This window comes from Spiroplasma endosymbiont of Halictus nicosiae (assembly GCF_978018445.1).
In genome coordinates this window covers 2,076,173-2,306,858 of record NZ_OZ389573.1, presented here as the reverse complement: position 1 = coordinate 2,306,858, position 230,686 = coordinate 2,076,173, and the positions used below count along the sequence as shown (strand labels likewise).

General features: G+C 25.3%; 267 protein-coding genes, 1 tRNA gene, 2 other RNA genes, 10 pseudogenes, 2 riboswitches and 1 other annotated feature (2 of these 283 cut by a window edge). Of the genes and pseudogenes, 155 read left to right on the top strand and 125 right to left on the bottom strand.

The features are described from left to right. From ACZ91P_RS15540 to dnaA, 19 genes are all read right to left on the bottom strand, one after another. Nucleotides 1-100, bottom strand: partial view of a hypothetical protein gene (locus ACZ91P_RS15540; RefSeq protein ID WP_465157222.1) — the 5' portion only. The gene continues 53 nt to the left of window position 1, outside the view; only the first 100 of its 153 coding nucleotides appear in the window; it begins with the start codon at nt 98-100; its stop codon lies beyond the left edge, outside the window. 140 nt (nt 101-240) lie between these two features. Then, nucleotides 241-828: a tRNA dihydrouridine synthase gene (locus ACZ91P_RS15535; RefSeq protein ID WP_465159025.1), complete on the bottom strand. Its 588-nt coding sequence runs from the start codon at nt 826-828 to the stop codon at nt 241-243. Then, entirely contained in the window at nt 767-895 is a 129-nt protein-coding gene (locus ACZ91P_RS15530; protein ID WP_465157221.1) for a tRNA-dihydrouridine synthase, read from the bottom strand. Before ACZ91P_RS15530 ends, ACZ91P_RS15535 begins: the two co-directional genes overlap by 62 nt. Before the next feature lie 506 nt (nt 896-1,401). Next, a complete protein-coding gene (locus ACZ91P_RS15525; RefSeq protein ID WP_465157220.1) occupies nt 1,402-2,343 on the bottom strand; it encodes an ABC transporter ATP-binding protein in 942 nt (313 codons plus the stop codon). Between the two features lie 115 nt (nt 2,344-2,458). Continuing rightward, a complete protein-coding gene (locus ACZ91P_RS15520) occupies nt 2,459-3,208 on the bottom strand; it encodes an Hsp33 family molecular chaperone HslO (protein WP_465157219.1) in 750 nt (249 codons plus the stop codon). A gap of 87 nt (nt 3,209-3,295) precedes the next feature. Continuing rightward, the gene (gene ftsH, locus ACZ91P_RS15515; RefSeq protein WP_465157218.1) at nt 3,296-5,314 is read right to left on the bottom strand and encodes an ATP-dependent zinc metalloprotease FtsH; all 2,019 of its coding nucleotides are present in this window, start codon (nt 5,312-5,314) and stop codon (nt 3,296-3,298) included. A 73-nt stretch (nt 5,315-5,387) separates the two neighbouring features. Further along, nucleotides 5,388-6,704, bottom strand: a complete 1,317-nt coding sequence (gene tilS / locus ACZ91P_RS15510; protein WP_465157217.1) for a tRNA lysidine(34) synthetase TilS — start codon at nt 6,702-6,704, stop codon at nt 5,388-5,390. Beyond that, nucleotides 6,705-7,427 (bottom strand): tRNA1(Val) (adenine(37)-N6)-methyltransferase, encoded by a 723-nt coding sequence (locus tag ACZ91P_RS15505; RefSeq protein WP_465157216.1) that lies wholly within the window; start codon nt 7,425-7,427, stop codon nt 6,705-6,707. Nucleotide 7,428: 1 nt separating this feature from the next. After that, on the bottom strand, nt 7,429-8,265 hold the full coding sequence (locus ACZ91P_RS15500; protein ID WP_465157215.1) for a DNA polymerase III subunit delta': 837 nt from the start codon (nt 8,263-8,265) through the stop codon (nt 7,429-7,431). Then, nucleotides 8,258-8,902 carry a dTMP kinase gene (tmk, locus tag ACZ91P_RS15495; RefSeq protein ID WP_422397501.1) on the bottom strand — a complete coding sequence of 215 codons (645 nt, stop codon included), beginning with the start codon at nt 8,900-8,902 and terminating at the stop codon, nt 8,258-8,260. Before tmk ends, ACZ91P_RS15500 begins: the two co-directional genes overlap by 8 nt. A gap of 17 nt (nt 8,903-8,919) precedes the next feature. Further along, on the bottom strand, nt 8,920-9,501 hold the full coding sequence (gene recR, locus ACZ91P_RS15490; RefSeq protein WP_465157214.1) for a recombination mediator RecR: 582 nt from the start codon (nt 9,499-9,501) through the stop codon (nt 8,920-8,922). Nucleotides 9,502-9,518: 17 nt separating this feature from the next. Then, nucleotides 9,519-11,561 carry a DNA polymerase III subunit gamma/tau gene (gene dnaX, locus ACZ91P_RS15485; RefSeq protein WP_465157213.1) on the bottom strand — a complete coding sequence of 681 codons (2,043 nt, stop codon included), beginning with the start codon at nt 11,559-11,561 and terminating at the stop codon, nt 9,519-9,521. A gap of 66 nt (nt 11,562-11,627) precedes the next feature. Continuing rightward, nucleotides 11,628-12,071 carry a deaminase gene (locus ACZ91P_RS15480; RefSeq protein WP_465157212.1) on the bottom strand — a complete coding sequence of 148 codons (444 nt, stop codon included), beginning with the start codon at nt 12,069-12,071 and terminating at the stop codon, nt 11,628-11,630. Between the two features lie 16 nt (nt 12,072-12,087). Continuing rightward, nucleotides 12,088-12,178, bottom strand: an RNA gene (ffs, locus tag ACZ91P_RS15475) — signal recognition particle sRNA small type. Nucleotides 12,179-12,248: 70 nt separating this feature from the next. Continuing rightward, on the bottom strand, nt 12,249-13,520 hold the full coding sequence (serS, locus tag ACZ91P_RS15470) for a serine--tRNA ligase (protein ID WP_465157211.1): 1,272 nt from the start codon (nt 13,518-13,520) through the stop codon (nt 12,249-12,251). Between the two features lie 14 nt (nt 13,521-13,534). After that, a complete protein-coding gene (gene gyrA, locus ACZ91P_RS15465; protein ID WP_465157210.1) occupies nt 13,535-15,994 on the bottom strand; it encodes a DNA gyrase subunit A in 2,460 nt (819 codons plus the stop codon). Nucleotides 15,995-16,006: 12 nt separating this feature from the next. Next, nucleotides 16,007-17,926 carry a DNA topoisomerase (ATP-hydrolyzing) subunit B gene (gene gyrB, locus ACZ91P_RS15460; protein WP_465157209.1) on the bottom strand — a complete coding sequence of 640 codons (1,920 nt, stop codon included), beginning with the start codon at nt 17,924-17,926 and terminating at the stop codon, nt 16,007-16,009. Between the two features lie 168 nt (nt 17,927-18,094). After that, entirely contained in the window at nt 18,095-19,216 is a 1,122-nt protein-coding gene (gene dnaN / locus ACZ91P_RS15455) for a DNA polymerase III subunit beta (RefSeq protein ID WP_465157208.1), read from the bottom strand. 168 nt (nt 19,217-19,384) lie between these two features. Continuing rightward, complete coding sequence (gene dnaA, locus ACZ91P_RS15450; RefSeq protein ID WP_465157207.1) at nt 19,385-20,737, bottom strand: chromosomal replication initiator protein DnaA; 1,353 nt, start codon at nt 20,735-20,737, stop codon at nt 19,385-19,387. A 556-nt stretch (nt 20,738-21,293) separates the two neighbouring features. Between dnaA and ACZ91P_RS15445 the strand changes: the two genes are divergently transcribed. The 15 genes from ACZ91P_RS15445 (at nt 21,294) to ACZ91P_RS15375 (ending at nt 30,431) form a co-directional block, all read left to right on the top strand. Then, nucleotides 21,294-21,611: a hypothetical protein gene (locus ACZ91P_RS15445; RefSeq protein ID WP_465157206.1), complete on the top strand. Its 318-nt coding sequence runs from the start codon at nt 21,294-21,296 to the stop codon at nt 21,609-21,611. Nucleotides 21,612-22,206: 595 nt separating this feature from the next. Continuing rightward, nucleotides 22,207-22,629, top strand: coding sequence for a hypothetical protein (locus tag ACZ91P_RS15440; protein ID WP_465157205.1), 423 nt, complete (start codon nt 22,207-22,209; stop codon nt 22,627-22,629). A 297-nt stretch (nt 22,630-22,926) separates the two neighbouring features. Beyond that, nucleotides 22,927-23,024, top strand: a riboswitch (purine riboswitch). An 86-nt stretch (nt 23,025-23,110) separates the two neighbouring features. Beyond that, nucleotides 23,111-24,556, top strand: a complete 1,446-nt coding sequence (gene guaB / locus ACZ91P_RS15435; protein WP_465157204.1) for an IMP dehydrogenase — start codon at nt 23,111-23,113, stop codon at nt 24,554-24,556. Nucleotides 24,557-24,710: 154 nt separating this feature from the next. Continuing rightward, entirely contained in the window at nt 24,711-24,845 is a 135-nt protein-coding gene (gene rpmH / locus ACZ91P_RS15430; RefSeq protein WP_465157203.1) for a 50S ribosomal protein L34, read from the top strand. Nucleotides 24,846-24,875: 30 nt separating this feature from the next. Further along, a complete protein-coding gene (gene rnpA / locus ACZ91P_RS15425; protein ID WP_465157202.1) occupies nt 24,876-25,202 on the top strand; it encodes a ribonuclease P protein component in 327 nt (108 codons plus the stop codon). Between the two features lie 147 nt (nt 25,203-25,349). Beyond that, the gene (gene yidC / locus ACZ91P_RS15420) at nt 25,350-26,318 is read left to right on the top strand and encodes a membrane protein insertase YidC (protein WP_465157201.1); all 969 of its coding nucleotides are present in this window, start codon (nt 25,350-25,352) and stop codon (nt 26,316-26,318) included. Between the two features lie 379 nt (nt 26,319-26,697). Next, nucleotides 26,698-26,970: a hypothetical protein gene (locus tag ACZ91P_RS15415; RefSeq protein WP_465157200.1), complete on the top strand. Its 273-nt coding sequence runs from the start codon at nt 26,698-26,700 to the stop codon at nt 26,968-26,970. Further along, nucleotides 26,963-27,085: a R3H domain-containing nucleic acid-binding protein gene (locus ACZ91P_RS15410; RefSeq protein WP_465157199.1), complete on the top strand. Its 123-nt coding sequence runs from the start codon at nt 26,963-26,965 to the stop codon at nt 27,083-27,085. The genes ACZ91P_RS15415 and ACZ91P_RS15410 overlap by 8 nt, the downstream gene beginning before the upstream one ends. Before the next feature lie 614 nt (nt 27,086-27,699). Next, nucleotides 27,700-27,855, top strand: a complete 156-nt coding sequence (locus ACZ91P_RS15405) for a hypothetical protein (protein WP_465157198.1) — start codon at nt 27,700-27,702, stop codon at nt 27,853-27,855. Nucleotides 27,856-28,037: 182 nt separating this feature from the next. Next, nucleotides 28,038-28,316, top strand: coding sequence for a hypothetical protein (locus ACZ91P_RS15400; RefSeq protein WP_465157197.1), 279 nt, complete (start codon nt 28,038-28,040; stop codon nt 28,314-28,316). Nucleotides 28,317-28,478: 162 nt separating this feature from the next. After that, complete coding sequence (locus tag ACZ91P_RS15395; RefSeq protein WP_465157196.1) at nt 28,479-29,003, top strand: hypothetical protein; 525 nt, start codon at nt 28,479-28,481, stop codon at nt 29,001-29,003. After that, a complete protein-coding gene (locus ACZ91P_RS15390; RefSeq protein WP_465157195.1) occupies nt 28,897-29,541 on the top strand; it encodes a hypothetical protein in 645 nt (214 codons plus the stop codon). The genes ACZ91P_RS15395 and ACZ91P_RS15390 overlap by 107 nt, the downstream gene beginning before the upstream one ends. Before the next feature lie 95 nt (nt 29,542-29,636). After that, entirely contained in the window at nt 29,637-29,810 is a 174-nt protein-coding gene (locus ACZ91P_RS15385) for a hypothetical protein (RefSeq protein WP_465157194.1), read from the top strand. Nucleotides 29,811-29,973: 163 nt separating this feature from the next. Continuing rightward, nucleotides 29,974-30,123: a hypothetical protein gene (locus ACZ91P_RS15380; RefSeq protein WP_465157193.1), complete on the top strand. Its 150-nt coding sequence runs from the start codon at nt 29,974-29,976 to the stop codon at nt 30,121-30,123. Between the two features lie 65 nt (nt 30,124-30,188). Next, entirely contained in the window at nt 30,189-30,431 is a 243-nt protein-coding gene (locus tag ACZ91P_RS15375; RefSeq protein WP_465157192.1) for a hypothetical protein, read from the top strand. Between the two features lie 452 nt (nt 30,432-30,883). Here ACZ91P_RS15375 and ACZ91P_RS15370 read toward each other — a convergent pair whose 3' ends face one another. The 8 genes from ACZ91P_RS15370 to ACZ91P_RS15335 all read right to left on the bottom strand — a co-directional run bounded on the left by ACZ91P_RS15370 (nt 30,884) and on the right by ACZ91P_RS15335 (nt 35,916). Next, a complete protein-coding gene (locus ACZ91P_RS15370; RefSeq protein WP_465157191.1) occupies nt 30,884-31,147 on the bottom strand; it encodes a hypothetical protein in 264 nt (87 codons plus the stop codon). Beyond that, nucleotides 31,131-31,337, bottom strand: coding sequence for a UPF0236 family transposase-like protein (locus ACZ91P_RS15365; RefSeq protein ID WP_465159023.1), 207 nt, complete (start codon nt 31,335-31,337; stop codon nt 31,131-31,133). Before ACZ91P_RS15365 ends, ACZ91P_RS15370 begins: the two co-directional genes overlap by 17 nt. Nucleotides 31,338-31,743: 406 nt before the next feature. Next, nucleotides 31,744-32,040 carry a hypothetical protein gene (locus ACZ91P_RS15360; RefSeq protein ID WP_465157190.1) on the bottom strand — a complete coding sequence of 99 codons (297 nt, stop codon included), beginning with the start codon at nt 32,038-32,040 and terminating at the stop codon, nt 31,744-31,746. 23 nt (nt 32,041-32,063) lie between these two features. After that, complete coding sequence (locus ACZ91P_RS15355) at nt 32,064-32,585, bottom strand: hypothetical protein (RefSeq protein ID WP_465157189.1); 522 nt, start codon at nt 32,583-32,585, stop codon at nt 32,064-32,066. 586 nt (nt 32,586-33,171) lie between these two features. Continuing rightward, nucleotides 33,172-33,552, bottom strand: coding sequence for a hypothetical protein (locus tag ACZ91P_RS15350; RefSeq protein WP_465157188.1), 381 nt, complete (start codon nt 33,550-33,552; stop codon nt 33,172-33,174). Further along, entirely contained in the window at nt 33,542-34,480 is a 939-nt protein-coding gene (locus tag ACZ91P_RS15345) for a hypothetical protein (RefSeq protein ID WP_465157187.1), read from the bottom strand. The genes ACZ91P_RS15350 and ACZ91P_RS15345 overlap by 11 nt, the downstream gene beginning before the upstream one ends. Nucleotides 34,481-34,618: 138 nt before the next feature. After that, nucleotides 34,619-35,377 carry a hypothetical protein gene (locus tag ACZ91P_RS15340; RefSeq protein ID WP_465157186.1) on the bottom strand — a complete coding sequence of 253 codons (759 nt, stop codon included), beginning with the start codon at nt 35,375-35,377 and terminating at the stop codon, nt 34,619-34,621. Between the two features lie 17 nt (nt 35,378-35,394). Beyond that, nucleotides 35,395-35,916, bottom strand: a complete 522-nt coding sequence (locus ACZ91P_RS15335; protein WP_465157185.1) for a hypothetical protein — start codon at nt 35,914-35,916, stop codon at nt 35,395-35,397. Between the two features lie 313 nt (nt 35,917-36,229). On the opposite strand from ACZ91P_RS15335, the gene ACZ91P_RS15330 reads away from it, so the two are divergent. Together ACZ91P_RS15330 and ACZ91P_RS15325 are read left to right on the top strand one after the other, a co-directional pair. Beyond that, nucleotides 36,230-37,147 carry a hypothetical protein gene (locus ACZ91P_RS15330; RefSeq protein WP_465157184.1) on the top strand — a complete coding sequence of 306 codons (918 nt, stop codon included), beginning with the start codon at nt 36,230-36,232 and terminating at the stop codon, nt 37,145-37,147. A gap of 12 nt (nt 37,148-37,159) precedes the next feature. Then, nucleotides 37,160-37,663: a lipoprotein gene (locus ACZ91P_RS15325; protein WP_465157183.1), complete on the top strand. Its 504-nt coding sequence runs from the start codon at nt 37,160-37,162 to the stop codon at nt 37,661-37,663. Between the two features lie 11 nt (nt 37,664-37,674). Here the strand turns inward: ACZ91P_RS15325 and ACZ91P_RS15320 are convergent, their stop codons facing one another. The 5 genes from ACZ91P_RS15320 to ACZ91P_RS15300 form a co-directional block, all read right to left on the bottom strand. Next, on the bottom strand, nt 37,675-38,499 hold the full coding sequence (locus ACZ91P_RS15320) for a hypothetical protein (RefSeq protein ID WP_465157182.1): 825 nt from the start codon (nt 38,497-38,499) through the stop codon (nt 37,675-37,677). 174 nt (nt 38,500-38,673) lie between these two features. Beyond that, nucleotides 38,674-38,979, bottom strand: a complete 306-nt coding sequence (locus ACZ91P_RS15315; RefSeq protein WP_465157181.1) for a hypothetical protein — start codon at nt 38,977-38,979, stop codon at nt 38,674-38,676. Beyond that, nucleotides 38,961-40,064 carry a PBSX family phage terminase large subunit gene (locus tag ACZ91P_RS15310; RefSeq protein WP_465159021.1) on the bottom strand — a complete coding sequence of 368 codons (1,104 nt, stop codon included), beginning with the start codon at nt 40,062-40,064 and terminating at the stop codon, nt 38,961-38,963. Before ACZ91P_RS15310 ends, ACZ91P_RS15315 begins: the two co-directional genes overlap by 19 nt. A gap of 12 nt (nt 40,065-40,076) precedes the next feature. Next, nucleotides 40,077-40,421: a hypothetical protein gene (locus ACZ91P_RS15305; protein WP_465157180.1), complete on the bottom strand. Its 345-nt coding sequence runs from the start codon at nt 40,419-40,421 to the stop codon at nt 40,077-40,079. Next, nucleotides 40,405-40,731, bottom strand: a complete 327-nt coding sequence (locus ACZ91P_RS15300; protein WP_465157179.1) for a hypothetical protein — start codon at nt 40,729-40,731, stop codon at nt 40,405-40,407. Before ACZ91P_RS15300 ends, ACZ91P_RS15305 begins: the two co-directional genes overlap by 17 nt. A 280-nt stretch (nt 40,732-41,011) precedes the next feature. Between ACZ91P_RS15300 and ACZ91P_RS15295 the strand changes: the two are divergent. After that, nucleotides 41,012-43,779, top strand: a pseudogene (locus ACZ91P_RS15295) (Mbov_0399 family ICE element protein). A 162-nt stretch (nt 43,780-43,941) separates the two neighbouring features. On the opposite strand, the pseudogene ACZ91P_RS15290 reads toward ACZ91P_RS15295, so the two are convergent. After that, nucleotides 43,942-44,920 (bottom strand): annotated as a pseudogene (locus ACZ91P_RS15290) (IS30 family transposase). A 400-nt stretch (nt 44,921-45,320) separates the two neighbouring features. Here ACZ91P_RS15290 and ACZ91P_RS15285 point away from each other — a divergent pair. Beyond that, nucleotides 45,321-45,716, top strand: coding sequence for a hypothetical protein (locus tag ACZ91P_RS15285; protein ID WP_465157178.1), 396 nt, complete (start codon nt 45,321-45,323; stop codon nt 45,714-45,716). A 380-nt stretch (nt 45,717-46,096) separates the two neighbouring features. After that, nucleotides 46,097-46,576, top strand: coding sequence for a lipoprotein (locus ACZ91P_RS15280; protein WP_465157177.1), 480 nt, complete (start codon nt 46,097-46,099; stop codon nt 46,574-46,576). Nucleotides 46,577-46,866: 290 nt separating this feature from the next. Here ACZ91P_RS15280 and ACZ91P_RS15275 read toward each other — a convergent pair whose 3' ends face one another. The 10 genes from ACZ91P_RS15275 to ACZ91P_RS15230 form a co-directional block, all read right to left on the bottom strand. Then, the gene (locus ACZ91P_RS15275; protein WP_465157176.1) at nt 46,867-47,865 is read right to left on the bottom strand and encodes a hypothetical protein; all 999 of its coding nucleotides are present in this window, start codon (nt 47,863-47,865) and stop codon (nt 46,867-46,869) included. A gap of 270 nt (nt 47,866-48,135) precedes the next feature. Beyond that, complete coding sequence (locus ACZ91P_RS15270) at nt 48,136-48,996, bottom strand: hypothetical protein (RefSeq protein WP_465157175.1); 861 nt, start codon at nt 48,994-48,996, stop codon at nt 48,136-48,138. Then, nucleotides 48,996-50,003, bottom strand: coding sequence for a hypothetical protein (locus ACZ91P_RS15265; RefSeq protein ID WP_465157174.1), 1,008 nt, complete (start codon nt 50,001-50,003; stop codon nt 48,996-48,998). Before ACZ91P_RS15265 ends, ACZ91P_RS15270 begins: the two co-directional genes overlap by 1 nt. A gap of 257 nt (nt 50,004-50,260) precedes the next feature. Then, complete coding sequence (locus ACZ91P_RS15260; RefSeq protein ID WP_126821249.1) at nt 50,261-50,530, bottom strand: hypothetical protein; 270 nt, start codon at nt 50,528-50,530, stop codon at nt 50,261-50,263. A gap of 309 nt (nt 50,531-50,839) precedes the next feature. Beyond that, complete coding sequence (locus ACZ91P_RS15255; protein WP_465157173.1) at nt 50,840-51,610, bottom strand: hypothetical protein; 771 nt, start codon at nt 51,608-51,610, stop codon at nt 50,840-50,842. 3 nt (nt 51,611-51,613) lie between these two features. Next, a complete protein-coding gene (locus ACZ91P_RS15250; protein WP_158613966.1) occupies nt 51,614-51,766 on the bottom strand; it encodes a hypothetical protein in 153 nt (50 codons plus the stop codon). Nucleotides 51,767-51,778: 12 nt separating this feature from the next. Then, nucleotides 51,779-52,615: a hypothetical protein gene (locus tag ACZ91P_RS15245; RefSeq protein ID WP_465157172.1), complete on the bottom strand. Its 837-nt coding sequence runs from the start codon at nt 52,613-52,615 to the stop codon at nt 51,779-51,781. A gap of 4 nt (nt 52,616-52,619) precedes the next feature. Further along, nucleotides 52,620-53,054 (bottom strand): hypothetical protein, encoded by a 435-nt coding sequence (locus ACZ91P_RS15240; protein WP_465157171.1) that lies wholly within the window; start codon nt 53,052-53,054, stop codon nt 52,620-52,622. A 382-nt stretch (nt 53,055-53,436) separates the two neighbouring features. Beyond that, a complete protein-coding gene (locus ACZ91P_RS15235; protein WP_465157170.1) occupies nt 53,437-53,928 on the bottom strand; it encodes a hypothetical protein in 492 nt (163 codons plus the stop codon). Further along, nucleotides 53,883-54,167 carry a hypothetical protein gene (locus ACZ91P_RS15230; RefSeq protein ID WP_465157169.1) on the bottom strand — a complete coding sequence of 95 codons (285 nt, stop codon included), beginning with the start codon at nt 54,165-54,167 and terminating at the stop codon, nt 53,883-53,885. The genes ACZ91P_RS15235 and ACZ91P_RS15230 overlap by 46 nt, the downstream gene beginning before the upstream one ends. Nucleotides 54,168-55,246: 1,079 nt before the next feature. Here ACZ91P_RS15230 and mnmE point away from each other — a divergent pair. After that, nucleotides 55,247-56,596, top strand: coding sequence for a tRNA uridine-5-carboxymethylaminomethyl(34) synthesis GTPase MnmE (mnmE, locus tag ACZ91P_RS15225; RefSeq protein WP_465157168.1), 1,350 nt, complete (start codon nt 55,247-55,249; stop codon nt 56,594-56,596). 9 nt (nt 56,597-56,605) lie between these two features. Beyond that, nucleotides 56,606-57,376, top strand: a complete 771-nt coding sequence (locus tag ACZ91P_RS15220) for a TatD family hydrolase (protein WP_465157167.1) — start codon at nt 56,606-56,608, stop codon at nt 57,374-57,376. Between the two features lie 70 nt (nt 57,377-57,446). Here ACZ91P_RS15220 and mreB (ACZ91P_RS15215) read toward each other — a convergent pair whose 3' ends face one another. The 6 genes from mreB (ACZ91P_RS15215) to ACZ91P_RS15190 form a co-directional block, all read right to left on the bottom strand. Continuing rightward, nucleotides 57,447-58,502 (bottom strand): rod shape-determining protein, encoded by a 1,056-nt coding sequence (gene mreB / locus ACZ91P_RS15215; protein WP_338990676.1) that lies wholly within the window; start codon nt 58,500-58,502, stop codon nt 57,447-57,449. Nucleotides 58,503-58,559: 57 nt separating this feature from the next. Then, nucleotides 58,560-59,603, bottom strand: a complete 1,044-nt coding sequence (gene mreB, locus ACZ91P_RS15210) for a rod shape-determining protein MreB (RefSeq protein WP_465157166.1) — start codon at nt 59,601-59,603, stop codon at nt 58,560-58,562. A gap of 471 nt (nt 59,604-60,074) precedes the next feature. Further along, nucleotides 60,075-60,644, bottom strand: a complete 570-nt coding sequence (locus ACZ91P_RS15205) for a UPF0236 family transposase-like protein (protein WP_465157165.1) — start codon at nt 60,642-60,644, stop codon at nt 60,075-60,077. A gap of 311 nt (nt 60,645-60,955) precedes the next feature. Further along, nucleotides 60,956-61,192, bottom strand: coding sequence for a hypothetical protein (locus tag ACZ91P_RS15200; RefSeq protein ID WP_465157164.1), 237 nt, complete (start codon nt 61,190-61,192; stop codon nt 60,956-60,958). Between the two features lie 17 nt (nt 61,193-61,209). Further along, a complete protein-coding gene (locus ACZ91P_RS15195; protein WP_465157163.1) occupies nt 61,210-61,650 on the bottom strand; it encodes a hypothetical protein in 441 nt (146 codons plus the stop codon). Next, nucleotides 61,616-62,281 carry a hypothetical protein gene (locus ACZ91P_RS15190; RefSeq protein ID WP_465157162.1) on the bottom strand — a complete coding sequence of 222 codons (666 nt, stop codon included), beginning with the start codon at nt 62,279-62,281 and terminating at the stop codon, nt 61,616-61,618. The genes ACZ91P_RS15195 and ACZ91P_RS15190 overlap by 35 nt, the downstream gene beginning before the upstream one ends. Before the next feature lie 918 nt (nt 62,282-63,199). Between ACZ91P_RS15190 and ACZ91P_RS15185 the strand changes: the two genes are divergently transcribed. The 11 genes from ACZ91P_RS15185 (at nt 63,200) to ACZ91P_RS15135 (ending at nt 70,920) form a co-directional block, all read left to right on the top strand. Further along, nucleotides 63,200-63,484: a hypothetical protein gene (locus tag ACZ91P_RS15185; RefSeq protein ID WP_465157161.1), complete on the top strand. Its 285-nt coding sequence runs from the start codon at nt 63,200-63,202 to the stop codon at nt 63,482-63,484. Next, nucleotides 63,439-63,936 carry a hypothetical protein gene (locus tag ACZ91P_RS15180; protein ID WP_465157160.1) on the top strand — a complete coding sequence of 166 codons (498 nt, stop codon included), beginning with the start codon at nt 63,439-63,441 and terminating at the stop codon, nt 63,934-63,936. The genes ACZ91P_RS15185 and ACZ91P_RS15180 overlap by 46 nt, the downstream gene beginning before the upstream one ends. Next, entirely contained in the window at nt 63,914-64,072 is a 159-nt protein-coding gene (locus tag ACZ91P_RS15175; RefSeq protein WP_465157159.1) for a hypothetical protein, read from the top strand. The genes ACZ91P_RS15180 and ACZ91P_RS15175 overlap by 23 nt, the downstream gene beginning before the upstream one ends. Before the next feature lie 99 nt (nt 64,073-64,171). Beyond that, nucleotides 64,172-64,624 (top strand): hypothetical protein, encoded by a 453-nt coding sequence (locus tag ACZ91P_RS15170; RefSeq protein WP_465157158.1) that lies wholly within the window; start codon nt 64,172-64,174, stop codon nt 64,622-64,624. A gap of 395 nt (nt 64,625-65,019) precedes the next feature. After that, nucleotides 65,020-65,538, top strand: a complete 519-nt coding sequence (locus tag ACZ91P_RS15165; RefSeq protein WP_465157157.1) for a hypothetical protein — start codon at nt 65,020-65,022, stop codon at nt 65,536-65,538. A 10-nt stretch (nt 65,539-65,548) separates the two neighbouring features. Continuing rightward, nucleotides 65,549-65,860 carry a hypothetical protein gene (locus ACZ91P_RS15160; RefSeq protein WP_465157156.1) on the top strand — a complete coding sequence of 104 codons (312 nt, stop codon included), beginning with the start codon at nt 65,549-65,551 and terminating at the stop codon, nt 65,858-65,860. A gap of 12 nt (nt 65,861-65,872) precedes the next feature. Beyond that, a complete protein-coding gene (locus tag ACZ91P_RS15155; RefSeq protein WP_465157155.1) occupies nt 65,873-66,895 on the top strand; it encodes a hypothetical protein in 1,023 nt (340 codons plus the stop codon). 183 nt (nt 66,896-67,078) lie between these two features. After that, complete coding sequence (locus ACZ91P_RS15150) at nt 67,079-67,348, top strand: hypothetical protein (RefSeq protein WP_465157154.1); 270 nt, start codon at nt 67,079-67,081, stop codon at nt 67,346-67,348. Nucleotides 67,349-67,361: 13 nt separating this feature from the next. Beyond that, entirely contained in the window at nt 67,362-68,615 is a 1,254-nt protein-coding gene (locus tag ACZ91P_RS15145; RefSeq protein WP_465157153.1) for a hypothetical protein, read from the top strand. After that, nucleotides 68,615-69,298, top strand: a complete 684-nt coding sequence (locus ACZ91P_RS15140; protein WP_465157152.1) for a hypothetical protein — start codon at nt 68,615-68,617, stop codon at nt 69,296-69,298. The genes ACZ91P_RS15145 and ACZ91P_RS15140 overlap by 1 nt, the downstream gene beginning before the upstream one ends. Next, entirely contained in the window at nt 69,280-70,920 is a 1,641-nt protein-coding gene (locus ACZ91P_RS15135; RefSeq protein ID WP_465157151.1) for a hypothetical protein, read from the top strand. The genes ACZ91P_RS15140 and ACZ91P_RS15135 overlap by 19 nt, the downstream gene beginning before the upstream one ends. Nucleotides 70,921-71,257: 337 nt before the next feature. Here ACZ91P_RS15135 and ACZ91P_RS15130 read toward each other — a convergent pair whose 3' ends face one another. After that, the gene (locus ACZ91P_RS15130) at nt 71,258-71,575 is read right to left on the bottom strand and encodes a lipoprotein (protein WP_465157150.1); all 318 of its coding nucleotides are present in this window, start codon (nt 71,573-71,575) and stop codon (nt 71,258-71,260) included. 367 nt (nt 71,576-71,942) lie between these two features. Between ACZ91P_RS15130 and ACZ91P_RS15125 the strand changes: the two genes are divergently transcribed. Continuing rightward, nucleotides 71,943-72,086 (top strand): hypothetical protein, encoded by a 144-nt coding sequence (locus ACZ91P_RS15125; RefSeq protein WP_465159020.1) that lies wholly within the window; start codon nt 71,943-71,945, stop codon nt 72,084-72,086. 188 nt (nt 72,087-72,274) lie between these two features. Here ACZ91P_RS15125 and ACZ91P_RS15120 read toward each other — a convergent pair whose 3' ends face one another. From ACZ91P_RS15120 to ACZ91P_RS15110, 3 genes are all read right to left on the bottom strand, one after another. Beyond that, nucleotides 72,275-72,499, bottom strand: coding sequence for a hypothetical protein (locus ACZ91P_RS15120; protein ID WP_465157149.1), 225 nt, complete (start codon nt 72,497-72,499; stop codon nt 72,275-72,277). A gap of 33 nt (nt 72,500-72,532) precedes the next feature. Then, a complete protein-coding gene (locus tag ACZ91P_RS15115; protein WP_465157148.1) occupies nt 72,533-72,754 on the bottom strand; it encodes a hypothetical protein in 222 nt (73 codons plus the stop codon). Nucleotides 72,755-72,908: 154 nt separating this feature from the next. Then, nucleotides 72,909-73,553 carry a hypothetical protein gene (locus ACZ91P_RS15110; RefSeq protein ID WP_465157147.1) on the bottom strand — a complete coding sequence of 215 codons (645 nt, stop codon included), beginning with the start codon at nt 73,551-73,553 and terminating at the stop codon, nt 72,909-72,911. A gap of 91 nt (nt 73,554-73,644) precedes the next feature. Here ACZ91P_RS15110 and ACZ91P_RS15105 point away from each other — a divergent pair, with 91 nt between their 5' ends. The 3 genes from ACZ91P_RS15105 (at nt 73,645) to ACZ91P_RS15095 (ending at nt 74,971) form a co-directional block, all read left to right on the top strand. Next, nucleotides 73,645-73,890 carry a hypothetical protein gene (locus ACZ91P_RS15105; protein ID WP_465157146.1) on the top strand — a complete coding sequence of 82 codons (246 nt, stop codon included), beginning with the start codon at nt 73,645-73,647 and terminating at the stop codon, nt 73,888-73,890. A 129-nt stretch (nt 73,891-74,019) separates the two neighbouring features. Beyond that, nucleotides 74,020-74,202: a hypothetical protein gene (locus tag ACZ91P_RS15100; protein ID WP_465157145.1), complete on the top strand. Its 183-nt coding sequence runs from the start codon at nt 74,020-74,022 to the stop codon at nt 74,200-74,202. 91 nt (nt 74,203-74,293) lie between these two features. Beyond that, nucleotides 74,294-74,971 carry a hypothetical protein gene (locus ACZ91P_RS15095; RefSeq protein ID WP_465157144.1) on the top strand — a complete coding sequence of 226 codons (678 nt, stop codon included), beginning with the start codon at nt 74,294-74,296 and terminating at the stop codon, nt 74,969-74,971. 247 nt (nt 74,972-75,218) lie between these two features. Here ACZ91P_RS15095 and ACZ91P_RS15090 read toward each other — a convergent pair whose 3' ends face one another. From ACZ91P_RS15090 to mreB (ACZ91P_RS15060), 7 genes and pseudogenes are all read right to left on the bottom strand, one after another. Next, nucleotides 75,219-75,353, bottom strand: a complete 135-nt coding sequence (locus ACZ91P_RS15090) for a hypothetical protein (protein WP_465157143.1) — start codon at nt 75,351-75,353, stop codon at nt 75,219-75,221. Continuing rightward, nucleotides 75,343-75,564 carry a hypothetical protein gene (locus ACZ91P_RS15085; RefSeq protein WP_465157142.1) on the bottom strand — a complete coding sequence of 74 codons (222 nt, stop codon included), beginning with the start codon at nt 75,562-75,564 and terminating at the stop codon, nt 75,343-75,345. The genes ACZ91P_RS15090 and ACZ91P_RS15085 overlap by 11 nt, the downstream gene beginning before the upstream one ends. After that, complete coding sequence (locus ACZ91P_RS15080; protein WP_465157141.1) at nt 75,555-75,734, bottom strand: hypothetical protein; 180 nt, start codon at nt 75,732-75,734, stop codon at nt 75,555-75,557. The genes ACZ91P_RS15085 and ACZ91P_RS15080 overlap by 10 nt, the downstream gene beginning before the upstream one ends. Nucleotides 75,735-76,326: 592 nt before the next feature. Then, nucleotides 76,327-76,560 carry a hypothetical protein gene (locus ACZ91P_RS15075; RefSeq protein ID WP_465157140.1) on the bottom strand — a complete coding sequence of 78 codons (234 nt, stop codon included), beginning with the start codon at nt 76,558-76,560 and terminating at the stop codon, nt 76,327-76,329. A gap of 275 nt (nt 76,561-76,835) precedes the next feature. Further along, nucleotides 76,836-77,123 carry a rod shape-determining protein gene (locus ACZ91P_RS15070; RefSeq protein WP_465157139.1) on the bottom strand — a complete coding sequence of 96 codons (288 nt, stop codon included), beginning with the start codon at nt 77,121-77,123 and terminating at the stop codon, nt 76,836-76,838. Between the two features lie 5 nt (nt 77,124-77,128). Then, nucleotides 77,129-77,872, bottom strand: a pseudogene (locus ACZ91P_RS15065) (rod shape-determining protein). A 186-nt stretch (nt 77,873-78,058) separates the two neighbouring features. After that, entirely contained in the window at nt 78,059-79,108 is a 1,050-nt protein-coding gene (gene mreB / locus ACZ91P_RS15060; protein ID WP_465157138.1) for a rod shape-determining protein MreB, read from the bottom strand. A 128-nt stretch (nt 79,109-79,236) separates the two neighbouring features. On the opposite strand from mreB (ACZ91P_RS15060), the gene rnmV reads away from it, so the two are divergent. From rnmV to trmB, 29 genes and pseudogenes are all read left to right on the top strand, one after another. After that, entirely contained in the window at nt 79,237-79,755 is a 519-nt protein-coding gene (gene rnmV, locus ACZ91P_RS15055) for a ribonuclease M5 (protein ID WP_465157137.1), read from the top strand. After that, nucleotides 79,755-80,603, top strand: a complete 849-nt coding sequence (gene rsmA, locus ACZ91P_RS15050; protein ID WP_465157136.1) for a 16S rRNA (adenine(1518)-N(6)/adenine(1519)-N(6))-dimethyltransferase RsmA — start codon at nt 79,755-79,757, stop codon at nt 80,601-80,603. Before rnmV ends, rsmA begins: the two co-directional genes overlap by 1 nt. Nucleotides 80,604-80,605: 2 nt before the next feature. Beyond that, nucleotides 80,606-81,211 carry a GHMP family kinase ATP-binding protein gene (locus ACZ91P_RS15045; protein WP_465157135.1) on the top strand — a complete coding sequence of 202 codons (606 nt, stop codon included), beginning with the start codon at nt 80,606-80,608 and terminating at the stop codon, nt 81,209-81,211. A 207-nt stretch (nt 81,212-81,418) separates the two neighbouring features. After that, on the top strand, nt 81,419-84,028 hold the full coding sequence (polA, locus tag ACZ91P_RS15040; RefSeq protein WP_465157134.1) for a DNA polymerase I: 2,610 nt from the start codon (nt 81,419-81,421) through the stop codon (nt 84,026-84,028). 105 nt (nt 84,029-84,133) lie between these two features. Then, nucleotides 84,134-84,964, top strand: a complete 831-nt coding sequence (mutM, locus tag ACZ91P_RS15035) for a DNA-formamidopyrimidine glycosylase (protein ID WP_465157132.1) — start codon at nt 84,134-84,136, stop codon at nt 84,962-84,964. A gap of 326 nt (nt 84,965-85,290) precedes the next feature. Further along, nucleotides 85,291-86,181 carry a class II fructose-1,6-bisphosphate aldolase gene (gene fba, locus ACZ91P_RS15030; RefSeq protein ID WP_465157131.1) on the top strand — a complete coding sequence of 297 codons (891 nt, stop codon included), beginning with the start codon at nt 85,291-85,293 and terminating at the stop codon, nt 86,179-86,181. A 105-nt stretch (nt 86,182-86,286) separates the two neighbouring features. Further along, nucleotides 86,287-87,011, top strand: a pseudogene (budA, locus tag ACZ91P_RS15025) (acetolactate decarboxylase). 184 nt (nt 87,012-87,195) lie between these two features. Then, entirely contained in the window at nt 87,196-87,558 is a 363-nt protein-coding gene (locus ACZ91P_RS15020; RefSeq protein WP_338990734.1) for a cation-transporting P-type ATPase, read from the top strand. A gap of 32 nt (nt 87,559-87,590) precedes the next feature. Further along, a pseudogene (locus ACZ91P_RS15015) lies at nt 87,591-87,674 on the top strand (P-type ATPase actuator domain-containing protein); the annotation flags it as partial. A 118-nt stretch (nt 87,675-87,792) separates the two neighbouring features. Continuing rightward, entirely contained in the window at nt 87,793-89,430 is a 1,638-nt protein-coding gene (locus ACZ91P_RS15010) for a cation-translocating P-type ATPase (RefSeq protein WP_465157130.1), read from the top strand. A gap of 14 nt (nt 89,431-89,444) precedes the next feature. Continuing rightward, the gene (locus ACZ91P_RS15005) at nt 89,445-89,714 is read left to right on the top strand and encodes a hypothetical protein (RefSeq protein ID WP_465157129.1); all 270 of its coding nucleotides are present in this window, start codon (nt 89,445-89,447) and stop codon (nt 89,712-89,714) included. A gap of 319 nt (nt 89,715-90,033) precedes the next feature. Then, a complete protein-coding gene (locus tag ACZ91P_RS15000; protein WP_465157128.1) occupies nt 90,034-93,498 on the top strand; it encodes an ABC transporter permease in 3,465 nt (1,154 codons plus the stop codon). 165 nt (nt 93,499-93,663) lie between these two features. Next, complete coding sequence (locus ACZ91P_RS14995; RefSeq protein ID WP_465157127.1) at nt 93,664-93,966, top strand: hypothetical protein; 303 nt, start codon at nt 93,664-93,666, stop codon at nt 93,964-93,966. After that, entirely contained in the window at nt 93,950-94,513 is a 564-nt protein-coding gene (locus ACZ91P_RS14990; RefSeq protein WP_465157126.1) for a hypothetical protein, read from the top strand. The genes ACZ91P_RS14995 and ACZ91P_RS14990 overlap by 17 nt, the downstream gene beginning before the upstream one ends. Then, nucleotides 94,501-94,797: a hypothetical protein gene (locus ACZ91P_RS14985; RefSeq protein WP_465157125.1), complete on the top strand. Its 297-nt coding sequence runs from the start codon at nt 94,501-94,503 to the stop codon at nt 94,795-94,797. The genes ACZ91P_RS14990 and ACZ91P_RS14985 overlap by 13 nt, the downstream gene beginning before the upstream one ends. Nucleotides 94,798-94,880: 83 nt before the next feature. Next, nucleotides 94,881-94,988 (top strand) — a sequence feature (ribosomal protein L10 leader region). A gap of 73 nt (nt 94,989-95,061) precedes the next feature. Next, a complete protein-coding gene (gene rplJ / locus ACZ91P_RS14980; protein WP_465157124.1) occupies nt 95,062-95,553 on the top strand; it encodes a 50S ribosomal protein L10 in 492 nt (163 codons plus the stop codon). Between the two features lie 55 nt (nt 95,554-95,608). After that, nucleotides 95,609-95,974, top strand: a complete 366-nt coding sequence (gene rplL, locus ACZ91P_RS14975; RefSeq protein WP_465157123.1) for a 50S ribosomal protein L7/L12 — start codon at nt 95,609-95,611, stop codon at nt 95,972-95,974. Between the two features lie 92 nt (nt 95,975-96,066). Next, nucleotides 96,067-96,915, top strand: coding sequence for a hypothetical protein (locus ACZ91P_RS14970; protein ID WP_465157122.1), 849 nt, complete (start codon nt 96,067-96,069; stop codon nt 96,913-96,915). Between the two features lie 68 nt (nt 96,916-96,983). Next, nucleotides 96,984-99,308 (top strand): hypothetical protein, encoded by a 2,325-nt coding sequence (locus ACZ91P_RS14965; RefSeq protein WP_465157121.1) that lies wholly within the window; start codon nt 96,984-96,986, stop codon nt 99,306-99,308. A 30-nt stretch (nt 99,309-99,338) separates the two neighbouring features. Then, a complete protein-coding gene (locus ACZ91P_RS14960) occupies nt 99,339-103,586 on the top strand; it encodes an ABC transporter permease (RefSeq protein ID WP_465157120.1) in 4,248 nt (1,415 codons plus the stop codon). Between the two features lie 153 nt (nt 103,587-103,739). After that, nucleotides 103,740-104,888 carry a hypothetical protein gene (locus tag ACZ91P_RS14955; RefSeq protein WP_465157119.1) on the top strand — a complete coding sequence of 383 codons (1,149 nt, stop codon included), beginning with the start codon at nt 103,740-103,742 and terminating at the stop codon, nt 104,886-104,888. Nucleotides 104,889-104,903: 15 nt separating this feature from the next. Then, entirely contained in the window at nt 104,904-107,108 is a 2,205-nt protein-coding gene (locus ACZ91P_RS14950; RefSeq protein ID WP_465157118.1) for a DUF4091 domain-containing protein, read from the top strand. 9 nt (nt 107,109-107,117) lie between these two features. Next, nucleotides 107,118-108,302: a hypothetical protein gene (locus tag ACZ91P_RS14945; protein ID WP_465157116.1), complete on the top strand. Its 1,185-nt coding sequence runs from the start codon at nt 107,118-107,120 to the stop codon at nt 108,300-108,302. Nucleotides 108,303-108,316: 14 nt separating this feature from the next. Further along, a complete protein-coding gene (locus ACZ91P_RS14940; RefSeq protein ID WP_465157115.1) occupies nt 108,317-109,588 on the top strand; it encodes a hypothetical protein in 1,272 nt (423 codons plus the stop codon). 43 nt (nt 109,589-109,631) lie between these two features. Next, nucleotides 109,632-110,055: a transfer-messenger RNA gene (ssrA, locus tag ACZ91P_RS14935) on the top strand. 180 nt (nt 110,056-110,235) lie between these two features. Then, the gene (locus tag ACZ91P_RS14930; RefSeq protein WP_465157114.1) at nt 110,236-110,481 is read left to right on the top strand and encodes a hypothetical protein; all 246 of its coding nucleotides are present in this window, start codon (nt 110,236-110,238) and stop codon (nt 110,479-110,481) included. A gap of 291 nt (nt 110,482-110,772) precedes the next feature. Next, on the top strand, nt 110,773-111,096 hold the full coding sequence (locus ACZ91P_RS14925) for a hypothetical protein (protein WP_465157113.1): 324 nt from the start codon (nt 110,773-110,775) through the stop codon (nt 111,094-111,096). A 135-nt stretch (nt 111,097-111,231) separates the two neighbouring features. Beyond that, entirely contained in the window at nt 111,232-112,272 is a 1,041-nt protein-coding gene (locus ACZ91P_RS14920; RefSeq protein WP_465157112.1) for an EAL domain-containing protein, read from the top strand. A gap of 150 nt (nt 112,273-112,422) precedes the next feature. Then, complete coding sequence (trmB, locus tag ACZ91P_RS14915; protein WP_465159018.1) at nt 112,423-112,818, top strand: tRNA (guanosine(46)-N7)-methyltransferase TrmB; 396 nt, start codon at nt 112,423-112,425, stop codon at nt 112,816-112,818. Between the two features lie 148 nt (nt 112,819-112,966). Here trmB and ACZ91P_RS14910 read toward each other — a convergent pair whose 3' ends face one another. Continuing rightward, nucleotides 112,967-113,497 carry a hypothetical protein gene (locus ACZ91P_RS14910; RefSeq protein WP_465157111.1) on the bottom strand — a complete coding sequence of 177 codons (531 nt, stop codon included), beginning with the start codon at nt 113,495-113,497 and terminating at the stop codon, nt 112,967-112,969. Between the two features lie 173 nt (nt 113,498-113,670). After that, a complete protein-coding gene (locus ACZ91P_RS14905; protein ID WP_465157110.1) occupies nt 113,671-114,204 on the bottom strand; it encodes a UPF0236 family transposase-like protein in 534 nt (177 codons plus the stop codon). A 288-nt stretch (nt 114,205-114,492) separates the two neighbouring features. On the opposite strand from ACZ91P_RS14905, the gene ACZ91P_RS14900 reads away from it, so the two are divergent. From ACZ91P_RS14900 to ACZ91P_RS14870, 7 genes are all read left to right on the top strand, one after another. Continuing rightward, nucleotides 114,493-114,891 carry a hypothetical protein gene (locus ACZ91P_RS14900; protein ID WP_465157109.1) on the top strand — a complete coding sequence of 133 codons (399 nt, stop codon included), beginning with the start codon at nt 114,493-114,495 and terminating at the stop codon, nt 114,889-114,891. Then, the gene (locus tag ACZ91P_RS14895) at nt 114,884-115,813 is read left to right on the top strand and encodes a PBSX family phage terminase large subunit (protein ID WP_465157108.1); all 930 of its coding nucleotides are present in this window, start codon (nt 114,884-114,886) and stop codon (nt 115,811-115,813) included. The genes ACZ91P_RS14900 and ACZ91P_RS14895 overlap by 8 nt, the downstream gene beginning before the upstream one ends. A 228-nt stretch (nt 115,814-116,041) precedes the next feature. Next, a complete protein-coding gene (locus ACZ91P_RS14890) occupies nt 116,042-116,344 on the top strand; it encodes a hypothetical protein (protein ID WP_465157095.1) in 303 nt (100 codons plus the stop codon). Nucleotides 116,345-116,402: 58 nt separating this feature from the next. After that, a complete protein-coding gene (locus tag ACZ91P_RS14885) occupies nt 116,403-116,621 on the top strand; it encodes a hypothetical protein (protein ID WP_465157096.1) in 219 nt (72 codons plus the stop codon). Nucleotides 116,622-116,724: 103 nt separating this feature from the next. Next, nucleotides 116,725-117,834: a hypothetical protein gene (locus ACZ91P_RS14880; RefSeq protein WP_465157107.1), complete on the top strand. Its 1,110-nt coding sequence runs from the start codon at nt 116,725-116,727 to the stop codon at nt 117,832-117,834. 289 nt (nt 117,835-118,123) lie between these two features. Beyond that, the gene (locus ACZ91P_RS14875) at nt 118,124-118,954 is read left to right on the top strand and encodes a hypothetical protein (protein ID WP_465157106.1); all 831 of its coding nucleotides are present in this window, start codon (nt 118,124-118,126) and stop codon (nt 118,952-118,954) included. Then, on the top strand, nt 118,882-120,333 hold the full coding sequence (locus ACZ91P_RS14870) for a hypothetical protein (RefSeq protein WP_465157105.1): 1,452 nt from the start codon (nt 118,882-118,884) through the stop codon (nt 120,331-120,333). Before ACZ91P_RS14875 ends, ACZ91P_RS14870 begins: the two co-directional genes overlap by 73 nt. 28 nt (nt 120,334-120,361) lie before the next feature. On the opposite strand, the gene ACZ91P_RS14865 is transcribed toward ACZ91P_RS14870, so the two are convergent. Next, nucleotides 120,362-120,853, bottom strand: a complete 492-nt coding sequence (locus tag ACZ91P_RS14865; protein WP_465157101.1) for a lipoprotein — start codon at nt 120,851-120,853, stop codon at nt 120,362-120,364. A 4-nt stretch (nt 120,854-120,857) separates the two neighbouring features. Beyond that, nucleotides 120,858-121,442 carry a hypothetical protein gene (locus tag ACZ91P_RS14860; RefSeq protein ID WP_465157102.1) on the bottom strand — a complete coding sequence of 195 codons (585 nt, stop codon included), beginning with the start codon at nt 121,440-121,442 and terminating at the stop codon, nt 120,858-120,860. Between the two features lie 749 nt (nt 121,443-122,191). Between ACZ91P_RS14860 and ACZ91P_RS14855 the strand changes: the two genes are divergently transcribed. The 4 genes from ACZ91P_RS14855 to ACZ91P_RS14840 all read left to right on the top strand — a co-directional run bounded on the left by ACZ91P_RS14855 (nt 122,192) and on the right by ACZ91P_RS14840 (nt 123,877). Then, entirely contained in the window at nt 122,192-122,422 is a 231-nt protein-coding gene (locus ACZ91P_RS14855) for a hypothetical protein (protein ID WP_465157104.1), read from the top strand. Between the two features lie 12 nt (nt 122,423-122,434). Beyond that, nucleotides 122,435-122,671: an integrase core domain-containing protein gene (locus ACZ91P_RS14850; RefSeq protein ID WP_465157103.1), complete on the top strand. Its 237-nt coding sequence runs from the start codon at nt 122,435-122,437 to the stop codon at nt 122,669-122,671. A 125-nt stretch (nt 122,672-122,796) separates the two neighbouring features. Next, the gene (locus ACZ91P_RS14845) at nt 122,797-123,381 is read left to right on the top strand and encodes a hypothetical protein (RefSeq protein WP_465157102.1); all 585 of its coding nucleotides are present in this window, start codon (nt 122,797-122,799) and stop codon (nt 123,379-123,381) included. Nucleotides 123,382-123,385: 4 nt separating this feature from the next. Beyond that, nucleotides 123,386-123,877 carry a lipoprotein gene (locus ACZ91P_RS14840; protein ID WP_465157101.1) on the top strand — a complete coding sequence of 164 codons (492 nt, stop codon included), beginning with the start codon at nt 123,386-123,388 and terminating at the stop codon, nt 123,875-123,877. Between the two features lie 28 nt (nt 123,878-123,905). On the opposite strand, the gene ACZ91P_RS14835 is transcribed toward ACZ91P_RS14840, so the two are convergent. The 19 genes from ACZ91P_RS14835 to ACZ91P_RS14745 all read right to left on the bottom strand — a co-directional run bounded on the left by ACZ91P_RS14835 (nt 123,906) and on the right by ACZ91P_RS14745 (nt 138,058). Beyond that, nucleotides 123,906-125,357: a hypothetical protein gene (locus tag ACZ91P_RS14835; RefSeq protein ID WP_465157100.1), complete on the bottom strand. Its 1,452-nt coding sequence runs from the start codon at nt 125,355-125,357 to the stop codon at nt 123,906-123,908. Further along, the gene (locus tag ACZ91P_RS14830; RefSeq protein ID WP_465157099.1) at nt 125,285-125,638 is read right to left on the bottom strand and encodes a hypothetical protein; all 354 of its coding nucleotides are present in this window, start codon (nt 125,636-125,638) and stop codon (nt 125,285-125,287) included. Before ACZ91P_RS14830 ends, ACZ91P_RS14835 begins: the two co-directional genes overlap by 73 nt. Beyond that, nucleotides 125,595-126,116 carry a hypothetical protein gene (locus ACZ91P_RS14825; protein WP_465157098.1) on the bottom strand — a complete coding sequence of 174 codons (522 nt, stop codon included), beginning with the start codon at nt 126,114-126,116 and terminating at the stop codon, nt 125,595-125,597. The genes ACZ91P_RS14830 and ACZ91P_RS14825 overlap by 44 nt, the downstream gene beginning before the upstream one ends. Nucleotides 126,117-126,405: 289 nt before the next feature. After that, a complete protein-coding gene (locus ACZ91P_RS14820; protein ID WP_465157097.1) occupies nt 126,406-127,626 on the bottom strand; it encodes a hypothetical protein in 1,221 nt (406 codons plus the stop codon). Beyond that, nucleotides 127,619-127,837 carry a hypothetical protein gene (locus tag ACZ91P_RS14815; RefSeq protein WP_465157096.1) on the bottom strand — a complete coding sequence of 73 codons (219 nt, stop codon included), beginning with the start codon at nt 127,835-127,837 and terminating at the stop codon, nt 127,619-127,621. Before ACZ91P_RS14815 ends, ACZ91P_RS14820 begins: the two co-directional genes overlap by 8 nt. Before the next feature lie 58 nt (nt 127,838-127,895). Continuing rightward, a complete protein-coding gene (locus ACZ91P_RS14810; protein ID WP_465157095.1) occupies nt 127,896-128,198 on the bottom strand; it encodes a hypothetical protein in 303 nt (100 codons plus the stop codon). Between the two features lie 228 nt (nt 128,199-128,426). Then, nucleotides 128,427-129,827: a PBSX family phage terminase large subunit gene (locus ACZ91P_RS14805; protein ID WP_465157094.1), complete on the bottom strand. Its 1,401-nt coding sequence runs from the start codon at nt 129,825-129,827 to the stop codon at nt 128,427-128,429. A gap of 60 nt (nt 129,828-129,887) precedes the next feature. Beyond that, the gene (locus ACZ91P_RS14800; RefSeq protein ID WP_465157093.1) at nt 129,888-130,100 is read right to left on the bottom strand and encodes a hypothetical protein; all 213 of its coding nucleotides are present in this window, start codon (nt 130,098-130,100) and stop codon (nt 129,888-129,890) included. Nucleotides 130,101-130,202: 102 nt separating this feature from the next. Next, complete coding sequence (locus tag ACZ91P_RS14795; RefSeq protein WP_465157092.1) at nt 130,203-130,346, bottom strand: hypothetical protein; 144 nt, start codon at nt 130,344-130,346, stop codon at nt 130,203-130,205. 164 nt (nt 130,347-130,510) lie between these two features. Then, a complete protein-coding gene (locus ACZ91P_RS14790) occupies nt 130,511-131,188 on the bottom strand; it encodes a hypothetical protein (RefSeq protein WP_465157091.1) in 678 nt (225 codons plus the stop codon). A gap of 153 nt (nt 131,189-131,341) precedes the next feature. After that, entirely contained in the window at nt 131,342-131,827 is a 486-nt protein-coding gene (locus tag ACZ91P_RS14785; RefSeq protein WP_465157090.1) for a hypothetical protein, read from the bottom strand. Between the two features lie 453 nt (nt 131,828-132,280). Continuing rightward, on the bottom strand, nt 132,281-132,916 hold the full coding sequence (locus ACZ91P_RS14780) for an AAA domain-containing protein (RefSeq protein ID WP_465157089.1): 636 nt from the start codon (nt 132,914-132,916) through the stop codon (nt 132,281-132,283). A 287-nt stretch (nt 132,917-133,203) separates the two neighbouring features. Then, on the bottom strand, nt 133,204-133,656 hold the full coding sequence (locus tag ACZ91P_RS14775) for a hypothetical protein (protein ID WP_465157088.1): 453 nt from the start codon (nt 133,654-133,656) through the stop codon (nt 133,204-133,206). 158 nt (nt 133,657-133,814) lie between these two features. Beyond that, the gene (locus ACZ91P_RS14770; RefSeq protein ID WP_465157087.1) at nt 133,815-133,961 is read right to left on the bottom strand and encodes a hypothetical protein; all 147 of its coding nucleotides are present in this window, start codon (nt 133,959-133,961) and stop codon (nt 133,815-133,817) included. A gap of 111 nt (nt 133,962-134,072) precedes the next feature. Then, the gene (rpsI, locus tag ACZ91P_RS14765) at nt 134,073-134,474 is read right to left on the bottom strand and encodes a 30S ribosomal protein S9 (RefSeq protein ID WP_465157086.1); all 402 of its coding nucleotides are present in this window, start codon (nt 134,472-134,474) and stop codon (nt 134,073-134,075) included. An 11-nt stretch (nt 134,475-134,485) separates the two neighbouring features. Further along, nucleotides 134,486-134,926, bottom strand: coding sequence for a 50S ribosomal protein L13 (gene rplM / locus ACZ91P_RS14760; RefSeq protein ID WP_465157085.1), 441 nt, complete (start codon nt 134,924-134,926; stop codon nt 134,486-134,488). A 111-nt stretch (nt 134,927-135,037) separates the two neighbouring features. Then, the gene (locus ACZ91P_RS14755) at nt 135,038-136,279 is read right to left on the bottom strand and encodes a serine hydroxymethyltransferase (RefSeq protein ID WP_465157084.1); all 1,242 of its coding nucleotides are present in this window, start codon (nt 136,277-136,279) and stop codon (nt 135,038-135,040) included. An 86-nt stretch (nt 136,280-136,365) separates the two neighbouring features. Further along, nucleotides 136,366-137,322: a hypothetical protein gene (locus tag ACZ91P_RS14750; RefSeq protein ID WP_465157083.1), complete on the bottom strand. Its 957-nt coding sequence runs from the start codon at nt 137,320-137,322 to the stop codon at nt 136,366-136,368. A 73-nt stretch (nt 137,323-137,395) separates the two neighbouring features. Next, on the bottom strand, nt 137,396-138,058 hold the full coding sequence (locus tag ACZ91P_RS14745; RefSeq protein ID WP_465157082.1) for a uracil-DNA glycosylase: 663 nt from the start codon (nt 138,056-138,058) through the stop codon (nt 137,396-137,398). 132 nt (nt 138,059-138,190) lie between these two features. On the opposite strand from ACZ91P_RS14745, the gene ACZ91P_RS14740 reads away from it, so the two are divergent. The 11 genes from ACZ91P_RS14740 to ACZ91P_RS14690 all read left to right on the top strand — a co-directional run bounded on the left by ACZ91P_RS14740 (nt 138,191) and on the right by ACZ91P_RS14690 (nt 143,538). Then, a complete protein-coding gene (locus tag ACZ91P_RS14740; protein ID WP_465157081.1) occupies nt 138,191-138,907 on the top strand; it encodes an IMPACT family protein in 717 nt (238 codons plus the stop codon). Nucleotides 138,908-139,511: 604 nt separating this feature from the next. Next, nucleotides 139,512-139,751, top strand: a complete 240-nt coding sequence (locus tag ACZ91P_RS14735) for a hypothetical protein (protein ID WP_338988931.1) — start codon at nt 139,512-139,514, stop codon at nt 139,749-139,751. A gap of 519 nt (nt 139,752-140,270) precedes the next feature. Next, nucleotides 140,271-140,555, top strand: coding sequence for a hypothetical protein (locus ACZ91P_RS14730; protein ID WP_338991147.1), 285 nt, complete (start codon nt 140,271-140,273; stop codon nt 140,553-140,555). Between the two features lie 9 nt (nt 140,556-140,564). Continuing rightward, nucleotides 140,565-140,723 carry a hypothetical protein gene (locus tag ACZ91P_RS14725; RefSeq protein ID WP_465155746.1) on the top strand — a complete coding sequence of 53 codons (159 nt, stop codon included), beginning with the start codon at nt 140,565-140,567 and terminating at the stop codon, nt 140,721-140,723. Between the two features lie 13 nt (nt 140,724-140,736). Continuing rightward, nucleotides 140,737-140,991 carry a hypothetical protein gene (locus ACZ91P_RS14720; protein WP_465155631.1) on the top strand — a complete coding sequence of 85 codons (255 nt, stop codon included), beginning with the start codon at nt 140,737-140,739 and terminating at the stop codon, nt 140,989-140,991. Continuing rightward, nucleotides 140,984-141,148, top strand: a complete 165-nt coding sequence (locus tag ACZ91P_RS14715) for a hypothetical protein (RefSeq protein WP_465155633.1) — start codon at nt 140,984-140,986, stop codon at nt 141,146-141,148. The genes ACZ91P_RS14720 and ACZ91P_RS14715 overlap by 8 nt, the downstream gene beginning before the upstream one ends. A 2-nt stretch (nt 141,149-141,150) precedes the next feature. Next, nucleotides 141,151-141,288: a hypothetical protein gene (locus tag ACZ91P_RS14710; RefSeq protein ID WP_465155635.1), complete on the top strand. Its 138-nt coding sequence runs from the start codon at nt 141,151-141,153 to the stop codon at nt 141,286-141,288. Nucleotides 141,289-141,290: 2 nt separating this feature from the next. Further along, a complete protein-coding gene (locus ACZ91P_RS14705) occupies nt 141,291-141,992 on the top strand; it encodes a hypothetical protein (protein WP_465155637.1) in 702 nt (233 codons plus the stop codon). Between the two features lies 1 nt (nt 141,993). Then, nucleotides 141,994-142,902, top strand: a complete 909-nt coding sequence (locus tag ACZ91P_RS14700; protein ID WP_465155639.1) for a recombinase RecT — start codon at nt 141,994-141,996, stop codon at nt 142,900-142,902. Next, nucleotides 142,887-143,357 (top strand): hypothetical protein, encoded by a 471-nt coding sequence (locus tag ACZ91P_RS14695; protein WP_465155641.1) that lies wholly within the window; start codon nt 142,887-142,889, stop codon nt 143,355-143,357. The genes ACZ91P_RS14700 and ACZ91P_RS14695 overlap by 16 nt, the downstream gene beginning before the upstream one ends. Before the next feature lie 4 nt (nt 143,358-143,361). Further along, nucleotides 143,362-143,538 (top strand): hypothetical protein, encoded by a 177-nt coding sequence (locus tag ACZ91P_RS14690; RefSeq protein ID WP_465155643.1) that lies wholly within the window; start codon nt 143,362-143,364, stop codon nt 143,536-143,538. A gap of 24 nt (nt 143,539-143,562) precedes the next feature. Here the strand turns inward: ACZ91P_RS14690 and ACZ91P_RS14685 are convergent, their stop codons facing one another. From ACZ91P_RS14685 to ACZ91P_RS14655, 7 genes are read right to left on the bottom strand one after another with little or no spacing between them, the layout of a single operon-like run. After that, the gene (locus ACZ91P_RS14685; protein ID WP_465155645.1) at nt 143,563-143,961 is read right to left on the bottom strand and encodes a hypothetical protein; all 399 of its coding nucleotides are present in this window, start codon (nt 143,959-143,961) and stop codon (nt 143,563-143,565) included. A gap of 44 nt (nt 143,962-144,005) precedes the next feature. Continuing rightward, nucleotides 144,006-144,557, bottom strand: coding sequence for a hypothetical protein (locus tag ACZ91P_RS14680; protein ID WP_465156843.1), 552 nt, complete (start codon nt 144,555-144,557; stop codon nt 144,006-144,008). A 23-nt stretch (nt 144,558-144,580) separates the two neighbouring features. After that, entirely contained in the window at nt 144,581-144,808 is a 228-nt protein-coding gene (locus ACZ91P_RS14675) for a hypothetical protein (RefSeq protein ID WP_465156845.1), read from the bottom strand. A gap of 23 nt (nt 144,809-144,831) precedes the next feature. Continuing rightward, complete coding sequence (locus ACZ91P_RS14670; RefSeq protein ID WP_465157080.1) at nt 144,832-146,199, bottom strand: hypothetical protein; 1,368 nt, start codon at nt 146,197-146,199, stop codon at nt 144,832-144,834. After that, complete coding sequence (locus ACZ91P_RS14665) at nt 146,189-147,127, bottom strand: hypothetical protein (protein WP_465155651.1); 939 nt, start codon at nt 147,125-147,127, stop codon at nt 146,189-146,191. The genes ACZ91P_RS14670 and ACZ91P_RS14665 overlap by 11 nt, the downstream gene beginning before the upstream one ends. A 6-nt stretch (nt 147,128-147,133) precedes the next feature. Continuing rightward, nucleotides 147,134-148,234, bottom strand: a complete 1,101-nt coding sequence (locus tag ACZ91P_RS14660; protein WP_465156865.1) for a hypothetical protein — start codon at nt 148,232-148,234, stop codon at nt 147,134-147,136. A gap of 17 nt (nt 148,235-148,251) precedes the next feature. Beyond that, complete coding sequence (locus ACZ91P_RS14655; protein WP_465155655.1) at nt 148,252-148,713, bottom strand: hypothetical protein; 462 nt, start codon at nt 148,711-148,713, stop codon at nt 148,252-148,254. Between the two features lie 229 nt (nt 148,714-148,942). Between ACZ91P_RS14655 and ACZ91P_RS14650 the strand changes: the two genes are divergently transcribed. After that, complete coding sequence (locus ACZ91P_RS14650; RefSeq protein WP_465157079.1) at nt 148,943-149,416, top strand: hypothetical protein; 474 nt, start codon at nt 148,943-148,945, stop codon at nt 149,414-149,416. 35 nt (nt 149,417-149,451) lie between these two features. Next, the gene (locus ACZ91P_RS14645; RefSeq protein WP_465157078.1) at nt 149,452-149,976 is read left to right on the top strand and encodes a lipoprotein; all 525 of its coding nucleotides are present in this window, start codon (nt 149,452-149,454) and stop codon (nt 149,974-149,976) included. Nucleotides 149,977-150,005: 29 nt separating this feature from the next. Here the strand turns inward: ACZ91P_RS14645 and ACZ91P_RS14640 are convergent, their stop codons facing one another. Genes ACZ91P_RS14640 through ACZ91P_RS14620 form a run of 5 tightly spaced genes read right to left on the bottom strand, consistent with a single transcriptional unit; the run spans nt 150,006 to nt 156,709 of the window. Beyond that, the gene (locus tag ACZ91P_RS14640; protein ID WP_465157077.1) at nt 150,006-153,191 is read right to left on the bottom strand and encodes a hypothetical protein; all 3,186 of its coding nucleotides are present in this window, start codon (nt 153,189-153,191) and stop codon (nt 150,006-150,008) included. Nucleotides 153,192-153,195: 4 nt separating this feature from the next. After that, nucleotides 153,196-154,587, bottom strand: coding sequence for a hypothetical protein (locus tag ACZ91P_RS14635; RefSeq protein ID WP_465155663.1), 1,392 nt, complete (start codon nt 154,585-154,587; stop codon nt 153,196-153,198). A gap of 13 nt (nt 154,588-154,600) precedes the next feature. After that, the gene (locus tag ACZ91P_RS14630) at nt 154,601-154,885 is read right to left on the bottom strand and encodes a hypothetical protein (RefSeq protein WP_465157076.1); all 285 of its coding nucleotides are present in this window, start codon (nt 154,883-154,885) and stop codon (nt 154,601-154,603) included. Further along, the gene (locus tag ACZ91P_RS14625) at nt 154,858-156,318 is read right to left on the bottom strand and encodes a PBSX family phage terminase large subunit (protein WP_465155762.1); all 1,461 of its coding nucleotides are present in this window, start codon (nt 156,316-156,318) and stop codon (nt 154,858-154,860) included. Before ACZ91P_RS14625 ends, ACZ91P_RS14630 begins: the two co-directional genes overlap by 28 nt. Next, a complete protein-coding gene (locus ACZ91P_RS14620; protein ID WP_465157075.1) occupies nt 156,311-156,709 on the bottom strand; it encodes a hypothetical protein in 399 nt (132 codons plus the stop codon). Before ACZ91P_RS14620 ends, ACZ91P_RS14625 begins: the two co-directional genes overlap by 8 nt. Before the next feature lie 252 nt (nt 156,710-156,961). On the opposite strand from ACZ91P_RS14620, the gene ACZ91P_RS14615 reads away from it, so the two are divergent. Further along, nucleotides 156,962-158,368, top strand: a complete 1,407-nt coding sequence (locus ACZ91P_RS14615) for an Mbov_0401 family ICE element transposase-like protein (RefSeq protein WP_465157074.1) — start codon at nt 156,962-156,964, stop codon at nt 158,366-158,368. Nucleotides 158,369-158,396: 28 nt separating this feature from the next. Here ACZ91P_RS14615 and ACZ91P_RS14610 read toward each other — a convergent pair whose 3' ends face one another. From ACZ91P_RS14610 to ACZ91P_RS14600, 3 genes are all read right to left on the bottom strand, one after another. Next, nucleotides 158,397-158,813 carry an HIT family protein gene (locus tag ACZ91P_RS14610; protein ID WP_465157073.1) on the bottom strand — a complete coding sequence of 139 codons (417 nt, stop codon included), beginning with the start codon at nt 158,811-158,813 and terminating at the stop codon, nt 158,397-158,399. 92 nt (nt 158,814-158,905) lie between these two features. Then, nucleotides 158,906-160,627: a lipoprotein gene (locus tag ACZ91P_RS14605; protein WP_465157072.1), complete on the bottom strand. Its 1,722-nt coding sequence runs from the start codon at nt 160,625-160,627 to the stop codon at nt 158,906-158,908. Beyond that, entirely contained in the window at nt 160,627-162,873 is a 2,247-nt protein-coding gene (locus ACZ91P_RS14600; RefSeq protein WP_465157071.1) for a hypothetical protein, read from the bottom strand. The genes ACZ91P_RS14605 and ACZ91P_RS14600 overlap by 1 nt, the downstream gene beginning before the upstream one ends. Before the next feature lie 212 nt (nt 162,874-163,085). Between ACZ91P_RS14600 and sufC the strand changes: the two are divergent. The 11 genes and pseudogenes from sufC to ACZ91P_RS14545 all read left to right on the top strand — a co-directional run bounded on the left by sufC (nt 163,086) and on the right by ACZ91P_RS14545 (nt 170,280). After that, a pseudogene (gene sufC, locus ACZ91P_RS14595) lies at nt 163,086-163,857 on the top strand (Fe-S cluster assembly ATPase SufC). Between the two features lie 14 nt (nt 163,858-163,871). Continuing rightward, on the top strand, nt 163,872-164,027 hold the full coding sequence (locus tag ACZ91P_RS14590) for a hypothetical protein (RefSeq protein ID WP_338990909.1): 156 nt from the start codon (nt 163,872-163,874) through the stop codon (nt 164,025-164,027). Then, nucleotides 164,024-164,701, top strand: a complete 678-nt coding sequence (locus ACZ91P_RS14585) for a SufD family Fe-S cluster assembly protein (RefSeq protein ID WP_465159016.1) — start codon at nt 164,024-164,026, stop codon at nt 164,699-164,701. The genes ACZ91P_RS14590 and ACZ91P_RS14585 overlap by 4 nt, the downstream gene beginning before the upstream one ends. Before the next feature lie 2 nt (nt 164,702-164,703). Then, a complete protein-coding gene (locus tag ACZ91P_RS14580) occupies nt 164,704-165,933 on the top strand; it encodes an aminotransferase class V-fold PLP-dependent enzyme (RefSeq protein ID WP_465157070.1) in 1,230 nt (409 codons plus the stop codon). Further along, entirely contained in the window at nt 165,934-166,386 is a 453-nt protein-coding gene (sufU, locus tag ACZ91P_RS14575; protein ID WP_114565503.1) for a Fe-S cluster assembly sulfur transfer protein SufU, read from the top strand. 20 nt (nt 166,387-166,406) lie between these two features. Further along, nucleotides 166,407-167,683 (top strand): annotated as a pseudogene (sufB, locus tag ACZ91P_RS14570) (Fe-S cluster assembly protein SufB). Next, nucleotides 167,683-168,234: a 5-formyltetrahydrofolate cyclo-ligase gene (locus ACZ91P_RS14565; protein ID WP_465157069.1), complete on the top strand. Its 552-nt coding sequence runs from the start codon at nt 167,683-167,685 to the stop codon at nt 168,232-168,234. The pseudogene sufB and the gene ACZ91P_RS14565 overlap by 1 nt, the downstream one beginning before the upstream one ends. A 16-nt stretch (nt 168,235-168,250) precedes the next feature. After that, on the top strand, nt 168,251-168,451 hold the full coding sequence (locus ACZ91P_RS14560) for a hypothetical protein (protein WP_465157068.1): 201 nt from the start codon (nt 168,251-168,253) through the stop codon (nt 168,449-168,451). Nucleotides 168,452-168,495: 44 nt separating this feature from the next. Then, nucleotides 168,496-168,660 carry a hypothetical protein gene (locus ACZ91P_RS14555; protein WP_465157067.1) on the top strand — a complete coding sequence of 55 codons (165 nt, stop codon included), beginning with the start codon at nt 168,496-168,498 and terminating at the stop codon, nt 168,658-168,660. Between the two features lie 322 nt (nt 168,661-168,982). Continuing rightward, nucleotides 168,983-169,172, top strand: a riboswitch (cobalamin riboswitch). 152 nt (nt 169,173-169,324) lie between these two features. Beyond that, on the top strand, nt 169,325-169,822 hold the full coding sequence (locus ACZ91P_RS14550; RefSeq protein ID WP_465157066.1) for a hypothetical protein: 498 nt from the start codon (nt 169,325-169,327) through the stop codon (nt 169,820-169,822). A gap of 170 nt (nt 169,823-169,992) precedes the next feature. Next, nucleotides 169,993-170,280: a hypothetical protein gene (locus tag ACZ91P_RS14545; protein ID WP_465157065.1), complete on the top strand. Its 288-nt coding sequence runs from the start codon at nt 169,993-169,995 to the stop codon at nt 170,278-170,280. A 531-nt stretch (nt 170,281-170,811) separates the two neighbouring features. On the opposite strand, the gene ACZ91P_RS14540 is transcribed toward ACZ91P_RS14545, so the two are convergent. Both ACZ91P_RS14540 and ACZ91P_RS14535 read right to left on the bottom strand, forming a co-directional pair. After that, nucleotides 170,812-171,153 carry a hypothetical protein gene (locus ACZ91P_RS14540; protein ID WP_465157064.1) on the bottom strand — a complete coding sequence of 114 codons (342 nt, stop codon included), beginning with the start codon at nt 171,151-171,153 and terminating at the stop codon, nt 170,812-170,814. Nucleotides 171,154-171,406: 253 nt separating this feature from the next. After that, complete coding sequence (locus ACZ91P_RS14535) at nt 171,407-171,622, bottom strand: hypothetical protein (protein WP_465157063.1); 216 nt, start codon at nt 171,620-171,622, stop codon at nt 171,407-171,409. Between the two features lie 387 nt (nt 171,623-172,009). Here ACZ91P_RS14535 and ACZ91P_RS14530 point away from each other — a divergent pair, with 387 nt between their 5' ends. From ACZ91P_RS14530 to rplA, 9 genes are all read left to right on the top strand, one after another. Further along, entirely contained in the window at nt 172,010-172,690 is a 681-nt protein-coding gene (locus ACZ91P_RS14530; protein ID WP_465157062.1) for a hypothetical protein, read from the top strand. Nucleotides 172,691-172,764: 74 nt separating this feature from the next. After that, nucleotides 172,765-172,932: a hypothetical protein gene (locus ACZ91P_RS14525; RefSeq protein WP_465157061.1), complete on the top strand. Its 168-nt coding sequence runs from the start codon at nt 172,765-172,767 to the stop codon at nt 172,930-172,932. 641 nt (nt 172,933-173,573) lie between these two features. Beyond that, on the top strand, nt 173,574-173,777 hold the full coding sequence (locus ACZ91P_RS14520) for a hypothetical protein (protein ID WP_465157060.1): 204 nt from the start codon (nt 173,574-173,576) through the stop codon (nt 173,775-173,777). Nucleotides 173,778-173,935: 158 nt separating this feature from the next. Further along, nucleotides 173,936-174,376: a hypothetical protein gene (locus ACZ91P_RS14515; protein WP_465157058.1), complete on the top strand. Its 441-nt coding sequence runs from the start codon at nt 173,936-173,938 to the stop codon at nt 174,374-174,376. Nucleotides 174,377-174,393: 17 nt separating this feature from the next. Beyond that, a complete protein-coding gene (locus ACZ91P_RS14510) occupies nt 174,394-174,774 on the top strand; it encodes a hypothetical protein (RefSeq protein ID WP_465157057.1) in 381 nt (126 codons plus the stop codon). A 17-nt stretch (nt 174,775-174,791) separates the two neighbouring features. Further along, nucleotides 174,792-175,031, top strand: coding sequence for a hypothetical protein (locus ACZ91P_RS14505; protein ID WP_465157056.1), 240 nt, complete (start codon nt 174,792-174,794; stop codon nt 175,029-175,031). Nucleotides 175,032-175,046: 15 nt separating this feature from the next. After that, the gene (locus tag ACZ91P_RS14500) at nt 175,047-175,754 is read left to right on the top strand and encodes a UPF0236 family transposase-like protein (protein WP_465159014.1); all 708 of its coding nucleotides are present in this window, start codon (nt 175,047-175,049) and stop codon (nt 175,752-175,754) included. Nucleotides 175,755-176,000: 246 nt separating this feature from the next. Then, nucleotides 176,001-176,492, top strand: a complete 492-nt coding sequence (rplK, locus tag ACZ91P_RS14495; RefSeq protein WP_465157055.1) for a 50S ribosomal protein L11 — start codon at nt 176,001-176,003, stop codon at nt 176,490-176,492. A 2-nt stretch (nt 176,493-176,494) separates the two neighbouring features. Then, nucleotides 176,495-177,181 carry a 50S ribosomal protein L1 gene (gene rplA / locus ACZ91P_RS14490; RefSeq protein ID WP_465157054.1) on the top strand — a complete coding sequence of 229 codons (687 nt, stop codon included), beginning with the start codon at nt 176,495-176,497 and terminating at the stop codon, nt 177,179-177,181. 590 nt (nt 177,182-177,771) lie between these two features. Here rplA and ACZ91P_RS14485 read toward each other — a convergent pair. From ACZ91P_RS14485 to ACZ91P_RS14475, 3 genes are all read right to left on the bottom strand, one after another. Next, entirely contained in the window at nt 177,772-177,909 is a 138-nt protein-coding gene (locus tag ACZ91P_RS14485) for a hypothetical protein (protein WP_465157053.1), read from the bottom strand. Nucleotides 177,910-178,542: 633 nt separating this feature from the next. Next, nucleotides 178,543-178,773 carry a hypothetical protein gene (locus tag ACZ91P_RS14480; RefSeq protein WP_465157052.1) on the bottom strand — a complete coding sequence of 77 codons (231 nt, stop codon included), beginning with the start codon at nt 178,771-178,773 and terminating at the stop codon, nt 178,543-178,545. 74 nt (nt 178,774-178,847) lie between these two features. Continuing rightward, entirely contained in the window at nt 178,848-179,093 is a 246-nt protein-coding gene (locus tag ACZ91P_RS14475; RefSeq protein ID WP_465157051.1) for a hypothetical protein, read from the bottom strand. A 90-nt stretch (nt 179,094-179,183) separates the two neighbouring features. Here ACZ91P_RS14475 and ACZ91P_RS14470 point away from each other — a divergent pair, with 90 nt between their 5' ends. Then, nucleotides 179,184-180,200: a hypothetical protein gene (locus ACZ91P_RS14470; protein ID WP_465157050.1), complete on the top strand. Its 1,017-nt coding sequence runs from the start codon at nt 179,184-179,186 to the stop codon at nt 180,198-180,200. On the opposite strand, the gene ACZ91P_RS14465 is transcribed toward ACZ91P_RS14470, so the two are convergent. From ACZ91P_RS14465 to ACZ91P_RS14380, 18 genes are all read right to left on the bottom strand, one after another. Next, the gene (locus ACZ91P_RS14465) at nt 180,165-180,761 is read right to left on the bottom strand and encodes a hypothetical protein (protein ID WP_465157049.1); all 597 of its coding nucleotides are present in this window, start codon (nt 180,759-180,761) and stop codon (nt 180,165-180,167) included. The two genes, ACZ91P_RS14470 and ACZ91P_RS14465, sit on opposite strands and share 36 nt — an antisense overlap. 143 nt (nt 180,762-180,904) lie before the next feature. Continuing rightward, on the bottom strand, nt 180,905-181,114 hold the full coding sequence (locus ACZ91P_RS14460) for a hypothetical protein (RefSeq protein WP_465157048.1): 210 nt from the start codon (nt 181,112-181,114) through the stop codon (nt 180,905-180,907). Next, nucleotides 181,114-181,257, bottom strand: coding sequence for a hypothetical protein (locus ACZ91P_RS14455; RefSeq protein WP_465157047.1), 144 nt, complete (start codon nt 181,255-181,257; stop codon nt 181,114-181,116). Before ACZ91P_RS14455 ends, ACZ91P_RS14460 begins: the two co-directional genes overlap by 1 nt. A gap of 55 nt (nt 181,258-181,312) precedes the next feature. Then, nucleotides 181,313-181,987 (bottom strand): hypothetical protein, encoded by a 675-nt coding sequence (locus ACZ91P_RS14450; RefSeq protein WP_465157046.1) that lies wholly within the window; start codon nt 181,985-181,987, stop codon nt 181,313-181,315. Continuing rightward, nucleotides 181,903-182,388 carry a hypothetical protein gene (locus tag ACZ91P_RS14445; protein WP_465157045.1) on the bottom strand — a complete coding sequence of 162 codons (486 nt, stop codon included), beginning with the start codon at nt 182,386-182,388 and terminating at the stop codon, nt 181,903-181,905. The genes ACZ91P_RS14450 and ACZ91P_RS14445 overlap by 85 nt, the downstream gene beginning before the upstream one ends. 13 nt (nt 182,389-182,401) lie before the next feature. Then, entirely contained in the window at nt 182,402-182,671 is a 270-nt protein-coding gene (locus ACZ91P_RS14440) for a hypothetical protein (RefSeq protein WP_465157044.1), read from the bottom strand. Nucleotides 182,672-182,860: 189 nt separating this feature from the next. Next, nucleotides 182,861-183,160 (bottom strand): hypothetical protein, encoded by a 300-nt coding sequence (locus tag ACZ91P_RS14435; protein ID WP_465157043.1) that lies wholly within the window; start codon nt 183,158-183,160, stop codon nt 182,861-182,863. A 21-nt stretch (nt 183,161-183,181) separates the two neighbouring features. Beyond that, complete coding sequence (locus ACZ91P_RS14430) at nt 183,182-183,622, bottom strand: hypothetical protein (protein ID WP_465157042.1); 441 nt, start codon at nt 183,620-183,622, stop codon at nt 183,182-183,184. A 12-nt stretch (nt 183,623-183,634) separates the two neighbouring features. Beyond that, entirely contained in the window at nt 183,635-184,051 is a 417-nt protein-coding gene (locus tag ACZ91P_RS14425; protein ID WP_465157041.1) for a hypothetical protein, read from the bottom strand. Nucleotides 184,052-184,132: 81 nt separating this feature from the next. After that, a complete protein-coding gene (locus ACZ91P_RS14420; RefSeq protein WP_465157040.1) occupies nt 184,133-184,567 on the bottom strand; it encodes a hypothetical protein in 435 nt (144 codons plus the stop codon). A 78-nt stretch (nt 184,568-184,645) separates the two neighbouring features. Beyond that, a complete protein-coding gene (locus tag ACZ91P_RS14415; RefSeq protein ID WP_465157039.1) occupies nt 184,646-185,170 on the bottom strand; it encodes a hypothetical protein in 525 nt (174 codons plus the stop codon). Nucleotides 185,171-185,527: 357 nt separating this feature from the next. Beyond that, nucleotides 185,528-185,962 carry a hypothetical protein gene (locus tag ACZ91P_RS14410; protein WP_465157038.1) on the bottom strand — a complete coding sequence of 145 codons (435 nt, stop codon included), beginning with the start codon at nt 185,960-185,962 and terminating at the stop codon, nt 185,528-185,530. Beyond that, complete coding sequence (locus tag ACZ91P_RS14405; RefSeq protein WP_465157037.1) at nt 185,923-186,330, bottom strand: hypothetical protein; 408 nt, start codon at nt 186,328-186,330, stop codon at nt 185,923-185,925. The genes ACZ91P_RS14410 and ACZ91P_RS14405 overlap by 40 nt, the downstream gene beginning before the upstream one ends. Before the next feature lie 18 nt (nt 186,331-186,348). Further along, nucleotides 186,349-186,807 carry a hypothetical protein gene (locus ACZ91P_RS14400; RefSeq protein ID WP_465157036.1) on the bottom strand — a complete coding sequence of 153 codons (459 nt, stop codon included), beginning with the start codon at nt 186,805-186,807 and terminating at the stop codon, nt 186,349-186,351. Between the two features lie 17 nt (nt 186,808-186,824). Then, nucleotides 186,825-186,977: a hypothetical protein gene (locus ACZ91P_RS14395; RefSeq protein ID WP_465157035.1), complete on the bottom strand. Its 153-nt coding sequence runs from the start codon at nt 186,975-186,977 to the stop codon at nt 186,825-186,827. Nucleotides 186,978-187,258: 281 nt separating this feature from the next. Next, on the bottom strand, nt 187,259-187,603 hold the full coding sequence (locus ACZ91P_RS14390; RefSeq protein ID WP_465157034.1) for a hypothetical protein: 345 nt from the start codon (nt 187,601-187,603) through the stop codon (nt 187,259-187,261). Beyond that, nucleotides 187,558-187,842: a hypothetical protein gene (locus tag ACZ91P_RS14385; RefSeq protein ID WP_465157033.1), complete on the bottom strand. Its 285-nt coding sequence runs from the start codon at nt 187,840-187,842 to the stop codon at nt 187,558-187,560. The genes ACZ91P_RS14390 and ACZ91P_RS14385 overlap by 46 nt, the downstream gene beginning before the upstream one ends. 742 nt (nt 187,843-188,584) lie before the next feature. After that, nucleotides 188,585-188,854, bottom strand: coding sequence for a hypothetical protein (locus ACZ91P_RS14380; RefSeq protein ID WP_465157032.1), 270 nt, complete (start codon nt 188,852-188,854; stop codon nt 188,585-188,587). Nucleotides 188,855-189,313: 459 nt separating this feature from the next. On the opposite strand from ACZ91P_RS14380, the gene ACZ91P_RS14375 reads away from it, so the two are divergent. The 12 genes and pseudogenes from ACZ91P_RS14375 (at nt 189,314) to gatB (ending at nt 201,684) form a co-directional block, all read left to right on the top strand. Further along, complete coding sequence (locus ACZ91P_RS14375) at nt 189,314-190,426, top strand: AEC family transporter (RefSeq protein WP_465159012.1); 1,113 nt, start codon at nt 189,314-189,316, stop codon at nt 190,424-190,426. A 12-nt stretch (nt 190,427-190,438) separates the two neighbouring features. Then, complete coding sequence (locus ACZ91P_RS14370) at nt 190,439-190,831, top strand: Rossmann-fold NAD(P)-binding domain-containing protein (protein ID WP_465157031.1); 393 nt, start codon at nt 190,439-190,441, stop codon at nt 190,829-190,831. 34 nt (nt 190,832-190,865) lie between these two features. Then, nucleotides 190,866-191,330 (top strand): NAD(P)-dependent oxidoreductase, encoded by a 465-nt coding sequence (locus ACZ91P_RS14365; RefSeq protein WP_465157030.1) that lies wholly within the window; start codon nt 190,866-190,868, stop codon nt 191,328-191,330. Between the two features lie 406 nt (nt 191,331-191,736). After that, complete coding sequence (locus ACZ91P_RS14360) at nt 191,737-191,961, top strand: hypothetical protein (RefSeq protein ID WP_465157029.1); 225 nt, start codon at nt 191,737-191,739, stop codon at nt 191,959-191,961. 173 nt (nt 191,962-192,134) lie between these two features. Next, nucleotides 192,135-193,865, top strand: a complete 1,731-nt coding sequence (ptsP, locus tag ACZ91P_RS14355) for a phosphoenolpyruvate--protein phosphotransferase (RefSeq protein WP_465157028.1) — start codon at nt 192,135-192,137, stop codon at nt 193,863-193,865. A 25-nt stretch (nt 193,866-193,890) separates the two neighbouring features. Beyond that, complete coding sequence (locus ACZ91P_RS14350) at nt 193,891-194,094, top strand: hypothetical protein (protein WP_465157027.1); 204 nt, start codon at nt 193,891-193,893, stop codon at nt 194,092-194,094. 168 nt (nt 194,095-194,262) lie between these two features. Next, nucleotides 194,263-194,723: pseudogene (locus ACZ91P_RS14345) on the top strand (PTS sugar transporter subunit IIA). Nucleotides 194,724-194,836: 113 nt separating this feature from the next. Beyond that, complete coding sequence (locus tag ACZ91P_RS14340) at nt 194,837-196,462, top strand: hypothetical protein (protein WP_465157026.1); 1,626 nt, start codon at nt 194,837-194,839, stop codon at nt 196,460-196,462. Between the two features lie 11 nt (nt 196,463-196,473). Next, a complete protein-coding gene (gene ligA / locus ACZ91P_RS14335; RefSeq protein ID WP_465157025.1) occupies nt 196,474-198,477 on the top strand; it encodes an NAD-dependent DNA ligase LigA in 2,004 nt (667 codons plus the stop codon). Nucleotide 198,478: 1 nt separating this feature from the next. Continuing rightward, nucleotides 198,479-198,772, top strand: coding sequence for an Asp-tRNA(Asn)/Glu-tRNA(Gln) amidotransferase subunit GatC (gene gatC, locus ACZ91P_RS14330; protein WP_465157023.1), 294 nt, complete (start codon nt 198,479-198,481; stop codon nt 198,770-198,772). Between the two features lies 1 nt (nt 198,773). Continuing rightward, nucleotides 198,774-200,249, top strand: coding sequence for an amidase family protein (locus tag ACZ91P_RS14325; protein WP_465157022.1), 1,476 nt, complete (start codon nt 198,774-198,776; stop codon nt 200,247-200,249). Beyond that, complete coding sequence (gene gatB, locus ACZ91P_RS14320) at nt 200,242-201,684, top strand: Asp-tRNA(Asn)/Glu-tRNA(Gln) amidotransferase subunit GatB (RefSeq protein WP_465157021.1); 1,443 nt, start codon at nt 200,242-200,244, stop codon at nt 201,682-201,684. Before ACZ91P_RS14325 ends, gatB begins: the two co-directional genes overlap by 8 nt. A gap of 9 nt (nt 201,685-201,693) precedes the next feature. Here the strand turns inward: gatB and ACZ91P_RS14315 are convergent, their stop codons facing one another. Next, nucleotides 201,694-202,395 carry a potassium channel family protein gene (locus ACZ91P_RS14315; protein WP_465157020.1) on the bottom strand — a complete coding sequence of 234 codons (702 nt, stop codon included), beginning with the start codon at nt 202,393-202,395 and terminating at the stop codon, nt 201,694-201,696. Between the two features lie 103 nt (nt 202,396-202,498). On the opposite strand from ACZ91P_RS14315, the gene ACZ91P_RS14310 reads away from it, so the two are divergent. From ACZ91P_RS14310 to ACZ91P_RS14230, 17 genes are all read left to right on the top strand, one after another. Next, nucleotides 202,499-204,091, top strand: coding sequence for a TrkH family potassium uptake protein (locus ACZ91P_RS14310; RefSeq protein ID WP_465157019.1), 1,593 nt, complete (start codon nt 202,499-202,501; stop codon nt 204,089-204,091). A 69-nt stretch (nt 204,092-204,160) separates the two neighbouring features. Next, nucleotides 204,161-204,251, top strand: a tRNA-Ser gene (locus tag ACZ91P_RS14305). 327 nt (nt 204,252-204,578) lie between these two features. After that, complete coding sequence (gene cls / locus ACZ91P_RS14300) at nt 204,579-205,907, top strand: cardiolipin synthase (protein ID WP_465157018.1); 1,329 nt, start codon at nt 204,579-204,581, stop codon at nt 205,905-205,907. Between the two features lie 59 nt (nt 205,908-205,966). Next, nucleotides 205,967-206,653: an acetyltransferase gene (locus ACZ91P_RS14295; RefSeq protein WP_465157017.1), complete on the top strand. Its 687-nt coding sequence runs from the start codon at nt 205,967-205,969 to the stop codon at nt 206,651-206,653. A gap of 3 nt (nt 206,654-206,656) precedes the next feature. Further along, on the top strand, nt 206,657-208,081 hold the full coding sequence (gene proS, locus ACZ91P_RS14290; RefSeq protein ID WP_465157016.1) for a proline--tRNA ligase: 1,425 nt from the start codon (nt 206,657-206,659) through the stop codon (nt 208,079-208,081). A 56-nt stretch (nt 208,082-208,137) separates the two neighbouring features. Beyond that, a complete protein-coding gene (locus ACZ91P_RS14285; RefSeq protein WP_465157015.1) occupies nt 208,138-208,437 on the top strand; it encodes a hypothetical protein in 300 nt (99 codons plus the stop codon). Between the two features lie 149 nt (nt 208,438-208,586). Further along, nucleotides 208,587-208,913 (top strand): hypothetical protein, encoded by a 327-nt coding sequence (locus ACZ91P_RS14280; RefSeq protein ID WP_465157014.1) that lies wholly within the window; start codon nt 208,587-208,589, stop codon nt 208,911-208,913. A gap of 15 nt (nt 208,914-208,928) precedes the next feature. Beyond that, nucleotides 208,929-209,372, top strand: a complete 444-nt coding sequence (locus tag ACZ91P_RS14275) for a hypothetical protein (RefSeq protein WP_465157013.1) — start codon at nt 208,929-208,931, stop codon at nt 209,370-209,372. Between the two features lie 186 nt (nt 209,373-209,558). Further along, entirely contained in the window at nt 209,559-209,840 is a 282-nt protein-coding gene (locus tag ACZ91P_RS14270; RefSeq protein WP_465157012.1) for a hypothetical protein, read from the top strand. 144 nt (nt 209,841-209,984) lie between these two features. Next, nucleotides 209,985-210,161: a hypothetical protein gene (locus tag ACZ91P_RS14265; RefSeq protein ID WP_465157011.1), complete on the top strand. Its 177-nt coding sequence runs from the start codon at nt 209,985-209,987 to the stop codon at nt 210,159-210,161. Beyond that, on the top strand, nt 210,149-210,460 hold the full coding sequence (locus ACZ91P_RS14260; RefSeq protein ID WP_465157010.1) for a hypothetical protein: 312 nt from the start codon (nt 210,149-210,151) through the stop codon (nt 210,458-210,460). The genes ACZ91P_RS14265 and ACZ91P_RS14260 overlap by 13 nt, the downstream gene beginning before the upstream one ends. Before the next feature lie 12 nt (nt 210,461-210,472). After that, the gene (locus ACZ91P_RS14255; protein ID WP_465157009.1) at nt 210,473-210,913 is read left to right on the top strand and encodes a hypothetical protein; all 441 of its coding nucleotides are present in this window, start codon (nt 210,473-210,475) and stop codon (nt 210,911-210,913) included. Nucleotides 210,914-210,934: 21 nt separating this feature from the next. Beyond that, entirely contained in the window at nt 210,935-211,441 is a 507-nt protein-coding gene (locus tag ACZ91P_RS14250; RefSeq protein WP_465157008.1) for a hypothetical protein, read from the top strand. Between the two features lie 374 nt (nt 211,442-211,815). Beyond that, complete coding sequence (locus ACZ91P_RS14245; RefSeq protein ID WP_338990836.1) at nt 211,816-212,085, top strand: hypothetical protein; 270 nt, start codon at nt 211,816-211,818, stop codon at nt 212,083-212,085. Nucleotides 212,086-212,098: 13 nt separating this feature from the next. Next, nucleotides 212,099-213,352 carry a hypothetical protein gene (locus tag ACZ91P_RS14240; RefSeq protein WP_465157007.1) on the top strand — a complete coding sequence of 418 codons (1,254 nt, stop codon included), beginning with the start codon at nt 212,099-212,101 and terminating at the stop codon, nt 213,350-213,352. Then, entirely contained in the window at nt 213,352-215,175 is a 1,824-nt protein-coding gene (locus tag ACZ91P_RS14235) for a hypothetical protein (RefSeq protein WP_465157006.1), read from the top strand. The genes ACZ91P_RS14240 and ACZ91P_RS14235 overlap by 1 nt, the downstream gene beginning before the upstream one ends. Before the next feature lie 99 nt (nt 215,176-215,274). Then, nucleotides 215,275-215,571: a hypothetical protein gene (locus ACZ91P_RS14230; protein WP_465157005.1), complete on the top strand. Its 297-nt coding sequence runs from the start codon at nt 215,275-215,277 to the stop codon at nt 215,569-215,571. Between the two features lie 584 nt (nt 215,572-216,155). Here the strand turns inward: ACZ91P_RS14230 and ACZ91P_RS14225 are convergent. The 3 genes from ACZ91P_RS14225 to ACZ91P_RS14215 form a co-directional block, all read right to left on the bottom strand. Then, nucleotides 216,156-216,329, bottom strand: coding sequence for a hypothetical protein (locus ACZ91P_RS14225; protein WP_465157004.1), 174 nt, complete (start codon nt 216,327-216,329; stop codon nt 216,156-216,158). A 67-nt stretch (nt 216,330-216,396) separates the two neighbouring features. Then, nucleotides 216,397-216,753 (bottom strand): ETX/MTX2 family pore-forming toxin, encoded by a 357-nt coding sequence (locus ACZ91P_RS14220; protein WP_465157003.1) that lies wholly within the window; start codon nt 216,751-216,753, stop codon nt 216,397-216,399. A gap of 224 nt (nt 216,754-216,977) precedes the next feature. Then, the gene (locus tag ACZ91P_RS14215; protein ID WP_465157002.1) at nt 216,978-217,589 is read right to left on the bottom strand and encodes a Kelch repeat-containing protein; all 612 of its coding nucleotides are present in this window, start codon (nt 217,587-217,589) and stop codon (nt 216,978-216,980) included. Between the two features lie 432 nt (nt 217,590-218,021). On the opposite strand from ACZ91P_RS14215, the pseudogene ACZ91P_RS14210 reads away from it, so the two are divergent. The 14 genes and pseudogenes from ACZ91P_RS14210 to ACZ91P_RS14145 all read left to right on the top strand — a co-directional run. Then, a pseudogene (locus tag ACZ91P_RS14210) lies at nt 218,022-218,426 on the top strand (transposase); the annotation flags it as partial. 5 nt (nt 218,427-218,431) lie between these two features. Continuing rightward, nucleotides 218,432-220,030 (top strand): dicarboxylate/amino acid:cation symporter, encoded by a 1,599-nt coding sequence (locus tag ACZ91P_RS14205; protein ID WP_465157001.1) that lies wholly within the window; start codon nt 218,432-218,434, stop codon nt 220,028-220,030. A 74-nt stretch (nt 220,031-220,104) separates the two neighbouring features. After that, nucleotides 220,105-221,445 carry an FAD-dependent oxidoreductase gene (locus ACZ91P_RS14200; protein WP_465157000.1) on the top strand — a complete coding sequence of 447 codons (1,341 nt, stop codon included), beginning with the start codon at nt 220,105-220,107 and terminating at the stop codon, nt 221,443-221,445. Between the two features lie 82 nt (nt 221,446-221,527). Further along, nucleotides 221,528-222,001 (top strand): annotated as a pseudogene (locus tag ACZ91P_RS14195) (nitroreductase family protein); the annotation flags it as partial. Between the two features lie 200 nt (nt 222,002-222,201). Further along, nucleotides 222,202-222,507 carry a 50S ribosomal protein L31 gene (gene rpmE / locus ACZ91P_RS14190; protein WP_465156999.1) on the top strand — a complete coding sequence of 102 codons (306 nt, stop codon included), beginning with the start codon at nt 222,202-222,204 and terminating at the stop codon, nt 222,505-222,507. 178 nt (nt 222,508-222,685) lie between these two features. Continuing rightward, nucleotides 222,686-224,611 (top strand): hypothetical protein, encoded by a 1,926-nt coding sequence (locus ACZ91P_RS14185; RefSeq protein WP_465156998.1) that lies wholly within the window; start codon nt 222,686-222,688, stop codon nt 224,609-224,611. 12 nt (nt 224,612-224,623) lie between these two features. Continuing rightward, on the top strand, nt 224,624-225,586 hold the full coding sequence (locus tag ACZ91P_RS14180) for a DHH family phosphoesterase (protein WP_465156996.1): 963 nt from the start codon (nt 224,624-224,626) through the stop codon (nt 225,584-225,586). Between the two features lie 2 nt (nt 225,587-225,588). Next, complete coding sequence (locus ACZ91P_RS14175) at nt 225,589-226,173, top strand: thymidine kinase (protein ID WP_465156995.1); 585 nt, start codon at nt 225,589-225,591, stop codon at nt 226,171-226,173. Between the two features lie 14 nt (nt 226,174-226,187). Continuing rightward, nucleotides 226,188-226,496 (top strand): hypothetical protein, encoded by a 309-nt coding sequence (locus ACZ91P_RS14170; RefSeq protein WP_465156994.1) that lies wholly within the window; start codon nt 226,188-226,190, stop codon nt 226,494-226,496. A 104-nt stretch (nt 226,497-226,600) separates the two neighbouring features. Further along, a complete protein-coding gene (gene prfA, locus ACZ91P_RS14165) occupies nt 226,601-227,677 on the top strand; it encodes a peptide chain release factor 1 (RefSeq protein ID WP_465156993.1) in 1,077 nt (358 codons plus the stop codon). Then, on the top strand, nt 227,677-228,441 hold the full coding sequence (gene prmC, locus ACZ91P_RS14160) for a peptide chain release factor N(5)-glutamine methyltransferase (RefSeq protein ID WP_465156992.1): 765 nt from the start codon (nt 227,677-227,679) through the stop codon (nt 228,439-228,441). Before prfA ends, prmC begins: the two co-directional genes overlap by 1 nt. 130 nt (nt 228,442-228,571) lie before the next feature. Further along, nucleotides 228,572-229,996: a polypeptide chain release factor methylase gene (locus ACZ91P_RS14155; RefSeq protein ID WP_465156991.1), complete on the top strand. Its 1,425-nt coding sequence runs from the start codon at nt 228,572-228,574 to the stop codon at nt 229,994-229,996. 19 nt (nt 229,997-230,015) lie between these two features. Beyond that, a complete protein-coding gene (locus tag ACZ91P_RS14150) occupies nt 230,016-230,555 on the top strand; it encodes an L-threonylcarbamoyladenylate synthase (RefSeq protein WP_465156990.1) in 540 nt (179 codons plus the stop codon). 85 nt (nt 230,556-230,640) lie between these two features. Further along, nucleotides 230,641-230,686: the start of a hypothetical protein gene (locus ACZ91P_RS14145; RefSeq protein ID WP_465156989.1), read on the top strand. 239 nt of this gene lie beyond the right edge of the window; only the first 46 of its 285 coding nucleotides appear in the window; the start codon lies at nt 230,641-230,643; its stop codon lies beyond the right edge, outside the window.

Genomic DNA, 230,686 nt, shown 5'->3' with positions numbered 1-230,686 from the left:
GCATTTTTAACTCAAATATTGTATTTATTTGCGTTGCCTCAATTTTATAATTAGTAGCTTCTGGCTTTCCTTTAAAATAAAAGGCTAAATTTTTCCGCATTTCACTCGCTGCAATTCGTTCTCCCTTTAAATTTGATAATAATTCTGCATGGAGGAAAATAATATTCCGCCATTCATCTAATGGCGGTTGCTCAATTTTTTCACACCAGTATCTAAAAAATGTTGAATCTGTTTAAATACTTATGGATTGCCTTGTGCCCTTTGTGCTAACATAATTGCATCACAACCAGTCTCTTTTAACATTAGTTTTGCATCTTCACAAGTAAAAAGATCACCATTCCCAATTACTGGAATTGCAACATTTTCTTTTACTTTCCTAATTCAATTTCAAACAGCTTTTCCAGAATAAAATTGATTTCGTGTTCAAGCATGAACTGCAATTGCTTGTGATCCTGCTTGTTCACAATATTTTGCAATTTCAACACAATTAATATTCTCTTCATCTCAGCCAATTCGAATTTTAACAGTTACTGGTTTAGTAACATTTTTAACCACTGCCTTAACAACTTCATAAACGCGTTGAGGATGTTTTAATAAATATGACCCTGCTTGTGACTTAATTGCAATTTTTGGTGCAGGACAAGCCATATTAATATCAATAATATCACAATCACTATGTTGATTAACATATTTTGCTACTGCAACAAAAGTTTCCATATCTGTTCCAAAAATTTGCATTGAAATTGGATGTTCTAATTTATTTACCTTAATCATTTGTAAAGTTCGTTCATTTTTTTTGTAAAATTGCTTTATCACTAACCATTTCAGCATAAACCAATCCTGCTCCTAATTCATGATAAATAATTCGGAATGCTTCATTCATAATTTCGGCCATTGGTGCTAAAAAACTTGCCCTTTGATTTCAATATTTCCAATTCTCATTTTTTAATTCCTTCTTTAATTAACAGTCATTAGATAAATCTAAATCAAAAATAACAATAAATTCAATAAAAAAATTATTTTTAAGGCTAATTATTCCTTATTATAGTTCATATATGATATTACAAAAAAGTTTCTCAAAAATGAGAAACAAAATATTATTTTCGGCCATGTGGTTTGTTGCAATCACATTCAAAAAATTTATGGTCACTGTTTGTACCTGAACATGAACATTGACAAGCATGGCAAGATAACCTACAATCTGTCATCTGAATTTCCTCCTTACAAAAATATTGCTTAATAAATATTACTTGTAAGTAAATAGTTAAACGATAGCTTCTTTTTAATTGTAACAAATTTCAATAATTCATTAAAGATATTCTAAAATTATTTTATTATTTTAAAAAATATTTTTAATAATATTAATAAATAAATGTAAAACACATAATAGCGTTTTACAAATTAAGATCAATCAATTTCACTTGGTTTCTTTGGATGTGTATTTTTCTTAATTTGGTCAATTAATCCATTACGAACATGAATAACTGTATTAGCAATATCAGCAATATTTGGGTTATGCGTAACAATAATAACTGTTGTTTTATATTTTTTATTAACATCAACTAAAATTTCAAGTACTTTTCGACCCATTTCTTCATCTAAAGCTCCTGTTGGTTCATCACCAAATAAGATATCTGGATTTTTTGCTAATGCTCTAGCAATTGAAACCCGTTGTTGTTGTCCCCCTGACATTTGGTGAGGATATTTGTTCATTTGTTCTTCCATTCCAATTGTCTCAAAAATATCTTTAATTGTCATATCCTTATTTTTGTTTTTACTTAAATTTTCCCCAACTTCAGCATTTTCTTTGGCAGTTAAATTAGTTAATAAATTATATTGTTGGAAAATAAAACCAACATTATCTCGTCTAAATTTTGTTAAATCAATATCTTTTAATAACGATAAGTTATAGCCAATAACAAAAACATCACCACTTGAAACTTTATCTAAACCTGAAATAATGTTTAGTAATGTTGTTTTTCCTGATCCAGAAGGACCTAAAATAACAATAAAGTCTCCTTTTTCTAATTTTAAATTAATTCCTTTTAAAACTGGTGTTTCAACTTCCCCAGTAATATATGATTTTTTCACATTAACTAGTTCAATTACATATTTACTTGTATCTGGTTTACTATTTGTTGTTGAAATAATTTCCCCTTTTAGAATTCGTTTTGAATATAACTTTGTTTGTTTCTTTTGCTCTTTTAACTTTTGTTTTAATTCTTTAACGGCAGTATAATCAACTTTTTCTTTTGGTTCCTTGTCATTTGGTTTTTTTGCTTTAACTTCTTTCCCATGTGGTTTTGTTTGGACTGTACTAGGTACATCTTTAATTTCAGCCATCTTGTGTTGTGCCTCCCCTTTAAATACTAAAATACATTTTACAATTATTTTTTATCATAATAATATCATAACAAAATTATTATAATTTTATCAACTTATTTAAGATATCTTGCCCTTATTCTTTAAGTAAACTTTTTAAATCACTTGCTCTAATATGATATTTTTTGCGGCAAAAATCACATGCAATTTCAATTTCACCATTATTTATTAAAATTTCATTAAGTTGCTCATCACCTAATAATTTTGCTGATTCTAAAGCTTTTTCGTATGAGCAACTACATTCAAATTTAACTTCATCAACTTCTAACACTTTGGCTTTTTGATCAATGAGTTTAAAAATATTAATTAAATTATCTTCAGCAATTAATTTATGACTAATGTTTTCTAGATTTTCAATTTTTTCTTCTAAATAGTCAATATCTTCTTCTTTATGTTCTAATAACAACTGTGCGAAAAAACCAACTGCTTTTGCAATTGTATTATCTTCATTCATTTTAATTGAACATGCAATAACTGATTTAATTTGTTCACTTTGTGCTAAATAATAAGTAAAATCTAAATTAATTTCTGGTGAAATTAATTGAATTTGACCTGAGAAACTTTCTTTCATTCCTAAATCTTTCATTACGCGTAAATAACCATTTGTGCCAACTACTTGGGAAATAACATTATGTTCACGATCAATTTCATCAACATCAAATTGTGGATTAGCACAAAATCCTCGTACTTTATGACCAGTATATTCTGCCATAATCGTTCCAATTGGACCATTTCTATTAATAATACTTGTCATTTTATCAGTTGCATCTACAACTGTCATTTTAACATTATGAACATTACTAATTGCTTTCGTTACTTTGTCCATTCCTTTAAACTCCTTTATAAATTTCTTTCCTTTGCAATTATAGTATAATCATCGTTAAAAGTAAAACAAAAAATAGACTTAATTAGTCTACTTCTTATTTGGATCATTATTTTTATCATCTTCTGGGTGATCTTTTTTTCGTTCTTTTGGTTTAACTTCTAAAATTTCACCTTTTGCTTCTTTTTCTTTATACTTTGTTGCACGTTCTTTTTCTTGAATTACTTCATCAGGTAATTTATGATATTTATCAATATATTCAATTTGTTCTGCCGTAATTGTTTCTAATATTTTTAAACTTTCAGCAATTAAATCTAATAAACTACGATTTTCAGAAATTAATGCTTTTGCTGTTACATAACAATCATCTAAAATTTTACGAACTTCAGTATCAATTTTAGCCGCAATATCTTCTGAATAACGTTTTCTTGTTCCAGTATATTCATCTTTTGGTGATTCAAATTGAACTAATCCTAAAGAACTCATTCCATATTCAGTAACCATATGACGTGCAATATTAGTTGCTTTTTCTAAATCATCATGTGCTCCTGTTGTTATTTTTGTTTTTCCAAAAATAATCTCTTCTGATGCACGCCCACCTAAATAACCAGTAATTGTCGCATATAAGTTCTCTTTACTATGAAACATTGTTTCTTCTTTTGGTGTCATAATTGTATAACCACCTGCTTGTCCACGCGGAATAATAGTAACTTTTTGAACTTTGCTAGCTGCTTCTAAACGTAAACCAATTAGAGCATGACCAGCTTCATGATAAGAAACAATATCTTTATCCATTACTGAATATTTACGTGATTCTTTTGCTGGTCCCCCAACAACACGATCAATCGCTTCATCAATAATATTAACAGTAATAATTTTTAAATTCTTACGAACACATAAAATTGCTGCTTCATTTAAAACATTCTCTAATTGAGCTCCAGAAAATCCTGGCGTTCTTTCCGCGATTCGTCTAAAAACAACCTCTGTAGAAACTGCTTTATTTCGAGCATGTAATTTTAAAATTGCTTCTCGTTCATTAATATCTGGTAATGAAATTTGAATTTGGCGGTCAAAACGCCCCGGTCTTAATAATGCAGAGTCTAATACATCAACTCGGTTTGTTGCTGCCATAACAATAACTCCCGTATTAGTTCCAAAACCATCCATTTCAACTAATAACTGATTCAATGTTTGTTCATTAGCACCACTCCCAATTGAAACAGTTCTTTTTCGACCAACAGCATCAATTTCATCAATAAAAATGATACATGGTGCAGCTTTTTTAGCTGCAATAAACATTTCACGAATTCTTGAAGCACCAACTCCAACAAACATTTCTTCAAATTCAGAACCTGAAATTGAAAAAAATGGAACACCAGCTTCTCCAGCAACAGCTTTTGCTAATAAAGTTTTTCCTGTACCTGGTGGTCCTTCCATTAAAACTCCTTTTGGAGCACGAGCACCCATACTTGAATATTTCTGTGGATTCTTTAAATAATCAACTAACTCAACTAACTCTGTTTTTTCTTCATTAATTCCTGCAACATCAGAAAATTTAACAGTGGATTGAATTTGACGTGCTTTATTTTTTCCCATTGAAAAGGGATTAGCACCTGACATCCCACCAGACATTTTTGATAAACGAGCAATCATAAAGACAGCGATTCCCATTATTAATAATCATGGTACTAATTGTATTAACATCGCTTGTCACATTGGAACAAACTCACGGTCAACTGAAACAAGACCACCTTTTAATTTATTTTTAAAATTTTGATCTCATGTATTTGTCGATATTTCGTCCTTGTAAGTATAAGCTCTAAAACCTTCACGGTTTCATTCCGAACTATAGCGAACAGTTTTGATAACACCACCCTCAGAATATCGAATTACTCCTTCCATAACTACAGTATTTTTGCCAACATTAGCCTTAATAGTAATTTCATCAATATTTTGATTGTTATACTTTTGAGTATTACCAATTTTTTGCATATCTCCTTCACTAATTTTGGTAATATCTGATTTTGTTCATAATACAATTGTTAAAATAATCAAACCAATAAAAATTAACGAACTTATAATTGCAAATCACATTCTTTTTTTATTCATAATTATTTCCTCTCTATTAAGACTTTTAAAATTAATTTTTTTCGGTCATTTGAAACAATTACACAATTCTAGACTATTTTATCATAAAAAAAAATAAATTGTATTTTTCCGCTAAAGTATTATTAATAAATTTATTAATTTTTAAATCAACTAAATTATTCACATAAATAAGGTTATTATCCTTATCTAATACAAAATAACTTTTTCGTGCTAAAAGCGATATTTTATTTTTGATAAATCAACGATTTAAACGCATCTTATTAATCATTGCATTTCTTAGCAAAGATAAATCGTTGGTAATTTTTATTGGTCATTGTGCTGCTGCTATCATAAAATCATACTTATTTTTAGTTCCCCAATTAATAATATTTTCTTTTCATTTTATTGGTAATCCAGTTGTTGGTGTTATTTGAATTGTTGTTAATTCTAAAAGTTCATTATTAACAATTTCAACATTATCATATGATTTAATTAAAGAATATCTTGAATTAATTTTAAGAATAATATTTGGTTTTAAACTTTTTAATTCCTTAATTATTTCATCTAAAAACTTTCTTTTTTTATTCCTAATTAAATAAACAACCTTATTAATTTTAAAATAATTAAAAATAATAATTTTTTGCAACTGAATATTATTAAGAGCATTAAAATTAGTAACATTAATTTGCCCAAAATTTTCAATCAAATAATTTTTCGCAACTAACTTTAATTGTTCATTTTCCTTATTTTTTTCCTCAATTTCTAATAACATATCTTGTAAATTAATATCCTGAATTTCATTACGAATAATATTTCGATTATAAATCGCTAAGATATTAGTTGAATCAATTGCATAATTAATTTGCTGATGAAATAAATATTCAATAATTTCTTCTCTTGATATTTCTAACATAATCCGCAATATTTTTAGTTTTTTGTTAAACAATTGAGAATAATAATAACTAGTTTTATTTAGACCATAATATTCAACAATCCCATTTCGTTGTTTTTGCAAAATATATGTTTCAATATGATCAGTCAAATTATGGGCAATTAAAACACCCTGGCAACAATATTTTTCACTAATTTGTAAAAAAAAATCATATCGTATGCTACGAGCAACTGCTTGAAAATTATGAGAATTAGTCTGATACTGTTCATAGTCTTTCACTATCACTTTTTTTACATAGACCTTAATATTTCGTTTTTGGCAATATTCAACAACAATTTGTTCATCATAGTCACTATCTTTTCGCTTCTGGTAATTTACTAAACATACAATGAAATTATTAATATCTAACTCTGAATTATTATAAATATTATCAAGTAAAAACATACTATCCGGACCACCAGACACCCCGATAACATATTTTTCATTCTGTTTTAAAAGTTTAGTTTCTATTTCTATCACCTATTTTCGAAATAATTTTAAAACTTGTTCTGTATAATGATAATTCTTATTATGAACAATGATTGGTTTTTCAACAATAAGGCCTGCCCCACTTTGAAAACGAGCTTCAATTAAAACATTATTTGCTTCACTTTCTACAAAAGGATGAATAAATTTTAGTCGCTTAATATTAAAACCATACTTAATTAATAATGCAGTAATTTCTAATAATCTTGTTGTACGATGAATAATCGCAAAATACCCTCGATTTTCAACTAATTTCTTAGCAGCAAAAATAATCTCTTCTAATGTGACATCTGTTTCATGGCGTGCTGGAATTAATAATTTATTTTTTTCATTTAATTTTGCTCCATCAACTTTAAAAAACGGCGGATTGCAGACAATTAAATCATATTTAACATTAGTATTAATTTTAACATATTCATTAATATCATTATGAATAATTTTAATCTGTTCAATTTTATGATTTAATGCAACATTTTCCTCTGCTAATTGTACAGCTTCTTTTTGCAATTCAATGCCAGTAATTGGTGCTGAAGTTAAAGTTGATAAAATTAACGGAATTGTCGCATTATTAGTACCAATATCTAAAATATTTTTTATTTTTGTATTTAATGTTGCAAAACGAGCCAGTAGGACTGTATCCAATGAAAAATTAAACATATCAGTTCGTTGGTTAATTTTAATTCCCTCATAATCTAATAAATCATTTAAAACTTTCACTTTACACCTCGTTATATCAATCAATCAATCCCTTTTCTAAAATTAATTCTTTATTTAAATTTTCCAATAATAAATTGGCAATAGTATAACAAATTTCAATTAACTTGCTATTTTTATGATTTAATTTTTGAATTAAATCTTGATTTGTAATTTGATATTTTTCTCATTCTTTCTTTTTTAAAACATTAGCAATTGCTAAAAAAAAATGGCGGCATTCAACACTATCATAATTATTTAACTGGCGAATATGAATAAAGTTATTTGTCGAGTTACTTGCAAAATTGTTTAAAAAGGTAGAAATAAATTCATTTTTAAAATCATCAACTTCTAATAAATCAGTTGTATTTTCTAAAATAATATTTAAACAACGTGATTTAATAGTATCAATAACATTTGTTTTATTAGTTGTTAACAAAAAAGCGTATGTATTTTTACTAGGCTCTTCTAAAAATTTTAATAATGAATTAGCCGCTTCTAATGTTAATAAATCAATACCATTAATAACATATACTTTTATTCCTGTTTGTTCTAACGCAGAATAATTAAAGGTTTGAATAATTTCTTGAATTGCTTCTTTTTTGATTGTTGTTTCAAAATCACTTTTAATTTTTAAATCATAATAAGTTTTATTATTAATACGGTTACAAATATCACATTCACAATCTGCTCCTTGTTTTTTTAAACACAATAAAAATTTAATAACTTCTGTTGTAAATTTTTCTAATTTAACTTTATTATTGCAAGAAATCAAAAGTTGATTTGATAAATTATTTTTTAAAATTAAATTTTTAAATAGTGTCATTTTTTCAACATCATTTTTTGTAAATAAATTATCCATTTTCTTTGTCCTTTATTTTTTGAATAATTTCATCAACATAATAATATACTTGTTCTAATACTTCATTCACTGGTTTACTAGCATCAATAACTTTAATGCGATCTGCATTTTCACTAATTAAAACTTGATATCCTTCATATACCTTCTTATGAAACGAATTTTTTTCTAAATCAAGACGGTTCATTTCAACCTCATTTCGAACTTTCATTCTTTCACTTGCCATTGTTGGTTCAATATCAAAAAAAAGAGTTAAATCTGGCTTTGTTGTGCCCAAAACAATGGATTGTACTTCATCTAATGTTCGAATTCCTAATCCACGAGCATATCCTTGATATGCTGAAGTAGAATCCATAAAACGATCACAAATTACAATTTCTTCTCGTTTTAACGCCGGCAAAATATCTTCAACAACATGTTGCCTACGAGCAGCAATATATAATAAAGCTTCTGTTCATGGGTCCATTCCTAAATTATGTTTACTTAAAATAACATTTCTAATTTGCTCAGCAATTTCATTGCCCCCTGGTTCTCGTGTTAAAACAACTTGATATCCTTCTGACCGTAATTTTTCTTTTAATAATTTTGAAATCGTTGTTTTCCCAGAACCATCAATTCCTTCTAATGTTATAAATAGCATCATTACACTCCCTGTTCTTAAACATCTTTACGCCCCTCTAAAGCTTGTTTTAATGTTACTTCATCAATATAATCTAAGGAACCACCAATTGGTATCCCTTGGGCTAAACGTGATATTTTTATATTAAAAGGTTGCAAAAATGTTTTTAAGTATTGAGCTGTTACTTCTCCTTCAAAAGTAGCACCAACAGCAATAATCACTTCTTTTATAATTTTATCATTCATTCGGGATTCTAACGCAGAAAAAGTCAATTTATCTGGTGTAATGCCATTTTTTACATTAATTTCACCATTTAAAACATGATAAACTCCATTAAAAACTTTTGTTGCTTCAATTTTTATAATATCAAAAAAATTGCTAACAACACAAAGCTTTGTTTGTTCACGTAAATTATTATGGCAAAATAAACAAACATTATTTTGCATTAATGTTAAACAAATTGAGCATTGATAATAATTATTTTTGATTTCATTAAAAACATGCTCTAATGATTCCAATAATGATGGTTTAATAATTAATTTATTAAAAATCCTTTCCGCAGTCTTTTTACCAACACCTAAAATAGTTTTTAATTCCATAATTAATTCTTCATAGTTCATTTCAAATCTCCAATCAATTATTCTACTATCTTAATATTATCAAAAATTTGTTTACCAGTTTCAAGAACATCTTTATGTTCTTCATAGTTATCAATTTGTTTAACTAATAAATTTTGGTAAAACTCTTCAACATCAATTAATGTTGGTTTTGGTAATTTATTTGCTTGTCTAATTTTAACATAATCATTGCGAATACTAGTTCACTCAGTTTCACTTAAGGCAATAATAATAAAATCAAAATCAAATGCTTGGAAAATCTTATTGCGAAATTCTCAATCACACATTTCAAAACTAATTCAATTTGCTTCTGGTTTTGTATTAGTTACAATAATCAGTCCTTGTTCTGATGCAGCCGCATATTTAACATCATAGAAACTAATTAATTTATCTAATTGAACTATTTTACCTTTTTCGTTAATTAATTCCATAAATTTATTTTTAAATTTTTCTCGCTCTTCTTTACTAGCTTTAATTAAAATATTAAAAATTTGATTATTAGAATAATTAATATTAGAAAATTCATAGATATTAACTTTATTTTTCATATCGTCACAATATTTTTGTAAGTCAGTTATGCCTTCTAATTCTTTTCCATAAGAAATTTGCTCTGATCCAATTGACTGAAAACTTTCTTTTTCCTTTGTTTGTTCAAAATTAGTTTGAAGATCATTTTTATCTACTATTATTTTATCTTGTTGTGGTTCTATGTTACTAAAAGAACTATCATTAGGTTCTTCATCATTAAATAATGAAAAATTATGAAATAATGGTTGGTTATTAGGTAATTTCGGTTCTTTTAAATGAATTATTTCATCATTGTTTTTTAATGGTATCACTTGATCTTTTTCATAATTATTTTCTATTATTTCTATATTTTTAGAAATTTGTTCTATTTTATCATGATTAATTTTTCTTTCCTCTGTATGCTCTAAAATCACTAAATCACTTAATTTTAAATTCTGTAAATTCTTAGTATTATTTTCAAAGATTGCTAAAGCTTTTAATAAAATTAATTCAAAATACATTTCTTGTGTTTTACTATTTCGCATTTTGCTTGCTGCTTCAGTAAACAAATCAAGTAACATAATTAATTCTTTTGAACTTAATTGTTCAGCAAATTCTTTTGCTTGTTCTTCTGATAATAAATTTAAAAAAATTGAATTATTCGTTTGTTTAAACTCAAAAATTTCTTTTAAAATATCTAATAAATTTAATGTTAAAATTTCAAAATCAGAACCTGCTTGATAAATTTTTTTACTAGCCATTAAAACTTCTGTTGTTTTATATTCTAAAATATCTTTTAATAATTTTAATTTAATAGTTTTAGAAACTGTTGCAAAAATAATATTTACATTTTCTAAGGTAACATTTCGATCAGAAAACATAATTACTTGTTCTAAAATACTTAATGAATCGCGAGCACTACCATCAGCCAAAAGAACAATTTCTTTAATTGCAGCCAAATCATATTTAATTTCCTCTTTTTGTAAAATATTAATAATATTATTTTCTAATTCAACTTTTGAGATCTTACGAAAATTATATTGTTGACAACGTGAAATAATTGTTGCAGGAATCTTATGACTTTCAGTTGTTGCTAAAATAAAAACAACATGTTGTGGCGGTTCTTCTAATGTTTTTAATAATGCATTAAAAGCTGAATTAGTTAACATATGAATTTCATCAATAATATAAACTTTATATTTTGTCATTGTAGGAAGTAACTGAACGTTATTTCTAATTTCTCGAATTTCATCAACACCATTATTTGAAGCAGCATCAATTTCAAATACATCAACTGCTCCAGCACGGTTTATTTCCTGACAACTGGCACATTCATTACAAGGATTCCCTTTATCTAAATTAATACAATTAATTGCTTTTGCAAATATTTTTGCAATCGAAGTTTTCCCTGTACCACGTGGTCCTGAAAATAAATATGCATGCGAAAATGTATTATTTATAATTGCATTTTTTAAAGCTTTTCTAATTTCAATTTGTCCAACAATTTTATCAAAATTATTTGGTCGATATTTACGATATAAAGAAATATAATCCATTTTTTATGCTCCCGTCCAATATTATTGTTATAATAATTTTATTTTACTCCTTTAATTACAAATATTCTATCTTAATTTTTCAAAAAATTTCTTAATTAAATCTTTTAAAATCATATTTTCCTCATGTTTTCTAACATGTTGAACTTTTAATTTTGAAACATCAAAAGTATGATTAGACTTTAAAAAACCATATTTTTCATTTGATAAATAATAATTAATAACTTTAATTCCTGAATTAATTATTGCTCCTAGGCACATCATACATGGTTCAACAGTAACTCATATTGAACAATCACTAATTTTATTTGTTCGTTTTTTTCGACATGCTTGATTTAAAGCATAAATCTCAGCGTGTGTTGTTACTGAATTTTTTGTTGTTTTATTATATCCAATGGCAATAATTTTACCATTTTGGTCAACAACTAATGCAGAAATTGGAACATGTTTTTTTTTATATGCTCGTTGTGATAACTTATATAATTTATTGAAAATTAATGTAGTATCTGTCATAAATTCACCCTTATCATAAAAAATGTCATTACACATAGTCCTTAGTCTTATGGCTGCTACCTTCCGGTCCTGACCAATTTCAAATGTAACTATTGTAATGACATAAATAATTATAGCATATAATTTTATTTTCCGTATCCTTTTTATTAAAAACCGCAATGTTTCACGTGAAACATTTTAAACAATAACAGTTTGACCTTGAAAATAAGGTTGCAATTTTTTGGGAATTATAATAGTCCCATCTTCATTTTGATAATTTTCTAAAATGGCAGCAATTAAACGATCAATTGCTAAACCTGATCCATTTAAAGTATGAACATATTTTATTTCATTATTATCATCACGATAACGTAATTTCATCCGACGTGCTTGAAAATCAAGACAATTTGAACAAGACGAAATTTCCCGATATTTATTCTGACCAGGCATTCATACTTCTACATCATATGTTTTTGTTGAAGAAAATCCCATATCACCTGAACACAACAAGATTACACGGTATGGAATTTCCAATAATCGAAGAATATTTTCTGCATCTAATACCATTTTTTCTAATTCTTCAAATGAAGCTTCTTCGGTAGTAAATTTAACCATTTCAACCTTTTTAAACTGGTGTAAACGAATAATTCCTTTTGTATCACGCCCAGCAGAACCAGCTTCCTGACGAAAACATGGTGTATAAGCAGTATGATAAATTGGTAACTGATCTTCCCCCAAAATTTCTTCACGGTATAAATTAGTTACTGGTACTTCTGCAGTTGGAATTAAATATAAATTATCTTTTTCAATATAATATAAATCCTCTTTAAATTTTGGCAAGTTTCCTGTCCCATACATAATTTGTGGTTGTACTAAAATTGGTGGTTCAATTTCAATATAACCTCGTTTTGCATGTTCATCTAACATAAAGTTCATTAAAGCACGTTCTAATTTAGCTCCCATTCCTTTATATACTACAAAACGTGAACCTGATATTTTAGTTCCCCGATCAAAATCAATTAAGTCTAATACTGTCGCTACTTCTCAATGTTCTTTTACTTTCTTATGATTTGAAATTTTACCTCATTTACGAATTTCCACATTATCGTTTTCATCTTTCCCACTAGGAACTGAATCATCTGGAACGTTAGGCGTAACTTCTAAAATTGCTTTAATTTTTTCTTCAACTTTATTTAGTTGTTCATCAATTACTTCCATTTCTTGTTTAATAGTATTAATTAATTCTTTAATTGTTTGTACTTCTTGGTCTTTTTTTTCTACTATTAAAGTTCCAACTTTTTTTGATTCAAGATTTCGTTTTTCTTTTAATTTTTCTGATTTAACAATTAATTCGCGACGTTGAACTAATAATTTTTTAATATCTTGTAAATATGAAAAATCATCATGACGGCGATTTAATTTCTTCATTATTTCGTCAAAATTTTCAAAATTTTTTTTCTGATCTAACATTTTTATTTTTCTCCTTAAATGTTAATTTTCTTTTTTAAAATTTCAATAACTTCTAATTTATCATCCTGTTCTAATCGCATAATTTTAACACCCGATGTTGTTCGGCCAAATAATGGAATTTGTTTTAGCGAAACACGAATAATATTTCCTTTTTTTGTTCCTACTAAAATATCTTCATCACCACTTACAGCTTGAACAAATTTTAAATATCCTGTTTTATCTGTTAAGTTCATTGACTTAACACCCTTAGTATTTCGTCCTATCAAACGATAATCTTCAATTGCTGTTTTTTTCGCATAACCATTTTCAGTTACTGATAAAACATATTTCGCATACCGTCACCGTCCTGAACTCACCCCAATGGTTTCTCCAACAGCATCGTTAGCAATTCCTTTAACCCCTACTGATTGTCGTGTCATTGGTCTAATTTCTTCTTCATTAAATCGAATTACTTTTCCAATATTATTTCCAATAATAACATCATCATGTCCTTTTGTAATAATCACGCTTACTAATTCATCATTATCTTTTAACTCAATTGCTACTTTTCCTGTTTGACGAATTTGATTAAATTCACTTATCTTTGTTTTTTTAATAAGACCTTTTTTTGTCACAAAAAATAAATTATCCTCTGTTGAAATTGACTCATCTATAGCAATAATTGTTTGAATGCTTTCTGTTTTATCAATTGCGATTAAATTAATAATTGGTAACCCCCGTGCATGTCGTGAATATGTTTCAATTTGATAAGCTCGTAATTTATACACTTTTCCAAAATTTGAAAAAATTAATAATGAGTCAATACTATTAGCACTAATAATTTTCTTTAAACTATCTTCAATATTTGCTAAACCAATAATCCCTTTTCCACCACGATTTTGTAATTTAAAAGTATCATCAGCTACTCGTTTAACATAACCATCTTGTGTTAACATAATTAAAATGTCTTCCCGGCGAATTAATTCTTCTGGATCAATTTCTGTTAACTCTTCCTTAATAATGTGACTACGCCGCTCATCACCATATTTTTTCTTGATTTCTGTTAATTTCGTAATCATAATGTCAATTTGTTTTTCACTATTATTAATAATCTCTTCTAATTCAGTTATTGCTACTTTAATATCTTTAATTTCATTAATAATTTTTTCAATTTCTAATCCAGTTAATCTTTGTAAGCGCATTTCTAAAATTGCTCGTGCTTGTTCAACTACCAAATTAAATTTATTAATTAAAGCATTTGATGCAATCTGTGTTGTTTGTGATTGTTTAATAATTGTAATTACTTCATCAATATTATCAAGCGCAATTTTTAATCCTTCTAAAATGATTAAACGATTACGATTTTTCTTTAATTCAAACTGACTACGTTTAATAATAATATCAATTTGATGTTCAATAAAATATTTTAAAATTTGTTTTAAACCCATTACTCTTGGTTGGTTTTTGTATAATGCTAAAATATTTAACGAAAAATTAGTTTGAAGTGGTGTTAATTTATATAACTTATTTAAAATAACATTTTCTTGAGCATCACGTTTTAATTCTAAAACAATACGAACCCCCTCCATGTTTGATTCATCACGAAGATCACTAATTCCATTAATAATTTTGTCGCGAATTAATTCTGCAATTCGTTCCAACAATTTTGCTTTATTAATTTGATATGGAATCTCTGACACAATAATTCGTCTTTTATTATTATTTTCTTCAATATCAATTTTTGAACGAATTGTAATTGCTCCATTTCCTGTTTCATAAGCTTTAATTAAGCCGTTTCCAGCCGTAATTAATGCTCCCGTTGGAAAATCAGGTCCTTTAATAATTTTCATTAATTCAACAGTTGTTATTTCAGAATTTTTTGTTACCGCAATAACACCATCAATTACTTCATTCAAATTATGAGGTGGAATATTAGTTGCCATTCCAACAGCAATTCCACTAGCTCCATTAACTAATAAATTTGGAAAATATCCTGGTAAAAAAGTCGGTTCTTCTTCACTGCCATCATAATTGTCAATAAAAATTGTTGTTTCTTTTTCAATATCTTTGATTAGTTCACCAGCAATTTTACTCATTTTTGCTTCCGTATATCGCATTGCCGCTGGAGCATCACCATCCATTGAACCAAAATTTCCATGCCCATCAATTAAAGGATAACGATAAGAAAAATCTTGTGCCATCCGAACCATTGCTTCATAAACAGCAGTATCACCATGGGGATGATATTTCCCGATTACTTCACCAACAATTCGAGCTGATTTCTTATGTTGTTTATCGTAAGTCATTTTTAAATCTCACATTGCATAAATAATACGGCGATGAACTGGTTTTAATCCGTCACGAACATCAGGAATTGCACGTGAAATAATAACTGACATTGCATAATCTAAAAAGCCATTTTTCATTTCATCAGCAATATCAATATCACGAATTTTACCATCATAATCATATCCATCATTTTCTGATTTCATCATTATATCTCCCTTCTAGACATCTAAATTTTTAACATATTTTGCATTTTCACGAATAAATTTTTTTCGTGGTTCAACATTTTCACCCATTAATTCATTACAAATTAAATTTGCTTCAAATGCATTATTAACAGAAACTTTCAATAATAAACGCCGTTCTGGATCCATTGTTGTTTCTCATAATTGTTCTGGATTCATTTCTCCTAATCCTTTATAACGTTGAATTGTATAATTTTTATTTTGTTTTAATAATTCTTCTTTATAAAGTTCTAATTCATTATCACTATAAGCATATTGAATCTGATTACCATTTTGAATTTTGTATAGTGGTGGTTGAGCAATATAAATATTGCCATTTTCAATCAAATCTTTCATATAACGATAAAAAAATGTCAATAATAAAATTCGAATATGTGCACCATCAACATCAGCATCAGTCATAATAATTACCTTTTGATAACGTAATTTTTTATCATTAAAATTATCTTTAATACCTGCTCCTAATGCGGTAATAATTGAATTAATTTCATTATTTTCAAATATTTTAATTTGTTTTGCTTTTTCAACATTTAAAATTTTTCCTCGTAATGGTAAAATTGCTTGAAATTTTCGATTTCGACCAGATTTAGCACTGCCACCAGCAGAATCCCCTTCAACAATATAAAGTTCAGCTATTTTAGCATCTTTTGTTTCACAATCTGCTAATTTACCTGGTAATGAAAAACTATCCATTACGGTCTTACGACGTGTTGTTTCTTTTGCACGTTGTGCAGCAATTCTTGCTTTTAATGATAAACTTATTTTTTCAATAATTTTTTTTGCATCTTCTGGATTTTCTAACAAATAACTACTTAATCCTTTTCCAACAATATTAGAAACATTTTTTTTAACTTCACTATTTCCTAACTTTGTTTTAGTTTGACCTTCATATTGCGGATCCGGATGACGAATAGAAATTATTGTTGTCATTCCTTCTTTAATGTCATCTCAAGTAAATTTATCTTCATTACCTTTATTATTTTTATTAATATTTTTAAAATAATTATTTATTTCACGAACAATGGCTAATTTAATACCTTCTTCGTGGGTTCCACCCTCATGGGTATTAATGTTATTACAAAAAGAAAAAATATTTTCTGAATAATTGTTATTATATTGTAACCCAAATTCAACAACAATATTATCTTCTATTCCTTCAACATAAAAAACATCGTTTAATGGCGTACCAATTGTTTTATTTAATTCTAAAACATAATTTTTAATTCCATTATTAAATTGATAAACAACCATTTTTTCTTCATCATCTTCTCGTAAATCAACTAATGATATTTCTAATCCTTTATTTAAAAAAGCTAATTGTTTAATTCGATTTTGAATTGTTGAAAAACTAAAAATTGTTATTTCTTTAAAAATCTTTTCATCTGGTAAAAAAGTTACTGTTGTTCCAGTTTCTGAAGTTGAACCAACTTCTTTAATTGGTGTTAAAATTTGACCACCATTATGAAACTCCATTACATATTTTTTATTATTTTTTTTAACTTCAACTTTTAAATATTTACTTAAAGCATTAACAACACTAGCTCCTACTCCATGTAAGCCACCAGAAATTTTATATGTATTTGAATCAAATTTTCCTCCTGCATGTAAAATAGTAAAAACAGTTTCTAATGTTGAAACTTTTGTTTTTGGGTGAATTTCAATTGGAATTCCACGGCCATTGTCAACAACTGTAATTGATTCATCTTTATTAATGATAATTTTAATTTTATTAGCAAAATTAGCTAAAACTTCATCAATTGAGTTATCAACAATTTCTCAAACTAAATGATGTAAGCCTCTAGCATTTGTCGCCCCAATATACATTCCTGGTCGTTTTCGAACTGATTCTAAACCTTCTAAAATTTGAATTGATTCTGAATTATAATTATCACCCATAAATAATTCTCTCCTTTTCTGCTTTCTTTTATTTTACCATTACTACCTAATTTTAGGGCTAAATTATCAAATATATTTTTAAATATTCTAAAAAATATTTTTATATTTTTAGTGTCTAATTTAACCCTATAAAAAAGTTATAAAATAAAAAAACTCAATAATGAGTTTTTAATATGATCGAATTGGCAAAACTAATTGTTGTAATGTTGGATCATCATTAGCAGTAATAATTAATGGTTTTGTTTCATCAATCATTTTAATTGTAATTTCTTTTGTTTTAAAGGCTTTTAAAGCATCCAAAATATACTTTGAATTAAAAGCAATTGTTTGGTCTGCTCCTTCAACTTTAAAATCTTTAATTTCTTCTTCTGTGTTACCAATTTCTTGCGTAAATGAAATAACTAAAACTTTTTGTTCTTTTATTTTTAATGTAACAATTGTTGTCATCGCCTCATTTGACAAAACACTAGCTCGCTCAATAATTTTAATTAGTTCACGATTATTGATTGTTAATGAAGTATTAAAGGAAGTTGGAATAACTTTACTTGTATCAGGATATTTTCCTTCAATAATTTTTGTTTGAACAATTGTATTATTATTAATAATAATACTAACTGACTTATCAGTAATTTTCATTTTAATTTCTTGGCCATTTTCTGAAATTAAACGGCCAATTTCATTAATAAATTTTCCAGGAATAATAACATCAAAATTATAATTATTACTATAAGCAATCTTTTTACATGATAATCGAAATGAATCAGTGGCAGTAATTATTAATTCTTTATTATTTTGATCTGTTTTAATATTTAAACCATTAAAAACTATTCTTTTTTCTTTTTCTCCAATTGCAAAACTTGTTTGTGAAATAATTTCTTTTAATACTATACTTGTAAAATTTATTTCTTTACCCTCTGTTTCAAATGATAAATGTGGATAATCTGCTGAGTTTAATGTATTTAAAACTGAATCAAAATTACTTGCTTTGATTTTAATTAAATTACCCTCAACTACTTCCAAGGTAATAAATTCATCTTCAATTTTACGAATAACTTCAACAATAAATTTATTTTTAATTAAGACACTTCCAATTCGAGTAATACTTAAATCATTGCTCATAATTTCTGATTTAATTGATGTATAACCATCAGAAGTAGTGAAAGTAATTTTGTCTTTTTTAACTTCAATTAAAATTCCTAGTAGTGAAGGAATTAAAGTCTTTTGAGAAATTATTCGACTTACTTTCAATAATTCATCTAATATTTTATCTCTTTTAATCTTTACAATCATTTTGTTACTCCTTACTTTAGTATATTCTGTAATATATAAATAATTATATACTATTGTTAAAACATTGTTTTTTATTTATTAGTATTATAATGTAGAAAATGTGGAAAAATTGATAAAGTTTTAAATATTATTATTTTTTATTTAAAAACAAGTGTGGAAAACATTGTGCTATTTTCCTTCAATTTTTCTACGAATTGCATTTACTAAATGTTTAAATTCTTTGTTTGTGCTAATATGTGCTTCAACTTTTTTAACACTATTCATAACAGTTGTGTGGTCTTTACCACCAAACTCAGTTCCAATTCTTGTAAATGGTTCATCTAATAATGTTCGACAAAAATACATTGCTAATTGTCGTGCTTGCATTACATTGCTAACTCGTGATTTACTCATCATTGCTTTGAAAGTAATATTATAATTATCAGCAACAATTTGTTTAATTTTTTTAGGGGTAATTTTTTCATTGTTTTGCAGAGGAGCATTTTTAAATGCTTTTTCAACATCAGCTAATGTAATAATTTCATTTGGTTTTTTGTTCATAACAGCTAAAAATAATAATCGCTTAATTGCTCCTTCTAACTTTCTAACATCACTGTTAAAATTTAAAGCAATAAATTCTAGTGATTCTTCTGAAAATAATCCTAAGTTATTTTGATGTTTTAGTTTTTGTTCTAATATTTTAAGAGCTGTTTCAAAATCTGGTGAATCTAAACCAATACTTAAACCATATGAAAAACGAGAAATAATTCTAGATTCAAAACCACCTAGATCATCAGGATATTTATCAGAAGTAATTACAATTTGTTTATTTTTTTCAATATATGAGTTAAAAATATGAAAAAATAATTCATTTGTTTTATTACGTTTTGCTAATAATTGTATGTCATCAATTAATAAACAGTCGTAAATATCATAAGATGTTTTAAAAGCTTCAATAATTTCATGTCCTTGATTTAAAATATCCATAGCAATTTTCCCAAACTCATCAGCTTTTAAATATTTTACTCGGTTATTTGTTTTATAAATTTCATTTACCTTATTTTCAATTGCATGTAATAAATGTGTTTTTCCTAGTCCAGAGTCTCCATATATGAATAATGGATTTCATTTTTTCCCAAGATCTAGAGCAACTGCTAAAGCTGCTTGCATTGCTTCATGATTAGAATCTCCACGAACAAAATTTTCAAAAGTATAATTTTCATAATAAACAATGTTATTGTTTTCTGTTAATGTATCAATTTTACTAATTACAGATGCTTGCTTATTAATATTTTTTTCTAATTCAAAAGAAATATTATATTGGATTCCAGTCAGTTTTTTTAAGATATTTTTAATTTTTTCATTTAATCCTGCTTCAAAAACACCAATTGCAATTTCTGATTTTGTTGTAATTAAGCAGTTATTATCAGATACAGTATATAAGTTTGTGTCACTAATATAGTAGTTGTAAATTTCTGGGGAAACTGATTCATCACGAGATAATATTTCTTTAACTTCAATCCATAATTCTTTTGTGTTCATTAATTTCATCTCCGATAGTTTTTATCGTTATTAATTATAAATAAAAAATGTGGAAAAGTATTTAAAAATGATCAAAATTAATAAAAATTAATAGTTTTCCACATTAAATATTTTTTATATTATCTTTAAAAGCATTGTTTTTATTGATTATTTTTATTGTTTTCCACATTATTAACATTTTATGGTGTAAATTGTTTTTTATTGTGGAAAGTGATAAAGTTTTACAATAATATTTATTAATGAAGCATTCCGAACAAGATTTATCCAATTATTTGGTGAAGAAAATTTAAATAATTTATCATATGTTCAAAATTTATTTAGTAAATTTAAATTAACAAATCATGGTAGTGGGCATAATTTATATAATAACAGGATAACTATTCATTTAGTAGAAACTGTTTTTTGTAATCGTGTTGTTGATTGCATAAATTCTAACTTATATAGATTTCGTGGTGAAAATCGTGCAACATTTAGTAGCACAATTTTAGCTGAAGTAAGAGTATTAGGATTAGATAATTTATCAGAGGAATAATTAATTGAAAATTATTTGAATAATATGAGGCTAATAGGTACTTGGACAGGATCTATTGAAATTGAAGCAATAACTAATATGTTAAACACTAATATTATGAGGAATAACGAACTTTTTTATTTAGAAAATCAAAATCAAAATGAAATTAATCATATATATATTTACTATATTAACTATAATCATTATAATTTTGTTTTAGCAAGAGAGACTAATCAAGAGGAAAATAAAATGGATATTGATGAGTCAGAGCAAGTTTCAACACCAATTCCTTTTTCAAGTGTTAGTACTAACACTTATTTAGGACAGTTATCGGATAATACTCCCGAAATTATTATTATATAGAATATCACAACTAAATCCTAGATTTGACTTCAATCAAATTTATGTAACTGATATTCAAGAAAATAATGCAGTAGTTTTACCATTTGTTCCTCCTTTATGAAAAGGGAAAATTCCAACAGTAGTTCATTTTTCTTTATTTCAGGATAGAAAAAAACAACCCATTATTCAATATAAAAATGTTCATCAAGATGATTGAAAAACAAAAGAAATTGATTTTAAAAAAACAACAATGCCTACACCAATAAATTCTCAAATACATTCTAGTTTTTGTACTTTAGCAGTATTAGAGAATCTATTAATTAATAATATTGCAAAAAATCCTAATGTTTCTTTATCACAAAGTGAACTTTTTAATTTTTTAAGAAAAGTATAAAATCAATGATATTACTAAAAATGGATTAAACATTTATGCTATTTATAAATTTTTAAAAGATGATCCTGAAGTTAGTAAAAGTTTAGTAGGTAGATATTCTTATTTTTTCTTTCATAATTTTTTCTTTCATAATTTATTTAATGATAAAAAAAAAAAAAAAAAAGAATGATATTATTTCAAATGTTAGTATGAACTTCGCTTTATTTTAGTACTCCTGTTATAATGGGAACATTTAATAGTAAAGGAATGGGACATTGTATTTCAATTTCAGGAATTAGACCAAATGAAAATCCATTTAAAACTGAATATATAATTAGAGACCCCGATATATGAGAAAATAATGTAAGAATCGGGCAAGAATTAAGTATAAATGGGAATGATTTATATAGTTCTTTGTTTAAAAAAGAAGGTATATTTGGTGCTTTTTTAATAAGCACTTATGTTTTTGGTTCTATATTTATTCCAAGTTTTATAAATATGATGCGTGAAAATATGCCATTTTTTCAAAGTGCTTTGGGAACTATTGACCGTATTCCTACTCCGTTAATAAGTGAAGATAGCATTGCTACTGAAGATTATATTTTAAATTCAAATTATTTATTTGATAATGAACTTTTAAACATATTGTTTAAGAATTTTATGTAGTTAATATGCAGTACTAATTGATAAATTTAAATGATTTTAGGAAATGTTTATATAATTTAAAATATAGTTTTAGTAACTTTAATTTTGTTTAAAAAGTGGATTTGTACATTAATTGATATAATAATGAACGAATTTTTGTAAAATATCAAATGTCTCCTATAAATGCACGAAGTTTATGAGAAAATAAGATAAACTTTAAAAAAGTGAACTTATATGGGTAGATACATAGGTATAGTTTTTACAATTTAAATGTAAATTTTATTGGTCTATTTTACTTTTTTTGTTATAATTAATACAATTTAATACTTACAATAATACTATATATACTAGAAATATGGTCTAGTGTCTCTACAGTTAACCTTAAATTAAATACTATAGGTCTTAATTTATTTTTAATTTGTTAAGACTGTTTGTTAATTGGTTTTAATGGTCATGTTTTTTTTATTAAATTTTTTGTATTAAATATTTTGGAGGAACAAACATGCAAATTAAAAAATCTTATACCTTTAATGATCTACTATTAGTTCCACAAAAATCAGATATTTTACCATATCAGATTGACTTAAGAACTAAACTAACAAAAAATATTGAATTAAATATTCCTTTTATATCTTCAGCAATGGATACTGTTACTGAATCAAAATTGGCAATCGCAATTGCTCGTGAGGGTGGAATTGGAATTATTCATAAAAATTTATCAATTGATAAACAAGCAGCAGAAGTTGAAAAAGTTAAACGTAACGAATCAGGTTTTATTATTAATCCGATAACATTAAAACCAACAATGACAGTTCAGGATGCTGAAAATATTATGGCTCAGTATCGTATTTCTGGTTTACCAATTGTTGATGAAGAAAATAGATTATTGGGAATAATTACAAATCGGGATATTAGAGCATGTCATGATTTAACTGCTTCTGTGGATAAATTTATGACTGTAAAAAACTTAATTATAACTCATGAAAATATTGATTTAGAACAAGCAAAAGATATTTTGTTAAATAATCGTATTGAAAAATTACCAATCGTTAATGAAAAAAATGTGTTAATTGGGTTAATTACCATTAAAGATATTAATAATCGTGACGAATATCCTAATGCTTGTAAAGATGAACAAGGACGATTACGAGTAGGTGCAGCCGTTGGAATTGAAGAAAATACATTATTACGTGTTGAAAAACTTGTTGTCGTTGGGGTTGATGTAATTGTTGTTGACTCAGCGCATGGTCATAGTCAAGGTATTATTAATATGGTTAAAAAAATTAAAAAAGCTTTTCCGACGATTAATTTAATTGCTGGGAATGTTGTTACTGCTCAAGGAGCTTTAGATTTAATTGCAGCTGGTGCTAATGCAATTAAAGTTGGTGTCGGACCAGGAAGTATTTGTACAACAAGAGTTGTTGCTGGAGTTGGAGTTCCTCAAATGACAGCCATTAATGATGTTTATGAGGTTTGTAAAGGAAAAGAAATTCCGGTCATTGCTGATGGTGGAATTAAATATTCTGGGGATGTTGTTAAAGCACTTGCAGCTGGTGCTAATGCAGTAATGATGGGTTCAGTTTTTGCATCAACATTTGAAGCACCTGGTGAAGAAATGATTGTTGAAGGTAAAAAATATAAAACATATATGGGAATGGGTTCATTAGCTGCTATGAAAAAAGGTAGTGCTGATCGTTATTTTCAAAATAAAAATCGTAAATTAGTTTCAGAAGGAGTTGAAGGACGAGTTTTATTAAAGGGTAAATTAAGTGATATTTTATTTCAATTTATTGGTGGTGTACGGAGCGGTTTTGGTTATTGTGGTGCAAAAAATATTCTAATGTTGCAAAAAACAGCTCAGTTTGTGGAAATTTCAAATAATGGTTTAAAAGAATCACATCCACATGATATTGCAATTACCAAAGAACCACCAAATTACACAAAATAATATTATTATAAGCAAAAAGATAAATGGAGATGAGAAAGCATATCAATCTCCATTTTTATTTTTAAAAAAATATTATTTTAATTGATATTTTTTATTAATTAAGATACTATTTATATGATGTCTTAATAATTTATATCATAAGGAGGTGCTAGTAATGAAAAGAACGTGACAACCAAGTAAAATTAAACATAAAAGAACACATGGTTTTCGAGTAAGAATGGAATCAGCTTCAGGCCGTAAAGTTTTAAGTAAAAGAAGAGCGAAAGGAAGAAAAGTATTATCAGCTTAAAATACTGGTAAAATACTTTATTTTCTATTTGTGTCGAAATGTGAAAAAAAATTTATTGTTAAAAAAAATTATGAATTTCAAAAAATAATAAATCATCGTTCTTTTATTAAAACTAACCCTTATTTTATTTATTTTAAAAGAAATGATCTTAATTATCATCGTTTTGGAATATCTGTTGGTAAAAAATTAGGAAATGCCGTTGTTAGAAATAAAGTAAAAAGACAAATTCGAAGTATGTTAAATTTTGATTTTTCAGCAACAGAAGGTTATGATCAAATCATTATTGTTCGAAAATCATATTTTAACAATAGTTATTTAATTAATAAAGAAATTTTATTAAATCAAATCAAAATGTAAAAAGGAGGCGAAATAGTGAACTATCGTGATTATATTTTCTCCGATGGGAAAAGAACACGAAAACCTTGATATTCAATTGCCTGGAAATGAACAAAATTAGTCCTGTATATTTTTTTAATTATATCAATGTTATGAGGTTGTGGGCAAATGATGGTTCCAAAATATGGGACTGCCCAAATTTTAGATGTTTCTGGTCAGAAAGTATATAAACCAGGAGTTTTCTTTGAAATTATTTTAGGATACGCTAATGTTGGGAAAGAACATTTTTTTCATTTTGAAAATGGACAACTATATGAATATCCATATTTAGCAATTAGAACATGATCTGATGCTTTTGTTAAAACATCTTCACCATTTTATGGCTGTTTTGTGTTTCCTGTTGCTTGAATTTTAGTTAATTTAATTTATGGTTTTGGTGGATTAGATAATGGTGCAGGAATTATTGGCGCATTATTCTTAACTTCATTAATTGTGCGTTTAATTACTTTAATGTTTAGTTGAAAAGCACAACGAAATCAAGACAAAATGCAATTAATGCAAATTAAACAAGCAGAAATTCAGGCCAAATATAAGGGTTCAAAAGATCCAGCGGCAAAACAAAAGCAACAAATGGAAATGATGCAGTTGTATCGCAAAGAAGGAGTTTCACCATTATCCACAATTGGTTCGTCTTTTTTATCAATTCCGTTTTTAATTGCGATGTATACTGTTGTTAGAGCAACACGAGAATTAAAAATGGCGACAATTGGGCAAATTTCTTTAATTGAAAAGCCATGAGATATGATTACTAGTGGAAATTATGTTTATTTAGCTTTATTATTTGTATATTTGCCTATTCAAATTCTTTCAATGATTTTACCAACTATTTTAAATCTTCGTAAAACAAGAGTTATTACAAAGGAACAGAAAAAAGCACGTAAACGGCAATTTATTATGCAAGGAGTAATGATTGTTGTCTTCTTTGTAGTTACAATTTCAATTGCATCTGGGGTTGCTATTTATTGAATTTTCTCAGCCTTTATTCAAATTTTACAAACATTAGGATTTAATTTCTTACGAGTTAAGAAACGAAGAAAAAAAAAAAAAAAAAAAAGAATTGTTTGGACAAAGAATTAAACATTTATTTGTTAGAAAACAACATTTAAAAACAACTAATAATATTGAAAATGTTGAAATTACAAAAACAAAACAAGTAAAAACAAATAATGCCGATAAAATTTCTTATAATCGGGTTAAATCAAAACCTAAAAAATCTAAATTTTCTTTACATAGTAAGAAAAAAAAAAAAAAAAAGATTAATGATTTTCATAAAAAAATTTAAGTCGCAAAAAAAATTAGAGAATTTTTAAATAATTCAAATAAAAACTTCTTTTATAAAACTGAATTATCAACAAAATGATTTTTTCAGCGACTAGAAGTAACCTTTTTTGAAATTAATGATATTATTTCTTTTTGTAAAGAACATTTAGGTAGTATTATTAAAGATATCTTATTAATGAAAGATTATGAGATGTCTTTTTCATATTCTAATAAACAATTTTTAATTACATTAAATATTAGAGGTTTTAAAATAAATATTAATATTTTTGATTTTGTTTTTATTCTAGAAACATTATTACATACATATATTAGTCGTAAATTTCAAAATGATTTTAAATTTATTATTATTTTTAATTATGATAAATTAATGTTATTAGAAGCTGTACAAAGTGTTGTTAATAGAGTTTTATCATCAAAAAAAGATCAATTATTGCCCTGTTATGAATAAAGAGCAACGAAAATTAGTTCATAGTAATGTTCTAAAATTTCCAGAAGTAATTTCAAAGTCAATTGGCTCGGAAAATACTCGCCAAATTGTTCTTAAGTATAATTATAAAAAATAATTATTTTTAAATAATAAACAAATTTTTGTAAAATATCAAATGTTTCCTACAAATGTAGGAAGTTTATGAGAAAAAAAGATAGATTTTAGAAAACTGAACTTATGTGGATAGGTACACAGTCTAAAATATTAGTCAAGTTTATAAAAAATTGGGCGAGTAAAAAAGATACGGGTTTTTCCAAAAAGGGAAAATCCGTTTTTATTTGTTAAAAACAAGTTTGTTTATTAAACTTTTAATTAAATTTGTTAAATTAACAAAAAAGTTAACAAATGTTTTTTTTAGTATGCTTTTTTCTACTAACACCAACATGTTAATAAACAAGTTAATAAACAAGTTAAATAATTAGTTAAATAATGTGTTCAATAACATGTTATCTAACATGTTTAAAAACACTTTATTAACAACAGACTGGAGGTTTTTAAAATTAAATATAGACAAAAACTTGTATATGTTTATATGAATAAAAATTATATACAAGATGTAAAATTTGATACTTTTAATTGTAGAAACTGCGTTTCGCCAAAATTTATGGTGCGAGCTGATTACAGCCAAAAAAATTAATTTGACCAGGTAAATTTCCTAATCAGGTAAGATTAGGTATTTATTCAAATCAATTGTATGAAGAGTTTATTTTTAAAAATAATAAAAAAATTATTACTTGTCATATTTTAGGTTCTGAATTAAAAGAACTTATTCAAAAACAAGCAAGAGGTAATCAGTCGGCATATTCACGGCAAATAAATGACCTAGAAAAAGAGTCTAATATGTAAGATTTATTAAATAAAATTAAAATGAAAGTTAAAACTATTCAAGCTACTTTAATACAACTTAATGAATATCAAATTCATCATGAGTAAATTAATATTATTCGTAAAGAAATGCATTTTTATAATTATATTTTAGAAAAAATAGAGCAACAAAAAGAAAGTAATATTGCAAAAATAGTAACGTCATGAGAAAAGAAAAAATAATATTTAATTATATAATTGTTATTGATCCTGCTGGAATTGGTAAAACTGGCGTTATAGTTTATGATGTTAAACAAAAATATATTTATCAACATATTACTATTGAATCAAAGTTAGATGAAAACGCAGTTGAAAATATTTATAATTGAATTAATAAAATTTTAGAATTAAAAAATGTATTAGTTATAATTGAAAATTTCCAAATTCGGCCAATTTTAAAATTAAAAATGTTTTATCAACTCCGCTATGTATTGGCGGTTTAAAAGCTCTTTTAAAATATAAATTTAATTGACCTATTATTCTACAAGAACCAAATGTTACAGGTACAATAAAATTAAATTATAAAGGAAATATAAAAATATCAGAACATGAATTAGATGCTTGAAAACATTTACAATATTTTCTAAAAAAGGAGTCAAATAAAAATGCCAAGAGTTCAAAGCAATTTAGTTAATAAAAAAAATAAACCAGTGACTAAAAAGAAAACAACTATTACAAAAAATGCTGTTAGCTCTACGATTAAAAAGAATGTGACAAAAAAAGAAATTGTAGAGAAAAAACGAGAATGAATAAATAAAATAATAATTGATATTAAAATTCATTCTGATCCTATAAAAACTATGATTGTAGCCAAAACAGCTGGTGGTGTAGAAATTGATGCGGGTTCTGCAGGATGTAGTTGATCCGGAATGAATTATACTACTTTATCAATATATGAACCGAATTTATTATCAACTTTTTTAAAATTAAGAAAAGACGACGAAATTAGAGTAACTGGTAGTATTTGAAATACTTTAAATAAGGTAACAAAAAAATATTTTTATTGTATTAGAGTTGAAAAATTTGAAATTATTAAAAAAGTACCGAGAACTCGCTCCAAATACAACTATTCAAGGGCAAAAAGCAGATGATACAAATGCATTACAAATCCACGATGAAATTATGGATAAAATATATGAAAATGGTTTTACCCCATCAGAAAAAGTTGTATTGGGTTCGGCTGATTTTATTCGTGGAATTCGTAATAAATTACAGTTACAACTTGGAGCAAACGACCAAATAAATAGCGTAATTGCAACAAGTGGAGCAATGAAAACTGCAGAAGGAACAACATATTATATGGTTTCTAAAAAATTACCAATTATTAATAAAGATGGTTCAGAAGGAACAATTGAATTATTACCAAATGGAGTTAATGCAATTGACTTTAAATTTAGCAAAAAATATGACCCGCTTATTTTACAAGCAGACTCAACAAAAGCAACACCAGAACAGTTAAAACCACAATTTAAAAATGTTGTTTTAAAAGCAGAAAAAACAGTAGATAGTTCTTTAACTGAAAGTGATTTTGATTACTTTATTGAAAGTAAAGGTGAAAACTGACCAATTAATATTACAAATGATAAAACTGTTGAAGTTCAAATTCAAGGTAAAAACAACGCTACTGGACAAACAAAACCAATTGATATTAAAATTAAAAATTTTTAATAGTACTAAAAATAGTACTATTTTGTTTGATAGATATGCCAATTGGAACATAAAAAACAGCCCTTATTTATGCTGTTAAAAAAATTCCAACTAGATTGTCAATCCAACAACAAGAAAAAAGTTTTGGTTTACAATTATTAGAATTTTTAGGAATTCAAGTTTTAGCCCTTGGTTTATCAGTTTTAACTGGTGGTTTGGCATCTGCTATTGGATTGGATTGGGGGCAGGATTATCTAATTTTGCTGCAACATTTATCTCATTTGGCGTAGAAACAGCAACTGATTTTGCTGTAAATCAAATATACGATAAATTAACCTCAGAAATTACAGCAGAGCCCAAAATATAATTAATTCTTACTTAAACTATCCATTTTCAAAACTAAAATTTGAAACATTTAAAGACCCATTATTAAAGAAAATTTGTATTAATATTGTGTTTATTACGATTGAACATTGAACATTTAACCGTATTCCAATTGAGTTTTTTACTTCAGCAAATATGAGTGTTGGTGATATTAATTATTCTTCACAAAATGACCCTATGGCAACATGACAAGGTCTATTGCCTACCTATGCAAAATAATTGGCTAATTTAACAACTTTAAAAAAATGTTTCGTACTTTTCAAGAAGAAGGTATTGATTAAACAATGATAGATTTAGAAGCATACTATACTCAATTAGAAGTTGATGCTTTAATAGAGAAAGAAAAAACTAAGATTGACAATAAAACTATTGTTAAAAATAACAATAATAAAATAAATGTTCCCTTTGATAATGATACTATTTTTTATGATAAAACTAATAAAGTTTGAAAATCTAATAATTATATGAGAACAAGACAAATTAAAATTAAATTAATGCCTACTCAAACAAAAAAACAGGTGAATTAGAAATTTGAGACTCTTCATTTAAAAATAATGATATAACTGCTAACTTTGAAATTATTAAAAAAGCACAACATCAGAATTAAAAATAACTGATGACACATTACCAACTACAAAATATATTAATGAACATTATCAAATTAAAAGTAGTGATTGAGAAATTATAGATATTACTGATTGAACTCCTAATGTTAGTGAATATCAAATAAAAGATGGCTGTATGTATTATTTAAGGGTTTTAATTAATATTTTAGAAATTGTGGAATAAAAATACCACTTATTTATCTAAATTATATTACTTTTAATTTTATTGTCAATAATATTTTAACATTTTTTAAATTTTTCCACGACAAAAATACATGTTTATTAAAGTTATTTAATTTATTAGATAAAATTAATAAAAATATAAGTTTGGTTGTAAATTATTATTTACAAAATTATTAACTGAATAATTAATTCTATTTTCTTACCATAAATTCAATATTGTCATTAATATCATAATAACTTGTAATTAATGTAAGTAATTTACTAACAAAATTAATTAATTTACTATTTTTTTTAATATATTCTGGAATATTATCTAGTTCTATAACTCCTAATTTATTTGCAATTACAGGTCTTTTTTTAGTTGATTTTGTTTTATCAAAACCAGTATGAACAGTTGAAAATATACTATGTTTTTTTTTTTTTTTTTCTTTCCCCTTTTTATTTTCATTTCACATTAACAGAACTATCTATTCTTTGTCATTTTTTAATTCCTAAAAGTTTATCCAAAGGAAAAATATATTCTTCTTTACCTGTTTCTTGATTAATTTTATAATATTTTCTTCTTTTAAAAGTTATTTTCCCATTTAAAATAGTTAATTTTCTTGGTTTTATTTCTTTTACTTTATAATTTTTAAATTCTTTTAAAGTTTCATCAATTTTATAATTTTTAAAAATTCATTCATCACAATCTTCTAAACTTTGTTGAATAATTTCAATACTTTGTATATTTAATAAATTAATAAAATTCTTTTAAAAATTGTTATCAACATTTATCATTTTTATACCCTCTTTTCTATAGTTTAGGACTTTAGCACAAAAATAATGAAAATGCAAAAAAAGATATTATTTTTTACTTATTGTGTCATAATTAAAGTGTTAATTATTAGCAAATTAATTTAACTGGAAAAAGTAAAATAATTTACTTTTTTTATTTTGATGTAAAATATAGGTAACAAAAAAAGAACCAAGTTGGTTCTTTTGTTATATTTTCAGGATTAATTACTCTTTTATTTAATGATATTGTTGGTTTACTATTAGCAACAAATATACCCTAAATTCCATGAGTAAATAAAGGTGTTAATAATATAGCAATTCCATTACCTCAATATTGACCATAATTATATCAATTAATTTCATCTTTAATGCCATTAATCATCCCATATTCTAACCAACCATTAATTAATAAAAATAATATTGTATAAAAACCAACAACTCAACTACGAATTTTATATTTTCTTTCTCATTCTCTAATATCTTTATGAGTTCAATTATAAGACGGAATAGCGTCTTTTTTAAATCAATTTCAAGGTAAGGCACCCTTTAATCAAGTTTTTTTATCTTGTTTCATAATTATTTACCTCATTTAATTTTTTATTCATTTTTATTTAATTTTAATCATTTTTTATTGAATAGTTTTTTAATATCATTTCTTTTATTTAAAATAATTCTTCATATTGGATGTTTTTCAAGTAAATTTAATTCATTAATAGTTGTTGCACTATTTATTTTTCTTATCAATATATCATAAGAATCCGATGTTTCTTTTGGTAAATGAATATCCATATCACGATTATAAATAGAATGTGGTTCATCTGACATTAATTCGCTATTATTTATTAATTTTCTTTTAATTGTTAAATCTTTAATAACAATATTATTTGTTTCATTTTTAATTGATCCATCTTGCTTGATTGTTATGCTTTCATAAGAATTAGCTGTTAAAAATGAAAAAATTGATTTTTGTGATATTGTTTCAAAATAATGTGTTACAAATTTATTAGCAGATGAATAATCTGTTATTGAAATTGATATTTTATAGTAATATTTTGTTAAATCATAATCTGGAATTTTAAATGTTAATTTTTCGTTTGCTTCTGGATAATTAATTCTCAATCATTGCCACTACTAATAGATATATCACCACTACCTAATAATGAATTACCATTAATAGTTTTAATATTTGTTCCACTTATTAATTTATCTTGTTTATTTCCTAAAAATTATCAACTGCATTTTTATTATAATAATTACTTTTTAAATCTTGTGATGTTTTTACAATATATTTACCATCAACTTTTTTAATATAATCTTTATTTAAATCACTATCTTTAATAACATCTGATGGAATTTCACCACTTTGTTTTGCTTTTCAAACATTATTTTCATAATAAATAGTATCATTATCAAACGGAACAATAATTTTAATATATTCGTTATAATCAATTTTAGAAAAATAATTAACAGTTGGATAAAAAATATTTATTGAATTATCTGTTTGTAATCGTTCTTTTAATCAAAATAATAATGTTGGATAAAAAGTTTTTTTACTAATATGCTTATATTCTTCTTCTCATGTATGAGCATAATTATCTAAACTATAATTATATGGTCTAGATACTGTTTTACTAGATATAATATCAATTATTTCACCGGCTAATTTTAAAGCATTTTTAACATCTCTGGTAATATTTTCATTTGCTTAAGGGTCATTAGTTTGTGAATAAGCAACTCCACCTTGTGAAAATGAAGCACTACCAGTTAAATCATTAACTCTTTTTGGTAAATATCAATTTATAACTGCTAATAAACAAGCAGATTGAATATAACTTAATCATTTATCATATTCAATTAAACCAGTATTATCTTTTTTTACTCATGGAAATAAATCTTTTTTATTAATTTTATCGGAAATTGTCCCACCTGATAATCTATCCATTCATAAACTAGTTTTTAAAATAGCATTATAAATTAAATTATCATTATAAGCATATTGTTTTCTATCATTAATAGGTTGTCAAAGTTTACTTTCTTTAACATCTTCAACTGTTATAAAAAACAAATTACTTAAATTATTTTCCATATAAAACACCTCTTAATTGATTACGATATTTATTTTTTAAATTACTTGGCTTATAACTATTAACTCTTATTTTTGTTTTCTTAATTGTTTTAATAGTTTGATTAGTTTTGTAAAACATATTTTTAACTGGTCTTTTATATAAATTCTTAATATTTTTAACATTACTTCGGCGTTCACGATACCATTTTTTATTATTAATTTCACCAGCAAAATTAAAATTAAAATGTCCAATCTTTAAATTATTAATAAACTTTTTAATTTGATTTAATTTTTGAACTGTTGGTAATGTTAATTTAGTAGTTCCTTTGGGATATTTTTCTTTTAATGCTTGTGGTAATCGTTTTTTAATATAATTTCTTAAATGACTAGGTAATCATTTTCTTAATCAATAACGCCAAAATAAAGTTCCTGCATTAGATACAGCATTACTTGATAATTTTCAAATTTTAACTGGAACACTAGAATAAACATATGGACCATAAAATTTCCGATGTTTTGCTGTTTTTGTATATATTAAAATAGTTAAATTACCTGTTAAAGTTAACTTATTTGTAATATTAAACATACCACTATCAAGTCAACTACTATTTAAAGGTTGTCAATTAGTATTTAAATAATTTTCATTTTTAAATTGTTCTTTATTTTTAATATTATTATCTTTTTCTAATTGACTTAATATTTGTTGTATTTCTTTTTTATGACCTTTTTTAATTAAATCTAAATAAGTAAATGGATTTAATCACTGATAAATATCTTCAACTTTATTTGTAATTTTATTATATTTATCACTAATATAATTAATTGGCTTTAATATTTTATTTTTAACTTGATTAACTCTATTAATTAAATTTACAAATTTACTTATTAAAGGTTTATTTTCTAAATTAGATACTAATAAAGTTAAAACGCGTAATATTAGTAAATTCATTTTATATTAACCTTGATTATTGAATAGTATCCATATTAATTGGATATGCTCATACTTGTTTATTAATAATTAAACCATTTACATTAGTAAAATTATAACCTTTATCACGATTAACTTGTCCTTTTGTATATGTTTTTTCTAAATAAAAGCTTTTTGATACTGGAATACCCCCATTGCTGTATTTTCATATAATTGACCATTAACCATTGCTTTTAGTTGGGCTTGTGAACCAATTACTTTTAAATAAGCAGGTGTTAATCCTAAATAGGCTCTTCGCCCTAAGACCAAAAACATTTTATCGGTAGGCAAACCAAAATATAAATTACTAATTTGATTTGTTAATTCAATCAAAGTTTCATTTAATCTAAAGAATGCTCTGTTTGCATCATCAGCATTATCTGCTGTATAACTACGAAATAGAATTACCTCATATTGACCATCTGCTAAACAATAATCATAAATAGCCTGAATTAATTCACATTCTAAATTAACAAATTTATTCTGTACAACACTAGAAATAGCATCAGCAATAACACCATTTTTAATATTTTGTTCTATTAATGCTAAATCAAAAGCCTCATTCATTAATTTTAAATTAAATCTTTTATCAATAGGAACTGGAATTCTTCTTAATCCCATTGTTTGAGTTGTCCCACCATTTGCTAATGAATAATCATCTTGTCATACGACACGATGAGTCAAATTATATAGTGCTTGTCCTGCATTAGGTAATCAAGCAACTTGTTCAGCGGTTGCTGTTGCATATTGCATAATACTTGCATATTCATTATATAAAGGTCCACACAATAAAGCATTAACCATATCAACATATGCTTTTTGATCTGTTGTATTACCTTGTAATATAAAAGGTACTTGTGGCAAATTAATTGTTGCCATAATATTTCACCCCCTTATTATCTAAGGTTTTTAAGTGTATAATCAGTTATTTTTTTAATTTTATTAGGAGTATATGCTCCTTTTTCTTTAATAGTTTCAATTTCATCATTTTTATTTTCAACCGATTTTTCAATCATATCTTTAATAAAATTAGTTGGTGAAACTGATGGTTGCTCTTCAACAAACAAATCAGGTTTTAATTCTTTTAAAGTTTGAATTTTTTCAGATAAAGAACTACCACTAACTTTTTCTAAATTAGTTTTAATATCTTCAATTTTAGTAGATGGACCATCTTTAAATTCTTTTAATTCATCTAATTCATTAGCAACTTTAAAATAATCTTCTTTTGAAATAGTATCTTTTCGTTTTTGTATTCCCTCAATAATTTGTTTTGTTTCATTATGAAATTCATTTAAAATATTATCTGCTATTTTTTCACTTAAACCTTGTTCTTTTGTAAGTGCCATTTTATAAACCTCTCTTTTTTTATTTTTGTTCGAATAACAAGTCAGCATAAGTCTTTTTAAGGCGGAAATCATAAACCGTAAATTACTTTTTTGTTAAAGAGATAAATCATTATAAATATTTTACACTAATAGTTCACAAATGCAACACTTTATATTTTATATATTTATATATAAATAATATTATTATTTATTATATATATATTATTTCTAAACTTAATATCTTTGGTTGCTAATTTAGACCTTAAAACGCGTGATAATGGTTATTTAACAAGAAAAAATTATTAAAATAATTTCTAATTTTGCTTGTATATATATATATATATATATATAATTCAGGTAGAACTTGATAAAAAGCTTCAAGATTAAGAAAAGGAGAAAAACAAGTATGAAAAAATTACTTAGTTTATTAAGTGTATTAACAATTAGTGGAACTGCTGTACCAACAACAATTGCCGCTAGTCCTTATCAAAAAGAAGAAACTAAATTAGAAAATAATGAAATTAGTTATTTACAAACAAATAATTTAAAAAATTTAAATAGAGTTAAAAGACAAGAAATAACATATCCAATATTAGAAGATGTGTTAATTGATTTAAGAAAAACTAGCATGAAAAAACCAATGGAATTTCAAATAACTAATTCATGATGTGTTATTGCAGTTTTAAAAAATATATTTGATAATAATATGTTTAATAATAAAGATCTTAAAGAAATGAAACAAGAAGAAATTGCAAGTTTTTTTCCAGAAAATGCAAATAAGGGTGTTAAAATATCAGAAATAATTAAACTATTAAACTCAAACTCGATAATTAAAGAAAATTTGGGATTTAATTTAAAGAATATTAATTTAAATCGATTATTTTGAAATAGATTAAATGAAATAGAAAAAGCAATGTGGATAAGACATTTAATATGAGAATCTCTTTCTAGACAAGCTCCTGTTATGTTTGCTGGTTTATTTGATGAAAAATATGATGGTGAAAGTGATAACCACCATATACACGCTGCATTAATTGTTGGAATCAAACCAAAAAAAGAAAATATACTTGAAGATATTTATTATGTTAGAGATCCTTGAAAAGACAGTGAAGATGAATTTATTCTAGATGATCAAACTACAGAAGTTTCAATGACAGGGGAACAAATTTTTAATATTTTATTTAATCAAACAAAAAACGGTAGAGTATTAGGTAAAGTATTAATACACGAAGATGTTTTTCAATTATTTTGTGAAAAAGCTATTAGTATTTTTTCATCAATTTGAGAAATGGCAGAACCAGAATTAATAGCAGCTATAGTATAGTGGAATTAAAATATGAAAAAAATATTAAGTATCATAGGAGCAATCACTTTAATTGGGACAAGTACAACCAGTTTAGTTGCTTGTAATACAAATATAGCACTACAATACACCGAAGAACAATTAAAAGAACTAAAAGAAAAGAATAAAATAAATACAAAAGATGGTATTTTAGAATGAATAGCAACACAAGAAAAACCATTTAATGAAGTGGATAATAAATGATATTATGTAGTATGAAAAGGTGAAAATAAATATCATTTAAACAAATTTAAAAATATTATGCATAAAGATGAACTAATAATTAATGACGGTACTAACCACTTTTATTTAAGATTAGACGTTGATTTGAATTTGTTATATATATATGAAACTTATCAAGGAAAAGAAACTAAGTTTCATTATTGAAAAAATAAAAATGATGATTATTTTAAATCAGTTTATTGTTGAAATTTAGATACTAAGGAACCTAATTTAATTATTGATGATAAAGGCAATATAATAAAAGTTAATGTATAAAAAAGAGATAATTAAATCTCTTTTTTATTTTGCCTTGGTTTAATTGTTATTTTAACAGGGTTATTGCTATTATTTCTAATTCCCAAAACATTTGGATTATTTATATTAAATTTTATACTTCCATCTGAAATAGGTGTTTTATATTCAGTTGTACCTCAATATCAAATATCTCCATATCCCTCAACCCCCAATAATTTAGGAATCATACTTTTTGATATTTTAATTTTTAATTTCATATTATTAGTATAATATACTTGAAGTTTAGTTTCTTTAATTTTCTCGTTATCATTATTATATAATTTTGTTATTTGCAAGAATAAATAAATAAACGATTCACCTAACTTAGTTTTATATTTAGTTCTATATTCTTTATTTATTAATCCATTAGTATAACCAGTAGCAACTGTTTGAATATCATTTATTATTATATTATCAGTATATAAAATAATTGTATTTTCAAAATTAACTTTATCAATTTGTTCCATTCCTTGTGTTTCTATTTTTACACCATCCAAATTACCTAAATAATCTAAACATCCTGTTCTACCAACTAAAATTTCAACATTTCTATTAGGAATAAAATTTTCTATATTTGGTGGTTCACATTCAACTTGTAAATTACTTAGATTACTTATTTCAATTGTTTTATAAGAACTAATAAATTTATCAATACTTTGAATTGTTGGGTCAATTTTTTTTAAGTCAAGTTCTATTTCAGAATATCCAAAATATTCTGTATTTTCATCAAAAAAATTATTATGTGCAATATTATACGGTGGTGTTGTTTTTTTACATTGTCCTGATTGAATTGCATTAAATAATAAGTTTCATATCATCAATTTAATTTTTCTAAAATGTCTTTACGATGAGACTTAAATAAAATATCTTTACCATTTACTAATCGTATTTGATGGCGAGCAATAATATTGGCTAAATTAATTGTTCAATCATAATTATAAAATTTTAAAACACTATTAATATCATTTAAGTTTGGCAAACTAGGGAAAGTATTATTCATTGTTATTTTGCTCCTTTAAATTTAAGATAAGTGCATAATTAATTATATTTACTGTTAATAAATTTGGTTCATTTGATAAAACTTGTACACATACTTTAACTTTTTGATATTTCTTAATATATTCGTTATATAAATTTAAATTACATATTGCGATATTATCTTTTTTTAATTCTTGACAAAGTCTTTTTTTAACTTGTCCACAAACAGACATATAAGGTCTTTTTGCATTTATTATACGCTCATCATGTATTACATAAATATCTTTTTTCATTAAGTTAATTACTCCCTTTGTTGTCATAATTTATAATCTGCTGAACTATTATGTTTAACCATTGGTACTAATTCAAAGTATAAAGCATAAAAATCACTATCAAATGTATCATCGTATAAGTCCAACATTCGTTCTTCTCTGGCATCTGGTTTATCTTCTCATTGAATTAATTCATATTGAGTTTTACTTACAGGACATTTTTCTCATAATCATTTTAATTGATTAGTATTTATTAATATTATGAATGCTTCAATACGATGCTTTATTTTAAATTTCTGCTTTTGTGCTGGTTTTAAATGCATATATTGACCAAAAGAATAATTATATTTTTCTCGGTTTAAACTTTCTAATGTTGCATAAGTACTATCATCAACATTGATTGATATACCTTGCTGTATTAAATTAAAATATTGATTTAATTGATTGTTGTAAAACTCTAAAATATCTTTTACTTGTTCTAATGGTCCTTTAAATTGTTGTGTAGCATTTGAGTGTGTATATTCTGCTACTTTATATGCTTTTTTATCAAATGAATTATATATTCAAAAACTCGCTGCTGTTGTATGTCTCTTAGGACTAGTAGAGTTTGCTAAATCAACACCACCTAATAATTTAGTTGGTTGAATAATATCTGTTGCTTGCATAATATCAATATATCTTGCAAATATTGCCCCACTAGTATTGCCTGGTAAACCTCAACTCCATACTCTTGCTCTTTCAATATCTAACTGTTCTAATCTTAATTGTTCATTAACTTTATCTTGTGGTAATTCATAATTTAATCTTCAACTAGAATAATGAATAATAATTTTCATATTTCATATTTTAATATACTTAATTTGCTCATATTTACTACGCATTATTTCTTCATCAAAAGGCATTAATTCATTACAATAACCAACAATATATCTTTTTAAACTTTCAGGATTACATATATTAATTGTTATTTTATTTTGATAACCACGAATAGCAAATTCTAAATCACTTAAATCTTTTTGTTGAAATTGATCACATTCTTCTCTTCAATCAATAACTAATTTATATTTATTCAAATCAGCAAAAGCTTTTAATTTTTCTTTCCGACTTGGTCAATGTAAACCTTTACAATATATTTTGCTACCATTTTATAAAGTAAAAGTAAAATTTGATAAATTAATAGTATAAGGTATATTATTTTGATCTAACATATTTCATATATTTTGAAATACACTATCTTTTAAATCTTTACTCCAATACATACTAGCAATAATACAAATTGGTTCTTTAATTAATAAACTAATTTTTAATAATTCATCAAACATTTTTATATTTGAAATAGTCTTACCACTATATCGTGTCCCAATTTGATTAATTTCATTAACTAACTCATATTTTTTAGCAAATGGATATTTATTACCAATACTACTATTTTGTAATAACCAATAAGGAATTTCTAACAAATAAGTAAAATAATTAAGAATTATTATCACTTTCTTTTTTAATATCTCTAATATCCGTTTGTAAATTAACAATTATTGGTTGTTGATTATTTAAGTTTAATTCTTTTTCAAGTTCTTTTTCTTGTAGTGAATATTTATAATTAAATGCTCGTTGTCAATATAATTTAGCACCATCTGGTGATTTCATCATAAAGTTAATTATTTCACTTTCAATTTTATCAACTTGTTTTTCAAACAAAGGAACTATCTTTTCGCTCGCATAAATATCATATCTTCACTTGCGAGAAAGGTTGAATTCATTGGATAAATCATTCAAAGTATAAAATTGATGTAATAGCAAATATTAAGAATTTTTATACTTTTAAATAATTAAAATAAGGTAAATTTAAAAATTTATTTCTTTTTGGTCGTCTTATTTAAATAATGTGTTAATATAAATTTAACAAATAAAGAGGGGTTGTTTTATTTAGGAACAATAATTAATACTTAAAAGAAAAAACCCGTATTTAATTTACTCACCCAAAAATTTGACTTATTACTTAAGTTATTATATTATTATTAGTATAGTGTATGACTTTTATGTAGTAGATACTAGCATTAAAAATTAGGAATAATTAAAAATGAAGACTTGAATAAATATATTGTTATCAATTTTAGGCTCAACTGTTTTTTCATCAAAGGCAATAAATTTAACCAAAAATTATTTAAATAATATTTCTAATAGTCAATATAATATCGACCCAACATATCCAACTTTTAAAGATAAACAAACTTGGTCCAATTCACAACCAGTTTGTTGAGATGGAGGAACCTGTGATCCGCATTCTAAGTCCAGAACAATTTCATTTAATTGAAAACAATATGCTGATAATTGAAATACATTTGAAAAAAATTATTCTAGTTTTACGATTGAAATACAAGGATTAGCTAATTCAAGATATAATTCGGGTACTTTAAACGATAGAACATTTAATACATCAGCAATTTCATCAAATAAAATGGATAATGGTATTGGTAGTCATAATTATAATAAGTTTTTGTCAAATGCCAAGGCTCATTATTCAAATTTTGGTAGTAACTCAGCTTATGCTGGTTATTATTTGTCACATGATTCAACCAATATATATGTTTTTTTATCTTTAGTTGCACAAACACAAAAGGGAGGTATTGGTGAAACACGGGGGCTGAAGCCTCAATTAATTATAAAGGAATTACGTTCCATTCATCATTTTCTTTATAAAGTGTTAAAAATAATTTAAATAATGCTTTAAATAAAGAAATTAATTTAACATCTGATTATTCAGGTAGTTTGGAAGATAAAAATAATATAAATGATCCAACTGGAAAAGGAAAAGATTTAACAACATTATTAACTACAACTATAAAAAATGTATTAGGAAATGAATATTCAAAATGAGAACGATATATTCAACCATTTTCATTTAATAATAGTACACGTAAAGCAACAACTGTTTTTAAATTTAAAAATTCTAATACTGGCAATCAAGAAATATGAACTTTTGAAACACCGATTAATATAAAATTATCAGAAAATTATTGAGGTAAGTCACTAAGTGCTAGATTAAATTTTTTTCCGGGACAAATTGTTAATCCAAATGATTCTACTCAAGGGATGGTTTCTGATAAACCAATCCAATTAGAACCTTATAAAGTAAGTGATACTTATGGTGGGACATTAGAATTTCATACAACTGTGCATTTACAATTTGATGGATTTAATGACTCATCTGAATGAATGATAGTAAATGGTCAACCTGTTGAAGTTATTAATAACAAATTTGTGTGTTACGGAAGGCAAAGATGGCACAAATATTTATGATATTGTTGTTAGTCATGATGATGGAAAAAATAAATCAAAATATCAAATAAAATATAAAATTTCTAATTTAGTACCAACTTTATTATCTAAATGATATGCGTGAGATCCAGCTAAAAATTCTAATAAAAATGATTTGATTGTACCATTAATTGATGGTAAACCTAATCCAAAGTATTATCCCGAAGTTAATCCAGAAACTGGTACAAAAACCCAAATATTATGAGTAAAGAAAAAATCTCAATATCCTTTTCCATTAGATCCTTTAAATAAATATGGTGAAGTTATTGACCCTAAAAGAAATCCACAAGATTATGATTTAGGTTTTTTAGCAGAAGACTCAGTTGTTGGAATGGGAGTTCAGCAATTATTTAATCCAGCAGAAGTTAATGAGGTTTGGCGAGAAGGAGTTAACAGTAATTTAGATAGTCCTGCTAATCCAACAGAAGGTGAGCGATTAACTAAAATAGAACCGGATTCAGTTAATAGGTATTGGTCTTGAGAAGGCTTTTGGCATTATATTACAAGAACTAATGATAGTTTAGCATATGAAAAATATGTATTAATTGGCGCAAAATATAAAGATAAATACCCCCGTTTTTTAGATCTTTTAGGTAATAATAACATTGCAGTTGATTTTTGAACAACTATTCATGGCATTCATCTAAAAATTATTTAGTTGATTATAAAAAACTTGATGTAACTAAAATTAAAAAATTAAATTTTGAACAAGTTTCTAGTTATTGAAAAGAATATACTTCGGATATAATTGCACAGCGTATTCCTCCAGATCCAAATCCGTCTAATTTTATTGATATTTCTGGTAATTTTCCAGCAATTAAAATGAATGAAATTGATACGAATAAAATTCGTTCCTTAGTTTTAGCTTATGCTCAAAATTATATTAACCAAAAAGCAAGTGGGGCAAAATTAGGTATTGATTATTATGTCGTAACAAAAGAGGGTATTGATATTAGTAGTAATGTTGATGCTTTAAAACCATTGTTAGATAATGCGACGAAACCAAAATATCTTAATATTATAATTAAAACAAAACAATTTTCCTCTATATTAATTGATGAAGCTAATGGAAGTATTAAGAATTCACGAAATTATGATCCAGAAAAAGTAAAAGACTTATCAAAAATTAAATTTAATGATCAAAAATTTATCTTTGGTGATTTTTCAATTGAAGAAATAAAAAATTGAATTATAAAATATATTAATTTAGGATTAAAAAAATCTGATTATTTAGAAAATTCTAAAAAAATAACTATTATAGTATATGCTAATGATGCAAGTGATTTAGCTGAAGGAAAAACCGAATTTGTTCTTGAAAATTATATTGATGGTAATAAACCTAATCCTGATCCAACGGATCCGACTAACCCTGTTGATCCAATTGACCCAAACCCTAATCCAATTTATCCGATAAATCCAGAAATGCCAACGTCAGGAGATAAAAAATATTTAGGATGATTGTTACCAGTTATTATTATTTCAATTATTATTCCAATAATTGGAATAGTTTGATTTTATTTTCGTTTGTAAATTGTACTATGAAGTCTAGTACCCTACTTAATTTCATTATAACACCAATAAAATAAATGTTCAATATAATTTATTTTAAAAAAATTTAGTATTTTTGTTTTAAATTTATGAATTTTGGCACACTGAAAAATAAAATGATTAAAATTTTTATAGGTAATTATATTAAAAATTAAACATTTGTATAAAAACTTCTTTTGAAGATAGTCAATGTAAAGATTTTTTAAGTTTAGAGTTTATTATATTAGCAACTTCTTGATAATAATTTCTTGAATAAATACTTAAATCAATTTCTTTGGAAAATCAATGTCTAAAATCACGAATTGCTCTTTCAACTTTGGGTTTTTGAGTTGGAGTTCCAGCATCACAAAAATATACTTTAGCATTTGTTATTTTTTCAATTTTTTTCTCAATCAGCAAATTCTTTGCCTTGATCTGTTATTGTTCCTTTGCATCTATCTTTTAAAAATCTGTTAGAAAAAATTCGTTTTAATGCGTTTGTAACTTCTTTTGTTGTTTTTTCTTTTAATGGTTCAATAATTTTAAATTGGGTTAATTCTTCGATTAAAACTAAACAAACACTATTATTTTTACCAACCATAGTATCCATTTCAAATCAACTAAATTCATTTTTATCATGTTTTGCTTCTTCAATAGTTCTAAAATTTCTTATTTTTCCACGGTTATCAATTCTATTTTTTGTTTTATATTTTCTACCATGAAAATACAAATTATCTTTCTTGAAATTTAAAAATCCCAAATGAATATATTTATATAAAGTTTTAAAACATACCGGAAATTTAATACCAAACTCTTTTTCATATTTTTTACAGATTTGTTCTGGTGAATCATGAAATTTTTTATATTTTTCATCTAGTCATTCTAAAATATTTAGCAATAATGATGATTTTTTAAAACATTTTTGTCGTTTTTGTAAATAATCTTCGTGTGCTAATTTAGCGTCATATTCATTATCTTTTAACCTTTTTATTTCTTGTCTAATTGTATTGCGATTTTTATGCAATATTTTTGCTATTTTAGATATATTAAATTTACCATTTTTTCTTTTTAAAGAATCAAGTTCTAATAAATCTTTTAACATTACTCTTTCTTTAAAAGTAAAATGATGCTTTGTTTTATCCATTTTAAAAAATACTTTCTTTTATATACAAAGCTAATTATATAGTTTTTTGATGTTTTGGGCGAGCGGTTGATTTTCTTAAATTTTTGTGATAAAATAATTTACAAGTTAAAAAAGATTTTAAGGTTCTTTCAAACAAATTTGGGAACCTTTATAAAATTTTTTGCTTAACGCTTAGAATTTTTCCCAAGTATTTTGAAAAGCGCGGCAAAAGTTTTTTTAAACTTTAAGGCATTTTTCACAAACTTATGAAAATTCCGCGAGCCCAGATTTAGTACAATATAATCACAATAATAATCATTTGTATAATTTCCTTTCTAAAATATATTTAAAAGTGCTTATATATATAATGTCAATAGATCTTGAAAAAAGTTTTAAGATAAAAGATAGGAAATTATAAAAAATGAAAAAATTACTTAGTTTATTAAGTGTATTAACAATTAGTGGAACTGCTGTACCAACAAAAATTGCAGCTAGTCCTTTTCAAAAAGAAGAAACTAAATTAGAAAATAATGAAATTAGTTATTTACAAACAAATAATTTAAAAAATTTAAATAGAGTTAAAAGACAAGAAATAACATATCCAATATTAGAAGATGTGTTAATTGATTTAAGAAAAACTAGCATGAAAAAACCAATGGAATTTCAAATACATGATTGATGATGTGTTATTGCAATTTTAAAAAATATATTTAGTAATAATATTATTAATAATAAAGATCTTAAAGAAATGGAACAAGAAGAAATTGCAAGTTTTTTCCAAACAATGCAAATGATGGCGCTTCATTATCAAAGGTAATTGAAATATTAAACACAAACCCGATAATTCAGGAAAATTTGGGATTTAATTTAAAGAAAATTGATTTAACTTGATTATTTTGAAATAGATTAAATGATATAGAAAAAAGAATGTGGATAAGACATTTAATATGGGAATCTCTTTATTAGAGATCCATGAAGAGACAGTGAAGCTGAATTTATTCCAGATCAAACTACAGAAATTTCAATGATGGGGAACAAATTTTTAATATTTTATTTAATCAAATAGAAAACGGTATCGTATTAATTCATGAAGATGTTTTTCAATTATTTTGTGAAAAAGCTATTAGTATTTTTTCATCAATTTGAGAAATGGAAGAACCAGAATTAATAGCAGCTATAGTATAGTAGAATTAAAATATGAAAAAAATATTAAGTCTTTTGGGAACAAACACTTTAATTGGAACAAGTACAACAAATTTAGTTGCTTTTAATAAACCACAATATAGCGAAAAAGAATTAGCAGATTTAAAAGAAAAAAATAATATAAAAACAAAAAATGGTATTTTAGAATGAATAGCATATCAAGAAAAACCATTTAATCAAATTGATAATAAATGAAATTTTGTTGTGTGGCGTGTTGATGAAAGTGCTGATTGGCGTATTATTAAGTTTAAAAATAATGAAATGACTATTAAAATTGATAATTCTAATAATCGGCAATTGCAGAAAACTGATTTAGGTATGGGAAGAGATTTATATATTACAAATGATTCAGGGTTTGTTAAATATGTGACACATTGAACAGATGATAATGGTTCTTACTTTAAATCAGTTTATAGTTGAAATAATGATAGCGAACCAAATATATATGTTGAAAATAACTTTTTATATTTCTAATGTAATTAATGATAATTTTTCATTATTTTTATTAAATAATTGTAAATTATTAATATTAATTTCTTCTTTTGTGGATGGATAGGAAAATATTAAACTATTTGATTGTTTTAAAAAATTAACAACTGCGATATTTGAATATGAGTTTTCATCTTCAATGCCATTTTATACAAATATCATTCATTATCTTCGATTAATTGTAAATATGTATTTCTGTCTTTTCCACTGACTTTAGTTCCGATAGGACAATTTTTGATTAATTCTAAGTTAATATCTTTTCCTTCATTAATTTTTTAATTTATTTTTTCAATAAAAATATTTATATCATAATTCCCATAACATCATATGCCAGATATTTCGATTTGATTTAAATTAAATAGTTTTTCGTGTTTTAAAAAAGTTATTTTAATACTGTCCTCAACTAAATTTTTAGTTATACTCACTCAATTTGATTTAGAATAAAGTAATTTATTTCATTGAGAAAAATAGTTTAAATAATCTTTTATTTTGTCATTAGAAACAATTAAATTAGTTAAATATTTGCCATATTCACCATCATATAGTTTAATTTCAGCAGGAATAAGAGAAGGTATATTATTTGTTTCTAATTCATTTGTTATGGATAATCAATTAAAGTAATTTGCTTCTAATTGATAAATATAGTTTTCTGAAATATCTTTGTTTTTAACAGTTACTTTAATTTCATCATTTTTATTAATATTATTTTGATTTTTTAAATTTCAATCTGTAATTTGTTCTGTTTTAGGTAAAATAAACGGTGTATTTGGTTCGCTATCATTATTTCAACTATAAACTGATTTAAAGTAAGAACCATTATCATCTGTTCAATGTGTCACATATTTAACAAACCCTGAATCATTTGTAATATATAAATCTCTTCCCATACCTAAATCAGTTTTCTGCAATTGCCGATTATTAGAATTATCAATTTTAATAGTCATTTCATTATTTTTAAACTTAATAATACGCCAATCAGCATTTTTATAACCACGCCACACAGCAAAATATCATTTATCATCTTTCTCATTAAATGGTTTGTCATTTGAATAAACCTCTTCTCAATAATTTATTGCTGTTGTTGGAATAGAAGCACCAGTAAAATTAAAATATGATGAATTTAATTTAACTTTGCAATGTTCAAACTCTCAATATCCAGTTTCTGCCTCTCTTGGATTAGATATTAATTCAAAATAATAAGGGGCAAATAATTTAACATCATCATTATAGCCTTTATTAATTGCATATTTACTATATGTATAATTTGATAACATGTATATCACTTGTTTAATTCTTTTTACATATCTTTTATGTAATTCACTTGGATTGTCTAATTTTCAATTTTCAAATAAACCATCAATAACATCTTCTGGTTTTTGTCCTTCAAATTTTTGACGTAATTCAGCCGCTTTATTAGTGGGATTTCCTTTTTCATCATATTTTGCACCTTGAAATTTTCGATCATAATTATAACGATAAGTTAAATAATTTAATAAAACTTTTTCTAAACCATTATTTTTTATTAAACTTAAAATATCATCTGGTTAAATATATATTTTTGCAATAAACCACGGTAAAAAACTTTCGGTAAATCAATATTGAAATACTCTTAAATTAGGTTTTGTTTCAATAGACATAGATAGCAACGGTACTAAATTAGCATTTTCAACTATTGATGAAGGATAAGAATAAACACCATTAATATTACCTCAACATTTAATATTTCCAAATAACATTGATTTAGGGTATTTAATCTCAATCCCAGTAAATACTGTATTTTCGGGTAATGATTTTTGTAATACTAAATGAATACTATTTTGGTTTTTTCATTTAAAATCAGTCACCTTAACTAAATGAGTAGATTTAATAATATCAACACCATCAGGTGAATAAGGTCTTTTATATTCTTCAATAATATAACATTTATTTTTATTGTCTTCGGTAATTGGTTCATTAATAGATACTATTTTTAAGTCATAGGATTCTAAAAATTCTTTGTCTTTTTTTGAAATATCATTAATTAAAATATCTTTTTCTTCAATCATTACATAACTTGTGCTATTATCTTGGGTTGTGGTATTTTGTTGAATTTGTAATTTAAAATTAAAATCACTAATTTCATAACCAGTTATTTTAATATATTCATCTTTGTCAATAAAACCTATTTTAACGCTATTTTGAGAGTAGTTTAAGATTGGTTTTTGCTTTGTCTTAACAAGATAATGATTATTAATTTTATAAATATATAAGGTTCTAGCACGGTCTTCAGTAAATAATTGTTCTAAATCAGGGTCGCTGTACTGCGATTGACTAGCAAAATCTAATGGAATACTATCAATTGAATAGTCAATTGGTTCATCATTTTCTGCTAATTGTGCTAACATTTTTTCAGATGGTTTTAACATTATCCTTGTTCTCCTTCTTCATTAGGCATATTTATAATAGTTTCATTGTTATTTAATTGTCTGTTTAAAGTAGCATTTACTGGTAAGCGAACATCAATAATTAAATCATCAATATTTTTAATATTAAATGTTCTACTATTTAAAATAGCATTATCATATTTAATTAACTTAATAATGAATTCAGTTAATTTAATTTCTCTAATATATATCATTTGTTCGTATGATGCATTTGTTTGAATATTTACTCCCGCAACTTCTGTTTGTGTTTGTTGGGCTCCCTTGGCGATTGCGGGAACATGATAGCGATTTATTTTATAGTAATTAGTTAATAATCAATCATATATTTTGGTTAATTGTTCACCTTCAAAATTACCAGCAATATAGTCTACTGGTTGAAAATTACTATCAGAGTCTCCTTCAACTAATAACAAGTCATTTTTAATAAATGAAGCCAACATTTTACTAATTTCTTGGTCAACCACACCAGTAACACCATTAGTATTAATGGTAAATTTACCACTATTTAATAATGGATCTAACATTATCTTTTCAGCAATAATATCTAAAATACTAGCAAATTGTTTACCATAACGAGCAGAAGGTTCGAAATTAGGGTTATTAGGAATAATTTCAATTGGTATAAAATTAAGTGGCAATATTTCTTCTCTTTGTAAAGTTGTATAGTTATTTCATTTAGAATCATCAATATATAAGTCGGTAATAGTGCTGTATAATCGTGTTTTTAACTTTCTAATAACTTTTACTTGTTTAGTTACATAATCAATTTCTAATTTTTCAGTAATAAAAACACTCTGGTCATTTTTAATATAAGGGTCATAATCAAAAGTACAAGATACTAAATTACCTAATTCGTCATATTGGTTATTATAAAAATCAATAGTAATAAAATTAAATTTTAAATTATTAGCAAAAATAAAATATGCACCTTTACCATTCTTATTAATTTTATATTCGTTATGTCAATTCTTATTAGTAAAGTCTTGCATTTTTAAAAAGTTATTAATTAATTTAGTATCTATCTGTTTATTATTAATTGGATTATAAATGCTAATTTCTAAATCTCGCGGATTTAAAAAATTAGCATTATCTTCACAAATTCTTTTTTTAAAATCTCCTTATGTTTTTGAACAGTAACATTTTTACGATTAGTAATCGTTGATGCTAAATTAAGATAATAACTATCAATATCATATTCTTTTTTTAATTTCTTTTTGCTAATAACAATCCCATTTATATCACCTCTTTATTTCGTATCTTCTTTTTTAATAACATCTTCAATACTATCTTGTTTTTGTTGTTTGTTATGAGTTTTGATAAATCTAATAGTTTCAATAATTAAAACTATAATTCCTGCTCCAATAAGCATTGCTGAAACAATAACATATGCTGGTCAAGAAATACCCAATGTTTTTTCTCCGATAAAACAAATAATAATTCCCGCAATAAAAAACAATGATGAAACTCCAAAGATTTTCAAAAACATAATCATATCTTTAATAGTTACTTTTGGCATAATACCATCTCCTTCCTGACTTACTTTTTTTCTTTCAATATACAATCCTTTAATTTCAACACTATTTGATATTGATGATAATTTAAACTCACTGTTGGAAAATAATTGAATGGTAATTCAACGACTTGGATTATTTCCATATGATATTCCACTTGCTAATTGACCTTTAAAGTTTATATTCGTAATTATATATAGTTCTATCTCAAGCGTTGTATAACACCATAAACGATAATAATATTCTGACTTATTAAAATTTTTAATTTTATATCCTTTAGAATCTTGAACAAAATCACTAGTATCAACAACTTTTTAATCATTTGATATTTTAGGTAAATCTTTTTTCTGTAAATAAAATTTATCTAAATATTTAGTAGTACCAAATGTATCATCAGTACTTTCAATTCCCGCAACTGTACTATCAATAATCATATAATCAGCAGTATTTTTACCACCTTTAAAACTAGGGCCTCAAATTCTTAATTCCCCGTTTTCAGCATTAAAATCAGCATTAACACGACCACTACTATTAGGTAATAAAGTTATTTTATTTTGTTTTAAATCTGAAACCATTAATTCATCAGCAGTATTTTTAATAATTGTTTTATTATCAATTTTAATATCACTACCGCCACTTTGTTTTGCTTTTCAGACACCATTTTTTTCATAAATAGTATCATTATAAAAGGGAACATTTATTTCATTATTGTTATTTTTAACAATAGTTTTATTGTCAATCTTAGTTTTTTCTTTTTCTATTAAAGCATCAACTTCTAATTGAGTATAATATGATTCTAAATCAATCATTGTTAAATCAATACCTTCTTCTCGAAAAGTACGAAACATTTTCTTTAAAGTTGTTAAATTAGTCAATGATTTTGCATAGGTAGGCAATAGACCTTGTCAAATAATCATGGAGTCATTTTGCGATGAATAATTAATATCACCAACACTCATATTTGCCGAAGTAAAAAATTCAATTGGAATAAACACCATATTAATACAAATTTTCTTTAATAATGGATCTTTAAATGTTTCAAACTTTAGTTTTGAAAATGGATAGTTTAAGTAAGAATTAATCATATTTTAGGCTCTTAAAGCAAATGTTTTAAATCATAATTCTACATCACCTTTAAAAAACTTATTATAACGAACTGGAACTTGTGTAATTTTACCTGTCATTGGAATAAAATTATTATAATTTTCCAAAGTAACATTTTGTCATAATTCATTTAACATTTAATCATCTCCTTATCATTTACTTTTTTTAGAATATATTTTCTTTAATATAAATTTTTTACTATTTAGTAATGTTTTTGTTTTAATTGTTTTGTTTAAATCTTGTTTTGTTCTGAGTTGTTTATATGCTTGAAATACTAGTCCATTACCTAACAAACTAGTAACCGCACTATCTTCTAGCGTATTTAACAATTTATCTTTATTAAAGTTATTTTTAAATTGTTCTTGCATTTTTAATATCTTAGCAATTGTCCGATATATTTTAAAACTATCTTTTACTACTTGCTGATAAACAAGTGGGGCAAAAGAAACTAAATTAAACAAACTTTTTTTAAATCCCCAACCAATAAACCACTCACTGTTCATATAGAATTTAAACGGTTCAGGAGCCAAAACAAACTGTTCTGCTTTGATTAAAGTTGTCATAACGACAATAGGGACATATTTAGGATTTTTATAATATATTGTTAAAGCAACTTCATCCGCAACTGATAAAGGAACAATTTTAACTGCTAAAAAAACATCAGAACCATAAGCAAAAGGTAATAATTGACCTTTTTTAATAGCCTTAGTTTCAAATTTAGATAATATTTTTTTAGTTTTATCAGTAATTTTACTAATTACTTTTTGTTTAATAGTAATTATTTGTTTTTCAATTAGGGCTAATAATTTTTTAGTTACTTTTTGAATATAAAAATTTGGGTTTAAATGATTTAAAATTTTATTTAATTTAATTGGTGTTTGATGAAAAATATTTAATAATTTATTATTATATATTTTACTGCCCCGTATTAAATTAGCATTTAATATTAGGTTTTTACCAACACCTTTTTTATGAAGATTAGTCATTATGTTATATCACTCATTTTTCTTTGTTTTCTACTTTTGGTACGCCCCCAGTATTAACTGTTTGTACCTTAATTAATTCATCATAAACACTTTGCAATTGTGTTTTATTGATTTCAATATCATCAGTAATATCATAAGACTTTAATAAAACATTTTTAAATTTTTCATTATCAGTTAAAGAATTAATAAAGTCAATTACTTCAATTTGCTTTAATTGAATTGTTTGTTGTTCAATTTGTGAAGTTAATTCAGTATTTTTTGTTTGTAGTTCGTTGATTTGCTGATTACTATTTTTTAAATTACTTGCATTAAATTCTTCAACTTCAGCAGTATTTTCTAAAATAATTTCAGCAGTTTTAATATCTAAACTACCATCTTCATTTTTAATAGGTTCACTATTTTCATTAATAAGAACATATTTTACATTTTTTAATGCCATTGTTTTTCCTCCTATTTTTTAATATTTATATTTGTTCTTTTTCTAATCGCTTTTTGTATAATTTCAAAACTGTCTACTCTAAAAGACAAAAAATAGCGTTTAGTTTTTATATTTAACTGATTAAATACTGAGCCTTTAATTTTTATCTCATCATTTTTTTTAATTTCAAAAACTCAGTTAAAATAGATGGGTTATATATTGATAATGTTGAGTAATTTAATCCTTCTCACTGACATTTAGCCGAACAAGCATCAACTTCAACACCACCAGTAAGCAGTGCCTTAATCTTAGTTTTAATCGGATTTTCATGTAATCTAACAGTTAATTATAACTTATTAACTTTTTTATTTTATGTTTATTAGTTATTGATTTTTTAGGTAAATTACTTTTTGTTTGTGCGATTTTTATAAACTCCTTTTGCTAAAAAATACTGTAAATGTTTTCAAGCATCATGTTCGTGTTCTGACATTTTAATATTTCCTTTATAAATATAATTTTTCTTAATGACTGGTGATTGTAAAATATATTTTAAATTAAATAGATATTTGCATAAAACTTTTAAACCATCAATAAATTTAGGAGTAGATAATGGAGTTTTTATTTTTAAACCCTTATGAAGTTGATAATCTTCAATTATTACAATAACTTTATTTAAATAAGAACAAATTTTATTTTTAAACTCATTTAATATTAAATACATATTATTTATTGCTTCTTCTTCATTTTTGGAATTAAAAGTAATATTATTAATTATTTTCTTTTGCAAAACATTATAAATAATAATACAAGTTTGTCCAATTCCAGCAGGGTCAATTGCAATAATATATTTTAATTTATTTGTTTTATTTTTTTGTCAATTTGTAATATTTTTCATCCATCAAATGCTAAATCTAAAATATCGTTAATTTTATAATATTGAGTATATGAAACAATAACATCTCACTTGTCTTTAAATAAATTTAAGTACATTTTGGATCATTCTAAACATTGCAAATCATAATGCTTTTTATGATGTGAAATACGACAATTAATAGGTTGACAATTAACTCAATCAAATGATGTTGTTATTTCATTTCAAGTTTTATTAATATATTTGCTTTTATATTCTGTCATTTTTCTATACTCCTTAATTCTTTTTATTTGTTGTTCAAATTTCACCATTAATATCATTTACTGTTACCAGATAAGATTGTATCATTAATTCTTGTAATTTATTTTTAATTTTTTTATTTTATTTTTTCATAAAATATTTTCCTTTCTGTAAAAAATATAATATTCCTTTATTGGTTAATATTTTGATATTTAGTAAATAATTTATTTTAATATTTAATTACTTCGCCGCCGGCTCCACTTTGAAGGTGGGCGGGGGCGGATAGGATATTTTGATAGAGTTTACCCCCATACGGAAATAAACAAAAAACAGTTTACCCAGTTATTAATTACGCTTCATCCATCACTAGACAACTTTATATAAAGAAAATAACCTTTTGGAGTTCCAACCCTCTTGTTTTTTTAGTGTCCGATATTGTTTTTTCGGTTTAACAACACTCTTTTTATGAAAACAAGCCAAAAAACACATGCTCTGACATTTCGCAAGTAATTAATCTTGCCGAGAATTAAAGAAATAAATAGGAGTAGTAAATCCAATCGCTTTCACACTTTCTTTGAGGCTTCGTGCCATAGATGAGTTATCCATCTTTAAGCATCAAAAAATATTAAGTTTTAAAGATTGAATTTTGGATTAATCGTTAGATAGTATCTTTATTTTTTTATCTCATTATCTTTTTTAATTCTTTGTTTACTAAATATATTTTTTAGTAATTATATTTAACAATTAACTAACAACTAAATAAAACAATTATTCAAAATTTTTTAAGAAAAGAAAGGATGGATTTTTCTGAAAAAACATATTTTATTAAGTGTAAAAGATACTATCTAACGATTAATCCAATAAATATAAGTATTTTTTACAAAATAAAAAGCACTTTATTTTTTCAATAAAGTGCTATATTTGCATTTACAATTTACAGTTTTAAAAAAAGAATTAGATAGTGTAATATTTACATTAAATTTAGGGAAAATATAAAATATTTTCCTTTTAATTTGTCAAAAAAAATATATATTTTATACTTGAATTTATAATTTATTGTTTGATATAATATAATGAATTAATAAAAGAGGAGTTTTATAAAATGATTGAAGATACAATAATTGCTCCTGCAACTGCAATGGTAAAGCAAGCAATTGCAATTATTCGCATGTCTGGAGTGGATAGTTATAAAATTATTAATAAAGTTTTTTCAAAAAAAATTATTCCACACGGGAATCAAATTTATTATGGTTTTTTAAGAGATGGCAAAGAGATTATTGACCAAGTTATTTTGGTTTGTTTTCAAAAACCTAATTCTTTTACTGGAGAAGATATTATTGAAATTAATTGCCATGGTGGCGTATTAGTTAAAAATAATATTATTAAGTTATTACTAAAAAATGGAGCACGTTTAGCAAATAAAGGTGAATTTTCACAACGAGCGTTTTTAAATGGAAAACTTAATTTAATTCAGACAGATGCTATTAATAACTTAGTTAATGCGACAAATGATACTAGTGCAAAAATAGCTTTGAATAATTTGCAAAATAAAAATACTTATTTAATTAGTACATATCGTGATGAATTATTAGATATCATTGCAAATATTGAAGTAAATATTGATTATCCTGAATATGATGGTGTTGGTGATTTAACTACACAAGAATTAAACCAGCGGTTATTAATTTTAGAACAAAAAATTAATGATTTAGTTAAAATTAGTAAAGTTGGAAAAATGATTGATGATGGTATTAATGTCTTAATTTTAGGAAAGCCAAATGTTGGAAAATCATCATTATTAAATGCATTAATGAACGAAGATAAAGCTATTGTTTCTGATTTGCCAGGAACAACAAGAGATATTGTTGAAGGAAAGATTAATTTAGGACCATTAACATTAAATATTATTGATACAGCTGGCTTACGTGAGACAGTTGATAAAATTGAGCAAATTGGAATTGATAAAGCACGTCAACAAGTTATTAATGCTGATTTAATTTTAATTGTTGCTGATAATTATGCTGATTTAATGAATTTAAGTCCCGAACTTAAAAAACTAATTAAAAATAAAGAATATTTGTTAGTTTTAAATAAAAGCGATTTACTTAATATGCAAGTACAAAATAAAAATTTGCAACAAAATATTCTTTTAATTTCAGCATTAAACCGAGATATCAAGTCTCTTATTGATAAAATTTTAAATTTATATAAAACAGCCCAGATTACAAAAGATGATCAACTAGTTTTATCAAATATAAAACAAATTTTTTTATTGGAGAAAGTAGCAAATTCAATAAAAAATGCATATAATAATAGTACGAGTGGATTTCCGGTTGATATTATTAATGTTGACTTACATGAGGCTTGAGAAATATTGGGTGATATTCTAGGTGAAAACTATGAAGAAGACTTATTAACAACAATTTTTAGTAAGTATTGCCTAGGAAAATAGGAGGAAAATATGCAAGGAATTTTTGACACACATTGTCATTTAATGTCACATGAATATGAGAACGAAGAAACATCAGCAATAATAGCTGATGCTAAAATTAGTGGCGTGTTTTGACTTAATAATGTTGGTTATGATTTAGATTCTAGCCAAGCAGCAGTTCGCCATGCAATGCAGTATGATAATGTTTTTGCAACAATTGGGTTTTATCCAACTGATGTTGCTAAATATGGGTTTTCAGTTTTAGAGAAATTAGATCAATTATTAAATAGTGATAAAGTAATTGCTGTTGGCGAAATTGGTTTAGATTATTTTCATAAAACTGTTTCTCCAGATTTACAAAAGCATTGATTTATTAAACAAATTGAATTAGCAAAACAACATAATCTTCCACTTGCCATTCATTGCCGTGATGCTTATGAAGATTGTTATGAAATATTAAAAGAACAAAAAATAACACAAGGTTTGATGCATTGTTATAATGGGACAATTCAAATGGCTCAAAAATTTTTAGATTTAGGATTTTATCTTTCGTTTGCTGGTAATATTACTTTTAAAAATGCTCAGGAATTACGGGAAGTTGCTAAAATGGTACCATTAAATAAAATTTTAGTGGAAACTGATGCACCATATTTAACTCCTGATCCATATCGAGGGAAAAAGAATTATCCTAAATTTATTATGTATACAGTTAAAAAATTAGCAGAATTAAAGAATATGCCGGTTGAAGAAATGATTCGTATTACTAATAAGAATGCATGCAAGTTATTTAATCTTGATTAGTTTTTAATTTCAAATTTAAAAATTACAATAAAAAAATATTAGGTTAACCTAATATTTTTTTTGCTTCAATTTATTTTCTTTTTTTACCTAATGATAATAATCCTTTTTCTTGGAAATTATATAAACCATTTTCGATGTTTTTCTTAATTGTTTTTTCAAAGATTTTTGTTCCTTCGATAACACAATTTAATGGATCTGAAGCTATTTTGGTTGGTAATTGGAAAATATCAAAGAAATATTTATCAATATTTCTAATTAAAGCTCCTCCCCCACAAACTGTAATTCCATTTCTAATAATATCACCAGCTAATTCTGGTGGTGTATTTTCTAATAATTCAATTACTAAATCTGTAATTTTAGAAAATGCATTTAATAAAACATTTCTAATTTCTTCTGAAGAGATTTTTGCTTCTTTTGGTAATCCTGAAACAATATCACGTCCGTAGATTTGCATTGATCTTTCGTTATGATATTTAACTAATGAACCAATGAATTTTTTAACATCTTCAGCTGTTTTTTGCCCAATTGCAATGTTATATTCTGAACGAATGTATTTACGAATATCATCATCAAAATGATTTCCGGCAACTTTAATTGATCTTGAAACAACAATATCACCTGATGAAATAATAGCTAAATCAGCTGTTCCTCCACCAATATCAATGATTAAATGACCTTGAGGTAATTCAATATTAATTCCTGCCCCTAAAGCGGCCATTTTAGATTCTTCTTCAATGATAACTAATTCAGCGCCCATTTCTTTAGCAACATTTTTTAATGCTTCTCTTTCAAGTTCAGTAACTCCACTTGGACATGCTAATAATACAATAGCATTTTTTCAAATGTTCATCATTTTCATTCTTGAAAAGATGTGTTTTAATAAATCTTGTGCAGCTTCCATGTCTGCGATAACTCCATCTACTAATGGTGTTACCATTCTAATATCTCCGTGTGTTTTTCCTACCATATCATAGGCAGCTTTCCCTAAAGCAATTAAACTATTAGTTTTATTGTTATAAGCCATTAATGATGGTTCATTGTAGACTACACCTTGTCCTGAAACATATGCTAAAACATTAGCAGTTCCTAAGTCAAGAGAAATAAATGGTCTAGTTTCTGGTCTCACGTTTTTATCCTCCTTAACAATTTAATAACTATTATAATCAATTAATTAATGATTATTCTAGTAATTTAATTCTTTTACATGCATTGATTCTAATCTTAAGATATCAAAGATGTCTGATTCGAATTTTTTAGTTCCATTAATAACAGCTAATAATGGTTGTTCTCCAATTTTTGATGGTAATTGTAATGTATCTGTAAAGTAACGATCAATCCCTTTGATTAAAGCTCCTCCTCCACAGATTGTAATTCCATTTCTGAAGATATCACCAGCTAATTCTGGTGGTGTTTCTTCTAACACTTGAACTGTTAGGTCAATAATTCTTGATACTGGTACTTTTAATACTTCTCTGATTTCTTCAGGTGTTACTTCAATTTCTCTTGGTAATCCTGAAACAACATCACGTCCATAAACTTTCATTCTTCTTTCATCAGGGTATTTTGATAATGACCCAATTTCGATTTTAATTTGTTCAGCAGTTTTTGATCCAATTTCTAGACCATATTGTGAACGAATGAATTTTTGTGATTCATTATTTAAGTAATTTCCAGCAACTTTAACTGATTTTGATAATACGATATCTCCTGAGGCCATAACAGCAATATCTGTTGTTCCTCCTCCCATATCAATCACTAGGTTTCCAGCAGGTTTATAAATATCAACCCCGCCACCTAATGCAGCCATTTTAACTTCTTCTTCTACAAAAACTTTTGATGCTCCTAAGTTCATAGCAATTTTTTTCAAAGCAGCTTTTTCTAATTCAGTAATTACTGATGGACAAGCCAACAACATAATTGAATGTTTTAATTGTTTTGTAATACGTAGTTTTGTAAAGATATATCTTAATTGTGCTTCTGTTGCACGAATATCTGCAATAACTCCGTCAACCATTGGTCTAACAATACGAATTGACTTATTTCCTTTTCCGATCATTTTGTAAGCTTCGGCTCCTACAGCAATAATTCTGTTTTCTTTAATTCTGTAAGCAACAATTGAAGGCTCATTGTAAACAATTCCTGAACCTGAAACATATACTAATGTATTAGCAGTTCCTAAATCCATAGAAACGAAAGCCGGTTTTTTTGTACTATTAAATAAAGCCATGTAATTTTGTCCTCCTGTTTCTTGTTAAATTAATTAGTTAGATTAATATATTTGTGATTAATCAATAAAATGAATTGCAAGTCTCTATATTTATTTTCAGATAGAGAATACAATACAAAAATATTATAACATAAATCCTAATCTTTCCTAAAAATTATTCCATAATGGGTGAGTAAATTAAATACGGGTTTTTTCTTTTAAGGATTAATTATTGTTCCTAAATGAAAGAACCCCTCTTTATTTGTTTAATTTATATTAACACATTATTTTAATAAGACGACCAAAAAGTAATAAATTTTTAAATTTACCTTATTTTAATTATTTAAAAGTATAAAAATTCTTAATATTTACTATTACATCAATTTTATTTATTTTTGCTAATTTTAAGTATAGTAAATTTTTATATGTTTTATATGCGTAGGCTTTTGCCCCATACCCCAAAATTGATTTAAGAAATCAAGATATATCACTCTAAGAATTAGCAATTTTTAATAATTTATCATACTTACCATTAATAAACAAATTATAACATTCATTATAAATATTTGTTTTTGTTTCGGTTTTTCTTCCTTTTAAAAAAGCTCTTTTTAATTCTTTCGAAAAATGAAATCGATCTAAAACATACTTAGCTCCTAAAAAAGAAGCTCTTTGTATAATTCAACCGTCACCATCACCAACAACAATAATTTTAAATTTTTCAGGTAAAATATAATATCTTTCTAATTCCATTAATATTCCTTGAACATAATCTTCGGTATTAATTTCACCTGTTTTTTGTTCTTTTAATATAACAAAACCTCTTTTATTTGCTAATAATTTTCTGTTATATTTACATTTTTTAAAATTAAAACCAGTATTAAATGTTGTAATCCGACATTTAAAATCTTTAATTTGTTTATCTTTTTTTAATGAAACAAAACCTTCGTCCATAAAAATATAAAGACATGAATTTTCTTTTAACTTAATCTTTTCAAATTCATTAAATAAATGACTACTAAAATACTCAATATCATATTTTCTAATAACATTTGAAATTGTCATTCTAGTTAAGTTCATGTTTGGAAAACAATGTAAAATATCTTTTTGTCTTTTTCCCTCAGATAATTCTAATATTTTTAATTCTAAATTTAAAGTTAATGTTTGATATTTTAAAACTCCTATTTTTTCATCTACAAATGCTTTGTTTTCTCATGAATTAGTTTCTTTATTTCATCTACGATAAATTCTTCGTAGATAAATTAATTCTCCTCATTCATGAACTATTTTTCTAGATCGTTTTTCTTTTACGAATCATCCATCTTTCTTATATTCTTTTTTAGAAAATATTTCATCATCAAGGTTTTTAATATGTTCTATAAATAAAATTTTACTTTCTTCATATTTATTAGCAAAAAAAGAGTCAATAAAATTATCTTGTTCTTTATTTTATATGTTAAACTAAATTTACTTGCATCTTTTCAAGCAAATAAAGCTTCTCAACTTAATTTTTGTTGATAAGTTTGTAAATATCATTGTTCAAATGTTTCTCGGTCTCGTTTTGTTGCTTGATTAGCAATATCTCCGAAAATTCTTTGTGGGTTTTGTGCCATAATTTACTTTCTTCTTTCTATTTATTAAATACATTGTCAGTATCAATAATTTTATTTTCATCTGTTTTATTTGTTGGTACTCCACCAGTATTTACTGGTTTTAATTTCATTAAATCTTGATAATCAGATTTTAACTTAGCTTTAATTACAGCAACATCGTCTTTAATATCATAATTTGTATTGCTTAAAACTTTTCTAATTTCTTCATCAGAAGTTAATGAATCAATAAAATTTCAAATATCAATTCTTTTTAACTCTTCGGCTTGTTTTTCAGAAAGTGTAACTAATTCGCTAATTCTTTGTTCTTGTTCTGATTTTAGTTTTATAAGTTCTGCATTATGTGCATCTAATTCTTCTTGATTTGCAAAAACAAATTCTGCATTTTGAATAGCTAAACTACCATCTTCATTTAAAATAGCTTGATTATTGTCATCAACTAAAACATATTTTACTGCCATTTTTTAAATTCCTCCTTTTTTCATTGATGATTGTATAATGCAAAAATAAAAAATGCAGAACACAATCCGCATTTTTTATAAAAACTCCTGATTTAAAGAAGTTGTTTCATTTAGTATGTAACATTACTGCTACTGTTAAATTATATATTATAAATTTATTTTTGATTATTTTTGGAACGAGTTCTCGGTACTTTTTAAATAATTTCAAATTTTCAATTCTAATACAATGAAAATATTTTTTTGTTACCTTATTTAAAGTATTTCAAATACTACCAGTTACTCTAATTTCGTCATCTTTTCTTAATTTTAAAAAAGTTGATAATAAATTCGGTTCATATATTGATAAAGTAGTATAATTCATTCCGGATCAACTACATCCTGCAGAACCCGTATCAATTTCTACACCACCAGCTGTTTTGGGTAGAATCTTAGTTTTTATAGAAACAGAATGAATTTTAACTTTAACATCAATTATTATTTTATTTATTCATTCTCGTTTTTTCTCTACAATTTCTTTTTTTGTCACATTCTTTTTAATCCTAGAGCTAACAGCATTTTTTGTAATAGTTGTTTTCTTTTTAGTCACTGGTTTATTTTTTTTATTAACTAAATTGCTTTGAACTCTTGGCATTTTTATTTGACTCCTTTTTAGAAAATATTGTAAATGTTTTCAAGCATCTAATTCATGTTCTGACATTTTGGTAGTCGGAAAAAAGCTTAGGTTTTATAAAAATTATAAATAAAGTAATTAAATACAAATTAAAGTAATCGCTTATTAGAGCGATTTTTTTATTTGCATTATTCATCGGATAGTATCTTTAAATTTAGAACTTTTATCATAAAAAAACAGATTAAATTCTGTTTTCCCTACACAAAATAAACGATATTTTTATAAATCCTTTCAATAAAGGTATTATCCGATGAATAATGCGGCACTTAAAATTTAATATTTTGATGCTTAAAGATGAATAACTCATCTATGGCACGAAGCCTTAAAGAAAGTGTGAAAGCGATTGGATTTACTACTCCTATTTATTTCTTTAATTCTCGGAAAGATTAATCACTTGCGAAATGTCAGAGCGCGTGTTTTTTGGCTTGTTTTCATAAAAAGAGTGCTGTTAAACCGAAAAAAACAATATCGGACACTAAAAAAACAAGAGGGTTGGAACTCCAAAAGGTTATTTTCTTTATATAAAGTTGTCTAGGGATGGATGAAGCGTAATTAATAACTGGGTAAACTGTTTCTTTGTTTATTTCCGTATGGGGGTAAACTCTATCAAAATATCTTATCCCCCCCGCTCACCTTCAAAGTGAAGTGGGCGGCGAAGTAATTAAATACTAAAATAAATTATTTACTAAATATCAAAATATTAACCAATAAAGGAATATTATGTTTTTTTACAGAAAGGAAAATATTTGATGAAAAAATGAAATAAAAAAATTAAAAATAAATTACAAGAATTAATGATACGAGCTTATCTAGTAACTGTAAATGATATTAATGATGAAATTTGAGCAACAAATAAAAATAATTAAGGAGTATAGATAAATGACAGAATATAAAAGTTTGTATATTAATAAAACTTGAAATGAAATAACAACGTCATTTGATTGAGTTAATTATCAGCCTGTTAATTGTCGTATTTCACATCATAAAAAGCATTATGATTTGCAATGTTTAGAATGAGCCAAAATGTACTTAATTTTATTTGAAAACAATTGAGATGTAATTGCTTCTTATATGCAACATTACAAAATTAACGATATTTTAGATTTAGCATCAGATGGATGAAAAATATTACAAATTGACAAAAAAATAAAACAAATAAATTAAAATATATTATTGCAATTGACCCTGCTGGAATTGGACAAACTGGTATGATTATTTATAATGTTTTGCAAAAGAAAATAATTAATAATATTACTTTTAATTCTAAAAATGAAGATGAAGAAGCAATAAATAATATGTATTTAATATTAAATGAGTTTAAAAATAAAATTTGTTCTTATTTAAATAAAGTTATTGTAATAATTGAAGATTATCAACTTCAAAAGGGTTTAAAAATAAAAAATCCATTATCTACTCCTAAATTTATTGGTGGTTTAAAAGTTTTATGTAAATATCTATTTAATTTAAATTATGTTTTACAATCGCCAGTTGTTAAGAAAAATTATATTTATAAAGGAAATATTAAAATGACAGAGCACGAATTATATGCTTGAAAACATTTACAATATTTTTTAAAAAAAGAAGTGATAAATAATGACAATAACAGAATCAATTAAATTTAACAAAATTAAAGAAGAAAATGAAACACTTAAAAAAGAACTTGCTGAAAAAAATAAAGAAATATCTAAATTAAAACAAGATGTGGCAGATTTAGAATGTAAAATATACTTTAGAAGCAAAACAATTATATAAAGAAGATTTTTACAAAAATCCATATTCAACAGGTTCTATCGATTGAATATTAGTTGACAGTTCAAAATATGACAAATTATCTAATAAGGATCTTAAATAATGTCTCAAACAAAAAGTAATTTACCTAAAAAATCAATAACTAATAAACCTAAAATAAAAAATAAAAAAGTTAATAAGTTAGAATTAACTGTTAGATTACATGAAAATCCGATTAAAACTAAGATTAAGGCACTGGTTGCTGGTGGTGTTGAAGTTGATGCTTGTTCGGCTAAATGTCAGTGAGAAAGATTAAATTACTCAACATTATCAATATATAACCCATCTATTTTAACTGAGTTTTTGAAATTAAAAAAAGATGATGAGATAAAAATTAAAGGCTCAGTATTTAATCAGTTAAATATAAAAACTAAACGCTATTTTTTGTCTTTTAGAGTAGATAGTTTTGAAATTATACAAAAAGCGATTAGAAAAAGAATAAATACAAATATTAAAAAAAGGAGGAAAAACAATGGCATTAAAAAATGTAAAATATGTTCTTATTGATGAAAATAATTAACCTATTAAAAATGAAGATGGTAGTTTAGATATTAAAACTGCTGAAATTATTTTAGAAAATACTGCTGAAGTTGAAGAATTTAATGCAAGTAATTTAGAAAATAATAATCAGCAAATCAACGAACTACAAACAAAAAATACTGAATTAACTTCACAAATTGAACAAGAAACAATTCAATTAAAGCAAATTGAAGTAATTGACTTTATTAATTCTTTAACTGATAATGAAAAATTTAAAAATGTTTTATTAAAGTCTTATGATATTACTGATGATATTGAAATCAATAAAACACAATTGCAAAGTGTTTATGATGAATTAATTAAGGTACAAACAGTTAATACTGGGGGCGTACCAAAAGTAGAAAACAAAGAAAAATGAGTGATATAACATTATGACTAATCTTCATAAAAAAGGTGTTGGTAAAAATCTACTATTAAATGCTAATTTAATGAGGGGCAGTAAAGTATATAATAATAAATTATTAAATATTTTTCATCAAACACCAATTAAATTAAATAAAATTTTAAATCATTTAAACCTAAATTTTTATATTCAAAAAGTAACTAAAAAATTATTAGCCCCAATTGAAAAACAAATAATTACTATTAAACAAAAAGTAATTAGTAAAATTACTGATAAAACTAAAAAAATATTATCTAAATTTGAAACTAAGGCTATTAAAAAAGGTCAATTATTACCTTTTGCTTATGGTTCTGATGTTTTTTTAGCAGTTAAAATTGTTCCTTTATCAGTTGCGGGTGAAGTTGCTTTAACAATATATTATAAAAATCCTAAATATGTCCCTATTGTCGTTATGACAACTTTAATCAAAGCAGAAGAGTTTGTTTTGGCTCCTGAACCGTTTAAATTTTATATGAACAGTGAGTGGTTTATTGGTTGGGGATTTTAAAAAAACAAGTTTGTTTAATTTAGTTTCTTTTGCCCCACTTGCTTATCAGCAAGTAGTAAAAGATAGTTTTAAAATATATCGGACAATTGCTAAGATATTAAAAATGCAAGAACAATTTAAAAATAACTTTAATAAAGATAAATTGTTAAATACGCTAGAAGATAGTGCGGTTACTAGTTTGTTAGGTAATGGACTAGTATTTCAAGCATATAAACAACTCAGAACAAAACAAGATTTAAACAAAATAATTAAAACAAAAACATTACTAAATAGTAAAAAATTTATATTAAAGAAAATATATTCTAAAAAAAGTAAATGATAAGGAGATGATTAAATGTTAAATGAATTATGACAAAATGTTACTTTGGAAAATTATAATAATTTTATTCCAATGACAGGTAAAATTACACAAGTTCCAGTTCGTTATAATAAGTTTTTTAAAGGTGATGTAGAATTATGATTTAAAACATTTGCTTTAAGAGCCCAAAATATGATTAATTCTTACTTAAACTATCTATTTTCAAAACTAAAGTTTGAAACATTTAAAGATCCATTATTAAAGAAAATTTGTATTAATATGGTGTTTATTACGATTGAACATTGAAAATTTAACCGCATTCCAATTGAGTTTTTTGCTTCGGCAAATATGAGTGTTGGTGATATTAATTATTCTTCACAAAATGACCCAATGACAACATGACAAGGTTTATTACCTAGTTATGCAAAATCATTTGCTAATTTAACAACTTTAAAGAAAATGTTTCGTACTTTTCAAGAAGAAGGTATTGATTTAACTATGATAGATTTAGAAGCATATTATACTCAATTAGAAGTTAATGCTTTATTAGAAAAAGAAAAAACTGAAAGAATAGAAAATGATTATAAATTAGATAAAAAAATTGATAATTTATCAAGTGAAACAAAAGAAAATTTAGATAAAAAACAAGATAAATTAACAAAAAATTCTAATCTAGAAATTGATTATATAGCTTGTCAAAGATATGTTAGTTCTAAAGATATATACATATATGGTGATTTAAGTTTTCATAATGATCCAAAACCCGAAGATATACCAAGATTTACAAAAATAGTCAGAGAAGTACAAAATAATATTCAAGTACCAATTACAAAAATTATTAATGATAAGTCAACAGATGAAGAAGTACCAATAGGAAAATCAGTATATAATGTCACTAAATATGATAACAATTTCTTATGGAAAAAAATTGATAATAATACTTCGTTAAGTATATTAAAGTTTTATTCTATTTATCCTACTGTTAAAATTACTGATTGACAAATTTATACTGGACCTAAGTCTTTGTTTAAAATATCTAGTAGTCAAATTACTTTTTAAATTAATAATTTTCAATTTTACAATCCAAAATCTTGAAGATGATTTAATTACTGAGTTTATTTTAGTAATAGTGATAATAAAATATATTTTTGAGATGAAAATAATAATATGAGAATTGATTTTGAAGGTAGTATTTATGAATATCAGGGTGAAGTAACGCCCATATAGGAAGGAGATGTTTTTATGCCAAAAGTAGAAGTTAAAGATGTCGTTATGTTTTTAAAAATCTTTGGAGTTTTATCATTGTTTTTTATTGCAGGAATTATTATTTGTTTTATAGGACCTACTAAATTAGGAATTGGTTGACCTGCATATGTAATTATTGGTGCAATGCTTAATGGTTTTGGGGTAATTGTTTTAATTATTGAAACAATTAGATTTATCAAAACACATAAAAAAGAACAAAATAAAGATAGTATTGAAAATGTTATTAAAAAAGAAGATACAAAATAAAGAGGCGTTATAAATGGGATTGTTACCGGCAAAAAAGAAATTAAAAAAAGAATATGATATTGATAGTTATTATCTTAATTTAGCATCAACGATTACTAATCGTAAAAATGTTACTGTTCAAAAACATAATGAAATTTTAGAAAAAAGAATTTGTGAAGATAATGCTAATTTTTTAAATCCACGTGATTTAGAAATTAGCATTTATAATCCAATTAATAAACAGTATTTAGACACTAAATTAATTAATAAATTTTTAAAAATGCAAGACTTTACTAATAAGAATTGATATAACAAATATAAAATTAATAAAAATGGTAAGGGTGCATATTTTATTTTTGCTAATAATTCAAAACTTAATTTTATTACTATTGATTTTTACAATGACCAGTATGATGAATTAGGTAATTTAGTATCTTGCACTTTTGATTATGACCCTTATATTAAAAATGACCAGAGTATTTTTATTACTGAAAAAATAGAGATTGATGCTGTAACTAAACAAGTTAAAGTTATTAGAAAGTTAAAAATACAATTATATAGTACTATTACCGACTTATATATTGATGATGCTAAATGAAATAACTATACAACATTGCAAAGAGAAGAAATATTACCAATTGATTTTATTCCCATTGAAATTATTCCTAATAACCCTAATTTCGAACCTTCTGCTCGTTATGGTAAACAATTTGCTAGTATTTTAGATATTATTGCTGAAAAGATAATGTTAGACCCATTATTAAATAGTGGTAAATTTACCATTAATACTAATGGGGTTACTGGTGTTGTTGACCAAGAAATTAGTAAAATGTTGGCTTCATTTTTTGAAAATGACTTGTTATTAGTTGAAGGTGACCCCGATAGTAATTTTCAACCAGTATACTATATTGCTGGTAATTTTAAAGGTGAACAATTAACCAAAATATACGATTGATTATTAACTAATTACTATAAAATAAATCGCCATCATGTCCCCGCAATTGCTAAGGGGGCCCAACAAACTCAGGCGGAAGTTGCTGGTGTAAATATTCAAACAAACGCATCATACGAACAAATGATATATATTAGAGAAATTAAATTAACTGAATTTATTATTAAGTTAATTAAATATGATAATGCAATTTTAAATAGTAGAACATTTAATATTAAAAATATTGACGAGTTAATTGTTGATGTTCACTTACCAGTAAATGCCACTTTAAACAGACAATTAAAAAACAACGAAACTATTATCAATACGCTTATTGAAGAAGGAGAACAAGAATAATGTTAAAACCATCTGAAAAAATGTTAGCACAATTAGCAGAAAAAGATGAACCAATTGACTATTCAATTGATAGTATTCCGTTGGATTTTGCTAATCAATCGCAATACAGCGACCCTGATTTAGAACAATTATTTACTATAGACCCTGCCAGAACCTTATACATTTATAAAATTAATAATCTTGTTAATACAAAGCAAAAACCAATCTTAAACTACTCTCAAAATAGCGTTAAGATCGGTTTTATTGACAAAGATAAATATATTAAAATAACTGGTTATGAAATTAGCTATTTTAACTTTAAATTAGAAATACAACAAAATACCACAGTACAAGATAATAGCACAAGTTATGTAATGAATGATGAAAAAGATATTTTAATTAATGATATTTCAAAACAAGATAAAGAATTTTTAGAAGCATTAGATTTAAAAATAGTATATATTAATGAACCAATTAGTGAAGACAATAAAAATGAATGTTATATCATTGAAGAATATAAACGCCCTTATACACCCGATGGTGTTGACATTATTAAATCTACTCACTTAATTAAAATAACTGACTTTAAATGAAAAAATCAAAATAGTATTCATTTAGTATTACAAAAATCATTGCCCGAAGATACAGTATTTACTGGTATTGAGATTAAATACCCTCTAAATCAATGTTATTTGGAAATATAAAATGTTGAGGCAATGTCAATGGTGTTTATTCTTATCCCCAGTCAATTATTCAAAATGCCAACCTAGTACTTTTGTTATCAATGCCAATTGAAACTAATTCTAATTTAAGAGTATTTCAATATTGATTTACCAAAAGTTTTTTACCATGAAGTATTGTCAAAGATTATATAAAAGGAAAAGATATTTTAGGTTTATTAGGTGTTAAAAAATTAAATATTGTTTTATTAAATTATCTAACATATCGTTATAATTATGATAGAAAATTTCAAGGTGCAAAATACGATGAAAAAGGTAATCCTACTAATAAAGCGGCGGAATTACGCCAAAAATTCGAAGGACAAAAACCCGAAGATGTAATTTATGGTTTATTTAAAAACTGAAAATTAGATAATTATAAATCTTTAAATGATAATGCTGTCAAAAGATTTAAACAAATTATCTATATGTTATCAAACTTTACTTATAGTAAATACGCAATTAATAAAAGTTATAATGACGATATTAAATTGTTTTCTCCTTATTATTTTGAATTAACTTCAACTCCCAATAAAATGGAAGATGGTTATTGAGAATTTAAAGATTGTCAAGTACTGTTAAATTCATCATATTTTAATTTTTCTGGTGGACCTACCCCACCTAAAAATTATTGAGAAGAAGTTTATGCAAGTGAAAAACCTTTTAAACAATTAGACAATAAATATTATTTTGTAGTGTGGCGCGGTAATAAAAAGGATGATTGAAGAATTATTAAATTAATACATAATGAATTAAAAATAGGAAAAATATTCGATAAGTATAATCAATATACATTAGAATTAAGACAAGAAACTGGTTATCCATTTGATTTTACTTTATATGTTAGATATTCATCTTCTTGAGCCCCAGAAGATTGAGAATCAGATAATGGCACATACTTTAAAACAGTTTATCGCTGAAATAATAGCAGTGAACCAAATGCACCAATTATTGACCAAAAAACTGGACAAATTACAAATTGAAATTTAAAAAAACAAAATAATAACAATGATGAAATTAAAGTAACTGTTAAAAATAAAGATATTTCAGAAAACTTTGTTTATCAACTAGAAACAAATTATTTTAATTGATTATCAATAACAAATGAATTAGAAACAAACAATATTCCTTCTCTTATTCCTGCTGAAATTAAATTATCAGATGGAGAATATGGGAAGTATTTAACTAATTTAATTGTTTCTAATGACAAAATAGAAAATTATTTAAACTATTTTTCGCAATGATATAAATTACTTTATTCTAAAGCAGCTTGAACAAGTATTACTAAAAATTTAGTTGAAGATAACATTAAAATAACTTTTTATAAACATGAAAAATTATTTATTTTAAATCAAATTGAAATATCTGGGATATGGGGTTATCGAAATTATGATATAAATATTTTTATTGAAAAACCAAACGAAAAAATTATTAAAGGAAAAGATATTAACTTAGAATTAATTAAAAGTTGCCCTATAGGAACCAAAGTTAGTGGTAAAGATAGAAATACATTTCTTCAGTTAATAGAAGAAAATGTGTGATATCTTTGAAAAAACGGTCTTGAAGATGAGAAATCATATTCAAATAAAGCAGTTGTTGATTTTTAAAAAGAATCAAATAGTATAATATTTTCTTATCCACCTATAAAAGAACAAATTAATATTAATAATTTACAATTATTTAATAAAAACAATGAAAAAATATTTTTAATTATACTAGAAATATAAAAACTTATTTAATTAATTAAATAAGTTTTTATATTTCTTAACTCTCATCTTTTATTTCACCAGTTTTAGAATCAACAACTAAATTAGGAATATTTTTATCTGAATTTCAGCGATAAACTGTTTTAAAGTATGTGCCATTATCTGATTCTCAATCTTCTGGGGCTCAAGAAGATGAATATCTAACATATAAAGTAAAATCAAATGGATAACCAGTTTCTTATCTTAATTCTAATGTATATTGATTATACTTATCGAATATTTTTCTTATTTTTAATTCATTATGTATTAATTTAATAATTCTTCAATCATCCTTTTTATTACCGCACCACACTACAAAATAATATTTATTGTCTAATTGTTTAAAAGGTTTTTCTTGTGGTGCCATTCATTCTAATTTAATATCATTTATAATTTTGCTATTATCTTCTTTTAATTTTTCTAGCTCTTGTTGTGTAAGATGATTACAAGCAACTAAATTTGTTGTACTTGTTCCTATTAAAGTGATTGCTCCCAAAAGACTTAATATTTTTTTCATTATGATAATTTCCTTTCAGTAAATATTCTCATTATATAAACTGGTCAATCTGGGCTCGCGGTGATTTTCATAAGTTTTACGAAAAATTACTTAAAGTTTAAAAAAACTTTTGCCGTGCTTTTCAAAATACTTGGGAAAAATTCTAAGTGTTAAGCGAAAAATTTTATAAAGGTTCCCAAATTTGCTTGAAAGAACCTCAAAATCTTTTTTAACTTATAGGTCATTTTATCACAAAAATTTAAGAAAATCAACCGCTCGCTCAATTCCTGCAAATGATTTTTATAGTCTTAATGATATAATTAAAGCATTTAAAGAAAGGAAGTATATTTAATTTTATGTATAAAAAGGAAATAAAGTTAATGTTAAAATAACAAACATTATATCTTATGGTGCTTTTTATAGAGCAGAAAAGGCTGATGGTTTAATTCATATTAGTGATATTTCAAATTACTTTGTTAAAGATATTAGAGATTTTTTGATGTTGGTGATGAAATTGAAGTTGAGATACTAGATTTTAATTCAGTTAGAAAACATCTTAAATTAAGTTATAAAGATTGTCATCCTGAACTATTGAAAAATGATGATGGTAATAAAATACAAGAAAAATCACCTAGTTTAGAAAAAACATTAAATACTAATTATTTAATAAATAAAAAGTAAATAAAATTTATAAATTTTAGAAGGTTTAAAAAACCTTTTTTATATTCCCATTTTAAAACAATATGGATGGTACATTTTATTATCGGGTGTGTTTGTTTTGGTATCACTAAATCTTAGTTCACTAATGCACTTATCTAAAAAAAGGAAGTTATCTAAAATACCATATATTTTGCCTTGAACAAACATTTTTCTTATTCAGGTTACGCGATTGATTATACCCGCTTCTTTATTAAGAGATGTCTGATGTTTTTTGGCTTTAAACATTTTAATTTTATAGCCTAAATAAGGGTAAATATCTTATTGTAATTTTTGCATAAAGTCGTGGGCATTAATATCATAATGAAATGTAGCATATTCAAAACCATCAAATTTATCAAATGTATTAATTATTCATTGTCCGTAATATTCAACTATTTCATTTAAATTCATTGCGTTTTTAGGTGTAACAACATTTTCTTCAATTAAATATTTATCATATTGATTATTTTCATTAATTTTATAACCACTAAATAAAAACACCGTATGGTTTTCACTACCATTAGCATAATCAACACCAATTGAATAACTATCAAATTGATATTGTTTTGTATTGGTATTATAAAAATCTTGTAAATTATATTCTTTAATATATTTACGATAATTTCGTAAAACATAAATACTGGGGTCATTATCGTTATATTCAAATCCGTAGTATTCAAGTTCAAATAAATCAGGCCGTTCTTCTTTGTTTGTTAAAACAAGCTAGTTCTTTATCAGTTAAAATTTCTTTTTCTTCAGCATGTATCATTTCATCTGTTCACACCGATATAATACCACTACCTTTACCAACTTTTCCCATAATTTTATTACCATTAGCATAACCAGCAAAAGCAATGCGAACACCACTAGGAAAAACAATTTCGCCACCTTCTTTAACATTTTTAGGTCAAACAATGCCATTTTCATTGTCGGGTCCTATATCAATCCCATATTTATCGTATAAATAATTACATACATTAATTGTATCGCCAAATGTAGTATCTTCATGGGTATTGGCATATCTTTGTAAAATGTTAGATGAAGCATCAGTAAAATTACAAGCAAAAAATAATTTTTCTGCTATGTGATTTGATGTCTTATTAGTACCACGCCCCGCTGAAACAAACTTAAAAAAAGTTGGTGAAGTAAAATATCAGGCATAACTATCACCAACAAAGTCTTTAAATACTTCTCAATAAAAACCAAAATTATAGTCACTAAAATTCAAATCATATTTTTTATTTAAATATTTATAACTAGTAATCCGTTTTTTGTTATTAATTTTGGTAAAATCCTGCATTTTTAAATAGCCTCCTTTTTTTGATAAGATTATGTGAAATATTGAGTATCATATTTTAAAATAATTTGTTTATATGAAAGGAAATTATAAAATGGAATTAAAACAAAATTTATTAGAAGATTATAAAAAAGATAAAATAATAGAAACAAACAATGAAACTAAAAATTTATTGATTGAAAGAGATAATGAGATATTTAAATTATATCAACAAGGACAAATATTACAAGGATATAAGGTGATATCAAAATTGCCAAAAACAATTAAAACAGAATATGGAGATATTCCTATTAAAAGAAGATTATATCTTAAATATGATGAAGAAAAAAAGAAAATATAAATCGTTATCCTTTAGATGAAGAATTAGGTTTAAAAAAATACGAAAGAATTGAAATAAATTTAAAAAATAAATATATGTCTTTTATAGATGATGGAAAAAGATATAAAGATATTTTACATACAACAGAGAATGCAAATATTAGTGAAAGAACAATATCTAATATTTTTAAGAAATGCCGATTTAGAAGAAACCGATTACATTAGTAATAAAAATAACAATAAAATTAAAATTCCAAATAATGTTTTATATATTCAAATTTACGGAGCTTTTGAACCAATGCGAGAAAATAAAAAAAAAAAAAAATGAAAATAAAATATTTCTTGCGACTATGCATGTTGGTATTGATCAAGAAAAGTCAACAAAAACCAGAATAAAAATAAAAAAGAAAAAAGGCGTTTTTCAAATGATGAATAAAAATCATAAAAATAAAAATAATAAATCTAATATTGATAATTTTATTGATAAATTTTTTAAATCAATGGATACTTATGATATTAATCAAAATACTAAAATATTAATATTAAGTGATGGTCAAAAACAAATTAAAAAAATTTATAGAGCAGTAAAAGCAAAATATAAAAATAACACTGTATCATATAGTTTAGATAAATTTCATTTATCAAATAGATTTAAACAATTATTCCCAAATCGAAATAGAATCAAAATTTATAGAATAAAATATAAATTAGCAAAAATATATTTCTTTACTGGAAATTATAAATTATTATTAGATTTTTTAATATGTCATTTACCATATGTTAATGGTAATAAAAAAATATTTTTATTAGAAACCATTGAATTAATTAAAAGTAATGAAGAAGGTATTGTAAATCAATCATTAGAATATAATATTGGTTGTCATGTTGAGGGTGATATATCGCATTATATTAAGGCTGTTAAAGAGCGTGGCGCAAAAATATATTGTAAAGAAACATTTATCAATATGTTAATTGCTTCTATGTTAAGATTTAATAATCAAATTAATGATGAGAAAGTTGATAAAACTAATAAAAATAAAGAAAAGATTGAATTTAATATATTTAATTTAAATCAATTTCAAAATCAATTTTTATCTTTATAAAAAATAAAAAACCTTTTAAAATTAGCAATAACTTTAAAAAGTATTTTTTAGTATGTCAAAATTCATAATTTTATAAATTATTTTTTCAACTAAAAATTATATTTTTAAAAAAAGTTGAATTTTTTATAAATTTTGTTATCATTTAGTCATAAGTGAAACTTAATTTGTTTTTAATTACTTAATTTTATTAAAAACCTAAGAATAATGAATACTACCGACATTTTTATATTTCCTTTATAATTTAATTTTATTGTACCTCTAACATTTGGTTCTTGAATTCTTTTCTAATATTTTCTAATTTAGAAATAATTTCATTATCCTTATATTTTTTTGCTAATGCTTTTAACCAAAAAAATGTTTTGATTCCACTTTTATTCCTCATTATAACAATAAATTTTAATATTTTGTGTATGAAACTGTTTTTTTTGTACGATAAACAACTTGATGAACATACTTTTTTTAATTTCAAAAAGCGGATTATCTGGACTAACCTGATAATAATTAATTACTACATCTTCTACTGATTCATAAATACCAACTAAATGATCATTTATGTCATATATTGCATATACTAAATTTTTAGCTAATCCCATAAAATATCATTCTCATTAAAATTTATTGGTTCAGTATTATTTTTATTAGACTCTTTTTCTAGGTCATTTATTTGCCGTGAATATGCCGACTGATTACCTCTTGCTTGTTTCTCAATAAGTTCTTTTAATAAAGTATCAAATTTTACATCTCATATATAATTTTTATTCATATAAACATATACAAGTTTTTGACTATATTCAATTTTAAAAACCTCCAGTCTGTTGTTAATAAAGTGTTTTTAAACATGTTATCTAACATGTTATTGAACACATTATTTAACTAATTATTTAACTTGTTTCTTGTTAATTAACATGTTGGTGTTAGTAGAAAAAAGCATACTAAAAAAAACATTTGTTAACTTTTTTGTTAATTTAACAAATTTAATTAAAAGTTTAATAAACAAGCTTGTTTTTAACAAATAAAAACGGATTTTCCCTTTTTGGAAAAACCCGTATCTTTTTTACTCGCCCCCATAAGTTTAGTATCGGTTTGTATTAATGCTTAAAGGAATTACAAAAGTGGGTGACATAATTGTTAAAATTCTAATTAAACTATTAACTAAATTTTCAATTCATTGCTTTGCTTTATCAATTGTTAAAAAGTATTTAGTTAATTTTAAATATTTAACTTCAACTGTTTTTTAAAAAAGTTAAATATTTTTTAACTAATGTTGTAATATAAGTATTAATATCAGTTGGTGTTTTATATCGATATTCAATTTCAATTGCTGATTGCTCACGCTTATATTTATATTTTAAAATTTATGTATCAGATAAAATTATAATTGGATTATAAATCGTCATATAAATAAAGAAAGTTTTTAAATCATAAATATTAATTTTGCCTTCTTCAATGCTGGTAATAGTTGAATTAAATCAATCACTATAGATTTCTTCAATATTTGTTGAACTAGGATAAGGCCAGGCAATACCGCTATTATTATTTAGTAATTGATTTCAAGGTTTATCAATATTAATGTAACCAGACGAAGTCAAAATTTGTTGAATAAATCAATATGAGAAATATAGTTCATTAATTGTTTTGTCAGAATTAAAAACTGCTCCAAAAATTGGTTGATCAGTTTTTGACGTATAAGTTTAATTTGCCAAAGCTTGGCGAATTCGTACATCAATTGTTGAACAACTTACAACTGAATTAATTGCTGGAGTTATAAAAGTTAGTGCTGTTATAATTTTATCATTTTTCTAAAAATTATAATAAAAAAATAGATAAGTTTTAAACTACTTATCTATTTTTTTGTTTTCTTCAATTAAGTCGGTTCTATTTTTTTCTCATAAGCAATACATCAATCAAAAACAGATGTTTCGGCGTTTTTAGCTACACGAACAGAAATTTGAAAATAATCTGATAGAAATTCTTTAATTCCGGCAATTTGACCACATCCTCCAGTAACTAAAATTCCATTAGCAACAGCATTACCAGCTAACTCAGCTGGAGTTTTTTCTAAAACTTCGGTTATTAATTGTGTAATTGATGAAAAAATACTTATTAATAATTTCCTAATTTCTGAATCTAAAATTTTTGCTTCTTTTGGCATTCCTGTTACAACATCACGACCGAAAATAATCATTTTTTTATTTTCTTTTGTTTTGCATATAATGAACCAATTTGTTTTTTAATTTGTTCAGTAGTAACAACACCAATTGAAATAGTATGCTTCACACCAATGTATTTTAAGATTTCTTCATCAATATAATTCCCAGCAGTTTTAATTGATTTACTTTCAACAATTCCACCAACTGAGATAATAGCACAACTTGATTTTCCACCACCAATGTCTAAAATAAAAGTTCCTTTTGGTGCAAAAATATTTTCACCCGCTCCTAACGCAGCCATTAATGAATCTTCCTCAATTTTTAGAAAGTCAGCACCAATATTTTTGCACATCTTGATTATTGCTTGTTTTTCTAAGTCTGTAACATTTTTGGGACATGCAATTAAAACAATAGCATTTTTTCATAAATCAGTTACTTTTGCTTTTTTTCCTATTTGTTGAATAAATTCTTCTGCAATAGTTAAATCCGTAACTGCTCCATTACGTAATGGTGAGTAAATTTCAATTTTATCGTGTGTTTTGCCATTAACTTTTTAGCATCATCACATAATGAATGCTATTAGTTTCTTAGTTCCGATTTCATATGCCATTACTGATGCTTCATTAAAAATAATGCCTCTCCCAGCAACATAAGCAATCGAATTAGTAGTTCCTAAATAGAAAGCAATGAATTTCCGGGGTGCTTTTGGCGAAATGTTAAATGTATTTTTCAATACGTCTGATATTACCATCTTTAAAATGTCTCCTTCCGTTTATTGCTTCGTTAAAAAACATTCAATATCAAATAACTTTATTATATAAAATCTGGTATAATTTGCAATTAAAAATGATAATTTCAAGTTTCTTTTTTAAAAATTTTAGTTATTTTTTATGTTATTAGTTCTTTGGAAAAAAAGTATATTTTTAAAATATACTTTTTATGAAATTTTGTATTCATTTGCATCAAGTAATTGAATTCTTTCAATTACAGCACCTAAATTTTTTTCATAAGTTTTAGCACCATCAATTACAGACATTAATGGATCATTTGCAGCTTTTACTTTTAATTGGAAAATTGATTCAAAATATTTTACAATTCCACGAATTAAAGCTCCTCCGCCACAGATGGTAATACCATTTCTAATAACATCACCAGCTAATTCTGGTGGTGTTTGTTCTAATATTTCTACTAATAAGTCTGTAATTCTTGAAAAAGGGGCTAATAAAACGTTTTTAATTTCTTCAGGTTTAATTAATACTTCTCGTGGTAATCCCGTAATAATATCACGACCAAAGGCACGAACTGGTTTTTCATTAATTATTTTAACTAATGCACCAATTTCTTTTTTAATTTGTTCAGCCGTTCTAATTCCGACTAGCACATTGTATTCAGCACGAATATATTTTTGAATTTCTTGATCTAAGTGTTTTCCTGCAACTTTAACTGATTTTGAAATTACAATATCACCAGCTGAAATAATTGCAATATCTGTTGTTCCTCCACCAATATCAATTACTAAATTTCCTTGTGCTAGACCAATATTAATGCCAGCTCCTAATGCTGCTAGTTTAACTTCTTCTTCTACTAAAACGTGACTTGCTCCCATATCTTTTGCAATAGCTTTTAAAGCACCACGTTCTAATTCGGTAACTCCACTTGGGCATGCCAATATTACTAGTGAATTTTTTCAAATTCCTGATAATTTTAATCTACTAAAAATGTGTTTTAACAAATCTTGAGCCGCTTCCATATCGGAGATAACTCCGTCTACTAATGGTGTTACCATTCTAATATGATCATGCGTTTTTCCAACCATTTTGTATGCTTCATTTCCTAAGGCAATTAATGAGTTACTTAAAGTGTCATATGCCATCATCGAAGGTTCGTTATAAACAATTCCCTGACCTGATACATAGGCTACCGTGTTAGCTGTCCCTAAGTCTAGTGCTAAAAACGAGTAGTCTTTTCCAAATTTATAATTAGCCATATTTCTTTTTGCCTCCTTTTCCTATATTTAAAATTTATGATTATTTTAATATAACAGTATAGTATAATTATACTATAAAATCAGGATAAGTAAATGAAAAAGGTGTTTATCGGGGAGTGAAGGCTAAAATGGGAGTATTTCTGATTGTTGAAGGTAAGACAGATTCAACAAAGTTAAAAAGTATTTTTCCTAATATTAAAACAATTAAAACTAACGGTAGTGGGATTACAAAAGAAAAATTAGCATTGATCAAAAAAATTAGTTTAAATAATAAAGTAATTATTTTTACTGATCCTGATTATCCTGGACAAAAATTACGTCAAATTATTAGTGATTATTTAGAAAACAACTGCCTGCATGCTTTTATAAGTAAGAATGATGCAACCAAGGGAAAAAAAGTTGGAATTGCTGAGGCATCTGAAGATGCAATTAAAAATAGTATTAATAATTTAATTAGTTTTTCAAACCAGCCAGTTGATAATTTACAATGAAGTGATTATATTAATTTAGTTGATTCAAAAGTAAAACGCGAAAAAATTATTAAGTACTATAACTTAATGCCAACTAATAATAAAACAACATTTAAATGACTAAATTATATGAATGTTAAAAAACAAGATTTAATTGATATTTTAAAGGAGAAATAATGAAGAAACAAAACCAAGAAATGCGTGCCAAAGGAATAATAGCTAAAAAGAGTAAGGGACAAAACTTTTTAACAAATCCTCATTTTATTAATTTAATTGTTGATAGTGCATTTGATTTACCAAACACAAATATTTTAGAAATTGGTCCAGGAATGGGTGCTTTGACGAGTTCTATTTTATTAAAAGCAAACAAGCTTGTTTGTGTTGAAATTGATTCAACTTTAGTAGAATATTTAACATTAAAATTTAAAGATCAGGGTTTAACTGTTATCCAGGCAGATATTTTAACCATTGATTTAGAAAAATTATTTTTAACAGAATTTTTAGATAATAATCCAATTAGTATTATTTCCAATATTCCTTATTATATTACTTCACCAATTATTTTTAAATTATTAAAAATAAATAATCCAAAAGTAAAAGAAATTATTTTAATGATGCAAAAAGAGGTGGGTGAACGAATTATGGCTCAGCCAAATTCAAAAAATTATAGTAGTCTTTCTGTTGTTTGTCAATTTTATAGTGACATTGAAAAAGTTTCCTTAGTTGGTCGTAATAATTTTGTTCCAGTACCAAAAGTTGATAGTATTGTTTTAAAATTTAAATTGAATAAAAAATATCCTTTATTAATAAATGACGAAGAATTTATTAGATTTATTCCAATAATGTTTGCAACAAAGCGAAAAACAATTTTAAATAACTTAGCAATTATTATTAACAATAAAATTTTAGCCGAAGATATTTTGGTAAGATTAAACTATGCATTAAATTTACGTTCAGAAAATTTAAGTTTAAATGATTTTTATCTTTTATATAATGAAATTAAACAAACTAAGGGAGAACTATAAAAATGAAAATTAGATCATATGGTAAGTTTAATTTAACTTTAGAGGTTTTTCACAAACATAAATTTAAAAAAATGCACCATATTAAAAATATTATTTTTCCTTGTAAGGAAGAATATGATTTTGTTGAGTTATTGCCTTATCAAGGTAAACAAACAATTTTTACTTGTAATAAAAAAGAACTAGATTCAAATAATAATACTATTTTGGAAGCATATCATAAATTTGTTGTTATGTTCCCTAAGTTTAAATCAACTCTAGTTCATATTAATTTAATTAAAAATACAACTATTGGTTCTGGTCTTGGTTATTCTGCTAGTAATGCTGTTGCAATGATTAAACTTATCTGTCATTTTTTTAATATTAATTATTATTCTTGGAAAATTAAAAAGTTAATTCAAAGTCTTAGTTCCGATGCTTTATTTTTTTATTTAGAAAAACCAGCAATAATCTCTTGTTATGGTCATAAAATTAAGTATTTAACAATGCATCAAATTAATAAATATAAAATCACAAATCTTAAAATTATTGATTTAAAAATATCATCAATCACAAAAGAGGTTTATCAAGAATTTGACAATAATTATCAATACTATAAAACAAAAAAATAATTAATAATCTTTATTTTAATATGTTACAACAGCCCGCTTTTAAAATTAATCCAGAGTTAAAAAAAATTTATCTTACACTAAAGCAAGAATACTCAAATGTAATGCTTTCTGGTAGTGGCAGTGCTTTTTTGGTTTGATAATTTAGTTTTAAAGTATATTTTAAAATTAAATTAGGCTATAATTGAACATAAATGAGGAGATTGCAAAATGAAAAAAGTATTGTTAATTGATGGAAATTCTTTGCTTTTTAGAGCATTTTATGCCACAGCGTATAATGGCGAGATGTTAAAAAGTTTGGATGGAACACCAACAAATGCTGTTTATGCATTTGCCAATATGTTGAATAAAATATTAAAAACAAATAACTACTATAGTGTTGTTGTTGCTTTTGATAAAGGAAAAAAGAATTTTCGTCATGATTTATTAGTTAACTACAAAGATGGTCGGAGTAAAACGCCAAATGAATTAATTGTACAATTTCCAATTGTAAAAGAATTTTTAGATAGTTATCAAATTCCATATTTAGAGCAAGAAGGATATGAAGCTGATGATTTATTAGGATGTTTAGCAGTGCTGGCTGAAAAAGAAGATTTTTATGTTGATATTTTTTCAAGTGATAAAGATTTATATCAATTAATTACTAATAAAACAAATATTTTAGTGTCACGTCAAGGCGACAGTGCTGATGTTATTGATGAAACAGCTTTAAGAACAAAATGGGGAATTACACCATTACAAGTTCCTGATTTAAAAGGACTAATGGGTGATCCTTCCGATAATTTAAAGGGTGTTCCAAAGGTTGGCGAAAAAACAGCAATAAAATTAATTAAGGAATATCATTCAATTGAAAATTTATATGATAATATTGAGCAGATTAAGGGTGCATTACAACAAAATTTATTAAATCATAAGGAAAGTGCATTATTATGCAAAAAGATAGCTACTATTTTTTGTGATATTAATTTAGAACATTTTACTTTTACTCAGTTTTGACCAAATCAAGAAAAATTAATGCAATTTTATTTAAAATATAATATGAATTCATTTGTAACAAAGTTGTTTAATAATCAAGATAATAGTACCCAAAATTCAAATATAACAGTAAAGATTATTGAAGAATGACGTTCCGAATTTAATGAAAATAACACTACTGTTTATTTAGAATTATTAGATGAAAATTATCATACTGCAGAAATTATTGGGTTTGGAATTGTTAATTCGAAAGGTGTTTTTTATTTTGATTATATTCATGCAAAACATGATAAACTATGACATCAATTTTTAAATGATACTAAATATCAAAAGTTAACTTATCATGCAAAGAGTTTAATTCTTGCTTTAGCTCGTGATAATATTTTTGTTCAAAATATTGAATATGATATGATGCTAGCTGGTTATGTTTATAATTCAAATGCAAAAAATAGTTTAGATACTTATATTAATTTATTTGAAAAAAAACAAATTTTGACTAATGAATTATTTTATGGCAAAGGGGTTAAAAAACAAATTCCTGCTGATGTAATTAAATTAAGTCATTTTATTGGTGAAAAAGCAGCGTACATTCATAAATTAAGACCAAAAATTATTGAGTTATTAAAAGCTAATCAGCAATATGATTTATATTATAAGATTGAGTTACCAACCGCTTTTGCATTAGCACGAATGGAAATTAATGGTGTTAAAGTTAACCAACATGAATTAACAACACAAACCTTACGAATTGAAAAAATTGTGCAAGAATTAAATAACGAAATTAATGATATTGCGCAAAAAGAAATTAATCCTAATTCACCAAAACAAATTTCAGAATTATTATTTCAAAATCTTTCATTACCTGATCGGAAAAAAGGGTCAACAGCACAAGAAACATTAGAAGAAATAAAAAATAACCATGTGATTATTCCTAAGATATTAGATTATCGAAAGTATCAAAAATTATATTCAACTTATTTAAAAGGGATCGAAAAATATATTTTTGCTGATGGGAAAGTTCATACAATTTATAAACAAACCTTAACAAATACTGGTCGGCTTTCATCTGTGGAACCTAATATGCAAAATATTAGTATTCGTGATGATGTTCAAAAAGAGGTACGAAAAATTTTTGTTGTTTCATCGCCAAATAATGTTTTATTATCTTGTGATTATTCACAAATTGAATTACGAATTTTAGCACATATGTCAAAAGACCAAGATTTAATTGCTGCTTTTAATAAGAATGAAGATATTCATACTAATACTGCAATGAAAATTTTTAATTTATCAAAAAATGAGATTACACCGAATATTCGTCGTAGTGCGAAAGCTGTTAATTTTGGGATTATTTATGGAATTAGTGATTTTGGTTTAGCAACTGATTTAAATATTTCTGTTGCAAAAGCAAAAGCAATAATTAATAATTATTATCAACAATTTCCAACAAATAAGGCTTTTATTGATCAACAAGTTGAGTTTTGTAAACAAAATGGTTATGTTACAACAATTTTTAATCGGAAACGTTATGTCCCAGAAATTAATGACCGTAATTATATGCAACGTGAATTTGGAAAACGGATTGCAATTAATATGCCAATTCAAGGTAGTGCAGCGGATATTATTAAAATTGCTTTAAAAAATATTGACCAAAAATTTTTAAAATTAAATTTAAAAGCAAAAATTATTGCACAAATTCATGATGAATTAATTTTTGAAATTCCACAAATTGAATTAATTCAAGTGCAAAAAATTGTTAAAACATTGATGGAAGATTCTACTAAATTAGATGTAAAGTTAATAGTTGATATGAAAACTGGTTTAAGTTGATATGATTTAAAATAAGATTAAATCATATCATTTTTTATAATTTTAATTACTTATTAGCATCTTGATTTTTATTAGATATAAAAATAAAATTAAATTATTAATTAAGAAAGAAGGAACAATATGCCAGAATTACCAGAAGTTGAAACGGTCCGTCGTATTTTAACAAAACATGTTGTTGAAAAAACAATTACTGATTGTCAAATTTTTTGAAATAAAATAATAAAATATCCTCTTGATTCAAAGGAATTTATAAAAATTGTTAAACAAAAAATTAATCGAATTGATCGAATGGGGAAACATTTACTATTTATATTGGATGATTATGTTTTAATTAGTCATTTACGTATGGAAGGCAAATATTATTTTACACTAAAAGATGAACCTGGTGAATGACAACATATTATGGTTTTATTTGAACTTGATCATCAATTTCAATTACGTTATTATGATACAAGAAAATTTGGGACAATGCATTTATATAATAAAAATGATTATTTACAACAAGCACCATTGAATAAGTTAGGATATGAACCATTTGATGAAAAAATTACAGTTTCATATTTAAAAAATGGTTGGCAAAATAAATCACAGCCGATTAAAACAACATTATTGGAACAAAATGTTATTGTTGGAATTGGGAATATTTATGCCAATGAAATTTTATTTGCTTCTAAAATTCATCCTGGTGAAAGAACAAAAAATTTAGTTGATCAAGATTATCAAAATATTATTGACAATACAAAATTAGTTTTACAAAAAGCCATTGATGAAGCAGGAACAACCATTGCAGCTTATCATCCTGAACCAGGAATGGATGGTAAATTTTTGCAACAATTAAAAGTACATGGGCGTAATAAAATGGAATGTGTTAATTGCCATAAATTAATTGATAAAATTTTTGTCAATGGACGAGGAACTTATTTTTGTAATTATTGTCAAAAATTAAAATAAAAAGGCATTCCTTGTTTAGAAATGCCCTTTAGAAAAAACTATTTACTAACGGATACCTATCTTTGGATATTACCTTTTAGGAGGCCCATCCATCAGGTAATGATAAGCTCTGTTTGTTTACTATATGTTGCCATATAGTACTTTACTTATAACATGGGATTTTTTAAAAAGTGGATAAGAATTCTAAAAATTATATTTTTTTTCTTTTTTGGGTAAATTTTGGTAAATTAGGTAAATATTAATAAATTCCTTTGTTTTATATTATTTTTTAAAATAAAAAGTTTATAATATTATCGTAATATTTTATATTAGAAGGGAAAAGAATTATGGGAGAAAAATATCATGCTAGATTAGTTAATGCTAGTGAAATAATTAAAAAAGCACATCAAAATAAATATGCTGTTGGTCATTTTAATATTAACAACCTAGAGTGAACAAAATCTTTATTAGAAGTTGCGCAAGCAATAAAAACACCAATTATTTTAGGAGCTTCAGAGGGAGCGATTAAATATATGGGAGGTTATAATTTAGTTGTTGCGATGGTTAATGCGTTATTAGTTTCATTAGACATTACTGTTCCAGTAGCATTACATTTAGATCATGGTCAATCAGTAAAAAGTTGTAAAATGGCAATTGATGCTGGTTTTTCCTCAGTGATGTATGATGGTAGCCACCACCCATTTGCTGAAAATCTAAAAAATACAAAAGAAGTAGTAGCATATGCAAAAACAAATGGTGTATCAGTTGAAGCTGAAATTGGTACAATTGGTGGAGAAGAAGATGGTGTAGTTGGTGCTGGTGAAATTGGTGATCCAAAAGAAGCTGCGGAAATGGTAGCAACAGGAATTGATTTTCTTGCTGCAGGAATTGGAAATATTCATGGTCCTTATCCAACTGGATGACCAGGTTTAAATTTTCAAGCTTTAGAAGATATTCAAGCTGCTGCAAAAATTGGAATGGTTTTACATGGTGGTAGTGGAATTCCACAAGAACAAGTTAAAAAAGCAATTTCATTAGGAATTAGTAAAATAAATGTTAATACTGAATTACAAATTGCATTTGCTGCTGCAACAAGAAAATATATTGAAGAGGGAAAAGACAAACCAGAAAATGGGAAAGGGTTTGACCCACGAAAATTATTAAAACCTGGATATGAAGCAATTAAAGCAACATTTGATGAATTAACATCATGGTTTGGATGCAAAGGTAAAGCATAAAAAACATTTCAAGAATGAAATGTTTTTTTCTTTAACTTTATGTTTAAATAATGTTAATAAACAATTTCAACAAAAAGTTTATTAGAAAAAGGAGTTTTATTAGTTATGATTCAAAAATTTAGTAATGTTTATCAATTTTCAACAATAACAAGTTTAGCTGCTGGTAATTTTGACGGTATGATTAAGCTTGGGACGTTATTAAAGAAAGGTAATTTTGGATTAGGAACTTTTGACCATTTAGATGGTGAATTAATTGTACTAGATGGTGTGGGGTATCAATTAAAATCAGATGGAACAGTTAATGAAGTTACGGCAAGTATGACAAGTACATTTGCTGTCATGGAATTTTTGAAGAACATCAAAAAATTAATATTTCAAAACTAACTAGTTATGAAGAAATTCAACAAATTATTGTAAATAATTTACCAAGTTTAAATTTATTTTATGGGATTAAAATTAATGGTTTATTTTCGGAAATAAAAACAAGAACTGTTTCATGGCAAGAAAAACCATATTCAACTTTATTAAAAGCATCAGAACAACAAGGAATTCTTAATGCTAAAAATATTAATGGTGATATTGTTGGTTTTTGAACTCCATCTTTTGCCAATACATTGGGAATTAATGGTTTCCATTGCCATTTTATTAATACTGAAAAAAATACTGGAGGTCATGTTTTTGATTTTCAATTATATTCAGGTACTATTGAAATATGCTATTTTTTAAAAATTAACTTAGAATTACCCACAAATAAAGAATATTTAGAAACAAATTTAATGGCTTTTGAATTACAAAAGGAAATTGAATTAGCAGAAAATGCAAAAAAATAAAATTATCTTAAATCTTAAAGTTCTTAATTAAGAATTTTAAGATTTTTTATTTAAATTTATATTTTTAAAATAAATTTATAATTTAAGGATTTATATTATAAAATTAATATGTAAAGTAAAAATTATGAAATTAAATTTTTAAATAATAAATAATAAATTTTAGAAAGCGAGGGCATTATAAAAAATGTGATTTAGTAAATCAGATAAAGAATTAGAACAGGAATTTAAAAGCAATTTAAATGTTGGATTATCTTCAAAACAAGCCAAAGAAAGATTAGTTAAAAATGGGAAAAATGAATTACCAAAACCTAAAAACAAACATTGAATTTTAATTTTTTTAGTTTCATTATTAAATCCATTATCTCTTATTTTAATTATTGCAGGAATTACTTCGGTTATTATTGAAAAAGTTGTTAATAATCGAATTTATGTGATAGATTTTATTGTGATTTTATGTATCGTTTTATTAAATGCCTTCATTCAAACAATTGAACAAATTAGAGCAAGAAAATCCCTTGATTCTTTTAAAAAATGACAATTCCAGTAACGATTGTTAAACGAGATGGTGCAATTTTTTAAATTCCGGTTGATGAATTAGTTGTAGGTGATATTGTTATTTTAGAAGCAGGGAAATATATTCCAGCTGATATTCGAATTTTAGAAGCAAATAATTTGTTAATTGACGAAGCTGCATTAACTGGTGAATCAGTTCCTGTTGAAAAATGGTGAAATAATTTTAAAAGAAAAATTAGTGTTAGCAGAACAGACTAATATGGCTTTTATGTCAACTTTTTTCACAAATGGTCGAGCAGTTGGGATTGTTGTTGCAAATGCTGTTGATAGTGAGATTGGAAAAATTGCTGCTGCGGTTGTTAAAACAAAAAAAGAAAAGACACCATTACAGTTACGCTTAACAAAATTAACAAAAATTGTTAGTATTTTTGCGGTTTTATTAGCAATCTTTGTTTTTGTTTTCTTTTTATTAACTGATGAAAATAGTTGACCAATTAATTTAATGACAGCAGTTACAATTGCAATTGCTGTTATCCCAGAGTCCTTAATTATTATTGTGTCAGTTATTTTATCATTATCAGTAAAACGAATGACAAAAGTTAATTTTATTGTTAAAAAATTAGATGCGGTTGAAACATTAGGTTCAGTTAATGTTATTTGTTCAGATAAAACAGGGACTTTAACTCAAAATAAAATGACAGTTAAAGAGATTATCTTCAATAATGAGATTCTTAAAGAAAATGATTTTAATTATAACCAAAATAATAAGGCAACTTTTCATTTTATTAATTGTCTAACCTTATATAATGATGCTATTAACCAAAAAAATGAACAAATTGGTGATCCAACTGAAATTGCTTTAATTGATTTTACAAGAAGATTTACAATTAGTGAAGTAGAATATCGTGAAAAATATCTTCGTGTTTTAGAAGTTCCCTTTGATTCTGGACGAAAATTAATGTCAACTGTTAATCATGTTAATAAACAAGAATTTGTTTATACAAAAGGTGCTCTTGACCAATTATTACTGCAATGTAATCGAATTTATTTAAATAACGAAATTGTTCCATTAACTGAAAAAATGAAGGAAGAAATCCAAGAGGAAGCATTAGATTTATCAAGTCAAGCATTACGGGTTTTAGCTTTTGCTTTTAAGCAAAAAGATCAACAAGAAATTGAGACTAATTTAATTTTTTTAGGTTCTGTTGGTATGATTGACCCACCACGTCCAGAAGCGGTTGAAGCAGTTAGAAAAGCACATGAAGCAGGAATTAGAGTAATTATGATTACTGGAGATCATAAAGCAACTGCTTTAGCTATTGCTAAAGAATTATGTCTAGCAGTTTCAGAAGCCAATGTTTTATCTGGACATCAAATTGATAATATGAATAATCAAAAGTTACAAGAAAAACTACATGATGTATCAGTTTTTGCAAGAGTTAATCCTGATCATAAAACAAGGATTGTTGAGTGTTTGCAATCAATGAACTATGTTGTTTCAATGACAGGTGATGGGGTTAATCATGCTCCAAGTTTAAGTAAAGCTGATATTGGTGTTGCAATAGGAATAACAGGGACAGATGTTTCAAAAGAAGCTGCAAATATTATTTTACAAGATGATAATTTTTCAACAATTATTCGTGGTGTTGAAGAAGGACGGAATGTGTATCATAAAATTAAACGGGTTATTGCTTTTGTTTGTATTGCACAATTAGCAAATGTGTTAGCTTTTATTATTATTTCAGTTACAACTAAAATTAAACCATTTGATTCTGTTACCATTTTATGGTTTAACTTAGTCATTGAAACATTAATGTCAATTCCAATTGGTTTAGGAAATAATGATGATGGCTTAATGCTAGAAAAACCACGAAGTAAGAAAGAAACTTTTTTACCAATAGTTTAGTTACAATTTTATATTTGGCTTTTGTAACAGCTGCTACTGTTATTGGTACATTTTTCATTGGTAAAGATATCTTTCATAATATTGAAGATGCTAAAATTACGACAATCTTAGTAATGGCTTGTTCACCAGTAATTTTTGCTTTTGCAATTCAATTATTAAATTATCGAATTAAAACACAATATAATGTTTCTCTGACTAATTATTATTTATTAGGTGCTTCAGTAATTGCCTTGGTATTAAATTTCTTGATGGTTTATACACCGGGTTTAAACTTATTTTTTTAAACAACAACCAAAGAACATAAATTTGATACTTAACCACTGTTATCTTGACAAATGACTGTAGTATCATTAGGAATGATGGTGCTTCCTAATGCTGTTGAGATATGATGCATTTCGTAAATTAATCAAACAATAAAAGAATAACATTAAAAATTGTTTTATTAAGTCTTATTATAAAATAACAAAATGTTGTCAGCCCAACTACTAAAGGAAAGCAAAAAATTTTTAATTTATTAAGCAATTAAATTTTTTCAATATTTTTTTAAAATTAGTTATTTTTCTTATATAATTAACTTAGTGATTCTTGAAATGGGTGGATAATATGTGAAATCTTGCAAAAGAGGTTACGCGAGGGTTTACAAAAAAAATAACTCAATTTATTGGGTTAATTTTGTTTATTATTGGTGCAGTTTTAACCTTTACAGCTCTTTTTTCAACTGTTTTTCAAGTTAAAAATGGCTTAAATGATATTAAGAAAAATAGTCTTCCTTATCAATATGAAATTCGAGTAGATAGTTTAAATATTGATAATAATGTGTGAAAAAGAAATCCTGCTTGAAAAATAAATGAAAATAATCATACTTTTTTAACTCAGTTTTATGATGAGTCAAAAATTGATGCTGAGCATTTAACATTTAATAATATTCGTGTTGATGTTTTAGGGTTAAATTGTGATTTAACTAATTCTGAAATTTGTAAATGAACAAAAGAACCATCATACTTAAACCCAAAAATGGGGACAGCTTCTTTTACTGCCTTAGTTAAAAATTTTAATAAGAATCTTACTGCTGCTTTTTTAAGTTATATTATTCATAATCCAGATGAAAGTCGTTTAAATGATTTAATTAATGGTGACAAAGCTGGCTTAGAACTTAGTTTTAATGTTGGTTATCAATTTACTGCAAATAATTTAGCAAAAGATACGCAATATTTTAATGCTACTGCTGTTAACAAAAATAAAAATTTATTATATAACGGTGATGGTTGACGAGGTAATAATATTTTTTATACTCCGTTTAATCGTCTTTTTGAAGTAACAAAATGAGAACATATTAGTGATTTAACAGAAAATAACATTATTTTAAATAAACAATATGCTGATTATAATCATTTAAAACTTGGTGGATACTTTAATTTAGGAAATAGTCAAAATTTACAATTTAATATTATTGGATATGGGGCAAAGGTAAGTAATATTTATCCTGATTTAGTAAGTCTATCAACTCTTGCTACTGGTCATAAAATTATTGATTTAAAAAATGGTTCAGTATTATTTATGAATGATATTAATTTTAATGCTATCAAGCAAAATTTTTCAAATGGAACTGAAAAAATTACTAGTTTTATTAATGTTAATGGTAATTTAACTGAACCACAAAAAATAACTTTATTAAGAAAAGTTTTAAGCAATTATTTTGTAGCGCCTGATAATGCAATTGTCGCTTTTGAAGCATCATTACCGGGACAAGTTGTGATGTTAACAAATACTGGTTTTATTATTAATACTTCAATTGCTGTTGCTTGTTCAATTATTATTTTATTTATTATTGCTTTTTTCATTAAAAAAGATATTACTAATGCAAAACGACAAATTGGAGTCTTAAAATCATTAGGATATCATCGCTTTGAATTATCATTTATTTTTACTTTTAACATTATTTTTACAACTTTAATTGGTTGTCTATTAGGATGAGCTTTAAGTATTCTTCTGCAAATGTATTTCACTGGTTCAAATTTATATTCAATAGGATTACCATTATCATCATTTTATTTTAATCCACTAATTTTTGTTTCAGCGATAATTTTTATTCCGCTTATTTTTATTGGGATGTCTTTCTTAGTCTCATTTATTCTTTTAAGTCGGACAGCTTTGGATTTAATTTATGATTTAAAAGGTTCTAATTTAAGTTTTCGTCCTAAAAAAGTAAAAAAAGGCCGTAAATATGCTCATTTTGGATTAACATTTAATGTTCATTTATCATTTACCTTTGCACTTAAATCTTTAGGAAAATGAATTATGGTATTAATTGTTTTAGCTTTTTTGTCCTTTTTGTTAATTTTCCAGTTGGATGCAGGAGTAATCGCACAAGGAATTGTTAAAGATTCTTTCCGTTATTTTAAGAATGATATTAAATCATATTTAATTGCTAGTTATGATCAACAAGATATTGCACAAGAAGCCAGCAATAGTAAACCTTATCAGTGAATTACGGCTGATAAGCGTATGAATTATTACCATGAGGTAAAAATTCTTGATGATAATAAAACATTTAACTTTCCGAATCCATTAATGTGCTTTAGAAGTTTATCTGTTTCAGATTCAAAAAATATGAAAAAAAATTGTGGTGATTTATTAAATATTATTGGTGATCCCAGTGGTACAACTCTTGTTAGAAGTAAGATTAATTATGATGAAAAAAATAAAAGATATCCATATATAAGTGCAACAACAGTTGAGGCAGTTGTTAATTATAAAGTTAAGGATAATGAGTCTGGTGAATGAATTAATGGATGAGATAATTTAGTAAAAATTATTAATCTTATGAAATCATTTTTAATTAAAAAAGGAATAAATGAAGCTGATATTCAAACAATTATTAGTGGAATTAATTTGGTTAATAGTTTAAGTACAACAACTAATGGTCAATACCCAGATATTTATTTAGGACCATATATGGTTTATGATAAAAATTATGATTTCCCGTATGTTTTCTTATCAGCAGGTTGAAGTCCAGATGATACTAAAAATTCAAAAAATCCAGTTTCACAATTAAATGTTGTTGGGTTGACAAGTGATGAAACAAAGCGTAATCAATTATTGAATTATCGTTCTAAGAAAACACCAAGTGATATTGCCCAAAAAGAAGTCTTTAGCTATAAAATTAGTTCAGACCCTACTGGGAATGACCCAAATGTTCCAATTAATGAACCAATACCAGTTCTTTTAGTAAAACGGGTTTATCAATCGATGAATTTAGTTTCGGGGGATATTTTTAAATTAAATGTTCGAATTACAAATGCTATTGGATATGTTCCAGTTGCTTTTAAAGTGATTGGTTCAAATGATGCTGATATTAATTCAGGGAATATTTATATGAATCAAGATTCATTAGTTACGGTTATGAACCAATGAGTTAATTTAACTAAAAAAGGAGAACAATTTTTACCAAATTCTTATTATAATATTGTTGCATCACGAGCTAGTCCATTGGGAGTAACCATGCAGCCTTATCGTATTATTTCGTCATTTTCATTAACCGATAATTATGATTTTACAATGTTTGATAATAATAAAAAACCGAATCTTAAAAATGAATTGGACTTAAGAACAAATTTAAAATTATTAAATGGTCTTAACAAAATATGACCATTTGATACTTTACGAGAAAATTATTTACAAGGAATGCGAACTGTTCGGGATGTTCTTAATGTTTTAGAAGGATTAACGATTGTCATTGTTGCTTTAATTTTATCAGTCTTAATTGCTATGGTGCTTGATGAAAATCGCCGTACAATCTTAACTTTAAAAGTCCTTGGATATCCAACATGAAAAATTATTGCAATTGTTTTAGGATTTTACTTATTTGCAATTATTTTAGGCTATGTTTTAAGTTATGTTATTGCCCAATTATTATGGAATGTCATTGCTCATATTGTTTTTAAAAGTACCGGAATGTTATTAATTCCTTCCTTTTCATCTTATGTTGTTTCAATAGCAACATTAGCAATTGGCTTTATTTTAATTTCAGTAATTGGAGTAGGGATTTGAAAAATTAAAAAGAATTAATTAATAAATATTACAATGGAATAAAAAATGTTATTTAATTAAATAACATTTTTTTAATTTATTAATTTCTTATTAATTTTTTTGTTAAACTAAATATATAGATATTGTGTTAGCCCAATTTATGATAAATAAAATTAATTGCTAGGGAAGTGGGAAAAATTAACAATGAAAAAGATATATACTTTCTGCATTATTGCAAGTTCTATTTTTGTTCAAAATCTAATCTTTAGTGAAGTTCCTAATCATAGTCGTAATACTCCATTTAGTTTTAATGAAAAACAATATATTCAAACAAGAATTGAAGGACTTGACAATATTTCTCGTAATGCAATTAAAATTTCTAATAGTATAGTTTATTTTGGAACTTCACGGGGAATTTATTTTTTGCCTGATGATACAACAAAAGCAAAAAAAATTAATGGAATTGATGATAATGTTCTTGCTTTAAGAGTTGATCAAAAAAAATAATATTTATTATGTAAACGAAGATCATCAAGTATATATTTATGATGGTAATAATGGAACAATTGATAAAATTGAGGGTTTAAATGATGAATTAGTTGATAATCATATTACTGTTCTTGCATTAGACAGTAATGATACTTTGTATTTAGAGACTTTTGCTGGAATTTATTATTTATTATCAGGGTCAACTAGAGTTAAAAAATTTATTTATGATAACAATAGTGATAATAAAGTTGCTAGAAAAGTTTTTGCTTTAGTGATTGACCACAACGATAATTTATATTTTACTACTGATGAAGCTAATTTTTTTTCAATTCAAAAATTAAATAATAAGTATAGTTTAGTTGACGAACATAAACTTAATGAATTAATTTATGCGTTTGCTGTTGATAAAGAAAATAACATTTATTTTGGTAATTATGTGTATTCAAGTATTGAAAAAGAATTAAGCGAGAGATTGATTTATTGGATAAAACAGCGTTATCTATTACTGTTGACAAAAATAATAATGTTTATTATTCAACAGTACTTGCTGGGGTGTATTTTTTAAAAAATAAAACAAAACAGGTTGGAAAAACTAATATTTTTGGAACTTCTGTCCATACAATTACTATTGACCAAAATGATAATATTTTTATTAATAATAATGAAGGTCCTTTTATTTTTCAAGTTTACGAAGAACTTGTTGTTCCACCTGCAGTAAAGCAAAAAGACACTTTGGTTGTTGAAATTTTAGGATATGTTTTTTTAAGTTCTTCTGGTGAAGTTGGGCTATCTTGTTTGGGCACATGATTGTGGAATAAATATCGGTATAAGAAAATAAGCCGAAAGTAAAACAAGATTAATAAAATTTTTTAAAATAACGTTTTTTATTTGACTTTTAACAAAAATTATAATACTATATTACTTGGTATTGTACCATAGTCATCAAAATACCATAGACAGCAACGGATTTTATTAAATCTTAATTATGTTGCCGAGGCATTATTGAGATATAGAACAATGACATGTTTTTATATTATTTAAATAATGTTTTAGGCAATTAATCCACTTGGTTAATTGCCTTTGCTTTTAAAATTATTATTAGGGAGGCGAAGAATGAAGCCAGCAATGAAAATTAAAACAGCAGTTGTTAATGAAATTGTTAATAACTTTAAAAATGCTAATTCAGCAGTTATTGTTGAATATCAAAAATTAACGGTTGCTGAATTTACAGAACTAAGAAGAATGCTTACAAAACAAGATGTAAACATTAAAGTATATAAAAATAACTTAGTAAGTTTGGCTGCTAAAGAGGCAGGATTTGATGAATTAGACCAATTTTTAACAGGTGCTAATGCTTTTGCGTTTGGTACAGGTGAACAGATGGCTGCCGCAAAAACTTTAGCAAAATTTGCAAAAATACATCCAGCAATAAAATTAAAAGCTGGAATTTATGAGGGTAAAGTTTTAGATACAAAAGCAATTGTTGAAATTGCAGCATTACCAACAAAAGATGAATTATTATCAATGTTTGGAACAAGTTTACTATACCCATTACGTATGTTTACAATAGTAGTTAAAGAAATTGCTAAAACAAAAACTGAATAATTAGTTATGTTATTTAAAGATTTTATAGAAAAATCTTAATGAGGAGGAAAATATTATGGCATTATCAAAAGATGATATTATTAAAGCATTAGCAGAAATGAAATTATCGGAATTAAATGAATTAGTAAAAGGAATTGAAGATCATTTTGGTGTTGTAGCTGCAGCAGCAGTTGCTGCTATTCCCGCAGAAGCAGGAGCAGCAGCTGGTCCTTCAGAGGTTAATATTGTATTAACAGATACAGGACCAAGTAAAGTTGCAATTATTAAATTAGTTAAAGAAATTACTGGAAAAGAATTAATGGCAGCAAAAGCAATTGTTGATAAATTACCAGCAGTAATTAAAGAAAAAGTAAAGATAGAAGAAGCAGAAGAAATTAAAGGACAATTAGTAACTGCTGGAGCTTCAGTTGACCTTAAATAATTTAATTTTCTTAAAAAAAGCAAAATTAGCCCTTTGCTTTTTTTTTTTTTTTTTGTAAAATATTACTATGTAAAAATAAAGGAGTGGAAAAAATGTTAATAAATTTTTTATCTAATATCACTTTTAATAGATTTATTAACTTTATAAATAATATCTTTTCATCAATTTTTTTTTGAATTTTTATTTTTTTCATTATTAGCATTTTAATCCGCATTAGTTTTTTAAAAACAAAATCTATTAAAAATATTAATAACACCTTTACTAAATTTGTAATTATTAGTTTTATTTTTACTTTTATTAGCAATTTATCAATTTTGCTTGTTCTTAATATTTTTATTCAATTTTCTTTTGGTTGAATAGAAAGATCAACAATTAATTTATTAAATTTTATTTTTTTATTATTTGCTATCTTTCTTAGCACAACAAAGAAAAGATATTTTAATTTCATTATTTTATTTAATAAATTAATTGCTATTTTCTTTTTAATTATTTTTGCTCCAGTTATTTTTAATGCATTTTTAAAAACAAAAAATAACTCATTTTATTTAATTTTATGAATGATTGGTTATGGAAGCTTAATTAGTACTATTGTAATTAATAATAGCGTAATGGAAGTAAAACAAATTTTTCGGAGATTATCGTTTGGTTTTATTTTGTTATTATTGTGTTTAATTTTAAATTTATATTTTATTGAAAATATAAATGATATTAAATTATCAACAATTTTTAAAAATATTTTTATAATTATTTTACTTTGAATTTATTTTTGAAATGTTGCTTTAATAAATAAAAATAATCCTAAAACACAAAATCATAAAAAAAACAATGATGATTTAAAATATTTTGTTTTAGCAATTAAAAATAATTGTTTGAGTATGGATAAGCCAATTAAATATACAACAATTTTTATTAATGGTTATAAGCAGGTAATGATAATTTAATGTTATCTGCTGACTTTTAAATTAATGATTTTTATAAAAATTTAATAAATATAAAAGGAGTGAAGGAAATGAAAAAATTACTTTCTATATTATGATCTACAACTTTAATGTCAGCAAGTATGTTAGGGGTAGTTTCTTGTACAAAAGGAAAAAATAGTCAAAATAATAATTATTTTGATAGTGAACTTAATAAAATTGATCCAACAATTCGAAATTTAGTCAAATATACTAGTACAATTGCTAAAATTTTAATTGCTAGTCGTCATGAAAATATGAATATTTATGGGTTTCCAACATTACAGTATTTTTTAAACAATGTTGGAAGAAATTTAAAAGGAGTCTTTACTACTAAAAGCGGGAAAGAAATTAAGATTAAAGATTATGTTGAAGAATATAAAAAATTAAATAATCTTTATTATAATCCTTGAAAAGCAACAGATAATAATTATCAACCAGAGCGAAATACTTATAATTTAATGTCATCAATTGCTGCAATGACTGATTTTTCAAAGTGAAATACAGAAGCTAACCAAGGACATCCTAGCAATACAACAGATGCAACAGGGCGTTACACAGATTTTGTTGCAAATCCAAATTTAGCATGTGCTCAATATGATACTGGAGCTTTAGCAAATACATTGTCACAAAAATCAGAATCAGTTATTAATTATATTAACAGAACGGCTGGATGAAGTAATTATTATGATTCATCATCGGGTCCTTATGTATCAAATATTTTATATCATAATTCACTTTCAACACCACCAACAAAGTCAATATTGTCTTATAAAGATGGTGGTGAAGAAATTAAATTTGGGAAGGCTGTGGCGAACCAGTCAAGTTCATTATATGATTTATTTGGTTTAAAATATTTTGATGAAGCAATCACTATATTAGGCCAATTTGGACCAGGATTAGAATTACCAGTTTTATATTCATTAGCACAATTATTACCATTTATTCAAAATAATCGTTCTGGTGAAAAAACTGCAGGAATTTTTTTGGCAGCACCGTTTTTTATTTTAAACCAAATAAAAAGTCAGTTTTTTGATAGCTCAGGTAATGTTAAATCAAATAGTCCATTATTAGAGATATTTAGTCGTGATACTATTGAAAAAACGGTTCTTAATGTTGAAAAACAAAGTGATGGTGAAGTAAATAACCCTGATAAAACAATTCAAAGTATGAAACTTTATGATATTTTTAACAGTCCAGTTGTGGCAAAATCTCTAACCGTGATTATGTCAGGGAAGAAACAATATTTAGATTTAACAAGTGATAAAAAAGAACATAAAAATGCTTTTTTAAAATGGTATTCTGTTCTAGGAAAATGATTTACAGAAGCTTTAGCAAAAGAAGGTTCAAATTTTGATGTTCAAAAATTTAATCGCATAATGTCAAACACGGTTTATGAGGGTCTTTTAAAATTCCAAGGCTTAATTGGGAATTTTGCTGAAGATAGTGTTGTAGCTTTAATTCGAACATTATTGCAAATGTTAAACGCACCAAACTTTGATTTGTTTAATTTATTAAAAGGAATTGCAGGATTAGCAAATTGATTTTACAGTAATGATAGTGAAGGACATTATAATTTAAATATTAATAATGTTAAAACAATTGATGATGTTTATAATGAAGGACCGAATAAAAATGGCTTTAAAGAGGACTTAATGGCAATTGATTCTAATAGTGAATATGCTAAGTTTATCTTAAATAGTTATGGTTTTGATGAACAAACAGGTCAATATAAACAAGGGTCATTATTTGATATCATTAATATTTGAGCGCATGGAGGAAATAATACTTATCCTGATCATGAATCAATGCATAAATTTATTACACAAATATTAGATTCACAAAATGGTTATATTGGTGAATTAACAAGTCAAGTTAATAAAGTAATGGCAGAAGATTGATTTGATAATATCTTCTTAGATCGAAAATGATATATTACAGCATCAGGAACTGGTGTAGATGGTTCAAAATTAGGGGCAATTGTAACTGATGGTTTTGTAACAGGTGTTCATTATCAATTAGATTACTATGGTCCAAAAGATGCTTCAACTAAATTAGAACGTCATAAAAAACCATTAGGATATACTGATCCCGCTTCAGGGAATTCTCCTTCATATGTTGAACAAGAAAAAGACCCAAAACAACGTCATAATATTGCACCAGAGGGCGAAACATGAAACAAACAAGATTGAGTTGATTATGATGGAATGGGTAATGAATATTTAACAAATAGTGACAAAATTAAATATAGTTATGTTGTTCAATTTAATAACCAAACTCGCTTCTTGTTTAATCCAGGGATTAAAGATGATTTAACAAAAAATTCATATTTATTAAGTGATTTTGTTTGATACTATAACAATACTCGTTATTATTAATAGTTAATTGAAAAAGAGGAGATCTAAAAAATGTTGCTGTTTTTACAAACATTAAAAAGTATGTTTAAGCAAAAAGCACAGTTAATTATTTTTATAATATTAGCTGCGCTTTTAACATTATTAACAACTTCTTCGTGAATTGTTAATACACGTTTATCTAATGCATATTCATTTATGGGGGAAGGAACTTTTGCTTATGATTATTTATTAAGATTTGACAGTAAAAAGAAAACAGGACAAAATGTTGAAACAATTACTCCATGATATGCTTTTAGCAATGATTATCATTTGATTACTGATGTTAATGGGGAACAGTGGACATTGCCTTATGTTCATTTAGGTGAAGATGGCGCATTAAAAGCTTTGGATAATAATGTTGAAATAAAATTTACTTTTGATTCTAAAGCAAATAAAGTAAGTAATATTATTTTTACTGATCTTGATAAAAGTGCACCATTTTTTTTAAATAATGGTTTATATCGTTTCAATGTTAATAGTGAAGCTTTTCAAACTTCTGTAATTGGACAATTATATGATCAGAAAGGTTATCTTTTTAATCAAAATAATTTACCTTTGATTGAAGAATTTATGAGTAATTTTACGCATAGTGATATTTCACAAAATACAATAAATTTAATTATTGCATATTTAAATAAAAAATATTCAGGTATAACAGATGAAACAAAATTAAAAGATACTGTTATTGATTTTGTTAATAATGGTATAACAAAATGAAAAAAAGATGTTGATTTAAGAGGAAGAGTAGATGAAATCCCTACTAAAGCTAGCATTGAAGATAGAATATTTGAGGAAAAATTAAATGGTGATTTAAGTTTTTTAGTAAAAGATACATCACAGCCTTTAACAAAAATTAGTCTTTATTATTCACCAACTATTAATAATAATCTTGATGTTGGTTATAATAATAATATTGAAAACGCTGTTTTTAGTGTTAATGATTTTTATAATCAAAATAATAAAAATAATAGTTTTCGGAATCAACCTTATTGGCCTTATGGTTTGACAAAAGCCTATTATGCATTAGTTGCTAAAGCTTCAAACTTTTCATTTCAGTTACGTGAACAATATGCATATTGAGATTTAACATCAAATTTAAAATATAAAATTATTAATTGAACACAATTATTATCGGATAATAAATTAAAATTTATTAAAAAATATGATTCTTTTGATCCAACTAATCCAATTAATGATGTGTATGTTGTTATTACGCCACAATTTGCGCGTAGTCAAAAATTAAAAGTAGGAGATCAACTTACAATTGGTAAAAATTCAAATTTCTTTGTTGGTGCTATTGGTGGAGATTCAGCTAATATTTATCCAACAATTTATGATACTGATGTTTTTCCAGATCCAAAAACAGATGGTATTATTTATGTTTCTGAAAAAGTTTATCGTAGTGAGTCTATTGCTGCTAAGACCGATATTGAAGAAAATTCTACATTATATATTAATTATGTTGGTTTACCGGAAAATAAAGGTACAGCCTTTGAAAATTTCAAAAAATATTTAGCAGCTGATTTTTGAAGTTTAAATAACCCAAGTGATAAAAATGCCTCATTACAAAGCCGTGATGAAACAAAGTTAGTTTACTTACGTTATTCTTTGTTAGGAACTACAATTAAATTTTATCGTACGATTACAATTATTTTATGTCTTATTTTCTTAATTATTTTAATTTTTACATTAGTAATTTTAATTAAAAAAATTATTAATCAACAAAAAATTGCAAATGGAATTTTAAAAGCAAATGGTTATAGTGGAATAACAATTGCTAGTTCCTATTTAGCTCATGCGATTGTAGTAACTGGAATTGGAGTTCCGGTTGGATGAATTATTGGTGTATTTTTACAATTACCTATTATGAGTGTTTTCAATAGTTATTTTGTTATTCCAGTTAATTTTTCATTTTCGTTAATTCCATTTGCAATTTGTTTTGGAATTATTGGTCTTGTTAGTAGTTTGTCAATTTTAGTAACAGCAATTCGGCAATTAATAATCAGCCCATTAGATTTATTAAATCCGAATAAAAATATTAAAACTTCAAAATTAGTTTATTCTATTAGTAATATTTTTCATTTTAAAAAATTTACAACAAAATTTCGTTTTGTGATGATGGCTGTTTCAATGAAAAAAATTGGTTGGTTTTTTTTAACATTTTTTGTTGCTAGTTTATCTTTAACATTAGCAACTTTAATTCCAACAGGAATCAATAAATTTAGTAAGGATTATTATGCCAATTTAAATTATGATAACGAGTATGAATATACAAACGTTATTGGGAATATTCCTTTTAGTCGCTATGAAATGTATGACTGAAATGGTTCTGGTTTTTCATCTGAGGCAGCATATCCCTTAATTAAAAATTCTTTAGTAAGTGATTATTTATATAATGGAGAATGGCTATCAACAAAAAATGATATTAATGCTAAAAATGCTAATTTATATACACAGAAATTAAATAATATGATTATTTTTAATTTTATGGTTGGAAAAGGAGCAAGTTTATCAATTGGTACTTTTTATAATATGTATAAACGTTATGGTGAAAATGTTGATATTCGAAATCAAATTGATACTTTATTATGTTCAACAATGCCACGTGCTTTTGGTAAATCACCAGTTCATCCAACAGACCCAAATATTATTGACCGTTGGACTTATTGTGCGCAATATGCGACAAGTGATATTATGCCAGGCAAAATTCGAGCAATGTGGTTAAAAGATGATTTGGCTAAATTACAATTTAATTTTACTTTTGGAACTTTAACTTATAATTCAAAAAATGAAGATGTTTATACCGGATATATAACAAATATATCAGATTCAAGTTTTATTCTTCCAACATATGGAATTAATATAAATAATAAAACAATTATTTTTCCAAATCAAACAATTAAAAAAATTTTAGATAATAGTAAAAATTTAAATATTAGGACAGATTTTATTCCAATGGTTGTAAATAAAGCCGCAGAAAGTAAATATAATTTATTCTTAGATAAAATAATTGAAACTACTACTAGTGTTCAGCAGTTACAATATTGTGATGATGCACTTCATTGTGCTGTTGACCAAGCAGCGTGGTCATATGAGTTACCAAGTGGTTGGTCTGATGACAATCTCAACCCGTTTACCCTTGATTTAACAAAATTAACAATTGGAAACAAAACACGTGTTGGTTTTGAAAATAAAAATGGTAAAGTTCAAGATTATTATAATATTAAAAATTTTGTTTTAAAATTACCAGTTGATGCTTTTGAACAAGGTGAATTTAAAAATTCAAGGATTTCTGCAACAACAGGACGTAGGTTACCAGGCTTGTTAGACCTTAGTAGTCCTACTGATCAGAGAGTGGTCACTAAAGAAGAAACTGAAGACGGTGATTATTATATTATTCATCCTTTTGATAATAAATTTGATAAAGAAATTAATGGCATAGGTGATTTAACAACCGGGTTTCCAACTAACTGATATCGAGAAGCATTACGCCAAGGATTATTAAAAATTGGGAAAATTACTAAAAATATTAAATATAAAGTTGTTGAGATTCAAAATTCATATGATGTTCCAAGAGCGTATGTAAATCAAGTTATTGCTAATAAAATTCTTGGTTTTGATACAAGTTCTAGTGAACTATATGATAACAAAGATGATAATTCAATGTTATGATTTAATGGTAAGTTTAGTAAATATTATGATCAAGTTGATCAAACAACACGATTTAATCTTTCTTCCTCAGATGGTTCCTATTCAATGAATGATTTTATGAATGGTCAATTAACTAGTGGGGTTGGAGGAACAGATTATTTAATTATTAAATCGCAAGTTATTGAAAAACTTGCTTGAATTTCAAGTATCTTAACAATTATTTTTGTTGTTATTACAATTATAACTGCTATTATTATTGTATATATTATGACAGAATCATTTGTTAATTCTTTCTTAAAATTTATGGCTGTGATGAAAGCTTTAGGATATTCAAATCGTGAAATTAATAGTTTAACATTAGGAATATTTACTCCGTTTGCTTTTCTAGCATGGATTTTAGGTGTTGGGATAATGTGACTAATCTTATGACTAGGTGTTTATGGGTTTATTGCAATTGCTAAAGTAATTATTCCATTTGGTTTCCCATGAATTACGATTCCAATTACTTTTATTTTAATGGCAGGAATATATTTAATAACATATTGAATTTCAACTTATAAAATTAATCATATGAGTATTCAAGAGCAAGTTAATGCAAACGAAGTATAAACCTAACAAAATAAAAAATCTAAGTAAACCTTAAATTTTTTATTTTCAAGTTATTTTTGAAGTTTTAGTTGTCATCTTGTTTTTTTTTTTTTTTTTTAATATAATTGAATTTGAACCTATAAACCAAAAAAAGATAAAATGGAGAAAATAAAATTGCGAAAATTATTTTATTTAATGATATTTATTTTTCCTATTACTACAAGTTTTAGTTTGATTTCAATTAATATATGATGAAAAGAAACAAAAAAATTAGGTATTTTATTAAAACCACAATCAATTATGACTAATAACAAATGAGGCTTAAATAGTCTTCGAGGTTACGATGATGGATTAATGCCATCGATTCGTAGTAATGTTATGTTGGGTTTACAAAATAACTTAGGATTAAATATTGTCAAAAATTTAAGAGTTGATATTTATTATGGTCATGTTGATGATAGTAATTTTTATAATGCAAAAACAATTAATTTTACTGATTTTACTAATACTAATTATATTTTTTGGTTTACTGTTGGAATTTTTACAACAGAAAAAAGTGAATTTTATGGACATAGTTTTTTACAGTTTGATTATCGTCCAATTTGAAATTTTATTAACAATCAATTTATTAAATTTGATAATTCAAAAGGACAAATTGACAGTGAAGATAAACTTGTTGATAGTTGAAATAAACTATTAAGTAACCAAGTAATTCTTAATAATTTTAATAAACAATTTCAAAAAATGGGATTAGATATTTCAGCTGGAATGGAATTACAACCAGGACAAATGACATTAAATAAGGATATTAGTTTTTTTATAAAATTAAGTAATAAATTTATTTCTGAAAAAGTTAATATGTTAACAATTAATAATGATTTATTTAAATATATTCCAGAACGATTGCAAGCATCATTATTTAAACTTCCTGGGGAAACTTTTACAATGAATACAGCAGCAACTATTAAGATTACAAGTAAAGATTTTAAAAATCATAATTTTGATTATGCTATTTTAAATAAAAATGTCACTTTAAATAATACCTTAGGTAGTTTATATGATGATATAAAATTATTTGTTATTAAGGCAATTGATACAATATACCATTATAATTTAGCAATGGGTGTTTTTGAATTACAATTTCGTAAAAATGGATATTCTGATCCTAATTTACTTGAAAAAGAAACAACATTAGATAAACTATATACCTTTTCTTCAGGCGGGAAGAAAAAGCATTGGGTATGATTAGAATTAATTAATGCAAAAGATACCTCACTAGATTTAAGCACTTTACCAGGTGTTCATTTAGGATTTATGGTTTAAGAGAGGAATAAACAAATGAAAAAAATATCGTTTAAAAATATGATTCAAATTTTATTAGTTGTTGTTTTAATTCCTCCTTTTGTGATGATAATTGTTAGTTGTAGTCGTTTTGAAGGGAATTATCCTGGTGGTGGTAGTGGCGGTCATTATGATAACCAGTTTAATTTTCAGTATGGTTGTGGTAATAATCAAAATCCACAAGCAGATGATAATTCATATTTCCATACTTTTTTTGGTGATTCAAAATTTACTTATAGTGCTTATAATGAAAATAAAAACGGTGATCCATTTTTTTATGGAAATCGTAAAGATTTATTAAAGTGTACAAATGATCATCCACGCTTAACAGCATGAAGAAATCAACATCTTAATACACAGTTAATTTTATTAAATAAGGAAGATATTACTAAATATAATGATTTACAAGTATCAATTGTAAATGATAATAAAGACCCAGCAATTATTAGTGAGATTGTTTTTTTAACTTATATTAAAGCTTTTCCAAATGCAGCAAGTTCTAATCGTTATATTTACCCAGGAGTACAATATATGCCTGATACGCTAGGAGAAAATACATTGTCTGAATTAACATATGATGTTCAATCGCTTTGAATTAGTCTTTTTATTGGGTCACAAGCAAAGCCGGGAATTCAAAATTTTACGATAAAATTAAGTTTTCGTTTTAATGGTCAAATTAAAACTAGTATTGAACGTAAGTTTAGTATTAAAATTAAAAATTATCTTTTAAAAACTGATGATTCAAATAAACCAATGCATGAACGATTTGGTTTTAGTGCTACATCATTTCCTTCAAATGGTATGAAATATATTGATACTGGTGATAATTTAAGACAGAAAAGAGCAAGTGTAAAAGAACTTGATGACAAAATTGGTCCTTTTGATAATAATTTACCAAGTTATTTATCCCCAAAAATGCGGCCATATTTATTAGCACATTTACAAGCATTAAAAAAATCTAATACATTTTACTTATATGGTCCTGGATGAAATTATCAATTAATTCAATGAGTAGGAAAATTAAATAAATCATCAGAAGGATGAACTGAAGAAGAATATGAAGATTATATTAAAAGTAGTGATTTAAATGTTGTTTTTAATGATCCAGATTGAGAATGAGAATTTGATTTTAATGCATTTGATGAATACTTAAAAGTTGCTGCTCAATTAGGATTTACGGAGTTTATGTTTTCAGCAATGGAACCAGGAGCCTTTACCTTTTTTTACCTTAAAAATGGGGCTAAAAAAGGTCCTCAACGTACATTTAATGCTGAATTAGTAAAATCAAGCAATGGTATGCCTGGGAAAAACTTTGATGCTTATTTAAAAACAATTCATAGTAAATTTATTAAAGCATTATCAAATCACTGAAATTTAATTCGAAACAAACCAGAATACTTAACACCAAATGGCAAACAAATTACTTTATATGAATCGTTTGATGAATTAGCAGATAAAACTAATGAATTAACAATGAAAAATGTGGCTGAAAATGACCCTTATAATCTTATTAAATCTAGTATTTTTGCTGGTTGGCGTTTTCGCTGTAATCCATTTGATGAAGATGATATTCAAAATATTTTTGTTAACAAATATGACCAAATGATTTTGCAATACCGTGAAATAGTCGAAAAATTTAATAATATTAATATTTATAAATTACGAAGTAATATTCTTCGTCGTAAAACATTTGGGAATGCAACTATGATTTATACTTCTTGAAATAATTTTCCAGCAGCATATATTCAATCTGATAATAGTGAACAAGTATGGGGACCTTTAATGGCTTATAAATTAGGAGCAAATGGTTATGTAAGATGGTCATATGATTTATATCGAGATAATTATTATGCTAAAAAAGAAATGAATGGTCAATTTGAATCGGGAGATGATAATTTAGTTTATGTTGGAAATATTCATGGTCCGCGTTATAGTGTTCGCTTTAAAAATTATATTGAGGGAATGGAAATGGTCCATAAAATGATGATATTAATGGAAATATATTCAGACAAAAAATATGATTTAAATCGAGTCCTGAATGCAATTGGTTTTCCTGCTTCAACAACAAGGGATAATAAATATAAGTGATATCCAACCCAATTTACATTAGATGATGTTGTGTTTGAACAACCAAGTTTAAATTATGGAAAAACAATAGGAGAACAAGTTTATGAATTATTTATGTATGTTAATTCATTATAAAGGAGGATTATGAAGAAGTTATTAGAGTCATTATTAGTAGGAACTATCTTATTTGGAAATATTAGTCCACTTATTGCTTGTAAAACTACACAAGAAGAGAATCTTAATTTTGATTTAGCACAAATTGATGAAACAGTATTTCAAAATTATTTATGAACAGTTGATCAAATGTTAGGTAGTGAACTTGACGGGTTTCAAACTTTACGGAGTACTATTCTTAAAATTATTCAAATTAATTTTGAAGAAATTGATCTTTTTAAAATTAATGTTGATATTTATTATGGCTATCATACGACACCTAATTCAAATTATTTAATTGACTTTAGTGCTGTACGAAACTTATTACCAATTACTTATTTTTCAATTCATATTACACCAAATAATTATGATCATTACCAAAATGAAAAATTAATTACAATTAATACTAATGTTGATTTAACTGAATTAAATATTTTAAAAAATAGTGTCTTATTTTATTCTGATAATCCAGTGCCATTTGATAATGCTAAATTAATAGCAGGATTTATACAAAATATTAATAATATTTTTCAAACGGAAGAAGGATACGAGGAGATTGTAGAATATTATAAAAGCAAAAAAATGTGAAATGACAATAATCCCTTACCAGTTGGATTCTTTAACTTGGAAATTAATGTTAAAAAAGATAGTAGTAACTTTCTTAAATTTGATGCATCAAGAGCAATGTTAATATTTAATTCCACAGTTGTTGAAAGTAATTATAAGGTAATCCTAGAAAGTAAAGGATTTAGTTTTTATAAAAAACCAGAGTTCTTATCATTTTGAAATGTTTCGATTGACAGTAATGATTTTAATGCTAAAGACTGAAGAAATATTGATTGGAAACCTATTGCTAACAAAACATATGCCGGAACAACAACTATTGCGGAAGTTGTTAATGATGTAACTGATTATTTAATTAAGTGATCAGTACATCTTCATAATTCACATTTTATGCAAGCAACTGATGTAAATGTTGTTTTGAAAAAAGGTGCACAGCCGAATTACTTAGATTTGTGGTCACCAACAACTCAACTAAAAAATTTATGAAAGAGTGCTGACCATGGGGGATTACCATATGTTTTTGCCTGATTTAAAAGTAGCAATAAAAATTATCTTAAAATTAATCATACAGCCGGAACTGTTGGTACACATGTTTCTTTTAAAATTACTTAAGGAAGGAGAAAAGTATGACAGATTTAGTATCTTTAAAATATTTTATTGTTTTAAATATTTTATTTCTTCTTTTTGGTAGTAGTTGAGAAGGAATTTATTTATTAAAACATTTTAAAAATAAAAAAAATAGTGAAAGTTGAATCGCTAGCAAATTATTTTATTTTTTATTAGTTGTTATTAATATTGGTTTAATTCTGAATGTATTACAACTGTTTTTATTATTTTTAACATCAGATTTTACTTTTAGCAATAATTATTTGCCAGAATGAAGATTATTGTCACGAAAGATTTTTTATGCTATTACAACAGCTATTAGTATTTTTATTTTTATTTTATTTTTTATAATAACTTATTCATATCAATGAAAAACAATTATTTATTTTAATCACCAAACATTAAAAAGTATTTTTAGTGAATATGACTTGAATGATAACCAAGTTAAAGTGTCTATTTTTAACAATATTAGTTTGTTTCAGTTTCTAGATAAATATTTAATTTGTAAAACAAATAGTAAATTTTATAATAAAATTATAACTTTTTTTAATTGTAAAATTCAAGAAAATAATGATAATTTACAAATTTTACAAATAAGAATATTACGATTGAAATATTATTCACCCAAAAAAATTAGTTTTTTCTTAACAAAAAAAATAGATTTTCAAAAGTTCTGATCATGGTTAGTGTTTGAAAAGAATCTTAAGATTACTTTAATTGTTGTTACAACCGTTCAAATTCTTTTGACTTTTTATATTTTTTTATCTGGTATTTTTCAATGAAACATCAAAGAATGGATTGTTTATAATTATAATGGAACAAATTATTCGTTAAACCCGAATAACATTATTTATATTTTGAGTATCCTTACTATTGTTTGCTTTATAATTGAGTTTTTGTTGGAAAGTGTTATTTGCTTAATAAATTGGATTAATAAAAATGATAGTGCAATTACAGTCAATTTTTTAAAACTTATCATGTTAATTACTAGTCTTGGGTTATTTAGTTATTTTTTTAGTAGTTTAAATTATTATGTTGAATATTTAAATTTAAAAAATAATAATTTAATTACAAATCCTAGGTTAATTGTTGAGCGATTATTATTTTGATTACAAAAAGATTATATTCTAGGTATGGGACTTTTCTTATTATTTACCTTATTTTTTAGTAGTTTTAGTTTAATCATGGATTACTATACTTTAATTCGAATTATTTTAGGTACAAAAATTGGAAAAGAAATTAGCCATGAATATCATTTTAAGCAATTATTTCAAAAAAAATGTACTAAATAGTTATTATTTACTATTTAATAATTTAAGAGTATAATTACTATATGGGGATGTTCCGGTTTCGACAGGAATGATCTACTAATATTGGCAGTAGTTTAGCAGACTATAATGCTGCTAGGTTTGAAGAAACGCAAACAAAAAACAAAAAGAAGACAAAATTGAAATGCCAGCTTTTATGATGAACAATCAATTAGCAGGATCAATGTTAGCAGTTTAATTCCTCGCTGTTAGAGGATTGCTAGCCGTAATAGTAGTTAATTGTAGATTATTAACTATTATCGTATCTCAAGTCTTAATCTAATAGAAATTCTAATTGATAATGTTAGAATTTTGAAAGTCTTATTATCTAGTTATTTAATTAGTTGTCTAATCCTATTATTAAATAATGAAAAAAAGATGATTAGACTAAACTGTAGAAGATATTAGAATGTTATTTGTGGACGCGGGTTCAATTCCCGCCATCTCCACCATTTTTTATTTTTATTAAAAATAAGGTAGAAATTAAAAGAAACTTGTTTTGTCATAAATAAATTATTAGATTCAAGAAATTATTTATGAGAATTTTAGTTTCTTTTTTAAGTTCAAAAATATTTTTAAAAGGAATGATATAATAAAAAAAGTACAAGGTTTGTTAAAAGAGGTGGAAGTAAGTGAGTAATATTTTAAATATTATTTTTGTATATTTATTATTTATAATTATTTTTTCTATAATTTATATTTTTACATGAGGTTTAGTGCGTAATTCTTTTGTTTGTTTTTCAATTTATTATCAAGTTGTTATTGGTGGTGTTTTTGCAATTTTGGTTATTATTGCCCAAGGATTAATCCCATTTTTTGTGCCACCAAAACTGGCGAAACCAAAACAATGATTGTTATTAATATTTTTCTGCCAATAATAGTTTGTCAAATGATAGGTGTTTTTATTTCTTGCTTTGCCACAATTTTATATACGATTATTATTTTTACTTTTCTTTTTGCAATTTTACCATTTTTAAATAATAATTATTTTTTACCTTTGACAGGTACTCCTAATATTATTATGATTTCAGTACTTTATGTTTTAACCCTTCTAATTGTTTTTGTGAGTTGGTATTTTAAATGAACAAAATGAACTAGATGGTCTTTATTGACATTAACAGGATTCATTACGGCTTCAATTATTGTTTTAGCACAATCAAAAAATGGCTATGTCAGAAAACTTTGTAAGTCAATTATATGTTTTAGTGTGAATTGCAATGACTTATTTTGCTTATAGTATTTGTGGTATTATTGAATTAATTTATGTTCATGCGATAAAATTACAAAATATTATTGAATATGACCGCAATAGTTATGTTCGTGAGGCTTTAGCACATGATGCTATTTATAATTTAATTCATAAGAATAAGATTCGTCGTGGAATTTATTTTACTTTTATGATTAATAATATTGAAAAACTAGACAAATTTCTAAATAGTAATGTTAAAAATAAAATTATTGATCTTATTTCTCATCAAGTTTTTACACTATAAAAAGAACAAAATGTTTTATTTTTTAAAGCAAGTTTAAATCATTTTGGAATTTTTCTTCCCCTTGATCAAATTGAAAAACCTGATATTAGTAGTATCTTATTGCATAATAAAAGTAAGTTACGATCAGAAACTGATTTGTTAAAACAATTTGAAATTTTATTGCGACAAGTTAATACGACTTTTATTTTAAAAAATTATAAAATAATTCTTAAATTACAAGGATATGCTTCATTATATGGTTTACAATCAAATAATTTAAATAAGTTAAAAGAATATAATATTGCAATAGCAGATAATCGGTTAAATCTTGAATATTCAAATCAAATTATTTTTATTGATCCTGAAAATATTAAAGAATTGTCAAACCAAAAACGTAGTATTTTAGCTTTAAATGAACATATTCAGTTAGAAAAAATTGTTAGTTTATATTCTCCAATTATAAATGTAAATGATGGCCTTACATTAGCATATCATTATAGTAGTAATTTAGTTGATGGGGTTGATAGTGATTTAATATTTGGAAAAGATAGTAATACTTTTTTGGGAATTGTACATGAAACAATGCTGGCTCGTTTTAATGCGGCATTAAATATTAAGAATTTTCATAAATTAAATAATTATTTAGAACAAAAATTATTCATTACTTATCCAGCTAGTTTTATTAGTAGTGACCAGTTTAATTTAAAAAAATTTGCAACAAAATTAATTGAATTAAAAGTAAAACCTGGTAATTTAATTTTAACTTTTTATTTAATGGAAACTGGATTTGATCCTGAAAAGTTTAAAAAAAATTTAAATACAATTAAAAATATTGGTATTGAAGTTGCTGTTAAAAATTTTGGAGCAATTGATACGGAATTAAATAGTTTGTACTATTATGAACCTAATTATGCTGTTTTTTCTCCAACAATTATTCGTGAAATGTTTATTCATTTGCATTATCAAAATTTAATTAAAGAATATATTATTTTAGCAGAAAAACTTGATATTATTTTAATTGCACCACAAGTTAATAGTTATTTAGGATATAGTAAATTAAAAGAACTAAAAATTAATTATATGTTTGGTTCATTATTTGGAACTTATGATGAACCACAAAATAAAATTGGTAATGATATAAAAATAGCTTTATTAAAAAACAGTCGGAAAGGATTTAAAGATGAGACTAAGAAATAAACCTTGAGCAACAGAATATATTATGGAGAATCCTACCTTTGCAATTCAAAATCCAGAATATTATAAGGGGCAATGGGGAAAAATGATTTTTAAAAATAATAATCCCTTAAATATTGAAATTGGTTCTGGGAAAGGGGATTTTATTATAGCATTAGCAAAAAACATCCAAATCAAAATTTTTTAGCAATCGAACGTTATCCATCAGTTTTAGTTTTAGCTTTTAAAAAAATAATTGCTGAAAATTTATCTAATTTAAAAATAATTGTTTTTGATGCTATTTTTTTACTAGAAATTTTTGCACCTAAAGAAATTAATAAAATATATTTAAATTTCTCTGATCCTTGACCAAAAGTGCGACATGAAAAACGTCGGCTAACAAATAAAATATATTTAGATTTTTATCAAATTATTTTACAAGATAATGGTGAAATTCATTTTAAAACAGATAATGATCAATTATTTACTTATTCATTAGAATCATTAAAAGAAAATAATTGAAAAATTGTTGATTATAGGCTGTATGTATTATTTAAGGGTTTTAATTAATATCTTAGAAATTGTGGAATAAAAATACCACTTACTTATCTAAATTATATTACTTTTAATTTTATTGTCAACAATATTTTAACATTTTTTAAATTTTTCCACGACAAAAATACATGTTTATTAAAGTTATTTAATTTATTAGATAAAATTAATAAAAATATAAGTTTGGTTGTAAATTATTATTTACAAAATTATTAACTGAATAATTAATTCTATTTTCTTCTGATGGTTTATTAGTATTAAATAAATTAATTTTATTTTTAAAATTCATCATACTAGTATTTAATTTATTTTTAAGAGTTTTTTCATGATAAGTTGCTTTTTTAACCAAAACACCTTTACAGTAATGTGATATATCACCCTCAATATGACAACCAATATTATTTCATAATGTTTGATTTCTGACACCTTCTTCATTATTTTTAATTAATTTAATTGTCTCTTTTAAGAATTTCATTTTTGCTTCTTTTATAAAAGAAGCACTGTTTTCTAAGCGTTCTAATAATTCTTCATATTTACCATTAAAAAAATAATCGACTGCTTTATGGTATGTTTCTCTGTTTTCTTTGTTTTTACTTTGATAAGGATATAATTTTTTAAATCTACTTGTAAGGTGAAATTTATCTATCGTGTAATGTACTTTATTTTTAGGAAAATATTCTTGAATAAATTTTGCCATATTTTTAATTCAAGGTGCACCATCTCCTAATACCATAAATTCAATATTGTCATTAATATCATAATAACTTGTAATTAATGTAAGTAATTTACTAACAAAATTAATTAATTTACTATTTTTTTAAATATATTCTGGAATATTATCTAGTTCTATAACTCCTAATTTATTTGCAATTACAGGTTTTTTTTAGTTGATTTTGTTTTATCAAAACCAGTATGAACAGTTGAAAATATACTATGTTTTTTTATTTTTTCTTTCCCCTTTTTATTTTCATTTCACATTTTTAAATAAGTTCCATCAATTTGAATATATAAAGTATGAGGTACCTTTATTTTAATATCTTGATATGTTTTTTTATTGCCAATAAATGATAATATTTTTTCTTTAACAGAATTATCTATTCTTTGTCATTTTTTAATTCCTAAAAGTTTATCCAAAGGAAAAATATATTCTTCTTTACCTGTTTCTTGATTAATTTTATAATATTTTCTTCTTTTAAAAGTTATTTTCCCATTTAAAATAGTTAATTTTCTTGGTTTTATTTCTTTTACTTTATAATTTTTAAATTCTTTTAAAGTTTCATCAATTTTATAATTTTTAAAAATTCATTCATCACAATCTTCTAAACTTTGTTGAATAATTTCAATACTTTGTATATTTAATAAATTAATAAAATTCTTTAAAAAATTGTTATCAACATTTATCATTTTTATACCCTCTTTTCTATAGTTTAGGACTTTAGCACAAAAATAATGAAAATGCAAAAAAAGATATTATTTTTTATTTATTGTGTTATAATTAAAATGTTAATTATTAGCAAATTAATTTAACTGAAAAAAGTAAAATAATTTACTTTTTTTTATTTTGATGTAAAATATAGGTAATAAAAAAAGAACCAAGTTGGTTCTTTTATTATATTTTCAGCATTAATTACTCTTTTATTTAATCATATTGTTTAAATAATAGCAATTTTAATATGCAAAAAGGAGTAAAAAATGAAAGAATTTAATCCAAAAAAAGCAAGTTTAAGCACATTTAAGCGTAAAATAAAAGAATTTTGAACCGATAAGAAACCCAATCAATTATATTCTGTTAGTCATTTAACCAATAAACTGAATCTTTCTAAGCATTGAAGACAAGAAAATTACCGGAGCGAAAACATAATTCCATTAATTGAAAGAAATATTCAAAAAATAGAAATGGAAATAATAGAGTTTATGATGAAATCACCTGATGGTGCTAAATTATATTGACAACGAGCGTTTAATTATAAGTATTCAATCCAAGAAAAAGAACTTGAACAAGAATTAAACTTAAATAATCAACAACCAATAATAGTTAATTTACAAACGGATATTAGAGATATTAAAAAAGAAAGTGATAATAATGCTTAATCATTTTACTTATTTGTTAGAAACGCCTTATTGGTTGTTACAAAATAGTAGTATTGGTAATAAATATCCATTTGCTAAGAAATATGAATTAGTTAATGAAATTAATCAAATTGGGACGCGATATAGTGGTAAAACTATATCAAATATTAAAATGTTTGGTGAATTATTAAAAATTAGTTTATTAATTAAAGAACCAATTTGTATCATTGCTAGTATGTATTGGAGTAAAGATTTAAAAGATAGTGTATTTCAAAATATCTGAAATATGTTAGATGAAAATAATATACCTTATACTATTAATTTATCAAATTTTACTTTTACTTTATCAAATGGGAGCAAAATATATTGTAAAGGATCGCATTCACCAAGTCGGAAAGAAAAATTAAAAGCCTTTGCTGATTTGAATAAATATAAATTAGTTATTGATTGACGAGAAGAATGTGACCAATTTCAACAAAAAGATTTAAGTGATTTAGAATTTCCTATTCGTGGTTATCAAAATAAAATAACAATTAATACATGTAATCCTGAAAGTTTAAAAAGATATATTGTTGGTTATTGTAATGAATTATTACCTTTTAATGAAGAAATAATGCGCAGTAAATATGAGCAAATTAAATATATTGAAAAATGAAATATGAAAATTATTATTCATTATTCTAGTTGAAGATTAAATTATGAATTACGACAAGATAAAGTTAATGAACAATTAAGATTAGAACAGTTAGATATTGAAAGAGCAAGAGTATGGAGTTGAGGATTGCCTGGCAATACAAGTGGGTCAATTTTTGATAGATATATTGATATTATGCAAGCAACAGATATTATTCAACCAACTAAATTATTAGGTGGTGTTGATATTGCTAATGCTACTAGTCCTAAAGGACATACAACAGCGGCTAGTTTTTGAATATATAACTAATTTGATAAAAAAGCCTTTTAAGTTGCTGAATATACTCATTCAAATGCTACACAACAATTTAAAGGACCATTAGAACAAGTAAAAGATATTTTAGAGTTTTACAACAATCAATTAAATCAATATTTTAATTTAATACAGCAAGGTATATCAATCAATGTTGATGATAGTGCTTATGCAACATTAGAAAGTTTAAACCGAGAAAAATATAATTATTCTTTTGGTCAATATATGCATTTAAAACCAGCACAAAAGCAGAAATTTAAAATAAAGCATCGTATTGAAGCATTCACAATGTTAATAAATACTAATCAATTAAAATGATTATGAGAAAAATGTCCTGTAAGTAAAAATCAATATGAATTAATTCAATGAGAAGATAAATCAGATGCCAGAGAAGAACGAATGTTGGACTTATACGATGATACATTTGATAGTGATTTTTATGCTTTACACTTTGAATTAGTACCAATGGTTAAACCTAATAGTTCAGCAGATTATAAATTATGACAACAAAGGGAGTGATTAACTTAATGAAAAAAGATATTTATGTAATATATGATGAGCGTGTAATAAATGCAAAAGACCTTATATGTCTGTTTGTGGACAAGTTAAAAAAAGACTTTGTCAAGAATTAAAAAAAGATAATATCGCAATATGTAATTTAAATTTATATAACGAATATATTAAGAAATATCAAAAAGTTAAAGTATGTGTACAAGTTTTATCAAATGAACCAAATTTATTAACAGTAAATATAATTAATTATGCACTTATCTTAAATTTAAAGGAGCAAAATAACAATGAATAATACTTTCCCTAGTTTACCAAACTTAAATGATATTAATAGTATTTTAAAATTTTATAATTATGATTAAACAATTAATTTAGCCAATATTATTGCTCGCCATCAAATGCGATTAGTAAATGGTAAAGATATTTTATTTAAGTCTCATCGTAAAGACATTTTAGAAAAATTAAATTGATGATATGAAACTTATAAAATAAAAGAAAAATTAGATAAAAATGAATTAACAGCAAGTTTAATGGGTAAAACTATCTTTGGTTTATTAGAAATTAGTGATAGCAATATTGATTTATGAATTAACCCTTTTAACTTTGCATCTCGTGTAAGTAAAATAAATGAAATTGAACAGGGTGCTGATATTTGATTAAATTATCATCAATCAGATAGTGGTTTTATTTTAAATTTAATTTGTACCAAAGATAAAATAGTCATTAAGGGTTGACCCAAAAATAATGAAGTAGTTGTTGGTCAAAGTAAAACACAAATTAAAGATGATGTTAGACCTGTTTTAGTACAAGAATTTAAAAATAAATTAGGTATAGTCCCCTTTTGAGAAATGATAAATGAACCTAATACTTTATTTTTATCAACATCAACCACTTTAAATCCATGACCAACTATGGGAAATTGTTATAAATTACAATTTGATTTAGAAGATAGTTTTAATATTAAATCAAAAGAAAGATATGCAAATCGTACGCATTGATATGGGATACTAAGTGATGATTTAATGATTGCTTATAACAAAGGCAATAAAAAAGTGCTACAAGATGTATTTGATGATATTTTTGTTCAATCAAGTTCATCAACAGTAGATGGTCAATTATCCCAATCTTTACAAGTAGTACAAGGTACACCAACCTTAGAAACATATACCGAAGACCAAAAATCTATTATTGAACAAGTATACTTAGCATGTCATTTTTCTAGTCCTTTTGGTGATAAATCAGATAATGACCAAAATAAAACACAATCATTATTAACTAAAACCAAAGATTTAGAAAAACAAGCATATTTACAATCATATCGTAAACAATATTATATTAAAATGTTTGATACTGTTTTAAAATATTATGGTTTATGAGATGGAAATGGTGAACGCCCTTATGGATTTGATTTTGTTAGTGCTAGTTTAATAGACCAAATGCGACAAAATGAATTAATTACTGCTAGATTAGAAAATGGCACAATACTGTATTTAATGACCGTGGTTTAAATATTGGTGGTGGTGATATTAATTCTGCACCCCAAGATAGACAATGATTATATCCATCAAATGTTATTAATTATTATTCCGTAGAAGATGGTGATTTCTTATGACAAGAAATTACATTTTCAAGTATTAATGACAAAATTAGTAATAGTGGTTTATCAGTACGACAATTTATTCAAACAAGTGCCCAGGTGAAGGTTATTGTTTTCCTAAAATAACTTATGATAAAAAACTAAATAAAGGTATTGTTGAATTAGATGAGATTTTATTAAAAGACCCAGGGGTTAGAGCAATGGCAGTTAAATTTTATGGTAATCCGATATTTTTTGATATGCTAGTTATTGGCCGACCAATTATTAAAGGTGAATTTAATAAAAAAGTAATGAATTCAAGAGACTTATTAATGTATAATATGTTTCCTGCACCACCTGATAAAATAAATACTTATGCTTCACCCGAAGTAAGTTGATATAACATTCAAGGTATTCAACCAACTATTATTACTGGATATAAAGATTGAAAAGAATATATTCAATCAATGTCTGATTTTTGAATTGAAAAAAATAATGAGGGTATGATAATAACAGATAAAGCAAGTTCAACAGCAACTAATCCAACTGTTGGAACAACTATTAAGGAAGAAAATTCAAATTCTAAGCCTTATTGGTCTAAAAATTGAATGATTACTCCACCAGATAAAGTAAAAGTAAATAGTGGAACTATTAATAACATTATTAGTACCCAAGCATCATCATATTTTAGAAGAAAAGATGAATTTGGTAATACTGTTGGTCAAGTTCAAATTGAATATAATAAAATGGGTACATATAATGTTTGAGATATTTTAAATATGAATAATTTTATTAATCGCCAAATTACAGTATTACCTTTAAACTATACTCAAAAACTAGTATTTAATCCTTTTACTATACCTGCTATTGGAAAGTTTTTAAACTTTGTTTCGTTTGGTATTCCTTGGGACTGAATTGGTAATTTAACAATTACACAAGATGATAAATGACCTAATTTCCCATGACTTAATGGTGTTTTATGAGTGCTAATGTTTATAGTTTTTATAATAATGCCTTTTGAGGTGATAAGGCTGCTGGTAAAGGTTATTTAGCATTTGAAATATTTAGAGAACAAGGAAATGATAAAATTGGTGCTATGATTGGTGCTAATGCTACTAGTTTTAGTTTTACTACTTTATTAACTGATAAAATACAAGGCAATGTTTTTGAAAAAGATGGTAAACCAACAGAACGAATAACTTATTCAACTTATAATTTAAAACAATTAAATCCTAAAACTAATCGTATTTATTTAATTAATGAATTAGTAAGAGCAGTTGATGCTCAAACACCAGTTAGTGATAGTGAAAAAGACAATGATTGCCAATTCTTACAAACACCTGATGGTACAAATTGTAGTTATATAATTGATATGTTTTCAATTCAAGCCTTATATAAAGGTAATTTTGAAATTATCTTTTATGCTGATAACCCATATACTAATAATGAAGAAGATTATTTACGCTTATCAGTATGAAGTTTTCGTGGTAAAACAAAAAGTGTATTAAACAACTATTTATGAGATATGACAACTAATTATAAAACAAGTTTTCTATTACCACATGATTATGAAATACCAACCTTTAATTACCCGCAATATGTTCTCCCACCAGTACCATATAACTATAAACCTTATACCAAAGATATATGAGATGCTGATACAATTTACCCATTAAAAACTAAAATTACAGCACCAGCACAATGTAAAAATAAAAAAAGTACAGATTATTATATTAATTTATTTTCTGATGAATTTAATCAAGGTTATTATGAAATAGAAATTTATTTAAAACAAATTGATCCAACAATTCAAAGTATCAGTAAATTTCAAGATGCTTATAAAACGATTGAAATAAGTAATTTAGGTAATTTACAAGTTGAATGTGGACAACCCGATATAGAGAATTTTATTCCTGATAGAAATATTAATTTAACTGGAGGTAGTAATGGATGCACAGATAATTTAGGTTCATTAGATGAAATGATTTTAATACAAACTGGTGCATCACAAACTAATAAAGTTAATTTTGAAAATACAAAAACTTTATATACTAAAAATATAAAAGTAAATGATACTGAAACAAAATATTCTACTGGTGTTGCTAATGGATTAGCCGGTAATTCTTATATAAATAAATATGAAATTCAAAAAAATAATTGGCAGTATTTATTTGGATTGCAAATAACAAAATGATTTGATAATCTTAATCAAAAAATTAAAGAAACATATTTACAAGCATATTATACTAATGATGTAAAATTAAAAATTAGATTTTCAAAAGTATTTTTTGCTCATTTAATATTAAAAAATTCTATTATTAATTATTTTGGAAATAATGGAAATATAACAATAAATGTTTCTAACCCAAATATTTTAGGTATTAGAAATAAAAGCGATAGTCCAGTTAAAATTACAATTAAACCAAGATAAAAATAAAAGAGATGTAAAATCTCTTTTTCTATTCTCCGTTAACTTTTAGATTACCATCATTATCAATGATTAAGTCGGGTAATTTTTGTTCTTCACCATTTCAACGATAAATTGATTTAAAGTAAGTTCCATCATAATTTTCTAATAAAATTCTATCTGTAGCTGAATTAGAAATTTGCAGTCTACCTCTAAATTTACCTAAATTTGGATAATTATCCATTACTATTGATATTGAAATATTATTATTGTTAAATTTATTAATTCTTCAATCATTACTTTTATCATTACGCCACACAACATAATATCACTTATTGTCAATTTCATTAAATCAAAATTCTTGTGGTGCTATTCATTCTAGATTATCTCTAATTTCTTGGTTATTTGTTTCAATTTTGTTTTCTTCTTTTAATTTTGCTAATTCTTCTTTTGTATATTCTTGTGGTTTATTACAAGCAACTAAACTTGTTGTACTTGTTCCTACTAATGATATTGCACCAATAATACTTAAAATATTTTTCATAGTTTTATTGTTGATTTAAATATTGGATACGTTGAATATAAAGACTTTTTGTATTTTTTATAATATTTAAATGCTTTCTAAATAATATAATTTGTTTTCTATAATTATTAGCATATTCAAGATATCCTGTATTTAAAGTTTCTGCGTATAATTTTGAATATTTTTCATAATATTCTCTTGCATCTGAAATTTCTGTTTCTTTCTTCTTAATATCATAATTTAAAAGAAATAATTTATATTCAATTGTATTTTTTTGATTATCATATACTAAATTTTTATTTAAATTATTTGATAAAACAGATTTATCAATTGTAAATAAAACTTGCATTGGTTCACCATCATTAAAAGTTTTATCATTTGAATTTAATGTTGCGCTTGATTCTGTAATATTTGTAATATTAATTTTACTTACATCAATATTGTATATTTCACGCAATTTATCTTTAATTTGTTGTTCTGTTGGTAAATTTAAACCATTAGTTTTAATTACTGCTTGATATTTTTGTTTATAAGGACTAGCTGCAATTGTTGTTGGTATAGCAGTTCCACTAATTGTTAACACACTTAATAAACTTAATAATTTTTTCATACTTGTTTTTCTCCTTTTTTTAGTCTTGAAACCTTACTCAAGATCTACCTGCATTATATATATATATATATATATATACAAGCAAAATTAGCGCTTATTTTGTGAAAACCATATACATTTTAGACCACTAATTTAGTATTTAAATTAGAATGGAGATTAAAAGTATATGGTAACAAGTATTCCTAATGAAAATGAATTATATTCATTACAAAGAAAAATAAAAAATGATATTCACAAGAAGAACCTTCAAAACAAACAAACTATATTTATCAAAATGTCATTAATTATTTTAATTTATGTCAAAAATACTATTTATACGAAAACTCATTAAATAATTTAATTAAATTATTTTATAAATCAAAACAAACTTTTTATAATTGAGCTAAAAAGATTCAGCTTTGTCTTAAAGAAAAATTAAATTTTATTGTTTTAGCTAAAAAAACAACTAGACCAATTAATATTAATAACCATTATTCAAAAACTTACAAGATTGCTGTTGCAAAAATGATGAAAAAATATCGACAAAAATATGGAACTGGTATTTATGAGTTTTATAATTTAACACTAGCTGGGTTTTTCAAATATAAAAAGAAAGTAATTAAACATAACATTAAAACTTTAATTAAATGGAATAAAGAATTTAATAATTTTTATCCTAAAAACAAGAAAATTAAGACTTATAAACGTTATGAAATGTCTGAATTAGGACATTTCATTTACAACATGATATTAAAATTCTGACACCAAATATGATTGGTTTTAAACGTAATTTATATTTGTATGATTTTATTGATGAAAAATCACGTTTTGGTCTTGATTATTTATCTGAAAATAAGTCACAGTCATCAGCAATTGGTATTTTTAATCAAGCTTATGATGATTTTTTAAATAATAAAATTAGAATAAAAAGAATTAGAACCGATAATGGTCCTGAATATGTTTATAGTTATAATCCAGAGTATAAATATCATAAAAGTTAGTTTACAAAAGTATTGCATCAAAAAGGTGTTATTCATCAAACAACACCGATTTGTTTCCCTCAATCAAATGGGAAAATTGAAAGATTTCATCAAAACTGAAATAAATTTTTTGAATATCTTCCTCGTTATCCTAAAAATATTAATGAATTACGAAAATTAATTACTATCTTTTTAGATTATTACAACAATGTTAGACGACATAAAAGCATAAATTTTTTAACGCCATCCGAAGCTGTGTTAAAATTTTAAAAAGACTAACTGGTCTAAAATGTATATGGTACCTTACAAATTAGCGCTAATTTTGCTTGTATATATATATAATGCAGGTAGATCTTGAGTAAGGTTTCAAGACTAAAAAAAGGAGAAAAACAAGTATGAAAAAATTATTAAGTTTATTAAGTGTGTTAACAATTAGTGGAACTGCTATACCAACAACAATTGCAGCTAGTCCTTATAAACAAAAATATCAAGCAGTAATTAAAACTAATGGTTTAAATTTACCAACAGAACAACAAATTAAAGATAAATTGCGTGAAATATACAATATTGATGTAAGTAAAATTAATATTACAAATATTACAGAATCAAGCGCAACATTAAATTCAAATGATAAAACTTTTAATGATGGTGAACCAATGCAAGTTTTATTTACAATTGATAAATCTGTTTTATCAAATAATTTAAATAAAAATTTAGTATATGATAATCAAAAAAATACAATTGAATATAAATTATTTCTTTTAAATTATGATATTAAGAAGAAAGAAACAGAAATTTCAGATGCAAGAGAATATTATGAAAAATATTCAAAATTATACGCAGAAACTTTAAATACAGGATATCTTGAATATGCTAATAATTATAGAAAACAAATTATATTATTTAGAAAGCATTTAAATATTATAAAAAATACAAAAAGTCTTTATATTCAACGTATCCAATATTTAAATCAACAATAAAACTATGAAAAATATTTTAAGTATTATTGGTGCAATATCATTAGTAGGAACAAGTACAACAAGTTTAGTTGCTTGTAATAAACCACAAGAATATACAAAAGAAGAATTAGCAAAATTAAAAGAAGAAAACAAAATTGAAACAAATAACCAAGAAATTAGAGATAATCTAGAATGAATAGCACCACAAGAATTTTGATTTAATGAAATTGACAATAAGTGATATTATGTTGTGTGGCGTAATGATAAAAGTAATGATTGAAGAATTAATAAATTTAACAATAATAATATTTCAATATCAATAGTAATGGATAATTATCCAAATTTAGGTAAATTTAGAGGTAGACTGCAAATTTCTAATTCAGCTACAGATAGAATTTTATTAGAAAATTATGATGGAACTTACTTTAAATCAATTTATCGTTGAAATGGTGAAGAACAAAAATTACCCGACTTAATCATTGATAATGATGGTAATCTAAAAGTTAACGGAGAATAGAAAAAGAGATTTTACATCTCTTTTATTTTTATCTTGGTTTAATTGTAATTTTAACTGGACTATCGCTTTTATTTCTAATACCTAAAATATTTGGGTTAGAAACATTTATTGTTATATTTCCATTATTTCCAAAATAATTAATAATAGAATTTTTTAATATTAAATGAGCAAAAAATACTTTTGAAAATCTAATTTTTAATTTTACATCATTAGTATAATATGCTTGTAAATATGTTTCTTTATTTTTTTGATTAAGATTATCAAATCATTTTGTTATTTGCAATCCAAATAAATACTGCCAATTATTTTTTTGAATTTCATATTTATTTATATAAGAATTACCGGCTAATCCATTAGCAACACCAGTAGAATATTTTGTTTCAGTATCATTTACTTTTATATTTTTAGTATATAAAGTTTTTGTATTTTCAAAATTAACTTTATTAGTTTGTGATGCACCAGTTTGTATTAAAATCATTTCATCTAATGAACCTAAATTATCTGTGCATCCATTACTACCTCCAGTTAAATTAATATTTCTATCAGGAATAAAATTCTCTATATCGGGTTGTCCACATTCAACTTGTAAATTACCTAAATTACTTATTTCAATCGTTTTATAAGCATCTTGAAATTTACTGATACTTTGAATTGTTGGATCAATTTGTTTTAAATAAATTTCTATTTCATAATAACCTTGATTAAATTCATCAGAAAATAAATTAATATAATAATCTGTACTTTTTTTATTTTTACATTGTGCTGGTGCTGTAATTTTAGTTTTTAATGGGTAAATTGTATCAGCATCTCATATATCTTTGGTATAAGGTTTATAGTTATATGGTACTGGTGGGAGAACATATTGCGGGTAATTAAAGGTTAATATTTCATAATCATGTGGTAATAGAAAACTTGTTTTATAATTAGTTGTCATATCTCGTAAATAGTTGTTTAATACACTTTTTGTTTTACCACGAAAACTTCATACTGATAAGCGTAAATAATCTTCTTCATTATTAGTATATGGGTTATCAGCATAAAAGATAATTTCAAAATTACCTTTATATAAGGCTTGAATTGAAAACATATCAATTATATAACTACAATTTGTACCATCAGGTGTTTGTAAGAATTGGCAATCATTGTCTTTTTCACTATCACTAACTGGTGTTTGAGCATCAACTGCTCTTACTAATTCATTAATTAAATAAATACGATTAGTTTTAGGATTTAATTGTTTTAAATTATAAGTTGAATAAGTTATTCGTTCTGTTGGTTTACCATCTTTTTCAAAAACATTGCCTTGTATTTTATCAGTTAATAAAGTAGTAAAACTAAAACTAGTAGCATTAGCACCAATCATAGCACCAATTTTATCATTTCCTTGTTCTCTAAATATTTCAAATGCTAAATAACCTTTACCAGCAGCCTTATCACCTCAAAAGGCATTATTATAAAAACTATAAACATTAGCACTCATAAAACACCATTAAGTCATGGGAAATTAGGTCATTTATCATCTTGTGTAATTGTTAAATTACCAATTCAGTCCCAAGGAATACCAAACGAAACAAAGTTTAAAAACTTTCCAATAGCAGGTATAGTAAAAGGATTAAATACTAGTTTTTGAGTATAGTTTAAAGGTAATACTGTAATTTGGCGATTAATAAAATTATTCATATTTAAAATATCTCAAACATTATATGTACCCATTTTATTATATTCAATTTGAACTTGACCAACAAGTATTACCAAATTCATCTTTTCTTCTAAAATATGATGATGCTTGGGTACTAATAATGTTATTAATAGTTCCACTATTTACTTTTACTTTATCTGGTGGAGTAATCATTCAATTTTTAGACCAATAAGGCTTAGAATTTGAATTTTCTTCCTTAATAGTTGTTCCAACAGTTGGATTAGTTGCTGTTGAACTTGCTTTATCTGTTATTATCATACCCTCATTATTTTTTTCAATTCAAAAATCAGACATTGATTGAATATATTCTTTTCAATCTTTATATCCAGTAATAATAGTTGGTTGAATACCTTGAATGTTATATCAACTTACTTCGGGTGAAGCATAAGTATTTATTTTATCAGGTGGTGCAGGAAACATATTATACATTAATAAGTCTCTTGAATTCATTACTTTTTTATTAAATTCACCTTTAATAATTGGTCGGCCAATAACTGGCATATCAAAAAATATCGGATTACCATAAAATTTAACTGCCATTGCTCTAACCCCTGGGTCTTTTAATAAAATCTCATCTAATTCAACAATACCTTTATTTAGTTTTTTATCATAAGTTATTTTAGGAAAACAATAACCTTCACCTGGGCACTTGTTTGAATAAATTGTCGTACTGATAAACCACTATTACTAATTTTGTCATTAATACTTGAAAATGTAATTTCTTGTCATAAGAAATCACCATCTTCTACGGAATAATAATTAATAACATTTGATGGATATAATCATTGTCTATCTTGGGGTGCAGAATTAATATCACCACCACCAATATTTAAACCACGGTCATTAAATACAGTATTGTGCCATTTTCTAATCTAGCAGTAATTAATTCATTTTGTCGCATTTGGTCTATTAAACTAGCACTAACAAAATCAAATCCATAAGGGCGTTCACCATTTCCATCTCATAAACCATAATATTTTAAAACAGTATCAAACATTTTAGTATAATATTGTTTACGATATGATTGTAAATATGCTTGTTTTTCTAAATCTTTGGTTTTAGTTAATAATGATTGTGTTTTATTTTGGTCATTATCTGATTTATCACCAAAAGGACTAGAAAAATGACATGCTAAGTATACTTGTTCAATAATAGATTTTTGGTCTTCGGTATATGTTTCTAAGGTTGGTGTACCTTGTACTACTTGTAAAGATTGGGATAATTGACCATCTACTGTTGATGAACTTGATTGAACAAAAATATCATCAAATACATCTTGTAGCACTTTTTTATTGCCTTTGTTATAAGCAATCATTAAATCATCACTTAGTATCCCATATCAATGCGTACGATTTGCATATCTTTCTTTTGATTTAATATTAAAACTATCTTCTAAATCAAATTGTAATTTATAACAATTTCCCATAGTTGGTCATGGATTTAAAGTGGTTGATGTTGATAAAAATAAAGTATTAGGTTCATTTATCATTTCTCAAAAGGGGACTATACCTAATTTATTTTTAAATTCTTGTACTAAAACAGGTCTAACATCATCTTTAATTTGTGTTTTACTTTGACCAACAACTACTTCATTATTTTTGGGTCAACCCTTAATGACTATTTTATCTTTGGTACAAATTAAATTTAAAATAAAACCACTATCTGATTGATGATAATTTAATCAAATATCAGCACCCTGTTCAATTTCATTTATTTTACTTACACGAGATGCAAAGTTAAAAGGGTTAATTCATAAATCAATATTGCTATCACTAATTTCTAATAAACCAAAGATAGTTTTACCCATTAAACTTGCTGTTAATTCATTTTTATCTAATTTTTCTTTTATTTTATAAGTTTCATATCATCAATTTAATTTTTCTAAAATGTCTTTACGATGAGACTTAAATAAAATATCTTTACCATTTACTAATCGCATTTGATGGCGAGCAATAATATTGGCTAAATTAATTGTTCAATCATAATTATAAAATTTTAAAATACTATTAATATCATTTAAGTTTGGTAAACTAGGGAAAGTATTATTCATTGTTATTTTGCTCCTTTAAATTTAAGATAAGTGCATAATTAATTATATTTACTGTTAATAAATTTGGTTCATTTGATAAAACTTGTACACATACTTTAACTTTTTGATATTTCTTAATATATTCGTTATATAAATTTAAATTACATATTGCGATATTATCTTTTTTTAATTCTTGACAAAGTCTTTTTTTAACTTGTCCACAAACAGACATATAAGGTCTTTTGCATTTATTACACGCTCATCATATATTACATAAATATCTTTTTTCATTAAGTTAATCACTCCCTTTGTTGTCATAATTTATAATCTGCTGAACTATTAGGTTTAACCATTGGTACTAATTCAAAGTGTAAAGCATAAAAATCACTATCAAATGTATCATCGTATAAGTCCAACATTCGTTCTTCTCTGGCATCTGATTTATCTTCTCATTGAATTAATTCATATTGATTTTTACTTACAGGACATTTTTCTCATAATCATTTTAATTGATTAGTATTTATTAACATTGTGAATGCTTCAATACGATGCTTTATTTTAAATTTCTGCTTTTGTGCTGGTTTTAAATGCATATATTGACCAAAAGAATAATTATATTTTTCTCGGTTTAAACTTTCTAATGTTGCATAAGCACTATCATCAACATTGATTGATATACCTTGCTGTATTAAATTAAAATATTGATTTAATTGATTGTTGTAAAACTCTAAAATATCTTTTACTTGTTCTAATGGTCCTTTAAATTGTTGTGTAGCATTTGAATGAGTATATTCAGCAACTTAAAAGGCTTTTTTATCAAATTAGTTATATATTCAAAAACTAGCCGCTGTTGTATGTCCTTTAGGACTAGTAGCATTAGCAATATCAACACCACCTAATAATTTAGTTGGTTGAATAATATCTGTTGCTTGCATAATATCAATATATCTATCAAAAATTGACCCACTTGTATTGCCAGGCAATCCTCAACTCCATACTCTTGCTCTTTCAATATCTAACTGTTCTAATCTTAATTGTTCATTAACTTTATCTTGTCGTAATTCATAATTTAATCTTCAACTAGAATAATGAATAATAATTTTCATATTTCATTTTTCAATATATTTAATTTGCTCATATTTACTGCGCATTATTTCTTCATTAAAAGGTAATAATTCATTACAATAACCAACAATATATCTTTTTAAACTTTCAGGATTACATGTATTAATTGTTATTTTATTTTGATAACCACGAATAGGAAATTCTAAATCACTTAAATCTTTTTGTTGAAATTGGTCACATTCTTCTCGTCAATCAATAACTAATTTATATTTATTCAAATCAGCAAAGGCTTTTAATTTTTCTTTCCGACTTGGTGAATGCGATCCTTTACAATATATTTTGCTCCCATTTGATAAAGTAAAAGTAAAATTTGATAAATTAATAGTATAAGGTATATTATTTTCATCTAACATATTTCAGATATTTTGAAATACACTATCTTTTAAATCTTTACTCCAATACATACTAGCAATGATACAAATTGGTTCTTTAATTAATAAACTAATTTTTAATAATTCACCAAACATTTTAATATTTGATATAGTTTTACCACTATATCGCGTCCCAATTTGATTAATTTCATTAACTAATTCATATTTCTTAGCAAATGGATATTTATTACCAATACTACTATTTTGTAACAACCAATAAGGCGTTTCTAACAAATAAGTAAAATGATTAAGCATTATTATCCTTTCTTTTTTAATATCTCTAATATCCGTTTGTAAATTAACTATTATTGGTTGTTGATTATTTAAGTTTAATTCTTGTTCAAGTTCTTTTTCTTGGATTGAATACTTATAATTAAACGCTCGTTGTCAATATAATTTAGCACCATCAGGTGATTTCATCATAAACTCTATTATTTCCATTTCTATTTTTTGAATATTTCTTTCAATTAATGGAATTATGTTTTCGCTCCGGTAATTTTCTTGTCTTCAATGCTTAGAAAGATTCAGTTTATTGGTTAAATGACTAACAGAATATAATTGATTGGGTTTCTTATCGGTTCAAAATTCTTCTATTTTACGCTTAAATGTGCTTAAACTTGCTTTTTTTGGATTAAATTCTTTCATTTTTAATAATAATTTTAAATTATCTTTAACAAAATTAATATTTAAATTTAATTGTTCAATCTTTTTTTGGTAATTATACATTATTTGTTCAACACTCATACTCATTTATATTAACACATCTTCTAATTCAAGTTTTATTTTTTAAAAAGCATCTCGATTTTTATTATCATTGTGCTTATTTCTTGCTTTCTCACAATATAAATATAATGTTAATTTTTGATAAAGTTGCATAATTTGTTTATATTTATTTTTGTCAAATACATTTTTTAAAACAAATAATTTTTCATTAATATGTTGTACAAATTGATGTTTTGTTTTTAAAAGTAGAGTAATTTTTTCTTCCATTAAATTCATTAAATATAATGCTGCCTTATCAAAAGAACATAAATTAAGATATTCCTGAAATTTGCTTTCAGAATTAAACATATTTTTAAATTTAATTGCCTTATATTTTATTTATAATTGTGACAAAGAATAAAGTAATTGAATTATTAATTCATTACTATTGTTAATATTCTTGCAACATTCTTTAATAATCTCAACTTTATCTCATATTTCTTGTCAATGTCGTTGTAATCCACTTGTTTCTCGCTTTTTCATTTTTTTTACAATACTTAATATATTCTTCAGCATAACTATATAAATTAATTAATAAAGTACTATTTTTTTTCTAAAGTTGTAGTTGTTATTGCATCAAATAATTCAGGATGTAAATCATTATTATTGATTGCAAAAAGAAATTTTTCCAAAATTGCAAAAAGATTTTAATTTCAAATTTTTTCAATAATCGATGAATCTGCAATATTAGTTAATGCTAATAATTGGTTTAAAGAAACATCGTTTTTGTCATAAAGTTCTTGCAACATATTTAAAACTTCTTTATTTGATAATAAAGTATTATTAGTTAACACTTGATAAGCTTTAATAATATTTTTTTGCAATTTTGCTTGTTGTTTCATGAGGGCAATTAAAGTTTTATGCATTTTATTAAAATAATTTGGTTTTAAATTTAAATTACTTAAAATTTGTTCAGATTGATATAAAACATTAATTTTATTATTAAAATCATTTATGGTCATACTTTTCAATATATTATCAAAAGTTTCTTCATTATTATTTAAAATATCAATTAAATAACAGTAAATAAAAACATTTTCAATTTGATTAGTATGAATTATTTCATAAATATTTGCCTGTTGACGATTTATTAAATTTTTTAATTCCTCTAAAATTTTATTAAATAACATCTGACTATAATACTTCGGAAGAAATTTTTGTGCTGTTATAATATTACGGTTTAGCATAATAAGTTCTGTTGGTTGTAATATGTAAAGTTCAGTCTCATTTTTATTATTGATGAATAAAGTTAAAAAATTATCATTAATTGTTAAAATCGCACTAGTTAAATAAAAAATTGGAATTAAACCAGTTAAATCATGCATTGTAGTTGTCTGCTAAGCATTAACAAAAATAATACAACTAATATTATTATCATAATAATATTTATTATCTAAGACTGCTTTTGGTTTAACACTCGCTGCATTAATAATTATAATTCTCGGATTTATTAATGTAGAAGTAATATAACGCGGATCTTACTGATAATCACTTTCTAATATATTTGTTGCTACTTTTTGAAGATTTAAATTAAAATTATCCCTTAAAGTTTTAGCCATTTTGGTTAAAAAATAATCAACAATTTTTGTTTTTAAATTAACATTATCTTCAATAATTTGTTGCAATTGGTGGTCATTAATAATTTGAATTTTAATATCTTTAAAAGTGGTTAGGGACAATATAACTTCTTTTTCTTCATAAGCCTCAATCAATAAATTGTTAATTTGATTAATATTATAGTAGATTTCTTGCCTCTTATTAGTGCGAATTGAAGTAAATGTCGTTTCAGCATTAAAAATATTATTTTTATTAATATTTAACTTGTACTTTTCTAATAAATGAAATAAATCTTCACCATTAATTTCATTTTGAACAGCAGTTAATTGTTTCATTAAATCACCATCTCGTAAGTCTTGACTAACTTGTTTTAATGTTGCTAATTCTATCTCCTTATCCTTTAACAACCTATTATCAGTAGTAATTGTTAATAGTTTTTTGTATGTTTCTGTTAATGAATATGAATCATCAATTTGAAATCCAATTTTTTTGCAACAACTCCCCAAAATGTTTATTAAATAATCGGACAAGATCCGGAGTTGAAGTAACTATTCCAGCTCAATTAATATTAACTAAGAAATCTAATAGATTACGAATATTTTTAATATCAATTGTTAATTTTCGATTATCATCTAAATATTGCAATTTTTGATTAATGATTGTTTCTCGCTCAGTAACTGATGTATTTAACTTTTGAGTATAATGATTGTAATCATTAATTTCTTTTTCTAACATTTTAGCATTTGCTTTTAATTTTTGTAGTTCATATTTTTGATTTTCATAATCACTTCCAATTCCATCTCATTTTGTTAAATATTGTCGTGATAAATAAGCATAAATAAAACGATAATTATTAAAAATTAATTTATCTGGATTAAAATCATTAAAACGACTTTTTTACGAACTTCATCACTTGTTAAGCGTAAAGGAATCAATAAAGGTGTTTTAAATAATCTTGTTAAAGCATTGTCAATTGCAGTATGATTTTGCGAAGAAATTAAAACTTTCTTTCCTAATTTAGCATATTGATAAACTAATTCAGCAATAAATTCAGTTTTCCCTGTCCCTGGTGGACCTTGCAGTAAAAAAATATCTTGTGAGTTTAAGACTTTTGTTATTGCTTTCTGCTGATTTCCATTTAAATTATTTGAAGCAAAAATTAATTGTTTTTCCATAATTAAGTTAGATTGTGTCTTTAATTTAATATCTTCAATATTAAAGATATAATTAATTAAATAAGGATTTGCAACATCATTTTTGCTAATTTTATCTAAAATAACATTACTACGTCGAAGTAAAGTTGAGTCCCCTTTTCCAATATAAGTTAAATAACCATAAGAAGGTATCATTTTATTTAATTCATTAAATGATATTTCATCCTCATTTTTTATTTCATAAAAGCAATTAACAATTTGATACTGCTCTAATTGATTAATAGTTACTTTAATTGTTTCATGGTCAATATCACTTTCTTGCATAATATTATTTTCAAGCATATATATTTTGATTAATTCTTTTTTAAAATCATAGATATCTTTTTATTGCATTTTTGTTTCAAAAATATTAATCCCTAAATCATAAATATCTTCTCCATCTTGAACATAACTTTTACTAAAATTAAAAGAAAATAGTGTTAATGGAACATCTTTTTGATATGTACGATTAATTTATAAATTAGCAAGACTTAAATTGTTTAATTTCTTTAATATTGAATATTTATCTAAATTATCCAACAATAGTTCTAATTCTACAATAATTATTTCTTCAAATAAATGACTAATTGTTAAATTTTTATTAGTAAAAGTTTTTTATCAACATATCAAAAATTATGGGATAAAAATCTTACATCATGAAATTTTTCACCGATTGGAACTGTTTTTGAAATTTTAATATATTCTGTTAAATTCCGGTTTAAATATAAACAAGAATTATTACGCTTATATTCTAAGTTTTGTTCTTGAAAGCGTAAATATTGTAACCATCGTTCTTTTTCTTCAGCAAAAGATGAAGTCAAAAATTTCATATTTGCCATAACATTTGAATCAAAAATAGTTCGTAATTTTTCTTCATCAATCCCAAAATTATCAGCAATTTCAAGCACTACTCCAGTAGCTAACGTTTCAAATTCTTGTTTTCTCTTTTCCATTGCTGTTAAAAAAATATTTTTAACATTAACAATGCCAATTTCCGGATCAATATCGCCTAAGATTGTTAATGATAAGTTTGAATCGAACATTTCTTCTAGCAAAGTAATTGATTTAAAACGAATTAAAATATCAAAAAGATTCTTTTCTGATCCTTTTTTATCTTTTTTAATTTTTGCCTGATCATTAATTAAACAAAAAAAAAAAAAAACAGCAATACAAATATTATGCTTTAAAAAGTATCTAGGCCTTAAACTGTTGTAATATTTTTTAACCGAAGGTTTTTAACATCATCATCAGTAAATTTACTTTTTGGATTTGTTAAAAAATACAAATTTAACAATAAATTCTTATTATTATATTTATCACCCTGAATTGTAAATTCTGTCAATGTCATTTCTTCACCCTCTTATCTACATAATAATTATACTAAACTTATATTAGATAACAAATTAAACTAAACAAATTAAAAAAGTACATTGCAAAGTAAAATGTACTTTTTTGAAATCTATCTTTTTGAATATTGCGGTGCTCTTCTAGCCCCATGTAACCCATATTTTTTTCGTTCTTTAATACGAGCATCACGAGTTAGCATGCCAGCATGTCTCAATAAAGTTTTATAATCTTGTGACGCTTCAACTAGGGCTCTTGCAATTCCTAATCTTGTTGCGCCAGCTTGTCCGGTAAAACCACCACCAGATACTTTAACACGAATATCAAATTCTGATTTTGAACCAGTAATCTCTAAAGGTTGTTCCAAATCTTGCACTAATGTTGCATATGGAAAAAACTCTAATGCTGGTTTCCCATTCACAACAACATTCCCTTTACCAGGAGTCAATACAACTTGGGCAATAGAAGATTTTCTTCTTCCTGTACCATGATATATAACTTCTTGTTTTTTTGCCATATTTTCTCCTTTTATTTATTAGTTAATTCTAATTTAATTGGTTGTTGTGCTTCATGTCGATGTTCATTACCAGCATAAACAAATAAATTACGGAATAATTTACTTCCTAATTTATTTTTTGGTAACATTCCTTTAATTGCGTGTTCAACAGGATAAATTGGTTTTTTTACTAACATATCCTTTGCTGTTGTTCGTTTTAATCCCCCGGGATGTTGTGAATGATGATAATACATTTTACCCTTTAATTTATTTCCTGATAAATTAATTTTATCAGCATTAAGAATAATAACATTATCACCACAATCAACATGTGGAGTATAAGATGGTTTATTTTTTCCTCTTAAGATCATTGCAACTTTACTTGCTAAACGTCCTAAAACTAGACCTTGAGCATCAATCACATATCATTTTTTTTCAACTTTAGTTAAATTTAAGATAGTTGTTTGTCTCATGTCACTGCCTCCTCACATCATTCCGTACCAGGGTCTAATGTATAAAGCAATAATATTATAACTAAAAATAATAGGATAATCAATATTTTAACTTGTTATTTCTAAATTTAATTATTCTTGTAATTTTCAAGTTGAGTAAATTGGAAAATCACTTAATAAGTTTTTTACTTCTTCTTGATATTTAACAATATTACTTTCAGTTGGTTCTTTTAAAACATTATAAATTATTTCTCCAATTTGTTTAAATTCTTTGCTCTCAAAACCACGTGTTGTCATAGCTGCTGTTCCTAACCGAATCCCACTAGTAACCATTGATGATTCTTTATCAAATGGAATCATATTTTTGTTGCAAATAATACCAATTTTTTGTAGAATTTTTTCCGCCATTTGTCCCGAAATTCCTAAACTACTTTTAACATCAATCATTAATAAGTGGTTATCTGTTCCATTAGCTACTAAACGCAGATTATTTGCTTTTAATGTTTTTTCTAGGACTTTTGCATTATTAATAATTTCTGCTTGATATGTTTTAAAATCTGGTTCCAATGCCTCTAAAAAACATTGTGCCTTTGCGGCAATAACATGTTCTAATGGTCCACCTTGATTACCTGGGAAAACAGCACTATTAATTTTTTTTGCTCATTTTTGCTTTGATAAAATTAAACCCCCACGAGGTCCACGCAATGTTTTATGTGTTGTTGAAGTAACAACATCAGCATATGGAATTGGGGATTGATGTAAACCAGCGGCAATTAATCCTGCAATATGAGCCATATCTACCATTAATAAGGCTCCAACTTTATCAGCAATTGCACGGAACTTTTTAAAATCAATCTCACATGAATAGGAACTGGCTCCAGCAACAATTAATTTTGGTTTTACTTCAATTGCAATTTTTTCAATTGCATTATAATCTAACATTTCGGTTGTAGGATCAACTTGATAACTACGAAAATCATATAATCGACCAGAAAAATTAACATTATGACCATGGGTTAAGTGACCACCTGCTGCTAAATCCATTGCTAAAATAGTATCACGTGGTTGTAGCAAAGCATAATAAGCAGCAGTATTTGCTTGACTACCTGAATGTGGTTGAACATTAGCATGTTCAGCTTGAAATAACTCCTTAACTTTATCAATTGCTAATTGTTCAACTTGATCAACATATTCACATCCTCCATAATATCGGTGAAATGGATATCCTTCAGCATACTTATTAGTTAAAATTGATCCTGTAATAGCTAAAATTGCCTCACTAACATAATTTTCTGACGCAATCAATTCAACATGATTTTGTTGACGTTTTAATTCCAAATCAATCAATTTTTTAATTTGTGAATTCACTTTCATTATTTTCATCTCCATTCTATAACTTCTAATATCATTATATAGAGATAAATAAAAATAACTTCAATAAAAGTTATTTTTTCAAGATTTTAATATTGTAAATTTGCATTAGTATCTTTATGAATTAATGGGGAAACAGCCCGATATGTAATATAAATAATTGCCGAATTAAATAATACTTTCATTGGTGCCATTGCTAATCGCGTAATCATAGTTACCCCATAACCATCTGTTCCACCATTTTTATTCTGTGACACCGTTAAAAAGGCGATATCCCCCCAGGCGGATATCAAGGTGGTGACTCAATATTCATTAACAACAGCAAGCATAATAATAGCAACTAAATCTCAATAAAGTTTTTTTGTTTTATCAAAATGACGATAAACAAACATAATAATTCATATAATAATAATAGTTCCCCCTGTGCCAAAACCAATAATATAAATTAAAACAATTTTGCTAACTTCCAATCCAGCAAATAATGTAATGGTTTCAAATGGTGAATATCATGTCATTACTCCAGCAAAAGTTCCAAAAATTAAAATAAAAATATTTGTTAACATAAATAAAACTCATTTATGCTTACCAACGGCACGATTAATTGAAGATACACAACCTGACAAAAATCCATATGAAGCAATTACAATAATATAAGCAACATGGAGATAAGAAGGAACAAATAACATAACAATTAAATCAGTAACAACCCCCGATAAAAGTCCAACAATTGGCCCAAAAATAAATCCACTAATTTTAACCATTAAACCTTCAAAAGCAATCCGCACAGGAGGAAAAACCGTAATTGGTACTGTTATTGAAATAATAATAGTAACTGTTGCAGAAACTGCTGACAACATTGTAATATACGCAATATTTTTTGTTGTAAAACGAATACCATGATAACGTTTAGGATTAATTAAATAATATAAACCATTATAAATACAATAAATAATAAAAAGAGCACCAATAACACCACTAGCAATATATGCCATTTTATTACTATATAAGATTTTTGATATATCACTAAATGATATTAGTAGACCCATAATATCCCCACAATCTATATTAATAAAATAAATCCTCTTGTCCTGTCAATATTTTACATATATCAATTATACATTACATTTTTCAATCAATTATGTTTTTTTTATTTTTTAAAAGTAAATCGTTAATTTTTACAAAAAAATGTTGATCCTTAAATAAATTGTAACTAAAAGGTGATGGGTGTGCTCCCTTAATAATATTACTTTTATTCAAAATATATTCACCATACTGTTTTGCATAATTGCCTCATAAAACATATACAATATCATTACGAATCTCATTTAAATAAATAATCAAATTTTGACTAAAATTAGTTCAACCAATATCCTTATGACTTAAAGGCGTTTTGGCAACAATACTTCCAATTGTATTATATAGAAAAACACCTTTTTTAGATCAATGGTCTAAATTACCACTAGCATAATGATCAACACCTAAGTCTTTTTTTAATTCATGAAAAATATTGACTAAACTTGGCGGAGTTTTAATACCATCATTAACACTAAAAGCTAAACCATTTGCTTGGCCTGGACCATGATATGGATCTTGTCCAATAATAACAACTTTAATATCATTAGGCTCAATTAATGTAAATAAACGAAAAATATCTGTTTTTGCAGGGTAACAAAGTTTATTTTGATATTCACTATCAATATTCTTTAACAATTGTTTAAAATACGGTTTTTTAATCTCATTATCAAAGAACTCTCCTCAACGAACTGCGTATTTTATTCACATTCCAATTTCTCCTATTGCCTCTTATTATAGTAAATTATTAATTTCGGTTTTTTGCAAAATAATTATATCAAAAAAAGGAAAAAAAGATAATATAATGAAGATAAAATAAAGATAAAAAGGAAGGTGAAAAACTTGCAAGAACTAAAAGAAACTAAATTAATTATTAATGAAATAAATATTAAAAAATCACGCTTCCTTTGTTTATTGCAAAAAGTTACTTTCGAACATGATACACTTGAATTTATTAAAACAAATCAACAGCCAAACGCTGCTCATAACTGTTACGCCTACATTATTGGGAAAAATAAAAATATTATTCGAAAAAGTGATGATGGCGAACCAACTAATACTGCTGGCAAACCAATTTTAGAAATTTTACTTCATCATAATTTGACTAATGTTGTTTGTTTAGTTATTCGTTATTTTGGGGGAATTAAATTAGGAGCTGGCGGATTAATTCGAGCTTATGCTAATAGTGTTAAAACAAACCTAATTAGGCGAATTGGAAATAATATTATTCCGTTTAATTTTATTAAGGATATTAATTTTAAAGCAAAATTAATTACACAAAAATTACAGCCCATTCAAACAGCTATTTGAGAAAAATATAAGATTAAATTAGAATTTATGGAGTTACCACAAATTTTACCAATTATTATTCAGGATGCTGATTATAAAAAAGATGGTCGTGATTTGTTAAATAGTATTGAAAAGCATGTCGTTGATGGACTGAGTTCATTTATTTTTGCAAATCAAACTAAATTTAAAGCTGGAGAAACAATATTAGTACAGCACAAGCAAATGGTCATCAAATTGAATATTGTTTTAAATAAAAAATGAGTAATTTAATTAATTTTAATCGTTTTGTTTCTTTTTCAACCATTGAAGGACCTGGAAAACGATTCGCATTATGAATGCAAGGTTGTATTATTAATTGCAAAGGATGTAGTAATCAGGAAATGATTCCTCTCATTAATCGGAATGTAATGGAAGTCAGTGACCTTTTTAAGGCGATTAGAGACGCTAAAGAGCGCTTTCAAATTGAGGGGATTACCCATTTTTAGGGGGAGAACCATTTATTCAACCACGAGCGCTCTTAGAACTAGTCACTTTATGTCAAACAAATAATTGGTCGCATGTAAAAAAGAAGGGTTTTAACAAATACATAGAAATTGAATAAAAATAATAAACCATTTACTAAAATGGTTTTTTTATTTGTAAAACCAAAATTATTAATTGATTCAGAGAAAGGACAGCATCTTAAATTCTTAAAATAGAAACTTTTTATTACAACTTTTTGATACCCTCTTTAAGTTGTTTACACATTTATTAAATATCTTAGAAATCTTTATAAAGTGTACCTGTTTTTTCTCCAATTTTAAGGTGTTGTCCTTTCTCTGTTTCAGTTAATTAATTTGCTAATAAAAAAACTTAATAAAGGAAGGAGTAGGTAATGAAAATTAATAAGCAACAAACAATATGTGATGTTGATAATTGCTATAAAGCAATATCATTCATTACCGAAGAATTTTTATCAAATAAAGTTTTATGAACTTGTGAAAAACATAAAGATTTATTGAATAAAGTAAAAGATAAAACACAAAAGCGGTTTTATAAACGCCTAGAAAATTCAAAAATTATCTTTGATTATGAAACTGGTTTATTAAAACTTAAATTTTATAAAACAACTTAATGCAGAGCGAAACGGTTATTTTAAATAACTAAGTGTTTTTATTCCACAGCCGGCCGAGGCAAGTACTGAAATAGTGTATGAGGAAAAATGTAAATCGGCGCTGGTTCATTAGAACTAAGCGATAGTCGTGATAAGTCCAAGGTTAATATCAAACGACAATAAAAATAGAGATAGTGACTTTACAATTAAATTTGCGAAAAGTGTGGTTGGTTGGAGTTTTATAGCATTTGGTCCTTTAAAATGCGAGTGAATTTTTAATTTAAAAACTGAACGTCAAATCCCAGAGCAAAAGCACAAATGGGCACGGATAAAGGAAGACATATATATGTCTGGCGTCAATATTAAAAAAACAACTGTGGATTATTAAACATTCAAACAATTAACATATCGCCACCGCTCACCCCCAGTGAGGCGGATGGCGTAGTAAGTAAATAGATAAATACTTATATAACTAATTCTCGCTTGGCACTTTCACTTGGGAGTGAGTGCCAGCGAGTTAAAACTAGGAGGAAAAAATAAATGACAGAATATAAAAGTAAATATATTAATAAAACTTGAAATGAAATAACAACATCATTTTATTGAGTTAATTGTCAACCTATTAATTGTCGTATTTCACATCATAAAAAACATTATGATTTGCAATGTTTAGAATGAGCCAAAATGTACTTAAATTTATTTAAAGATAAATGAGATGTTATTGCTTCTTATATGCAATATTACAAAATTAACGATATTTTAGATTTAGCTTCTGATGGTTGAAAAATATTACAAATTGACCAAAAAATCAAAGGAATAATTTAGGAGGTTTATATGAAAAAGTTAAATAAAATTTGTCTTAAAAAAAGATATTGAGGTTATTGCTTTAAATGTAATCAAGAAAATAAATTAAATGAATTAATGCTTAAAAGTTATTCAGTATCATTTGAAGATATGACTGATGAACATTGAGCATTAGGAAAACAAAATTAGGAGGAAATAAAAAATGATATGTAATAAAGCATTAAAAATTACCAATAAAGATATTATTTATGCACAAATTGATAGTGATTATTCAGATAATTTAGAGTTAAATTTATATCTTAAATTTGGTGATGAGGAACGACATGTGGGTAATATTTCATTGCCAACAAATTTTGACTTAAATTGCAAATGATATGAAATTGATGAAGTTAAAAGTTTAATTAGTGATTATTTAGCAGATGAAGAAGCAGATTATGAGGTGATAAATTATGAATAAAAGATACTTATTAGTAACAAAAGATAAATATAGCTTAAATACTACATATTTTTATACATTTGATGAGGCAAGAATTTATTCTGAAAATTTAAATTATTGTAAAACTACAATTATTGATTTAGAAAACAAAAATATTAAATGACAAGGATGTGAGTAAATATGTGAAAAGATGAAGATGGTAAGGTTTATACCGAAGAAGACTTATTTAATATAGCATTAGAAGAATGTCACTCAGAAGACGGTGCTTATGAGTATATTGATAATTTAATTATGAATATGAATTTGGAGGAAATTTAATTATGGAAGACTTAAAATTAAATAATGAAGTTAAAAATATTACTTATCCATTTTATTTAAAAGGAAATGATTTTAAAGAATTAAGTTTAAAAGCATTAACAATTAAAAAATGAATTGATGAAAATGGGCAAGAATTAGCAGAATTTATATATCGACAACAAGCTTGATTAATAAATGGAGAATATAAATCACAATCACTAAAAGATTTAAAACTAGTAGTTTCAAAAATTGATTATATTTTTAGAGAACCATTAGAATTAATAAAAAATTTTAAAGATGAATTAAATTTTATTAGAAAAGATATTTTGAATTTAGAAAATAATATTAAAAGTAATCATGATTCTTTTAAAAATAGTGTTATTAATATTCAATTTCAAAAACAAAATGAAATTATTGAAAATCACAAAAAAGAACAATTTTTAGAAATTAAAAGTGTAGCAAAACAAATGCAAGAATTAAAAATTATTACTAGTAATTTTCGTAAAGAAAAATTATTAGTTAAAGATATTGAAGTTATAGGTATTAATGATGATTTTTTACAAAAAGCTGATAAATTAGAACTTATTAATCTTATTAAAAACTATTTAATTGTTGATGAACAAATTGTTAAAAATGAAATTAAAGAACAATGAGATAGTAATAAAGATATTAATTTAATTGGTATTAAAGGTATTAATTTTAAAATAAATAAAGGAGAAAAATAATATGGCAAATATTGTTGAATTTTTAAGAACAGATAAAGCAACAGAATGAATAAAAAGTAAATTTTCAAATGAAAATGAAATTGCAAGATTTAAGAGTAATATAGTTTCAATATCAAACAGTAATGAATTATTACAAAAAGCAGACCCAAAAACAATTATGACCGCTTGTTATCAAGGTGTTTTATTAAATTTACCTATGGAAAAGCAATTCGGATATGCTTATGTCGTTCCATATAATACTAAAATAACAAGAATTATTAATGGTCGTGAAATCCAAGAATGAATTAATCAAGCACAATTTCAAATGGGTTATAAAGGTTATATTCAATTAGCTCAAAGAAGCGGTCAATATTTAGATATGTCAGTATCAGACGTCAGAGAAAATGAATTAGTAAATTATGATAGATTAAAAGGAACTAGTTTTAATTGAATACAAAATGAAGATGAAAGAGAAAAATTACCAATTATAGGTTATGTAGCATATTTTAAAATGGTTAATGGTTTTGAAAAAACATTATATATGACAAAAGAACAAATGGAAAATCATTTTATGAAATATTCTAAAACTTATGCTAAAAATAAATCATTTTATATTGCTAGTTTTGATGAAATGGCACTTAAAACAGTATTAACTAGTTTATTGCGAAAATGAGGTATTATGTCAGTCGAATTACAACAAGCTTATAAATCAGACCAAGCAGTTATTACAACTAATGATGAAAAGATTTATATTGATAATGATAATAATATAAACATAAATAAGAGTCAAATTAGCAACGAAAATATATCAAATAATAATTTATTACATGAATCAAATGAAAGATTGACAGATAATAATGTAGTAAAAGAAGAAGATATATCAAATGTATTACCAACAGTTAACAACGATGAGGAATGAGCGACTTGATAAAAATAGGTATTGACCCATCAGGAACTGGCACTACGGCCGTTGCTATTTTTGAAGATAATAAATTAATTGATAAATCTGAATATACAAATCATTATTGAATTACACAAACCGATATTATTTTAGATAAGTTAAAACAAGATGCAATTATTAATATTGAAGATTGTTTATATACAAATGCTAATGGTTCAAAAGACCGTGATGATTTATTAAAAATAATTGGAGTAATTAAATATGATACACACGAATTAAATAATGTTAATTGAGTATCACCAAAACATACTAAATCAGTTGTTAAAAATATGGAAAATTTAAGTAAATATAATGATAGTTGTATATGAAAATATGATAAAGATAATAATTTAACTTATCAATATGGTAAAGGTTGATTCTATAATAATGAGAAAATAAGTAATCATTTACGAGATGCCATTATTATTGCTAATTATGAAGGTTAATATTATGAAAAATTCATATAATCAAAAAACAGAAAAATATTATTCTAAATTAATTCGTAATGTTAATATTTACTTAAATGAAAATGAAGAAAAAGTTTGAAATGAATTTAATGGCCTTACTTATTCACAACGAATAGAACATCTTATTAATTTTTATATAAAACACAATAAAGAAAAATAAAAAATAACCTTAATTGGTTATTTTTTAAATGCTATTTGTTAGTTGTCTAATAGCATCTTTTTGTTGTTGTTTTTTGTCATTTACTTTAACTTGTTTTTTAACATTTTTAATTTGACCTGTTTTTAATGCTAATTCTGTTGCATAATCAGGCCCTCGTAAATGTTTTTCGTGGGCAATAACAGCAGTTCTTAATTCTCTAATTTCTGCTTTATATTTTTTAATTTTTTTAGCAGATAATCCAAGAATACCAAGACTACCCATTCCGCCTGCACCTGCTAATACAAGTAAAGCAATTACTATTTCATTACTAATTTCCATTTTAATATTTCCTTTCTTATCCTTACTCAAACAGTGGCCATCTATTTTTTCAAAACAAAATAATTTATAAATTAAACTATATAACCACCCAAAAATATCAACCACCCCTAATATATAGTCTATTTTAAATTTAATTCTTTGTTATTTTCTTATGTTATACCATCTAAATTATTTCATTGTTTTGCTATTCTTGGTTGAATAACACGCGGATTAATTCGACATTCTAAACAATGTCTTAAATGGTCTTTTTTTCATTTTGATTTATCAATTCAAATAATAATTAAAGAAATTATTAAAGTAATTAAAGGTAATATTGTAAATACTAATCCCATTTTAGATATTTTTAATCGTGGTATATCAATTTTCATATCTACTTTTGGTTTACTACTAGCAACAAATATACCCTGAATTCCGTGTGTAAATAAAGGGGTTAATAATATGGCAATTCCATTACCTCAATATTGACCATAATTATATCAATTAATATTATCTTTTATTGCATTAATCATGCCATATTCTAATCAACAATTTAATGCTAAAAATATCAATGTATAAAAACTAACTACTCAACTACGAATTTTATATTTCCTTTCTCATTCTCTAATATCTTTATGAGTTCAATTATAAGTCGGAATAGGGTCTTTTTTAAATCAATTTCAAGGTAAGGCACCCTTTAATCAAGTTGTTTTATCTTGTTTCATAATTATTTACCTCATTTAATTTTTTATTCATTTTTATTTAATTCTAATCATTTTTTATTGAATAATTCTTTAATATCATTTCTATTATTTGAAATAATTCTTCATATTGGATGTTTTTCAAATAAATTTAATTCATTAATAGTTGTTGCACTCTTTATTTTTCTTATCACTATATCATAAGAATCCGATGTTTCTTTTGAAAAATCAGTATCCATATCACGCTTATAAATAGAATGCGGTTCATCAGTCATTAATTCTGTATTATTTGAATAATTTATTTTTTTCTTTCAACATGTAATGCCATTAATTTATTATTTTCAGAAATTATTTCGCCATTTTTTTTAAGTTTTATACTATTAAAGGCAGCAAATAAATTAAATTCATAATGATTTTTATATGTTTCAAACATAATATTAATAATATCTCCGTCATTTTGATTAATACCAATTCATATTTTGTATATATATTTTGTAGAATCATAATTTCTAATTTGATATTTTTTGTCAGAAAAAGATACAAAATCACTAGTATTAACAACTTCTCAATCATTGCCACCACTAATAGATATATCACCACTGCCTAATAATGAAGAACCATTAATAGTTTTAATATTTGTACCGCTTACTAATTTATCTTGTTTAAGATTAATATCTTGTGATGTTTTTACAATATATTTACCATCAACTTTTTCAATATAATTTTTATTTAAATCACTATCTTTAATAATATCTGTTGGAATATCACCACTGCCTAATAATGAAGAACCATTAATAGTTTTAATATTTGTACCGCTTACTAATTTATCTTGTTTAAGATTAATATCTTGTGATGTTTTTACAATATATTTACCATCAACTTTTTCAATATAATTTTTATTTAAATCACTATCTTTAATAATATCTGTTGGAATATCGCCACTTTGTTTTGCTTTTCAGACATTATTTTCATAATAAATACTATCATTATCAAATGGAACAATAAGTTTAATATATTCGTTATAATCAATTTTAGAAAAATCATTAACAGTTGGATAAAAAATATTTATTGAATTATCTGTTTGCAATCGTTCTTTTAATCAAAATAATAATGTTGGATAAAAAGTTTTTTTACTAATATGTTTATATTCTTCTTCTCATGAATGAGCATAATTATCTAAACTATAATTATATGGTCTAGATACTGTTTTACTAGATATAATATCAATTATTTCACCTGCTAATTTTAAAGCATTTTTAACATCTCTGGTAATATTTTCATTTGCTTCAGGGTCATTAGTTTGTGAATAAGCAACTCCACCTTGTGAAAATGATGCACTACCAGTTAAATCATTTACTCCTTTTGGTAAATATCAATTAATAACTGCTAATAAACAAGCAGATTGAATATAACTTAATCATTTATCATATTCAATTAAACCAGTATTATCTTTTTTTACTCATGGAAATAATTCTTTTTTATTAATCTTATCGGAAATTGTTCCACCTGATAATCTATCCATTCATAAACTAGTTTTTAAAATAGCATTATAAATTAAATTATCATTATAAGCAGATTGTTTTCTTTCATTAATAGGTTGTCAAAGTTTACTTTCTTTAACATCTTCAACTGTTATAAATAATAAATTATTTAAATTATTTTTCATATAATACACCTCTTAATTTATTACGATATTTATTTTTTAAATTACTTGGCTTATAACTATTAACTCTTGCTTTTGCTTTCTTAATTTTTTTAATAGTTTGATTAGTTTTGTAAAAAATATTTTTAACTGGTGTTTTATATAAATTCTTAATATTTTTAACATCACTTCGGCGTTCACGATATCATTTTTTATTATTAATTTCACCAGCAAAATTAAAATTAAAATGTCCAATTTTTAAATTATTAATAAACTTTTTAATTTGTTGTAATTTTTGAACTGTTGGTAATGTTAATTTAGTAGTTCCTTTGGGATATTTTTCTTTTAATGCTTGTGGTAATCGTTTTTTAATATAATATCTTAAATGATTAGGTAATCATTTTCTTAATCAATAACGCCAAAATAAAGATCCTGCATTAGATACAGCATTACTTAATAATTTTCATATTTCAACTGGAACACTAGGATAAACATAAGGTCCATAAAATTTCGGATGTTTTGCTGTTTTTGTATATATTAAAATAGTTAAATTACCTGTTAAAGTTAATTTATTTGTAATATTAAACATACCACTATCAAGTCAACTACTATTTAAAGGTTGTCAATTAGTATTTAAATAATTTTCATTTTTAAATTGTTTTCTATTTTTAATATTATTATCTTTTTCTAATTGACTTAATATTTGTTGAATTTCTTTTTTATGACCTTTTTTAATTAAATCTAAATAAGTAAATGGATTTAATCACTGATAAATATCTTCAACTTTATTTGTAATTTTATTATATTTATCACTAATATAATTAATTGGCTTTAATATTTTATTTTTAACTTGATTAACTCTATTAATTAAATTTACAAATTTACTTATTAAAGGTTTATTTTCTAAATTAGATACTAATAAAGTTAAAACGCGTAATATTAGTAAATTCATTTTATATTAACCTTGATTATTTGGTTTTGATTCTGGTTTTGATGCTGAAATTAGATAATCAACTGGAACTCTAAAAGTTTTATTTAGATTACTTTTAGCGGCAGTAATTTCATCTTGGCTTGGTTGTTTTTCCAAAATAATTTTACATGTTTTAGGATATAAAATAGTTGGTGTTGCATATTGAACTTTACCAATTCATTTAGGATTAGCAGTATCATTATCTAAAACTTGTTGAATAGTATCCATATTAATTGGATAAGCTCATACTTGTTTATTAATAATTAAACCATTTACATTAGTAAAATTATAACCTTTATCACGGTTAACTTGTCCTTTTGTATATGTTTTTTCTAAATGAAAGCTTTTTGATACTGGAATACCCATTGCTGTATTTTCATATAATTCACCATTAACCATCGATTTTAGTTGTGCTTGTGAACCAATTACTTTTAAAAAAGCAGGTGTTAATCCTAAATATGATCTTCGACCTAAAACCATAAACATTTTATCTGTTGGTAAACCAAAATATAAATTACTAATTTGATTTGTTAATTCAATCAAAGTTTCATTTAATGTAAAGAATGCTTTATTTGCATCATCTGCATTTTCTGCTGTATAACTACGAAATGGAATTACTTCATATTGACCATCTGCTAAACAATAATCATAAATAGCCTGAATTAATTCACATTCTAAATTAACAAATTTATTCTGTACAACACTAGAAATAGCATCAGCAATAACGCCATTTTTAATATTTTGTTCTATTAATGCTAAGTCAAAAGCTTCATTCATTAATTTTAAATTAAATCTTTTATCAATAGGAACTGGAATTCTTGTTAATCCCATTGTTTGAGTTGTCCCACCATTTGGTAATGAATAATCATCTTGTCATACCACACGATGAGTTAAATTATATAGTGCTTGTCCTGCATTTGGTAATCAAGCAACTTGTTCTGCGGTTGCAGTAGCATACTGCATAATACTTGCATATTCATTATATAAAGGTCCACGCAATAAAGCATTAACCATATCAACATACGCTTTTTGGTCTGTTGTATTACCTTGTAATATAAAAGGTACTTGTGGCAAGTTAATTGTTGCCATAATATTTCACTCCCTTATTATCTAAGGTTTTTAAGTGTATAATCAGTTATTTTTTTAATTTCATCAGGAGTATATGCTCCTTTTTCTTTAATAGTTTCAATTTCTTCATTTTTATTTTCACTAGATTTTTCAATCATATCTTTAATAAAATTAGTTGGTGAAACTGATGGTTGTTCTTCAACAAACAAATCAGGTTTTAATTCTTTTAAAGTTTGCATTTTTTCAGATAAAGAATTACCACTAACTTTATCTAAATTAGTTTTAATATCTTCAATTTTAGTAGATGGAACATCTTTAAATGCTTTTAATTCATCTAATTCATTAGATAATTTAATAAAGTCTTCTTTTGATATAACATCTTCGCGTTTTTGCACACTTTCTCTAATTTGCTTTGCTTCATTATTAAACTGATTTAAGATATTTTCCGCAATCTCTTCACTTAAACCTTGTTCTATTAATTGTTCTTTTGTAAGTGCCATTTTATAAACTCCTCTTTTTTTATCCTTGTTCGATTAACAAGTCAGCATAACTCTTTTTACGGAAAAAGATTAAACCTATGCTTTTATTATATATTAATATTTTACTAATACAATACTTTTTATATAACCCCTAAACTTAATATCTTTGCTTGCATATATATATATATATATATAATGCAGGTAGATCTTGATAAAAAGTTTCAAGATTAAGAAAAGGAGAAAAACAAGTATGAAAAAATTACTTAATTTATTAAGTGTATTAATTGGCGGAACTACTGCACCAGCAGTAATTGCTAATAGTAACTTTCAAAAATATGAAGAAATTAAAACTAATGACTTTAAAACAAATAAATTAAACAGAATAAAAAGACAGACAAAATTTTTTAATGAAAATGGACAAATAACTTTTGATATAGGTAGTATTTATCCAAATAGAAATATTTTGGTTAATAAGCCCTCGAGTTGGGGAATTACAGGAAATAATCCACCAAGCAATTGAGAAATAATTAGTGGATTAAGGGTGGCAAATTCTTTTTCAAATTTAAGTTTAAATAATAACGATGTGGGATTTCATTCTATTAGAAATCAAAATATACTTTATACTGGTGATTTTTTAAATGTTAGTTATGCATCTAGAAACAGCGCTTATATTAGTGCAAAACAAAATACTCCATTTAGAGGTGGATTTTGAATATATTATTAAATAATTTTAAATAAGTAAAAAGGAGACATATACATATGAAAAAATTATTAATTATCATTAGTACAATATCATTAGTAGGAACAAGTGCAACAAGTTTAGTTGCTTGTAATACAACACAAGAATATACAAAAGAACAATTAGCAAAATTAAAAGAAGAAAATCAAATAAATACAAATAAGCAAGAAATAAAAGACAATTTAGAATGAATAACACCACAAGAAAAACCATTTAATAATATTGATAATAAATGATATTTTGTAGTATGAAAAGGAAATAATCAATGAAATATAAATAAATTTAAAAATGATGAATTTCCAAAACAAATAATACCTAATAATAATGGTAAAGATAAAATATTGATTAATTATGGTGATTCTATTGTCGGAAAACAAAGACAAAAAGAATTATATTTTGTTTATAGAGATTCACTTAAAATTAAATATTGGTCTGAAGACAACAGGAAATATTTTAAATTAGTTTATCGTTGAAATGGTGAAGAACAAAAATTACCCGACTTAATAATTGATAATGATGGTAATGTAAAAGTTAACGGAGAATAGAAAAAGAGATTTTACATCTCTTTTTATTTTTATCTTGGTTTAATTGTAATTTTAACTGGACTATCGCCTTTATTTCTAATTCCCAAAACATTTGGATTAGAAACATCTATTGTTATATCTTTATTATTACCAAAATATCCTATTTCAATAAATACTAATTTAGCAATTAATGCTTTTGTAAATCTAATTTTTAATTTCATATTATTTGTATAGTATGCTTGTAAATATGTTTCTTTAATTTTATCTTTGTCGTGATTAAATAATTTTGTTATTTGTAATAAAAATCTTAAATCATAGTTATAATTTGGTGTGTTATATATATTAAAATAATTCTTTTTTGGTAAACCATTAGTAAAAGCGGTAGCAAATGTTTTAATTTCATTATTTATATTATCTGTATATAAAGTTATTGTATTTTCAAAATTAACTTTATCAGTTTGTGAATAACCCGATTCATATAAAGTTATATTCTCTAATGAACCATAAGAATTATTGCAACTATTTAAACCACCTAAAATATCAACATTTCTATTAGGAATAAAATTCTCTATATTTGCTTGTGCACACTCAACTTGTAAATTACCTAAATTACTTATTTCAATAGTTTTATAAGCATCTTGGAATTTACTAATACTTTGAATTGTTGGGTCAATTTGTTTTAAATCAATTTCAGTTTCATAATAGCCTTCATTAAATTCATCAGAAAATAAATTATTAAATGAATCTTGCTTACATTGTGCTGGTGCTGTAATTCTAGTTAATAATGGTAATACTACATCAGAACGCATAATATTTATTGTATATGGTTTATAGTTATATGGTACTGGTGGTAATACATATTTTGGATAATTAAATGTTGGTATTTCATAGTCATGGGGTAATAAGAAACTAGTTTTATAATTAGTTGTCATATCTCGTAAATAGTTGTTTAATACACTTTTTGTTTTACCACGAAAACTTCATACTGATAATTTTAAATAATCTTCTTCATTGTTAGTATATGGGTTATCAGCATAAAAGATAATTTCAAAATTACCTTTATATAATGCTTGAATTGAAAACATATCAATTATATAACTACAATTTGTACCATCTGGTGTTTGTAAGAATTCACAATCATTATCTTTTTCACTATCACTAACTGGTGTTTGTGCATCAACTGCTCTTACTAATTCGTTAATTAAATAGATACGATTAGTTTTAGGATTTAATTGTTTTAAATTATAAGTTGAATAAGTTATTCGTTCTGTTGATTTACCATCCTTAGTTAAAACAGTACCTTTTAATTTGTCTGTTAATAAAGTAGTAAAACCCAAACTAGTAGCATTTGCTCCAAAAATAGCACCAACTTTATCATTCCCTTGTTCTCTAAATATTTCAAATGGTAAATAACCTTTACCTTTTGAGTTTTCAGATCAAAATGCATCATTATAAAAACTATAAATATTTGCACTCATAAAACCATTAAATCATTGGAAATTAGGTCATGATTTTTCATTTTGATTAATTACTCAACCTCAGGGAATACCAAATGAAATAAAGTTTAAGAATTTACCAACACCACCCGGTATAGTAAAAGGATTAAATACTAATTTTTGTGTATAGTTTAAAGGTAATACTGTAATTTGGCGATTAATAAAATTATTCATATTTAAAATATCTCAAACATTACATGCGCCCATTTTATTATATTCAATTTGAACTTGACCAACGGTATTACCGAATTCATCTTTTCTTCTAAAATAAGATGATGCCTGGGTAGTAATAATATTATCAACTGTACCACTGTTTGTTTTTATTTTTGCTGGTGGTGTTATTTTTCAATCTTTAGACCAGTAAAATTTAGAATCTTTATCTTCTTTATGAATATTTCTACCAACAGTAGAATTAGTTGCTGATGTAGTGGCGGGGTCAGTTATAACAATACCCTCACTATTTTTCTGTTTTCAAAAGTCGTATCTGCTTTCCATATCTGTTTTTCAGTCTTTATAACCAGTTATTATTGTTGGTTGTATTCCTTGAATGTTATATCAACTTACTTCGGGTGATGCATAAGTATTTACTTTATCAGGTGGTGCAGGAAACATGTTATACATTAATAAATCTCTTGAATTCATTACTTTTTTATTAAATTGACCTTTAATAATTGGTCGGCCAATAACTGGCATATCAAAAAAGATAGGATTACCATAAAATTTAACTGCCACTGCTATAACCCCTGGGTCTTTTAATAAAATCTCATCTAATTCAACAATACCTTTATTTAGTTTTTCATCATAAGTTATTTTAGGAAAACAATAACCTTCACCTGGGGCACTTGTTTGTATAAATTGTCGTACTGATAAACCACTATTACTAATTTTGTCATTAATACTTGAAAAGGTAATTTCTTGTCATAAAAAACTACCATCATAAGGTGAATAATAATTAATAACATTTGATGGATATAATCATTGTCTATCTTGGGGTGCAGAATTAATATCACCACCACCAATATTTAAACCACGATCATTAAATACTGTATAAAAATTATAATAATCATTAATATTTAATTTATCAGCATCTTCATCTAAAATTAATAAAGTATATTGTCTTTCGGTTGATTGTTGAGTAAATACTTGTTCGAATTTAGCTTCACCGAATTGGATTGAACTTCTATCATCAATCATATAAGCATCTCAATATTTACCAACTTTAACTTCTTTTGTATAAAAATTATCTGCTTTATTATCATTATTAACAAAATAACTTAATTTGTATTGCTTTAAGTATTCTAACATTCTATTAATATCATAAATGTTTTCACCAGCAATTAATTTTCAATAAACATTATTATTTTCATCTTTTAATTTTATTGCAAAAGGTGTTTCATTATTTGCTCATATTGTTGAATTAATAGATTGTTTATTAAAATCATCAATCGTTAAGATAGTAATTTCTTCACCTTTATATTTTTGGACTATTTTTAAACTACCTTGTCATTGTGCAATAGTACTTTCCATATTATCAAATATTCGTGAATAACTACCATAGTCACTTGGTTTTGCATTATTAGGTTTTCATCCTGTTTCAGTATCAGGTATATATGAACTATAAACATTAAAAGGAAATACCATTCAATGTCTATTATCTCTTATGTTTTCTCTGATATCTATTAAAGTATCATGGGCTTGTCTTCTTAATTCTTCCATAACCCCTGGATTAATTCTACTCATTTTTTTAATTCTCCTTAATTTCTGTTCTCCCTTGTAAGGCATTTTGATTATTACCAGTTTCATCATATTCTAGTAATTTATTATTATGTTCGATTTCTTTAGCTTGCATTTTATCTTGTCATTGTTCTACTTTTTCAAAATATTTTGTTGCTTCTAATTCGTCAACGTTATCATATTCAGTTATGGCTCTTATTGGTTCCATTGTTCCATTATCTAATCTAGCGATAATTAATTCATTTTGTCGCATTTGATCAACTAAACTAGCACTAATAAAATCAAATCCATAAGGGCGTTCACCGCTACCATCTCATAAATCATAATATTTTAAAACAGTATCAAACATCTTGGTATAATATTGTTTACGATATGCCTGTAAATATGCTTGTTTTTCTAAGTCTTTTGTTTTAGTTAATAATGACTGTGTTTTATTTTGATCATTATCTGATTTATCACCAAAAGGACTAGAAAAATGACATGCTAAATATACTTGTTCAATAATAGATTTTTGGTCTTCAGTATATGTTTCTAAGGTTGGTGTACCTTGTACCACTTGTAAAGATTGGGATAATTGACCATCTACTGTTGATGAACTTGATTGAACAAAAATATCATCAAATACATCTTGTAGTACTTTTTTATTGCCTTTGTTATAAGCAGTCATTAAATCATCACTTAGTATCCCATATCAATGCGTACGATTTGCATATCTTTCTTTTGATTTAATATTAAAACTATCTTCTAAATCAAATTGTAATTTATAACAATTTGCCATTGTAGGTCATGGATTTAAAGTTGTTGATGTTGATAAAAATAAAGGATTAGATTCATTAATCATTTCTCAAAAAGGTACAATACCTAATTTATTTTTAAATTCTTGTACTAAAACAGGTCTAACATCATCTTTAATTTGTGTTTTACTTTGACCAACAACTACTTCATTATTTTTAGGTCAACCTTTAATAACTATTTTATCTTTGGTACAAATTAAATTTAAAATAAAACCACTATCTGATTGATGATAATTTAATCAAATATCAGCACCTTGTTCAATTTCATTTATTTTACTTACACGAGATGTAAAGTTAAAAGGGTTAATTCATAAATCAATATTGCCATCACTAGTTTCTAATAAACCAAAGATAGTTTTACCCATTAAACTTGCTGTTAATTCATTTTTATCTAATTTTTCTTTTATTTTATAAGTTTCATATCATCAATTTAATTTTTTTAAAATATCTTTACGATGAGATTTAAATAAAATATCTTTACCATTTACTAATCGCATTTGATGGCGAGCAATAATATTGGCCAAATTAATTGTTCAATCATAATTATAAAATTTTAAAACACTATTAATATCATTTAAGTTTGGTAAACTAGGGAAAGTATTATGCATTGTTATTTTGCTCCTATAATTTTAAGATAAGTGCATAATTAATAATATTTACTGTTAATAAATTTGGTTCATTTGCCAAAACTTGAACACATACTTTAACTTTTCGATATTTTTTAATATATTCATTATATAAATTTAATTTACATATTGCGATATTATCTTTTTTTAATTCTTGACAAAGTCTTTTTTTAACTTGTCCACAAACAGACATATAAGGTCTTTTTGCATTTATTACACGCTCATCATGTATTACATAAATATCTTTTTTCATTAATTTATTCACTCCCTTTGTTGTCATAATTTATAATCTGCTGAACTATTATGCTTAACCATTGGTATTAATTTAAAATGTAAAGCATAAAAATCACTATCAAATGTATCATCATATAAGTCTAATACTTTTTCTTCTCTTGCTTCAGGCTTATCTTCTCATTGTATTAATTCATATTGGGTTTTACTTACAGGACATTTTTCTCATAATCATTTTAATTGATTAGTATTTATTAACATTGTGAATGCCTCTACACGATGTCTTACTTTAAATTTTTGTTTTTGTGCTGGTTTAAATGTCATATATTGACCAAAAGAATAATTATATTTTTCTCGGTTTAAACTTTGCAATGTTGAATAAGCACTATCATCAACATTAATTGATATTCCTTGTTGTATTAAATTAAAGTATTGATTTAATTGATTGTTATAAAAATCTAAAATATCTTTAACTTGTTCTAATTCAGTTTTAAATTGTTGTGTAGCATTTGAATGAGTATATTCAGCAACTTTATAGGCTTTTTTATCAAATGAGTTATATATTCAAAAACTAGCCGCTGTTGTATGTCCTTTAGGACTAGTAGCATTAGCAATATCAACACCACCTAATAATTTAGTTGGTTGAATAATATCTGTTGCTTTCATAATATCAATATATCTTGCAAAGATTGATCCACTAGTATTGCCAGGAAGTCCTCAACTCCATACTCTTGCTCTTTCAATATCTAATTGTTCTAATCTTAATTGTTCATTAACTTTATCTTGTGGTAATTCATAATTTAATCTTCAACTAGAATAATGAATAATAATTTTCATATTTCATTTTTCAATATATTTAATTTGCTCATATTTACTACGCATTATTTCTTCATTAAAAGGTAATAATTCATTACAATAACCAACAATATATCTTTTTAAACTTTCAGGATTACATGTATTAATTGTTATTTTATTTTGATAACCACGAATAGCAAATTCTAAATCACTTAAATCTTTTTGTTGAAATTGGTCACATTCTTCTCGTCAATCAATAACTAATTTATATTTATTCAAATCAGCAAAGGCTTTTAATTTTTCTTTCCGACTTGGTGAATGCAATCCTTTACAATATATTTTGCTCCCATTTGATAAAGTAAAAGTAAAATTTGATAAATTAATAGTATAAGGTATATTATTTTCATCTAACATATTTCAGATATTTTGAAATACACTATCTTTTAAATCTTTACTCCAATACATACTAGCAATGATACAAATTGGTTCTTTAATTAATAAACTAATTTTTAATAATTCACCAAACATTTTAATATTTGATATAGTTTTACCACTATATCGCGTCCCAATTTGATTAATTTCATTAACTAATTCATATTTCTTAGCAAATGGATATTTATTACCAATACTACTATTTTGTAACAACCAATAAGGCGTTTCTAACAAATAAGTAAAATGATTAAGCATTATTATCACTTTCTTTTTTAATATCTCTAATATCCGTTTGTAAATTAACTATTATTGGTTCTTGATTATTTAAGTTTAATTCTTGTTCCAACTGTTTTTCTTGCAGTGAATATTTATAATTAAATGCTCGTTGTCAATATAATTTAGCACCATCAGGTGATTTCATCATAAAGTTAATTATTTCACTTTCTATTCTATCAACTTGTTTTTCAAGCAAAGGAACTATCTTTTCGCTCGCATAAGTATCATATCTTCACTTGCGAGAAAGATTGAATTCATTGGTTAAATCGTTCAAAGTATATGGTTTATTAGGTGATTTATTTTGCCAAAATTCATCTATTTTACGATAAAATGTTCGTAAACTTGCTGTTTTTGGATTAAATTCTTTCATTTTTTACTCCTTTATATGGTTAAATATAAGTAGAGAAAAACATGTACTGAAGAACTTGACACGGTTCTTTTTTTATTATTTATAATTTTACATCAAAATAAAAAAAAGTAAAGTAATTTACTTTTTTCAGTTAAATTAATTTGCTAATAATTAACAATTAGATTATAACACAATAAATAAAAAATAATATCTTTTTTTGCATTTTTATTATTTTTGTGTTAATGTGTAGAACTAAGGAAAGAGGGTAAAAAAATGATAAATATTGATAACAATTTTTTTAAGAATTTTAATAATTTGTTATATATACAAAGTATTGAAATTATTCAACAAAATTTAGAAGATTGTGATGAATGAATTTTTAAAAATTATAAAATTGATGAAACTTTAAAAAAATTTAAAGATTATAAAGTAAAAGAAATAAAACCAAGAACATTAACTATTTTAAATGGGAAAATAACTTTTAAAAGAAGAAAATATTATAAAATTAATCCAGAAACAGGTAAAGAAGAATATATTTTTCCTTTGGATAAACTTTTAGGAATTGAAAAATGACAAAGAATAAATAATTCTGTTAAAGAAAAAATATTATCATTTATTGGCAAGAAAAAAACATATCAAGATATTTTAGATACTATGGAACATGTAAAAATTTGTATAAAAACAATTTCAAATATTATGAAAAATGCAAAAACTGATAAAGAATATTACCTTAATAAAACTGATAAAAAAATAAAGATACCTCATACTTTATATATTCAAATTGATGGGACTTATTTAAAAATGTGAAATGAAAAGAAAAAAGGAAAAGAAAAAATAAAAAAACATAGTATATTTTCAACTGTTCATACTGGTTTTGATAAGGTAAAATCAACGAAAAAAAGACCTGTAATTCAAGATAAATTAGGTGTTATAGAGCTAGATAATATTCCAGAATATATTAAAAAAAATAGTAAATTAACTAATTTTGTTAATAAATTACTTACATTAATTACAAGTTATTATGATGTTAATGACAATATTGAATTTATGGTATTAGGAGATGGCGCACTTTGAATTAAAAATATTGTAAAATTTATTCAAGAATATTTTCCTAAAAATAAAGTACATTACACGATAGATAAATTCCACCTTACAAATAGATTTAAAAAATTATATCCTTATCAAAGTAAAAACAAAGAAAACAGAGAAACATACCATAAAGCAGTCGATTATTTTTTTAATGCTAAATATGAAGAATTATTAGAATGTTTAGAAAACAGTGCTTCTTTTATAAAAGAATCAAAAATGAAATTCTTAAAAGAAACAATTAAATTAATTAAAAATAATACAAGTGTTTGTTATACTCAAACTGTTAAATTTAACAAAAATATGAAAGATTATACTAATGCACGATTAATCACAGTCTCACGTGATTTACCATTTGCGCAAGAAAGATGTTGTGAATCTTTTAGAGATGAAGCACATTTTTTAGTGTCAGATTATAATTATCGTGATTTTGGGACAAAGACAGGATTAGTTTTTACTGCTTTGCAAGTTTTGCCACGAGCAGTTCTTATCTTAAACCAAGATAATATTGTAGAATATCTTGAAATTGTTAATCCAATTGAAAATGAACCAAATTATCAAGCTATTTATGATTTTTTAGATAGTAAAAAATAAAAAAGTATTTATAAGCAAAATACTTTTTTTATTTTAAGATTAACATTTGTTGAATTTCTGCCAAATCACGTAGTTTTTCTTTATTGACATTAATCTTAAAGTTATATCCTTCATCTTTTTGATGTTTTGGAATAATATGAAGATGATAATGAAAAACCTTTTGAAAAGCTTCACTTTTTTCATTGCTAACATAATTAATTCCAACAGGTTTTAATGTTTGATACATTTTTTCGGCAATTATTTTTCCAATTTTAGCAACTTCTGTTAAGTACTCATCATCAGTAACACTATAATATTCAAAGTGCTTTTTTGGAATAACTAAGGTATGACCATCACTATTGGGGAATGCATCTAAAAAAGCATAAACTAAATTATTTTCATAAATTTTTTTACTTGGTATTTTTTGGGCAATAATTTCACAAAAAATACAATTGTTTTCATTCATATTAATTTCAGCTCCTTATGTAATTAATTATAGCAAATAACTACTATCGTTGATTAATTAAGTTATTTTTAATATAAAAAAAGAAGATTTTTTTAATCTTCTTTAATAATATATGATCCGATTGCATTATACAAAGTTTGTGAATAAACATTTTCTGGATTATTGGCAAAGGCTAAGGAATATAATCTTGTTTTTGCTGCTGTTTGTAAATTTTGTTGTTGTGCAAAAGTATATTCAATTCATTTTAGGATTTGACCTTTAATATTTTTATTTTTTGTAATGTCAACTGGTGTTCCATCTTCATTATAAAGAGCTTCACCATTTTCATTGTATGTTCCTAAATAACCTTTTTCATTATATAATCATGATAATGAACGCTTAATACCACCTTGTTGTGCTAATCAAGCTTGATCTAAATCAGTTGGTGTTCCTCCTGACCCGTATCAAGTTAATGATAATTCTTTATTGTTTTTATTATCATTTTTATAATTAATATTCATATTTTTCATTAAATCAACAGCATAAATTGGTAATACTAAGACAACTGACCCGTATCTTTTATTTGTATCTAAGAATTGGTAACTTGAAGGGTCTGTTCCTTCACCTGATTTTATAATACCTGGTGTTTCTGTGTCAATAATTTTTTGTTTATATGCATGAGCATTGTTTAAAGTTGTAAAAATATCATTTGGGTTTTTATTTTTATCAATTCCAACAAATCCTTTAAAACCACTAATCCCAAAAATTGGATCAATTCCATCTTTAATCATATTATTAAAGATTTTACTTTGGTTTTTCTCATTTAACATGTCTTTAAGTTTTTTTATTAAAATATCCTGATTATTAGTTAAATCAGAATTTAATTGTTCAACATTTGCTAATGGCCCTTTATCCCCATCTTTATTATTAAATAATTTGTCTAATTCTTCTTTATCTAGTTTTAATTCTCACACCATTTTAACATATGATTTTCATCGTGCTCCATTAATGGTATCTCATGATTGAATAGCATTAAATAATGCACTATTTCGATTTAGATAAATTGAACTATTATCTCCGCTACCATAGCGCTTAATCTCGTTTTGGTGTAAGTATGTTGCAGTAATAATTTTATCAATAACTGCTGGTATTTCAACATGTGTATAATAATCTTTAAACCGAACTTTTAATGCAACTTTTTTTTCATTTTCTGACATTACATTAAAGTCAGTATAATTAGCTCCAGCACTTTTACTTTTAATTTCGAAATTAGCTTCTCCTTGCTCTTTTCTTGATTTCATATAATTTGGTTTATCTGTTCCTTTTCAGAAATATGATTGAGTACCGCCAACATATCAACCTTCTGATTGATAATCGGGTGCATATCCTTGTCCTGCAATTGTTGTTTCTAAAGGTGTTGAATTAGAAATTCCAGTAAAGTATTTTGTACTTAAATTATCAAGTGCAACTTGCTCAATAAAGTTAATAAATTGTTTTATTAATAATGAATCAGGTTGGTTAACATCAATTGTTACTCCGGTATAACGTGCTCTTGTTGCTTCTTCTGAAGCATAGAAAAATTTTGAAATATTAATATCTAATAATCTTACAGCCATTTCTTTTAGGGCTGCTTTAGTGAAAATGTCATTAAATGAATATTTGACAACATTTGATTCATTTTCTGAATTAATTTGTGCAATAATTCAACGTTTAACTTCATCAGTAATTGCGAGGTCGATAAATCTTTCAAAATCTTTTTTTGCACATGCATAAAGACTTGTGCCAGTAGAAGAAAGAATAGACATTGCTCCTAAAATACTTAGTAGTTTTTTCATTATCGTCTACCTCCTATTTTATAAAAATATTTTATTGGATCTGTTATTACAGGAGGGAATTGATACACTCATAATGGAGTTTCTGCCAAAATAGTTGATTTTGTGTAATTTAAACCAATTTCTTCATGTCATACTTTTGCGTTACTAATTTTTTCAACAATAGTTTTTGGATCAATCTTAGCAGCGGGTCCTCCCATTTTATATCCTTCAATTGTTTTATTTTCTGCTTCAAAACTACTGTATAAACGTTCAACAGCACCTCCTGATAAATTAGTTGACATTGCATTAATAATTGAAATAAATCAATCATGATTTGTCTCATGTTTTTCTAAATCTTTAAAAGTAAGAAAGTTTTTCAATCATTCTTGAGGACCAGCACGATTTGTTAAGATTTTATTATTAAAATTATTGAAAAAGTCATAAATTCAAAATCATCATGTTTTATCATCAGTTGAACCAGAACCAGAACTTAATGTAGCATATTTTTTAACTTCATTTAAAACATTAAATTTTAGTTTACTGTTATTATTGCTATTTACTAAACTACGATTTACTAAATATCATAAGTATTGAGCATTACTAAATTGTGTATTCATCTTTTGTTTTGTTTTGTCAACTATTATGATTTCTGATTTATCTGTTAATGAACTATAATAATTACTTGAATAATTTAAACTTTTAAATTGTCAATTGCTATCATAAGCGTCGTATGATGTTGGGTCAGCATCCTTTATATATTCGTGGCCATCAATATGAACTAAGTTTAAACCATTTGTATCAAAGAAACTAATAACAATATCATTAGTAGTACCAATTTTTCAGGCAGCACTAATTGGATCGGTTGGATTTTTACGATTAATTTTACTTACCGCACCATTTATATCACCAGGCGCAGTTTCACCAGGTGCATTAATGCTATTATATACACTTGATTTTAAAATATTTGATTTAACAGTATCAGATTGTGTACTTAAAGTTAATAAATCTGATGATGGAGTAACTGTACCTTCACTGTTAGTAGTAAAGTCTTCTCAACTCTTAGCTAAGGATAAAGTTCCTAAATCTTTATTAATTTGTGTTTTTGTTGTTTCATCAAAACTATCTACTGTAAAACCAGTATCAGTTGGTGTTGCTCCGGATTTAAAAGCATATGTTATTTTTGAAATTGCTAAAGGTTTTTCATTTTGGAATCATTTTTCAATTATATATTTTTGAAATAATGATAGTTGCCCAACATCATATGTTTCATTTAATTCAGGAGTACCAACTGATGATTTAGATGAATTTTCAAAAACAGGTGTTGCAACTGGTGGATGATTACTCATATATTCCGTAATTTTATAATTAAAAGTTCCTAAATCTGTTGCAATTGTATTAATACGAGTATTAATTTCAGTAATTGTTAAGTTTGATAGATTATTAATAAATTTTTTTTCATCTTTATTTCAACTAAAAGCTAATGCCAATTGAATACGTAAATTTTGATTGTCAATATTTCAATCGTCTGCTTTATTTCCGTTTTTAAGGAAACTAGCAAAATCTCTTAAAATTCTAACTGCGCTTTCAGTGTTATTTTGTCTGTATACACGCATATTGTTATTTAATAAAACATTAGTTAACATTTGTGTTGCACTAATTCCGTCATCAGCACTAGTTGTCATAATGGCAGCTTTATAATTTTGTTCTTCAATTTCATATTTTTTGTTGCCACTAGCACCGCTGATATCTTTATAGTTTGAATCTAAAAAATCATGATATTTTTTTTCTCATTTTTTTTTATCATTGTCTTTAAAACTTTGTTTTTTTTTCTCAACAGTATTATTTGTATTTGTGATTAGTAATTGTCATTGTGTTTTTAAAATGTCTTTTAAATTTTTATAATCAGCAATATCACCGATTGTAGTTTCTTTTGATACAAAAAATTTATCAGGGTTCGCTAAAATTGCAACGCTTAAAATTTGCATTAATTGAACTGACATTTTTATTCTTGTTGTGCCATCTCATTGGGTTGGATAATTTGTTCATTTTCCATTTCCGGCATCTACAAATGGATTTTCTAAGACACTTCAAATATCGGGAGAAGTGATTTTTTTACCACCAAAAATTCCTGGAATTCATGCTCAGATGCTATCACCATTTTCATTTTTATGTTGATTATTTTTTTCTTTAGTACTACAAGCCGCCGTTCCAAATGCGGTTGCGCCCACTAATATCATACTGCTTAGTGATAATAAAAGTTTTTTCATTTTAGTTAATCCTTCCTCTTGACTTTTTATTTTTGTACTTTTTGATAAAAAATACTAAATATATTATATTAAAAAAATATAATAAAGTCTACTTTTATTGTACAATAAAAGTAGACTTTATTAATTAAAAAATAAAGATAATTTCACTTCGGGACTAATATAATACATATTTTCAAAGGAGGGGTTAAAGTGAAAAAAATGAATTCAAAGATTTATTTGTTTCTGCTGATAATGATATTATTTTAAATGGTTTAAATTTAACTGTTAATGAAATTCATGCTTTAATGGGGCCTAATGGAAATGGAAAATCAACTTTATTATCAACAATTATGGGGCATCCTAGTTATACTGTTGAAAGTGGGGATATTTTAATTGATGGGGAAAGTATTTTAAACAAAACGGTTGATGAACAAAGTAAAATGGGAATATTTTTTGCAATGCAATCACCAGTTGAAATTTCTGGAGTTTTAAATTTAGATTTTTTAAAAGCAATTATTAATTCTCATCGTGATTCACCAATTAAATTACCAGAATTATACCAAGATATTAACCGTAATATTAAAAATTTAAAAATTGATGATAGTATGATTCGTCGTTATTTAAATACTGGTTTTTCTGGGGGAGAAAAGAAAAAATGAGATTTTACAATTAAATTTATTGAACCCATCTTTAGCTTTAATTGATGAAATTGATTCAGGTTTAGATGTTGATGCTTTAAATGTTGTTAGTACTGAGTTAAATAAAATGCGAAATAAGCATTTTGCTGCAATTATTGTGTCCCATTATGATCGCTTTTTTAATTTAGTGCAACCAACACATGCTCATGTTATTGTTAAGGGAAAAATTGTTAAAAGTGGAGATTATAATTTAGTTAAAAAAATTAACGAAGAGGGATACGAATGATTATTACAAGAATTAGATTTAACAGTAGAAAATAAACAAAGGGGTGTTAAACCTTTAGCGGGAATTGGGTGTGCTGCTTAAAAAGGTAAGTAAAAATGCAAGTTTTAATGAATGAACAAAAACTTATTGGTGACAATTTTACTATTGATGCAACAATACCCAAATTAACATTTACGAATAATAAAGCTGGTGAAGTTATTAATATTAATTTTGCTACTAATCTTGTTAATGAAACTTTTTTGTTTTTTTAAATTTAACTTCAGAAGTAACAATTAACTACAATATTCCTGCTAATAGTCAAATTAATATTATTAATATTTACAAAAATAGTGAATGTGAACAAATAGCTAATCTTTTTTATAACTTATTAGAAAAAGCACAAGTTAATATTTATAACTTAAATATTGTTAATAGTAGTATTATTGAGAACATTATCTTCAATTTGCGAGGTAAACGTAGTGCTATTAAATATTATTTGGCAAGTCTGTCAACACATGAATATCATAAAAATGCGATTATTTATGCTCATTATTTAGCCCCAGCAACCGAAAGTGAAATTAAAACTTACTCAATTACAAAAGATAATTCATTACAAACTGTTAAATGTACTAGTCATATTAAAAAAACAATGGGTAAATCAGAAGCTAATCAAGAATTACGATTACTAGTTTTTGATAAAACTTCAAAAGCAATTTCTGATCCGATTTTGTTAATTGATAAAAATGATATTAAAGCAAGTCATGTTAATGTGGTTGGGATGCTAGACCCAGAGCAAATCTTTTATTTACAAACAAGAGGTTTGACAATAACACAGGCTCGAAAATTAATTTGTATGGGTTATTTTAAAAATGTGATTGATGCAATTAAGGATGAGGAATTACAAAAAAATATTATTGATGAAATTGATACAGAAATTGGAGAATAACGATGATTGATTATAGAGAAATTAAAAAACAATTTCCTTTTTTAAAAAATAATTCTGAGCAAATTTATCTTGATAGTGCTGCTACTAGCTTAAAACCACAAGTTGTTATTGATGCTATTAATGATTATTATAAAAATTATGGAACTAATCCGCATAATACTGATAGTGATTTAGGATATAAAACAAATGTTCAATATGAACTTGTTCGTCAGAAACTTCAGCATTTTATTAATGCTAAAAAGGTTTCAGAAGTTATTTTTATCCCTGGAGCAACTTATGGATTAAACCAAATTGCATATGGTTTAAGTTTAAAGATTACAGCGGGTGATGAGGTTCTAATTACAAAACAAGAACATGGTGCAAATATTTTACCATGATATCGGATGGCACAAGAAAAAAAAGCAGTTGTTAAGTTTTTACCAGAAATAAATTTTCAAATTGATTTAAAACAATTAGCAACAGTTATTACTGCTAAAACAAAGATTGTTTCTTTTGCTAATGTGCCAAATATTTTAGGGTATGAAAATGATCCAACATCAATTGTTACAATGATTAAAAAAATTAATCCGGAAATAATTGTTGTGATTGATTGTGCACAGGGTGTTATTCATATGCCGACTGATGTTCAAAAGTGAAATGCTGATTTTATTACTTTTTCAGCCCATAAAATTTTTGGTCCAACTGGAATTGGGATTTTATGAGGAAAAGAAGAATTATTGCTACAATTACAGCCGTTAATTGTTGGCGGTGGTATGAATACTCGAATTGATAGTAATGGTTTAGATTATAGTTTAAAAAAATTACCAGACCGGTTAGAAGCGGGTTCAGCTAATATTGCTGATATTTTTGGTTTTGGAGCAGCAATTGATTTTGTTAATAGCCTTACTTTAACAGAAATTATTAAATATAATCATCAGTTAAAACAATATGCAATTCAACAGTTTAATAAAAAATTAAAAGATAAAGCAATAATTTATAATCCTGATAGCAAGGGACCAACATTAGTTTTTAATATTAAAAATGTTTTTTGTCAGGATGTTACAATGCATTTAGGAAGCCGCAATAAGATTACTGTTCGGAGTGGTGATCATTGTGCGCGGTTAATTGGTACTGTTATTCCAGAGAAAAATACAATTAGAGCTAGTTTTTCAATTTATAATAGTTATGAAGATATTGATTTGTTAGTATCGGCACTTGCAAATGAGAAAGATTTTTTAGGAAGGTTGGTTTAAATGGAATTTAATAAAAATGACCCAATGTTTTTACGACAAATTATTATGGACCATTATTCAGAACCACAATACAAAGGTTTAACAAAGAAACCAACAGTTTATTCAATTCATCAAGCTTCTGAATCATGTATTGATGATATTTATTTAGAATTAATGATTGAAGGGAATAAAATTATAAGTGCTCGGTTTGACGGTGTTGGTTGTGCAATTTCAACAGCATCAAGTGACATTATGGCGCAAGAACTAGAAGGAAAAACAATGAAGGATGGTTTAGCAATTATTGAAAATTATTTAGCAATGGTTTTTGACAAACAATATGATGAGAACAAGTTAAACGATTTAATTGCTTTTATTAATATTGCAAAACAACCTAATCGAATTAAATGTGCGACAATTGGTGTTACTGGTTTTCAAACATTATTATTAGATTTATTAAAAACAGATAATGATTAATGCCAAAGGAGGTCTTATTAATGCCAAAATTAAAGCAAGAAAAAGAAATTAAAGAAATTTCTAGTTATAAATATGGTTTTAATGATGGAGATATTTCTTACTATAATACTGGTAAAGGTTTTAATGAATATATTTATTATATTAAACCAACAGAACATATTGCAACAAAATGAGATGAGGTTCCTGAAAAAATTAAAAAAACCTTTGACCGGTTAGGTTTACCAGAAGCCGAATGTGAATATTTAGCTGGAATTAAAGCTCAATATGATAGTGAGCCAGTTTATGGAAGTATGTTAAAAGAAGTTGAAGAAAAAGGAATTATTTTTTTATATTGTGATACCGCATTACGTCAACATCCAGCATTATTTAAAAAATATTTTGGAACATTAGTACCAAATACAGATAATAAATATGCTGCTTTAAATGGAGGTGTTTGATCAGGTGGATCATTTATTTATGTCCCAAAGGGAGTTAAATTAGAAAAAACATTGCAGGCTTATTTCCGGATTAATTATCAGAATAGTGGTTAGTTTGAACGCACATTAATTATTGTTGATGATGATGCAGAATTACACTATATTGAAGGATGCACAGCACAAATTTATTCTGATGATTCTTTACATGCTGCTATTGTTGAAATTTTTGTGGAAAAAAATGCAAAAAAATGCGTTATACAACTGTTCAAAACTGGAGTGATAATGTTTTAAATTTAGTAACAAAGCGTAGCATTGTTGATGAAAATGGTCAAATGGAATGAATTGATGGTAATATTGAATCAAAAATTAATATGAAGTATCCGAGTGTTATTTTAAAAGGAAATAATAGTAAAGGACAATGTATTTCAATTGCGGTAGCAAAGGAAAATGTTATTCAAGATGCTGGTTCAAAAATGATTCATTTGGAAAAAAATACTTCTTCTAAAATTATTTCTAAATCAATGACTTTTAATGGTGGGACAGCAAACTATCGTGAGTTAGTTCATATTGGACCAAAAGCACAGTATTCAAAAGCTAGGATTGAATGTGATACTCTAATTCTAGATGGAAAATCACATTCCGATACAATTCCTCAGAATAAAGTTTATAATAATGAATCACAAATTGAGCATGAAACAACAGTAAGTAAAGTTTCTGAGGAACAATTATTTTATTTACAAAGTTGCGGTTTATCAGAACAAGAAGCTTTGGAAATGATTATTATGGGATTTTTAGAACCATTTACAAGAGAATTACCAATGGAATATGCAGTTGACTTAAATAAGTTAATTAAAATGGATATGGAAGGTAGTGTTGGTTAATGATAATTCGTGCTAAACAAGAAATTCGACAAGAAAAATTGCTTGTAAGAAGCAAGATTTCATCTGAGTTACGACAGCAAAAAGAAACTCAGATTTTTAATACTTTTTTTCAACATTCGGGTGTACAAAATAGTAAAACAATTGCTCTTTATTATTCAATCAAAAATGAAGTTAATACTATTTTTATTATTAAACAATTATTTGCATTAAAAATTAATGTTTTATTACCACGAATGGATGGTAATAATTTAAAATTTTATCATATTACCAATTTAACAACTGATTTAGAATTTAATTCACGTTTTGGTCTTTATGAACCATTAAATTCATTGTCAATAATTGATGCAGAAAAAATTGATGTTCTTGTTGTTCCAATCGTTGCTTTTGATCAAAACAATTTTCGGTTAGGATATGGGAAAGGCTATTATGATCGGTTTTTAAAAAATTATTATCATCTTGTGATTGGGTTAACATTTATTGAACAGTTAGTGCCAACCCCTTTGCCAGTTGAAGAACACGATGTTAAAATAGAAAATATTATTAGTGCTTAAAAATTAAGGAGTCAGAATGAACTTACCATTATTACGTGTTGTTAGTAAATATTGATTTACATCATGACATACTTATTTAGTAACATTTGTTTTACCAGTTATTTTATATTTTATTAGCATTCGTGTGACTAATATGTTTAATAGTAATGCTAGTTATTTATCGTTACCAGGGTCAATTTTATTAGTGGGGGTTCTCTTAGTGGTATTCTTGATTTAGCAATTGCTTTTTATGAATTTCGAAAAACTACTTTTGCACGTCAATTGCATTTATTAAAAGCTTCAATTTATCAATTAATTTTAGTTTTAATTGCTGCCATTAATTTAATTACTAGTTTAATTGGTTCACTTTGGTTATTTTTAATTTCTTTTTTTAGTTATGGTGAAGGAATTCATATTGAATGAATTAATTGACTTGCATTATTTTAAACAATTATATTAAGTTCTTTTTTAGCATCTTTAATTGGTATTTTAATTGCATTTTATTAAATGATTTGAAGGTTATTTTAGTGGTAGCAATTTTATTTTTTTATTAATTGGTTACTTGTTGCTGTTAAGTTATCCATCATCAATTATGGGTAGTGCTTGTTTTTGAAATGTTCTTGCGTGAATTTTAGACTCTAATTTATATCCTAATTTAACATATTTTTCTGATTTACATAATATTTGACTACCTTCGCTAGTTAGTTTAAGTTGAAGTTTTACTTTTTTTTATTTTTGTTATTAATTATTATAAAGATAACTAAAAAAATGTGGTATGATAATTTTAGACAATTTAATAAATAGTTATTTAGAGTTAGGGAATTGAGTGCGAATCTTGAGCTGTCCCAGCAACTGTGATATTGACGAAAGCCACATTAGCCACTGAAAGGAAAACTTTTGGGAAGGCGGTTAGTAGGATGAAATTAAGCCAGTAGACCTTTCTAAATTTAATTAGTCTTATTATATAACTCCTGGGTGTGAGTCATGTAATTATTTTGTAAATAAATAATTTAGTGATTGTTATATAAAAAACATGTTGGGGAATGTTTTTTAATTTACTGCAACTAGAATTAAATTGTCCATTGTTAATTTGCTAGAAAAAAATAAGAAAATGAAAAAAATATTATTACTATTCCTAAGTTCTATATTTATTTTTTCACCAACATTAACAACAATTTCTTGTAAAAATGTTGGTCAATCGCTTTCCTATTGTGATCCAAATTGAATTTATCAAATGAAGACAGAGGAAAATGAAGAATTTGCAGTTGGTTATAATAATTATTATTTACCAACTGCATCAAGTACCTTCCAACAAAAAGATTGGTTAGATCTTAATCAAAAAGCACATATTTATCTTTATTTTAAAAATGTTGTAAGTCTTGATGAAGTAATGCAAAAATTACAGTTTGGTGATACTGCTTATATGCAAGATGTAACACATCTTTATGAGCCAATAACATTTACAAAAACTTATGATGATAATGTTTATATTTCTAATTCCTTTTTGACGCAAAATACCCCTGTTAATGGTTATACAATAATGGCACAAGATAAATGAAAAGATCTTAAAAATAGTAAAAATATGAAGCAACTAAATGATCGATTTTAAAAAGAGTTTGAACAATGAGGAACAATTAGTGATTCTCATCTAGTGCAAGAAGTGGATGGAAAAAATTTGTTTGATGAAATTCTAACCCTTGGGATGTTTTATTGCAGACGGAAATCCAGAAGGCAATATATGGAGTTTGAAGTAGCACTGAAAATAAAATTCAAGTGGGAATGAATATTCCATTAAGCCTTGTTAGTAAAGGTTCAATTAGAGTGTCAAAAACTAAGGCTCAAAGTGTATTTCGAATAGATCTAAATTATCAAGAAGATTGAATAAATAATAGTTTTAATAAAATAAAATACCGATTATCCCACTGAGATTTTTATTTTAAAATCATTGGTGAAAATAAGGCCCAATATATTTCACCACAATTAATTCCTGCAATTAATAATACTTTTCGTGTGACTGTTGTTTTGACATATTTAACATCGCGAAATTGAAATTCTTTTAATATATAAAGGTTATAAAAATGCCAAAATAATTTCATAATTTTATTGTATAATTATTTATAATTATCTTGGAAGGAGATGAAATTATTAAGACATTAACATGACCAAAAATTTTAATGTTTATTAGCCAGCTTGAATTATTATTATTGGCATTTTATTCGCTGCTGGCGTTCCAACAAAAACTTCAATTTACGGATGAGACACAAGTTGACCAGTTTTATTGCTTTTAGGAATTTTGTATATTTTAGTTCCGCTATCAGTTAAACCAGGCTTTTGATCATTATTATGAGCACTTGCCATTACTGGTTTAGCATTAATTTTCTTAGTTGGATTTTTTGCAAAAGCAGATTATCAATCACCCTGAACGTATTTAGGGGCGATTCCTAATCTTTTTATTGGAGTTGGAGCATTAGGATGGATTTTTGTTCACGAGTAAAAATTTAATGCTATTAAGAAATGATATTAAAATTATTTTAATATCATTTTTTTATTTATAAATAAACTTTATAGTAATAAAACAAAAAGAACAAAATCATTGTTCTATTTTTCTTGTTCAAGTTCTTGATTTTGTTCGGTTTGATTAAATTCTGTATAAATTTTTTGAATATCTTTTATTCTTTGTGGTTTAGGAATTGGATTAATTTTTGTCGCAGGACTGTTAATGTTATTTGTTGATATGTGTGATTGGATTGGCACAAGTCTACCATTTTTATCAATCATCTTTTGTAATTCTGCTTGTCCTGTTTGGGGTAAAGAAATTTGATGTTTTTTCTCTTCTCTTGAAGCATCTGTAGCAATTGAACTTCATTCATTTATTACATTTTCATTAATTCCCATTTGTTTTCAATTTTTTGTTACATTTTTGCAAGTAGAACTTGCCATTTTTTCAAATTCTTTTTTATTAAAGCCAAGTGTTGTAAAAAAAGAATTAAGACCTTTTTTAAATGATTTATATATTTTTTTAGATGGTTTTTCATTTCTGATGTAAATTCCATATTAAAATTTCCTTATTAGATTTAATTATTAATTAAGCCATTTATTTTGAAAATATTACATTTCCAAAATCACTTACAATATTTACATTATCATATTTATTTAAAATTAACAATATTTTTTAATTAATAATTGTTTTTATCTATTGTTTTCGTTGGCATAAATAAAACTCACCGCTACTATATTTTAAAATTAACTTTAAGAAGTTAACAACTATCAAAGCTCCAACACTTATTATGTCCAAAATTGCTACAATTTTACATAAATCTGACAAACAAGCACTATTATTTTCTATTTTAGAATTAGTTCTTTCTTTTTCATTATTGTATTCATATGAAGTTATGTTATTAGTTGTCATTTTTCCTCTTTTTATAATTTTTTATATATAATTTAATATAATTCAAAAGCATTATTGTTTACAGTAAAAAGTTTTCATATTTTTTAAATGACATAAATATTTATAAAGAAGATATTTAATAATTTAAAAAATAAAGAAATTAAACAACTTTCTTATTTTTTTTGTTATTTAATTTAAATTTATAAATTAGATAACAAAATGCTTGGAATTTATAGTATATTAACAATTAAGTAATAATATATGAAAGACCAAATTATGTATAAATTACATTAAATGTTATGTAAACACTATATGATATAATAACAATTATCAAGATAAGAAAACCTATTAGTTTAATAGTCACATAATATTATTTGAATTAAATAATGAGTAAGGAGAAAAGAAAATATGAAAAAAATATTTAGTTTATTAACTTTTATTTTTCTTAATGAAGCGGTAATGCCTTTGATAGGTGCTATACAATATGACATTCGAGAAGAACGTGACAGAATACAACAAGAACGAGATAGAAGAAGACAAATTAAGTTAGAAGAAGAAATGAAGAATTATATAGCAATGATAAATAATGTTAATCTTGGTGTTATTAGGCACAATAATAAACAATCTATTTTTGAAAACTTACCAAAAAAATATCCAAGATATGCTAATTTTACTTTAAAGATAGAAATTCCAATAAATAACTATGATTATTCAAATGAACATTATTGAGCATTTGTTAGATTTAAAAGCTTTACGACTAGACAAAATGAGGATGCTTTAACAGCAAAAGTAATTTTTAATACCGAAGATAATTTATCTCAAAAAATAAAGACAATTTTAGAAAATCAAGAAATACAAAATTGAGTAAATGATTTTAGACAATTTTCAGATAATGTTAAATTCTTAATTGATACAGTTATTCCTAAGCTTGATTATAATGCTGAAATTCTTTGAGTATTTAATACTATCGAAACTTTAAAAACTTATTTACGAGAGTTTACTAATATTATTAACATAATTAAAATTCAATTGCAGTTAAAAAAATTTATTATTGAAAATCAGATATTGAGCAAGAAATTAATCAATTAAAACAACAAATAAAAAAATATCAAGATAATTTAGATTTAATACGTAATTGTTCGCATTCTAATAACAATTTTAATGTGTTAACAGATTGTAGTAATTATGGGTTTTTAATTGCTAGTGTTTTAGGAATTTCAGCAGGTCTTTCGTTATTATTTCCCGCTCTTGCCGCTACTATTGCCTTTTTTAGCGCTATTTCAGCTGGAATTACTAGTACAATTGCTTCAACATGTAGTATTTTTGAATAAGGGCGAGTAAAAAACGGGTTTTTCCAAAAAGGGAAAATCCGTTTTTATTTGTTAAAAACAAGCTTGTTTATTAAACTTTTAATTAAATTTGTTAAATTAACAAAAAAGTTAACAAATGTTTTTTTAGTATGATTTTTTCTACTAACACCAACATGTTAATAAACAAGTTAAATAATTAGTTAAATAATGTGTTCAATAACATGTTAGATAACATGTTTAAAAACACTTTATTAACAACAGACTGGAGATTTTTAAAATTGAATATAGTCAAAAACTTGTATATGTTTATATGAATAAAAATTATATACGAGATGTAAAATTTGATACTTTTAATTGTAGAAACTGCGTTTCGCCAAAAACTTATGGTGCGAGCTGATTACAGCCAAAAAAATTAATTTGACCAGGTAAATTTCCTAATTAGGCAAGATTAGGTATTTATTCAAATCAATTGTATGAAGAGTTTATTTTTAAAAATAATAAAAAATTATTACTTGTCATATTTTAGGTTCTGAATTAAAAGAACTTATTGAGAAACAAGCAAGAGGTAATCAGTCGGCATATTCACGGCAAATAAATGACCTAGAAAAAGAGTCTAATAAAAATAATACTGAACCAATAAATTTTAATGAGAATGATATTTTATGGGATTAGCTAAAAATTTAGTATATGCAATATATGACATAAATGATGATTTAGTTGGTATTTATGAATCAGTAGAAGATGTAGTAATTAATTATTATCAGGTTAGTCCAGATAATCCGCTTTTTGAAATTAAAAAAAAGTATGTTCATCAAGTTGTTTATCGTACAAAAAAACAGTTTCATATACAAAATATTAAAATTTAATAAATTTATAATATATAATTTAACAGTAGCAGTAATGTTACACCCTAAATGAAACAACTTCTTTAAATCAGGAGTTTTTATAAAAAATGCGGATTGTGCTCTGCATTTTTTATTTTTGCATTATACAATCATCAATGAAAAAAGGAGGAATTTAAAAAATGGCAGTAAAATATGTTTTAGTTGATGACAATAATCAAGCTATTTTAAATGATGATCGTAGTTTAGCTATTCAAAATGCAGAATTTGTTTTTGCAAATCAAGAAGAATTAGATGCACATAATGCAGAACTTATAAAACTAAAATCAGAACAAGAACAAAGAATTAGCGAATTAATTACACTTTCTGAAAAACAAGCCGAAGAGTTAAAAAGAATTGATATTTGAAATTTTATTGATTCATTAACTTCTGATGAAGAAATTAGAAAAGTTTTAAGCAATACAAATTATGATATTAAAGACGATGTTGCTGTAATTAAAGCTAAGTTAAAATCTGATTATCAAGATTTAATGAAATTAAAACCAGTAAATACTGGTGGAGTACCAACAAATAAAACAGATGAAAATAAAATTATTGATACTGACAATGTATTTAATAAATAGAAAGAAGGAAGTAAATTATGGCAGAAAACCCACAAAGAATTTTTGGAGATATTGCTAATCAAGCAACAAAACGAGACCGAGAAACATTTGAACAATGATATTTACAAACTTATCAACAAAAATTAAGTTGAGAAGCTTTATTTGCTTGAAAAGATGCAAGTAAATTTAGTTTAACATATAAAATAAAGAACAAGATAATTTTATTAACTCTTTTTTTTGCTAATAAATATGAAGAAAGTAAAATTTTATTTATAGAAGATATTAAAAACCTTGATGATGAAATATTTTCTAAAAAAGAATATAAGAAAGATGGATGATTCGTAAAAGAAAAACGATCTAGAAAAATAGTTGATGAATGAGGAGAATTAATTTATCTACGAAGAATTTATCGTAGATAAAATAAAGAAACTAATTCATGAGAAAACAAAGCATTTGTAGATGAAAAAAAGGAGTTTTAAAATATCAAACATTAACTTTAAATTTAGAATTAAAAATATTAGAATTATCTGAGGGAAAAAGACAAAAAGATATTTTACATTGTTTTCCAAACATAAACTTAACTAGAATGACAATTTCAAATGTTATTAGAAAATATGATATTGAATATTTTAGTAGTCATTTATTTAATGAATTTGAAAAGATTAAGTTAGAATAAAATTCATGTCTTTATATTTTTATGGACGAAGGTTTTGTTTCATTAAAAGAAGATAAACAAATTAAAGATTTTAGATCTCGGATTACAACATTTAATACTGGTTTTAATTTTAAAAAATGTAAATATAACAAAAAAGTATTAGCAAATAAAAGAGGTTTTGTTATATTAAAAGAACAAAAAACAGGTGAAATTAATACCGAAGATTATGTTCAAAGAATATTAATGGAATTAGAAAGATATTATATTTTACCTGAAAAATTTAAAATTATTGTTGGTGGTGATGGTGACGGTTGAATTATACAAACAGCTTCTTTTTTAGGAGCTAAGTATGTTTTAGATCGATTTCATTTTTTGAAAGAATTAAAAAGAGCTTTTTTAAAAGGAAGAAAAACCGAAACAAAAACAAATATTTATAATGAATTTTATAATTTGTTTATTAATGGTAAGTATGATAAATTATTAAAAATTGCTAATTCTTATCACAAAACTGAATTAGTTAGATATATTAAAAATCATAGTAAAGGCATTAAAAACCAAAAATTAGAATATAACATTGGTGTTTCAGCTGAGAGTGATATATCTTGATTTCTTAAATCAACTTTGGGGTATGGGGCAAAAGCCTACGCATATAAAACATATAAAAATTTACTATACTTAAAATTAGCAAAAATAAATAAAATTGATGTAATAGAAAATATTAAGAATTTTTATACTTTTAAATAATTAAAATAAGGTAAATTTAAAAATTTATTACTTTTGGGTCGTCTTATTAAAATAATGTGTTAATATAAATTTAACAAATAAAGAGGGAATTGTTTCATTTAGGAACAATAATTAATCCTTAAAAGAAAAAACCCGTATTTAATTTACTCACCCCTTGAATAAAATAAAGTTGTTTTTTATTTTTTTATTGTTATAATTAATTAGGCATTTATTCTATTATTTAGAATATGCTTAAATGTGGTAGTAATGGTAACATTACGTTTGGACCACAGCGAGAATTTAATTAAAAGGAGGAAATTGCTCGTGGCAAGAATTACAAGAATTGCAAAATTAGAATTTCAAGCAGGACAAGCAAAACCAGGGCCAGAATTAGCTTCATTAGGAATTAATATGCCTCAATTTTGTACACAGTTTAATGATGCAACAAAAGAACGAATGGGTGATGTTGTTCCAGTTGTTATTACTGCTTTTGATGATAAGACATTTAAATTTGAATTAAAAACAACACCAGCAGCGATTTTATTAAAAAAAGCAGCAAAAATCCAAAAGGGATCAGCAAAGGCAAAAGATGAAAAGGTAGCAACAATTTCAGCTGATGAAGTTCGCAAAATTGCGGAATATAAACTTGTTGATTTAAACGCAAATGATGTTGAAGCAGCAATGCATATTATTGAAGGAACTGCTCGTAATATGGGGATTGTTGTTCAAGGTATGCCAAGTAAGAAGAAGAAAAACTAAGAATGGCAAAATTTGGTAAAAAATATAATAAAGTTGCTGAATTAGTTGATAAAAATAAAGTATACCCAATTGCAGAAGCAATTGAATTAGTAAAACAAACTGCAACAACAAAATTTGACTCAACCATTGAAGTTGCCTTTAATTTAAACGTTGATCCACGTCATGCTGACCAACAAATTCGTGGAGCTGTTGTGTTACCAAAAGGAACAGGAAAAACACAACGAATCTTAGTTTTAACAAATAGCAAGGAAGCTGCTGCTAAAGCAGCAGGTGCTGATTTTGTTGGTGGTAAAGATTTAATTGAAAAAATTCAAAAAGAAAACTGATTTGATTATGATGTTATTATCGCAACACCAGATATTATGGCAGAATTAGGAAAAATTGGAAAATTATTAGGGCCAAAAGGATTAATGCCGAACCCTAAAACAGGAACAGTTACTCTAGATGTTGTTAAAGCAATTGGCGATGTTAAAAAAGGAAAAGTTGAATATCGTGTTGATAAAAATGGAAACATTCATTCAATTATTGGAAAAGCATCATTTAAAGTTGAAGATTTAAAAGCTAATTATGATGTAATTTATGAAACAATTCGTAAGGCAAAACCAGCGACTGTTAAGAGAGCATATATTAAAAATATTGCTATCACAACAACAATGGGACCAGGAATTAAAGTTTTAATTGAATTATAAAAAAGAAAAAAAGATTAACAATTGTTAATCTTTTTTTCTTTTTTTGTTTCTTTTTAGTTCTTAACGAAAATAATGCTAGATAACTAACTAAAGTTGAAACGCCATAAATTCCAATGCCTGAAAAGAGTACTAATAATGGTGCTAAAACTGGATGAAGATAGGGGTTTAAAATTTTGTAGCTATTTCATCACATTATTCTTCCATCTGTTGGAGCATAACCATGACATTCAACATATATCACTAGTCTGGTTCATGAAAATATAATATATAAAATTGGCAATATTAAACTAAAGTAATTGATTCTTTTAATAAAATATTTAAAATCATGTTGTTCATAATATGAAAAAATACCAAATAAGATAAATGCACTAATTGGATAGTATTCATTATTCTTAGGTTTTTAATAAAATTAAGTAATTAGAAACAAATTAAGTTTCACTTATGACTAAATGATAACAAAATTTATAAAAAATTCAACTTTTTTTAAAATATAATTTTTAGTTGAAAAAATAATTTATAAATTTATGAATTTTGACACACTAAAAAATACTTTTTAAAGTTATTGCTAATTTAAAAAGGTTTTTATTTTTTTATAAAGATAAAAATTGATTTTGAAATTGATTTAAATTAAATATATTAAATTCAATCTTTTCTTTATTTTTATTAGTTTTATCAACTTTCTCATCATTAATTTGATTATTAAGTCTTAACATAGAAGCAATTAACATATTGATAAATGTTTCTTTACAATATATTTTTGCGCCACGCCCTTTAACAGCCTTAATATAATGCGATACATCATCACCCTCAACATGACAACCAATATTATATTCTAATGATTGATTTACAATACCTTCTTCATTACTTTTAATTAATTCAATGGTTTCTAATAAAAATATTTTTTTATTACCATTAACATATGGTAAATGACATATTAAAAAATCTAATAATAATTTATAATTTCCAGTAAAGAAATATATTTTTGCTAATTTATATTTTATTCTATGAATTTTGATTCTATTTCGATTTGGGAATAATTGTTTAAATCTATTTGATAAATGAAATTTATCTAAACTATATGATACAGTGTTATTTTTATATTTTGCTTTTACTGCTCTATAAATTTTTTTAATTTGTTTTTCACCATCACTTAATATTAATATTTTAGTATTTTAATTAATATCATAAGTATCCATTGATTTAAAAATTTTATCAATAAAATTATCAATATTAGATTTATTATTTTTATTCTTATGATTTTTATTCATCATTTGAAAACGCCTTTTTTCTTTTTCATTTTTATTCTGGTTTTTGTTGACTTTTCTTGATCAACACCAACATGCATAGTCGCAAGAAATATTTTATTTTCAATTTTTTTTATTTTCTCGCATTGGTTCAAAAGCTCCGTCAATTTGAATATATAAAACATTATTTGGAATTTTAATTTTATTGTTATTTTTATTACTAATGTAATCGGTTTCTTCTAAATCGGCATTTTTAAAAATATTAGATATTGTTCTTTCACTAATATTTGCGTTCTCTGTTGTATGTAAAATATCTTTATATCTTTTTCCATCACCTATAAAAGACATATATTTATTTTTTAAATTTATTTCAATTCTTTCGTATTTTTTAAAACCTAATTCTTTATCTAAAGGATAACGATTTATATTTTCTTTTTTTCTTCATCATATTTAACATATAATCTTCTTTTAATAGGAATATCTCCATATTCTGTTTTAATTGTTTTTGGCAATTTTGATATAATCTTATATCCTTGTAATATTTGTTCTTGTTGATATAATTTAAATATCTCTTTATTTCTTTCAATCAAGAAATTTTTAGTTTCATTGTTTGTTTCTATTATTTTATCTTTTTTATAATCTTCTAATAAATTTTGTTTTAATTCCATTTTATAATTTCCTTTCATATAAACAAATTATTTTAAAATATGATACTCAATACTTCACATAATCTTATCAAAAAAGGAAGCTATTTAAAAATGCAGGATTTTACTAAAATTAATAACAAAAAACGGATTACTAGTTATAAATATTTAAATAAAAAATATGATTTGAATTTTAGTGACTATAATTTTGGTTTTGATTGAGAAGTATTTAAAGACTTTGTTGGTGATAGTTATGCCCGATATTTTACTTCACCAACTTTTTTTAAGTTTGTTTCAGCGGGGCGTGGTACTAATAAGACATGAAATCACATAGCAGAAAAATTATTTTTTGCTTGTAATTTTACTGATGCTTCATCTAACATTTTACGAAGATATGCCAATACCCATGAAGATACTACATTTGGCGATACAATTAATGTATGTAATTATTTATACGATAAATATGGGATTGATATAGGACCCGACAATGAAAATCGCATTGTTTGACCTAAAAATGTTAAAGAAGGTGTGGCGAAATTGTTTTTCCTAGTGGTGTGAGAATTGCTTTTGCGGGTTATGCTAATGGTAATAAAATTATGGGAAAAGTTGGCAAAGGTAGTGGTATTATATCAGCATGATTTGGGTATTTTTAATTTACGATTAACAATGGGTGCTGTTTGAAATAAAATACCTGATATTACTAAAAAACTTGTTTTAACAAACAAACAAGAGCGACCTGATTTATTTGAACTTGAATACTACGGATTTGAATATAACGATAATGACCCCAGTATTTATGTTTTACGAAATTATCGTAAATATATTAAAGAGTATAATTTACAAGATTTTTATAATTCCAATACAAAACAGTATCAATTTGATAGTTATTCAATTGGTGTGGATTATGCTAATGGTAGTGAAGACCACACGGTGTTTTTATTTAGTGGTTATAAAATTAATGAAAATAATGAATATGATAAATATTTAATTGAAGAAAATGTTGTTACACCAAAAAACGTAATGAATTTAAATGAAATAGTTGAACATTACGGGCAATGAATAATTAATACATTTGATTTCGTCGTATTTTGCTCCTTAAAATTTACGGTCATAATTATAACGATATGTTAAATAATTTAATAAAACTTTATCTAAATCATTTTTATTTATTAAATCTAAAATATCTTTACCTTGAATATAGTTTTTTGCAATACTTCATGGTAAAAAACTTTCGGTAAATCAATATTGAAATACTCTTAAATTAGGGTTTGTTTCAATTGGCATTGATAATAATGGTACTAAACTAGCATTTTCAATATTTGATGATGGATAAGAATAAACACCATTGATATTACCACAACACTTAATATTTCCAAATAACATTGATTTAGGGTATTTAATTTCAATGCCAGTAAATACTGTATCTTCTGGCAATGATTTTTGTAAAACTAAATGAATACTATTCTGATTTTTTCACTTAAAATTAGTTATTTTAACTAAGTGGGTAGATTTAATAATATCAATGCCATCAGGTGAATAAGGACGCTTATATTCTTCGATAATATAACATTCATTTTTATTGTCTTCAGTAATTGGTTCATTAATAGATACTATTTTTAAGTCATAGGATTCTAAAAATTCTTTGTCTTTTTTTGAAATATCATTAATTAAAATATCTTTTTCATCAATCATTACATAACTTGTGCTATTATCTTGGACTGTGGTATTTTGTTGAATTTGTAATTTAAAATTAAAATCACTAATTTCATAACCAGTTATTTTAATATATTCATCTTTGTCAATAAAACCTATTTTAACGCTATTTTGAGAATAGTTTAAGGTTGGTTTTTGTTTTGTCTTAACAAGATTATTAATTTTATAAATATATAAGGTCTAGCACGGTCTTCAGTAAATAATTGTTCTAAATCAGGGTCGCTGTACTGCGATTGACTAGCAAAATCTAATGGAATACTATCAATTGAATAGTCAATTGGTTCATCTTTTTCTGCTAATTGTGCTAACATTTTTTCAGATGGTTTTAACATTATTCTTGTTCTCCTTCTTCAATAGGCGTATTGATAATAGTTTCGTTGTTTTTTAATTGTCTGTTTAAAGTGGCATTTACTGGTAAGTGAACATCAACAATTAACTCGTTAATATTTTTAATATTGAATGTTCTACTGTTCAAAATAGCATTATCATATTTAATTAACTTAATAATAAATTCAGTTGATTTAATTTCTCTAAATATATATCATTTGTTCGTATAATGCGTTTGTTTGAATATTAACTCCCGCAACTTCGGCTTGTGTTTGTTGGGCTCCCTTGGCGATTGCGGGAACATGATGGCGATTTATTTTATAGTAATTAGTTAATAATCAATCATATATTTTGGTTAATTGCTCACCTTTAAAATTACCAGCAATATAGTCTACTGGTTGAAAATTACTATCAGGATCTCCTTCAACTAATAACAAGTCATTTTCAATAAATGAAGCCAACATTTTACTAATTTCTTGCTCAACCACACCAGTAACTCCATTAGTATTAATAGTAAATTTACCACTATTTAATAAAGGATCTAACATTATCTTTTCAGCAATAATATCTAAAATACTAGCAAATTGTTTACCATAACGAGCAGAAGGTTCGAAATTAGGGTTATTAGGAATAATTTCAATTGGAATAAAATTAAGTGGTAATATTTCTTCTTTTTGTAATGTTGTATAGTTATTTCATTTAGCATTATCAATATATAAGTCGGTAATAGTACTGTATAATCGTGTTTTTAACTTTCTAATAACTTTTACTTGTTTCGTTACATAATCAATTTCTAATTTTTCAATAATAAAAACACTCTGGTCATTTTTAATATAAGGGTCATAATCAAAAGATAAGGGTCATAATCAAAAGTACAAGATACTAAATTACCTAATTCGTCATATTGGTCATTATAAAAATCAATAGTAATAAAATTAAGTTTTGAATTATTAGCAAAAATAAAATATGCACCTTTACCATTCTTATTAATTTTATATTCGTTATATCAATTCTTATTGGCAAAGTCCTGCATTTTTAAAAAGCTATTAATTAATTTAGTATCTATTTTTTGATTAGTAAGTGGATTATAAATGCTAATTTCTAAATCTCGCGGATTTAAAAAATTAGCATTATCTTCACAAATTCTTTTTTCTAAAATCTGATTATGTTTTTGAACAGTAACATTTTTACGATTAGTAATCGTTGATGCTAAATTAAGATAATAACTATCAATATCATATTCTTTTTTTAATTTCTTTTTTGCTGGTAATAATCCCATTTATAACACCTCTTTATTTTGTATCTTCTTTTTTAATAACATCTTCAATACTATCTTGTTTTTGTTGTTTGTTATGTGTTTTGATAAATCTAATTGTTTCAATAATCAAAACTATAATTCCAGCTCAGATAAGTATTGCTGAAACAATAACATATGCTGGTCAAGAAATACCTAATGTTTTTTCTCCTATAAAACAAATAATAATTCCTGCAATAAAAAACAATGATGAAACTCCAAATATTTTCAAAAACATAATTACATCTTTAACTTCTACTTTTGGCATAATAACATCTCCTTTCTAATTTACCTTTTTTCTTTCAATAAACACAAATCCCAAAGGTTTAAATGTTGCTGGACCATTAACTCCAATATTAATCAATCCATCAGGATTAATAGATAATGCTAAACATGCACTATTAACACCTATTTGATTATATATAACACCTATTGTTTGTCTAAAACTATGCCTTGTTTACAACATCCCTTGACTTTTTAAATCTCCTTTGATATTTTTTCCTGAGGCTCAAATTCTATAAATATAATTTTCTTTATCAAAATTAGGAATATTATATCCAGTTTGACCAACTATAAAATCACTAGTATCAACAATTTCTCAATCTGGAACTTTTGTTATAACAATTGATTTTTTTAATTCATCTAAAATTTCTTCTTTTATTTTTGCAAGTTTTTTATCTTTAATTTTTTCTATAACAAGTTTATCTAATAAAGCATCAACTTCTAATTGAGTATAATATGCTTCTAAATCAATCATTATTAAATCAATACCTTCTTCTTAAAAAGTACGAAATATTTTCTTTAAAGTTGTTAAATTAGCCAATGATTTTGCATAGGTAGGCAATAGACCTTGTCAAGTAATCATAGGGTCATTTTTCGATGAATAATTAATATCACCAACACTCATATTTGCCGAAGTAAAAAATTCAATTGGAATGCGGTTAAATGCTCAATGCTCAATCGTAATAAACACCATATTAATACAAATTTTCTTTAATAATGGATCTTTAAATGTTTCAAACTTTAGTTTTGAAAATGGATAGTTTAAGTAAGAATTAATCATATTTTGGGCTCTTAAAGCAAATGTTTTAAATCATAATTCTACATCACCTTTTAAAAACTTATTATAACGAACTGGAACTTGTGTAATTTTACCTGTTATTGGAATAAAATTATTATAATTTTCCAAAGTAATATTTTGTAATAATTCATTTAACATTTAATCATCTCCTTATCATTTTCTTTTTTTAGAATATATTTTCTTTAATATAAATTTTTTACTATTTAGTAATGTTTTTGTTTTAATTGTTTTGTTTAAATCTTGTTTTGTTCTGAGTTGTTTATATGCTTGAAATACTAGTCCATTACCTAACAAACTAGTAACCGCACTATCTTCTAGCGTATTTAACAATTTATATTTATTAAAGTTATTTTTAAATTGTTCTTGCATTTTTAATATCTTAGCAATTGTCCGATATATTTTAAAACTATATTTTGCTACTTGCTGATAAACAAGTGGGGCAAAAGAAACTAAATTAAACAAACTTGTTTTTTTAAATCCCCAACCAATAAACCACTCACTGTTCATATAGAATTTAAACGGTTCAAGAGCCAAAACAAACTGTTCTGCTTTGATTAAAGTTGTCATAACGACAATAGAGGGACATATTTAGGATTTTTATAATATATTGTTAAAGCAACTTCGCCCGCAACTGATAAAGGAACAATTTTAACTGCTAAAAAAAATCAGAACCATAAGCAAAAGGTAATAATTGACCTTTTTAATAGCCTTAGTTTCAAATTTAGATAATATTTTTTTAGTTTTATCAGTAATTTTACTAATTACTTTTTGTTTAATAGTAATTATTTGTTTTTCAATTGGGGTTAATAATTTTTTAGTTACTTTTTGAATATAAAAATTTGAGTTTAAATGATTTAAAATTTTATTTAATTTAATTGGTGTTTGATGAAAAATATTTAATAATTTATTATTATATATTTTACTGCCCCTCATTAAATTAGCATTTAATAGTAGATTTTTACCAACACCTTTTTTATGAAGATTAGTCATAATGTTATATCACTTATTAGTATTAATTTTACTTATTTTATCAATATTTAATCCATATTCAGACAATCATTTATTAGCATTTTTTTCATTCACGCATGGTATTTTTTGAACTAATTTAGGACTTATTTTTTGAATATTTTTCTCAATTTTTAATAAATTATTAATTGTTTCTTAATTAGAAACTTTAAAACCTTTATAAAAATCATTTTGGGCTAATTTTCCAATTGTATATAATAAAGTTTCATTATTAGCCTGCTTTGTAAAATCAAATATTAATTTAGAAGATAAAATCTTTTTACCTGTAACTTGCCTTACAACATCTTCTAAATTATTAGCAGTTATTACACCTAATTTTTCAAGTAGTTTAGTTTCTTTTGCTAATTTTAAAATTCTAGTTGTTCGAACAGCACGCGTTAATTTACCAATTCCACCAATTGCTGGTAACAAATTTAAGGCGGTACTTTTTGCTGTTACTTCTGATGTTAATTTATCATATATTTGATTTACGGCAAAATCGGTTGCTGTTTCTACTCCAAATGAGATAAATGCTGCGGCAAAATTAGATAATCCCGCATCAAGACCAACGGCGGATGCTACACCACCAGTTAAAACTGATAAACCAAGAGCTAAAACTTGAATTCCTAAAAATTCTAATAACTGTAAACCAAAATTTTTTTCTTGTTGTTGGATTGACAATCTAGTTGGATTTTTTAAACAGCATAAATAAGGGCTGTTTTAGATGTTCCAATTGGCTATATATCAAACTAAAAAGTACTATTTTTTAGTACTATTAAGAATTTTTAATTTTAACATCAATCGGAGATGTTTGACAAGTAGCGTTGTTTTTACCTTTAATTTGGACAAAAACCTTGGTATCATTTGTAATATTTATTGGTCAATCAACACCAGCACTTTCAATAAAGTAATCAAAATCACTTTTAGTTAAAGAACTATTTACTGCTTTTACTGCTTTTAAAACAACATCTTTAAATTGTGGTTTTAACTGTTTGGCTGTTGCTTTTGTTGGGTCTGCAACATGAATAGTTGGTTTATCTAATTTATTAATTTTACTAGAGGGTCATATTTTTTGCTAAACTTAAAGGCAATTGCATTAACACCATCTGGTAATAATTCAATTGTTCCTTCTGAACCATCTTTATTAATAATTGGTAATTTTTTAGGAACCATATAGTATGTTGTTCCTTCAACAGTTTTCATTGCTCCACTTGTTGTGATTACACTATTTATTTGGTCGTTTGCTCCAAGTTGTAACTGTAATTTATTACGAATTCCACGAATAAAATCAGCCGAACCTAAAACAATTATTTCTGATGGAGTAAAGCTGTTTTCATATATTTTATCCATAATTTCATTATGAATTTGTAAAGCATTTGTATCATCTGCTTTTTGTCCTTGAATAGTTGTAACAGTTCCTTTATTAATAATTTCTAAAATTTTATTGCGTTTATAAGCAACTTCAGTATCCATTGCTTGCTCAATATCAGCCGCCCAAAGATTGGATTAAAATCACTTTCTACGGGGTCTAATTTACGAGCAAAAGTTAAAATTGTATCTAATTCAACTGTTCCATCTTCAAACTTTACTTCAGTGTAGTTTAAAAGACTGTCATCAGTATTAAATACTTTTCCATCTTTTCCTATACCTTCATTATATTTAATATTTTTCTTTCTTTTATATGTTAAACCAAACTTATTTGCTTCTTTTCACGCAAATAATGCCTCTCAGCTAAATTTTTGTTGATAAGTTTGTAAATATCATTGGTCAAATGATTCACAATCTTTTTGTGTTGCTTGATTAACAATATCGCCGAATATTCTTTGTGGATTTTGTGCCATAATTTTATACCTTCTTTCTTATTTATTAAATACATTGTCTGTATCTAAAATATTGTTTTCTTTATTTTCTGATTTTGGTACGCCACCAGTATTAACTGTTTGTACCTTAATTAATTCATCATAAACACTTTGCAATTGTGTTTTAATTATTTCAATATCATCAGTAATATCATAAGATTTTAATAAAACATTTTTAAAATCTTCATTATCAGTTAAAGAATTAATAAAATCAATTACTTCAATTTGTTTTAATTGAATTGTTTGTTCTTCAATTTGTGAAGTTAATTCAGTATTTTTTGTTTGTAGTTCGTTGATTTGTTGATTACTATTTTCTAAATTACTTGCATTAAATTCTTCAACTTCAACAGTATTTTCTAAAATAATTTCAGCAGTTTTAATATCTAAACTACCATCTTCATTTTTAATAGGTTTATTATTTTCATTTATAAGAACATATTTTACATTTTTTAATGCCATTGTTTTTCCTCCTATTTTTAAATATTTGTATTTGTTCTTTTTCTAATCGCTTTTTGTATAATTTCAAAACTATCTACACTAAAAGACAAAAAATAGCGTTTAGTTTTTATATTTAACTGATTAAATACTGAGCCTTTAATTTTTATCTCATCATCTTTTTTTAATTTCAAATAATGTTGAGTAATTTAATCCTTCTCATTGTCATTTAGCCGAACAAGCATCAACTTCAACACCCCCAGCAACCAGTGCCTTAATTTTAGTTTTAATTGGGTTTTCATGTAATCTAACAGTTAATTCTAATTTATTAACTTTTTTATTTTAGATTTATTAGTTATTGATTTTTTAAGTAAATTACTTTTTGTTTGTGCCATTTTTATCAACTCCTTTTGTTATAAAATATTGTAAATGTTTTCAAGCATCATGTTCGTGCTCTGTCATTTTAATATTTCCTTTATAAATATAGATATTTGCATAAAACTTTTAAACCACCAATGAATTTAGGAGTAGATAATGGATTTTTTATTTTTAAACCTTTGTGAAGTTGAAAATCTTCAATTATTACAATAACTTTATTTAAATAAGAACAAATTTTATTTTTAAACTCATTTAATATTAAATACATATTATTTATTGCTTCTTCTTCATTTTTGAAATTAAAAGTAATATTATTAATTATTTTATTTTGTAAAACATTATAAATAATAATATTAGTTTGACCAATTCCAGCAGGGTCAATTGCAATAATATATTTTAATTTATCTGGTTTATTTTTTTGTCAATTTGTAATATTTTTCATCTATCGGATGCTAAATCTAAAATATCGTTAATTTTGTAATGTTGCATATAAGAAGCAATAATATCTCACTTGTTTTCAAATAAAATTAAGTACATTTTTGCTCATTCTAAACATTGCAAATCATAATGCTTTTTATGATGTGAAATACGACAATTAATAGGTTGACAATTAACTCAATCAAAAGATGTTGTTATTTCATTTCAAGTTTTATTAATATACAAACTTTTATATTCTGTCATTATATATACTCCTTAATTTTTTTTATTTGTTGATCAAATTTCATCATTAATATTATTTGCAGTTACTGGATAAGCACATATCATTAATTCTTGTAATTTATTTTAGTATTTAATTACTTCACCGCCCGCTTCACTTTGGGGAGTGAGCGGGGGCGGATAGGATATTTTGATAGAGTTTACCCCCATACGGAAATAAAAAAACAGTTTACCCAGTTATTAATTACGCTTCATCCATCCCTACACAACTTTATATAAAGAAAATAACCTTTTGAAGTTCCAACCCTCTTGTTTTTTAGTGTCCGATATTTTTTTTTCGATTTAACAGCACTTTTTTTATGAAAACAAGCCAAAAAACAGATGCTCTGACATTTCACAAGTGATTAATCTTGTCGAGAATTAAAAAAATAAATAGGAGTAGTAAATCCAATCGCTTTCACACTTTCTTTAAGGCTTCGTGCCATAGATGAGTTATCCATCTTTAAGCATCAAAATATTAAGTTTTAGTATTGCATTATTCATCAGATAGTACCTTTATTAAAAATGATATTATTAGTTGTTAAACCGAAAAAATATAATAAATCACAGAAAGGAAATTATAAAAATTAACTAGTTTGTAGGGTAAAATAGGTTAATTTTTAATTTTAAAGATACTATCTGATGAATAATGCAAATAAAAAAATCGTTCTAATAAGCGATTACTTTAATTTGTATTTAATTACTTTATTTATAATTTTTATAAAACCTAAGCTTTTTTCCGACTACTAATAATTGGAGTTATAAAATGAATGTTAATTGTAATAATGTTTTTTAAAATTGAATTTGTAAAAATAAATTTTTTAAATTCTGAAGGTTCATTTTTATATCCTAATCTTGCAAGAAAAACTGTGGCATAAATAACACAATATAAAGCATACCAATTTGTAAAAGCAACAAATAATCATGCAATTAATTGATCAATTGTGTTTTCACTATGCCCATTTTTACTTGGCTTAAAATAATCATAATTAATCATTCTGTCACATAAATCTATGATAACACCAGAGATTGGGACAATAATTAAGAAAATCATTAAAGTGATAATTATTATTTTTAAATTTTTACTATACTTTGATAATTTATACATTTTAACCTCTTTATATAATATTAGATTTTATATAAGTTATTCAATCATTATACCATAATTACAAATTAAATTACTATTTAACTTATATTTCTAATTTCAAAATATTTTTCTCCTTAGGATTTTAAACTTTGAATTTACCAAAATTTTTCATTTTTTATGTTATTTTGTTTAGTAATTGATTATAATATTAATAGTACAAAAAGTACATCTAAATATTATTTAAAACTATGAAAGGAAAAAATGAAATGTATTTATATTTACAAGCGAATGTTGGTACAGCAGTCCTTGATACTTTAAAAGCGTGGGGTTTTTGAAGTGCAATTATTGCAACCATGTTTGTAATTTTTTTTAGGTTGGTTTTTAACAAAACGTGGAACCTTTAAAAAAGATTGAGAAGCTGTCTTAATTAAAATTGTCATGGTTGTTGGTTTACCATGTTTAGCATTTGATTGTTTTATGGCTGATAAAACAGTTGAACAAGTTAAAACACAAGCAGCAATTTTATTAGTCGGATTTTTATTTTATATTATTTTAGGAATTGTAGCAAAATATTTTTATATTAAATATGAGCAAGATGTTCCTGATACGTTAGCAATGTGTACAGTTTTTGCATTAACTACTTTCTTCGGAATTCCAGTTGTTACAGCTTTATTTGACGCCGGACAAGCAACATTACCAGCTAATATCTTTAATATTCCTTATCGAGTATTTTTATATTCATTAGGATTTATTGTTATAAGTAAACCGGTGCAAGGACAATTAGCATCAGCAGTTGAAACAACAGCAGAAACAATTGTCGATGCAAAAATAGATCCTATGGGGTATGCACAAGGAAGAGCCGAAATATGAGCTAAAAAAATGGAAACCGTGAAGGCAAATTTAAAACAAATTTTTGTTAATCCAATTTTAATTGCAATAATTATTGGATTTATCTTTTGAGTAACACAATTAATTCCAGGAATTGAAATTGTTCCTGATCAAAATAAAATTGGTAGTGGTCGATTATTTTCACCATTACGATTAGATAATACTTTTCCACCATTATTTAAAATAACAAAAACATTGGAAGGATTATGTACACCATTAGCATGATTAGCAATTGGAATGACTTTAGCAAAAGGGAAATTACGTGAAGCAATGCAAGATAAAAAAGTCTGATATGGAATGATTATGAAAGTTATTCTAGCACCAATTATTGGATTAGTTTTAGCAATTATTTTTGCTGTGATTGGAAAAGAAACAGGAGTATGAAAATTAGATTCAGTTGGCTTGACTGTTATTGTCATTATGTTGGCAGCACCACCAGCGTCTGTTATTGTGGCATATTCAATAGGATATAAAAAGCAACCAATGTTAGCAAGTAATTTAACATTAGTTTCAACTTTATTTTCAATTATTTCGTTACCATTCTGAGTAATTATTACGACAGCAATTGGGGCAACTACATTATTTGCATATTAGGAGAAAATAACAATGAATATAAAAATTAAAATGATTTGTTATGGCGTTCGTAAAACTGAACGACCATTTTTTGAAAAACTAAATGAAAAATATGGTTATGATTTAACTTTAATTGAAGAATATTTAACAAAAGATAATATTGCCACAGTTAAAGGATATCAAGCAGTGATGGTTCGTGCAAATTCTGATTGTTATGAAGAAAATTTATTAAAAATGCAAGAATATGGGATTAAATATTTATTAACAAGAACAGTTGGTTATAACCATATTGTTTTAACAAAAGCACACGAATTAGGTTTTAAAATGGTTTATGTACCAGGATATTCGCCTAATGCAGTTAGCGAATTAGCGGTAGCAATGGGAAATACTTTTTTACGTAATTTATTTTATATGGCTAATAATTAATGAATGTCAAACAAATTTTAAGGTTGATGATTTTATGTTTGCAAAAGAAATTCGTAATTCAACAATTGGAATTATTGGAACTGGTCGGATTGGATGTGAAGCAGCAAAGGCTTGGCATCGAATGGAAGCTAAAGTATTAGGATATGATATTTATGAAAATGATAGTATGCGAGCAGTTTTAACATATACTGATTTAAATACTTTGCTTAAAGAATCAGACTTAGTTTCATTACATTGTCAATATATTAAAGACCAAAATCATCATTTTGTTAATAAAGAATTTCTAGCACAAATGAAACCGGGGGCAGTGTTAATTAATGCAGCGCGTGGTCAACTAATGAATAGTGAAGCAGTTTATGAAGCTGTTAAGTCAAATAATTTAAAAGGTGTCGGATTAGATGTATTAAAAAATGAAGGTGATGTTTTTTCCAAGATTTTAATGAAAATAAAACACCAGATAATCTGACAAATAAATTACTTACCTTATATCCACAAGTAATTATTACACCACATATAGGTTCTTATACTGATGAAGCTGTCAAAAATATGATTGAAACAACATATGAAAATTTAAAAGAAATTTTAACATTAGAAAGTAGAGTTTTACTCTACTTTTTATTATTTAAAATAACTTTTAATAAAAAATAATAAAATAAATAAAATTATTATATAATTTATTTAGTAAAAAACTGTAATTTCTATTTATTTTTTATTTTATATTAATTAACAACACTTGTGGGGTGACAAAAAAGAAAAGCGAGGTATGTTTTGTCATGCAAAAAAAATGGGCAGCAAATGATTTGTGATAAATATCAGTTTAAATTTAAATCTTTTTATAGACAATGAAAATTAAATAATAATAACAATAAGTTATTTATTTTTCGTGTAGAAAAAAATATCAAGCATTGAGCAAAAACATTGATTTAAGTGAATTAATTCCAGATTATGCTTTTGTTTGTAATTCAACTTGGTTTGCTATTTATAGTATTAAAAAAATTCAACGAATGAGAATTAATACAATAAAAAATTTAAATTTTAAACAAGGTACTTTATTAATTGGATTTTATTGATATCGGATTTTTATTAACGGAATTATGCAAACTCGTTGATATAATCTTCCAGGAGTATAATAATGTTTTTTAATTTTATAAAATAAAAAAAAAAAATAGTTACTTAGATTTATTGTTTTTTTACAGAAAATAATGTCTTATAACAAAAAGTCTAGTTAAAATGCAACAATTTTCCAGTTTTCGGTATATAATAAAAATAGTTTTAGTAAAAAGAGAAATGAGGATTTTTTATTATGTCAAAAAAACTGCACGGGATAGGTGCTAGCAATGGAATTGCAATTTCCAAAGTTTTTAAATTAGAAGAACCAAAATATGAAATTTCGAATAATACGGTTTCTGATTCGGCAAAAGAAATTAAAATACTAGAAGCAGCAATGCAAAAGGCAAACACAGATATTGAAAAACTACAAAAGATTGCCTTAAACAAATTAGGAGCGGAAAAAGCAGCAATTTTTGAAGCACATAAGAAAATTTTGCGTGATCCAGCAATGATTGATGAAGCAAAAAATATCATTAAGAGTAATAATAATGCAGCATATGCAATTCATACTGTTGCTCAAAAGTTTATTACAATGTTTGCAAGTATGGATGATCCATATTTTAAAGAGCGTGCAGCTGATGTTAAAGATGTAACTGATCGTTTAATTAAGTATATTTTAAATGTTCCGGTCTTAGATTTAGCAACTATTAGTGAAGAAGTTATTATTGTTGCTGAAGATTTAACACCTTCACAAACAGCGCAGTTAAATCCTAAATTTGTGAAAGGATTTAGTTGTGATATGGGGGGGCGTACTAGTCATGCTGCAATTATGGCTCGTAGTCTAGAAATTCCAGCTGTTTTAGGATTAAAAGATATTACAAAACAAGCAAACCATCATGAAATAATTATGATTAATGGAACAACAGGAGAAGTTATCTTAAATCCAACATCAACGGAGATTAAAACTTGGACAACAGAAAAAGAAAAATTTTTACAATTGCAACAAGAACTATTGGCATTTAAAGATAAACCAACAGTTTCAAAAGATGGATATCAAAAATTTGTTTTAGAAGGAAATATTGGAGCACCAAAAGATGTTCAAGGTGTTTTGGAAAATGGTGGGCAAGGAATTGGATTATTTAGAAGTGAGTTCTTATATATGGATAATGACCATTTCCCAACTGAAGATGAGCAATATGAAGCTTATAAAGGTGTTTTGGAAGGAATGCAAGGGCACCCAGTGATTATTCGAACATTGGATATTGGTGGTGATAAAAAATTATCATATTTTAAATTTCCAGAAGAAATAAACCCATTTTTAGGATATCGTGCGATTCGCCTTTGTTTAGATAAAACAGATGTTTTTCGAACACAATTACGTGCTTTATTACGTGCTAGTGTGCATGGGAAAGTTGGTATTATGTTTCCAATGATTGCGACAGTTGATGAATTTAAAACTGCAAAAAAAATTACCTTAGAAGAAAAAGCAATTTTACTTAAAGAAGGACATAAAGTTGCAGACAATATTGAAATTGGAATGATGATGGAAATTCCAGCAGCAGCAATGTTAGCTGATCAGTTTGCAAAACACGCTGATTTCTTTTCAATTGGAACTAATGATTTAATTCAATATACAATGGCAGCTGATCGAATGAGCCAATTTGTGGCATATTTATACCAACCATATAACCCATCTGTTTTACGTTTAATTAAAACAATTATTGATGGTGCTCATAAAGAAGGAAAATGGGTTGGAATGTGTGGTGAAATGGCTGGAGAGGAACAAGCAATTCCACTTTTAATGGGAATGAAATTAGATTACTTCTCAATGTCTGCCACAAGTATTTTAAATGCGCGTCGTATTATTAGCAAATTAGAAGTTTTGGCAATGGAACAATTAGTAACAGAAGCATTAGAATGCCAAACAGGTGATGAAGTTTTAGCTTTAGTTGAAAAAAGAACAAAAAATGCTTTAGAAGTCTAAAATTTTGATAAAATAGGTGGTTTAAATGATAAATCTAAATACGTATGCAATAATTGACCTTCCATTGCCAGTTTTAATTGCTTTTGTTGTTATTTTTACGGCATTATCAATTATTAGTGGATTTTGATATTGAAGACAATGGTATAAAACACGCCATAATGCTAAAAATGATAATTTTGCAGTTAAGCAGAAGATAACAATTCGGACTGCTTTTCAAAAAAGTATTTAATTTTATTTTTATTATGTTTTTTTTGTTTAATTGGTTCTATTTTGGTTTTAGTTAAACAACTAGTTGGTTTTCCATTGTTTTAAAAATAGCACATAAATTTAATAATTTTATAGTATACTAAAGATAGATGACAAAGTTGTCTGCTTAATGAAAAAAGGAGAAGAAAAGATGGGATTATTTAGTAAAAAACCAAAAGAACTTGAAATAATTGCCCCTGTAGATGGTGAAGTTATTGCTTTAGATAAAGTTGAAGATGAAGTATTTTAACAAAAAATGTTAGGTGAGGGTTTAGCAATTAAACCAATTGCTGGGAAATTAATTACCGTTTTTCCGACAGGTCATGCTTATGGAATCAAAAGTAATATAATGGTGTTGAAATGTTATTACACATCGGAATGGATACAGTTTCATTAAATGGAAAAGGATTCGATATTCAAGTAAAACAAGATAATAATGTTAAACAAGGGGATTTATTATGTAATGTTGATTTAGCAGTTTTAAAAGCTGAAAATGTACCAAGTTTAGATACGCCAATTGTTTTTATACCAGAAACAATGAGCGGTAAGACAATTAATATTGTTAAAACAGGCAATGTTAAACAAGGAGAAATTATTGCTGTTATTAAATAGGAAATAATTTTAACTAATAAGTGATTTATAAAATGGAAATCACTTTTATTTTTGTTTATAAAGTATATTCTAGAGTGTTTTTGCTATAATTGTTAAGAAAGGAAGAAAGTCAAATGGTAAAAATAGTTTTAATTGCGATTGTTTTTTTCTTATATTATTACTGAGTCTTTTCTTCAACAGGGGCAATTTTAATCAAATTTTTAAAAATTCAAACTAAAAATATTTATTTTGAGATGATTATGGGTTTTTTCTTTTATTTTGCTGTTATTTCTTTTTTGCTAATTCCATTAGAATTTATTCCTAATTTACGTTATATTATTTTAGTTTATTCATTATTATCAATTAATATTTTATATTCATTATTTTTGTTATTATTTATTCGTTATTGATTTAATATTAATTTATTAGATTGAAATCACGCCATTTTTTTTGTTGCATTTGGTGTTTTTATGGCATTATATTATGCTAAAAATTATTTTATTGCTCCTTCAGGTTCAAACATTACTAATAGTTATATTTTAAGTTTTTATTTTTTTGCTTCAGTTAATAATAATATTATTTTTAAATTAAATCCAAATGTTACGATTGCTAATGCTCAAGCTTTAGCAACATTATCTTGGTTTACAAATGTTTCAGTTTGATTTGTAATGACTGGAATTGATCCAAGTAATATTATTTGAAATTTATTAAATATTTTAGATGCAATGCTATTTGCTTCAATTTTTGTAAGATTATTGAGTAATTTTGCTAATAAAAAAAGTAATCGTTTTTTAATTGGTACTTTTTCACTCCTTGTTTTATCTGCTTCAAAATTATTAATTTATTACTTTGGATATGATTCATGGCATCAACAGAATATCTTAACTGGTTTATTTTTTGTCACTTTTATTTTAATGACAATTTACACAAATGAAGAATACCGAAGTCGTAATATGCCTTGAATTATTGGTATTATTTTTGCAAGTTATATTACCTTCGAATGAGATGCATCGTATATTATGCTATTTATTATTTATGTTTCAACATGAATTAGTATGTTAAAATATAAAACTAATTTCTTAAAAGATATGGTTAAGTTTACCTTATTTTCAACATTATGTTTTATTTTTTATAACGCACAAATAAAAAATATTTTACTAATTTTTATTTTTTTAGGATTATTTTTGTTAATGATAATTTTATCATTTTTGTTATATCGCAATTATTCACGAGTACATGATATTGAAATAATGATGTATCTAGGGCAAAAAAAATTATTATTTGTTATGCCAATTATTTTTACTCTAATTTCAGTAGTTATTGTTTTAGCAATGGGGGAAAATAACTTAAATTTTTGAACATTAGAAATAATTACATCAGCCTTATATGTGCAGTTAGAATTAGGGCGTTGAGAACCATGAACAAATATTGTCTTCTTAATTATTTCTTTTGTCTTTTTAGGTTTAGCTTTAATTTGATTATTCCTTTTTGAACGAATTCCGAATTTTATTGTAAAAACTCCAATTAATATGCTATCAATTTTAACAGTAACTTTCTTTAATCCGTTAGTTGGGCGTTTTTTAATTTTAATTTTTAATGAACAGGCTTTGTTAAATAATGCTACGGTTTTTATTATTGCGTTATTAGTTGCCTTAAATATTAGTGTTTATGCATTGAAAATTAAACCGTTTAAGAAATGGCATTTTAAAAAACCATCAATTCCCCCGCATCATAAAAAGAACCTAAAAATAATAAAATAAAGGAGGATATTATGACTTTTGAACAAGCAAAAAAACGTAGTTTAGTATTAAAAGAACAGTTAGAACAATGAAATTATGAATATTATGTGAATGATAACCCTAGTGTCAGTGATCAAGAATATGATCGAGCAATGCAAGAATTAATTGCAATTGAACAACGATATAGTGAATTAATTACAATTGATTCTCCAACGCAACGTGTTTCTGGTCAAGTTAGCGAAAAGTTTAATAAATATGTTCATACAAGTCCAATGTTAAGTTTGGGAAACGCATTTAATTATGATGATTTAATTCATTTTGATGAACAAATTAAAGAATTGACTGGTTTGTCAGAGGTTGAATATACTTGTGAATTAAAAATTGATGGATTATCAATTTCATTAGTTTATGATAATCATCTTTTAGTGATGGGGGCAACTCGTGGAGATGGTCTTACTGGTGAAGATGTTACTATTAATATTAAACAAATTAAATCAATTCCGCTTCGAATTGACCAACCAACTTTAACTGTTCGGGGTGAAGTTTATTTATCAGTTGAAGAATTTAAAAAGATAAATGAGGAACGTGCGAAAAATGGCGAATCTGAATTTGCTAATCCTCGAAATGTAGCAGCAGGAACTTTACGGCAATTAGATTCAATAATTGTTGCAAAACGAAAGTTAAATGCATTTTTATATTATTATGTTAATGCTTTGCAGGATGGAATTCAATCACAATACGAAGCGTTACAAAGATTAGAACAATTAAAATTTAAAACAAATCCTGAGTATCGTTATTGTTCAAATATTGCGGCAGTGTGAGCATATATTCAAGAGTATGAACCAAAACGTCGTCAATTAGGTTATGAAATTGATGGAATTGTGATTAAAGTTAATAACTTAAATTTATATAATCGCATAGGTTATACTGCTAAAAATTCAAAATGAGCAATAGCTTATAAATTTCCAGCAGAAGTTGTGGTTACAAAATTGCTTAATATTTTTCCTTCTGTTGGAAGAACAGGACGGATTATTTATAATGCTGTTCTTGAGCCAGTTCGTATTACAGGAACAATTGTACGAGCAGCAACATTACATAATGCTGATTTTATTACTGAGCGTGATATTCGGATTGGTGATAATGTTCAAGTTAAAAAAGCGGGGGATATTATTCCGGAAGTGATTAATTATGTTGTAACTTGTCGCCCAAAAAATGCTCAAAAATGGCATGAGCCAACGCATTGTCCAGAATGTAATTCTTTATTAGAACGTGTTGAAGGTGAGGTTGACCAGTATTGTATTAATTCTGTTTGTCCTAAAAAAATTACTCGGGGGTTAGAACATTATTGTTCACGAAATGCCATGAATATTGAAGGAATTAATGAAAAAATTATTGAACGATTATTTAAATTAGGATATTTAAAAAGTTTTAGTGATTTATATCAATTAGAGCAATACCGAGCGGAAATTATTGAATTAGAAAATTTTGGTGAAAAATCATTTGAAAATATGATTGCTTCAATTAATAATTCAAAAAATAATTCCTTAGAGCAACTATTGTTTGCATTAGGAATTCGACATGTTGGTCAAAAAACAGCAAAATTATTAGCACGACAATTTAAAACAATTGCTAATTTAGCTACCATGAATATTGAACAATTATCAATTATTAATGATATTGGTCCAATTGTAGCAGCTAGTGTTGTTGATTATTTTGCAATTCCAGCTAATCAACAAGAACTTACCTTACTACGCCAAAAAGGGGTTAAAATGAAGTATTATGTTACTAATCAGCATTTAGCACAGAAGTTTGAAAATTATCGGTTTGTGATTACCGGAGTTTTATCAAAACCACGAGAATATTTTAAAGAGTTAATTGAAAGTTATGGTGGGCAAATTTCTGAAAGTGTTAGTGCAAAAACCACTTATTTACTGGCAGGGGCTGATGCTGGTAATAAATTAGTAAAAGCACAAAAATTAAATGTTAAAATTATTAATGAAGAAGAATTTCAACAATTATTAAATAAGGAGGGATAAGATGGCACGAATTACAAAAGAAGTGTTACAAATGTTAGCATATGATATTATGCTAGATTTACAAGATGAGGAACTAACTAATTTAAGTCAAGAATTTGATGTTATTTTAAAGCAAATGGATTTAGTACAAAAAATTGATACAACTAATGTTCATTCAATGCATTTTCCATTTGATTTAACAGTTGACTATTTACGTGAGGATGATGAGATTGATGTTGCTCCGCAAGCTGAAATTTTAGCGGCAGCACCAAAAAAAATAGATGATTATATTGTAATTAATAAGGTGGTTAAATAGAATGGCAGCTTATTCAATTAAAGAATTACATCATCTTTTAGTTGCTAAAAAAATTACTCCATCGCAAATAGTTAAGGATGCTTTTACTAATTTAGACAAATATCAGGTTTTAAATGCAACAGTGACAGAATTAAAAACAGAAGCCACAGCTTTGGCAGCTAAATTAGACCACCTTGTTGTTCCTAAAAATAATTATTTATTTGCTTTACCATATTTTGCAAAAGATAATTTTGCAACAAAAGGAATTAAGACAACGGCGAGTTCAAAAATTTTAGAAAATTTTATTCCAAATTATGAATCAACAGTAACTAATATTTTGAAAGAAAACAATAGTATTTTATTAGGAAAAGCAGCTTTGGATGAGTTAGGAATGGGTGGGCATGGTTTATATGCCTTAACAGGAGATGTTTTAAACCCTTGAGATTTGAGCCGGATTACTGGTGGCTCATCATCTGGCTCAGCAGCTTTAGTTGCAGCTGGTGTTGTTCCATTTGCATTAGGAACAGACACAGGTGATTCAGTACGAAAACCAGCAGGTTATTGTGGTGTTGTTGGTTTTAAACCAACTTATGGTTTAATTTCACGGTATGGTGTTTTTCCTTATGCGCCATCATTAGATACGGTTGGATATTTTACTCGAACTGTTGAAGACAGTGCAATTGTTTTTGATTATTTAGCACAAGAAGATCACAAGGATGCAAGCTCATTAAAGAGTAAGAAACAAGGTTATTTTAAAAATTTATCATCAGAAAAAATCAAAGAACAAAAATTTGCTTATTTAAAAAATGCGCATGCGATTATTCCAGATGAAATTAGAATTCATTTTGATCATTTATATGATGAATTAACAGCCCGCGGAATTAGTGTTACAGCAATTGATTTTCCAGAAGATTTACTAAAAGCATTAATGCCAGTTTATATGGTGATTTCTTTTGCCGAAGCAGTAAGTAGTCATTCAATGTTGGATGGAATTAATTATGGAACACGAGTTGATGGGGACACTTATCAAGAAGTAATGATAAATTCACGAACTAATGGTTTTGGTCTTGTTGTTAAACGTCGTTATGTTATTGGTTCGTACACTTTAACAAAAAATAATCAAACATTATTATTTTTAAAAGCAAAACGAGTACGACGTTTAATTGTCAATGCTTTAACTACTGTTTTTGCAAAATATGACTTTTTATTATTACCAGCTGCATCAACGATTGCTCCAAAAATTACTACTATTAAAGATCAAATTTTAACAGAGGCAGAGTTAGAAAATTATGTTGATGATTTATTAGTATTAGGTAATTTAATGGGTAATCCGTCATTAACTGTTCCACTTGCTTTTGTTGATAAAATGCCAATTGGAATAAATGTTAATGCTGCTCCTTTTGCTGACCAAAAGGTCTTTAATGCTAGTTTATTAATTGAAGAGATTGTTGGAATTAAAAATAAAGTAGCGCCAGAAAGGGGGAACAATCATGATTAATTTTGAGGTAGTAATTGGAATTGAAAATCATGTTGAATTAAAAACAAAGACAAAAATGTTTTCTTCTGGCGCAGTGAGTTATGGGGCTAAACCCAATAGTATGGTTAATCCAATGGATGTTGGTTATCCAGGAGTAATGCCAACAGTTAATAAAAAGGGAGTTGAGTTAGCGTTAATTGCTTGCCAAGCACTTAATTTGACAATTGATCCAGTCATTCAATTTGATCGTAAAAATTATTATTACCCTGATTTAGCAAAAGGTTTTCAAATTACGCAGCAATATTATCCAATTGGTCAAAATGGATATTTAACGATTATTGATGAGAATAATAAACCTTTTAAAGTAGAAATTGAACGTCTGCATATTGAAGAAGATACTGCTAAACAGTTGCATGAAGAAAACCAAACGTTATTAGATTATAATCGTGCTGGAATTGGTTTAATTGAAATTGTAACTCGTCCTGTATTACGGTCAGCGTTTCAAGTTCGTCAATATTTAGAAGCTTTACGTGAAATTTTAGTTTATACCAAAGTTAGTAATGCTAAAATGAATGAGGGTTCATTACGATGCGATGTTAACATTTCGTTACGTCCAATTGGTGTGAAAACATTTGGTGATAAGGTTGAATTAAAAAATCTTAATTCAATTGCAAATGTTGAAAAGGCAATTGAATATGAAATTAAAAGACAAAGTGAACTTTTATTAATGGGAAAAAGAATTGAACAAGAAACACACCGATTTGATGAAAAAACAAAAACAACGGTTTCAATGCGTCATAAAACTGATGCTATTGATTATAAATATTTTTCTGAACCAAATATTTTTCCAATTAAATTAGATCCAAATTGAATGACAAAAGTTCTTAAAAATATGCCAGAATTACCAGCTGTCAAACGTAAACTTTATTTATCAAAATTAAATTTAAAACCAGCTGATATTGAAATTATTTTACAAGATTATGCCTTAATGAATTTTTTGGAAGCAGCAATTAAGTTATCACCACATTATGAAATGATTGCTCATTATTTAATTGGTGATATTAGTGCTTATTTAAATCAAAAGGGATTAACAATAAGTGAAACAGCATTAACACCACAAAATTTAGTTGAAATAATTATGTTAATTAATCAAAATGTAATTTCAAATAAACAAGCTAAAACAGTGTTACAACGAATTTTAAATGAAGATTGTGCTCCAACGAAAATTGTTGCTGAATTAGGATTAAAACAAATTAGTGATCCAGTTGAAATTAAAACAATTATTGAGCCAGTTTTTAATGCTAATATAGCAATGCTAGAACAATATGAGCAACGACCAGAACGAGTAATTAAGTTTTTTATGGGTGAATTAATGAAATTAACAAAAGGACAAGTTGCCCCAGAAATTGGCCAACAAGTAGTTATTGAATTAATTACAACGAAACAAGGGAAATAAAAAAGATGGTTACTTACCATCTTTTTCATATTCTTGATCAATTTTTTGTAATTTAATTGTTAAATCATTAATTGCACTAATTTTAGCAATAAATAATAATTCATCATCTAATTTAATTGTTTCAACATCTCCGGGTAAAATAACACGGCCTTTACGTTTAACATAAACAATATTATAATCTTTATTATTAATAAAACGTAATTCTGATAATGTTTGTCCTTCAATATTTGGATCAGTCACCTGAATAATTAATGATGCATAATTTTCATCAACAGTTTGCATTTCAATATCAATATCAAACATTGCTTTAGTTGCAGTAATACTTCCGGCCATTGTATCGGGTTGGATAATATTATTAATTCCTAATGCTTTTAGAATTCGTGCATGACGGATATCTTTTACTTTCGCAATAATATTAGTAATTTCAAGGTCTTGTAATCCAATGATTGTTAAAATACTAGCTTCAATATTACTTGCGATTGTGATAATGACAGTATCATACTCGTCTAGTCCTTGCTCAATTAGATTTGTTTTAACTGTTGCGTCTAATGCTACGCCATCAACTTGTTCATAACTAGCAATCATATTATTAACCTTAGTTTGGTCAATATCAAAGACCATAATGTGTTGTTTTCGCGCAATTAGTGTTTCAATTATTGAACGTCCAAAATTATTTAGTCCAATAATTGCAAAACTTTTTCTTCTTGCCATTCCTTTTCTCCCTTATTGTACTTTTAATTATACTATTTTTTTTATTATTAGCAATAATTACTAACTTGTAGTATATAATAATATTAATGAAAGAGGGACACAAATGGTTTTTTTTCAATTATATTTCAAAAATATTTTTCAAAGAAAAAATGATAATAAACGACAACGTAATAATGACCCAACTGCACCATTAACACGGCGTCGTCATTGGTTACCCTTCTCAAAAATATCGGGAAGATTATTTTTAGTTTATATTTTAATTGTTCTTTTAGGCGGACTACTGTTATCAATTCCAGGTTTTGTTCATAATGGAGAACGGATGATTCTTGATGGAAAAGGTAAAATTTTAAACCCTTCAGTTACTTTTGCGTGAAATTATTTAATTGGTTTATTTACTGCTGCTAGTGCTTTTTCTGATACTGGAATTACAATTAGTAATCCTGCAGCGGACTATACTTTTTGGGGACAATTGGTAATTTTAATTTTAATTCAAACAGGTGGTTTTGGAATTGCTACTTTTAAAATTATGATTTTTGTATGATTAGGGCGTCGAATTTCAATTAAGGATAAAATGCTTGTGCAAGGTGAACGAGGAAGTAGTAACTTTGGGCATACAATGGATTTAATTAAAAATAGTTTTATTTTTTTAATTATTTTGGAATGTTTTGGGGCAATTTTATTATTTTGTAATTTTTATTTTTCACCGTTATCAGTAGAAGGAAAATTCATGATTGATAATGTTACTTATCATAATTTTTGACGAAGTTTATGAAGCGGTGTTTTCCATTCAATTTCATCAATTAATAATGCTGGGTTTGATATTATTGGTAATTCATCATTAATGCCTTATAATACTAATTATTTTATTCAATTTGTGTTTTTATTCCAATTTATTATTGGTGGTTTAGGTTTTCCAACTTTTTACGATTTAAAACGAAAATTTGTAGCATGACGACGAAAAGAACATGTTAAATTTACCTTATTTACTAAAATTAATTTAATTACTTATATTGGTTTATCAATTATTGGTGTTTTTAGTGTTTGATTAATTGAATTTACGAATATTAATACAATTCATGCTGAAACTGCTCAGCATATAGAAAGTATTTTACGAAATTCAAAATCAAATTGAAATGGTTTTATGAATATTTTCTTTAATACAATGTCAACCAGAAATGCAGGTTATTCAACAGTTGAAATGAGTAACTTTTTACCAGGATCACGAATAGTGATGTCAATTATGATGTTTATTGGATCAGCGCCTTCTTCTACCGCAGGGGGGATTCGAACAACAACCTTAGCTGTTATTATCATTACAATTTGGTCTATTATTCGGAATAATAATAGTGTTAATGCTTTTAAACGGAAAATCCCAAATGAAACAGTAAAACGAGCGTTAGGAGTTACTGTTATTTCAGGAGGTTTAATTGCAATTGCCATTATCTGTATTAGTGCTGAAAATCCTCATCTTGATGTTTTAAATACTTTTTTTACAATTTGTAGTGCATTTGGAACAACAGGATTAAGTACTTTAAATTTTATCGAGCTATATAACATTGGTATTTTAAGTACTTTAATATTGATTTTATTAATGTTTATTGGGCAATTAGGAGTTTCTTCAACATTATTAGTTTCAATTCGTGGAAGTGGTGAAAAAGAATACAGTTATGTTGAAGAAAATATTTTAATTGGATAGGTTGAAAAAAATAATCTTTTTCTCTTGTTTAAAATGATATCTTTTGTATAATATATAAGGTATCACCACGGAACAGTACTCAAGTTGGTAAAGAGGGCACCCTGCTAAGGTGTTAGGTCGGGTAACCGGTGCGAGAGTTCGAGTCTCTCCTGTTCCGCCATTTAATTTATATTTAACGAAAAAAAGTAATAAAGAGTTATAAATAATTTTTATAACTCTTTTTAAATTATTGGTATAATAAAAGTAGTAATATTGTGCAATAAAGGGGAAGCATAATGAAAAATTGATTAAAAATTATTTTATCAATGATTTTTTTATTTGGTATGGCGATTATGGGGTTACTTGTTGTCGTTATTATTTTCAATGTTAAATTCTTATATATTTTTTTAGGAATTGTTATTATTGATTTAATTTTCTCATTCTTTTTTTTTTTTTTTCCAAACGACGTTATGAAGTTAAATTTTCTTGAATTATTTTTATTAATTTTGTGCCATTTATTGGTCTATGTTCATATGTTTTTTTTGGTCGAAAATACCATTATTCAAATAAAAAATCATTGTTATACAATCATTTAAATAAATTAGAATATGATACTTATTGTAAAAAAAATAAGACATGTTTAATAAAATATACTGCTCCTAATCAAAAATTTGGGAATGTTGTTGAATTATTAATGCGGCATGCAAATAAGCCACTATACCAAAATAATAAAATTAAAATAATTACAAATGGGACCCGTGTTTTTAAATCATTATTAACAGATTTACAACAAGCACAACAATATATTTTATTAACTTATTTTATTGTTGCTGATGGTGAACTATTTGAATCTTTTTTAGCAGTTTTAAAAGAACGAATTGCAGCTGGTGTTCGGGTTTATATGATTTATGACCATGTTGGTAGTTACTTTAAAATTAGTAAAAAAAGTATTAAAAAATTAATTAAAGCTGGTGTTCGAGTTCATAAATATTTACCAATTATTACACCTTTTATTAGTGGGAATGCCAATTATCGTAATCATCGTAAAGATGTAATTATTGATGGTTTAATTGGTTATACAGGTGGGATTAATTTAGCCGATTTATATGCTGATAAATCATGAAAGTTTGGAATTTTTCATGATACACAAGTACGAATTGAAGGTGAAGCGGTTCGAGGTTTGGAAGTAATTTTTGCTGATGACTGATTTTTTGCAACTAAACGTCATGAAATAATCACAGATTTAGAACCAGCCATTTTAGCACCAAAACAATACAATATGAAGGGTAAATCACATTTACAAATTGTTAATCATAGTCCTAGCATTGATCATTCCATTACCAAAGACCTATATATTTCATTAATTAACAAAGCTAGTAAACGAGTTTGATTATCAACTCCTTATTTTATTCCACCAGATGATCTTATTCAAGCTTTAATTCTTGCAGCACGTGCTGGAGTTGATGTTCGTTTAACAATTCCAGGTTTGACTGATAAAATTTTTGTTTTAGATATAACAAAAAGTTACTGTAAACCTTTATTTGCTAGTGGTGTTAAAATTTATGAAATGAATAATACTTTTAGTCATAATAAAATTGCTATTTTTGATGATGATATTGCTGTGATTGGGACTTGTAATTTAGATTACCGTAGTTTCTTTTCTGACCATCAAACAACAGCAGTTATTTATGATCCAGAGGTAGTCGCAAGCTTTATTCCTCGTTGGGAATGAGATTATGAACATTCAATTTTATGACAGGAATGACCAATTAAATATAAACCCTTGAGTTATCGACTATTGTTAACATGTTTAAAATTAGTCGCACCAATTTTATAAGTTAATGCTAATATCAAGAATAATTTTTTGTATAATTAATATGTGAAGGAGGGGGTATAATGCTATTTAATAAATTAAAAAATAAAGATGACAAAGAAAAGGAAGATCAAACAGAAAAAAAGCATAACTTATTACAAGAAAAATCATTGTCATCATCAGATAATTTAGAAAGTAGTTTGTTTGAAGATGAAGATGATAATAGTAAAATTAAAACTGGTTTTAGTTTTAAACGGCGTAAAACGCACAAAATTATTAAAGAATTAAATCGCCAGCGAATTAAGTCATTATTATTTTATACTGATATTAATAATGTTTTACGGCAATTGGAATTTGGACTACAGCCAGTTAAGAATATTCATTTAGCAAAAGAAAGTGAATATATTGTTTGAACATATTTAGAAAAACCTGATCATTTAGAGTTTGAATTATCTAATTCAACGCGACATTATTTTTGAAGTTGAATTGCAGAGCAAAAAGTTGATCCAAGTCAAATTGCTGTGATTGAAATTGATATTCAAAATTTATTTCATTTAACAAAAAAAGATTGAGAATATGATGATGTAACCCGCCGCGTAAAAGTTTTTGAAGATGTGAAACCAACAGCAATTCGCTGAATATTAATGAAAAATAATCAGTATTTAAATCGAATTCAAATGTATGTTAAAAGTAATAATTTAAAACTTAAAATTTTTCAAGGTGAAAAAGGAAATGTTTTTAATGTGTTAACAGAAGGTAGAAAGAAGTAAAGAATGAACAGAAAGTTAGAGAAAATTACTCTGCGTGAAGTTGATTTTGCGCAATGATATACTGATATTGTTTTAAATGCTGATTTAATTGCCTATGGGTCAGTCAAGGGAACAACTATTTTTAAACCTTATGGATATGCAATTTGAGAAAATATTCAAAAAATTTTAGATGCTGAATTTAAAAAAAATGGTGTAAAAAATGTTTATTTTCCTTTACTAATTCCAAAAACTCTTTTTAATAAAGAAAAAGAACATATTAAAGGGTTTTCACCAGAAATTGCAACAGTAACAAAAGTTGGAGATAAAGTCTTAGATGAAGAATTATACATTCGACCAACATCAGAAGTTCTTTTTGGAACCTTTTTTAGTAAAGAAATCCAAGGTTATCATGATTTACCACTGTTATATAATCAATGAGTTAATGTTTTACGTTGAGAAAAAACGACCCGTCCGTTTTTACGTACAAGTGAATTTTTATGACAAGAGGGGCATACAATTCATAGTTCAAAACAAGAAGCACAGCAATTTACTTTAAAAATTTTAGATATTTATGCTACTTTTGCAGAAAAAACTTTATTATTACCCGTGATTAAAGGAAAAAAAACAGAACGTGAAAAATTTGCTGGAGTAGAAGAAACTTATACGATCGAATCTTTAATGTATGATGGTCAAGCTTTACAATGCGGGACTAGTCATTATTTTGGTCAAAATTTTTCTAAAGCATTTGATATTAAATTTTCAAATCAAAAAAATACTTTAGAATATGCTTATTCAACATCGTGAGGGGTTTCAACGCGTTTGATAGGGGGGCTTATTATGACACATAGTGATGATAATGGACTAGTATTACCACCGCAAATTGCGCCAATTCAAATTATGATTTTACCAATTAATAATGATAATGATGAGCAATTATCTGCAGTTGAGCAACTACAAAAAAAATTACACAGATATCGTTGTGAAATTGATCAATCAGACAAAGGTTTTGGGTTTCGTGCAGCTAATGCGGAAATTAAGGGAATTCCATTGCGAATTGAAATTGGAGCTCGTGATTTAGCACAGCAACAAGTTACAATTGCTCGGCGTGATACTTTTGAAAAAATTACTGTTTCCTGAACAGAAGTTGAAAAAGTAGTTTCTGATTTATTAGATCAAATTGCAACAAATTTATACCAAAGAGCTTTGGATAATCGTCATCAACGGACAAAAAAAATCGATAATTATTCAGAGTATAAAAAAACTTTAGCAAAAATGAATGGTTTATTTTTAGTGCCGTTTTGTGGTCGCATTGAGTGCGAAGATACAATTAAAGCTGAAACACAAACAACATCACGTTGTATTCCATTTGATGTGCCAACAAAAAAAACAACTTGTTTTCATTGCAGACAACCAGCAACTAATTTAGTTTATTTTGCGCGAGCTTATTAATAACAAGGAAATCTCTTTTATTTTTGATAAATTTCAATTGTAAAGGAGGTTTTTATTTGTTTAATCAAAATTTTATTGAAGAGCCATTAGCAGTTTATAATTCTTTTCAGTTTGCTTCTAATAATAAAATTAATTTAGCATTAGATTTAACAATTCCTTTATTTGCTTTTGATAATGGTGATAATAGTAAAGCCTATGCTTTTTATATTCGTCCTAATATTGGCAATTTAAAACCATGGTTTACTCCAACTGGTGAATTAACAACAGCATATAAAACTGACCACGAACCAAACACCAAATTGCTTGATGTTTTAAAAAATGTTTTTTTCAATTTAATTTTAATTTTTCAATGTTAAAAGTATATTGAAATATTAATAATAAAAAATAATGTCAAATCACAACGGAATTACAAGCAACCGCTAGTTCAACAATTTTAAAAATATCACAAACACAAGTCGAATACTCAAAATGAGGAAAAGTTATTATTCCAGCCCAGTGTTTTGATATGAATAAAACAAATAAAATTAGTTTAGTTATTAATGCACCTAATCTTCGGGACAATGATTTAGTAACAAAAAATTCTTATCAAGAATTTTATTTAAATTTTAATTATAAGAAAGACTTTCTTAAACAAACAAAAAAATTGTTCGGAATCCTTCAATATAAAAATTACGATGAAAAACAAAAAAAATACAATTTTAAGATTTTACAAGGTTATTTAAAATATAATTCAGCACAGAAGGTTTATGAACATTTTTTTGCTGAAAATACAGTTTATAATCAAAACAAAAACCAAATTGAAATTGAAGCAAATAATAATTTACACTGTTAAAAAAATTCAACTAGATTGTCAATCCAACAACAAGAAAAAAATTTTGGTTTACAGTTATTAGAATTTTTAGGAATTCAAGTTTTAGATCTTGGTTTATCAGTTTTAACTGGTGGTATTGCTTCGGCTGTTGGTCTTGGTGCGGGATTATCTAATTTTGCCGCAGCATTTATCTCATTTGGAGTAGAAACAGCAACCGATTTTGCCGTAAATCAAATATACGATAAATTAACATCAGAAGTGACAGTAAAAAGTATTACCTTAAATTTGCTACCAGCAATTGGTAATATTGGAAAATTAACGCGTGCTGCTCGAACAACTAAAATTTTAAAATTAGCGAAAGAAACTAAACTACTTGAAAAATTAGGTGTAATAACTGCTAATAATTTAGAAGATGTTGTAAGACAAGTTAGAGGTAAAAAGATTTTATCTGATAAATTAATATTTGATTTTACAAAATAAGCTAATAATGAAACTTTATTATATACAATTGGAAAATTAGCCCGAAATGATTTTTATAAGGGTTTTAAAGTTTCTAAATTAGAAACAATTAATAATTTATTAAAAATTGAAAAAAATATTCAAAAAATAAGTCCTACATTAGTTCAAAAAATACCACGCATAAATGAAATAAATGCTAATAAATGATTGTCTAAATATGGATTAAATATTGATAAAATAAGCAAAATTAATACTAATGAGTGATATAACATAATGACTAATCTTCATAAAAAAGGTGTTGGTGAAAACCTAATATTAAATGCTAATTTAATGCGGGGCAGTAAAATATATAATAATAAATTATTAAATATTTTTCATCAAACACCAATTAAATTAAATAAAATTTTAAATCATTTAAACCCAAATTTTTATATTCAAAAAGTAACTAAAAAATTATTAGCCCCAATTGAAAAAAATAATTACTATTAAACAAAAAGTAATTAGTAAAATTACTGATAAAACTAAAAAAATATTATATAAATTTGAAACTAAGGCTATTAAAAAGGTCAATTATTACCTTTTGCTTATGGTTCTGATGTTTTTTTAGCAGTTAAAATTGTTCCTTTATCAGTTGTGGGTGAAGTTGCTTTAACAATATATTATAAAAATCCTAAATATGTCCCTATTGTCGTTATGACAACTTTAATCAAAGCAGAACAGTTTGTTTTATCTCCTGAACCGTTTAAATTCTATATGAACAGTGAGTGGTTTATTGGTTGGGGATTTAAAAAACAAGTTTGTTTAATTTAGTTTCTTTTGCCCCACTTGTTTATCAGCAAGTAGTAAAAGATAGTTTTAAAATATATCGGACAATTGCTAAGATATTAAAAATGCAAGAACAATTTAAAAATAACTTTAATAAATATAAATTGTTAAATAAGCTAGAAGATAGTGCGGTTACTAGTTTGTTAGGTAATGGACTAGTATTTCAAGCATATAAACAACTCAGAACAAAACAAGATTTAAACAAAACAATTAAAACAAAAACATTACTAAATAGTAAAAAATTTATATTAAAGAAAATATATTCTAAAAAAAGTAAATGATAAGGAAATGATTAAATGTTAAATGAATTATGACAAAATGTTACTTTGGAAAATTATAATAATTTTATTCCAATGACAGGTAAAATTACACAAGTTCCAGTTCGTTATAATAAGTTTTTTAAAGGTGATGTAGAATTATGATTTAAAACATTTGCTTTAAGAGCCCAAAATATGATTAATTCTTACTTAAACTATCCATTTTCAAAACTAAAGTTTGAAACATTTAAAGATCCATTATTAAAGAAAATTTGTATTAATATGATGTTTATTACGATTGAGCATTGAACATTTAACCGCATTCCAATTGAATTTTTTACTTCGGCAAATATGAGTGTTGGTGATATTAATTATTCATCGCAAAATGACCCTATGATTACTTGACAAGGTATATTGCCTACCTATGCAAAATCATTGGCTAATTTAACAACTTTAAAGAAAATGTTTCGTACTTTTTAAGAAGAAGGTATTGATTTAATAATGATTGATTTAGAATCATATTATACTCAATTAGAAGTTGATGCTTTAATAGAAAAAGAAAAAACTAAGATTGACAATAAAACTATTATTAAAAATAACAATAATGAAATAAATGTTCCCTTTGATAATGATACTATTTTTTATGATAAAACTAATAAAGTTTGAAAATCTAATACTGCTAATATTATTAATCCAGATTCTATAATGAAAACATTAAATCATAATGATTTTGTTATTACTGAAAGTGGTAATAATAAAGGCAAAATATCTGTAACAAACGGTTACAATGATAAATTAGCAATTGATGATTCAACTAGTGGCGGTGAGTTTGTTAATTATATGAGAACACGAGAAATTGGAATTAAATTAATGCCTACTCAAAGTGGTAAAGCGAATGCTTCATTTAATCAAAAAACAGGTGAATTAGAAATTTGAGACCCTTCATTTAAAAATAATGATATAACTGCTAACTTTGAAATTATTAAAAAAGTACAACATCAGAATTAAAAATAACTGATGATACATTACCAACTACAAAATATATTAATGAACATTATCAAATTAAAAGTAGTGATTGAGAAATTGTAGATATTACTGATTGAACTCCTAATGTTAGTGAATATCAAATAAAAGATTGAGATAAAAATAAATATAAATATAAAGTATGAGTTAATAATCAATTTTTAAATAGTTTTTATTTATCAACTTATAAAGGATTTACAGGAAATATATCAAGTGGAATAACAACTACTGTTAATGAAAATCAAATTGCACAATTAAGAAATAATGGAAAAATTATAATATATTCAAAAAATGCTGCTGCTAAAATGACTAAATTATATATTGAAAGAAAAAAAGTAAGTTAGAAAGAAGATGATTTTATGCCAAAAGTAAATATTAAAGATGTAATTATGTTTTTGAAAATCTTTGGAGTTTCATCATTGTTTTTTATTGCAGGAATTATTATTTGTTTTATAGGAGAAAAAACATTGGGTATTTCTTGACCAGCATATGTTATTGTTTCAGCAATGCTTATCGGAGCTGGAATTATAGTTTTGATTATTGAAACAATTAGATTTATCAAAACACATAACAAAAAACAAAAAGAAGATAGTATTGAAGATGTTATTAAAAAAGAAGAAACAAAATAAAGAGGTGTTATAAATGGGATTATTACCAGCAAAAAAGAAATTAAAAAAAGAATATGATATTGATAGTTATTATCTTAATTTAGCATCAACTATTACTAATCGTAAAAATGTTACTGTTCAAAAACATAATAAGATTTTAGAAAAAAGAATTTGTGAAGATAATGCTAATTTTTTAAATCCACGAGATTTAGAAATTAGCATTTATAATCCACTTGCTAATCAACAATTAGATACTAAATTAATTAATAACTTTTTAAAGATGCAAGACTTTACTAATAAAAATTGATATAACGAATATAAAATTAATAAGAATGGTAAGGGTGCATACTTTATTTTTGCTAATAATTCAAAACTTAATTTTATTACTATTGATTTTTACAATGACGAATATGATGAATTAGGTAATTTAGTATCTTGTACTTTTGATTATGACTCTTATATTAAAAATGACCAGAGTATTTTTATTACTGAAAAATTAGAGATTGATGCTGTAACTAAACAAGTTAAAGTTATTAGAAAGTTAAAAACACGATTATATAGTACTATTACCGACTTATATATTGATGATGCTAAATGAAATAACTATATAACTTTACAAAGAGAAGAAATATTACCACTTAATTTTATACCAATTGAAATTATTCCTAATAACCCTAATTTTGAGCCTTCTGCTCGTTATGGTAAACAATTTGCTAGTATTTTAGGTATTATTGCTGAAAAGATAATGTTAGATCCATTATTAAATAGTGGTAAATTTACTATTAATACTAATGGAGTTACTGGTGTAGTTGACCAAGAAATTAGTAAAATGCTAGCTTCATTTATTGAAAATGACTTGTTATTAGTTAAAGGAGACCCTGATAGTAATTTTCAACCAGTAGACTATATTGCTGGTAATTTTAAAGGTGAGCAATTAACTAAAATATATGATTGATTATTAACAAATTACTATAAAATAAATCGACATCATGTTCCCGTCATTGCTAAAGGAGCACAACAAACTCAGGCAGAAGTTGCTGGTGTAAATATTCAAACAAACGCATCATACGAACAAATGATATATATTAGAGAAATTAAATTAACTGAATTTATTATTAAGTTAATTAAATATGATAATGCTATTTTAAACAGTAAAACATTCAATATTAAAAATATTGACGAGTTAATTGTTGATGTTTGCTTACCAGTAAATGCTACTTTAAACAGAGAATTAAAAAACAACGAAACTATTATCAATATGTCTAATGAAGAAGGAGAACAAGAATAATGTTAAAACCATCTGAAAAAATGTTAGCACAATTAGCAAAAAATGATGAACCAATTGACTATTCAATTGATAGTATTCCGTTAGATTTTGCTAATCAATCACAATATAGCGACCCCGATTTAGAACAATTATTTAGTGAAGACCGCGCAAGAACCTTATATATTTATAAAATTAATAATCTTGTTAAGACAAAGCAAAAACCAATCTTAAATTACTCTCAAAATAGCGTTAAAATAGGTTTTATTGACAAAGATGAATATATTAAAATAACTGGTTATGAAATTAGTGATTTTAATTTTAAATTACAAATTCAACAAAATACCACAGTCCAAGATAATAGCACAAGTTATGTAATGATTGATGAAAAAGATATTTTAATTAATAATATTTCAAAACAAGACAAAGAATTTTTAGAAGCATTAGACTTAAAAATAGTATCTATTAATGAATCAATTAGTGAAGAAAATAAAAATGAATGCTATATTATCGAAGAATATAAACGACCTTATACACCCGATGGTCTTAATATTATTAAATCTATGCATTTAGTTAAAATAACTGATTTTAAGTGAAAAAACCAAAATAGTATTCATTTAGTATTACAAAAATCATTACCCGAAGACACAGTATTTACTGGGATTGAAATTAAATACCCTAAATCAATGTTATTTGGAAATATTAAGTGTTGAGGCAATGTTAATCGTGTTTATTCTTATCCATCATCAATAGTTGAAAACGCTAGTTTAGTACCTTTACTATCAATGCCCATTAAAACAAACCCTAATGTAAGAATATTTCAGTATTGATTTACTGAAAGTTTTTTACCATGAAGTATAGCCAAAAACTATATTCAAGGAAAAGATATTTTAGATTTGGTGAATAAAAATGGTTTAAAAAAAGTTTTATTAAATTATTTAACATATCGTTATAATTATGACCGTAAATTTCAAGGAGCAAAATACGATGAAAAAGGTAATCCTACCAATAAAGCGGCTGAACTGCGCCAAAAATTTGAAGGACAAAAACCAGAAGATGTAATTAATGGTTTATTTGAAAATTGAAAATTAGATAATCCCACATCTCTTAATGAAAATGTTGTCAAAAGATTTAAACAAATTATTTATATGTTATCAAATTATACATATAGTAAATATGCAATTAATAAAGGTTATAATGATGATATTAAATTATTTTCTTCGTATTATTTTGAATTAATTTCTTCACCTAAACCTAATTCAAAAGAAAATGGATACTGGGAATTTGAATATTGTAAAGTTCAATTAAATTCCTCGTATTTTAATTTTGGCGGTGAACCGATTCTTCCAGAACCAATAAATTATTGAAAAGAAGTTTATCCAAATGAAAAACCATTTGTTACAGCAGATAATAAATATTATTTTATAGTTTGAAAAAAAGATGAATTAGAAATAATTAAGATTTTAAAAAATTATCCTGTTGAGGTAGGCAAAGAATATATTATATATAAAGATAGTAATTATGAATTAAAGTTTTTTAAAGGTATTAGTAATACAAATAAAATAAAAGATACATCTTTATTTTATGCTAGTAATAATCCTTTTGTTTTTAAAAGATGAGGCGAAAAAAATTCTGATTATATAAATTATATTAAATCAGTTTATCGTTGAGAATCAATAAATATACCATCAAATATACCTAAAATTAATCAAAAAACAGGACAAATTACATGAAATTCAGAAAATCAAAGTAATAGAAATAAAAATGTTGATTTTAAAATAAATATTAAAAACAAAAATATTTCAGAAAACCCTGTTTATCAATTAGAAGCAAATTTTTTTAATTAATTATCAATAACAAATGAATTAGAAACAAATAATATTCCTTCTCTTATTCCTGCTGAAATTAGATTATCCAATGGAGAATATGGCAAATACTTAATTAATTTGATTATTTCTAACGATAAAATAGAAGAATATTTAAAATATTTTTCGCAATGATATCGTTTAATTTATTCAAAAGCAGTTTGAATGAATATGACTAAAGATTTAGTTGAAGGTAGTATTAAAATAACTTATGACGAAAAACTATTTGCTTTAAATCAAATTGAAATATCTGGAATATGAGGATATGGAAACTATGATATTACAATTTTTCCAGAAAAAGAACAAATTAATATTAATAATTTACAATTATTTAATAAGAACAATGAAAAATTATTATTAATTAATTTAGAAATATAAAAAATTAATTTTATTTAAAATGAATTTTTTATATTTATTTATTCTTCTTAAAGTTTTATTTCACCAGTTTTAGAATCAACAACTAAATTAGGAATATTTTTATCTAAATTTCAACGATAAACTGATTTAATATAATTTATATAATCAGAATTTTTTTCGCCTCATCTTCTAAAAACAAAAGGATTATTACTAGCATAAAATAAAGATGTATCTTTTATTTTATTTGTATTACTAATATCTTTAAAAAACTTTAATTCATAATTACTATCTTTATATATAATATATTCTTTACCTACCTCAACAGGATAATTTTTTAAAATCTTAATTATTTCTAATTCATCTTTTTTTCAAACTATAAAATAATATTTATTATCTGCTGTATCAAATGGTTTTTCTTGTGGTGCTATTCATTCTAAAATACCATCGTTTGTTTTTATATTATTTTTTTCTTTTAAATATGCTATTTTTTTTCATTATATTGTGGTATATTACAAGCAACTAAATTGGTTTTACTTGTTCATATTAAAGTGATTGTTCATAAAAAATTTAATATTTTTTTCATATTTTGTTTATAATTTATAATATTACTTAATTTTTAAATTTTGTTTATCTAAACTTAAAGGAGTTATTTCCCCAAGTACAACTTTATGCATAATTATTTCTTTTTTAGTTTTAATATCATAAAAAAGGTTTATGTTATTATCGTCATTTATTTTAATTCTTGAAGGTAAAATATTATTTTCTGATAAACTAAGCATAACATTTTTAATTGTAGTAGAAAAATTAATTTTATTACCATTTTCATCGATAAAATAAGCACTAACATTACCTTCAACTTTTTGATAATAATTTAAAATAAGTTGTATATTTTTTTCAAGCAGTTACAAAAACTAAAATTTTACTGTGTGGCGGAACCTTTATTGACTGAGACGAAACATTTATAGTCATAGTTTCTGTTGTTGTTTTAATTTCTGTATCAGAAGAGCTTGAAGTATCTGCTATAGTATAATTTTGCGATCCTCCTCACGTATATCCACCACTAACCTCAACTGCAACTTCAAGTTTTGCTCCTAAAACAACAGGGACACCAGCATTACTACTAGCTTTTGCTGTAACTTTAGTATTTACATTTGTACTTCAATTATCAGTATTTGATGTTGTTTCTGATTTAGGTGAATCCATTCATTTTTTGAAATGTATTTGTTTTTGTTAATTGATTAAAACAAGAAACTGTATTCATAATTTGTTCATTATCAGTATTATTTTTTAAAGTTGAGTTAAACGCTGGACAAATATTATCAATAACTTGTTCTAAATTATATGATTCATTTTTTTGGTTATCATTTATTACAAGATCAGATATTACTATTAAATTATCTAAATTAATGTTAGAAATTGGTCTAGGACTAGAACTGTGATTTTCTTTTTTTATAGTATAAATATAATCCTCTTTTTATTTGCTCTTTCATATTAATAATATCCTGTTCAATTAATTCTAAAATTTCATACTCATATACACTTTTATCAGAACCTCCTGATCCGAAGTAAAGTTTATTATTTAAGACTACACCAGAAGAAATAATTCTTACTACAGGAGGAAGAACAATTTTTTGACTTTCTGTTTCTGGATCATATTCATATACCTTATGATCATAAGATCCAAAATAAACTTTATTATTTAAGACAACTCCAGAAGATTCAATTGCACTACCAGCTGTTATAACAATTTTTTGACTTTCTGTTTCTGGATCATATTTATATACCTTATGATCATAAGATCCAAAATAAACTTTATTATTTAATGCCAAACCAGAAGAAGTAACACTACCGTGTGTAGTAATAACAACTTGTGAAAATGAATCAATTAAATTTGAATCTCTTTTATTTCTTAATAATTTTTCTGAATTATTTATTTGTTTATAATAATAAGGACTAGAATAAGAACTAGCGGCAATTGTTGTTGGTACAGCAGTTCCACTAATTGTTAATACACTTAATAAACTTAAAAGTTTTTTCATTTTGTATAATTTCCTTTCTTTAATCTTGAAACTTTTTATCAAGATATATTGACATTATATATATATATATATATATATATATATATGCAAGTCAAGCAATTTAAATATATTGTTTTAGAAAGGAGATTATTTGATATTATTATTATTTTGATTCTATTGTACTAATCTGGGCTCGCGGTGATTTCCATAAGTTTTGCGAAAAATTACTTAAAGTTTAAAAAATTTTGCCGTGCTTTTCAAAATACTTGGGAAAAATTCTAAGCGTTAAGCGAAGAATTTTATAAAGGTTCCCAAATTTGTTTGAAAGAACCTCAAAAGTTTTTTTAACTTGTGAGTCATTTTATCACAAAAATTTAAGAAAATCAACCGCTCGCCCAAAACCTCAAAAAACTATATAATTAACTTTGTATATAAAAGAAAGGATTTTTTAAAATGGATAAAACAAAGCATCATTTTACTTTTAAAGAAAGAGTAATGTTAAAAGATTTATTAGAACTTGATTCTTTTAAAAGAAAAAATGGTAAATCCAATATATCTAAAATAGCAAAAATATTGCATAAAAATCGCAATACAATTAGACAAGAAATAAAAAGGTTAAAAGATAATGAATATGGCACTAAATTAGCACACGAAGATTATTTACAAAAATGACAAAAATGTTTTAAAAAATCATCATTATTGCTAAATATTTTAGAATGACTAGATGAAAAATATAACAAATTTCATGATTCACCAGAACAAATCTGTAAAAAATATGAAAAAGAGTTTGGTGTTAAATTTTTCATATATTTTAAAACTTTATATAAATATATTCATTTGGGATTTTTAAATTTTAAGTGTTAATGATAGTTTGAAATGTATTATTAAACTATCAATTTATTCCAAGAAAGGTATGACAAATGCATTTTAATTTATTACTCAGTTCAGACAATAGTAATCCATTGCATGATTTTTTATCAATTTCAACTTGACAATCATTTATTAGTATTCTTATTTTCTTTGGAATGATGTTTTTATTATGATTTTGAATTAAAAGAACAAAAATGCGATTTATTTTTCGTGTTTTATCAGGGTTAGTAATTGGTTTAATTTTTGGGATTATTATTCAAGCAATTAATGGTTTCCCATATAATGCAACGGAACCATCAGGGTCAATGATTAATCCAGAGATTCGAGATCCAAATAATCCGGATAAAACTATTCCAAATAATATTTATGTTTTATGAGTACATGAGTTATCAATTTGAGTTAATTTATTTAGAATGATTTTCTTAAATGCAATTTTATTAATGACTGTTCCTGTTGTATTTTTAGCAATTGCAAGAGCTGTTTCAAAACCAGGAAAAGATGCATCTTCACGAAGAGGAACAATTATTACAATTACTATTTTATTATTAAATGTTGCAGCAATGTTTATTATTACATTATTTATTGGGATTGTATTTAATATTGGTAGTGGATTTATAATTTCCGGAAGTGGCAGTTATGAAAAAGATGCATCAAAGCCATTGCCAGAAATTATTTGAAATTATGTTCCGTCTAATTTTGTACAGCCATTTCTTTTAGCAACAATTATTCCCGTAATGGTAATTGCTGGTTTAATTGGGTTAGCTGTTAAAAAATCAACTAAGCGACATCCAGAAGATATGCAAAAGATTCGTGATGGTTTTGACCGTTGATGAACAGTTATTATGTCATGTTTAATGTTTATTATTAAATTAATGCCATATGCTGTAATGTCAATGATAACTTATGCTATTATTTCACGACCAATTGGATACTTAGCACACATTGGAATTATTGTTGGAGTTGGTTATTTATGTTTAATCATTGCTTTAATTTGGCATTCATTATTATTAACATTATCAGGAGTAAATCCATTTAAATGATGGAAGTTTGCTATCAAACCGGTAATTCAGGGTTTTACAACTCAATCTTCTAATGCAACCTTACCCGTAACAATGGAAGTTTTAAAAGATGATATAAAAGTAAAAGAGAATCTTGTTGGAATATCTGCTCCTTTAACCACAACAATGGGGTTAACTGCTTGTGCAGGTGTACAAGCAGGAATTATTGTTTCTTTTATTTCAACAGCTGGTTTATATGATTTAACTGTTGCTAATTTCTTTATTGTTTTATTGATAGTAGTTATTGCATCGTTAGGAATTGCTGGTGTGCCAGGGACAGCAAGTGTTGTTACTGCTGGTGTTTTAGGAGGAATTGGATTAGGAACATTGTATGTGTCAGTTTATGCAATTATTGGTGCTCTAGATGGTTTATTTGATATGGGACGAACAGCTGTCAATGTTGCGGGGGGATTACAAGCAACAACAATTGCTGCTCAGTTAACTAATTCATTAGAAAATGAAGACTTAATTCTTTTTAAATGGTCAAGATTGCGGAAAAAACGAAAACGGGAAAAAAGAAAAAACAAAGAATAAAGGCTTAGTCCTTTATTTTTATTTTAATAATCTAAGGTTATAATATTTCTATAGAAGAAAGAGAGTTGAAAAATATGAAAGTAATAGTAATTGGTGGTTCAACAGCTGGCATGACAGCAGCAAGTAAATTAAAACGTATGTTAAAAAATGATGTTGAAATTATTGCTTATCAAAAGTTTAAATATCCATCATTAGGAGCTTGTGGAATTCCTTATTATGTTGGAAAACATTTTGACAATGCAGAAATAATGATTGCACGAACTGTTGAAGAATTTCAAAATCGGGGGATTCTTGTTAAAACTAGTTGTGAAATAACACGCCTTGATTTTAAAACAAAAACTATTTACGGAATTAACTATAATACAAACCAAGAATTTATTGATAATTATGACAAATTAATTATTAGTGTTGGAGCAACACCACGTCGTTTAAATCTAGCAGGAGAAGACGCTGTAAATGTTTTTACAGGGACAACCTTGGAAGCTGCCATTGAATTACGTTCACGTTTAAAAAAAGTAAAAAATGTTACTATTATTGGCGGAGGTTTTATTGGATTAGAATTTTGTGAAAGTTTTGGCTTGGCAAGAAAAAAAATTACGTTAATTGAAGCTGACAAATGAATTTCACGAAAATTGCTTGACGAAGATATTGCACATTTATTAGCAAATGATTTAGAAAAAAAAGGAATTAAAATTAAAACAAATACCAAAGTAACAGAACTTGTTGTTAAAAATAATAAGGTAACAAAAATTAAATTATCACCGGAAGAAGAAATTGCGACAGATTTAGTATTAGTTGCAATTGGGGTTACTCCGGTAACTAATTTTTTAAAAACAACAGATTTAAAAATGAATGAATTTGGGACAATTTTAGTGAATAACCAATTTGAAACAAATATTAAAGATGTTTATGCTGTAGGTGATTGTGTGATGACAAAAAATATTATTGATAATAAATTAAATTATATGTCGTTAGCAACAATTGCAGCCAAAAATGGTAAGGTTCTAGGTAATATTTTAGCGGGAAAGAAAGATCATTTTCCTGGTGGAATTGGAACAAGTATTATGCAGGTTTTCGAAAGTGAAATTGCTCGAACAGGATATACAAAAGAACAAGCAATTTTGAATGGTTTTAATGTGAAAGAGGTTGTTGTAAATGGAACAGATCACACACACTATGTTGCTGATGCGAAGCCAATAACAATTAAAATTATTTATGACCAAAAAGCTAAAATTATTGTTGGTGCACAAATTTTTGGTTATAATAAAGCTAGTTTAAGAATCAATGCTTTAATCCCAATTATTTGAACAAAAACTAAAATTGGTGAAATTGAGTATTTAGATCTACCATATTCACCTCCTTTTGCAAAAAGCGTTGATGTATTAAACGTTGCTTTGACAAAAATTAATGAGTAATAAAAATTAAAGGAGATAATAATATTAAATGACAGTAAAAAATGCAATTAATTGACGAAAAACTATTTAAAAATATAATAGTGAAAAAGTAATTAATCAAGAAGATTTAACAGTAATACTTGAAGCAGGGCGCTTAGTACCTTGTTTTTTAGGAATTGAAGTAACTAATGTTGTTAGTATTACAAATCAAGAATTAAAAAAGAAATTTGCTGATGAAGCAATGCTTGGTTGAAATCAAGAAAAAGTCAAAAATGCTAGTTGTATAATGCTTATTACGGGTACTAATCCATCTTATTTAGTTTCAACTGAATTTTTAACAAAACGATTAGAACGAGTTATTAATCAAGCAGATGATTTAGAAAAGGCAATTAAAAAATATCAAACTTTTTTGCAACAAAAAGAACATCTTTCTGCATTTGTTTCAGAACAAGCTCATATTGTAACTAGTTTTATTACAATTAAAGCTGCTGATTTAAGAATAGGAACTACTATTATGGGTGGTTTTGATGCAAAAAAATTTGATGAGTTATTAGCAAAACATTGTACGTTTGATTAAGGAAAATATCATACAGTCTTAGCTTTAGCGTTAGGATACTATGAAGAAGATGATGATAAAGCAACAATGCCACGTATTAGAATTGAATTTAATGAATTTGCAAAGATTATTAAATAATCTTTGTTTTTGTTTAAATATGTGTTATCATTATTTACGTGCAAATAATATGCAGTCATATTATTAAAAGTGAGGTGAGTTATATGTCAAGAGAAGGAATCCATCCAAAATATTTTGATACTAAAATTATGTGTACAACTTGTGGAACTGAGTACATAAGTGGTTCTACTAAAGGAGAAGAATTAAAAGTTGATACTTGTTCTTCATGCCATCCCTTTTATACAGGAAGTCAACAGTTTGCTAATGCAGCTGGACGTGTTGAACGATTTAAATCTAAATTTAATAAAAAAGAAGAGTTAGTAAAACAAACAGAAAAAGCATCAAAAGCACAAAAAGAACTTAACAAAAAAACAGCAAAACCAAAATCTGATGAACAAAAAGTAGAATAATTGGTAAACCTTTATCTTAAAAAGATAAAGGTTTTTTTAATATTTTGTAATCTAATTTTATTAAATTAGAAACATAATTTTTCAAAAATTAGCGGAAATATAAGTTTAACTTAACAATAACTATTTTTTATTATTTTTATTTGGGTATAATAAAATTAATTGGGAGCGTGGTATTTTAATGGGATTGAAAATTAATAATTTAAAGTATAAACGATATAAAAAAATTATTTTTAGTGATTTAAATTTTAGTGTTGATAGTCAAGAAGTTTTGGGGACTCATTTTGAGAATAAGTTTTCACAATTATATTTTTTAAAATTGTTATTGGGAAAGAAAAAACCACGTAATGGAAAGATTTATTTAAATAATAGAAATATAACAACTTTATTACCAAAAGAACGTAGAATTGGTTATGTATCACCCGGCCCATTAAGATTAGCTTTTTTACCAACAAAATTACGTTTGGCTTATCATATTTTAAAAACGCCAAAATTTTTACATGATAGTTCATTTAAATATAATAAAAATAAATATTTTTATAAAAATTTAGTTTTTATTGGTAATAATTTAAATAAACAAGATTTAATATTAAAAATAGATAAAATCATTAATGAATATTTTAATAATTCAATTCATATTAAAGAAGAATGAATTGAGACTTATTTAACTCAAATTAGTGAATTCCATAAAAAAGAAATTAGTAAAATTTTAGATGATGATAAAGATTCAATTTTTATTCAAAGTTTACATACTTATACTTATAAAAGAGAAGAAATTCGTGTATATGAAGGTTATCTTGCATTTTTACAAGCTTTATGAGATAAAATTTATTATATTTCTGACTTAGATTATTTGTGTGATTGTTATGAAATTTCTAAAAAAAGAAAACTTAAAGATAAAAGTTTTGGTTTTATTGGGGCAAAATTAGTTTGTGAAAAGTATTTAAAAATATTGCAGACTAAAATTACATATGAACGTTATCTTTTAATTAAAGCACGAAAAGCATTAAAAAAATATCGTCTTAATGTTATAAATATGGTTTTAAAAGATAGTAAACATAAGAGTGTTATTAAAGGAATTTTAAATAAAAGTAATTCCTCAAATATAATTACTTGAACAAAATTATCAGAAGATCAATGATTTAACTATAATCAAAAACAAGAACAATTAATTGCAAATTTATTACCAGATGAAGCAACAATTATTAAGGGAAAAGTTTTAGAATATTTTCATAAATATCATTTGGAATTATTAAATAATACATTAGAAACTCGTGAAAAAGATAATTCACTTACTATTGAAGAAGCAAATGAAAAAGTTGTAACAGTTTATAATCAAGCTTTTGAAGAAGTTAAAAAATTAATGAGTAATTTAAATATTAAAATGAATTCATTTAAACTTACTAAAAATTTAAGTAGTTTTGATCATACTAAAATTAGATTGATTAATGCCATTTTAATTAAGAAAGAATTAATTATTTTACATAATACTTTTGACAATTTAACTCATAATGAAGCAAATGAATTAAATGAAATTTTACTTAGTTTAAAAAATTATAATCCACAGTTAACTTTTTTAGTTTTAACAAAGAACATTGAGAATATTAAAAATTATGTTACACAATTATTATTTTTTGATAAGGATAATAATTACAAATTGATGTCAAAAAATCATGCTGAATTTTTACCTAATACAATTAATTTATATCAAATAATGTATAATAGTTCAGAAAATGTTTTTAGCATGAAATATTCTATAACAGAAAATGTTTTAGAAAATGAAAAAATTAAGATTAAATTACCTAAAGGAACTAAATTAATTGATCAAAAAGAATATTATTTAGCAGTTAATCCAAACTTAATCTCATTCCAAAAGACAAAGGAATTTAACAAAGATTTACATTTATTATATAAAGGACATGTTAAGTCAATTAAAAAAGTCTTTAAATCAATTGTTTGCTTTTTTGAAGTTAATGATGAAGTTATTTTTAAAATTTTAGTATCAGAAAAAGAACTAAATTTAAAAAAAACAACAACAATATATTTTGAAAAGAATGCATTATTAGTTTATGATAAAGTTAACAATAATTTAGCTGCTAACATATAAGCGAGGAAAAAAATGCAAGATTTAAAAGGAATTATTTTACAAAAAATTAAAGATTATAAGACAATTATTTGTTTACGTCATATTTCACCAGATGGTGATGCATATGGTTCAGCATTTGGATTAGCACAATTCATTAAAGATAATTTTCCAAATAAGAGGGTATTAGTTGATGGTGCACCAAATGATTTTTTAGCCTTCTTAGCAACACCTGATCTTCTTCAAGCAGAAGATTATAAAGATGCATTAGTAATTGTGACTGATACAGCGAACATTGAACGAATTGATAGTAAATATTGACAGAAAGCAAAAGAAGTTATTAAAATTGATCATCATCCTAATGTTACGCCATTTGGTGATATACAATGAATTGATGAAACTAAAATTGCAGTTTCAGAAATGATTGCTGAGTTAGTTTTAACATCAAAATTAATAGTAACACCAGAGGCAGCCAAATTAATTTTTACTGGAATTGTAACAGATTCAAATCGTTTTATGTATAGTAAAACTTGCCACAATACTTTTATGTTAGCGGGGCAATTAGTTGCGACAGGTTTTGATTTGCAATCAATTTATCAAAATTTATATGAAAAATCATGAGTTAATGTACGCTTTAAAAATTATTTGTTATCGCAAGTAGTTATTTATGATAAAGAAATTAGTTATGTTAAGATAACTGACAAAATGTTAAAAGAACATAATATGAGTTATGAGACTGTTAAACCATGGGTTAATATTATGAGTAATATTAAAGAATTTAAAATTTGAATTTGAGTAATTGAAAATAAAGCAGAGGGTTATATAAACCTTAGCATTCGTAGTAATACTTATATTATTAATAAAGTAGCAGAAAAGTACTGTGGTGGTGGTCATCAGTTAGCAAGCGGTGCAAAAATTTATCAGTGAAAAGATTTAAAACGAGTTTTAAAAGACTTAAGTTTTGTAATTAAAAATAACATTAAATATATGGGAGGTTAAGAATGTATTTTTTAAATAGTAAAGCTCAAATAGACTGAATAGAAGTTATCACTGGTTATATGTTTGCTGGAAAAACCGAAGAGTTTATTTGCCGCTTAGTTCGCCTAGGTTATGCTAAATTTGAAATTCAAGTTTTTAAACCAACAATTGATAATCGTTATAGTGAAAACCAAGTTGTTAGTCATAGCAAAAAAGCAGTTGAAGCAATATCAGTTAAGAATTCTGAAGAGTTATTAACAAACCTTAAACCAACAACAAATTTTGTTGGGATTGATGAAGTCCAATTTTTTGATAATAATATTGTTAAACTTGCTGATTCTTTAGCAGATAAAGGAATTATTGTTATTGTTAATGGTTTAGATAAAGATTTTCGAGGTGAAGCTTTTATTAATGTTGAACAATTAATGACACGAGCAGAAGAGGTTAAGAAATTGCATGCAATTTGTGTTAAATGTGGAAATTTAGCAAATAGAACCCAACATTTAATTAATGGGAAAACAGCTAATTATTATGATCCAATTGTTTTAATTGGTGAAAAGGATAAATATGAAGCTCGCTGTCGTCATTGTCATGAAGTAACATCTTAATGTAGGAGGAAAAAATGTTAACAAAAATTGGATTAAATGCTGAAGTTTATTTTATTATAAATAGTAAGCCAAAAAATATAAAAAAAATTAAAGCTCATTTTGTTGAAAATTTGCCAATTAATTCCAAAATAATAATTTTAGAAGACTTATTAATTAAGGAAAATGACAATGTTATTGTTAATGGTAATGTTTTTAAAATTAGCCAAAAAATTATTCATAAACATTTCATTAAAAAAACAATTGAAAGTTGTGAATATCGTTTAACTTTAGTCGACCAATTAAAAAATTTGCCAAAATTTCAAACATTAATTTCAAATCAGTAAAAAGTCATTAATTATTATGATTTTTTTATTATAATAAATTAAATTAATCATTATTATTCAAAATATATTATAATTGTTAAGTGTCTAAAAAAGAGGTGAAGCAAATGAATCAAAAAACAATTGAACGATTAGAAACGATGTTAAAGCGGTGAAATTTAATTAATGAAGAATTAACAAAACCAGAAATAGTTAATGATGTAAAAAAGTTAACTAGTTTAGCAAAAGAACAAGCACAATTAGAGGAAACCCTTGCTTTATACTTAAATTATAAAAATGTTTTAAATAATATTAATGAAGCAAAATTAATTTTAGAGACAGAAAAGGATTATGAGTTAATTGAATTAGCAAAAGAAGAATTAAAAACCTCAGAAATAAGAAAAGAACAACTTACAGCAGAGTTAAAAGTAATGTTATTGCCAAAAGATCCTAATGATGATAAGAATGTTATTTTTGAAATTCGTGGAGCAGCAGGTGGTGATGAAGGAAACATTTTTGCTGGTGATTTATATCGAATGTATATAAAATATGCAGAACAACAACATTGAAAAGTAGAATTAATTGAAGCAAATGAATCAGAAGCAGGTGGCTTTTCTACAATTTTCTTTATGGTTAAAGGAGATTGTGTTTATTCAAAAATGAAATTTGAATCAGGAGCACATCGTGTTCAACGAATTCCAAAAACAGAAAGTAAAGGGCGAGTACATACATCAACAGCAACCGTTGCTGTTTTACCAGAAATTGAAGAAGTTGATTTTGAAATTAAAACTGCTGATTTAAAAATTGATACTTACCGTGCTTCAGGAGCAGGGGGACAACATGTTAATACAACTGATTCAGCTGTTCGAATTACTCATTTACCAACAGGAGTTGTTGTAACTTCCCAAGATGGCCGTAGTCAACATGATAATAAGGCATTAGCAATGCAACATTTACGAAGTAAATTATATGAAGAACAGCAACGTAAAATTAATGAAGAGCGTGGAAGATTAAGAAAAGATGCAGTAGGAACAGGCGAGCGGAGTGAAAAAATTCGAACATATAATTATCCTCAGAATCGGGTTACTGATCATCGTATTAATTTAACACTACAAAAATTAGACCAAATTATGGAAGGTAATTTAGATGAAATTGTAGTAGTATTAATTAATGAAGAACAAAGATTGAAAATGGAAGGAAACTAATGACAGTTAATGAATTAATTCAAAAGTCAGAAGATTATTTGAAAGACTCGAATAATGCTAATTATCTTGTCGATATTAAAATTTTAATAGCATTTTTTATGAAAACTTCATTAGCAAAATTATATGCAATTCAAAATGATAAAATTAATTTTAAGATTGATGATTATTGACAACAGTTAATGGCATATCGTAATGGAAAACCAATCCAACATATTACTAATTTACAAAATTTTTATGGATATGATTTTTATGTTAATTATAATGTTTTAATTCCTCGCTATGAAACAGAAGAATTAGTTGATAATATTAATATTATAATTGATGAAATATTGCTTAATAATGGTGATAAACCATTAACTTTAATTGATATTGGAACTGGGAGCGGAGCAATTGCAATTAGTTTAGGCTTAGAAAATCCAAGTTTAACAATTTATGCTAGTGATATTTCAACTGAAGCATTAAAAGTAACAAAAAGAAATATTAAGCAGTTAAATTGCAAAAATGTTAAATTATTGGAAGGTGATATGCTAGAACCATTTATTAAAAATAAGATTAAAGCTGATCTGCTAGTTTGTAATCCACCTTATATTCCAAAGAATCAAAATATTAGTAATCGTGTTAAAAATTATGAGCCACATGTTGCTTTGTTTGGTGATATTGATGGCCTATATTTTTATCGAGAAATTTTTCAAAATTGACAGAAGGTTGTTAAAAAAAATGGCATTTTATGTTTTGAACATGGTTATGACCAAAAAAAGATTTAGAAAAATTAGTAAAAGAATATTTTCCAAATCAGAAATATTATTTTCAAAAAGATATAAATAAAAAATGACGAATGTTATTTATTAATATTTTGTAATAAAATAAAAGAAACTTAAGTGTGAGGTGCAGGATATGGAAGATAAACTTAAAAATATTAAAAGAACTCGCATTATTAGTATTGCTTTTTTATTAGTTTTATTTATTATGGTCCCATATTTTACTTTTATATATGTATCACATAGTGATCAACTTTTAAAAAAATACTTTAATTTTATTGCAACAGTACCTAATGATGTGTTAACAACATTTACAACACCTAATCTACCAAATGAGTTTTTAATCTTTGGTTTGCCATATATTGCATTAGGAACATTAGCAGGTGCCATTATTAGTAGTGTTTTTTACATTCATCATCAAAAACGAACAGTTAATTTTAATAATAGAATGTTGTTAATTGGAACAGTTTTTATTATCTCTTTTTTATTTAGTGCTTGTTTATTATTTTCACTTGCAGAATATTATTATAATTTATTTACAGAGTGATGTCGTTCTTTAAGAGGTGGTTATACTGGTCCTGAGTTTGTTAAAAATATTCAAGATATGATTCATAAAGATATTTTAAATCGAGATGCAATTGTTAAAGCATTAATTAATTTAGCAACAGGGCCTGGAACAAACAATAAATATCCATTAACATGAATTAATCTTAATGCTATTTGATGAATTACAGGATTACAAATGATTTTTATTATTTTTATTATGTTGAAAGTTAGTTTTAAATTAGAATGATTATTAAATGATAATATTAATCCAACTAAAAAAGAAGAATTATTTGTTTTAAAAGATACATTTAATCAAAGTCGTCTTAAAAAGTTTATTAGTCTATATTTAATTCCAAATGAATTTAATATTTCACTATGAGTCGTTTTTTTTTCAAGTATGGTTTTTATTCCCCAATTTGTTTATACAATTATTATTGGCAGTAGTTTTACTGATGCAAATCGGTTTTTTTTATTTTCTTACTTTTATCCACAATTAATAATTAATGCTATTATACCGAATACAACTAGTATTTTAGATCAACCAAATATTGATTATTTTAAGATGACAATGAATATGCCCGGGTCAGGAATTTTTATTAGTGTTGTACCAATTGTTTCTTCTGCTTTAATTATTTCAATGTTATTTGCATTTACTTTTGTAATGTTGAAAAAACCAAATTTAACTAAAAAAGGTTTTATTAGTTTTTATGTTAGTTTTTTAATTGTAACTGGGACTTCACTAGTAATGTTTTTGGTTTCTCAATATGAATTAACAAAAGCAGTTGATTATTGAAATAGTCAAAGTGATAATTTTAAAGAAACAGTAATGGAGCCACTTTTTAAAACAACACATTTAGATTACTTTTGATTACAAGGAAATGAATTATTAGCAAGTGGTATTCTATTATCTGCTTTCATTACTGTTTTATCAATTATTGCTCTTTCACATATTTCAAAAATTAAAAGTAATCATATTAGCAATAAACAAATTAAATCAAATTCAAAGGGTTCATAAGAAAGGAGGCTAATTATATATGAAAGTATATACTGTAAAAGATCGCAAAGAGATTATTGCTGGTTATTTAGCAGAAAAAATTATTATTGTTCCAACAGATACTATTTATGGCATGACGTGTATTATTAGTTCACCAGTAGCAAAAGCGATAATTTTTAAAGTTAAAGGACGATCAGAAAAAATGTATTTATCAGTTATTGTTAGTTCAGTTCGTATGGCGAAGAATTTTATTGACTTGCCACGTGATGATTTAAAACTCTTTAAAAAGAATGAAACTATTACTATAATAGGTAACATAAAAGATAATATTAATAAGCTTTATAACATTACAGAAGATAATACAATTGGGATTAGAATTACAAAATCAAAATGATTAAAAAAAATTATTAATAAGGTTGGGCCAATTTATGGGACAAGTGTAAATATTAGCGGTCAAAATTATGCTAAAGAATTTAATGATCTTCAAAAATTTAATGTTGATATTATTGTTGACGTTGGTTATTTAGATAATCGTCCTTCAAAGATTTATAATTCTTTAACAAAAGAATTTATTAGATAAGGAGGCAAAAAATGGCAAAAAAATAAATAAAAAACAATGATCATGATATCGAATTATTAATGTTGTTCTTTTATGTATCTTAATTTTGTTAACATGTATTTTTACTGTTTTATTTATTATTAACCAAGAAA